Source organism: Pantoea cypripedii, assembly GCF_002095535.1.
Classification (GTDB): Bacteria; Pseudomonadota; Gammaproteobacteria; order Enterobacterales; family Enterobacteriaceae; genus Pantoea; species Pantoea cypripedii.
Map to the genome: position 1 here is coordinate 4141153 of NZ_MLJI01000001.1, position 230686 is coordinate 4371838.

The 230686-nt window shown below is 55.4% G+C and carries 212 protein-coding genes, 2 tRNA genes, 1 rRNA gene, 2 riboswitches and 1 other annotated feature (1 of these 218 cut by a window edge); of the genes, 104 read left to right on the forward strand and 111 right to left on the reverse strand.

Going from position 1 to position 230686, the window contains the following annotated elements; all coding sequences use genetic code 11:
- The 4 genes in view from HA50_RS19410 to HA50_RS19425 are tightly spaced (at most 3 nt apart) and all read left to right on the forward strand, a layout consistent with a single transcriptional unit that may run on beyond the window.
- A protein-coding gene (locus HA50_RS19410; RefSeq protein WP_084877555.1) for an ABC transporter permease crosses the window boundary here: on the forward strand, positions 1 to 278 show its 3' portion. Its footprint begins 670 nt before the window's first position; 278 of the gene's 948 nt are visible here — the last part of the coding sequence; the start codon falls outside the window, past its left edge; it ends in the stop codon at positions 276 to 278.
- Between the two features lie 3 nt (positions 279 to 281).
- The gene (locus HA50_RS19415) at positions 282 to 1112 is read left to right on the forward strand and encodes an ABC transporter permease (RefSeq protein ID WP_084877557.1); all 831 of its coding nucleotides are present in this window, start codon (positions 282 to 284) and stop codon (positions 1110 to 1112) included.
- Complete coding sequence (locus HA50_RS19420) at positions 1109 to 2731, forward strand: ABC transporter ATP-binding protein (RefSeq protein WP_084877560.1); 1623 nt, start codon at positions 1109 to 1111, stop codon at positions 2729 to 2731. The genes HA50_RS19415 and HA50_RS19420 overlap by 4 nt, the downstream gene beginning before the upstream one ends.
- Positions 2728 to 4749 carry a CocE/NonD family hydrolase gene (locus HA50_RS19425; protein ID WP_084877562.1) on the forward strand — a complete coding sequence of 674 codons (2022 nt, stop codon included), beginning with the start codon at positions 2728 to 2730 and terminating at the stop codon, positions 4747 to 4749. The genes HA50_RS19420 and HA50_RS19425 overlap by 4 nt, the downstream gene beginning before the upstream one ends.
- 56 nt (positions 4750 to 4805) lie before the next feature.
- Here HA50_RS19425 and iolB read toward each other — a convergent pair whose 3' ends face one another.
- On the reverse strand, positions 4806 to 5621 hold the full coding sequence (gene iolB / locus HA50_RS19430) for a 5-deoxy-glucuronate isomerase (protein ID WP_084877566.1): 816 nt from the start codon (positions 5619 to 5621) through the stop codon (positions 4806 to 4808).
- A gap of 11 nt (positions 5622 to 5632) precedes the next feature.
- Complete coding sequence (locus HA50_RS19435) at positions 5633 to 7138, reverse strand: CoA-acylating methylmalonate-semialdehyde dehydrogenase (RefSeq protein ID WP_084877569.1); 1506 nt, start codon at positions 7136 to 7138, stop codon at positions 5633 to 5635.
- A 294-nt stretch (positions 7139 to 7432) separates the two neighbouring features.
- Here HA50_RS19435 and HA50_RS19440 point away from each other — a divergent pair, with 294 nt between their 5' ends.
- On the forward strand, positions 7433 to 8248 hold the full coding sequence (locus tag HA50_RS19440) for a TIM barrel protein (RefSeq protein ID WP_084877574.1): 816 nt from the start codon (positions 7433 to 7435) through the stop codon (positions 8246 to 8248).
- A gap of 209 nt (positions 8249 to 8457) precedes the next feature.
- Here HA50_RS19440 and HA50_RS19445 read toward each other — a convergent pair whose 3' ends face one another.
- Positions 8458 to 9690 carry an MFS transporter gene (locus tag HA50_RS19445; protein ID WP_084877578.1) on the reverse strand — a complete coding sequence of 411 codons (1233 nt, stop codon included), beginning with the start codon at positions 9688 to 9690 and terminating at the stop codon, positions 8458 to 8460.
- Positions 9691 to 9924: 234 nt separating this feature from the next.
- On the opposite strand from HA50_RS19445, the gene HA50_RS19450 reads away from it, so the two are divergent.
- From HA50_RS19450 to HA50_RS19460, 3 genes are read left to right on the forward strand one after another with little or no spacing between them, the layout of a single operon-like run.
- Positions 9925 to 10638 carry an ABC transporter ATP-binding protein gene (locus HA50_RS19450; protein ID WP_084877580.1) on the forward strand — a complete coding sequence of 238 codons (714 nt, stop codon included), beginning with the start codon at positions 9925 to 9927 and terminating at the stop codon, positions 10636 to 10638.
- Positions 10616 to 11590, forward strand: coding sequence for an ABC transporter substrate-binding protein (locus tag HA50_RS19455; RefSeq protein ID WP_208617300.1), 975 nt, complete (start codon positions 10616 to 10618; stop codon positions 11588 to 11590). Before HA50_RS19450 ends, HA50_RS19455 begins: the two co-directional genes overlap by 23 nt.
- 3 nt (positions 11591 to 11593) lie before the next feature.
- Positions 11594 to 13246 carry an ABC transporter permease gene (locus tag HA50_RS19460; protein ID WP_084877586.1) on the forward strand — a complete coding sequence of 551 codons (1653 nt, stop codon included), beginning with the start codon at positions 11594 to 11596 and terminating at the stop codon, positions 13244 to 13246.
- An 83-nt stretch (positions 13247 to 13329) separates the two neighbouring features.
- Here HA50_RS19460 and HA50_RS19465 read toward each other — a convergent pair whose 3' ends face one another.
- Positions 13330 to 16254 (reverse strand): SET domain-containing protein, encoded by a 2925-nt coding sequence (locus HA50_RS19465; protein WP_139810960.1) that lies wholly within the window; start codon positions 16252 to 16254, stop codon positions 13330 to 13332.
- Positions 16255 to 16548: 294 nt separating this feature from the next.
- Between HA50_RS19465 and HA50_RS19470 the strand changes: the two genes are divergently transcribed.
- The 5 genes from HA50_RS19470 (at position 16549) to HA50_RS19490 (ending at position 23030) form a co-directional block, all read left to right on the forward strand.
- The gene (locus HA50_RS19470; protein WP_084878619.1) at positions 16549 to 18153 is read left to right on the forward strand and encodes an EAL domain-containing protein; all 1605 of its coding nucleotides are present in this window, start codon (positions 16549 to 16551) and stop codon (positions 18151 to 18153) included.
- A complete protein-coding gene (locus tag HA50_RS19475; RefSeq protein WP_084877591.1) occupies positions 18128 to 19087 on the forward strand; it encodes a D-2-hydroxyacid dehydrogenase family protein in 960 nt (319 codons plus the stop codon). The genes HA50_RS19470 and HA50_RS19475 overlap by 26 nt, the downstream gene beginning before the upstream one ends.
- 258 nt (positions 19088 to 19345) lie before the next feature.
- A complete protein-coding gene (proP, locus tag HA50_RS19480) occupies positions 19346 to 20851 on the forward strand; it encodes a glycine betaine/L-proline transporter ProP (RefSeq protein WP_084877594.1) in 1506 nt (501 codons plus the stop codon).
- A 121-nt stretch (positions 20852 to 20972) separates the two neighbouring features.
- Complete coding sequence (gene hemB, locus HA50_RS19485; protein ID WP_021184893.1) at positions 20973 to 21950, forward strand: porphobilinogen synthase; 978 nt, start codon at positions 20973 to 20975, stop codon at positions 21948 to 21950.
- A gap of 111 nt (positions 21951 to 22061) precedes the next feature.
- Positions 22062 to 23030: a GGDEF domain-containing protein gene (locus tag HA50_RS19490; protein WP_084877596.1), complete on the forward strand. Its 969-nt coding sequence runs from the start codon at positions 22062 to 22064 to the stop codon at positions 23028 to 23030.
- Between the two features lie 45 nt (positions 23031 to 23075).
- Here HA50_RS19490 and HA50_RS19495 read toward each other — a convergent pair whose 3' ends face one another.
- On the reverse strand, positions 23076 to 24098 hold the full coding sequence (locus HA50_RS19495; RefSeq protein WP_084877599.1) for an alpha/beta fold hydrolase: 1023 nt from the start codon (positions 24096 to 24098) through the stop codon (positions 23076 to 23078).
- Positions 24099 to 24338: 240 nt separating this feature from the next.
- Between HA50_RS19495 and HA50_RS19500 the strand changes: the two genes are divergently transcribed.
- A complete protein-coding gene (locus tag HA50_RS19500) occupies positions 24339 to 24830 on the forward strand; it encodes a helix-turn-helix domain-containing protein (protein WP_084877602.1) in 492 nt (163 codons plus the stop codon).
- A 72-nt stretch (positions 24831 to 24902) separates the two neighbouring features.
- On the opposite strand, the gene HA50_RS19505 is transcribed toward HA50_RS19500, so the two are convergent.
- The 3 genes from HA50_RS19505 to HA50_RS19515 all read right to left on the reverse strand — a co-directional run bounded on the left by HA50_RS19505 (position 24903) and on the right by HA50_RS19515 (position 26835).
- The gene (locus tag HA50_RS19505; protein WP_276329373.1) at positions 24903 to 25178 is read right to left on the reverse strand and encodes a YdgH/BhsA/McbA family protein; all 276 of its coding nucleotides are present in this window, start codon (positions 25176 to 25178) and stop codon (positions 24903 to 24905) included.
- 168 nt (positions 25179 to 25346) lie between these two features.
- Positions 25347 to 25697 (reverse strand): hypothetical protein, encoded by a 351-nt coding sequence (locus HA50_RS19510; protein WP_084877609.1) that lies wholly within the window; start codon positions 25695 to 25697, stop codon positions 25347 to 25349.
- Between the two features lie 61 nt (positions 25698 to 25758).
- A complete protein-coding gene (locus tag HA50_RS19515; protein WP_084877611.1) occupies positions 25759 to 26835 on the reverse strand; it encodes a nickel/cobalt efflux protein RcnA in 1077 nt (358 codons plus the stop codon).
- A gap of 101 nt (positions 26836 to 26936) precedes the next feature.
- Here HA50_RS19515 and HA50_RS19520 point away from each other — a divergent pair, with 101 nt between their 5' ends.
- Positions 26937 to 27212, forward strand: a complete 276-nt coding sequence (locus HA50_RS19520) for a metal/formaldehyde-sensitive transcriptional repressor (RefSeq protein WP_084877614.1) — start codon at positions 26937 to 26939, stop codon at positions 27210 to 27212.
- Positions 27213 to 27250: 38 nt separating this feature from the next.
- On the opposite strand, the gene HA50_RS19525 is transcribed toward HA50_RS19520, so the two are convergent.
- From HA50_RS19525 to HA50_RS19535, 3 genes are read right to left on the reverse strand one after another with little or no spacing between them, the layout of a single operon-like run.
- Positions 27251 to 28543, reverse strand: a complete 1293-nt coding sequence (locus tag HA50_RS19525) for an NAD(P)/FAD-dependent oxidoreductase (RefSeq protein ID WP_084877616.1) — start codon at positions 28541 to 28543, stop codon at positions 27251 to 27253.
- A gap of 20 nt (positions 28544 to 28563) precedes the next feature.
- Complete coding sequence (locus HA50_RS19530) at positions 28564 to 28986, reverse strand: Rid family hydrolase (protein ID WP_084877618.1); 423 nt, start codon at positions 28984 to 28986, stop codon at positions 28564 to 28566.
- Between the two features lie 14 nt (positions 28987 to 29000).
- A complete protein-coding gene (locus HA50_RS19535) occupies positions 29001 to 30140 on the reverse strand; it encodes an ornithine cyclodeaminase family protein (protein ID WP_084877620.1) in 1140 nt (379 codons plus the stop codon).
- A 178-nt stretch (positions 30141 to 30318) separates the two neighbouring features.
- On the opposite strand from HA50_RS19535, the gene HA50_RS19540 reads away from it, so the two are divergent.
- Both HA50_RS19540 and HA50_RS19545 read left to right on the forward strand, forming a co-directional pair.
- Positions 30319 to 31152, forward strand: a complete 834-nt coding sequence (locus tag HA50_RS19540) for a helix-turn-helix domain-containing protein (protein WP_084877622.1) — start codon at positions 30319 to 30321, stop codon at positions 31150 to 31152.
- Positions 31153 to 31301: 149 nt separating this feature from the next.
- The gene (locus HA50_RS19545; RefSeq protein WP_084877624.1) at positions 31302 to 32699 is read left to right on the forward strand and encodes an APC family permease; all 1398 of its coding nucleotides are present in this window, start codon (positions 31302 to 31304) and stop codon (positions 32697 to 32699) included.
- A 99-nt stretch (positions 32700 to 32798) separates the two neighbouring features.
- Here HA50_RS19545 and HA50_RS19550 read toward each other — a convergent pair whose 3' ends face one another.
- The 3 genes from HA50_RS19550 to HA50_RS19560 all read right to left on the reverse strand — a co-directional run bounded on the left by HA50_RS19550 (position 32799) and on the right by HA50_RS19560 (position 36080).
- Positions 32799 to 33410, reverse strand: a complete 612-nt coding sequence (locus HA50_RS19550; RefSeq protein WP_084877627.1) for an HNH endonuclease — start codon at positions 33408 to 33410, stop codon at positions 32799 to 32801.
- Positions 33410 to 34747 (reverse strand): AAA family ATPase, encoded by a 1338-nt coding sequence (locus HA50_RS19555; protein WP_084877629.1) that lies wholly within the window; start codon positions 34745 to 34747, stop codon positions 33410 to 33412. The genes HA50_RS19550 and HA50_RS19555 overlap by 1 nt, the downstream gene beginning before the upstream one ends.
- 148 nt (positions 34748 to 34895) lie before the next feature.
- Positions 34896 to 36080 (reverse strand): BaiN/RdsA family NAD(P)/FAD-dependent oxidoreductase, encoded by a 1185-nt coding sequence (locus HA50_RS19560; protein WP_084877632.1) that lies wholly within the window; start codon positions 36078 to 36080, stop codon positions 34896 to 34898.
- A 241-nt stretch (positions 36081 to 36321) separates the two neighbouring features.
- On the opposite strand from HA50_RS19560, the gene pitA reads away from it, so the two are divergent.
- A complete protein-coding gene (pitA, locus tag HA50_RS19565; protein WP_084877634.1) occupies positions 36322 to 37821 on the forward strand; it encodes an inorganic phosphate transporter PitA in 1500 nt (499 codons plus the stop codon).
- A 46-nt stretch (positions 37822 to 37867) separates the two neighbouring features.
- On the opposite strand, the gene uspB is transcribed toward pitA, so the two are convergent.
- The gene (gene uspB / locus HA50_RS19570) at positions 37868 to 38203 is read right to left on the reverse strand and encodes a universal stress protein UspB (protein ID WP_084877636.1); all 336 of its coding nucleotides are present in this window, start codon (positions 38201 to 38203) and stop codon (positions 37868 to 37870) included.
- Between the two features lie 421 nt (positions 38204 to 38624).
- Here uspB and uspA point away from each other — a divergent pair, with 421 nt between their 5' ends.
- Positions 38625 to 39062 (forward strand): universal stress protein UspA, encoded by a 438-nt coding sequence (uspA, locus tag HA50_RS19575; protein ID WP_084877638.1) that lies wholly within the window; start codon positions 38625 to 38627, stop codon positions 39060 to 39062.
- 92 nt (positions 39063 to 39154) lie between these two features.
- Here the strand turns inward: uspA and rsmJ are convergent, their stop codons facing one another.
- The 3 genes from rsmJ to HA50_RS19590 are packed head-to-tail and all read right to left on the reverse strand — an operon-like array spanning position 39155 to position 42140.
- Positions 39155 to 39904, reverse strand: coding sequence for a 16S rRNA (guanine(1516)-N(2))-methyltransferase RsmJ (gene rsmJ, locus HA50_RS19580; protein ID WP_084877640.1), 750 nt, complete (start codon positions 39902 to 39904; stop codon positions 39155 to 39157).
- A gap of 8 nt (positions 39905 to 39912) precedes the next feature.
- Positions 39913 to 41955 carry an oligopeptidase A gene (prlC, locus tag HA50_RS19585; RefSeq protein ID WP_084877642.1) on the reverse strand — a complete coding sequence of 681 codons (2043 nt, stop codon included), beginning with the start codon at positions 41953 to 41955 and terminating at the stop codon, positions 39913 to 39915.
- Positions 41952 to 42140, reverse strand: coding sequence for a hypothetical protein (locus HA50_RS19590; protein ID WP_084877644.1), 189 nt, complete (start codon positions 42138 to 42140; stop codon positions 41952 to 41954). Before HA50_RS19590 ends, prlC begins: the two co-directional genes overlap by 4 nt.
- A gap of 19 nt (positions 42141 to 42159) precedes the next feature.
- Between HA50_RS19590 and HA50_RS19595 the strand changes: the two genes are divergently transcribed.
- Positions 42160 to 43002, forward strand: coding sequence for a 23S rRNA (adenine(2030)-N(6))-methyltransferase RlmJ (locus tag HA50_RS19595; protein WP_084877647.1), 843 nt, complete (start codon positions 42160 to 42162; stop codon positions 43000 to 43002).
- 6 nt (positions 43003 to 43008) lie between these two features.
- Here the strand turns inward: HA50_RS19595 and rnz are convergent, their stop codons facing one another.
- Complete coding sequence (rnz, locus tag HA50_RS19600) at positions 43009 to 43920, reverse strand: ribonuclease Z (protein WP_084877649.1); 912 nt, start codon at positions 43918 to 43920, stop codon at positions 43009 to 43011.
- A 123-nt stretch (positions 43921 to 44043) separates the two neighbouring features.
- On the opposite strand from rnz, the gene gorA reads away from it, so the two are divergent.
- Positions 44044 to 45396 carry a glutathione-disulfide reductase gene (gene gorA / locus HA50_RS19605; protein ID WP_084877652.1) on the forward strand — a complete coding sequence of 451 codons (1353 nt, stop codon included), beginning with the start codon at positions 44044 to 44046 and terminating at the stop codon, positions 45394 to 45396.
- Between the two features lie 72 nt (positions 45397 to 45468).
- On the opposite strand, the gene dinD is transcribed toward gorA, so the two are convergent.
- Positions 45469 to 46329, reverse strand: coding sequence for a DNA damage-inducible protein D (gene dinD, locus HA50_RS19610; RefSeq protein WP_084877654.1), 861 nt, complete (start codon positions 46327 to 46329; stop codon positions 45469 to 45471).
- Positions 46330 to 46681: 352 nt separating this feature from the next.
- Between dinD and HA50_RS19615 the strand changes: the two genes are divergently transcribed.
- Both HA50_RS19615 and HA50_RS19620 read left to right on the forward strand, forming a co-directional pair.
- Complete coding sequence (locus HA50_RS19615) at positions 46682 to 47614, forward strand: nucleoside recognition domain-containing protein (RefSeq protein WP_084877656.1); 933 nt, start codon at positions 46682 to 46684, stop codon at positions 47612 to 47614.
- 322 nt (positions 47615 to 47936) lie between these two features.
- Entirely contained in the window at positions 47937 to 48716 is a 780-nt protein-coding gene (locus HA50_RS19620; RefSeq protein ID WP_084877658.1) for an L-threonylcarbamoyladenylate synthase, read from the forward strand.
- A gap of 99 nt (positions 48717 to 48815) precedes the next feature.
- Here HA50_RS19620 and HA50_RS19625 read toward each other — a convergent pair whose 3' ends face one another.
- From HA50_RS19625 to HA50_RS19635, 3 genes are all read right to left on the reverse strand, one after another.
- Positions 48816 to 49832, reverse strand: coding sequence for a zinc-dependent alcohol dehydrogenase family protein (locus tag HA50_RS19625; RefSeq protein ID WP_084877660.1), 1017 nt, complete (start codon positions 49830 to 49832; stop codon positions 48816 to 48818).
- Between the two features lie 71 nt (positions 49833 to 49903).
- Positions 49904 to 51040 (reverse strand): epoxide hydrolase family protein, encoded by a 1137-nt coding sequence (locus tag HA50_RS19630; protein ID WP_084877663.1) that lies wholly within the window; start codon positions 51038 to 51040, stop codon positions 49904 to 49906.
- A gap of 138 nt (positions 51041 to 51178) precedes the next feature.
- A complete protein-coding gene (locus HA50_RS19635) occupies positions 51179 to 51820 on the reverse strand; it encodes a hydrolase (protein WP_084877665.1) in 642 nt (213 codons plus the stop codon).
- A gap of 238 nt (positions 51821 to 52058) precedes the next feature.
- On the opposite strand from HA50_RS19635, the gene HA50_RS19640 reads away from it, so the two are divergent.
- A complete protein-coding gene (locus HA50_RS19640) occupies positions 52059 to 52973 on the forward strand; it encodes a bestrophin family protein (protein ID WP_084877668.1) in 915 nt (304 codons plus the stop codon).
- A gap of 7 nt (positions 52974 to 52980) precedes the next feature.
- Here the strand turns inward: HA50_RS19640 and HA50_RS19645 are convergent, their stop codons facing one another.
- The 4 genes from HA50_RS19645 to HA50_RS19660 form a co-directional block, all read right to left on the reverse strand.
- Positions 52981 to 53877 carry an alpha/beta hydrolase gene (locus tag HA50_RS19645; protein WP_084878621.1) on the reverse strand — a complete coding sequence of 299 codons (897 nt, stop codon included), beginning with the start codon at positions 53875 to 53877 and terminating at the stop codon, positions 52981 to 52983.
- Positions 53878 to 54051: 174 nt separating this feature from the next.
- A complete protein-coding gene (locus HA50_RS19650) occupies positions 54052 to 54399 on the reverse strand; it encodes a hypothetical protein (RefSeq protein ID WP_084877670.1) in 348 nt (115 codons plus the stop codon).
- A gap of 32 nt (positions 54400 to 54431) precedes the next feature.
- Positions 54432 to 55775, reverse strand: coding sequence for a cation:proton antiporter (locus tag HA50_RS19655; protein WP_084877673.1), 1344 nt, complete (start codon positions 55773 to 55775; stop codon positions 54432 to 54434).
- A 53-nt stretch (positions 55776 to 55828) separates the two neighbouring features.
- Entirely contained in the window at positions 55829 to 57037 is a 1209-nt protein-coding gene (locus tag HA50_RS19660) for an MFS transporter (protein ID WP_084878623.1), read from the reverse strand.
- Between the two features lie 93 nt (positions 57038 to 57130).
- Here HA50_RS19660 and HA50_RS19665 point away from each other — a divergent pair, with 93 nt between their 5' ends.
- On the forward strand, positions 57131 to 58066 hold the full coding sequence (locus tag HA50_RS19665) for a LysR family transcriptional regulator (RefSeq protein ID WP_084877675.1): 936 nt from the start codon (positions 57131 to 57133) through the stop codon (positions 58064 to 58066).
- A gap of 34 nt (positions 58067 to 58100) precedes the next feature.
- On the opposite strand, the gene HA50_RS19670 is transcribed toward HA50_RS19665, so the two are convergent.
- The 11 genes from HA50_RS19670 to HA50_RS19720 form a co-directional block, all read right to left on the reverse strand.
- Positions 58101 to 58598 carry a TIGR00645 family protein gene (locus HA50_RS19670; RefSeq protein WP_084877678.1) on the reverse strand — a complete coding sequence of 166 codons (498 nt, stop codon included), beginning with the start codon at positions 58596 to 58598 and terminating at the stop codon, positions 58101 to 58103.
- A 54-nt stretch (positions 58599 to 58652) separates the two neighbouring features.
- Positions 58653 to 61328 (reverse strand): two-component system sensor histidine kinase KdpD, encoded by a 2676-nt coding sequence (gene kdpD / locus HA50_RS19675; RefSeq protein ID WP_084878625.1) that lies wholly within the window; start codon positions 61326 to 61328, stop codon positions 58653 to 58655.
- A 112-nt stretch (positions 61329 to 61440) separates the two neighbouring features.
- The gene (gene kdpC, locus HA50_RS19680; RefSeq protein WP_084877681.1) at positions 61441 to 62013 is read right to left on the reverse strand and encodes a potassium-transporting ATPase subunit KdpC; all 573 of its coding nucleotides are present in this window, start codon (positions 62011 to 62013) and stop codon (positions 61441 to 61443) included.
- Between the two features lie 11 nt (positions 62014 to 62024).
- A complete protein-coding gene (gene kdpB / locus HA50_RS19685) occupies positions 62025 to 64073 on the reverse strand; it encodes a potassium-transporting ATPase subunit KdpB (RefSeq protein WP_084877683.1) in 2049 nt (682 codons plus the stop codon).
- 7 nt (positions 64074 to 64080) lie between these two features.
- On the reverse strand, positions 64081 to 65760 hold the full coding sequence (kdpA, locus tag HA50_RS19690) for a potassium-transporting ATPase subunit KdpA (protein WP_084877686.1): 1680 nt from the start codon (positions 65758 to 65760) through the stop codon (positions 64081 to 64083).
- Positions 65760 to 65849, reverse strand: a complete 90-nt coding sequence (gene kdpF, locus HA50_RS19695) for a K(+)-transporting ATPase subunit F (RefSeq protein ID WP_084877689.1) — start codon at positions 65847 to 65849, stop codon at positions 65760 to 65762. Before kdpF ends, kdpA begins: the two co-directional genes overlap by 1 nt.
- 108 nt (positions 65850 to 65957) lie before the next feature.
- Positions 65958 to 67124 (reverse strand): HD-GYP domain-containing protein, encoded by a 1167-nt coding sequence (locus HA50_RS19700; RefSeq protein WP_084877691.1) that lies wholly within the window; start codon positions 67122 to 67124, stop codon positions 65958 to 65960.
- Between the two features lie 87 nt (positions 67125 to 67211).
- Positions 67212 to 67541 carry a HigA family addiction module antitoxin gene (locus HA50_RS19705; protein ID WP_084878627.1) on the reverse strand — a complete coding sequence of 110 codons (330 nt, stop codon included), beginning with the start codon at positions 67539 to 67541 and terminating at the stop codon, positions 67212 to 67214.
- A 139-nt stretch (positions 67542 to 67680) separates the two neighbouring features.
- Entirely contained in the window at positions 67681 to 68640 is a 960-nt protein-coding gene (locus HA50_RS19710) for a 2-hydroxyacid dehydrogenase (RefSeq protein ID WP_084877694.1), read from the reverse strand.
- Complete coding sequence (locus tag HA50_RS19715) at positions 68621 to 70015, reverse strand: MFS transporter (protein WP_084877697.1); 1395 nt, start codon at positions 70013 to 70015, stop codon at positions 68621 to 68623. Before HA50_RS19715 ends, HA50_RS19710 begins: the two co-directional genes overlap by 20 nt.
- A 356-nt stretch (positions 70016 to 70371) precedes the next feature.
- The gene (locus tag HA50_RS19720; RefSeq protein WP_084877700.1) at positions 70372 to 70869 is read right to left on the reverse strand and encodes a GNAT family N-acetyltransferase; all 498 of its coding nucleotides are present in this window, start codon (positions 70867 to 70869) and stop codon (positions 70372 to 70374) included.
- 62 nt (positions 70870 to 70931) lie between these two features.
- Between HA50_RS19720 and HA50_RS19725 the strand changes: the two genes are divergently transcribed.
- On the forward strand, positions 70932 to 72764 hold the full coding sequence (locus HA50_RS19725) for an ABC transporter ATP-binding protein (RefSeq protein ID WP_084877702.1): 1833 nt from the start codon (positions 70932 to 70934) through the stop codon (positions 72762 to 72764).
- Here the strand turns inward: HA50_RS19725 and HA50_RS19730 are convergent.
- Positions 72761 to 73876, reverse strand: coding sequence for a GNAT family N-acetyltransferase (locus HA50_RS19730; RefSeq protein WP_084877705.1), 1116 nt, complete (start codon positions 73874 to 73876; stop codon positions 72761 to 72763). The genes HA50_RS19725 and HA50_RS19730 overlap by 4 nt on opposite strands.
- Positions 73877 to 74001: 125 nt before the next feature.
- Here HA50_RS19730 and HA50_RS19735 point away from each other — a divergent pair, with 125 nt between their 5' ends.
- The 3 genes from HA50_RS19735 to HA50_RS19745 all read left to right on the forward strand — a co-directional run bounded on the left by HA50_RS19735 (position 74002) and on the right by HA50_RS19745 (position 76559).
- Positions 74002 to 74901 carry a LysR family transcriptional regulator gene (locus HA50_RS19735; RefSeq protein WP_084877708.1) on the forward strand — a complete coding sequence of 300 codons (900 nt, stop codon included), beginning with the start codon at positions 74002 to 74004 and terminating at the stop codon, positions 74899 to 74901.
- A 99-nt stretch (positions 74902 to 75000) separates the two neighbouring features.
- Entirely contained in the window at positions 75001 to 75942 is a 942-nt protein-coding gene (locus tag HA50_RS19740; RefSeq protein WP_084877710.1) for a glutathione S-transferase family protein, read from the forward strand.
- 11 nt (positions 75943 to 75953) lie between these two features.
- Complete coding sequence (locus tag HA50_RS19745) at positions 75954 to 76559, forward strand: alpha/beta hydrolase (RefSeq protein ID WP_084877712.1); 606 nt, start codon at positions 75954 to 75956, stop codon at positions 76557 to 76559.
- Here HA50_RS19745 and HA50_RS19750 read toward each other — a convergent pair.
- Both HA50_RS19750 and crcB read right to left on the reverse strand, forming a co-directional pair.
- Entirely contained in the window at positions 76556 to 77371 is an 816-nt protein-coding gene (locus tag HA50_RS19750; protein WP_084877714.1) for a sugar phosphate isomerase/epimerase family protein, read from the reverse strand. The two genes, HA50_RS19745 and HA50_RS19750, sit on opposite strands and share 4 nt — an antisense overlap.
- A gap of 107 nt (positions 77372 to 77478) precedes the next feature.
- Positions 77479 to 77856 carry a fluoride efflux transporter CrcB gene (gene crcB, locus HA50_RS19755; protein ID WP_084877716.1) on the reverse strand — a complete coding sequence of 126 codons (378 nt, stop codon included), beginning with the start codon at positions 77854 to 77856 and terminating at the stop codon, positions 77479 to 77481.
- A 91-nt stretch (positions 77857 to 77947) separates the two neighbouring features.
- Positions 77948 to 78023, reverse strand: a riboswitch (Fluoride riboswitch).
- A gap of 134 nt (positions 78024 to 78157) precedes the next feature.
- Between crcB and HA50_RS19760 the strand changes: the two genes are divergently transcribed.
- Positions 78158 to 79075: a nucleoside hydrolase gene (locus tag HA50_RS19760; RefSeq protein ID WP_084877719.1), complete on the forward strand. Its 918-nt coding sequence runs from the start codon at positions 78158 to 78160 to the stop codon at positions 79073 to 79075.
- Positions 79076 to 79095: 20 nt separating this feature from the next.
- Here the strand turns inward: HA50_RS19760 and HA50_RS19765 are convergent, their stop codons facing one another.
- Complete coding sequence (locus HA50_RS19765; RefSeq protein ID WP_084877722.1) at positions 79096 to 80124, reverse strand: zinc-binding alcohol dehydrogenase family protein; 1029 nt, start codon at positions 80122 to 80124, stop codon at positions 79096 to 79098.
- A gap of 135 nt (positions 80125 to 80259) precedes the next feature.
- Here HA50_RS19765 and HA50_RS19770 point away from each other — a divergent pair, with 135 nt between their 5' ends.
- Together HA50_RS19770 and HA50_RS19775 are read left to right on the forward strand one after the other, a co-directional pair.
- Positions 80260 to 81162 (forward strand): GntR family transcriptional regulator, encoded by a 903-nt coding sequence (locus HA50_RS19770; protein WP_084877725.1) that lies wholly within the window; start codon positions 80260 to 80262, stop codon positions 81160 to 81162.
- Positions 81163 to 81334: 172 nt separating this feature from the next.
- Positions 81335 to 82687, forward strand: coding sequence for an MFS transporter (locus HA50_RS19775; protein WP_084877727.1), 1353 nt, complete (start codon positions 81335 to 81337; stop codon positions 82685 to 82687).
- 321 nt (positions 82688 to 83008) lie between these two features.
- On the opposite strand, the gene HA50_RS19780 is transcribed toward HA50_RS19775, so the two are convergent.
- The gene (locus tag HA50_RS19780; RefSeq protein WP_084877729.1) at positions 83009 to 83923 is read right to left on the reverse strand and encodes a LysR family transcriptional regulator; all 915 of its coding nucleotides are present in this window, start codon (positions 83921 to 83923) and stop codon (positions 83009 to 83011) included.
- A gap of 2 nt (positions 83924 to 83925) precedes the next feature.
- Positions 83926 to 84990, reverse strand: coding sequence for a dipeptidase (locus HA50_RS19785; RefSeq protein WP_208617301.1), 1065 nt, complete (start codon positions 84988 to 84990; stop codon positions 83926 to 83928).
- Here HA50_RS19785 and HA50_RS31415 point away from each other — a divergent pair.
- The 7 genes from HA50_RS31415 (at position 84989) to HA50_RS19815 (ending at position 91882) form a co-directional block, all read left to right on the forward strand.
- Positions 84989 to 85153: a hypothetical protein gene (locus HA50_RS31415; protein WP_158087421.1), complete on the forward strand. Its 165-nt coding sequence runs from the start codon at positions 84989 to 84991 to the stop codon at positions 85151 to 85153. The two genes, HA50_RS19785 and HA50_RS31415, sit on opposite strands and share 2 nt — an antisense overlap.
- 38 nt (positions 85154 to 85191) lie before the next feature.
- Complete coding sequence (locus HA50_RS19790; RefSeq protein ID WP_084877732.1) at positions 85192 to 86787, forward strand: ABC transporter substrate-binding protein; 1596 nt, start codon at positions 85192 to 85194, stop codon at positions 86785 to 86787.
- Complete coding sequence (locus HA50_RS19795) at positions 86787 to 87797, forward strand: ABC transporter permease (protein WP_084877735.1); 1011 nt, start codon at positions 86787 to 86789, stop codon at positions 87795 to 87797. Before HA50_RS19790 ends, HA50_RS19795 begins: the two co-directional genes overlap by 1 nt.
- Positions 87794 to 88693, forward strand: coding sequence for an ABC transporter permease (locus HA50_RS19800; RefSeq protein WP_084877737.1), 900 nt, complete (start codon positions 87794 to 87796; stop codon positions 88691 to 88693). The genes HA50_RS19795 and HA50_RS19800 overlap by 4 nt, the downstream gene beginning before the upstream one ends.
- Complete coding sequence (locus HA50_RS19805; protein WP_084877740.1) at positions 88694 to 89521, forward strand: ABC transporter ATP-binding protein; 828 nt, start codon at positions 88694 to 88696, stop codon at positions 89519 to 89521. It begins immediately after the preceding gene.
- 112 nt (positions 89522 to 89633) lie between these two features.
- Positions 89634 to 90374, forward strand: coding sequence for an ABC transporter ATP-binding protein (locus tag HA50_RS19810; protein ID WP_084877743.1), 741 nt, complete (start codon positions 89634 to 89636; stop codon positions 90372 to 90374).
- On the forward strand, positions 90371 to 91882 hold the full coding sequence (locus tag HA50_RS19815; RefSeq protein ID WP_084877745.1) for a serine hydrolase domain-containing protein: 1512 nt from the start codon (positions 90371 to 90373) through the stop codon (positions 91880 to 91882). The genes HA50_RS19810 and HA50_RS19815 overlap by 4 nt, the downstream gene beginning before the upstream one ends.
- Positions 91883 to 91947: 65 nt before the next feature.
- Here the strand turns inward: HA50_RS19815 and HA50_RS19820 are convergent, their stop codons facing one another.
- From HA50_RS19820 to mntP, 10 genes are all read right to left on the reverse strand, one after another.
- Positions 91948 to 92784, reverse strand: coding sequence for a fumarylacetoacetate hydrolase family protein (locus tag HA50_RS19820; RefSeq protein WP_084877748.1), 837 nt, complete (start codon positions 92782 to 92784; stop codon positions 91948 to 91950).
- A gap of 84 nt (positions 92785 to 92868) precedes the next feature.
- Positions 92869 to 93690 carry a M55 family metallopeptidase gene (locus tag HA50_RS19825; RefSeq protein ID WP_084877751.1) on the reverse strand — a complete coding sequence of 274 codons (822 nt, stop codon included), beginning with the start codon at positions 93688 to 93690 and terminating at the stop codon, positions 92869 to 92871.
- 90 nt (positions 93691 to 93780) lie between these two features.
- Complete coding sequence (locus HA50_RS19830) at positions 93781 to 94827, reverse strand: DmpA family aminopeptidase (protein WP_084877753.1); 1047 nt, start codon at positions 94825 to 94827, stop codon at positions 93781 to 93783.
- Positions 94828 to 94829: 2 nt separating this feature from the next.
- Positions 94830 to 95714, reverse strand: a complete 885-nt coding sequence (locus tag HA50_RS19835) for an ABC transporter permease subunit (RefSeq protein ID WP_084877756.1) — start codon at positions 95712 to 95714, stop codon at positions 94830 to 94832.
- Complete coding sequence (locus tag HA50_RS19840) at positions 95714 to 96643, reverse strand: ABC transporter permease (protein ID WP_084877759.1); 930 nt, start codon at positions 96641 to 96643, stop codon at positions 95714 to 95716. Before HA50_RS19840 ends, HA50_RS19835 begins: the two co-directional genes overlap by 1 nt.
- A gap of 85 nt (positions 96644 to 96728) precedes the next feature.
- Positions 96729 to 98270 (reverse strand): glutathione ABC transporter substrate-binding protein, encoded by a 1542-nt coding sequence (locus HA50_RS19845; RefSeq protein ID WP_084877762.1) that lies wholly within the window; start codon positions 98268 to 98270, stop codon positions 96729 to 96731.
- A 20-nt stretch (positions 98271 to 98290) separates the two neighbouring features.
- Complete coding sequence (locus HA50_RS19850) at positions 98291 to 100162, reverse strand: ABC transporter ATP-binding protein (protein ID WP_084877764.1); 1872 nt, start codon at positions 100160 to 100162, stop codon at positions 98291 to 98293.
- 18 nt (positions 100163 to 100180) lie between these two features.
- The gene (dgcA, locus tag HA50_RS19855) at positions 100181 to 101146 is read right to left on the reverse strand and encodes an N-acetyl-D-Glu racemase DgcA (RefSeq protein WP_084877766.1); all 966 of its coding nucleotides are present in this window, start codon (positions 101144 to 101146) and stop codon (positions 100181 to 100183) included.
- 1 nt (position 101147) lies between these two features.
- Positions 101148 to 102155 carry an N-acetyltransferase DgcN gene (dgcN, locus tag HA50_RS19860; RefSeq protein ID WP_084877768.1) on the reverse strand — a complete coding sequence of 336 codons (1008 nt, stop codon included), beginning with the start codon at positions 102153 to 102155 and terminating at the stop codon, positions 101148 to 101150.
- A 466-nt stretch (positions 102156 to 102621) separates the two neighbouring features.
- Positions 102622 to 103194 carry a manganese efflux pump MntP gene (gene mntP / locus HA50_RS19865; protein WP_084877771.1) on the reverse strand — a complete coding sequence of 191 codons (573 nt, stop codon included), beginning with the start codon at positions 103192 to 103194 and terminating at the stop codon, positions 102622 to 102624.
- A 282-nt stretch (positions 103195 to 103476) separates the two neighbouring features.
- On the opposite strand from mntP, the gene HA50_RS19870 reads away from it, so the two are divergent.
- Positions 103477 to 103719 carry a DUF1158 domain-containing protein gene (locus tag HA50_RS19870; protein WP_084877774.1) on the forward strand — a complete coding sequence of 81 codons (243 nt, stop codon included), beginning with the start codon at positions 103477 to 103479 and terminating at the stop codon, positions 103717 to 103719.
- Here the strand turns inward: HA50_RS19870 and HA50_RS19875 are convergent.
- Both HA50_RS19875 and pdxR read right to left on the reverse strand, forming a co-directional pair.
- Entirely contained in the window at positions 103709 to 104353 is a 645-nt protein-coding gene (locus tag HA50_RS19875) for an FMN-dependent NADH-azoreductase (protein WP_084877776.1), read from the reverse strand. The genes HA50_RS19870 and HA50_RS19875 overlap by 11 nt on opposite strands.
- Positions 104354 to 104434: 81 nt before the next feature.
- A complete protein-coding gene (gene pdxR / locus HA50_RS19880; RefSeq protein WP_084877780.1) occupies positions 104435 to 105877 on the reverse strand; it encodes a MocR-like pyridoxine biosynthesis transcription factor PdxR in 1443 nt (480 codons plus the stop codon).
- Positions 105878 to 105941: 64 nt separating this feature from the next.
- On the opposite strand from pdxR, the gene HA50_RS19885 reads away from it, so the two are divergent.
- Both HA50_RS19885 and mqo read left to right on the forward strand, forming a co-directional pair.
- Positions 105942 to 106397 carry a carboxymuconolactone decarboxylase family protein gene (locus HA50_RS19885; RefSeq protein WP_084877783.1) on the forward strand — a complete coding sequence of 152 codons (456 nt, stop codon included), beginning with the start codon at positions 105942 to 105944 and terminating at the stop codon, positions 106395 to 106397.
- Positions 106398 to 106907: 510 nt separating this feature from the next.
- Entirely contained in the window at positions 106908 to 108521 is a 1614-nt protein-coding gene (gene mqo / locus HA50_RS19890; protein WP_084877785.1) for a malate dehydrogenase (quinone), read from the forward strand.
- A gap of 686 nt (positions 108522 to 109207) precedes the next feature.
- On the opposite strand, the gene HA50_RS19895 is transcribed toward mqo, so the two are convergent.
- Entirely contained in the window at positions 109208 to 109801 is a 594-nt protein-coding gene (locus HA50_RS19895) for a LysE family translocator (protein ID WP_084877788.1), read from the reverse strand.
- A gap of 135 nt (positions 109802 to 109936) precedes the next feature.
- Here HA50_RS19895 and HA50_RS19900 point away from each other — a divergent pair, with 135 nt between their 5' ends.
- Entirely contained in the window at positions 109937 to 111427 is a 1491-nt protein-coding gene (locus tag HA50_RS19900; RefSeq protein ID WP_084877790.1) for an aminotransferase-like domain-containing protein, read from the forward strand.
- Here the strand turns inward: HA50_RS19900 and HA50_RS19905 are convergent.
- Positions 111394 to 112017: a glutathione S-transferase family protein gene (locus HA50_RS19905; RefSeq protein ID WP_084877791.1), complete on the reverse strand. Its 624-nt coding sequence runs from the start codon at positions 112015 to 112017 to the stop codon at positions 111394 to 111396. The genes HA50_RS19900 and HA50_RS19905 overlap by 34 nt on opposite strands.
- A gap of 113 nt (positions 112018 to 112130) precedes the next feature.
- Between HA50_RS19905 and HA50_RS19910 the strand changes: the two genes are divergently transcribed.
- The gene (locus HA50_RS19910; protein ID WP_084877792.1) at positions 112131 to 112979 is read left to right on the forward strand and encodes a PhzF family phenazine biosynthesis protein; all 849 of its coding nucleotides are present in this window, start codon (positions 112131 to 112133) and stop codon (positions 112977 to 112979) included.
- Positions 112980 to 113053: 74 nt separating this feature from the next.
- Here HA50_RS19910 and HA50_RS19915 read toward each other — a convergent pair whose 3' ends face one another.
- Positions 113054 to 113812 (reverse strand): SDR family NAD(P)-dependent oxidoreductase, encoded by a 759-nt coding sequence (locus HA50_RS19915; RefSeq protein WP_084877793.1) that lies wholly within the window; start codon positions 113810 to 113812, stop codon positions 113054 to 113056.
- A gap of 115 nt (positions 113813 to 113927) precedes the next feature.
- On the opposite strand from HA50_RS19915, the gene HA50_RS19920 reads away from it, so the two are divergent.
- The 3 genes from HA50_RS19920 to HA50_RS19930 all read left to right on the forward strand — a co-directional run bounded on the left by HA50_RS19920 (position 113928) and on the right by HA50_RS19930 (position 117499).
- A complete protein-coding gene (locus tag HA50_RS19920; RefSeq protein ID WP_084877794.1) occupies positions 113928 to 114827 on the forward strand; it encodes a LysR family transcriptional regulator in 900 nt (299 codons plus the stop codon).
- A 45-nt stretch (positions 114828 to 114872) separates the two neighbouring features.
- Positions 114873 to 115874 carry an inner membrane protein YhjD gene (gene yhjD / locus HA50_RS19925; RefSeq protein WP_084877795.1) on the forward strand — a complete coding sequence of 334 codons (1002 nt, stop codon included), beginning with the start codon at positions 114873 to 114875 and terminating at the stop codon, positions 115872 to 115874.
- A gap of 290 nt (positions 115875 to 116164) precedes the next feature.
- Complete coding sequence (locus tag HA50_RS19930; protein WP_084877796.1) at positions 116165 to 117499, forward strand: MFS transporter; 1335 nt, start codon at positions 116165 to 116167, stop codon at positions 117497 to 117499.
- Between the two features lie 152 nt (positions 117500 to 117651).
- On the opposite strand, the gene ilvC is transcribed toward HA50_RS19930, so the two are convergent.
- Complete coding sequence (gene ilvC / locus HA50_RS19935; protein WP_084877798.1) at positions 117652 to 119127, reverse strand: ketol-acid reductoisomerase; 1476 nt, start codon at positions 119125 to 119127, stop codon at positions 117652 to 117654.
- A 160-nt stretch (positions 119128 to 119287) separates the two neighbouring features.
- Here ilvC and ilvY point away from each other — a divergent pair, with 160 nt between their 5' ends.
- Positions 119288 to 120169, forward strand: coding sequence for an HTH-type transcriptional activator IlvY (ilvY, locus tag HA50_RS19940; RefSeq protein ID WP_084877799.1), 882 nt, complete (start codon positions 119288 to 119290; stop codon positions 120167 to 120169).
- Here ilvY and ilvA read toward each other — a convergent pair whose 3' ends face one another.
- The 6 genes from ilvA to ilvL all read right to left on the reverse strand — a co-directional run bounded on the left by ilvA (position 120170) and on the right by ilvL (position 126728).
- Complete coding sequence (gene ilvA / locus HA50_RS19945) at positions 120170 to 121717, reverse strand: threonine ammonia-lyase, biosynthetic (RefSeq protein WP_084877800.1); 1548 nt, start codon at positions 121715 to 121717, stop codon at positions 120170 to 120172.
- A 3-nt stretch (positions 121718 to 121720) separates the two neighbouring features.
- A complete protein-coding gene (gene ilvD / locus HA50_RS19950) occupies positions 121721 to 123571 on the reverse strand; it encodes a dihydroxy-acid dehydratase (RefSeq protein ID WP_084877801.1) in 1851 nt (616 codons plus the stop codon).
- A 60-nt stretch (positions 123572 to 123631) separates the two neighbouring features.
- Positions 123632 to 124561, reverse strand: coding sequence for a branched-chain-amino-acid transaminase (ilvE, locus tag HA50_RS19955; protein WP_084877804.1), 930 nt, complete (start codon positions 124559 to 124561; stop codon positions 123632 to 123634).
- An 18-nt stretch (positions 124562 to 124579) separates the two neighbouring features.
- Positions 124580 to 124837: an acetolactate synthase 2 small subunit gene (ilvM, locus tag HA50_RS19960; RefSeq protein ID WP_084877807.1), complete on the reverse strand. Its 258-nt coding sequence runs from the start codon at positions 124835 to 124837 to the stop codon at positions 124580 to 124582.
- Positions 124834 to 126480, reverse strand: coding sequence for an acetolactate synthase 2 catalytic subunit (gene ilvG / locus HA50_RS19965; protein ID WP_084877810.1), 1647 nt, complete (start codon positions 126478 to 126480; stop codon positions 124834 to 124836). The genes ilvM and ilvG overlap by 4 nt, the downstream gene beginning before the upstream one ends.
- Before the next feature lie 149 nt (positions 126481 to 126629).
- Positions 126630 to 126728 (reverse strand): ilv operon leader peptide, encoded by a 99-nt coding sequence (gene ilvL / locus HA50_RS19970; protein ID WP_071783595.1) that lies wholly within the window; start codon positions 126726 to 126728, stop codon positions 126630 to 126632.
- Between the two features lie 328 nt (positions 126729 to 127056).
- Between ilvL and HA50_RS19975 the strand changes: the two genes are divergently transcribed.
- Complete coding sequence (locus HA50_RS19975; protein WP_084877812.1) at positions 127057 to 128577, forward strand: YifB family Mg chelatase-like AAA ATPase; 1521 nt, start codon at positions 127057 to 127059, stop codon at positions 128575 to 128577.
- A gap of 26 nt (positions 128578 to 128603) precedes the next feature.
- Here the strand turns inward: HA50_RS19975 and HA50_RS19980 are convergent, their stop codons facing one another.
- Positions 128604 to 128942 carry a MaoP family protein gene (locus HA50_RS19980; protein ID WP_084877814.1) on the reverse strand — a complete coding sequence of 113 codons (339 nt, stop codon included), beginning with the start codon at positions 128940 to 128942 and terminating at the stop codon, positions 128604 to 128606.
- Between the two features lie 121 nt (positions 128943 to 129063).
- On the opposite strand from HA50_RS19980, the gene hdfR reads away from it, so the two are divergent.
- On the forward strand, positions 129064 to 129885 hold the full coding sequence (hdfR, locus tag HA50_RS19985; RefSeq protein WP_084877817.1) for an HTH-type transcriptional regulator HdfR: 822 nt from the start codon (positions 129064 to 129066) through the stop codon (positions 129883 to 129885).
- Positions 129886 to 129992: 107 nt separating this feature from the next.
- On the opposite strand, the gene HA50_RS19990 is transcribed toward hdfR, so the two are convergent.
- The 5 genes from HA50_RS19990 to btuB form a co-directional block, all read right to left on the reverse strand.
- Positions 129993 to 130068 (reverse strand) — tRNA-Trp (locus tag HA50_RS19990).
- Positions 130069 to 130077: 9 nt separating this feature from the next.
- Positions 130078 to 130154 (reverse strand) — tRNA-Asp (locus HA50_RS19995).
- Between the two features lie 74 nt (positions 130155 to 130228).
- A 5S ribosomal RNA gene (gene rrf, locus HA50_RS20000) occupies positions 130229 to 130344 on the reverse strand.
- A 123-nt stretch (positions 130345 to 130467) separates the two neighbouring features.
- Positions 130468 to 131096, reverse strand: a sequence feature (most likely nonfunctional fraction of RNA operon).
- Between the two features lie 378 nt (positions 131097 to 131474).
- On the reverse strand, positions 131475 to 132326 hold the full coding sequence (gene murI, locus HA50_RS20005) for a glutamate racemase (protein ID WP_084877819.1): 852 nt from the start codon (positions 132324 to 132326) through the stop codon (positions 131475 to 131477).
- Positions 132271 to 134145: a TonB-dependent vitamin B12 receptor BtuB gene (btuB, locus tag HA50_RS20010; protein ID WP_084877821.1), complete on the reverse strand. Its 1875-nt coding sequence runs from the start codon at positions 134143 to 134145 to the stop codon at positions 132271 to 132273. The genes murI and btuB overlap by 56 nt, the downstream gene beginning before the upstream one ends.
- Before the next feature lie 68 nt (positions 134146 to 134213).
- Positions 134214 to 134394: riboswitch (cobalamin riboswitch) on the reverse strand.
- A 112-nt stretch (positions 134395 to 134506) separates the two neighbouring features.
- On the opposite strand from btuB, the gene trmA reads away from it, so the two are divergent.
- On the forward strand, positions 134507 to 135610 hold the full coding sequence (trmA, locus tag HA50_RS20015) for a tRNA (uridine(54)-C5)-methyltransferase TrmA (RefSeq protein ID WP_084877824.1): 1104 nt from the start codon (positions 134507 to 134509) through the stop codon (positions 135608 to 135610).
- A gap of 32 nt (positions 135611 to 135642) precedes the next feature.
- On the opposite strand, the gene HA50_RS20020 is transcribed toward trmA, so the two are convergent.
- Positions 135643 to 135999, reverse strand: a complete 357-nt coding sequence (locus HA50_RS20020) for a YijD family membrane protein (RefSeq protein ID WP_013510971.1) — start codon at positions 135997 to 135999, stop codon at positions 135643 to 135645.
- A gap of 18 nt (positions 136000 to 136017) precedes the next feature.
- Positions 136018 to 136662 (reverse strand): HTH-type transcriptional repressor FabR, encoded by a 645-nt coding sequence (gene fabR, locus HA50_RS20025; RefSeq protein ID WP_084877826.1) that lies wholly within the window; start codon positions 136660 to 136662, stop codon positions 136018 to 136020.
- Between the two features lie 193 nt (positions 136663 to 136855).
- Here fabR and sthA point away from each other — a divergent pair, with 193 nt between their 5' ends.
- A complete protein-coding gene (gene sthA, locus HA50_RS20030) occupies positions 136856 to 138256 on the forward strand; it encodes a Si-specific NAD(P)(+) transhydrogenase (protein WP_084877828.1) in 1401 nt (466 codons plus the stop codon).
- On the opposite strand, the gene oxyR is transcribed toward sthA, so the two are convergent.
- The 5 genes from oxyR to argC form a co-directional block, all read right to left on the reverse strand.
- Positions 138239 to 139156 (reverse strand): DNA-binding transcriptional regulator OxyR, encoded by a 918-nt coding sequence (gene oxyR, locus HA50_RS20035; protein ID WP_084877830.1) that lies wholly within the window; start codon positions 139154 to 139156, stop codon positions 138239 to 138241. The two genes, sthA and oxyR, sit on opposite strands and share 18 nt — an antisense overlap.
- A gap of 263 nt (positions 139157 to 139419) precedes the next feature.
- Complete coding sequence (gene argH / locus HA50_RS20040) at positions 139420 to 140793, reverse strand: argininosuccinate lyase (protein WP_084877833.1); 1374 nt, start codon at positions 140791 to 140793, stop codon at positions 139420 to 139422.
- Between the two features lie 73 nt (positions 140794 to 140866).
- On the reverse strand, positions 140867 to 142084 hold the full coding sequence (locus HA50_RS20045) for an argininosuccinate synthase (protein WP_084877836.1): 1218 nt from the start codon (positions 142082 to 142084) through the stop codon (positions 140867 to 140869).
- 24 nt (positions 142085 to 142108) lie between these two features.
- On the reverse strand, positions 142109 to 142885 hold the full coding sequence (gene argB / locus HA50_RS20050) for an acetylglutamate kinase (RefSeq protein WP_084877838.1): 777 nt from the start codon (positions 142883 to 142885) through the stop codon (positions 142109 to 142111).
- A gap of 18 nt (positions 142886 to 142903) precedes the next feature.
- Positions 142904 to 143908 carry an N-acetyl-gamma-glutamyl-phosphate reductase gene (argC, locus tag HA50_RS20055; RefSeq protein WP_084877840.1) on the reverse strand — a complete coding sequence of 335 codons (1005 nt, stop codon included), beginning with the start codon at positions 143906 to 143908 and terminating at the stop codon, positions 142904 to 142906.
- A gap of 168 nt (positions 143909 to 144076) precedes the next feature.
- On the opposite strand from argC, the gene argE reads away from it, so the two are divergent.
- Both argE and ppc read left to right on the forward strand, forming a co-directional pair.
- Positions 144077 to 145225, forward strand: a complete 1149-nt coding sequence (gene argE, locus HA50_RS20060) for an acetylornithine deacetylase (protein ID WP_084877842.1) — start codon at positions 144077 to 144079, stop codon at positions 145223 to 145225.
- Positions 145226 to 145469: 244 nt separating this feature from the next.
- Positions 145470 to 148121 carry a phosphoenolpyruvate carboxylase gene (gene ppc / locus HA50_RS20065; protein WP_084877845.1) on the forward strand — a complete coding sequence of 884 codons (2652 nt, stop codon included), beginning with the start codon at positions 145470 to 145472 and terminating at the stop codon, positions 148119 to 148121.
- Positions 148122 to 148222: 101 nt separating this feature from the next.
- Here the strand turns inward: ppc and HA50_RS20070 are convergent, their stop codons facing one another.
- The 4 genes from HA50_RS20070 to metB all read right to left on the reverse strand — a co-directional run bounded on the left by HA50_RS20070 (position 148223) and on the right by metB (position 154624).
- Positions 148223 to 149332 carry a YdcF family protein gene (locus tag HA50_RS20070; protein WP_208617302.1) on the reverse strand — a complete coding sequence of 370 codons (1110 nt, stop codon included), beginning with the start codon at positions 149330 to 149332 and terminating at the stop codon, positions 148223 to 148225.
- A gap of 579 nt (positions 149333 to 149911) precedes the next feature.
- Positions 149912 to 150808 (reverse strand): methylenetetrahydrofolate reductase, encoded by an 897-nt coding sequence (gene metF / locus HA50_RS20075; RefSeq protein WP_084877850.1) that lies wholly within the window; start codon positions 150806 to 150808, stop codon positions 149912 to 149914.
- Positions 150809 to 151025: 217 nt separating this feature from the next.
- Entirely contained in the window at positions 151026 to 153461 is a 2436-nt protein-coding gene (locus HA50_RS20080) for a bifunctional aspartate kinase/homoserine dehydrogenase II (protein WP_084877852.1), read from the reverse strand.
- A 2-nt stretch (positions 153462 to 153463) separates the two neighbouring features.
- Positions 153464 to 154624, reverse strand: coding sequence for a cystathionine gamma-synthase (metB, locus tag HA50_RS20085; protein ID WP_084877855.1), 1161 nt, complete (start codon positions 154622 to 154624; stop codon positions 153464 to 153466).
- 279 nt (positions 154625 to 154903) lie between these two features.
- On the opposite strand from metB, the gene metJ reads away from it, so the two are divergent.
- On the forward strand, positions 154904 to 155221 hold the full coding sequence (metJ, locus tag HA50_RS20090; protein ID WP_013510984.1) for a met regulon transcriptional regulator MetJ: 318 nt from the start codon (positions 154904 to 154906) through the stop codon (positions 155219 to 155221).
- Positions 155222 to 155299: 78 nt separating this feature from the next.
- Here metJ and rpmE read toward each other — a convergent pair whose 3' ends face one another.
- Positions 155300 to 155515, reverse strand: a complete 216-nt coding sequence (gene rpmE / locus HA50_RS20095) for a 50S ribosomal protein L31 (protein ID WP_084877857.1) — start codon at positions 155513 to 155515, stop codon at positions 155300 to 155302.
- A gap of 214 nt (positions 155516 to 155729) precedes the next feature.
- Here rpmE and priA point away from each other — a divergent pair, with 214 nt between their 5' ends.
- From priA to rraA, 6 genes are all read left to right on the forward strand, one after another.
- A complete protein-coding gene (priA, locus tag HA50_RS20100) occupies positions 155730 to 157928 on the forward strand; it encodes a primosomal protein N' (RefSeq protein WP_084877859.1) in 2199 nt (732 codons plus the stop codon).
- Positions 157929 to 158094: 166 nt separating this feature from the next.
- Entirely contained in the window at positions 158095 to 159132 is a 1038-nt protein-coding gene (cytR, locus tag HA50_RS20105) for a DNA-binding transcriptional regulator CytR (RefSeq protein WP_084877861.1), read from the forward strand.
- Between the two features lie 148 nt (positions 159133 to 159280).
- Entirely contained in the window at positions 159281 to 160162 is an 882-nt protein-coding gene (gene ftsN / locus HA50_RS20110) for a cell division protein FtsN (RefSeq protein WP_084877863.1), read from the forward strand.
- Positions 160163 to 160303: 141 nt separating this feature from the next.
- Positions 160304 to 160834: an ATP-dependent protease subunit HslV gene (gene hslV, locus HA50_RS20115; RefSeq protein WP_084877866.1), complete on the forward strand. Its 531-nt coding sequence runs from the start codon at positions 160304 to 160306 to the stop codon at positions 160832 to 160834.
- An 11-nt stretch (positions 160835 to 160845) separates the two neighbouring features.
- Positions 160846 to 162177 carry an HslU--HslV peptidase ATPase subunit gene (gene hslU / locus HA50_RS20120; RefSeq protein ID WP_084877868.1) on the forward strand — a complete coding sequence of 444 codons (1332 nt, stop codon included), beginning with the start codon at positions 160846 to 160848 and terminating at the stop codon, positions 162175 to 162177.
- Between the two features lie 153 nt (positions 162178 to 162330).
- Positions 162331 to 162816: a ribonuclease E activity regulator RraA gene (gene rraA, locus HA50_RS20125; RefSeq protein WP_084877871.1), complete on the forward strand. Its 486-nt coding sequence runs from the start codon at positions 162331 to 162333 to the stop codon at positions 162814 to 162816.
- A 57-nt stretch (positions 162817 to 162873) separates the two neighbouring features.
- Here rraA and zapB read toward each other — a convergent pair whose 3' ends face one another.
- Positions 162874 to 163113, reverse strand: a complete 240-nt coding sequence (gene zapB, locus HA50_RS20130) for a cell division protein ZapB (RefSeq protein WP_084877873.1) — start codon at positions 163111 to 163113, stop codon at positions 162874 to 162876.
- 431 nt (positions 163114 to 163544) lie between these two features.
- Between zapB and HA50_RS20135 the strand changes: the two genes are divergently transcribed.
- From HA50_RS20135 to glpX, 3 genes are all read left to right on the forward strand, one after another.
- The gene (locus HA50_RS20135) at positions 163545 to 164393 is read left to right on the forward strand and encodes an MIP/aquaporin family protein (RefSeq protein ID WP_084877876.1); all 849 of its coding nucleotides are present in this window, start codon (positions 163545 to 163547) and stop codon (positions 164391 to 164393) included.
- Positions 164394 to 164423: 30 nt separating this feature from the next.
- Positions 164424 to 165938, forward strand: coding sequence for a glycerol kinase GlpK (gene glpK / locus HA50_RS20140; protein ID WP_084877878.1), 1515 nt, complete (start codon positions 164424 to 164426; stop codon positions 165936 to 165938).
- 94 nt (positions 165939 to 166032) lie between these two features.
- The gene (gene glpX, locus HA50_RS20145) at positions 166033 to 167043 is read left to right on the forward strand and encodes a class II fructose-bisphosphatase (protein WP_084877881.1); all 1011 of its coding nucleotides are present in this window, start codon (positions 166033 to 166035) and stop codon (positions 167041 to 167043) included.
- Here glpX and emrD read toward each other — a convergent pair.
- Positions 167033 to 168229 carry a multidrug efflux MFS transporter EmrD gene (gene emrD, locus HA50_RS20150; protein ID WP_084877884.1) on the reverse strand — a complete coding sequence of 399 codons (1197 nt, stop codon included), beginning with the start codon at positions 168227 to 168229 and terminating at the stop codon, positions 167033 to 167035. The genes glpX and emrD overlap by 11 nt on opposite strands.
- 290 nt (positions 168230 to 168519) lie before the next feature.
- Between emrD and fpr the strand changes: the two genes are divergently transcribed.
- The 3 genes from fpr (at position 168520) to tpiA (ending at position 170849) form a co-directional block, all read left to right on the forward strand.
- Positions 168520 to 169266 (forward strand): ferredoxin--NADP(+) reductase, encoded by a 747-nt coding sequence (gene fpr, locus HA50_RS20155; RefSeq protein WP_084877887.1) that lies wholly within the window; start codon positions 168520 to 168522, stop codon positions 169264 to 169266.
- Between the two features lie 103 nt (positions 169267 to 169369).
- Positions 169370 to 169960 (forward strand): YiiQ family protein, encoded by a 591-nt coding sequence (locus tag HA50_RS20160; RefSeq protein ID WP_084877890.1) that lies wholly within the window; start codon positions 169370 to 169372, stop codon positions 169958 to 169960.
- Between the two features lie 121 nt (positions 169961 to 170081).
- Positions 170082 to 170849 (forward strand): triose-phosphate isomerase, encoded by a 768-nt coding sequence (gene tpiA, locus HA50_RS20165; protein ID WP_084877893.1) that lies wholly within the window; start codon positions 170082 to 170084, stop codon positions 170847 to 170849.
- A gap of 40 nt (positions 170850 to 170889) precedes the next feature.
- Here tpiA and HA50_RS20170 read toward each other — a convergent pair whose 3' ends face one another.
- From HA50_RS20170 to cpxP, 6 genes are all read right to left on the reverse strand, one after another.
- Positions 170890 to 171645 (reverse strand): CDP-diacylglycerol diphosphatase, encoded by a 756-nt coding sequence (locus HA50_RS20170; protein WP_084878631.1) that lies wholly within the window; start codon positions 171643 to 171645, stop codon positions 170890 to 170892.
- A gap of 129 nt (positions 171646 to 171774) precedes the next feature.
- Positions 171775 to 172764 (reverse strand): sulfate ABC transporter substrate-binding protein, encoded by a 990-nt coding sequence (locus HA50_RS20175; protein WP_084877896.1) that lies wholly within the window; start codon positions 172762 to 172764, stop codon positions 171775 to 171777.
- A gap of 145 nt (positions 172765 to 172909) precedes the next feature.
- Positions 172910 to 173872: a 6-phosphofructokinase gene (gene pfkA, locus HA50_RS20180; protein WP_084877898.1), complete on the reverse strand. Its 963-nt coding sequence runs from the start codon at positions 173870 to 173872 to the stop codon at positions 172910 to 172912.
- A gap of 208 nt (positions 173873 to 174080) precedes the next feature.
- Positions 174081 to 174983, reverse strand: a complete 903-nt coding sequence (fieF, locus tag HA50_RS20185; protein WP_084877900.1) for a CDF family cation-efflux transporter FieF — start codon at positions 174981 to 174983, stop codon at positions 174081 to 174083.
- Positions 174984 to 175173: 190 nt separating this feature from the next.
- Positions 175174 to 176229 carry an anthrax toxin-like adenylyl cyclase domain-containing protein gene (locus HA50_RS20190; protein WP_244193597.1) on the reverse strand — a complete coding sequence of 352 codons (1056 nt, stop codon included), beginning with the start codon at positions 176227 to 176229 and terminating at the stop codon, positions 175174 to 175176.
- 488 nt (positions 176230 to 176717) lie between these two features.
- Complete coding sequence (gene cpxP, locus HA50_RS20195) at positions 176718 to 177230, reverse strand: cell-envelope stress modulator CpxP (RefSeq protein ID WP_084877906.1); 513 nt, start codon at positions 177228 to 177230, stop codon at positions 176718 to 176720.
- A 150-nt stretch (positions 177231 to 177380) separates the two neighbouring features.
- Between cpxP and cpxR the strand changes: the two genes are divergently transcribed.
- Genes cpxR through trmL form a run of 3 tightly spaced genes read left to right on the forward strand, consistent with a single transcriptional unit; the run spans position 177381 to position 179961 of the window.
- Positions 177381 to 178079, forward strand: a complete 699-nt coding sequence (gene cpxR / locus HA50_RS20200) for an envelope stress response regulator transcription factor CpxR (protein ID WP_084877909.1) — start codon at positions 177381 to 177383, stop codon at positions 178077 to 178079.
- Entirely contained in the window at positions 178076 to 179452 is a 1377-nt protein-coding gene (gene cpxA, locus HA50_RS20205; protein WP_084877911.1) for an envelope stress sensor histidine kinase CpxA, read from the forward strand. Before cpxR ends, cpxA begins: the two co-directional genes overlap by 4 nt.
- Before the next feature lie 35 nt (positions 179453 to 179487).
- Positions 179488 to 179961: a tRNA (uridine(34)/cytosine(34)/5-carboxymethylaminomethyluridine(34)-2'-O)-methyltransferase TrmL gene (gene trmL / locus HA50_RS20210; RefSeq protein WP_084877914.1), complete on the forward strand. Its 474-nt coding sequence runs from the start codon at positions 179488 to 179490 to the stop codon at positions 179959 to 179961.
- On the opposite strand, the gene cysE is transcribed toward trmL, so the two are convergent.
- From cysE to HA50_RS20235, 5 genes are all read right to left on the reverse strand, one after another.
- Positions 179958 to 180779, reverse strand: a complete 822-nt coding sequence (gene cysE / locus HA50_RS20215) for a serine O-acetyltransferase (RefSeq protein ID WP_084877917.1) — start codon at positions 180777 to 180779, stop codon at positions 179958 to 179960. The two genes, trmL and cysE, sit on opposite strands and share 4 nt — an antisense overlap.
- Before the next feature lie 68 nt (positions 180780 to 180847).
- A complete protein-coding gene (gene gpsA / locus HA50_RS20220; protein WP_084877920.1) occupies positions 180848 to 181867 on the reverse strand; it encodes an NAD(P)H-dependent glycerol-3-phosphate dehydrogenase in 1020 nt (339 codons plus the stop codon).
- Positions 181867 to 182334 (reverse strand): protein-export chaperone SecB, encoded by a 468-nt coding sequence (gene secB, locus HA50_RS20225; RefSeq protein ID WP_013511010.1) that lies wholly within the window; start codon positions 182332 to 182334, stop codon positions 181867 to 181869. Before secB ends, gpsA begins: the two co-directional genes overlap by 1 nt.
- 40 nt (positions 182335 to 182374) lie before the next feature.
- The gene (grxC, locus tag HA50_RS20230) at positions 182375 to 182629 is read right to left on the reverse strand and encodes a glutaredoxin 3 (protein ID WP_084877923.1); all 255 of its coding nucleotides are present in this window, start codon (positions 182627 to 182629) and stop codon (positions 182375 to 182377) included.
- 17 nt (positions 182630 to 182646) lie between these two features.
- Positions 182647 to 183078, reverse strand: coding sequence for a rhodanese-like domain-containing protein (locus tag HA50_RS20235; protein ID WP_013511012.1), 432 nt, complete (start codon positions 183076 to 183078; stop codon positions 182647 to 182649).
- A gap of 248 nt (positions 183079 to 183326) precedes the next feature.
- On the opposite strand from HA50_RS20235, the gene envC reads away from it, so the two are divergent.
- The 4 genes from envC to HA50_RS20255 all read left to right on the forward strand — a co-directional run bounded on the left by envC (position 183327) and on the right by HA50_RS20255 (position 187903).
- The gene (envC, locus tag HA50_RS20240; RefSeq protein ID WP_084877926.1) at positions 183327 to 184628 is read left to right on the forward strand and encodes a murein hydrolase activator EnvC; all 1302 of its coding nucleotides are present in this window, start codon (positions 183327 to 183329) and stop codon (positions 184626 to 184628) included.
- Positions 184629 to 184631: 3 nt separating this feature from the next.
- A complete protein-coding gene (locus HA50_RS20245) occupies positions 184632 to 185531 on the forward strand; it encodes a divergent polysaccharide deacetylase family protein (protein ID WP_084877928.1) in 900 nt (299 codons plus the stop codon).
- Between the two features lie 167 nt (positions 185532 to 185698).
- A complete protein-coding gene (locus HA50_RS20250) occupies positions 185699 to 186820 on the forward strand; it encodes a glycosyltransferase family 9 protein (RefSeq protein ID WP_084877930.1) in 1122 nt (373 codons plus the stop codon).
- Between the two features lie 165 nt (positions 186821 to 186985).
- Positions 186986 to 187903 (forward strand): glycosyltransferase family 2 protein, encoded by a 918-nt coding sequence (locus HA50_RS20255; RefSeq protein WP_158087422.1) that lies wholly within the window; start codon positions 186986 to 186988, stop codon positions 187901 to 187903.
- Between the two features lie 51 nt (positions 187904 to 187954).
- Here the strand turns inward: HA50_RS20255 and rfaC are convergent, their stop codons facing one another.
- The 3 genes from rfaC to rfaD are packed head-to-tail and all read right to left on the reverse strand — an operon-like array spanning position 187955 to position 190919.
- On the reverse strand, positions 187955 to 188923 hold the full coding sequence (gene rfaC, locus HA50_RS20260; protein WP_084877936.1) for a lipopolysaccharide heptosyltransferase RfaC: 969 nt from the start codon (positions 188921 to 188923) through the stop codon (positions 187955 to 187957).
- A gap of 2 nt (positions 188924 to 188925) precedes the next feature.
- Entirely contained in the window at positions 188926 to 189969 is a 1044-nt protein-coding gene (gene rfaF / locus HA50_RS20265; RefSeq protein ID WP_084877939.1) for an ADP-heptose--LPS heptosyltransferase RfaF, read from the reverse strand.
- Positions 189970 to 189986: 17 nt separating this feature from the next.
- Positions 189987 to 190919: an ADP-glyceromanno-heptose 6-epimerase gene (gene rfaD / locus HA50_RS20270; protein ID WP_084877942.1), complete on the reverse strand. Its 933-nt coding sequence runs from the start codon at positions 190917 to 190919 to the stop codon at positions 189987 to 189989.
- A gap of 230 nt (positions 190920 to 191149) precedes the next feature.
- Here rfaD and HA50_RS20275 point away from each other — a divergent pair, with 230 nt between their 5' ends.
- The 3 genes from HA50_RS20275 (at position 191150) to HA50_RS20285 (ending at position 194569) form a co-directional block, all read left to right on the forward strand.
- Positions 191150 to 192346: a glycine C-acetyltransferase gene (locus tag HA50_RS20275; RefSeq protein WP_084877945.1), complete on the forward strand. Its 1197-nt coding sequence runs from the start codon at positions 191150 to 191152 to the stop codon at positions 192344 to 192346.
- Between the two features lie 10 nt (positions 192347 to 192356).
- Entirely contained in the window at positions 192357 to 193385 is a 1029-nt protein-coding gene (gene tdh, locus HA50_RS20280; RefSeq protein ID WP_084877947.1) for an L-threonine 3-dehydrogenase, read from the forward strand.
- Positions 193386 to 193462: 77 nt separating this feature from the next.
- Entirely contained in the window at positions 193463 to 194569 is a 1107-nt protein-coding gene (locus HA50_RS20285; protein WP_084877949.1) for a glycosyltransferase, read from the forward strand.
- Here HA50_RS20285 and HA50_RS20290 read toward each other — a convergent pair.
- On the reverse strand, positions 194566 to 195585 hold the full coding sequence (locus tag HA50_RS20290) for a glycosyltransferase family 9 protein (RefSeq protein ID WP_084877951.1): 1020 nt from the start codon (positions 195583 to 195585) through the stop codon (positions 194566 to 194568). The two genes, HA50_RS20285 and HA50_RS20290, sit on opposite strands and share 4 nt — an antisense overlap.
- A gap of 177 nt (positions 195586 to 195762) precedes the next feature.
- Here HA50_RS20290 and HA50_RS20295 point away from each other — a divergent pair, with 177 nt between their 5' ends.
- The 6 genes from HA50_RS20295 (at position 195763) to coaD (ending at position 201653) form a co-directional block, all read left to right on the forward strand.
- Positions 195763 to 196752, forward strand: a complete 990-nt coding sequence (locus HA50_RS20295) for a glycosyltransferase (protein WP_084877953.1) — start codon at positions 195763 to 195765, stop codon at positions 196750 to 196752.
- A gap of 73 nt (positions 196753 to 196825) precedes the next feature.
- Positions 196826 to 197902, forward strand: a complete 1077-nt coding sequence (rfaQ, locus tag HA50_RS20300) for a putative lipopolysaccharide heptosyltransferase III (protein WP_084877955.1) — start codon at positions 196826 to 196828, stop codon at positions 197900 to 197902.
- Entirely contained in the window at positions 197895 to 199028 is a 1134-nt protein-coding gene (locus HA50_RS20305; RefSeq protein WP_084877957.1) for a glycosyltransferase family 4 protein, read from the forward strand. The genes rfaQ and HA50_RS20305 overlap by 8 nt, the downstream gene beginning before the upstream one ends.
- A 92-nt stretch (positions 199029 to 199120) precedes the next feature.
- Positions 199121 to 200395 carry a lipid IV(A) 3-deoxy-D-manno-octulosonic acid transferase gene (gene waaA, locus HA50_RS20310; RefSeq protein WP_084877959.1) on the forward strand — a complete coding sequence of 425 codons (1275 nt, stop codon included), beginning with the start codon at positions 199121 to 199123 and terminating at the stop codon, positions 200393 to 200395.
- On the forward strand, positions 200395 to 201171 hold the full coding sequence (locus tag HA50_RS20315; protein WP_084877961.1) for a glycosyltransferase family 2 protein: 777 nt from the start codon (positions 200395 to 200397) through the stop codon (positions 201169 to 201171). Before waaA ends, HA50_RS20315 begins: the two co-directional genes overlap by 1 nt.
- Positions 201168 to 201653, forward strand: a complete 486-nt coding sequence (gene coaD, locus HA50_RS20320) for a pantetheine-phosphate adenylyltransferase (protein ID WP_084877964.1) — start codon at positions 201168 to 201170, stop codon at positions 201651 to 201653. Before HA50_RS20315 ends, coaD begins: the two co-directional genes overlap by 4 nt.
- Here the strand turns inward: coaD and mutM are convergent.
- The 4 genes from mutM to radC form a co-directional block, all read right to left on the reverse strand.
- Entirely contained in the window at positions 201650 to 202459 is an 810-nt protein-coding gene (gene mutM, locus HA50_RS20325; protein ID WP_084877966.1) for a bifunctional DNA-formamidopyrimidine glycosylase/DNA-(apurinic or apyrimidinic site) lyase, read from the reverse strand. The two genes, coaD and mutM, sit on opposite strands and share 4 nt — an antisense overlap.
- Before the next feature lie 69 nt (positions 202460 to 202528).
- On the reverse strand, positions 202529 to 202696 hold the full coding sequence (gene rpmG, locus HA50_RS20330) for a 50S ribosomal protein L33 (RefSeq protein WP_001051798.1): 168 nt from the start codon (positions 202694 to 202696) through the stop codon (positions 202529 to 202531).
- An 11-nt stretch (positions 202697 to 202707) separates the two neighbouring features.
- On the reverse strand, positions 202708 to 202944 hold the full coding sequence (gene rpmB, locus HA50_RS20335; protein WP_013511031.1) for a 50S ribosomal protein L28: 237 nt from the start codon (positions 202942 to 202944) through the stop codon (positions 202708 to 202710).
- Between the two features lie 244 nt (positions 202945 to 203188).
- Positions 203189 to 203842, reverse strand: coding sequence for a RadC family protein (gene radC, locus HA50_RS20340; protein ID WP_084877968.1), 654 nt, complete (start codon positions 203840 to 203842; stop codon positions 203189 to 203191).
- 194 nt (positions 203843 to 204036) lie between these two features.
- Here radC and coaBC point away from each other — a divergent pair, with 194 nt between their 5' ends.
- From coaBC to slmA, 3 genes are all read left to right on the forward strand, one after another.
- Positions 204037 to 205257 (forward strand): bifunctional phosphopantothenoylcysteine decarboxylase/phosphopantothenate--cysteine ligase CoaBC, encoded by a 1221-nt coding sequence (gene coaBC, locus HA50_RS20345; RefSeq protein ID WP_084877971.1) that lies wholly within the window; start codon positions 204037 to 204039, stop codon positions 205255 to 205257.
- Entirely contained in the window at positions 205235 to 205693 is a 459-nt protein-coding gene (gene dut / locus HA50_RS20350) for a dUTP diphosphatase (protein WP_084877973.1), read from the forward strand. The genes coaBC and dut overlap by 23 nt, the downstream gene beginning before the upstream one ends.
- 118 nt (positions 205694 to 205811) lie before the next feature.
- On the forward strand, positions 205812 to 206408 hold the full coding sequence (slmA, locus tag HA50_RS20355) for a nucleoid occlusion factor SlmA (RefSeq protein WP_084877975.1): 597 nt from the start codon (positions 205812 to 205814) through the stop codon (positions 206406 to 206408).
- Positions 206409 to 206452: 44 nt separating this feature from the next.
- Here slmA and pyrE read toward each other — a convergent pair whose 3' ends face one another.
- Both pyrE and rph read right to left on the reverse strand, forming a co-directional pair.
- Entirely contained in the window at positions 206453 to 207094 is a 642-nt protein-coding gene (gene pyrE, locus HA50_RS20360; RefSeq protein WP_084877978.1) for an orotate phosphoribosyltransferase, read from the reverse strand.
- Positions 207095 to 207143: 49 nt separating this feature from the next.
- Complete coding sequence (gene rph, locus HA50_RS20365; RefSeq protein WP_084877981.1) at positions 207144 to 207860, reverse strand: ribonuclease PH; 717 nt, start codon at positions 207858 to 207860, stop codon at positions 207144 to 207146.
- Positions 207861 to 208005: 145 nt separating this feature from the next.
- Here rph and HA50_RS20370 point away from each other — a divergent pair, with 145 nt between their 5' ends.
- Positions 208006 to 209190 carry a NupC/NupG family nucleoside CNT transporter gene (locus HA50_RS20370; RefSeq protein WP_084877983.1) on the forward strand — a complete coding sequence of 395 codons (1185 nt, stop codon included), beginning with the start codon at positions 208006 to 208008 and terminating at the stop codon, positions 209188 to 209190.
- Positions 209191 to 209221: 31 nt separating this feature from the next.
- Here HA50_RS20370 and HA50_RS20375 read toward each other — a convergent pair whose 3' ends face one another.
- Entirely contained in the window at positions 209222 to 209665 is a 444-nt protein-coding gene (locus HA50_RS20375) for a DUF3574 domain-containing protein (RefSeq protein WP_084877986.1), read from the reverse strand.
- A 152-nt stretch (positions 209666 to 209817) separates the two neighbouring features.
- Here HA50_RS20375 and HA50_RS20380 point away from each other — a divergent pair, with 152 nt between their 5' ends.
- From HA50_RS20380 to HA50_RS20390, 3 genes are all read left to right on the forward strand, one after another.
- Positions 209818 to 210681, forward strand: coding sequence for a YicC/YloC family endoribonuclease (locus tag HA50_RS20380; protein ID WP_084877988.1), 864 nt, complete (start codon positions 209818 to 209820; stop codon positions 210679 to 210681).
- Positions 210682 to 211101: 420 nt separating this feature from the next.
- Positions 211102 to 211584 (forward strand): Hcp family type VI secretion system effector, encoded by a 483-nt coding sequence (locus HA50_RS20385; RefSeq protein WP_084877990.1) that lies wholly within the window; start codon positions 211102 to 211104, stop codon positions 211582 to 211584.
- A 17-nt stretch (positions 211585 to 211601) separates the two neighbouring features.
- Positions 211602 to 212183 carry a glycoside hydrolase family 19 protein gene (locus HA50_RS20390; RefSeq protein ID WP_084877992.1) on the forward strand — a complete coding sequence of 194 codons (582 nt, stop codon included), beginning with the start codon at positions 211602 to 211604 and terminating at the stop codon, positions 212181 to 212183.
- A gap of 30 nt (positions 212184 to 212213) precedes the next feature.
- Here the strand turns inward: HA50_RS20390 and HA50_RS20395 are convergent, their stop codons facing one another.
- Positions 212214 to 212750 (reverse strand): hypothetical protein, encoded by a 537-nt coding sequence (locus HA50_RS20395; protein ID WP_084878633.1) that lies wholly within the window; start codon positions 212748 to 212750, stop codon positions 212214 to 212216.
- Positions 212751 to 213209: 459 nt separating this feature from the next.
- On the opposite strand from HA50_RS20395, the gene lpxP reads away from it, so the two are divergent.
- The 7 genes from lpxP to HA50_RS20430 all read left to right on the forward strand — a co-directional run bounded on the left by lpxP (position 213210) and on the right by HA50_RS20430 (position 219825).
- On the forward strand, positions 213210 to 214133 hold the full coding sequence (gene lpxP, locus HA50_RS20400; RefSeq protein WP_084877994.1) for a kdo(2)-lipid IV(A) palmitoleoyltransferase: 924 nt from the start codon (positions 213210 to 213212) through the stop codon (positions 214131 to 214133).
- Positions 214134 to 214300: 167 nt separating this feature from the next.
- Positions 214301 to 215722 (forward strand): efflux transporter outer membrane subunit, encoded by a 1422-nt coding sequence (locus HA50_RS20405; RefSeq protein WP_084877996.1) that lies wholly within the window; start codon positions 214301 to 214303, stop codon positions 215720 to 215722.
- Positions 215723 to 215795: 73 nt separating this feature from the next.
- Positions 215796 to 216938, forward strand: a complete 1143-nt coding sequence (locus HA50_RS20410) for an alanine racemase (RefSeq protein WP_208617325.1) — start codon at positions 215796 to 215798, stop codon at positions 216936 to 216938.
- A 112-nt stretch (positions 216939 to 217050) separates the two neighbouring features.
- Positions 217051 to 217446: a polyketide cyclase gene (locus HA50_RS20415; protein ID WP_084878002.1), complete on the forward strand. Its 396-nt coding sequence runs from the start codon at positions 217051 to 217053 to the stop codon at positions 217444 to 217446.
- Positions 217447 to 217882: 436 nt separating this feature from the next.
- Positions 217883 to 218149 carry a hypothetical protein gene (locus HA50_RS20420; protein ID WP_084878004.1) on the forward strand — a complete coding sequence of 89 codons (267 nt, stop codon included), beginning with the start codon at positions 217883 to 217885 and terminating at the stop codon, positions 218147 to 218149.
- Between the two features lie 75 nt (positions 218150 to 218224).
- Complete coding sequence (locus tag HA50_RS20425; RefSeq protein WP_084878635.1) at positions 218225 to 218872, forward strand: oligosaccharide flippase family protein; 648 nt, start codon at positions 218225 to 218227, stop codon at positions 218870 to 218872.
- 335 nt (positions 218873 to 219207) lie between these two features.
- The gene (locus HA50_RS20430; protein ID WP_084878007.1) at positions 219208 to 219825 is read left to right on the forward strand and encodes a trimeric intracellular cation channel family protein; all 618 of its coding nucleotides are present in this window, start codon (positions 219208 to 219210) and stop codon (positions 219823 to 219825) included.
- On the opposite strand, the gene ligB is transcribed toward HA50_RS20430, so the two are convergent.
- A complete protein-coding gene (gene ligB / locus HA50_RS20435) occupies positions 219706 to 221508 on the reverse strand; it encodes an NAD-dependent DNA ligase LigB (RefSeq protein WP_084878010.1) in 1803 nt (600 codons plus the stop codon). The genes HA50_RS20430 and ligB overlap by 120 nt on opposite strands.
- 241 nt (positions 221509 to 221749) lie before the next feature.
- Between ligB and gmk the strand changes: the two genes are divergently transcribed.
- Genes gmk through recG form a run of 5 tightly spaced genes read left to right on the forward strand, consistent with a single transcriptional unit; the run spans position 221750 to position 227606 of the window.
- Complete coding sequence (gene gmk / locus HA50_RS20440) at positions 221750 to 222373, forward strand: guanylate kinase (protein ID WP_084878013.1); 624 nt, start codon at positions 221750 to 221752, stop codon at positions 222371 to 222373.
- A gap of 57 nt (positions 222374 to 222430) precedes the next feature.
- A complete protein-coding gene (gene rpoZ / locus HA50_RS20445) occupies positions 222431 to 222706 on the forward strand; it encodes a DNA-directed RNA polymerase subunit omega (protein ID WP_016191359.1) in 276 nt (91 codons plus the stop codon).
- A gap of 20 nt (positions 222707 to 222726) precedes the next feature.
- Positions 222727 to 224832 carry a bifunctional GTP diphosphokinase/guanosine-3',5'-bis pyrophosphate 3'-pyrophosphohydrolase gene (gene spoT, locus HA50_RS20450; RefSeq protein WP_084878016.1) on the forward strand — a complete coding sequence of 702 codons (2106 nt, stop codon included), beginning with the start codon at positions 222727 to 222729 and terminating at the stop codon, positions 224830 to 224832.
- Between the two features lie 3 nt (positions 224833 to 224835).
- Positions 224836 to 225531 carry a tRNA (guanosine(18)-2'-O)-methyltransferase TrmH gene (gene trmH, locus HA50_RS20455; protein WP_084878018.1) on the forward strand — a complete coding sequence of 232 codons (696 nt, stop codon included), beginning with the start codon at positions 224836 to 224838 and terminating at the stop codon, positions 225529 to 225531.
- Entirely contained in the window at positions 225528 to 227606 is a 2079-nt protein-coding gene (gene recG / locus HA50_RS20460; protein WP_084878020.1) for an ATP-dependent DNA helicase RecG, read from the forward strand. Before trmH ends, recG begins: the two co-directional genes overlap by 4 nt.
- On the opposite strand, the gene HA50_RS20465 is transcribed toward recG, so the two are convergent.
- Complete coding sequence (locus HA50_RS20465; protein ID WP_084878022.1) at positions 227603 to 228088, reverse strand: MarR family winged helix-turn-helix transcriptional regulator; 486 nt, start codon at positions 228086 to 228088, stop codon at positions 227603 to 227605. The genes recG and HA50_RS20465 overlap by 4 nt on opposite strands.
- A gap of 70 nt (positions 228089 to 228158) precedes the next feature.
- Between HA50_RS20465 and HA50_RS20470 the strand changes: the two genes are divergently transcribed.
- Both HA50_RS20470 and HA50_RS20475 read left to right on the forward strand, forming a co-directional pair.
- Positions 228159 to 229094: a quinone oxidoreductase family protein gene (locus tag HA50_RS20470; RefSeq protein WP_084878024.1), complete on the forward strand. Its 936-nt coding sequence runs from the start codon at positions 228159 to 228161 to the stop codon at positions 229092 to 229094.
- A gap of 92 nt (positions 229095 to 229186) precedes the next feature.
- Positions 229187 to 230575, forward strand: coding sequence for a nucleobase:cation symporter-2 family protein (locus tag HA50_RS20475; RefSeq protein WP_084878026.1), 1389 nt, complete (start codon positions 229187 to 229189; stop codon positions 230573 to 230575).
- Positions 230576 to 230686: the final 111 nt, after the last annotated feature.

Here is a 230686-nt window from a genome sequence, read left to right on the forward strand (position 1 = left end):
GGCGCATTGTGCTGGGCCACGCGTTACCGAATGCACTGGCACCGATTATCAACGTTATCGCCTTCAACCTCGCCTATCTGGTGGTCGGGGTGATTCTGGTGGAAGTGGTGTTTGTCTATCCCGGCATTGGGCAACTGATGGTGGACGCCGTGACCAAGCGCGATCTGCCTGTGGTGCAGGCTTGCGGGCTGCTGTTTGGCGGCACCTATATCCTGCTCAACACCGCCGCCGATTTGCTGGCGATCTGGTGTAACCCACGTCTGCGCCATGCGAGGTAAGTAATGAAGAAACTGAAAATCCGCACGGTGCCGATTTCCGCCATGCTCGGCCTGACGATCATTGCCGTGAACCTGATTGCCGCGCTGTTCGCGCCCTGGCTGGCACCGCATAGCGAAACCGCGCAGGTGGGGGATATCTGGATGCTGCCCTCCAGCGCCATGCCGCTCGGCACTGACAGCCTCGGCCGCGATATGTTGTCGCGTATTCTGTTTGGCGCGCGTACCACTATCGCCATCGCACTGGCAATCACCGCCATTTCGTTTGTCATCGGCATTCTCACCGGCTTCACCGCCGCCATTTATGGCCGCTGGGTGGATGTGGTGCTGACGCGCATTGTCGATACGCTGATGTCGATTCCGGTGCTGATTCTGGCGCTGATCGTGTTGTCGGTGCTCGGCACCTCGATTCCGGTACTGGTTGGCACCATTGCCTTGCTTGATGCCACTCGCGTCTATCGCCTGGCCCGTCTGGTAGCGCAGGGGATTGTCTGCCAGGAGTATGTCGAAGCGGCACGTCTGCGCGGCGAAGGGCTGGGCTGGATCGTGCGTAAAGAGATTCTGCCCAACGCCATCCCACCGCTGCTGGCGGAGTTTGGCATGCGCTTCTGCTTCACGTTCCTGTTTATCGCCGGTTTGAGCTTCCTCGGGCTGGGCATTCAGCCGCCGTGGGCCGACTGGGGCAGCATGGTGCGCGACAACGCCCAGGCGATCAACTTCGGCCAGCTGGCGCCACTCTATCCGGCTGCCGCTATCGCCCTGCTGACCATCGGCGTCAATCTGGTGGTTGACTGGCTGCTGGTACGCAACAACCTTTCGCTGGGGGAAGAGGGATGACACAACCCATTCTGGAAATGCGCGATCTGCGCATTGAAACCGACCAGGGCATTCCGCTGGTCCAGAACATTTCACTCAGCCTGAAACCCGGTGAAGTGCTGGGGCTGATTGGCGAATCCGGTGCCGGTAAATCCACCATCGGCCTCGCCGCGCTGGGCTATGCCCGTGCGGGCTGCCGCATTGCCGGTGGCGAAGTGCGTATCGCCGGGCGCGATATCGTGCCGCTCTCCAGCAAAGAGAAACGCGAAATTCGTGGCCGCCGCGTAGCCTATGTGGCGCAAAGCGCCGCCGCCGCGTTTAACCCGGCGCTGACCATTGGCAAGCAGGTGTGTGAAGGGCCGATTCGTCATGGCCTGATGAATGCCGCTGAAGCGCAGGCGTGGGCAGTCACCCTGTTCCGTGCGCTGGATCTGCCGGAGCCAGACACCATCGGCCAGCGCTATCCACATCAGCTGTCCGGCGGCCAGTTGCAACGCGCAATGGCAGCGATGGCGATGTCCTGCAAACCCGATTTGCTGGTGATGGACGAACCGACCACGGCACTGGATGTCACCACGCAGATTGAAGTGCTGGTGATGCTGCGCAAGCTGGTACGCGAGTTCAATACCGCCGCGTTGTACATCACCCACGATTTGGCCGTGGTGGCGCAGATTGCTGACCGCATCATGGTGCTGCGCCAGGGCTGCGAAGTGGAAAGCGGCAGCACCACCGACATTCTGCAAAATCCGCTGGAAAGCTATACCCAGCGGCTGGTATCGGAACGCGCCCATGCGCTGACGCCGGTCCACGCGGAAAATGTGGCGCAGGGCCAGTTGCTGACGCTGCAAAATCTCTCCACCGGCTACAACGGTAAAACCGTGGTGCACGGCGTATCGATGAGCCTCGCCAAAGGCGAAACGCTGGCGATTATTGGCGAGTCGGGCAGTGGCAAAAGCACCCTCGCGCGTGCGCTGTGCGGCCTGCTGGGCGATACCGCCGGTAACGTCAGCTTTGCTGGCAAGGTACTGGCGAACCGCTATCAGCAACGCGACAAAGAAACGCTGCGTCGTATTCAGATGATTTATCAGCTGCCGGATGTGGCCCTCAATCCGCGCCAGACCATTCTGGAAGCGATTGGGCGTCCGATCGCCTTCTACTTTGGGCTGGATAAACGCCAGGTACGCGCGCGGGTGGAAGAACTGCTGCGGCTGACCGAGCTGCCGCTCACCCTGATTGATCGTTATCCCGCAGCGCTTTCCGGCGGGCAGAAGCAGCGTGTGTGCATTGCGCGGGCGCTGGCAGCGCAGCCTGAGTTGATTATTTGCGATGAAGCCACCTCGGCTCTCGATCCGCTGGTCGCGGAAGAGGTGCTGAATCTGCTGCGCCGTTTGCAGGAGCAGCTCGGCCTGTCGTACCTGTTTATCACCCACGACCTCAGCACCGTGAAACGCATCGCGCAACAGGTGGCGGTGATGTATCAGGGCAACGTGGTGGCGCAGGGGCCGACCGAACAGGTGTTCAGCGCCCCGATGCACAGCTATACCGAAAAACTACTGACCTCGGTGCCGGAAATGCGCACATCCTGGCTGGATGAAGTGCTGGGTCAGCGTCAGTCAAATGCAATGGCAGGAGCCTCATGAAAACCCTCGTAACGCAGTTTCCCCACAGCGTCAGCGTGACGGAACATATCTGGATCACCCTGAAAGATGGCACCCGTCTGGCTGCCCGCATGTGGCTGCCGCTTTCCGCCAGCCAGCAGCCGGTGCCTGCCATTCTCGAATACATTCCCTATCGCAAGCGCGATGGGACGCGTACCCGCGATGAGCCGATGCACGGCTACTTTGCCGGACAAGGCTACGCGGTGCTGCGCGTGGATATGCGCGGCAGCGGTGAATCTGATGGCCTGTTGGCTGATGAATATCTGTTGCAGGAACAGGAAGATGCGCTGGAAGTAATCGACTGGATCAGCCAGCAGAACTGGTGCAACGGCGCAGTCGGCATGATGGGCAAATCCTGGGGTGGGTTTAACTGCCTGCAACTGGCTGCCCGTCGCCCACCGGCATTGAAAGCGATCATCACCGTGTGCTCCACCGACGATCGTTATAACGACGATATCCACTACAAAGGCGGCTGCCTGCTGAATGACAACCTGTGGTGGGGCGGCATTATGCTGGCCTATCAAAGCCGTCCGCAGGACCCGCAGCTGGTGGGCGATAGCTGGTATCAGGACTGGCTCAATCGTCTGGAAAACATGCCGTTTTTCCCGGCGCTGTGGATGGATCATCCGCTGAAAGATGCCTACTGGAAACACGGTTCGGTCGGGGAAGACTGGGCGGCAATTCAGTGTCCGGTGATGGCGGTCGGCGGCTGGGCCGACTCCTACAGCAACGCGGTGTTCCGTCTGATGGACAACCTTGACGTGCCGCGTAAGGCAATCATCGGCCCGTGGGCGCATATCTATCCGCAGGATGGCACGCCGGAACCGGCCATTGGTTTCCTGCAGGAAGCAGTAACCTGGTGGGACCACTGGCTGAAGCAGGTGGATAATGACGCGCTGGCCGGTCCACGCGTGCAGGCATGGCTGAACGACAGTCAGCGTCCGGGTTCGCAGCGTCCGCAGGCGTTTGGTGAGTGGATCGCCATCGACGGGGATACCGACGAAGTGACCAAAGCGCAACGCTGGCATTTACAGCCCAGTACCCTTGCCCCGACACCACTGGAGCAGGACAGCTGGCAGGCCATCTGTACCCAGCAAAACCACGGGCTGTTTGCCGGGGAGTGGATGGGCGCGGGCGTGCTGGGTGAAAGCCCGAGCGACCAGCGGATGGACGATGGCCTGGCGGAGAGCTTTGACAGCGCGCCGCTCAACGAAAGCCTGAGCATCTACGGCTTCCCGCAGTTCAGCGTCAAACTCAGCAGCGATAAACCGGCGGCGATGCTGTACGTGCGTTTGTCCGATGTCGCGCCCGACGGGGCATCAACCCGCGTAACCCACGGCTGGGTCAACCTCAGCCATTTGCAGGGACAGGATAAAAACGTGCCGCTGACGCCGGGTGAAACGGTGGATGTGCAGGTGCAGCTGGACGGCATCGCCTGGCGTTTTGCCGCCGGACATCGTCTGCGCATCTCGCTGGCGACCACCTTCTGGCCGATGATTTGGCCGATGGCGGAAATGGCGACGTTGCAGGTGAATCTGGCCAGCGCCGCGCTCGATCTGCCGGTATGCCGCCAGGTGTCACCGATTGCCGGGCCGAATCCACAACCGGCTACCGCCGCCAATACGCCGCTGACCCTGCTGTCACCGGGGCGTGTCGAGCGTGAGCTGCGTTATGACGTGGTGAATGACAGCTGGCAAAGCGTGACACACGGCATCGGCGGGGTGTTTGGCGAGGGGGTCTATCGTTTCGACGATATCGATACCACCGTCGATCACAGCCTGCGTCGTCAGCTGACCGTGCATAACCAGGACCCGCTGTCCGCTCATTATCTGCTGACGCAAAGCATGAAGATCGGGCGCGAAGGCTGGTGGACGGAAACCGATATCGTGCTGGAGATGCGCAGTGATCTGACGCATTTCATCATCAGCGGTGAGATGAAGGTGCAGCACAACGGCGAAACGGTATGTACGAAGCAGTGGGATCGACGCATTAAACGTTAACAAAACCGCGCCGTTACAGGCCACACCAGGCCGTAGCGGCGCGATTTATCGCGCAATCAGGAACGCGGATACTTATCGCTATTCACCCAGGCGTGATCTTTCTCCCAGGTAAATTTCCACAGACGAACCGGCCCCGCCATCACGTTGAGATAATAATTGTCATACCCCGCCAGCGTCGCCACCGGATGGTAGCCACGCGGCACCGTGACCACATCGCGGTTATACGGTGCCAGGCATTCGTCCAGCGAACGGTCGTCGGTGTACACGCGCTGCATGGCGAAACCGGGCTCCGGATCGAAACGATGATAATACGTCTCTTCCAGATAGGTTTCGTCCGGGCTGTCTTTCTGATCGTGCTTGTGGCTCGGATAAGAACTGGTTGCCCCTTCGTCGGTGTAAACTTCCACCACCAGCAGGCTATCAGCCGGTTTGTTGTCCGGCAGAATGTTATGCACCAGGCGCTGGTTGCGTCCCTTACCACGATGCTCGACCCCGACATCTTCCGGCGCAATCAGGCGCGCTGGCAGATTGCCCTGGCTGGGGGCGTTACACACCGCCAGCTCCAGATCGCTATCGGCGTAGACTTCCACCTCATCGTTATGCGGCACATAAACCGAATAAGGCGGAATCCGCTCGAAGGGTGACAAACGCTTGCCCAGATTCGGGAACTCAGCATGACGGGTTTTTACCGAGGCAAAGCCCGCCACCAGCACCAGACACAGCTCTTTATCAGCGCTGGCAAGCCGAAGAGTTTGGCCTTTTTTCAGCAGATACGCATCAAAGCCCACGTATCCCCAACCGGCACTTTCCGGCGTGACATGCTGGATACGGCCATTGCTGTCTGGCTGCTGCGCTTTCGCAAGTAGTGACATCCCAATTCTCCTTAACCCAGAGTCGGCATGCTGAACTCAGAGACCGTCTGCTGACCGCTCGGCCAGCGCACGGTGGCAGTTTTCATGCGGGTGTAGAAACGCACGCCATCCGGCCCGTGGACATTCAGCGCACCAAACACCGAACGTTTCCAGCCACCGAAGCTGTGGAAGGCCATCGGCACCGGAACCGGTACGTTGACGCCGACCATGCCCGCTTCCACATCCTGCACAAACTCACGCGCGGTGTGGCCGTTGCTGGTAAAGATGGCGCTGCCATTGCCGAATTCATGGCTGTTCACAAGTTGCAGCGCGCTGCTGAAATCCGGGGAACGCATGATGCTCAGTACCGGTCCGAAGATCTCTTCGCGCCAGATGGTCATCTCTGAGGTTACGTTGTCGAACAGCGTGCCGCCCACGTAGTAACCTTCTGCATGGCCTGGCACCTGATAGTTACGGCCATCGACCACCAGTTTCGCGCCTTCCTGCTCACCTTTGTCGATGTAGCCCAGCACTTTTTTCTGGTGCGCGGCAGACACCACCGGCCCCATTTCATTCTCTTCGGCACCTTTCTGGATACCCGGTCCGACGCGCAGCGCTTTGATCAGCGGGGTCAGACGAGCGATCAGTTTGTCGGCCGTACCCTCACCCACCGCCACCACGACAGGCAGTGCCATGCAACGCTCACCGGCAGAACCAAAAGCGCCGCCCATGATGGCATTCACCGTGGCATCCAGATCGGCATCCGGCATCACGATGGCGTGGTTTTTCGCGGCACCAAACGCCTGAACACGTTTGCCATGCGCACTGGCAGTTTTGTAGATATGTTCTGCCACGCCGGAAGAACCGACGAAGCTCACCGCCGCCACGCGCGGATCTTTATACAGTTGCTCGGCATCTTCGTTGGAAGAGTGGACCACGTTGAACACGCCATCCGGCAGGCCCGCTTCTTTCAGCAGCTCCGCCATACGCACCGAAGCGGAGGGGTCCAGCGCCGGTGGCTTGAGAATAAAGGTGTTACCGCAGGCCAGTGCGATCGGGAACATCCACAGCGGCACCATCGCCGGGAAGTTAAATGGGGTAATACCCGCTACCACACCCACCGGCTGCATCAGTGAGTAGCTGTCTACGCCGCCACCCACGTTTGGCGAGTTTTCGCCTTTAATCAGATGCGGAATGCCGCAGGCAAATTCGATCACTTCAATGCCGCGCGTCAGCTCACCCAGCGCATCGGACCAGACTTTGCCGTGCTCGGAGACGATCAGCGCCGCCAGCTCCTCACGGTGCTGTTCCATCAGCGCTTTAAAGTTGAACATCACGCGGGCACGACGCAGCGGGGAGGTTTTGGACCATTCCGGGAATGCCGCATGAGCGACTTCAATCGCTTTAGCGACTTCATCTGAGGTGCTCTGCGTCAGTTCACGCACCACTTTGCCGGTCGCCGGATCGTACACCGGAATAGTTTCATTGCTGGCGCTGTGGGTAATCTGGCCGCCGATAAAGTTTCCTACGATGTTCATGTCGTTGCCTCTTTAATGTGTAAACCCGCGAGAACGAAAAAGCATGGTATGAAGCTATTACAGTGAAATAAATTTTTCAAATACTTATTTTTGGAAAATTTCCTTTTAGCGGACTGGATCGCATTTTCCTGCCTATGGCATCCCGACATCACGCCACACCTGGACATTAAACAAAACGAAAAATGAAATTTTTGCGAGGAAGATCCAATATCTGAAGTTTCATAATTCACTAACAATGAAATAAATGTTCTCTTTAGCACCATCTTACCCGCACCCCATTACAGGAGCCGTCACATGGCCATCGATCCCACCCGTTTCTGTATTAACCGTAAAATTGCCCCGACGCTGTCGCTGGAAGCTTTTTTCCAGCTGGTGCAGCGTCTGGGTTTAAACAAAGTGGAACTGCGTAACGATATGCCGGGCGGCAGGGTGACGGATGATCTGAGCGTGGCGCAGCTGCGCGCGTTGACCGACAAATATCACATCGAAATCGAAACCATTAACGCGCTCTATCCGTTCAACCGTCCTGATGACGCGCTGCTGGCCAAAGCCGAAGCCCTGTTGCAGGAAGCCCAGCAAATTGGCGCGAAAGCACTGGTGATGTGTCCGCTGAATGAAGGCATCGCCATTGCCCCGGAACAGACGCTGGCAGCGCTGCAAACCCTTGCTCCACGCTTTGCCCATTATGGCATCCAGGGGCTGGTGGAGCCGCTCGGCTTCCCGGTCAGCTCCTTACGTTCCGCCGTGCAGACGCAGCAGCTCATTCGTGATGCGCAGGTGCCGTTCAAACTGCTGCTGGATACGTTCCATCATCATTTGTACGAAAACGCGGAGCAGGAGTTCCCGCAGGAGATTGATGTTAACCAGATTGGCCTGGTGCATCTGTCTGGCGTGGAAGATACGCGCCCGACCGATCAACTCACCGATGAACAACGCATCATGCTGAGTAATAACGATGTGCTAAACAGCGTGGCCCAGGTGAAACGCCTGGAGATGCTGGGTTACAAAGGCATCTACGCCTTTGAACCCTTCTCGTCTGAGCTGGAGAACTGGAGCGCCAAAGATATCGAACGTGAAATCCGCGCCAGTATTGAATTGCTGCAAGCCTGATTGAAAACGGGGGCCACTGTCCATCGCCCCCCTGCCAGACCCTTATCTGTGTCAATGACACAATTTGTTGTATTTGGCCTCGGTCGGAGGCCTTTCTTTCCCCGTCATACTTTAAGCCGCAGGTGCGTTGGCTGCGCTCGCGCACCCCAGTCACTTACAACTGTAAGCTCCTGGGGATTCACTCCCTTGCCGCCTTCCTGCAACTTAAATTATTTAGGGGAAATGTCTATTTCGGGTTCGGGTTCGGGTTCGGAAACCTGCTTTTGACTCATCCGCAGCGTACACACCAGCGCCAGACACACCAGCAACGCGGTGAGGAAATAGACCAGCGGCACTCCGGCGAAACTCATGATGAAACCGGCGATCGGCCCGGTGATCCCCAGCGATAAATCCATAAACGCCGTATAGGTTGCCAGCGCGCTCCCCTGATTCTGCTGCGGCACCACTTTTACCGCCACCACACCAATCGCCGGGAACACCAGCGAGAAACCTGCGCCGGTAAAAAATGCCCCGACTTTTGCCATCCAGGGATCGAACGAACCTGCCACCAGGAACAGGCCCACGGCTTCCACCGCAAAACAGATGCTGGCGACCCGTAAGCCACCGAGACGATTGATGGCGTTGGGAAACAGCAGACGCGTACCGACAAACGCTGCGCTGAACAGCGTCAGCGCGAACGCGGCACCATCCCAGCCTTTATCCTGATAAAACAGGGTGATAAAGGTCGCGATCACGCCAAACCCTGCCGACCCCATAGCCAGAATCAGGCCAAAGCCATAAATTTTCCCCAGCACATCACGAAATGGCAGTGGTTTGGCTTTGCTGCCTTTCACCGGCGCACGCGGCAGCGCCAGCGCAATCGCCAGCACGCAAATGGCGATAATGATACCGGACAGCAACAACAACCCACCGGCGCGGAAAATCACCACCCCAAGCGGGGCACCGATTGCCATCGCCCCGTAGGTGACGATGCCGTTCCAGGAAATCACCCGGCCAATATGCAGCGAGCCGACGCGCGCCACGCCCCATAGCGAAGTACCGGTGCCGGAGAAACTTTGCCCGACACCGAGGATCACGCGGCCCAGGCATAGCAGCCCGAGGCTCAGCACCGACCAGCTTTCGGTCAGCGCCGACAGCAGAATGCACAAGCCACTGAGGAAACAGCCGCATAGCCCGAGCACCACCACTTTTTTCGGTCCCCATTGATCGGCGTAACGTCCGGCATGGGGGCGGCTTAACAGGGTGGCAAGATATTGCAGGCTAATCACCAGCCCAGCCCAGAAGGCGCTGTAGCCGAGTCCGTCATGGACAAAACCCGGCAGCACCGCCAGCGGCAGGCCGATGGTGAGATAGCTGGCAAAATTGAACATCACGATGGAGAGGATCAGTAAATTCAGACGGAAAGGCGTTAAAGCTGGTTCCGTGGCAGGCAGGTCAGGCATGAGTGAGTGCGCTCGTGTTTGACGAATTTTTTATAATCGAACGGTAACTATACGCTTTTTCGCCTGCTGCGCATCATAGTCTCTGATGATATTTGGTCATCTTTCCGTCATATCTCCGCCGTAGACTCGCCGCCAATGAAATCCCAAAGAGGATAACAATCTGATGACGCTCCTGATAAACCATCGGGTGCGCGTGGCGTATGCCGACTCCCTGCTGCTGGCGGGAGGTGGCCGATGACGCGTGTCGCGCAGCCTATCGAACTGAAAAATCTCAGCTGGTCAGCGGGTAACCTGACCATTCTGCACGATCTCTCCCTGACCATTCCCGCCGGACAAACGCTGGCGCTGCTCGGCCCCTCCGGCTGTGGCAAAAGCACGCTGCTGAAATTGCTGGCGGGCCTGCTGCAACCCTCGGCGGGTGAAATCTGGATCGGTGACCAGTGCGTGGCCTCGGCACGCCACTGTGCCGCGCCAGAAGCGCGCAACCTCGGCATGGTGTTCCAGGATTACGCGCTGTGGCCGCATATGAGCGTGGTGCAGAATGTCGCCTTTCCCCTGCGGATGCGCGGCGTAAAGAAAGCGGTGGCACTGCAACAGGCGGAAGCCGCTCTGGCACAGGTTGGCCTCGCCGGGTTTGGCGATCGTAAACCCGCCATGCTGTCGGGCGGCCAGCAACAACGTGTGGCGTTAGCCCGCGCGCTGGTGGCGAAACCAGCGATTCTGCTGTTCGACGAGCCCTTATCCAACCTTGACCGCGATCTGCGCGAAACCCTCGCGCAGACCATGGCGCAGCTGCTGCGCGCTGCCGGGATCACCGCCGTTTACGTAACGCATGACCGCGAGGAAGCCAACACCCTGGCCGACCGCATTATCCATCTGGCGCAGGGCCAGATTGTTTCAGTGACTGACCTCTCAGGGGAAACCAATGCCATCTCTCAAATCTGTTAAAACAGGAGCCATCAGCGCGATGATTTTGACCTCCGCCATGATGATGATGAACGATGCCGAAGCACTGACGGTGTACACCGCCGGTCCTGGCTCACTGGCGAAAAGCCTCGCCACCGGGTTTGAAAAACAGACCGGGGTTAAGGTGAATATCTTCCAGGCCACCACCGGCAAAGTGATGGCGCGTCTGGAAGCGGAACAGGCAAATCCGCAGGCGGATGTGTTGATCTCCGCTTCCTGGGACACTGCCGAGGACCTGCAACAACGTGGCTGGCTGCTGCCGTATCAAAGCCCGAACGCGGCAAACGTTCCGGCAGCGTTTAAAACCGATGCTTACGTCGCGCAGGGCATCTCCGCACTCGGCATCGTATGGAACACCAACAGCAATACGCCGGAACCCAAAACCTGGCAGGATCTCACTGGCCCGGCGTTCAAAGACAAAATCACCACCCCCGACCCGGCGCTGTCGGGTGCCTCCCTCGACCTGCTGATTGGTTTGCAGAATGGTGAAGGCGAGAAAGCGTGGCAGCTGTTTGATCAACTGAAAGCCAACGGCATGGTGATCAGCGGCCCGAACGCGCAGGCCGTAACGCCGGTGTTGCAGGGGGCGAAAGCCGCGGTGTTTGGCGCGGTGGATTACGTGACTTACAACAACATCGCCCAGGGTGAAGCGGTGAAAGTGATTTTCCCGGAAAACGGCACCGTGGTGGCCCCGCGTCCGATGATGATCCTGAAAAGCAGCCAGCATGCCGCCGATGCCAAAGCCTTTATCGATTATGTACTGTCGGATGAAGGCCAGCAGCAGGTGGCAAAAGCCTGGCTGATGCCTGCCCGTACCGATATCAAAGCGCAACGTCCGTTAATCACCGAGATCAAACTGTTGCCGGTGAATCAGGAAGGCGGCAGTGAACGCGCCGCGGTGCTGAAGCGCTTTGCCACGCTGTTTGGACAATAAACCATGTCGCGTGCCCTGTTTAACGGCCTGATCCTGCTGGCACTGCTGATACTGGTGGCGCTGCCGCTGCTGTTTATCCTGCTCCAGGCGTTGTTTCCGCATCTGAGCGAGGGGCAATGGCAGGGCGCTTTCAGTGCGCTGCCCGCGTTACTGGAAGATCCGCAACTGGTGCCAATGTGGCTGGGTACGCTGAAAATTGGTCTCGGCGTGGCGCTCGGCAGCCTGGTACTGGGCCTGCCGCTCGGTGCGCTGCGTGGCTTGTTTCGTCTGCCAGCGGCGGCGCTGTGGGATTTGTTGTTTCTTATCCCCTTCCTGACGCCACCCTATATTGTGGCGCTGGCCTGGACGCTGGCGCTGCAACGCAATGGTTATGTCGAGCAGCTCACCGGCCTGAATTTTGACAGCCTGTTGTTTAGCAGCAGCGGCATGATGCTGGTGATGACGCTCAACATCTTCCCGGTGGTTTATTTCGCGGTGTCGCGCTCGCTGATGGCAAGCGGACAGCGTCTGGCCTGGGTCGCGCGGGTGCATGGCGCTCACGCCTGGCGCGCCTTTGCGCAGATCACCCTGCCGCTGACCTTACCCGCTCTGGCCGGTGGCGTACTGCTGGCGTTTACGCTGGCGATTGAGGAATACGGCGTACCTGCGGCGCTTGGCGCACGCGCCGGGTTAACCCTGATGACCGTCGGCATTGAGCAAAAACTGGCTGACTGGCCGATCGATCTGCCGGGGGCTGCCTCGCTCTCGCTGATGCTCAGCCTGGTGGCGCTGCTGGCGTGGTTTTGTCAGCGTAAGCTTACCGGCAGCAGCGATGTCACGGCGGTGAGCGGTAAACCGGTGGCGCAGGAAGCCGCCAGTCCCGGTCGCTGGCAATTGCCGATGTTGCTGCTATTCGTGCTCACCGCCCTGCTGGCGGTGGCGCTGCCGCTCGGCGCGATGACGCTGAGCGGCTTGCTGAACACCTTGTCGGGCGGCATTCATCCCGGCAACCTGACGCTGCGTCATTTCACTGCGCTGTTCAGCCAGCAGGGTGATGCGCTGGCGGCGTTCTCCACCAGCATCGGGCTGGCGCTCGGCGCGGCATTACTCACCGGGTTGCTCGGATTTTTGATTGCCTGGCGCGTGGCCGAGGGTAAAACGCGTTTGCTGGCGCTGATGGATGGCCTGGCCTTGCTGCCTGCGGCGATGCCGGGGGTGGTGATTGGCGTCGGGCTGATTTTGCTGTGGAATCGCGGCTTCTGGCCGGTCTCTCCCTACAATACGCTGGCGATTTTGCTGCTTTCCTACAGCTGCCTGCTGCTGCCCTGGCCGGTGCGCTATGTCAGCAGCGCCCTGCGTCAACTGGGTCCGACGCTGGAACCGGCAGCGCGGGTGCACGGTGCCTCGCGCTTGCAGGCGCTGCGATTGATTGTGCTGCCGCTGGTCACCCCGAGCCTGCTGGCGGCGATGATGATGGTGTTCGCCGTCGCCTCGCGCGAGCTGGTCACCTCCCTGCTGCTGGCCCCGGCGGGGGTACAAACCGTGGCGATATTTATCTGGCGGCAGTTCGAACAGGGCTCCGTGGGCCAGGGCATGGCGATGGCGACGCTGACGTTGTTCGCCAGCCTCAGCCTGATGCTGGCGGCGCTGGGTCTGCTACGGCGGCAAACGGCTTAAACTTGCACGGATCCGTAGCGGCGCGATTTATCGCGCTATTTACAACGCTGCCCAGGCCAAAAGGCGCGCGATAAATCGCGCCGCTACGTCTCTTGCTTGATGGTCAGCCCGGAGAGTTCCAGTTTCAGCGCGGTAACGTCCGCAGCAGCAGACATCCCCCTCGCCAGCGCATCGAACAGGTTGTCGTCGCCATCCCTGCTGCGGCCTGCAATTCTCCAGCTGGCGGGCTGCCCGCGATTCCCCGGCGGAATATTCAACGCGTCATACATCAGCAACCCGCCTTTGTTCTGCCGGGCGCGGAGGGCCACCAGGTTATCCACCGACAGCACCTCATCCCCGATGCTGCCCGACTGCCATCCCGCCGGGGTGCAAACCCGCACCCTGTCATCCAGTTCCACCACCAGAATATTGAGGTTTCGGGCGCGGGCGATTTGCCGGATGTGATCATTTTTCACTGCCTGATAATGGGCAAAGTTAATGATATCCATCTGATAATCAGGGCCGTAACCAATCAGCAACTCCTCGCCTTTGCTAATTTTTCTCCGAGTGACATACACTACCGCCACCCCCTTGTGACGCGGCTTTTTGGCATAGAAAACCATCACATTGTTTTCACCGCGTAGCGGATAACCCGGCAGATGGCCGGTATTGATCAACGCCAGCAGGTTCGGATGTTGATAACCACTGACAGAAACATTCGGCTGCCGGGTGGCAAACAGATAGGTGAAAATGGCATGCGGGCCGTGTTTTTTTATCGCGGCGTCCAGGCTACTCGTACCGGCAAGCATATCCCCGGAGTAGATGCCGAGATAGGTTAAGGCCGGGATATCTTCCCGCGCCACAATCTGATTGCCTGCCGGATCGTCGGGCTGCTTTTTGATAGCGAAAAAACGCGCAAACAACGCCGCATCACTCTTGCCATCCGTTTTCACCGCCAGCCTCACCTGATCCCGCACTGCCTGTTGCCGGGTATCTGGCAGGATGTTCAGCCCCACCACGTCCACCTGCTGCCAGTCACCCAGTGTTTCCTGCGTGACACTCTGCCCGGTCAAAGGATCACGCAGTAGCGGACCGGCATAATTTTGCGCCCGCTGCGCGAAGGATCTCTCCTCAAGGACAACAGGTTCAGCCATTTCTGCCTGCTCCATGGGTTCGGGTTTGATAACCGTGGCGGGCAGCGCTAACAACTGGAATGACTTTATTTCGGCGTACAGGCTATTCGGCTGGATCTTGTAGTGCCTTGCCAGCTGCAACTGACTGATCTTCGGCCAGAGCGACAAATCTTTATTTTCCAGATAAAGCCGCGCCACCCGTACCGTATCCGGGGCTTCCTGTGGCGAAAGACGTTTATTCAGAAAGCGGATTTGCCTTACAGTCAGTACCGACGACTGAAACTGGTTGATATCGGCACGCAGGGTATTCAGGTTGACCTTGTAATAAGCGGCTAACTGAAAGGTGGTGATGCCTGGCCATTCCAGGCTGCGCCTCTGATCAACATAGAGTTCTGCCACCTGGCTGGTTGTGATGCCCTCCACTAACGGCAGGTGGCAATGAAGATACGTTTCCTGCGCCGACATCAGCGGAGCATTCTTCATAGAACCAATTTTATAGATGAGAGTGGAGAGTTTAACCCTGAAGTGTTGTGCCAGAATTCGCTGGGTAATGCCCCGTGTTTCAAGCGCACTTTTAAAATCGAGCCAGACTCTGGCTACGGCTGCGGCAGTGATCTTTTTGTTCGCGGCTATCAGGCTATTGAGCCACTGCTTATCCCCGGCTTGCAGCGCAATGGGTTTTTCAATACTGATGGTTCTGCTGAGCGTGTTATGGTGCAACTGACAATATTTTGCCAGTTGCACCACGGTGATGCCCTGTGAGTCCAGCAACGCTTTATTATCGTGGGTTAAACGAGCGACCGCTTTCGCATTAGCCCAGGACGGCAACAACTTTTTCAGCGTGGCTTTTTGCCCCGCCGTTAACGGCACCGATTTAAGCCAGTTGATTTTGCGCACCAGGTTATCGCGGCTGACCTTGTAGTGTTTGCTCAACATGATCCGGTTGATATTTTTCTCGCGAAACATCTGCTCATTCGCGAGAAATAACCGGGCTACCGCATCCACATCCGGCTTGTTTTCCAGGGTGAGCAGACTATGCAGCAGGCTTTGCTGTGAGGGTGTGAGCTCAACGGGTTTAGCCTTGTCGATGGCTTTTTCCAGGGTTCGCTTATTAATGCCGCAATGTACCGCCAGCTGGCGCTGAGAAATTTGTTGCCTGACCAGGAGCGGCTGATGGTCAAAATAGCGCTGCGCGACTTCGCTTAGCGTCAGTTTCTCAGCGGCCGGAAAGTGTTCATTCAGCGTCGCCTGCTGCTCCTGCGTAAGTATGCTCGGCCTGGCCCCGCCGATGGCTATCCACTCGATGCCATAATAGCTCGACAGTACCCGCTGGGTGATTTTTAACTCCTCCATGGCCTTATGATTATCCACAAATAGCCGGGCCACGGCCTTCGCATCGGGATGCGTTTCCGCAGGTAGCCGTTTATGCAGGTAGCTTTTCTGCTCTGAGGTGACCTTTGCCGGGGATATCCTGATTAAAGCGCGTAGCAGGGAGCTGCGCGATATCCCGTAGTACCAGGCAAGGACTATCTGAGTCACTGACTTCGGACGAGAACGATCTTTATACAGGGCCGCCACTGCGCTGTTTTTCTCTGCTCCCTCGGGTACGCTGTGCCGCTCAAGCCATTGACGCGCCTGATCAGAGAGTGTGCCCAGGAGTTGCGCGGTCCTTTCTCCGTCTTTCTCCCGTTCCGTCTCGCTACGGTTGGCTCTCAGCCCGCAACCCACCCGCCCTCTTCGCTTCTTTTTTACGCCGTCCTGGTCCGGCACGAGAGATTCGATCGCCGGGTTAGTGATACGGGTAATATTTTTATGCCAGTCCGTCTCAAAGGATGGGCCAGGTTGTGGTGATGGTGATGGGGTTTGTGCCTGAGAGACCGGTGATAAAGGTGCCATCGCTTTTCCTCCCTGTTCGATGACCGGCCAACCGTTGCCGGTTTCCTGAGTATGGCCTGGTCTGTACAAAGAATGCACACACCAGCCACAATTTCACCAGGTCACACTTTTTATGCAAGGAAATGCCAGCAATGGCAAAACTATGTCAATAATCGCAAACCAGGGCCGATAATTGATCACGGTCAGTTTCGTTGTTAATCAAAACGCTAACATGCACGGCCCCGGGAAAATGCTATGCTGCGGAAGCCGCAGCATGCCCTCTTCCTGCTGCTTACATCTACCGAGGAACGCCTGGTGCCACCGCAGAGAAAACATCGCGATTTTGGCTGGCTGTTGATTGTTTGTGCCGGGCTGCTGCCCCTGGTGCTCGGTATCTTGTGTACGGCGATTGAAGCGCGACATACCGTGCATCAGCAGCAAATCAGTACCGCCAACTCCCTGCTGGCCCAGGCCGAAAAAATGAGCGACAGCGCCTGGGATATGATCACCGGGCTGCGCCAGTATCACTATCAACCCTGTTCGGCGATTGAAGACAAGCTGCAACGTGCCGGTAACCTGAACGCCTATTTTCGTTCGATTGGTAAGCTGGAAGGAGAGAATGTCACCTGCTCCTCTGCATATGGCATGAATCCTGGCACCCTGAGCGAAATGATCATGCGGCAACCGCCGGTGACCGGCAAAGCCTGGTGGAGCATTTCCATTAGCGGCACCTCCGGCGTACCGGATCGCCCGGCGGTGGTTTTTGTCCGTCAGTTGCCCGATGGTGAAGGGTTTTGGGCAGTGATTGATGGCCAATATCTGATGGACTTTATACAGGCGATTGGCGAATCGCGTGGCTATCGCATGAGTATACGGTTTAACGAGGGTGCGGCCATCTCCTACGGGCCACGCGAACAACGACCGGAAACCTACCTGAAAAGCGAAGCCTGGTCGGCACAATCCAGCCGCTATCCCATCAGTGTGGAAGTTATCGTCCCGCCCAGCGAGCTGCTGAAAGCCTGGCGGCAGGCGCTGTTTATTTTCCTGCCAATGGCGGCCATTTTCTCCATCCTGTTGATGATTCTCACCGCCAACTGGCTGCGCCGCCGCATCTCATGGCGTGATGAAATTCGTCGGGCCATGCGCAATCGCCAGTTTTCCGTTCATTATCAGCCGGTCTACAGCGTGACCCAGCAATGCTGCGCCGGTGCCGAAGCGCTACTGCGCTGGCAATTGCCGAATGGCGATATGATTCGCCCTGACATCTTTATCAGCGCGGCGGAAGAAGAAGGCATGATCGTCCCTCTGACGCGCCATTTGCTGGAGCTGATGGCCGAAGATATTCAGAGCTGGCATGTGCAACCGGGTTTCCATATCGGACTGAACGTGGCGGCAGAACATCTGCAACATTCGGAATTCGTTAATGATATTCAGCTGTTTGCCCGACGTGTGAAAGATAAACAACTACAGATTACGCTGGAGCTGACGGAACGCAGTCTGATTCACGACGGCGAAGACGTGGCGCGCAAGTTGCGCCTGTTGCAATCACAGGGGATGAAAGTAGCGATTGACGACTTCGGCACCGGCCATTGCTCGCTCAGCTATCTGCAAACCTTCCCGCTTGATTATCTGAAAATTGATCGCGGCTTTATCAACGCCATTGAGCGGCTGGATGGCGAAACGCCGGTACTGGATGCGATCATCAACCTCAGCCATAAGTTACAGCTTGAGGTGCTGGGTGAAGGGGTGGAGACTTGGTTACAATTCCAGTACCTGCAGCAACGTGGTGTGGTATTTATTCAGGGCTATTATTACGCCTACCCAATGGATAATGACCGGCTGCGTGCGTGGCTCAACGAGCAAGGGGCGCGGCCGCTACTCGCTGAGGAACGCCATGAATCTGAACTGCATCATTCTTGATGATTACCAGAACGTCGCCCTGAATCTTGCCGACTGGACCACGCTGGAACCGCTGGTCCATACCCGCGCGCTAACCACCCATATCGATAACCAGGATGCGCTGGTCAGCCAGATTCAGCACGCCGATATCCTGGTGGTGATGCGCGAACGTACCCCGCTCAGCGCCGAACTGATTGGCCGCCTGCCGAACCTGAAACTGATCGTTACCTCCGGTATGCGCAATGCCTCGATTGATCTCGACGCCTGTCGCGAGCGCTATATCGCGGTTTGCGGCACCGCCAGCAGCAGTGCGCCACCCCTGGAGCTGACATGGGGGCTGCTGCTCGGGCTGGCACGCCATCTCGTCAGTGAAAACCAGGCGCTGCGCAGCAATGGTCCGTGGCAACAGACGCTGGGCATCGGGTTGCAGGGCAAAACGCTGGGGCTGCTGGGTCTGGGGAAAATTGGTGGTGCGATGGCGCAGGTTGCGCAGGCGTTTGGCATGGATGTTTGTGCCTGGAGCCAGAATCTGACTGATGAGCGCGCAGCCGCCTGTGGCGTGAGGAAGATGGCATCGCTGCATGGCTTATTACAGGCAAGTGATGTGGTCTCCCTGCATCTGGTACTGAGCGAACGTACCCACCATCTGCTCGACGCAGCCGCACTGGCGCAAATGAAACCCGGCGCATTGCTGATCAATACCTCGCGAGCGGGTCTTGTCGACCAGGCGGCGATGATTGCGGCATTACAGTCCGGACATTTAGCCGGGGCCGGTCTGGATGTGTTTGAGCAGGAACCCCTGCCCGCCGGGAGTCCATTACGCCAGCTGCCGAACGTGCTGGCGACGCCGCATCTGGGCTATGTCGCCGACCGTAACTACCACACCTACTTTACCGAGGCAGTGGAAAATATCGCCGGTTGGGTGAAGGGCGCGCCGCTGCGTTCACTGCTCTGAACGGCGTTTTTTAGCACCACGCAGTGCCACAGTTTTAGCCACAAAATAGCCAGTTACTGGCGCAAACATGACAAATATCACTTAAAAACGGTATACTCTGTCGCGGGAGGCGATAATTACCCACGTAATTATCGCTATAGCAGGCCAGAGAAATCTCATCTTTACGGCTATGCTTTAATTTTCTCAACGCCGCGGCCTGAAAACTGTGAATCGGTCCGCGCCGTTGAGGACTTTCTGATTCCAGGACAGGGTAACCTCATGAAAATTCGTAGGAAACGTGTAAAACCGATCGGGCTGGATGATGTCACTATCATCGACGACGCCCGTTTACGTAAGGCCATCACCGCGGCTTCTCTGGGCAACGCGATGGAATGGTTTGATTTCGGTGTGTATGGCTTTGTGGCTTATGCGCTGGGTAAAGTGTTTTTCCCGGGTGCTTCGCCCGGTATCCAGATGATCGCCGCACTGGCGACCTTCTCCGTGCCCTTCCTGATCCGTCCGCTGGGCGGTCTGTTCTTCGGCATGCTCGGTGACAAATACGGTCGCCAGAAAATTCTTTCCATCACTATCGTCATCATGTCGATCAGTACCTTCTGTATCGGCCTGATACCCTCTTACGAGTCCATTGGTATTTGGGCACCGGTGCTGCTGCTGATCGCCAAAATGGCGCAGGGCTTCTCCGTGGGTGGGGAATATACCGGCGCGTCGATCTTCGTCGCCGAATACTCACCCGACCGTAAGCGTGGCTTTATGGGCAGCTGGCTGGATTTCGGCTCCATCGCCGGTTTTGTGCTGGGTGCCGGTCTGGTGGTACTGATCTCCACCATCATCGGGGAAGACCGCTTCCTCGAATGGGGCTGGCGTCTGCCGTTCTTCGTCGCTCTGCCGTTAGGGATTATTGGTCTCTATCTGCGCCACGCGCTGGAAGAAACCCCGGCATTCCAGCAGCATGTGGATAAGCTGGAACAGGGCGATCGCGAAGGTCTGCGTGATGGCCCGAAAATCTCGTTCAAAGAGATTGCCACGAAACACTGGAAAAGCCTGCTGGCCTGTATTGGTCTGGTGATTGCCACTAACGTCACCTATTACATGCTGCTGACCTATATGCCGAGCTACCTGTCGCATAACCTGCACTACTCGGAAGATCACGGCGTACTGATTATCATCGCCATTATGATCGGGATGCTGTTTGTGCAGCCGGTGATGGGGATGCTGAGTGACCGTTTTGGTCGTCGCCCGTTTGTGATTATTGGCAGCATCGCGCTGTTCATCTGCTCAATCCCGGCGTTTATGCTGATTAACAGCGGCGTGATTGGGCTGATTTTTGCCGGTCTGCTGCTACTGGCGGTGATCCTGAATGCCTTCACCGGCGTGATGGCTTCGTCGCTGCCCGCGATGTTCCCGACCCATATCCGCTATAGCGCGCTGGCCAGTGCCTTCAACATTTCGGTGCTGGTTGCCGGTCTGACGCCGACCGTTGCCGCCTGGCTGGTGGAAGCCACCAATAATCTGTATATGCCCGCTTACTATCTGATGGTGATTGCGGTGATTGGCTTAATCACCGGTCTGTACATGAAAGAGACCGCCAACAAACCGCTGAGCGGTGCGACTCCGGCCGCCTCTGACCTCGCAGAAGCGCGTGAGATCCTGCAGGAGCATCACGACAACATCGAGCAGAAAATCGAAGATATCGACGCCGAGATCGCGAAGCTGGAAGCGAAGCGCAAAAACCTGGTGCAGCAGCATCCGGATATCAACGAATAATCCCCCTCAACTCCCACGTCAGTGGGAGTTTTCATTTTCCGCGCAGCACACAAACCTTCATCGGCCTGAGCAAAAAGGAGTAGACTAACGCTACTTTTTTCACCTGTAAGTAAGAATGAGCATGTCTGATTTTTCTCTTATCCAGCGTCCAAGAAGGCTGCGTAAAAGCGCCGCGATGCGTGAAATGTTCCAGGAAACCAGCCTGAGCCTCAGCGATCTGGCACTGCCAATTTTCGTTGAAGAAGGGGTGGACGACTACAAACCGATCACCGCCATGCCGGGCGTTATGCGTATCCCGGAAAAGCGTCTGGCGTATGAAATCGAACGTATCGCCAAAGCGGGTATCCGTTCGGTGATGACTTTCGGCATTTCGCACCACACCGATGCCACCGGCAGCGATGCGTGGAACGAAAACGGTCTGGTGGCGCGTATGTCGCGTATCTGCAAAGACACCGTGCCGGAAATGATCGTCATGTCCGATACCTGTTTCTGCGAATACACCAGCCACGGCCATTGCGGCGTGCTGTGCGACCACGGTGTCGATAATGACGCAACCCTGATCAATCTCGGTAAACAGGCGGTGGTTGCCGCTCAGGCCGGTGCCGACTTTATCGCACCTTCCGCCGCGATGGATGGCCAGGTAAAAGCGATTCGTCAGGCGCTCGATGCGGCCGGATTCACCGATACCGCGATTATGTCTTACTCCACCAAGTTCGCGTCCTCATTCTACGGCCCGTTCCGTGAAGCCGCAGGTACCGCACTGAAAGGTGACCGTAAAACCTATCAGATGAACCCGATGAATCGCCGTGAAGCTATCCGTGAGTCACTGATCGACGAAGCCGAAGGTGCTGATTCACTGATGGTGAAACCAGCAGGTGCCTACCTCGATATCCTGCGCGATATCCGCGAGCGCACTACGCTGCCATTGGCTGCCTACCAGGTCAGCGGTGAATACGCCATGATCAAATTCGCAGCGCAGGCCGGTGCCATTGATGAACGCAATGTGGTGCTGGAAAGCCTCGGTGCCATCAAGCGCGCCGGTGCCGATCTGATTTTCAGTTACTTTGCCCTTGATCTCGCCGAGCAAAAAATGCTCTGATCACCGTTACGCTTATCAGCCGTCTTTGCTGACGGCTGATAATTGTTAACGCCATCCTTTTGGCACAACACCAGTTCTGTAACACCTGCATCTAATAAGAAGAGTAACGCGATGAAAGCACCTGCACTGCCCGCAGACGAATCGGATCGTCTGGCTCAGTTACGTGCGCTCAACATTCTGCATACCCCGGCAGAAGAGCGTTTTGACCGTCTGACCCGCCTCGCCCGCCGCCTGTTTGGTGTGCCGGTCGCGCTGGTAAGCCTGCTGGAAGAGGACCATCAGTGGTTCAAATCCATTGCGGGTGAATCCGGGGAAACCGCGCCGCGTAATACTTCCTTTTGCGGTCATGCCATCCTCCAGGATGACCTGATGGTTGTGGAGAATGCGCTGGAAGATGATCGCTTTTACGATAATCCGCTGGTCACCGGTGAAAACCCGGTGCGCTTCTATGCGGGTTGCCCATTACGCACGCCAGCAGGGGCCAAGGTGGGTACGCTGTGTATCGTCGATCACCAGGCCCGTTCGTTTGATGACGATGATTGCCACACGCTGCGCGATCTGGCGGCGATGGCAGAAGCCGAACTGGTTGCGTTTCAAACCGCCACCTCTGACGAGCTGACGCAAATTACCAACCGTCGTGGCTTTATGACGCTGGGGCAGCTGGCGCTCAACGAGTGCCTGGTAAAACAACTTCCGGCTTGCCTGACATTCCTCGACCTCGACCGGTTCAAAGAGATCAACGATACCCTCGGCCACCGCCAGGGCGATCGCGCATTGATGGATTTTGCCGAGGCGATGAAAGTCAGTTTCCGTCAGGCGGATATTTTTGCCCGGTTGGGAGGCGATGAGTTTGTGGTGCTGTTTAACGGCCTGCAACAATCGGATGCCGAAGGGGTGCTGGCGCGGTTTGACCGGCACCTTCAGAGACAGACCCATGATCTGAGCCGTCTCTACCAGTTGCATTTCTCATCCGGTATCGTGGAATTCGATCCCCAGCAGCCGTTGTCGCTGGAGCAACTGCTGGAAGGCAGCGACGAACGTATGTACGCCGCCAAGAATAAAAAAAAGCAGGTGCGTTAGCACCTGGCTGTTTGGTAGCGGCGCGATTTATCGCGCTGTTTTGCGTTAACCGCGCGCCAAATCGTCAATCAAAGTCTGATTAAACTTCTGCGGCTCCTCCATCTGTGGCGCATGTCCCATGCCTGGGAACTCGATCAGGCGAGCACCAGGGATCAGTTTTGCTACCTGTTTGCCCAGCACATTGTAATGACCCAGCTGCGCCTTGACCGCTGGCGGGGCGATATCGCTGCCAATGGCGGTGGTATCTGAAGTACCAATCATCAGCGTGGTCGGTACTTTTAGATCTTTAAATTCGTAGTACACCGGCTGGGTAAAAATCATGTCGTAGATTAACGCCGAGTTCCACGCCACCCGGTTATGACCCGGTCCGCTATTCAGACCGGCCAGCATATCCACCCATTTGTCATATTCCGGCTTCCACTGGCCGACATAATAGGTTTGCTGCTCATACTTTTTGATCCCTGCGGCGTTCAGCTTCAGCTCGCGCTGATACCACTGATCCACCGAGCGCCACGGCGCACCTTTCGCTTTCCAGTCTTCCAGGCCGATGGGGTTTACCAGCACCAGTTTTTGCGTCTGCTGCGGGTACATCAACGCATAACGCGTCGCCAGCATACCCCCGGTGGAGTGGCCAACAATCACCGCCTTTTCTATTCCAAGCTGTTGCAACAGCTGATGGGTATTCTGCGCCAGCTGCTGGAAGCTGTACTGATAATTAGCCGGTTTGCTGGAACTGCAAAAGCCAATCTGGTCCGGTGCCACTACCCGGTAACCCTGCTGGCTCAGCGCCTTAATGGTGTCTTCCCAGGTCGCACCGCAGAAGTTTTTGCCGTGCATCAGCACCACCGTCTGGCCGTTGGCATGCTGTGCCGGTTTGACATCCATATACCCCATGCTGAGCGGCTGCTGCTGGGAGGAGAAATTAAAATGCTGTAACGGGTAAGGATACTGGAAGCCTTCCAGCTGCTCACCATAGACATTCGCTGCCAGAGCCGATGCGCTGCCCATCAGCGCCATGGAGGCGAGCAGTATCGCCAGCGAAGACTTCACGGGAAAACGTAACGCCATCAGAACATCTCCAGGTCAGGACAAAGCAGCGAGTGTGACATGTTACGCACCGCAGCGTATTGATGTGCCGTGCCCTCTATATCCTCAACAAATTAACAACATCTCACAGCTAATTCTCACGAATTACGGGAATGATCTTATAGCCAAAAATAAAACCGATTTCCTGATAAATCTTTACGTAACAAGGCACACAGGGAGATAAGTTAAATTACACTGTGCACACTGAACTGGAGGTGCTATATGCAAGAGAGAAAGTACAATGAAGGTGTAATTGACTCAGTAACTCACTGGATTGAAGATAATTTAGATCAGCGCCTGAGTATTGATGATATTGCGCAAAAATCCGGGTATTCAAAATGGTATTTACAGAAACTTTTCGCCCGCTGCCACAATGAAACCCTGGCACGTTATATTCGCAAAAAGAAACTGACAGCCTGTATTGTTGAGCTGAAAAATAGTGATGCAACTATTATCAGCCTGGCCGTAAAATATCATTTTGAAAGCCAGCAGTCCTTCACCCGCTCTTTTAAACAGATGATGGGTTGCACACCTCTCCATTGCCGCAGAAAACAATTCCACGGCGAGAGAAAACAGCAGCTGGCTAACAGTGACGATCCCTGTGCACTGTGTCGCATGGAAGATTTGGCTAACAGCGCATGCGTGAAGAAAGTCAGCCCGCAAGCCGCTACTCCCGGCAAGTTCTCCACCCGCATAGACTGTGTGATGGTATAAAAAAAGCGCGGAATCGCGCTTTTTTTTCGTCTCAATATCGAGATAAAAAAAAGCCCCTCGCGGGGCTTTTGATTACTTATATACCTGGGCTACAGCGTCAAAATTATTGCCGTGCTGACGGGCGGCTTCCACCACATAATATTTTCCGCCTTTTGCCTCAGCCATCTCTGACAGGCGCTGGTGCAGGTCCATCGGTGAGCTAACCGCGCCACCGGTATCGGACACGCTAATATTCCCCAGCGATTCAAGTTTAAAATGCTCGGCTTCCTGGGCAGAGATATTATTGGCAGCCAGTACCGGAACGCTCGCACCCAACAGCAACGCAGACAGAATTAATTTTTTCATCATTTCGTCCTCTTCAATTGTCGTGGTAATTTTCTGAAACCATTGTCTGACTTATCGCCATCAAATATTGATCATTTTGAGTTCAAATCAGCCAGACTTAATATTTCGTTTTTACCTGATATTGAGCGACGTTATTTAAATAACAGGCCAGTATCGACTGGCCTGCGTCAATCAGTTCTGCAATTCCTGACCCGGTAATAATTTTTCTGACATCAGCCGACGACAAGTGTTGCGATCCTGATGCGCCTGCTGCTGCTGCTCCGGTGACAGTCCCTGCCACACCTTTTGCAGATGCTCGCCCAGGCCACGCTGGAAGTGGATTTTTTGCAATGCGTAATCGGAATTGCTGCCTTCAATGATTTGCTGCATATCCTGTGGCGTGTTGCCGCGCCCATCATGGGTTAGCGTACAGAACATGGCGATGTAATACGCTTTGTCTTCATCGCTGTAATGGGGGGTGAGCCACCAGACTAAGGCACTGATCACGATCAGCAGCGGCAGGAGAAATTTGAGTTTTAACATGGGGATAATTACCAGATGGAAGAAAAACGCCGCGATCTTACCAGATTCGCGGCGTTACGGCTCAGCGCAGGATGCCACTCAGCCCGTGATAGCCCATATAGATAGCCACCAGCGCAATCAGGGTGCCGGAAAACCAGGGCGCACGGCGTGCCAGCGTATCCAGCCCCTGCCAGCGCTGCGTAGCCTTCTGCACGCTTAACGCGGCAGCAGCCCCCACACCGACCAGCGTCATGGCCAGCCCGATACTGAAGCACAGCACCAGCGCAGCTCCCAGACTAAAGGCTTTCACCTGGATACACAGCAGCAACACGGTAATCGCCGCCGGACAGGGGATCAGCCCGCCGGTTAAGCCAAATAAAATGATCTGTCCATTGGTCACTTCACGACTGGCAAAGCGTTTTTTGATGTCACTGGCGTGGGCGCGCTCATGCGCATCCTGAAAACCACCATCATTTTCGCCAGGCGCACGCTGCACCTCCCCCTGCTGCCACGCGACGTCATAATCATGCGAGTGGCCGCGATGGCCGAGCGACAGACGCGCATTGAAGGTATGCGGTTGCGGCACCGCCAGCGTGGATTGCAGCACGCCATCCTGAGCGGCAAAGGTGAATATTTGCGAGAACCCCATCCCCCGCCGGGTAGCGATACTGACTTCATTGGCTTGCCACGCCGCACCATCCAGCGTGCGCAGCTGCCAGTGTCCCTGATGCAGAGCCAGTTCAATGTGGCCGTGACCGGTATCGATCACCTGCGCATCAGGGCGTTCTGTCTGCTGATGCTGCTTACGTTGCTGCTCGCTTTGCCAGGTGCGCCAGATCATCCACAACGCAGTTGCGAGAATGATGACGGCAGAAATCAGCTGGAACCACGGCTCTGCGGTATCGGCGGTCAGTTTACGGCTGACGTACATGCCCCCGAGGGCGATCAGCCAGACAATCAGCGTGTGCGATAAAGTGGCAGCCAGTCCCAGCATCACCGCCTGTTTCACCGTACCGCGAATTGCCACGATAAACGCCGCCATCATGGTTTTGGAATGGCCCGGCTCCAGCCCGTGTAACGCACCCAGCAAGATGGCGCTGGGGATAAACAGCCAGGCACTGGTCGTGCCCTGACTCAGCAGTGCAGCAAAATCGGTCATGATTTTTCTCATCGAATTAAAAAACGGCACAGCAGATGCAATTGCCGGACAACCCGAATATACTATACCCCAGTATAGTAATGATCAACGGACTTCACGCTATGTCACACACCCACAAAGATCAAAAGAAGTTGCTGGCGCGCGTGCGTCGCATCAAAGGCCAGGCCGAATCGCTGGAAAAAGCGCTGATCGCCGAAGAAGAGTGTCTGAAGGTGTTGCAGCAAGTGGCTGCGGTACGCGGCGCGATTAACGGGCTGATGAGTGAATTGCTGGAAGGCCATATCCGCGAGCATCTGATGAACCCGAATGCCAGCGAGCAGGAGCGCGCAAGCGATATGGACGAAATTATTACGGTGATTCGCAGCTATATGAAATAACAGCTATGCGACATCGCGCGATTTATCGCGCGTTTTAATCAGAATCGCTCAAACCGATACGGGGTCGGGTCGATCAGCGGTGTCTGGCCGGAAACCAAATCGGCAGCCAGTTGCCCGGCAGCCGGTGACGTGCCGAAACCGTGGCCGGAAAAACCGGTCGCCAGCGTCAGGCCAGGCATCGCCGCCACTGGGCCGATCACCGGATTGGAATCCGGCGTGACATCAATCACCCCGGCCCACGCCTGCGCCAGCTCCGCTTGCTCAAACACCGGCCATGCCGCGCGCAGGTTACGCATCGCTTCCTGATTCAGCGCTGGATTGGCTGCCGGATCGAGAGTACGAATACGTTCGAACGGCGTGCGGCGATCGCCACGCCAGCGCCGGGCCAGCGCCAGATCTTTGACAAAATATTTGCCGAGCGAGATACGCAGATTGTCACGCGCATGGCGCAGCTGCGGCAGATAGCGTGTCCCCAGCAACAAATGGTCGAGCGTTAACGGCGCATCCAGCGCCCCGCGCTGAGTAATAATAAACCCGCCATCTTTATGCTTACGGAACGAAAAATCCGGCGCACCCACGGCAATATTGGTGGGTCCTTCCAGCGGCCTGGTTCGCAGCACCGAGCAGATCAGCGGCAAGGTGGGCAGCGCAATGCCAAGGTTGCCAAGAAAACGCCGTGACCAGACTCCTGCTGCCAGCAGCACCTGATCGCAGCGGATTTCACCGCGTTCGGTAATCACACCGCTGACCTTCCCGTCGCTGGTTTCCAGCGTGCGCACCGCGCATTGCTCCACAATAATCGCGCCTCTGGCGATCGCGGCTTTGGCAATGGCGCTGGCTGCCAGCGTCGGTTCGGCGCGGCCATCAGAAGCGGTAAAAATCCCTCCTGCCCAACGGCCCTGCCCACCCGGCACCCGGGCAGCAATGTCCGCAGGGCTGAGTAGCTTCGCATCCAGATCCAGCGGCTGCACCGCCTTCAGCCAGCTTTCATGCAGGGCCATCTGCGCCTCGTTGCGGGCAATAAACATAATACCCGCCTGACGATAACCCACGTCGCTGCCGACGCGTTCCGCCATCCCGGACCACAGGCGATCGGCAGCCTGTGCCAGCGGGATATCATCGGCGGCGCGGCTGGTTTTGCGGATCCAGCCCAGATTACGCGACGATTGCTCAGCCGCGATGCGGCCTTTCTCCAGCACCACCACCGGGATGTTGCGTTCCGCCAGTGTCAGGGCGGCGGTCAGCCCGACAATGCCGCCACCAATAATCACCACCGTGGTGGCGGAGGGAAAATCGGTGGATGTGGTGACAGGGGTAATTTCCGGTGACATAACGCGCCTCCTGCTACGCCTTACAGCGCAACGGTGATTTCCTGCACCTCGGCCTGACCGGCCCCGCGATACGCCGTGACTTCCAGCTCGACCTTATACACCGTGGAACCCAGCGGCGGACAGGTGACCGTGGTCGCCGGGTTGATACCGCGAAACTTATCGCCAATGATGCCCATCACCGTCGCGACATCGTCCGGGTCCTGAATAAACACCCGCGAGAACACCACATCCCTGAGCGAGGCATCAATCGCGGCCAGTGCCGCCTCGATATTGGCGAACACCTGCAACGTTTGCTCGCTGACGTCCGCTGGAATTTCTTTGCTGACCGGATTGCGGCCCGCGGTGTTGGAGACATAAATCCAGTTATCCACCGCCACAATGCGCGAATAGCTGCCCATCTCTTCAAATTTCGAACCGGTTTTCACTTTAATGATGTTGGTCATGCTGGTTTCCTTGATTAGCTCAGTACCGGGGTTTCCCACAGGTTTAATTTCACGCCGATGCCTTTTTCGATGGCGTTGCGATACACCACCGTGCCCCAGGCCACGTCTTCCACCGGCATACCGCCGACTGACATGATGATGATCTCCTCATCGTTCTGGCGGCCAGGAGCATCACCGGCGACGATTTTGCCGATGTCTTCCAGCTGCTCAGCTGCCAGCTTGCCTTCGGCAATCATGTCCATAAAACGCACGCCGATAACCGGGATCGTTTTGTGTGCGGGCTTGGGGACTTCCTCAAACCACGCGTGATAAAGGCCGGTGTTATCCAGCACTTTGCGCACGTCGGCCTGTTCCATACCGGCGTCGATGTTGCACAGCGCAGGCATCGCCAGGAAGGCGCCCGGCTTGACCCATTCACGCCTCACCAGCGGATAGCTGTCGGGGTCGCCCACTTCGCCGGAGCTGCAATAAGTCACGATATCGGAATCGCGCACCACCGCTTCCAGCGACTCGACGATTTCGATGTGTTTGATTTGTGGATAGGTTTCCTGCACCCAGGTGATGAAGTTATCCAGGCTACGCTGACCACGCCCTTTCACTTTGATGGTATCGATGTGCGGGCACACGGCGATAAACGCCGCTACCGCCGTTTTGCCCATCACGCCCGGTCCCAGCAGGCCAATCACGCGCGAATCTTTACGCGCCAGATGACGCGCCCCCACGCCCGGCACCGCGCCGGTGCGGTAAGCCGACAGCAGGTTGGCGGACATATGCGCCAGCGGTGCGCCGGTATCGGCATCGTTGAGGGTGAACATCAGAATCGAACGTGGCAGCCCTTTTTCGCGGTTGGCGATATTCGAGCCATACCATTTCACCCCTGCGGTGCCAAAGCTGCCGCCGAGGTACGCAGGCATCGCCATCAGGCGACGATCGGCGGTCGGTTTTGGCATGGAGGGAAACGGGGAGTTTTCCGGAAAGGTGACCATCGCGCCGTGTGAATCGTTATTGGCACCGGCCATGCGGTAGTCCCCCCGATACAACAGGCCGAACATCTCCTCCATGGTGTTCACGCAGGCGGGCATGTCGGTTACGCCTGCGCGGATCATGTCCTGCTCCGACAGGTAGATAAAATCAATCCGGGTTGAATCAGTCATGGTTATGCCCTTTTCAGTCTTATTACGTATTCCCGCCGACGCAGTGCGTCCGGCGTGCAGGTGGATGCCTTTAGGAATACGTGACGACGAGGGGGCTGTATTGAATATTTGCGACATCCGCGTGGCACAGGGCTTGCATGATCGGTTTATCCCTGTTCAGCCTGTAGCGGAGCGCGCGATGTCTGAGAATCCCTTTTATCGTCATGGCGGCCACTTTCATCCGGAACAGCCGTGGTTTGTGCTGAATGCCGCGCAGCATTACTCGGTCATCGCCTCTGAAAACCCGGCGATTTCACACTTTTACAGCTTCGACGTGGCGCAATCGGCGGATATGACGCTGGCTGTGCCGGATGGCTGCGTGGATATCGTGTTTGATTGCGATCCGCTCACCCCCAAAGGTCGCGTGTGCGGCACCACGCTGGAAGCGCGCGGTGCCGACATGCTGCATAACCATCATTATTTCGGCGTGCGGTTCGCGCCGGGCGTTATCCCCGATTTTCTTGACGTGATGGCAGAGGAGATCCCCGACCATGAATTCAGCTTTCTTGATGTGGTACCTGATGCCCGACTGGCGTTTGAACAAATTGTGCAAAGCCACAGCTTTTCACAGCAAATTTCGTTATTTAACGCCCACTTCACGCCACGGCTGGTGCGCAAAGCCTCATCGGTAACGGCATCGATTATCCGCGCGATGCAGCAGCAAAAGGGCAATATCCGCGTTGATCAACTGGAAGCGCTGACCGGTTACACCTGCCGCACCATTCAGCGGCAGTTCCGCCAGGACACCGGTTTGTCGCCGAAAGCCTTTAGCCGCATTCTGCGCTGCCAGTCGGCGCTGAATAGCATCCATGCGCTGGGGGATATTTCCTTTAGCGATCTGGCATTTGACCTTGGATTTAGCGACCAGTCGCACTTCCTGCGCGAGTTTAAAAAGTTCGTCAGCACCACGCCGTGCGACTATCAACGGCGCATTGCCCATGATGCGTTGTTCCACCGCCTGCGCTATCACTGAGCACTAAAACGGTGCAGCTCTGCACCGTGGCTCTGTCCGATTTTTTCTATCCGCCGTCGTCGTCGCTGAGAAATGATGCAGCGAAGTTACCTGCTTCAGGCGACGCAGAGCGCCTGAGAAATTTCACTCTCTCCATAGAGGCGCTGGCGATGAACAACGATACCGGTTTACGCAAAAATACGTTGGGCTTGTTTTCTCTGGTCTTTTTTGTGGTTGCTGCGGCATCCCCGCTGACCGGGGTGGTCGGTGGCCTGCCGGTGGCGATTATCTCCGGCAACGGCGGTGGCATCCCGGTGTTTTACATCCTGTCGTGCGTCATTTTGATGCTGTTCGCGGTGGGCTTTATCGCCATGAGCCGCCACGTCAATAACGCCGGGGCGTTTTACACCTATATCTCCAAAGGCCTGGGGGATAACTGGGGAGCCTCCGCCTCGGTGCTGGCCCTGATGGCCTACTTCTCCATCCAGATCGCCATTGTTGCCATGCTGGGGTTCTTCACCCAACTGTTCCTTGAGGAACACCTCGGTACGCACATTCCCTGGTGGGCACTGAGTATGCTGTTTGCCATCATTGCCTGGATATTGGGCATCAAGCGGGTGGAGGTGGGTGGCAAGCTGCTGGGCGTGTTGATGCTGGCTGAAGTCGCCATCGTGCTGCTGACGGATGTGATGTTGCTGGTGAAAAAAACCGGCCCCTTCACCTTCCAGTCGTTTGAACCCTCGGTGTTTATGCAGGGCAATCTCGGTATCGCTTTTATCTTCACCATCGCCGCGTTTATCGGTTTTGAATCGACCGCGATCTACGCTGAAGAGTGTCGCGACCCGCAGAAAACCGTGCCACGCGCCACGATTTGCGCCCTGCTACTGATCACCGCCTTTTTCTGCTTTACCAGTTGGTCGCTGGTGCAGGCCTACGGTTTTGATGAGATCGTCGCCATCGCCAGTAAAGACCCCGGCAATTTTGTTTTCAACATTACCCGCCAGTATGTCGGCCAGTGGGCAGTGAATACCATGTCGGTGCTGCTGATCACCAGCCTGTTCGCGGCTACGCTGGCGTTTCACAACAACATTTCGCGCTACATCTTTAGCATCAGCCGTGATGGCCTGATCTGGAAGGAGTTGTGCCGCACCCATCCGACCAACGGCACACCGCATAATGCCAGCCATGTTCACAGCGTGATCCTGCTGATGTTGCTGGCCGGTATGGGTAGCGCCGGGCTGGACCCGATGGTGCATATCTTTGCTATCGGTTCTGCGGTGGCGACCCTGTGCATCCTGATTCTGCAACTCGGGGTGTCCGCTGCGGTGGTGCTGTTCTTCCGCCGTGTCGCCACCGATGACAGTCGCTTGCAGGTATTCTGGGCACCGCTGCTGTCGATCATCTGCATGACCATCACCATCATTCTGGTGGTGAATAACCTGCAATCACTGAGTGGCAGCGATTCCAGCGTGGTGAAGATGATTCCGTGGTTTATCGCTGCCTGCGCCCTGGCGGGTTACGGTATGTCGCTGAAGCGTGGGATGAAACTCGCGGCAATAAAAAAATAATCTGCCTTTTGCGCTCGGACAGCGGGAAAATGAATTAGCGTGATGCCCGGCAGGCAAAGGGGAGCGGATAAACCTTTGCCTGCTATTACGCCAATGCCGTTATGGACGATGAATATCAGTGTTAGGCAGCAACGTTTCTAATGCTGTGGCAACAGCGGGAATCTGTTGAAACACCAGATACCAGATTGACCAAAAACCCACTTCAGCCTGGTCCATAATTTCATCAACACTGGCATTTCCGGCAAGAAAATCATTTTTTGCCTTGAGCGCGATTCTATGCTGGCGCTTTCTTCCCAAATTAAGCGGTTTTTGTGGCTGGCGGGCATCATCCAGACAAACTAAATCGATTGTTGCCTGAGCTGCCGCCTGCAATGCCGGGGGTAAACCCGCCGCAGGTTGCACACGCCCATCAGGTAAATAATGTAATAAGGTAAAGGTATTATGCACATCAGGCCAGACGTGACCGCTGCGATCCTGATTATTGCTGCGCTTAAAATCCCGATTACAGCGTGGGCAGCCCAATACGAGGTTTGTCCAGCTTAATGTCAATAATGGATTTTTTGAAGCTGGGGCTACATGTTCAACATCGAGTTTATCCGCACGTTCGCAATAAGAGCAGTATCCGCCATAAGCTTGAATCAATGGATCCAGGTAGCTTTTATAATCGCTAACGACTGGCCCAGTATAATTGGGACGTAAAATGGGTCTCATTATTGGCCATCCTTAGCTTTGAGTTTTTTTCTCCGTTCTGCCTTTAATAATGCAACCCAGGCGGGGTTATCACCAAAAAACTCTTCCAGCTCATCCAATTTCCTGGACAATGCCGCCACTTCAGCATCATCCTCAGTTTTGCCAGAATTCAGCAATGCGTAATAACGATCAGACACCCTGACCTGTTCATTAAACAGGGCACTGCGCTGAACCTTATCTATCCCCATGACATCTTCAGCAATATCCTCAATACTCTTTTCCTGTTTGAGACTGGGAGTCTGCTCAATATCATCCAGGTCAAAATCAATCAGCTTACCTTCTTTAACCGATTGAATAATAAATGGAGAATGAGTTGATACAATGAATTGCATGGAGGGAAAGACGTTAATTAACCTGGGCAAAAACTCACGCTGCCAGGCTGGGTGCAAATGCAGGTCAACTTCATCAATCAGGATAATACCCTGCACATCTAACGGATCTTTTGCATCAGGATTGGCTTCGGCAAGACGGGCGGCGATATCCATCACCATTGCCAGAGTTGTGCGGTATCCATCACTGAGTTGCTCAATTTTGAGTGATTTTTTTACCTTCTTTGCCTGTTCATCATCGCGTTCCGGACTTTGTTCCCAATCAACCATGATTCCGGCTGGCTCCGCAGTCCGGATATTACTGAACTGCGGCATAAGCCTGTTCACAGCTCGCCGAATCGCTTTTAATTCAGGTAATTCTATATCAAAGGAACGTTTTTCTTTATGTAGCCTATTTTCTTTCTCTTCCAAATCATAGAAATACTGCACAAAACGCCGGAAATTAGTCTTACTTTCCAGCGCCTCTTCTAACGCTTCGAAACGCGTGAAATTTTTACTGAAGTTGCGTTTACGCGCAGGAACATCAAATACTCCGCGACCGGTGCCATAATAGATAAACACAGGGAGGGTGTAGTCACGGTCTTCGTTATGCGCATCAGTAAATTGATCGACATATTCATTTAACGCTTTCAACCCTAAAGCAGGTGGAACCGATTGTAGCGTGCTTTTTGATTGATCACGCCGCTCCGTTCTATCCCAGGAAATACCACAGAAACTTTGACAGCTAATTCGCATATAAGCCGGTTGTTTCCCAGTCTCATCAATACGAAAATCGGTTTTTTTAGGGTTAATACCGCTGACACCAGGAAGACGGGAAAGGAAAGGCCCAAGCGCAAGTGCAATAGCATCCAGCACCGTTGATTTCCCCGCACCATTACGAGCAATCAAAACGGTAAGCCGCGAATCGAAATCCACATCAATCATTTCAAAGCAACGGAAGTTAGTCAGGCTTATTTTTTTGATTTTCACGTATCAAACCTCCCTTTTACGTTCGATTGGCAATCGTCCACCTGGTCACAAGCGAGCAAAAAATATAACACGTACCCGGTGGGCGGTAATGATTTCAGTCTATATAAATGCAAGCAAGACCTGATCTACCGGACGGAAATATTCGATATTACAACGCCTGCGCGCATGCCCAGGCGGAACTCCACGCCCACTGGAAGTTATATCCCCCCAGCCAACCGGTGACGTCCACCACCTCGCCAATGAAATACAACCCTGGCACATCGCGTGCTTCCATGGTTTTTGACGATAACAGGGTGGTATCCACGCCACCCAGCGTCACTTCCGCGGTGCGATAACCTTCGGTGCCATTTGGCTGCACGCGCCACTGATGCAGCGTTTGCACCAGTTCGTGCTGTTGTTTGCTGTTGAGTTGCTTTAGCGTGACATCGGGCAGCTGATTCAGCGCCTGCAACACTTCCACCAGCCGCTTCGGCAGGATTTTTGCCAGGCTGTTTTTCAGGCTGAGATTCGGATGCGCTTCGCGTTGCACATTAATGAAATCATCCAGCGGCGTGGCGGGAGAGAGAGCCACCGTGACAAATTCGCCCGGTTGCCAGTAACTGGAAATCTGCAACACCGCCGGACCGGATAGCCCGCGATGAGTAAACAGCATCGCCTCTTTAAAGATTGTGCCGTCCTGCGCGGTGATGGTGGTGGGTAAGGCCACACCAGACAACGTGTTCAGCTGCTCCAGCAGCGGCTTATGCAGGGTAAAGGGCACCAGCGCCGCACGCGTCGGGAACACCTTCAGGCCAAATTGTTCCGCCACTTTGTAACCAAAGGGCGAAGCACCCAAGCCAGGCATCGACAACCCCCCACTGGCGATAACCAGCTTTTCCGCCTGCACGGCCATGCCGTTCAGTTGCAAGGTATAGCCCTGCTCATCACGCTGCACGCTCAACACTTCGCTACGCAACCGCAGCGTCACCTGCCCGGCTTCGCACTCCGCCAGCAGCATATCGACAATCTGCTGTGCCGAGTCATCGCAGAACAGCTGCCCCAACGTTTTCTCGTGGTAAGCGATAGCATGGCGATTGACCAGATCGATAAAATCCCACTGGGTATAACGCGCCAGCGCGGATTTGCAGAAGTGCGGGTTGTGCGACAGGTAAGCCGCGGGTTCGGTGTACATATTGGTGAAATTGCAGCGCCCACCGCCCGACATCAGAATTTTGCGCCCGGCTTTTTTGCCGTTATCGAGCAGCAGCACACGGCGGCCACGCTGACCGGCCTGCGCCGCACAGAACATGCCCGCAGCACCTGCACCAATAATGATAACGTCAAACTTTTCCACTGATTTTACCCATATAACCCGAAAGGCGCTGATTGTAGTGATCTGTGCACAGGGGCGCCAGTGTCAAAAAATTGCCGTAAATATGTCATATTGTAACCGACTAATATTTCAACCTTTTTCCCTTGAATTACCGTGCAGATGACAACTTTAAGTCAAAAAAAGACTATATTTCCCTTTCCCATACAGCACGTTGTCGCGGATAATGCGCCGCGTTCATGTCCTCCTAAATGGCGTAACGTTTATGCTACATCTGTTTGCTGGTCTTGACCTGAGTACCGGCCTGTTATTAGTTCTTGCTCTGCTGTTTGTATTGTTTTACGAAGCAATCAATGGCTTCCACGACACAGCCAACGCGGTTGCGACAGTTATCTACACCCGTGCGATGCGGGCGCAGCTGGCGGTTGTAATGGCGGGGGTTTTCAACTTCTTAGGTGTTTTGCTGGGTGGTTTGAGTGTGGCTTATGCCATCGTTCATATGCTCCCCACCGATCTACTGTTAAATGTTGGTTCAGCTCACGGCCTCGCCATGGTGTTCTCCATGCTGCTGGCTGCGATTATCTGGAACCTCGGCACCTGGTATCTGGGTCTGCCGGCGTCCAGCTCCCACACCCTGATTGGTGCCATTATTGGTATTGGTCTCACCAATGCCCTGATGACCGGAACGTCGGTAGTTGACGCGCTCAACCTGCCTAAAGTTCTCAATATCTTCCTTTCTCTGATCCTGTCGCCGATTGTTGGTATGGTGATTGCCGGTAGCCTGATTTTCCTGTTACGGCGCTACTGGAGCGGTACCAAGAAACGCTCCCGCACCCATATGACACCGGCGGAACGCGAGAAAATCGACGGTAAGAAAAAGCCGCCGTTCTGGACTCGTATCGCCCTGATTGTTTCCGCCATTGGCGTGAGCTATTCACACGGTGCGAACGATGGTCAGAAAGGCATTGGCCTGATCATGCTGGTACTGATTGGCGTCGCACCTGCGGGTTTTGTGGTGAATATCAATGCGTCCGGTTATGACATCTCCCGCACGCGTGATGCGGTGAATCATCTGGAGCAGTTTTATCAGCAGCACAACAACGCACTGACGCACATCGTGCAGATGGCGCCACCGGCTGTGCCTGCGCCAGAAGAAACCACCAACGGCCCGCATGAATTTCATTGCGACAGTACCCGTGCGCTGCCAGCCATTCAGCGTGCACAGGGCTTGCTCAACAACCTGCAAAGCTACGATCAGCTGACGGTTGACCAGCGTAGCCAGATGCGCCGCCTGCTGCTGTGTATCTCCGATACTGCCGATAAAGCCGCTAAGCTGCCGGAAACCAGCGCTGACGATCAGCGTTTCCTGAACAAGCTGAAAGGCGACCTGCTGGGTACGGTCGAGTATGCACCGATCTGGATCATCATGGCCGTGGCGATGGCATTAGGTGTCGGCACCATGATTGGCTGGCGTCGTGTTGCCACCACCATCGGTGAGAAAATTGGTAAAAAAGGCATGACCTATGCACAGGGCATGTCGGCGCAGGTGACAGCCGCCGTCTCCATCGGTATTGCCAGCTACACCGGCATGCCGGTTTCCACGACGCATATTTTGTCGTCGTCGGTTGCCGGAACCATGCTGGTTGATGGCGGTGGCCTGCAAAGCCGCACCATTAAGAATATCGCGATGGCGTGGGTGTTCACCCTGCCGGTGTGTATTCTGCTTTCCGGTTCGCTGTACTGGATTGCCCTGAAACTGGTGTAATCACGCCGAGCCAGACCCTGAAGGGCGACAGCAATGTCGCCCTTTTTTATTGCCAGATAGCCATCGCGATCAGGCTGATCACCACCAAACCACACAATCCGCTGGTCAGGATAAATTGCCCACGCACCCGTTCACAGCGACGGATAAATTCATCGTCATGATGATCACGATAACGTTTCTCCCAGATATAACGCACCAGGCGCACCTGTTTGCTGGGCTGGCCGTGCGAAGTAAAGAAACCGGCACCATCCACATATTGATACAGCAGCGGGTCGCAACCGCGTAGCACCGCCAGTAACGAGCGCAGAGAAGAGAAGTAGCGCGCCATATTCACCAGACAAACCACACACAGAGCCCAAAAAAGCGCGATAGTGCTGATCATGATCCCCTCCCGGCTGGAGCCGCGGAGACGCGCACAGCGGGGTAACGCTGACAACGCCCCACGAGAAAGCCTTCCACTGAATGAATCGAATTGCATTGTTTTTTTGCGAGCCGAGCGGTCCGTACCAGCAACAATGTGACCGCCATTTTCAGTGTAGGAGATCTGGTAAATTTTTTTCCAGCGATGATTTTCGTTCACAGCGAGAGAAAAAAGAGATAACACTTGATCTGTCTCACAGGCGCACCGCGCCTTGCAGCATTTGTTAACAACTCTGGCTATACTGAAAACATAACAACAAACCGCCTGCAGGGCATAAATCTCGATGGGTGGCGCTTATCGCCGTTATGCGCAAAGGATTTCGCCAGCCGTGACGTGGCAGGAATTCGGGTTGCCCCCAGAATCTTGTGAAAGGAGTTATATCATGGCTTATAAACACATCCTGATTGCAGTAGACCTTTCCCCGGAAAGCCAGTTGCTGGTTGATAAAGCAGTCTCACTGGCTCGTCCTTACGAGGCGAAAATCTCCCTTATCCACGTTGATGTGAATTATTCAGACCTCTACACCGGGCTGATTGACGTCAATCTGGGTGACATGCAGAAACGTATCTCTGAAGAGACGCATACCGCGCTGAAAGAGCTTTCGACCAACGCCGGTTATCCCATCAGTGAAACCCTGAGCGGTAGCGGCGATCTCGGCCAGGTGCTGGTGGATGCGATTAGAAAATATGACGTGGATTTGGTGGTCTGTGGCCACCATCAGGACTTCTGGAGCAAACTGATGTCGTCAGCGCGTCAGCTAATTAATACGGTACATATCGATATGCTGATTGTGCCGCTGCATGACGACGACGAAGAGTAACCATAAAAAATATGCCGGCTTTTGCCGGCATATTTTTTTCAATCAATGTAGCGGCGCGATTTATCGCGCGCCGTTACGTATAGGTGCAAATATCAACTGAGCGGCGGATAGATATCAAAACGATGGCTTTTGGTGACCACGGCCGACTGCGTCACCACCCCCGCTAACGGCGGTGCGTAATCCGGGCGCTTCACCACAATACGTTTTTTCGCCAGACGGCGCGCCGGTTCCAGCAACGCATCTGCATCCTCATCCGCCCCGACCAGCGACTGAAACACCCGCATCTCCTTTTTCACCATGGCGCTTTTCTGCCGGTGCGGATACATCGGGTCGAGATACACCACATCAGGCGCGGGCGTAATCTCGCTCAGCGCCTGCTGGCTCACCACATGCAGCAACGTCAATCGCTCACGCAGCCAGCCGCCGATCTCAGGGTCGTCATAGCCACGGCGCAAGCCATCTTCCAGCAACGCCGCCACCACCGGATGACGCTCCAGCATGCGCACCCGGCACCCCAGTGCCGCCAGCACGAAAGCATCGCGCCCTAAGCCTGCGGTGGCATCGACCACATCCGGCAGGTAATCGCCCTTGATGCCCACCGCTTTTGCCACCGCCTCGCCGCGCCCGCCGCCAAAGCGACGGCGGTGCGCCATCGCGCCAGAAACGAAATCGACAAAAATGCCGCCCAGTTTTGGCTCGTCGCGTTTACGCAGCTCAAGATGGCTGGCTGTCAGCACCAGCGCAAGCCCGGAATCTTCGTCCTGCTCCAGCCCCCAGCGTTGCGCCAGAAGTAATAAGGCACCGTCTCCGGTGCCTGTTTCGTCAACTAAACCGATTTTCACAGGCAGGTTTATCCCTGAATCCCGTAATGTTCCAGCATCGCATCCAGCTGCGGTTCACGGCCACGGAAGCGTTTGAACAGCTCCATCGGCTCCTCGGAACCGCCGCGCGTCAGGATGTTGTCGAGGAAAGACTGACCGGTTTCACGGTTGAAGATGCCCTCTTCTTCGAAGCGTGAGTAAGCATCAGCAGCCAGCACGTCGGCCCACAGGTAGCTGTAGTAACCTGCGGCATAGCCGCCAGCAAATACGTGGCTGAAGGCGTGCGGGAAACGTCCCCATTCCGGGCTGGGCACCACGGCAACCTGCTTTTTCACTTCGCGCAGGGTTTCGAGGATTTGCGCGCCCTGTTCAGGATGGAACTCGGTATGCAGACGGAAATCGAACAGGCCGAACTCCAGCTGACGCAGGATAAACAGCGCTGCCTGATAGTTTTTCGCCGCCAGCATTTTATCCAGCAGTTCTTTCGGCAGCGGTTCGCCGGTTTCATAGTGACCGGAGATAAACGCCAGCGCCTCCGGCTCCCAGCACCAGTTTTCCATAAACTGGCTCGGCAGCTCCACCGCATCCCACGGCACACCGCTGATACCGGACACGCCAGGGGTTTCGATACGCGTCAGCATATGATGCAGACCGTGGCCGAACTCGTGGAACAGGGTGATCACTTCATCGTGGGTGAACAGCGCGGGTTTGCCCTGCACCGGACGGTTGAAGTTACAGGTGAGATACGCCACCGGTTTTTGCAGGCTGCCATCGGCTTTGCGCATCTGGCCGACACAGTCGTCCATCCAGGCACCACCGCGTTTGTGTTCACGGGCATACAGGTCAAGATAGAAGCTGCCGCGCAGTTCGCCGCTTTCATCGAACAGGTCGAAGAAACGCACGTCCGGATGGTAAACATCGACATCTTTGCGCTCTTTCGCGCTGATACCGTAGATGCGTTTAACCACTTCAAACAGGCCGCTCACCGCACGCTCTTCCGGGAAGTACGGACGCAGCTGCTCATCGCTGATGGTGTACAGATGCTGCTTCTGTTTTTCGCCGTAGTACGTCAGGTCCCACGGGTTCATTTCGTCAACGCCAAACTCTTTTTTGGCGAAGGCACGCAGCTGGGCGAGTTCTTTTTCCCCCTGCGGGCGGGCGCGTTTTGCCAGGTCGGTCAGGAAGTCGATTACCTGAGACGGGCTTTCCGCCATTTTGGTGGCCAGCGATTTGTCCGCGAAGGAGTCGAAGCCCAGCAGCTGAGCCAGCTCGTGACGCAGCGCCAGTTCCTCGGCCATCACCGGGCCGTTATCCCATTTACCGGCATTCGGGCCTTGCTCGGAAGCACGGGTGGAGTACGCGCGGTACAACTCTTCACGCAGCACCGCGTTGTCGCAGTAAGTCATCACCGGCAGATAGCTCGGGATATCCAGCGTCAGCAGCCAGCCTTGCTGCTCTTTGGCTTCCGCCTGGGCTTTGGCCGCCGCCAGCGCACTTTCCGGCATCCCCGCCAGTTCCGCTTCGTCGGTAATCAGCTTGCTCCAGCCCATGGTGGCATCGAGCACGTTGTTGCTATAGGTTGACCCCAGTTCAGACAGGCGCGCCGCGATGGCGCCGTAGCGTTGCTGTTTTTCTTTATCGAGGCCGATACCGGACAGCTCGAAATCACGCAGGCTGTTATCCACCACTTTTTTCTGCGCGATATCCAGCGCAGCGTAGTTATCGCCCTGCTTCAGGTTGACGTAAGCCTGATACAACCCTTCATGCTGGCCGACCCAGGTGCTGTACTCAGACAGCAGCGGCAGCGTCTGCTCGTAAGCTTCACGCAGTTCCGGGCTGTTTTTTACCGAATTCAGATGGCTGACCGGCGAGAAAATACGACCCAGACGGTCGTCAACTTCAGCCAGCGGCTGCACCAGATTGTCCCAGCTATAAGGCGCGCCCTGTGCCACTACGCGTTCCACCGCCGCACGGCAGTCGTCCAGCGCTGCGGTGACAGCGGGAACCACATGCTCGGGTTTGATGGCGGAGAATGGCGGTAGCGTATAAGGCGTGAGTAACGGATTGGTCATAAGCGCAGTCCTTTCATTGGGGTGTGGGGCGCGAGCAGGTCGCGCAACGCAATCGTATTAACATGCGGCCTGATCGGCGGAAAATCAATGCCACGAAGGAACAGCCCGATGCCGAAACGCCAGCAATTTTTATCCAGCGCGGCTATAATCGCGCCAGACACGATGTTCTGACTTCTTTGATCCAACCGCGGACCCCTCTTTTTTATGCTGAGTTATCGCCACAGTTTTCATGCCGGCAACCATGCCGACGTGCTCAAACACACCGTTGAGAGCCTGATCCTGACTGCCCTGATGGAGAAGGAGAAGCCTTTCCTCTATCTGGATACCCACGCCGGTGCCGGACGTTACCAGCTGAGCGGTGAGCACGCCGAGCGTACCGGTGAATATCTGGAAGGCATCGCGCGCATCTGGCAACAACCTGATGCGCCGGAATTGCTGAAGCCTTATTTCTCTGCGATTCGCAACCTGAACCCTAACGGCACGCTGCGTTACTATCCAGGTTCGCCGTTGATTGCCCGCCATCTGCTGCGTCAGGACGATAAATTGCAGCTTACTGAGCTGCACTCCAGCGATTACCCGCTGCTGCGCAACGAGTTTAGCAAAGACAGCCGCGCCCGCGTCGAACGTGCGGACGGTTATCAGCAGCTGAAATCGAAGCTGCCACCGCCAACCCGCCGTGGTCTGATTCTGATCGATCCGCCGTATGAGCTGAAAAGCGACTATCAGGCGGTGGTGAAAGGGATTCAGGAAGGCCACAAACGCTTCGGCACCGGTATCTACGCCTTGTGGTATCCGGTGGTGCTGCGTCAGCAAATCAAACATATGACCAAAGATTTGCAGGCCACCGGCATTCGCAACATTTTGCAGATTGAGCTGGCGGTGCGCCCGGACAGCGATCAACGCGGCATGACCGCCTCTGGCATGATCGTGATTAACCCGCCGTGGAAGCTGGAGCAGCAGATGAAAGAACTGCTGCCGTGGCTGCATCAGAAGCTGGTGCCCGCAGGCACCGGACACACTCGCGTGGAGTGGATTACGCCAGAATAAGGCGCGCTAAACCTCGAACACCGCGAAATCATGTGCCAGCACCGTCTGCGGAAAGACGGACTGGCACTCCGCCAGTAATCTCTCCCGATCCTGCGACAAATAACGCGAACTGAAATGGGTGGCGATCAGCCTTTTCGCTCCAGCCTGTTTTGCCACCTGCGCCGTCTGAAGGGTAGTGGAATGGCCGCGACTGTTGGCTTTCTCCGCCAGCGCCGCCTCTAGCGTGGTTTCGTGCACCATCACATCCGCATCAGCCGCCAGTTGCAACGCCACTTCCGTCGGTCCGGTATCGCCAAAAATCGCCAGCACCTTGCCTTTGGTGGGCGGCCCGAGATACTCCGCACCATCAATTTCGCGCCCATCTTCCAGCCGGATGCGCTCGCCCTGCTTCAGTTGCTGATACCAGGGACCACGCGGTACCCCTTCGGCCTTCAGACGCGGAGCATCAAGGAAGCCGGGTTTATCATGCTGCTCAATCCGATAGCCATAGCATTCAACGACGTGATTCATCGGCCAGGCGGTGACGCGAAACGCGCCATCGTCAAACACCAGCCCCGCGCCGATCTCCACAATCTCCAGAGGAAAGCTGGTATAGGAGCCACTCAGGCTGAGTGCCGTTTCAATAAACTGGCGGATACCCTGCGGGCCATAAATGGTGAGCGGTTCTTTGAGTCCCGCCATCGAGCGGCTGGTTAACAGCCCCGGCAGGCCAAAGATATGGTCGCCGTGCAGATGGGTGATAAAGATTTTCTCCAGCTTGCCCGGCTTGAGATCTGAACGCATGTATTGGTGCTGCGTCGCTTCACCACAATCAAACAGCCAGGTTTCACCGCGTTTGGACAGCGTCAACGCAATGGCGGTGACATTACGTTGCAGGCTGGGCGCGCCTGCGCCAGTACCCAGAAAAGTCAGTTGCATGCTTGCTTCCGTGAAAATGGATTCGATTCAATGCTATTACAATCATAGGCGCAATCTTTGCGCCCTTTCCCCTGTCAGCGTTACACTCTAACCCAATTTTCCTCCTGCAAATGGACACATCTGATGACCCGACATTTTGACTACCTTGCCATTGGTGGCGGCAGCGGCGGTATCGCCTCAATAAACCGCGCGGCGATGCACGGCCAGAAATGCGCCCTGATTGAAGCCAAAGAGCTGGGGGGCACCTGTGTCAACGTCGGCTGCGTACCGAAAAAGGTGATGTGGCATGCGGCGCAAATCGCCGAAGCTATCCATCTTTATGGCCCGGATTATGGTTTCGACACCACGGTAAACCGTTTCGACTGGTCAACGCTGGTAAAAAATCGCAGCGCCTATATCGATCGTATCCACACTTCGTACGACAACGTGCTGGGCAAAAATAACGTGGAAGTGATTAAAGGGTTCGCACGTTTTGTCGATGCGCACACCGTTGAAGTCAACGGCGAAACCATCACCGCCGATCATATTCTGATTGCCACCGGTGGTCGCCCGAGCCACCCGCAAATCCCTGGCGCAGAATACGGCATCGATTCTGACGGTTTCTTCGAACTGGATGCCCTGCCGAAGCGCGTTGCGGTGGTCGGTGCGGGTTATATCGCTGTTGAACTGGCGGGTGTGGTCAACGCGCTCGGCGCAGAAACCCATTTGTTTGTGCGTAAACACGCGCCGCTGCGCAGCTTTGATCCGCTGATCACCGATACGCTGGTGGAAGTGATGCAGGCTGAAGGTCCGTCATTGCATACCGATTCCATCCCAAAAGCGGTGATCAAAAACGCCGATGGCAGCCTGACGCTGCAACTGGAAAACGGTCACGCGCAGACCGTGGATTGCCTGGTGTGGGCGATTGGTCGTGAGCCAGCCAATGACAACTTCAACCTGGCGGTGACCGGCGTAGCGCTGGACGAGAAAGGCTATATCAAGGTCGATAAGTTCCAGAACACCAGCGTGCCAGGTATTTACGCGGTGGGCGATAACACCGGCGCGGTGGAACTGACGCCGGTCGCGGTTGCCGCAGGCCGTCGCCTGTCAGAGCGTCTGTTTAACAACAAGCCGGACGAACATCTGGACTACAGCAACATCCCGACCGTGGTGTTCAGCCATCCGCCGATTGGCACCGTCGGCCTGACGGAACCCGAGGCGCGCGAGCAGTACGGTGACGACCAGGTGAAGGTGTATAAATCCGCCTTCACCGCCATGTACACTGCCGTCACCCAGCATCGCCAGCCGTGCCGCATGAAGCTGGTGTGCGTAGGGCCGGAGGAGAAGATCGTCGGTATCCACGGCATTGGTTTCGGCATGGATGAAATGCTGCAGGGCTTTGCGGTCGCACTGAAAATGGGTGCCACCAAAAAAGACTTTGATAATACCGTGGCTATCCACCCGACGGCGGCGGAAGAGTTTGTGACGATGCGTTAATAAACCCGACGCTTTTGATGAGTGAGCGCATCCGCGCTCACTCATGCAACAATCGAACTGAATTTCACTAAGCTATTCACTATCCTCCTGCCCTTTATCCAGTTTCTCCGGTCTGGTTAGTGACTTTTTTTCAGCTGAAGCCAATCGACGCTCAACCTTTTTCACATCTTCAGCAGGTGTCAGATTTTCCGGGCGAATACCGCGATTTAATAACGTTTGTCGTACTGCTTCGTTATTACTTACATGCTCGCCAGAAATTTGTTGTTCATTCTGCATCTGCTGATTGCGAGCATTATGAATCGTGATTTCAGTAGCAAAGTCCTTGGCTTTCAAAATAATCGTTGGAGCAAAGTCTGCCAGCGGGCGGTTATCCGGCACCAACCATTGGGCTTTCATCGCCTGAGTGCTCTTACCAAACAAAGCAAAATCGCCTTTGCTACGAATAAGTGCAAAGTTCTGGTTGCCGCCTGTTTGTTCGTAAATAACGTTGGAAAGTTCTTTCTCGGTGTCTGACAGCTTCCTGCGCGCCTGAACCCGTTCAGCTTCTAATAGCCGTTGCTCAATCAGCTCTGCCTTGCGTGTCTGCATCGCAAAGTAGGTTTGTGCGAAGGCGATCTGTTGCTTTCTTGAGTCGCCATTTTGAGCGATGAGGTAACAGGCATAACGAGTGAGCATCACATCATCGATTTCACGTTGCCCACCCTTGCCCAGTTCGATCATTTTCCCGACGTCGGCAAAATGATCGGCAATGGTATGACCCGAGATTTCGCAGGCGGTTTTTGCTTTGGAAATCACGCTCTGAAAGTTATCCCATTTGTCATAACCCAGCAGGTGCTGCAGGTCACGAGCTAACCAATATTCCACGCCAGTCTCTGTCTGTTGGGAGTGGCCTTCAAAAGTTGATGTAAGCTGCTGAATATGTTGCTGTTCCATGCTTTCTTCCTCTTCCAGTTGTTATTTTCACTCAGATTTCGTCTGATGACTGCTCATTTTGCGACCATAATGCAGCGGCAGTAAACCCAAACTTCTGGGTGCCACGACACCCAACTGGTAGGTTTTGCAGTTCTGTTTAAGAATTCCATGTAGTCATTCCCATCAGCCTCCCCTGCCATTTCCTGCAAGATAAAAACCTTTTTATTCACTACTCAATCCCCTCTGACAGGGATAACATTTGCCCCTTTGCTGACGCGGGCGCGCTGGCATTTTTCTGGTGAGTTATTTGGCTAAGGGAGGCTGGCGTGAATCTCTGTTTTGCGCGGCGGTGGTTAAGCAGTAAGGGTCAGGCATGAATATTATCAGCATCATTATGTCGGCGGGCAAAGCCTCGGTGGATGTTGCGCTGTACACGCTGATTCCCATCATGGTGGTCATGCTATGCGTCATGAAATATCTGGAGGCAAAAGGCGTACTCGATTTTATTGTGCGTCATACCACGCCGTTATTAAAACCGCTCGGCATTACCGGGCTGGCGTTATTTGCCCTGATTCAACTCAATTTTGTTAGTTTTGCCGCACCGCTGGCTGCACTGGCCATCATGGAAAAACGCGGCACCTCCGATCGACATATGGCGGCCACGCTGGCGATGTTATTTGCCATGGGTCAGGCCAACGCCTTTTATCCCCTAATTCCCGCTGGCTTGCATTGGGGCGCAGCAATTCTGATCTCCATTTGTGGCGGCATACTGGCGGCAGCCAGCACTTATCACCTGTTTGGCCGCAAACTGTCGGGCATAGCACTACGTGATGAAGACGAAGGGATCAGCCATAGCGAGGCGAAACCCGGTCTGATTAGTATCATCAATAACGCCGGTTCCGATGCGATTCGTCTGGCGCTGGGTTCGCTGCCGATGCTGATTCTCTCGTTATCCGTGGTTGGCATACTTAAAGAGGCAGGAGGTGTCGAGTTGCTGAGCCGGGTGCTCTCACCGGTTCTGGCGCGGCTGAATATTTCCGAGGTCTACATTCTGCCCGCGCTCACCAAATGCCTCGCCGGTGGTACCGCCTATTACGGCGTGGTGTCTGACCTGATCGCAAAAGGCCTGTACAGCGCCCACAATATTAACGCCTCTGCGGGTCTGCTGATCCAAACCTTCGACCTGCCTGGCATCGGGATTTTTCTCGGGCTTTCCACCCGTTTCCCGCGCCTGTTTCGTTTTGCTGTCCCAGGCATACTGCTGGGCATCGCCCTGCGCGCCGTTTCGCATAGCCTCCTTTTTTAAATATTGCGCTAAACAGGTAACAACCTGTTTAGCGTTTTTACTTATTAAAATAACACCATAATTTTCAGGCGTTATTTAAGATTAACCCTTTCAATTCCATTGTTATTTTCATCGATTGCACTCCTGATATTTTTAGTATTATTATCTGAAGAACATCATCACGGCGGATGTAATTAACCCTCATGATTATGATGGTTTATTGCAAGCGGATCATGGCTCCATATATCTCAGAGAAATATCAGGTTAATTACCTAATCCCTTAATTTTATCGCAGGTAATATTCCTGTTCGGCATATATTGAACACCAAGATAGGGTAGATCCATGAACGGTAAGAAAATAACCTGGAATGGCGGTTTGCAGCACGAAGCCATCGACATTCTGGCGAAAGAGGGCGGCATGATCGTCAGCCCGACCAAAGTCGGCTACATTATCATGACCTCAGATAAAGCTGGCCTCGAACGCAAGTTTGAAGCGAAGAACCGCAAACGTAACAAGCCCGGCGTGGTGCTGTGCGGCTCACTGGAGCAGCTGCGCTCGCTGGCTCAGCTCAACCCGGAAATTGACGAACTGTATCAACGTCATTGGGATCAGGACATTCTGCTGGGCTGCATTTTGCCATGGCGTGAAGAGGCGTTATCACGTATTCCTGATGACGGTTCCAAAGAACTGATGATGGATGGCCGCCAGACCAGCTGCTTCGTTATTAAGTTTGGCAAGCCGGGCGAAATACTGGCAAAAGAATTGTGGGAAAAGCACGGTAAATTCTCCTTTGCCAGCTCCGCAAATCCATCAGGTCAGGGTAACCGCGGTCTGGTGGAAGGTATTGGCGAACGCATTGAATCCCGTGCTGATTTAATTATTGCCGCCAACGATTACGTGAAATCCATTCAGCCAAACGACGAAAATAAAGTGCGTTATGAGCAAGGTGTGATGGTGTCGATGGTAGATAGTGAAGGCCGTTTGATCCCGGAACAAAAAGGCGAGCGCAAAATCACACCCTGTCCGGTGCTGATCCGCAAAGGCCTTGATGTTGATAAGATCATGTCACTGCTGTCGGATATTTTCCCGTCATGGGATTACCGCCACGGCGATTATTATTGAGTTGTGTAACGGCACGATTTATCACGCGATTCCGTGCGCCTTGCCGGAAAAATACGCGCGATTAATCGCGCCGCTACAGGAGTGGTAAAACTGAAAGTTTTACCACTCCACCGTAATCTTGCCGAAGTGTCCGGCATTTTCCTGATGGCGGAACGCCGCCGGTAAGTCACTCAGGGCACCAAAACTATCGCTGATCACCGGGCGCATGCCGGTCTGCTCCAGCGCACGAACAAAATCCTGCTGCTGGCGACGATGGCCAACGATCAGGCCCTGAATCCGCGCCTGCTTCGCCATCAATCCGGCTGTCGGGATCACCCCTTCAAAACCGGTCAGCACGCCGATTAACGCAATATGTCCACCGACACGCACCGCCTCAATGGATTGCGCCATGGTGCCGGGTCCACCCAGTTCAATCACCACATCCGCGCCTTTACCCCCGGTCAGCTGCTGCACTGCTTTGCCCCACTCGGGTGTGCTGCGGTAGTTAATCACCTCATCGGCCCCCAGCTCACGCGCATGCTCCAGTTTTTCATCCGAGGATGAGGTCACAATCACGCGCGCCCCCATGCTTTTGGCGATTTGCAGCGCGGTGATGGAAACGCCGCCGGTGCCCAGCGTAAGAATGGTATCGCCGGCTTTGATCTGCGCATCCCCCACCAGCGCCCGCCAGGCCGTCAGACCGGAGGTGGTGATGGTGGCGGCTTCAGCATGACGCCAGCCAAGCGGTGCGAGAGTAAAATGGCTGGCCGGACGCACCACCACTTCAGCGGCAAAGCCGTGGGCACCATCGCCAGGCGTCTGGGTGAAATTGCCGACCTGTTGCTCAGGCAAACCATCCTGCCATTGCGGAAAGAAGCCGGACACCACATGGTCGCCCGCCTTAAATTCACTGACGCCCGCACCGACTTCTTCCACCACACCCGCACCGTCCGCCATCATGATGCGGCCATCGGCAGTGGGAATAGATCCTTTTGCCACCAGCAGATCGTGAAAATTCAGGGAGGTAGCGTGGATCGCCACCCGGATCTCACCCGGCCCCGGCTTACCCGGATCCGCCAGATCCACCAGTTGCAAATTTTCCAGGCCGCCGGGGCTTTTTAAGATCATCGCTTGCATTGTCTGTCATCCTCATCAGCAAAAAAGTAAGTGTGGCAGCGATGGCGAATCACTGCCTTCGCCGATGGTGCTCAACGTAACGCACGATAAAAAGTTCTGATCTCCTGCGCCAGCAGCTCTGGTTCTTCCATCGCGGTAAAATGTCCGCCGCGCGGCAGCTCGGTCCACTGCTGAATATTGAGATGCTGCTCGGCCCAGCGCCGTGGCGGTGGCACCAGATCGTGAGGAAAACGCGCCAGCCCGGTCGGCACGCGAATATCACCAATCGGCGGCAGCGAATGGCTGTTCTCATAGTAAAGGTTGGCCGAACTGCCGAAGCTGCCGGTGAGCCAGTACAGCATGATGTTATTGAGCAACTCATCCTTGCTGAAGCGGCTAAACAGATCGCCCTGACAATCGCCCCAGCTACGGAATTTTTCCATAATCCAGCTCGCCAGCCCGACCGGCGAATCGTTGAGCGCGAACGCCAGCGTTTGCGGCTTGGTCGATTGCAGCGCCATATACGCCCCTTCCTGGGTTATCCACTTCAGCGCCACCGCCTGATAGTCACGCGCTTCTTCGGTGAGATCGTCGCCTGTCGCCTGCATCAGCGGGCGTATCAGCCCGACATCGGTGAGGTGAATTCCTACCAGCCTGTCAGGATGCTGCACAGCCAGATAACGCGTCACGCCGGAGCCGATATCCCCGCCAGCGGCGGCGAAACGCCCATAGCCCAGCTCCGTCATCATCTGCGCCCACAGGTCAGCAATTTGCGCGTTGTGTATCCCCTGCGGCGGACAGGGAGAGAAGGCAAAGCCAGGCAGTGACGGCACGATAACGTCGAATGCATCCTCGGCCTTACCACCAAAACGCTCCGGGTCAGTCAGCAGGGGAATGATCTTCTGGTAACGCAGAAACGAATCGGGCCAGCCGTGGGTCAGCAGCAGCGGCAGCGGATTTGGCCCGTTGCCGCGTTGATGAATAAAATGCACCGGCGTTTCGCCCTGCTGCCAGTAAAAATGCGCCAGTTGGTTGAGTTCATGCTCCTGCTTGCGCCAGTCATACTGATGCAGCCAGTAATCCACCAGCGCTTTCAGTTCATCAATGGCGGTGCCTTTTTGCCATGCCGCGCCCGGCAGCGGAGCCGCCCAGCGCGTCTGGCGCAATCGCCACTCCAGGTCATCTAACTGCGACTGCGCGATATCAATCTGAAACGGTTGCACAGACATAACCACTCCTCAGTTTAAGCAGACTCTGCCTCTACTGTAGTCTGATCAGGCATCTGCGCCATAGGCCAGCGCCTTTTGCCCATGCAATTCCGTCAGACGCAGCCAACGCACCTACGGTTCGAAGTATGACGGGTATCATTAAGCCTGACGCTGCGGAGCCTTATGCACCATGGTGTAGGCATAATCGACACCCATACCGTAGGCACCGCTGTGCTCACGCACCAGGTCCATCACCGCATCGTAAGTCTCTTTGCGTGACCAGTCGCGCTGGTACTCCAGCAGTACCTGCTGCCAGGTCACCGGCACGGCACCCGCCTGCACCATGCGCTGAACCGAACGTTCATGGGCATCGACGCTGGTGCCGCCTGACGTATCCGTTACCACATAAACCTCATACCCGGCTTTCAGCGCCATCAGCGCCGGGAACGTCAGACAAACTTCCGTCCACAGGGCGGAGATAATCAGCTTTTTACGGCCGGTTTTTTCCACCGCTTCGACAAATTTGGCATCTTCCCAGGAGTTCATCGATGTGCGCTCAATCGGCTTCGCTTCCGGGTGCACCGCCAGCAGTTCCGGCCAGATATAACCACTAAAACTTTCGGTTTCAACCGAGGTATAAATCACCGGCACGTCGAAAATCTTGCCCGCTTTTGCCAGGGCAACGGTGTTATTTTTGAGCTGCTGGCGATCAATATTGGCCACGCCGAACGCCATCTGCGGCTGATGGTCGATGAAGATCAGGGTAGAGTTTTGCGGGTCGAGCAGGTCAAGTTTAGACATGGTTATTTCCTCAGCGGTATTGGTTTTGTGTGTTGTGTCGTTGAGATGAACTTTAAAAAAAGCCGCGCTGAAGAGATAACGGAAAGAATTTTATAAGTTGTTCAAAATGATTTTAGAAGGTTGATTTAAAAGAGAAAGATAACCAACTCCTCGCAGGAAGCCCGTGAAACAGCGTTGATCAGTCGCTAAAGACAGGCGTAACCTGTGCTCACAAAATCAAAAACTCACCATCGCAAAAATGATTGTTCGCCCACATCAGCACTGGTTCCTGCGCTTGTTTGACTGGCACGGTTCGGTGCTTACCAGCATTCTGTTTCGTTTATCACTCAACCTGCTGATGTCGTTAATCGCCATCCTCGGTTTTCCCTGGTATGAAACCCTTGGCATCCATCTGACCACCGCGCCCTTCAGCCTGATTGGTGTGTCGATCGCTATCTTCCTTGGCTTTCGTAATAACGCCAGCTATGCGCGTTTTACCGAAGCCCGCACCCTGTGGGGCACCCTGCTGATTACCCAGCGCTCGTTGCTGCGCCAGGTGAAAAGTATCCCCACCCTCAGTCTTGAGCAGGCGCGTGAATTTGCCAATCTGCAAATCGCTTTTAACCTGAGCATGAAACATCAGCTACGGCATACTGACCCGGCAACGGATTTGCAGCGCACGCTGCCGCCCGGCTTCCGCGATCAGGTGTTAAGCAATCCACTGCCGACCACGCAGATTTTGCTGCGCATGGGGGAATGGCTGGCGCAGCAGCGCAATGAGGGGCATATCTCGGATATTGTCTGGCAGAGCATGGATGAAAATCTGAATCATCTTTCCACCGTACTGGGGGGCTGCGATCGTATCGCCGGCACGCCGATTCCGTTCGCCTACAGCCTGATTCTGCATCGTACCGTGTACCTGTTCTGCACCCTGCTGCCGTTTGCGCTGGTGTCGGACCTGCACGCCATGACGCCGCTGGTGTCGGTGTTTATCTCCTACACCTTTTTGTCGCTGGAATCGCTGGCGGAAGAACTGGAAGACCCGTTTGGCACCGCGCCGAACGACCTGCCGCTGGATGCCATCTGTGTGGCGATTGAACGTAACCTGAAGTCGATGAACGGCGATCCGCTGCCGGAACCGTTGCAGCCGGATAAATACTTTAACCTGACCTAAGCCTGACTTAGCTCAGATGATCCAGCCAGCGGACATAAGCCTGATCCCATAAGGCCGCTGGCGTCCCCGCCTGGCCCAGACCAAAACCATGCCCACCCCGGGTCAGCTGAATCAGCTCCACCGGTACCCGCATACGGCGGCAGGTGTCGCGCATCAGTTCGGTGTTATGAGGATTGGAGGTGTGATCGTCTTCCGCCTGTGCCAGGAAGGTTGGCGGATAGCTGCGGGTGACATAATTCTGTACCGACCAGTTAGCCTCTTCGGCCGGGGTGGCATTGTTACCCACCATCATCAAATGGGTGTTGGTGTGCTGGAACGGCGCTTCGAGGGTAATGACCGGATAGATCAGACCGACGCTATCCGCCTTCGGCACCACCTGATCGAGCGGGTCCTGCGCGGGATAAGAGTCGAAATCAGGCCGCGCCGCCGCCATGCCCAGCAGATGCCCACCGGCGGAAAAGCCGAGCAGATGGACTTTGCGCTCCATCGAACGCACCAGACGAATGGCCCGCTGCGCATCCTGTAACGGGGCCAGATGGCCCGCCTGCCACTTCTCGCCCGGTAAGCGATAGCTCAGCACATAGGCGGTGTAGCCATTGGCATTGAGCCAGCGCGCCACCGGCCAGGCTTCACGCCCCATACCGATCCATTTATACCCGCCACCGGCGGCAATCAGTACCGCTTCACCATTGGGATTTTCCGGGCGAAAACGCTGAATTGCCGGTGAGACCACATTGGACCAGGAACCGTTGGCACTGACACGCAATAAACCGGATGGGCCGCCGCCGCCGGGCGGATCGTCCGGCCAGAGAGGAATTATGTCATCACGGGCAAACAGTTTGCCTGTGGTCATGGAAAGTACCGTTGCCCCGGTTGCCAGCAAAAGCCGGCGACGCGTTATCATCATGCTGTGAAGCCACTGTCAGAAAAGGGACAGCCTTCAGGCTGTGTCTCGTTATGGTGATGCAAGGTCAATGCCAAACGCTGGCGATTATGTACGCAATCTGTACAAAAAAGCTATAAAAAAACGCGCCGAAAAAGGCGCGTATTTTGTTGTTAAAGCGGACGATAAAAAGATTTAATCTTCCTGCTGAAATTGCGTCATCACCGTCTGCTCACATTGCTGCTGGTTATGACGTAACTGGCTGCGTTCATCGTCACCCAGTTGCAGCCAGGCGTTGATCACTTCCTGTGCCGTCTCTTCATCAAATTCCTGTGTGCTTAACGCCGATGGCGACTGGCTGGCCGCCATTTGTGACTTCATTTTTGCCACATAACTGTCCATGGTTCCGGTGCTTTTTTCACTACTGACCAGATGGCAAAGCTGGCTGGCATAGACGTTTTGTTCGCTATCCGCGTTGGCGTCCTCCGCCAGTGCGCTGGCTGACAGCGAAAGCCCGAAAAGGGCAAGTAATAAAACTTTCATAACAGGCTCCTGTTGTTTCCAGAAAATCGTAATCAGTCGTGTTGCGTGCGTGAAGCCTGACGGGCCGCACGCCAGTTGAGCAACGGCGTCACCGTTACGCCATGCAACACAATGCTGCACACCACTAACGTCAACGCCATATCCACCATCTGTTCTGCCTGTGGGCCATGCATACCGTGCACCCAGGCGTAAGCAATATAATTGATACTGCCGATGCCGCGAATCCCCAGCCAGCCAATCAGCACACGCCGCGCCAATGGCAGGCCACAACCCAGCGTGGTGATCCATACCGCGAGGGGCCGCACCAGCATAAACAGCAGCAGCGCCAGGCCAATGCCGGTCAGGTTCCAGTGATGCGCCAGCGTAATGCCCAGCACCACCATCATCGCCGCCGCCAGCAGGCGTTCGATAGTATCACCAAACGACAGCGCATCACCGACCACCAGCCCCACCGATTTCACCATACCGCTACCACCGTGGGCCAGCCGCTGGTTAGGATTGACGCGTGCTTCCGCCGGCAGCAGATGCTCCTCTTCCGACACATCCTCCGGGGGAAAACGCTTCACCACCCGCAGCTCGGCACGGCGCAGCCCCACGCCTGCCGCAAAGGTCGCCAGAAAGCCAGAGGCATCCAGTGACTGCGCCGCCGCATAGCTCAGGGCAATCAGGGCCAGCGCGAGAATATCGTTCGGTGCCACATCCTGATGGGCGCTGCGCAGATGGGTCGCCAGCTGGCCAATGACGCGGCCAATGGCATAACCGATAACCAGCCCGCCGCCTATCGCCCAGACAGCATCCCTGGCGGCCCACAGGCTGATATCGGTGAAGGTGAGTACGGGTTGATGCAGCATCAGCAGCGCCAGCATCAATAATGGCAGCGCCGAGCCATCATTCATCCCGGCTTCGCTGGAAAGCGCCACACGCAGTGCATCGTCGTCACGCGCGTCGTTGACGGAAATCAGGCTGGCGAGCACCGGGTCGGTCGGCGCGACAATCGCGGCAAACGCCAGCGCCAGCGACCAGTCAAAACCGGTCAGCCAGCGCACCAGCAAGGTCATGCCCGCGACGGTGAGCAACATCGCCGGAAACGCCAGTCGCACCCCCACCCGCCAGGCATGGGCGCGCAACGGCAGGCGCAGCTTAAGGCCGGTGATAAACAGCGAAGCAGCCATGGTGATTTCGGTGATGTGGGCGGCGAGATCAGCATGCCCGAGAATATCGATTTGCAGCAGATTGAGCATCCACGGGCCGCAAAGCACCCCCGCGAACAGATAGAGACCAAATGAGGTGACTGGCCCCCGGTGAATCCAGCCGGAAGCCAGTGACATCAGCAGCAACAAACCACCGGTTGCTGCCGTCCAGGCAAGAAAATCCATAACGCTCCGTTTTTATAAAGGATCTTCTTTAAGCCTGGCACAGGATACAACAATCAGTTTTTCAGGTGACGGCTCGCCAGGCGAATCATCAGGCTCAGCGCCGCTGCCAGGGTGGACAACGCCACTACGCCGGTCCAGCCCCAGTGGGACAACGCCAGGCTGCCCAGCGCTGCGCCGGTCGCCATACCGATAAACACCACGGTGAACATCAGCGCATTCAGGCGGCTACGTGCTTCCGGTGCCAGGCTGTAGACCAGCGTCTGATGCGCCACCAGCGTCGCCTGTACCCCTAAATCAAAACCCACGGTGCTGATGATAATCAGCCCAAGCTGCGCGGAGACCGGCAACACGGGCAACAGGAACATCAACGCAAAGGACACCATCACCAGCGTGGCACCGTATTGGGTGACACGTGCCGGGCCAATGCGGTCGGCAAAGCTGCCCGCCAACGGTGCAGCCAGCGCACCGGCAGCACCGGCGAGGCCGAATGCGCCCGCCACAGCGCTATCGAGGTGGAAACGATCGCTCAGCATCAGCGCCAGCGTTGACCAGAAGGCGCTAAAACCTACCGACAACAAGCCCTGGGCCAGCGCCGCACGACGCAACGTCTGGTGGTGCTGCCACAGATGCGCCAGCGATAGCAGCAGACGCGGATAGCTCACCGAGGTACCCGGTTTAAAACGCGGCAGCACACGCCACAGCGCCAGACTGATCAGCAGCACCGCTCCCGCCGCCACCAGGTACATGGTGCGCCAGCCGAAATATTCAGCCACCACCCCGCTGACCACCCTGGAGAGCAGAATGCCGACCAGCAGGCCGGTCATCACCGTGCCGACGGTTTTCCCCCGGCTGCGTTCCGGTGCCAGCGCGGCTGAGGCCGGTACGATATCCTGCGCCACGGTGGCGGTTAAACCGGTGACAAAGCTGGCGATCAGCAGCGCATTCAGGCCGCCGGAGAAGCCACACAGCAACAGCGCCGCCACCAGTAATAAGCCTTTAATCAGAATGATGGTGCGGCGATCGTGGCGGTCACCGAGCGGTGCCAGCAACAGGATGCCGAGCGCATAACCCGCCTGCGTCAGCATCGGCACCATGCCGACGCTGCCAATGCTGGCATTAAATTGTTTGCTGATGATATCCAGCATCGGCTGGCTGTAGTAAATCGACGCGACACTGAGACCTGCGCCCGCCGCCAGTGTGAACACCAGCGGTGCGGGTAGCGATTCAGTGACCCGTTCTGAAGATTGCGTCATGGCAGACATATTCATTTCCCCCCGTGAAAGTGCGCTTATTAAAGCGCGTCACCGCCATACGCGGTAGACTGATGAAAGACAAAACCGTTATACGTGGTACGTATGAGCAATTCTTCCAGCGTTGACCGCATCGAACTGATGCAAACCTTTATCCGCATCGTGGAGAGCGGATCGCTGTCGGCCGCCGCCGCACAGCTCGGTACCACCCAGCCGACCATCAGCCGCCGTTTGCAGGCGCTGGAGCAACGGCTGGGGCTGAAGTTAATTTTGCGCACCACCCACGCACTGAAACTGACCGATGACGGCGAACGCTGCTATCAGCAGGCACGCCAGTTGCTCGCCACCTGGTATGCGCTGGAGGATGAGCTGACCGGCGCGAGCGACGATCCGGTGGGCACCCTGCGCGTACGCGCACCCCATGCGTTTGGTCAGGATCAGCTGGTTGCGCCGCTGGTGGATTATCTGCAACGCTATCCACGTCTGAATGTGGAATGGATGCTGAACGACCGCACGCCTGATTTTGTCGCTGAAAACGTCGATTGCGCCATTCAGGTCGGCCCACCGTCCGATCCCTCGGTAGTGGCGATTCTGCTGGCGGAAGTCCCGCGTTTTGTGGTGGCCGCCCCGTCGTTGCTGGCAGCGCATCCGCCGGTGGAACGGGTGGAACAACTGACCTCGCTGCCGTGGCTGGCACTGACCAGTTTTTATCACAGCGAGATTGCCCTGCAACGTATCAGCGACGGACAGCCGCTGAATCTGGCGATTAACCCGCGTCTGGCAAGCGATAGCCTGTATGCGGTACGCAAGGCGGCGCTGGCAGGCATGGGGGCCGCCGTGGTGTCATCGTGGGTGGTGCTGGAGGATTTAGCGCGCGGTGATTTGATTCAGCTGGTGCCGGATTGGCAGGCACCGCCGTTGCCGGTGTGGTTAACCTATCCGTGGGCCAGCTATTATCCGGCGCGATTGCAGAAGTTTTTTGCCATGATTCGTGAAGTGATGCCGCAGCTGGCAGGGGCACAACCCGCAGAGAGGCCGTAACGACGCGATTGATCGCGCCGTTACGGTACGGAAATTATTTCTTTTCCGTTTTGGACATATTATCCAGATATCCCATAACAAACGCCGACAGTACAAACGTCAGGTGGATAATCACGTACCACATCAGTTTGTCGTTTTCGACATTGCGCGCTTCCATAAACACCCGCAGCAGGTGAATCGAGGAAATCGCCACAATGGACGCCGCCACTTTGTTCTTCAGCGAGCCGGAGTCCATCTTACCGAGCCAGCTCAGTTTTTCTTTGTGCTCGGCGATATCCAGTTTCGACACGAAGTTCTCATAGCCCGACAGCATCACCATCACCAGCAGGCCACCGACCAGCGTCATATCCACCAGCGACAGCAGCAGCAGGATCAGATCGTTTTCCCCGATGCTGAGGATATCCGGCAGCATGTGAAACACTTCCTGGAAAAATTTGATGGTGAGCGCCAGCAATCCCAGCGAAAGTCCAATGTAAACCGGTGCCAGCAGCCAGCGCGATGCATACATCAGGTTTTCGGTAAAACGTTCCATAATTTCCCATTAATCAACTGACAAGCCGGCGATTATAACTGAACAAGTGTGAAGTTATTTCAGCCCATCTTCAGAAATTTCAGGGGCTGGCGGCAACGGCAGGGAAAGACGGAAGCACGCGCCGCCTTCAGGACGGTTCTCCGCCCAGATGCGGCCTGCGTGGGATTCAATAATGGTTTTACAAATCGCCAGCCCAAGACCCACGCCCGGCACCGCCGATTCCTTATCGCCACGGGCGAATTTATCAAAGATACGCGTCAGGGCATCCGGCGCGATGCCGGGGCCGCTGTCCCAGATGGCAATTTCCAGCCGGTCATGATCACGCCAGGCGCGGATACCATGCTGCGCCGCGTTTCCGGCATATTTCAGGCTGTTTTCGATGATATTGGTAAACACCCGCTCCAGCATGCTGCTGTCACCTTTGATCAGCACCAGGCCATCAGGTAAATCGAGAGCGAAATCATGGCCTTTGAGTGAAGGTCCCATGCTGCTTAGCGCGCCACCGATTACCTCATCCAGCGCCACCCACTCTTCACGCAAATTCAGCCCGCCGGATTGAATGCGCGCCATATCCAGCATATTGCTCACCAGCCGGATGGTGCTCAGCGTCTGCTCGCGGATCTGATTCGCCTGCGGCACATATTTTGACTCCTCGCTGGCGAGGTCGAGCATCAGCATTTCCGCCTGACCAAATAACACCGTCAGCGGTGTGCGTAAATCGTGTGACAGCGCCGACAGCAGCGCGTTACGCAGTTGTTCACGTTCGGCAGACAGCCGCGAAGCCGCCTCGCTCTGCGACAGCGCCATCCGCTCCAGCGCGTTAGCAATCAGCACGGTAAAAGTTTCCACCAGCCGCTGCTGTTCCGGGATCATCAGCTGGCGCAGATTTTCCGGCTCCACCACCAACAGGCCGCGACAATGATTACCGCTTTTCAGCGGCAAAATCTGGTATGGCACCGCCGGTAAGGTATCGGTACCGGCTCCGGCGGGCTGACCTTTGCTGTAGCTCCATTTGGCAATGGCGAGATCCGGTGGCGTCCCCATGCTGCTGTCACCCACGGTCTGCAACTCACCGTGCTCATCCGGCAGCAACAGCAGGCTACGCGCCTGCAACGTCACTTCAATCACCCGCTGGCTGGTGCTGGCGATATCCTGCGGCGTTAGCGCGCTGCCGAGCGACTTCGCCATTTCGTACAAATGGCGCGCACGCTGCTCACGATAACGCGCCACCCGTGCCTGATAACGCACCCCCGCCGTCAGATTACCGACGATCACGCCGACCGCCAGCATCACCGCGAACGTCACCAGATATTGCAGGTCCGACACCGCCACGGTGCCGGTGGGGGCGACGAAAAACAGGTCAAAGGCGAGAATATTGATTACCGTGGCAAACACCGACGGCCAGCGACCAAAGCGCAGTGCGACAATCACCACCGCCAGCAAATAAATCATCACGCCGTTGGCGGGATCGAATTCCACCAGCAGCCAGCGCCCGGCTGAGGTGACCAGAATGCACAGCACCAGCGCCATCAGGCAGCCGCGTAACTGCATACGCCATTTTTCCGCGCTGGCGCGCTGCCCGTTCAACGCGGCAGGCGCATCACGCACCGGCTCATCCAGCGCCACCACCAGCAGATCGAGATCCGGACCCAGCTCGCCCAGACGTTGGGCAAAGCTGTCGCGCCGCCAGCGGCGTTGCGGCTGGCGACCGGTGACGATTTTGCCGAGATTGTGCTCACGCGCGTAACGCAGCACCGCACGTGCTTCATCAGGATCGGACAGGGTGGCGGTTTCCGCCCCCAGCTCCTGTGCCAGTTGCAGCGTGCGCAGAATGGCGCGCCGCCGTGCTTCCGGCAGGCGATTCAGACGCGGCGTTTCAACGTATACCGCATGCCACTCGCTGCCGAGACGCGCGGCCAGTCGCGCAGCGGTGCGCACCAGCTTTTCACTGCCGGTGTCATCGCCGATGCACAGCAGAATGGCGTCACGCGTGTGCCAGACTTTGTCGCGTCCCTGCTGATCGCGCCAGGCACGCATCTGGTCATCCACCCGGTCGGCGGTGCGGCGCAATGCCAGCTCACGCAGGGCAAACAGGTTGCCTTTACGGAAGAAGTTTTCGATGGCGCGTTCGGCGCGATCGCCGACGTAAACTTTGCCCTCCTTCAGCCGCTGACGCAGGTCGTCGGGAGGCAGGTCCACCAGCACCACTTCATCCGCCGCATCAAAAAAGGGGTCCGGCACGGTTTCACGTACCTGAATACCGGTGACTCCGCCCACCACATCATTGAGGCTTTCCAGATGCTGCACATTCACGGTGGTGATAACGTCGATACCGGCCTCAAGCAGTTCCTCGATATCCTGCCAGCGCTTGGGATGGCGCGAACCCTGCACATTGGTATGCGCCAGTTCGTCCATCAGGATCACCGCCGGATGGCGTGCCAGCGCCGCATCCAAATCAAACTCCGCATGGCGTGAACGACCGGTGGCCCGACGTGGCAAAACCGCCAGACCTTTGAGCAAGGCGGCGGTTTCATCGCGTCCGTGGGTTTCCACCACGCCTGCCAGCACATCCAGTCCCTGGGCGCGCAGGCGCTGGGCTTCCTGCAACATGGCGAAGGTTTTGCCGACACCCGCACAGGCACCAAAATAGATTTTGAGTTTGCCGCGATGGCTGTCGCTGTGGTTCAGCAGCAGCGCATCCGGATCAGGGCGAGGCAGTTCGTCGTTCATCATCAATCCATTCATTCTCCGATCCCGTAGCGGCGCGATTTATCGCGCAATTCCGTGCGCGATGCCGGAAAAAACGCGCGATAAATCGCGCCGCTACGATCATGCCAATGTATTAGTCGTTCAATGCATCCAGCGCCATATTCAATCGCAGCACATTTACCGTCTCTTCACCGATAAACGGCAGCAGCGGACGTTGCGTATGGCGCGTAATCAAATCCTCCACCTGCTGCAACGGCAACTGACGCGCCGCCGCAATACGCGGGGCCTGCCACAACGCGGCCTCAGGTGAAATATCCGGGTCGAGGCCGCTGGCAGAAGCCGTCACCAGATCCACCGGCACCGCCGTCGGTGCCTGTGGATTCGCCGCACGCAGCGCCGCAACCCGTTCCGCTACCGCTTTATCCAGCGCCGGGTTGTTACCGGCCAGGTTGCTGCCGCTGGAGGCCTGCGGGTTATAGGCGCTGTCACCGGTGGCCGACGGGCGGCCCCAGAAATGACCGGGCTGGCTGAAGTTCTGCCCAATCAGCGCCGAACCGCGCACCGCGCCATCCTGCTCCAGCAGCGAACCATTGGCCTGCGCCGGAAACCACCACTGCGCCAGCCCGGTGGTCAGCAGGGGATACACCGCGCCGGTAAGCACGGTCAGCAGCACTAACAATACAATAGCCGGACGTAACTGACTCATCTCTCTTCTCCTCACGCCAGACCGAATACGGTCAGCAGCACATCAATCGCTTTAATACCGATAAACGGCACCACCAGCCCACCTACGCCGTAAATCCACAGGTTACGACGCAGCAACGCAGCAGCGCTCAGTGGCCGGTAGCTCACCCCTTTCAGCGCCAGCGGGATCAGGAACACAATCACCAGCGCGTTAAAAATTACCGCCGACAAAATGGCGGAGTTGGGTGAATGCAGCTGCATCACGTTAAGCATATTCAGTTGCGGATAGGTCGCCGCAAACGCTGCCGGAATGATGGCGAAGTATTTCGCCACATCGTTGGCGATACTGAAGGTGGTCAGTGAACCGCGCGTCATCAGCATCTGTTTGCCGATGTGCACCACTTCCAGCAGCTTGGTCGGGTTGGAGTCGAGGTCGACCATGTTGCCCGCCTCTTTCGCCGCCTGGGTACCGGAGTTCATCGCCACCGCGACGTCGGCCTGCGCCAGCGCCGGGGCATCGTTGGTGCCGTCGCCGGTCATCGCCACCAGGCGTCCTTCCGCCTGATACTGACGAATCAGCGCCAGTTTGGCTTCCGGCGTTGCTTCCGAAAGAAAATCATCGACACCCGCTTCTGCGGCAATCGCCGCTGCGGTTAACGGGTTATCGCCGGTGATCATCACGGTTTTGATGCCCATTTTGCGCAGCTCGGCAAAACGCTCTTTGATGCCGCCTTTCACGATATCTTTCAGCGCCACCACGCCCAGCACCTGCGCGCCTTCCGCCACCACCAGCGGCGTACCACCGGCGCGTGCCACTTCTTCCACCGCCGCGTTGACTTCAGCCGGGAAGCGGCCATTGCTGGCTTCAATGTGGCGACGTACCGCATCCACCGCCCCTTTGCGAATCAGGCGATCCTGCACGTTGACGCCACTCATGCGGGTTTGCGCGGAGAACGGAATAAAACTGGCCCCCATGCTGCTGAGATCGCGTTCACGCAGGTTAAATTTCTGCTTCGCCAGCACCACGATGCTGCGTCCTTCCGGCGTTTCATCCGCCAGCGACGCCAGCTGTGCCGCATCGGCCAGTTGCTGTTCGCTGACGCCGGGAGCGGGCAGAAATTGCGTCGCCTGACGGTTGCCGAGGGTGATGGTGCCGGTTTTATCCAGCATCAGCACATCGACGTCACCTGCCGCTTCCACCGCACGGCCACTGGTGGCGATCACGTTCGCGCCCAGCATTCGGCTCATCCCTGCCACACCGATGGCAGATAACAGGCCACCGATGGTGGTCGGGATCAGGCACACCAGCAGCGCCACCAGCACGGTGATACTGACCGGGGTGCCGCCCCAGGCGGAGAACGGCCACAGCGTTACCGTCGCCAGCAGGAACACAATGGTGAGCGACACCAGCAGAATGGTCAGGGCGATTTCGTTCGGGGTTTTACGGCGTTTCGCGCCTTCCACCATGGCGATCATGCGGTCAAGGAAGGTTTCCCCTGGATTGACGCTGCACTGAATCACCAGCCAGTCGGAAAGGATGCGGGTACCACCGGTCACGGATGCAAAGTCACCGCCGGATTCACGAATGACCGGAGCCGATTCACCGGTGATAGCGCTTTCGTCCACCGACGCCCCGCCTTCCAGCACCTCGCCATCGCACGGGATGATGTCACCGGCTTCCACCAGCACCACATCGCCTTTACGCAGGCTATCCGCTGGGGCGTTTTTCCAGGCAGCACCGTAATGCGGCTCCGCCAGTTTTTTCGCATCGACGCTCTTTTTCACCCCTTTCAGGCTGTTGGCCTGCGCTTTGCTGCGCCCTTCTGCCAGCGCTTCGGCGAAGTTGGCGAACAGTACGGTAAACCACAGCCACACCGCGACACCGGCGGTAAACCCGGCGCTACCGCTGAGCTGACCCGCGACCATGCCGATAGCCAGCACACTGGTCAGCACGCTACCGAGCCACACCAGAAACATCACCGGGTTGCGAAACTGCACACGCGGGTCGAGTTTTTTCACCGCATCCAGTATGGCGGTGCGTGTCAGCGCCGCATCAAACAGGGCCAGTTGTTGACGACTCATGATTCCGTTATCCCTGAATTAATTGCAGATGTTCCGCCACCGGACCGAGCGCCAGCGCGGGGATGAAGGTCAGCGCACCCACCAGCAGCACAGTGCCAATCAGCAGGGCGACAAACAGCGGGCCGTGTGTCGGCAGCGTACCGTTGCCTACCGGCTGCACTTTTTTCACCGCCAGCGAACCGGCAATCGCCATCACCGGGATGATGATGCCGAAGCGACCGACAAACATGCACACCGCCAGCAGCAGGTTCCAGAACGGCGTGTTGGCGCTTAAACCGGCAAAGGCGCTGCCGTTGTTGTTAGCGGCAGAGGAGACGGCGTAGAGCACTTCGCTGAAGCCGTGCGTGCCGGGGTTCGCCATGCCTGCGCGGCCTGCTTCGGTCATCATCGCCAGCGCGGTGCCGATCAGTACCAGCGTTGGCGTTACCAGGATCGCCAGCGCGGTCATTTTCATTTCCCACACATCGATCTTCTTACCGAGGAATTCCGGGGTGCGACCGATCATCAGGCCCGCGATAAACACCGCCAGCAGCACGAACAGCAGCATGCCGTACAACCCGGCACCCACACCGCCGAACACCACTTCGCCCAGCTGTATCAGCCACATCGGTACCATGCCGCCCAGCGCCGTAAAGGAGTCATGCATCGCGTTCACCGCACCGCAGGAGGCTGCCGTGGTGATCACCGCAAACAGGCTGGAGTTGAGGATGCCAAAACGCGTCTCTTTGCCTTCCATGTTGATGGCACTGTCCGCGCCGAGGCTGAGGAAATGTGGGTTACCACGCAACTCCGCCCACATCACCGTCACCACCGCCAGCACAAACATCAGCGTCATCGCCCACAACAACATATGACCCTGACGACGATCGCCCACCTGCTGCCCAAAGGCGAAGCACAGCGCCGCCGGGATCAGGAAGATACTCAGCATCTGGACAAAGTTGGTCAGGGCATTGGGGTTCTCGAACGGATGCGCCGAGTTGGCGTTGAAGAAACCGCCGCCGTTGGTGCCCAGCATTTTGATCGCTTCCTGCGAAGCCACCGGGCCGAGCGGCAGCGTCTGCTGCGCCCCTTCCAGCGTGGTGATCGCATGGTAAGGTTCAAAACTCTGGATGCTGCCCTGGCTGACGTAAAACAGCGCGATCAGCAGGCTGATCGGCAGCAACAGGTAAACGGTGATACGGGTCAAATCGCGCCAGGCGTTACCGAGCGTGGCCAGCGAGCGATTGGCGAAACCGCGAATCAGCGCAAAGGCCACGGCGATACCGGTGGCTGCCGACAGGAAGTTTTGCACCGTTAAGCCAGCCATCTGGCTGAAGTAACTCATGGTGCTTTCGCCGCTGTATGCCTGCCAGTTGGTGTTGGTCACAAAGCTAATCGCGGTATTCAGCGCCAGATCCCAGCTGAGTCCCGGCAGATGCTGCGGATTGAGCGGCAGTGCGCCCTGCATCAGCAAAATCACCAGCAGCACGACAAAACCCAGCGCGTTAAACAGCAGAATCGCCAGCAGGTAATGCGGCCAGCGCATCGCCTCGCCATCGGCACCGGCAAGCCGCCACAGCGCGCGTTCGGTGCGCGGCAGCAACGGCTTATCGGCAATCATCAGCGCCATAAAACGTCCGAGCGGTTGCGCCAGCACCATCAGCACCAGCAGGTAAACCGCAATCAGCAGAAATGCATTGGCAGCCATCAGAATGCCTCCGCGTTAAGCAGGGCATAGAACAGATAGCCCAGTAATATAAAGACCAGCACGATGCCGGTTATCACGCCCACACTCACAGCGACCTCCAGAGGATTTGGTTGTGCTGCAAGCATGCGCGTGGCGATATAAAGAAGGGGTAAAAAGGCGGATGTCGGGCGTAAAAAAAGTATAAAAATGGTCGAAAATCAGGCGCTTTCCAGCGCCCAGATACGATTAAGATCGACGTTTTCCCACAGGCCGCTGTCTTCCGCACCGGTGATGCTGTCAGTACAAAAGCTATTGCCGAGATCGAGTTCTTCTGGCTTGATTTCGCGCTGCGCATGCAGCGACCAGAAGACATGGACTTTTGGCTTCAGCAGCGATTGTTCCCCGGCCTGCACCACCAACGCCACCCGTCCGGAAGCCAGCCGCACCAGCGAACCTACCGGATAAATGCCGATGGATCGGACAAAGGTTTGCAGCAATTTGCTATCGAAGTGACCACGCCAGCTCAGCATCTTGTGCATCGCTTCGGCAGGGGTCCAGCCTTTACGGTAGGGCCGATCTGAGGTCACGGCGTCATACACGTCGCACACCGCGGCCATACGCGAGTAGAGCGTGATCTCCTCGCCTTTCAGACCATGTGGATAGCCACTGCCATCGATTTTTTCATGATGATGCAGCGTGATATCCAGCAAATCCTCATCGGCATCGGCTTCCATCAGCATCTGCGCGCCGACAATCGGATGCTGGCGCATAATAGCCATCTCTTCCGGGGTCAGTCTGCCCGGCTTATTGAGAATTTCCAGCGGCACCGCTGCTTTACCCACGTCATGCAATAAACCGCCCATACCGACCCGCCGTTGCTGGTCTTCATCCAGTCCCAGTTTTTTGCCCAGCGAGATCATCAGGCCGCACACCGCCATTGAATGCAGGTAGGTGTAATCATCATGATTTTTCAGCCGCGCCATGCTGAGTAGCGCCGTGGGTTCACGGGTGAGTGACCCGGCGATTTCATCCACCAGGTTGAGGGTTGAGTTGAGGTTAAGGCCCTGCCCGAGGCGCGCTTCGTTAAACATCGCCAGCACCTGGGGTTTGCCCTGCGTGAAGATAGCCTGTGCCTGGTCAATTTCATGAAAATAGGGGGTTTGCGGGATCGCTTTCTTCGGTTCAGGGGGCTTCTGCGGTGCCTGCACCGATTTATCAAGATCGATCCACACCTCCATGATCCCTTCGTTGCGGATCCAGGCGATCTGGCGTTTATCAGTGATCAGCATCTGGTTGCGAATGCGTTTGTCTTTGATCCACCAAACCTCCAGTTTGTGGACAAACATTCCCGGCCGCAGTTCGTCAACGGTAATCAGCTTTATCACGATATCTCTCCTTAATATCAGTGGATGGTAGAGAGATATCGGCAGCTGAACAAAAATTCTTCAGGCGGTTTTGTGCGATTTATGGCGTCACGCCACCTCATGCCTCTGCGCGAGAAAGGTTTCCAGGGGTGTGACCCGACTCAACTCTTCCTGAGTACGCGCATCGTTTTCGACTTCCCACTGATCAAGGTGACGTTGCAGATTCAGCCAGAAATCCACCGAGGTGGCAAAAACCACCGCCAGCCGATAAGCCATCTCCGTGGTCAGCTTGCGATTGTTATTCACCAACGCGCTGACCGTGTTGCGGTGCACATTCAGCATATCGGCCAAATCATTGACCCTGAGACCCAGCGGTTCGAGGAATTCGTACTGAAGTACATCACCCACACTGGTTGGTTTACGCATTGCCTGTTTCATTGTTTTTTTCATAATTGAACCCGCCATGTTGATCCCTGTCCTGAACAAACCTGGGCAGAAATCTATTGCACTCACGCACTGTGCACAAGTGCAATATTTAACATCATAGCGAATTGTCGAGGCGGATTCCAGATTTCTGTCACACCACCCTGGTCAGCACCGCTTCTCCCTGGGCAAACGCCAGCAGATTTTCGAATACCAGGTCCGCCATCGCCGCCATGGTTTCATGGGTGCTGCTGGCGAGATGAGGGGTGATCACCACGTCATCACGCTGGCGTAACGCTTCCGGCACCGCTGGTTCCTGTTCGAAAACATCCAGCCCGGCTCCGGCGATCTCACCGGCTTCCAGCGCGGCGATCAGCGCCTGCTCATCCACCACGCTGCCACGCGCGATGTTGATCAGAAAACCCTGCGGCCCCAGCGCGCGCAACACCTCAGCATTCACCAGATGATGCGTTGCCGCGCCGCCTGGCAGCGTCAGCACCAGAAAATCCGCCCGCTGCGCCAGTGACAACAGGGAGTCGTGACGGGTGTAAGGCACATCCGGGCGTGAACGCGGGTTGTAGTAATGAATATCCATATCAAAGGCCTGGGCGCGCTTTGCCAGATCTTTGCCAATGCCACCCAACCCGACAATGCCACACACTTTGCCACCTAATTTCGTTGTCAGCGGGTAGCGGCCCTCGCTCTGCCATTTTCCAGCGCGCGTGTAGCGGTCTGCCGCGCTGATGCGCCGCGCCACATCTAGCAACAACGCCATGCCGGTATCGGCAACGCAGGCGTTGAGCACGCCGGGAGTGTTGGTCACCACAATGCCGCGCGCCTGCGCTGCAACGGTATCGATAGCGTCGTACCCCACGCCATTGCTGCAAATCACTTTCAGGTTGGGAAGCTGGCTGATCAATTCAGCGCTGGCCCCCATCAAGGCGTTGCCACTGGTCACCAGCGCGTCGATTTCCCCACCATGCTGCGCCAGCCAGGCGGCCTGATCATCCTGTTGCCACAGGCGATAAGTGGTGAAATGCGCATCCAGATTATCCTGCAAGCGCGCGGGTAATAACGGTCCCTTCATCAGCACCTTAAACTGCTTTGATACCATCTTCTTTCCCCTGTTTTTTATAGGTTGTGGCGGTTGATTGCTGCTCCTCACCGACACGCTCAATCGGTCCCATCACCAGCCAGAACAGCAACGCGGCCACCACGCAATGCGCACCAACAAACACCAGGCCGATGCTGTAGCTGCCGGTCACACCCACGATGATGCCAAACAGCAAGGGGGTGAGGAAACCCGCGATATTCCCGATGCCGTTAAAGATGGATCCTGCCAGGCCCACCGCTTCTTTTGGCGCGGTATCGCTGACCACTGTCCAGGTCCCCGCCCCAGCCGCCACGCCTTTGCCAAAAAAGGCGAATGACATGATGGCGATAATGCCTGCGTTGCTCGGGATCACGGCGGCAAGGATCAAGGTCGCGGCCATCAGCATCCCGACGATATAAGGCGTTTTACGCGCCCAGGAGATGCTCCAGCCGCGCGCCAGCAGTTTGTCCGAAATGTAGCCGCCGCAAATCCCCCCGGCAAAACCGAACAACGCCGGGGCGATGGTGGCAAACCCGGCATCCAGAATATTCATGCCGCGCGCCTGCACCAGGTAGATGGGAAACCAGGTAATAAAAAAGTAGCTCAGCGCGATGATGCAATACTGGCCGATATAGGCGCACCACAGCATGCGGTTGCTGAGCAGCTTTTTGAACATGGCTTTACTCAGCGCCGGACGCGCCTTGAGCGTTTGTGCTGAATCGATATCCACCAGCGCGCCGCCATCAACAATATGACGCAGTTCGCTGGCCGACACCTGCGGGTGCTGCTTCGGGCTACGCATAAAGGCCGACCAGACAAACACCGCCAGCACGCCAATACCGCCGAGCACGAAGAATGGCCACTCCCAGCCGTAGCGCGACACCAGCCAGCCCGACAGCGGTGAGAAGATGGCAACGGCGAAGTATTGCGCCGAACTGAACAGCGACGATGCCCGCCCGCGCTCGGCGCTGGGGAACCACATAATCACCACGCGCGCATTGGCCGGAAAGCTGGGGGCTTCAATCAGGCCGAGAACAAAACGCAGCCCAAACATCAGCGCTAATGCCGCCGTCATACCACTGGAAAATTCGCCGACAAAGCCCATCGCAATGGTGGAGAGCGACCAGAGCGCCAGCGTTACGCCGTAGACTTTTTTGGTACCGAAGCGGTCGAGGAACAAGCCTCCTGGGATCTGGCCGATCACATAGGCCCAGCTAAAGGCAGAGAGGATCAGACCGAGCTGGATCGCCGATAAGCCAAATTCCTCTTTGATCGCCGATCCGGAGATCGACAGGATCGAGCGGTCGGCATAGGCCACCACGGAAAGAAACAGGATCAACATCAGCATCCAGATGCGGACATGACTGGTGCGGTTAAGATTTTTTTCTTGCGACATAAGGTGAATTCCCTGGCTGTGGGAGCCTCCTGCCCCGAAATGATGTTTTCAGGAATACCGCTTAATTTTCCCTGTGGAGAAAATATAGAGAGCCAGGCCGGTAGAGGTCATTGTGCGGATGGGGGAATTGCACGGTGAATTTCGCGCCAGATTTGGCGCATGCCACAAAGAAGGGTGCGGTGCTGCACAGAACCCTGAATTTCCATGCAGCAAAGTGACGGAGTGTGCGCCAGGTCGAGGAAAATACTTCGTTAGATAACTATGTGGGTACTAATGGAATGGTGGAAAGATGCGCGATAAATCGCGCCGCTACAGCCCGCACAATCCGTAACGGCGCGATTTATCGCGCAAAAAAATCAGGGATGACGCAGCAGCGACATCACCACGATATCGTGGTACTCACCGTTGCGCAGACAGGCTTTGCGCCGCACCCCTTCATGCTCAAAACCGATACGCTGGTAAAGACGCAGCGCGCGATGATTATCATGAAACGCTTCCAGCTCAACGCGCTGCACGCCCAACCAGTTAAAGGCGTAATCAATGCCAGTACGAATCAGTTGCTCACCGATGCCGCGTCCGCTGAACGCCGGGTCAACGCTGATACCAAAGCTGATACCGTGACGGGTGCGGGGACGATGCTCCACAAACAACGTCAGCTCTCCCACCATGGTGCCGTCGATTTCGGCCACAAAGGCGATAAAACCGTCCGCATCCATTTTCTCGAACTTTTTCTCCCAGGTCGCCACGCTGGGATAGGGCAATTGCGTGGTCCATTGGTAGACCTCCGGCTGGCTATAAAGGCGCTGGTAAGCTGCCGCATCGCGCGGTTCACGACCACGGATAAGTAATTCCATATCGGTTTTCTCCCTAAGTTGCACTAAGCTGAAAGACTCTATGAGACGGAAAGAGTGACGCTATGCTGTATCGCCGTTTTGAACGTTTTATCAATATTTTCCAGGATGCACCAACGGATTCTCCCCCTTCCACTGTCTGGCCGTTTTATCTCTACTATCTGCGCCAGGTGTGGCCGAGTTTTATCGCTCTGCTGGTTGTCGGGCTGGCTCAGGCACTGATCGAAGTGGCGCTGTTCAGCTATCTCAGCCGTATTATCGATCTGGTGAACCACTCCACCCCCGCCACGCTGTTTAGCGACAACTGGCCGATTTTACTGTGGATGGCGGTGGTCGCACTGATTCTGCGGCCAATCGTGATTGCCGTGCACGACCTGCTGGTGCATCAGAGTATCAACCCCAGCATGACCAGCATGATTCGCTGGCAGCATCACAACTACGTATTACGCCAGAGCCTGAATTTCTTCCAGAACGATTTTGCCGGGCGCATCGCCCAGCGCATTATGCAAACCGGCAACTCGTTGCGCGATTCGGCGGTGCAACTGGTGGATGCCATCTGGCATGTGCTGATCTATGCCGTCACCTCGCTGGTGTTGTTCGCCGAAGCCGACTGGCGTTTAATGATCCCGCTGATTATCTGGCTGGTAGCCTATAGCCTGTCGCTGCGTTACTTCGTGCCACGCGTGAAGCAGCGTTCGGTGGCCTCATCGGAGGCGCGTTCCAAGCTGATGGGCACCATTGTCGATGGCTATACCAACATTGCCACCATCAAATTGTTCGCCCACAACGACCTCGAAAAACGTTATGCACGCGAGGCGATTCAGGAGCAAACCGACAAAACCCAGCAAGCCAGCCGCATGGTCACCAGCATGGATATCACGCTGTCGAGCCTGAATGGCCTGCTGATTGTCAGCACCTCCGGGCTGGCGCTGTGGCTGTGGAGCCAGTCGCTGATTAGCGTCGGTGCCATTGCGCTAGCGACCGGCCTGGTGATACGCCTGGTGAATATGTCAGGCTGGATCATGTGGGTGGTCAACGGCATCTTCGAAAATATCGGCATGGTGCAGGATGGCCTGAACACCATCTCCCAGCCGCTCAGCGTGCAGGACGCCCCCGCCGCGAAGAAACTTCAGGTGACGCGCGGCCAAATCCGCTATGAAGACGTGCGTTTTGATTACGGTAGCGGCCGCCAGGTGATCAATCGTCTCAACCTCAATATCAAACCTGGGGAGAAAATCGGCCTGATCGGCCCGTCGGGTGCCGGGAAATCGACCCTGGTGAATCTGCTGCTGCGGCTGTACGACCTCAATGGCGGCCGCATCATGATTGACGACCAGAACATCGCCAACGTGACCCAGGAAAGCCTGCGCGGCCAGATTGGCATGATCACCCAGGACACCTCGCTGCTGCACCGTTCCATCCGTGAAAACCTGTTGTATGGCCGACCGGATGCCACCGAAGCGGAGCTGATACAAGCGATTCACCGCGCGCGCGCCGACGAGTTTATTCCCTTGCTGTCCGACCCGCAGGGCCGCACCGGGCTGGATGCGCACGTCGGCGAACGCGGCGTGAAGCTGTCTGGCGGCCAGCGTCAGCGTATCGCCATTGCCCGCGTGCTGCTGAAAGATGCCCCGATCCTGATTATGGATGAAGCCACCTCAGCACTGGATTCCGAAGTGGAAGCGGCGATTCAGGAAAGTCTGGAAACCTTAATGCAGGGCAAAACGGTGATTGCCATCGCCCACCGTCTCTCCACTATCGCCAAAATGGATCGCCTGGTGGTGCTGGAGAAAGGTGAAATTGTCGAGATGGGCAACCACCGCGAATTGCTGACCCAGCAGGGTTTGTATGCACGCTTATGGCAGCATCAGACCGGTGGTTTTGTCGGCGTGGATTAATCGCCGCGTCGATATGGCAGGGATTCACGCGCCTCCACCGCCCAGGCGCGCATCCCTGCCCGTTCCTGTTGCAGAAAATCGTCCACTGCGTCACGCAATCCCGGATGGCTGAGATAGTGCCAGGAGTGGGTCAGCTGTGGCTCAAAACCACGCACCAGCTTGTGCTCGCCCTGCGCCCCCGCATCAAAACGCTGTAGCCCTTCCGCGATGGCGAAATCCATGCCCTGATAAAAACAGGTTTCGAAATGCAGCCGATCAAACTCCGCCAGACAACCCCAGTAGCGGCCATACAGGGTGTTGTTATCCACCAGACAGAACGCCATCGCCGCCTGCTGCCCCTGCAATGAAGCGATGCACACGCGGATGCTGTGCGGCATACGCTCCGCCAGCAGGCTGAAGAAATCACGCGTCAGGTAAGGCCGCTGACCCCGCACCGCATAGGTGTTGGCGTAGCAGGTGTAGACAAAATCCCACTGGTCTTCGCGCAGCTGATCGCCGCGATACCAGTCAAAGGCGAAACCACTGCTGGCAACCTGCTCGCGCTCTTTGCGCAGCTGTTTACGCTTGCGTGACATCAGGGTATCGAGGAAATCCTGGAAATCACGGTAGCCGCGATTGTGCCAGTGGTACTGAATACCCAGGCGCGGCAACCAGTCCTCTGCCTGTGCCAGCAGCCCATTGGCGTGCGGCGTGGTGAAGTTAATATGGGCGCTGCTAAGCCCGTGCTGATGCAGATAATCCGGCAATTGGGCAATTAAGCTGGCGGCATCGCCCAGCAGCCGAGCGCCGGTCACCGGGCTGAACGGAATCGCGCCAAGCCATTTGGGATAATAAGCAATGCCCGCCCGCTGGCAGGCATCGGCCCACGCGTGATCAAACACGTATTCGCCCCAGGAGTTGCGTTTGCGATAACCCGGCAGCGCCGCGCGGATTTCCCCCTGTTCGCGCCAGATCAGGTGATCCGGCTGCCAGCCGCTTTCCGGCCGCACGCTGCCGCTCTCTTCCAGCGTGAGCAGAAAAGCGTGGCGTAAAAACGGTTGATCGTCAGGTAATAACGCATCCCAGGCGGCGGCGCTGACGTCCGCCAGCGATGACAGGTGAAGCAAAGACATCCACGGCTCCCGGCCAGATTAAAGGCGAACCTGTAGTCAAACAGGTTTTGCCAGCGGGGAAAAGGTGCAGCGCACCGAATGCCAACCGTTTTATACTCTGGCTTTTTACGCCGTCAGGAAACGCCATGGATCGTCTTGATTGTGACCGCATGTTTGTTGCCGTGCTGGAAGTCGGCAGCTTTGCCGGTGCCGCCGCACGCCTCGGCACCAGCAGCGGCCAGGCCTCGAAGCTGGTGTCAAAACTGGAGCAGGAGCTCGGCGTGCAGCTGTTCAAACGCAGCACGCGTGCGCTGTCCCCCACCGAAGTGGGCCGGGCCTATTACGAACGGGTGAAAAGCCTGCTGGAAGCCTTTGATACGCTGGATGCCACGGTGCGCGAAAGCGCCACCACCCCCACCGGCCGCCTGAAAATCAGCGCACCCGGCACCTTCGGCACCGCCGTGCTCGCCAGCGTGCTGGTGGAGTTTGCCCGTACCTATCCGTTGATTGAACTGGACGTGAACTTCTCCGATCGTGCAGTGAATATCGTCGATGAAGGGTTCGATATGGCGATTCGCATCGGTAAGCTGGACGACAGCAGCCTGATTGCCCGTCGCCTGGGTGATGTGCCGGTACGCGTGGCGGCCTCACCCGGCTATCTGCAACAGCACGGCACGCCGCAGCACTGGCGCGATCTGGCGGCTCATCAATGTATCAGTGACACCAACTTCCGCGATCCCTGGCACTGGCCGTTCGTCACGCCATGCGGCGATAGCGTCAATATGCCGATTCGCGGTCGGTTGTGTTTTTCCAATACCGAAGCCTGTATGCAGGCGGCACTGGCCGGGCTGGGCATTGCACGTCTGCCGGGTTTTATCGCCGCCCCGGCCTTGCAGCGCGGTGAGATCGTCTCGCTGCTCGATGCCTTCGCCACTCCACCGCTCGGCCTGTTTGCCCTCTACCCGCACGCCCGTCATCTGGCACAGAAAACCCGCCTGTTGATCGACTTCCTGGCCGATCATTTCCGTCATCATCCGCCGGGCTGATTCCTTCCATATTGGAAGGAATAAAAGCCATTTTGCCCGGATTATCACCCATCTGCTCAACGGGTAAGCTAACCAGCATCACCACAGAGGAGCAGAGCGATGTTGGTAAACGGTAAGTGGAGCGCAGAGTGGCACCCGGTGCAGGCCACCGATAAACAGGGCGGCTTTGTCCGTCAGACATCCAGTTTTCGTCACTGGATCAGCAGCGACGGATCGACCGAATTTGCCGCCGAGCCGGATCGCTATCATCTGTATGTGGCGCTGATTTGTCCGTGGGCCTCACGCACCCTGATTGCCCGCAGCCTGAAAGGGCTGGAGCAGGTGATTAGCGTATCGGTGGTGGAACCACAGCTCGGTGAGCAGGGCTGGCATTTTGGCGATTATCCCGGTGCCAATCGCGATACCCTGAACAACGCCGAATACCTGCATGAACTCTATACCCGCGCCGCTGCTGATTTCACTGGCCGCGCCACCGTACCGGTGTTGTGGGATAAAAAGACCCAGACCATCGTGAATAACGAATCCGCCGATATTCTGCGTATGCTGAACAGCGGCTTTGGATCCCTGGCCGATAACAGCATCGATCTTTATCCGGCGGATCTGCAAAGCGAGATCGACGCCCTGAATGAATCGATCTATCCGCGTCTGAATAACGGCGTGTATCGCACCGGTTTCGCCACCACGCAAATCAGCTACCAGCAGGCGTTTCATGATGTCTTCAGCCAGCTGGATGAGCTGGAAGAACGGCTGAGTGACGGGCGTACCTTCCTGCTGGGCGAGCAGCTGACGGAAGCGGATATCCGCCTGTTTGTCACGCTGATCCGCTTTGACGCCGCGTACCACGGGCTGTTCAAATGCAACCTGCGTCGCCTGCGCGACTATCCGCAACTCAATCGTTACCTGAAGAGTATGCTGGCAGTTTCTGGCGTGCGTCAGACAGTGAATATCGACCATATCAAACAGGGTTACTATTCAATCAAGGCACTGAATCCGAATGGTATTGTGCCGGTTGGCCCGGATTTGGCGGAATACGGTTTTTAAGGAGCAGCAAGATGGCAAAAGCGTTAGTGATTTTTCTGCACGGCGTCGGCAGCAATGGCGCTGACCTGGCGGGACTCGGCCAGCACTGGGCCAGCGTGTTACCGGATGTGGCGTTCGCCTCGCCGAATGCCCCGATGCCGTTTGAACACGGTATGGGTTATCAGTGGTTCAGCCTGAACGGCGTCACCACGGAAAATCGTCCGGCGCGGGTCCGTGAAGCGCGGGCCGCGTTTGATGCCACGCTGCTACCGCTGATGGCGCAGCATGGGTTTACCGATGCCTGGGATAAAGTGATTCTGGTGGGATTCTCGCAGGGTTCGATCATGGCGCTTGATGCGCTGGCCTCAGGCCGCCATCCGCTGGCCGGCGTGGTGGCGTTCTCGGGACGTCTGGCGTTCGATGGTGCCTTGACACCGCAACCGCATACGCCCGCCCTGCTGATTCACGGCCATGCTGACGGGGTGATCCCGTGGACCGAAAGCGAATCTGCCGCGCTGCGCCTGAAATCTGCCGGTGTGACGGTGGAGACTCGCTTCGAACCGACCACCGGTCATACCATTTCGTCGCAGGGCGCGATGGAAGCCGCCGCCTTTATCGCCCAATGCTTGCAGGATTAAGGCCAGTAGCGATTCAGCGCAGCCCAGGCCTGTTGTGCAGCCACAGCCGGTGGCTGCGCTTTTAATGCATCGTTAAACACTTCAATGCCGACCGGGCCGTTATAGCCCGCGCTTTTCAACTTATCGACAAAACGCTCCACCTCGATAATACCGTCGCCAGGCAGTAAACGCTGGTGGCGTGCCATATCGATAATGGCGTCTTTATTCTGCGGCGGCAGCACCGCCATATCGCACAGCTGAACTTCATAGATACGATCGGCGGGGATACCATCGAGCTGGGCAGCGTCGCCCCCCAGGGCGCAGATGTGGAACAGATCGACCACCAGGCCAATATTGGGTTGATCCAGCCGTTGCAGCCGTTCCCACGCCAGCGGCAGGGTGTTATCGACACTGCACCACGCCATTGGCTCATACATGATCCGCATCTTGTGACGTGCCGCTTCCGAGGCCATCCAGCGCAGATCTTCATCAATACGCTCGGCCAGGCAATCTTCCCGCGTGGTGGCCGGAGCCTGGATAGTGTCGCAACCCAGCGCCTGGGCAATCTGAATAAACTGACGCAGTTCTTCGCGCTTTTGCAGACGTTCACGATCCGGCGCACCGGTGAAGTCGCGTAACACCTGCAAATTGGTAAATCGGAGTTGCTGCTCTGCGGCCAATTGCGCCAGCGCCAATGTACCCTGCGCGCTGGCCTGCACATCTTCACGCCAGATTTCCACCTGATCAAAGCCAGCCGCACGCGCCGCGCGCAGTTTCTGTTCTGGCTCACCGTTTAACAACACCAGGTTAAGGAATTTGGGGTGACTACTCATCAACGGGCTCCTTAATCGTCCGGATAAATCGGTGACAAATTCTGTGCGTCACGCGCACAGAACTCTGACCAGTATCTACCTCTTAATGGTTATTTCAAGCGTGCTGTTTATCCCAGCAGATTGACGACGGTGAAACCGGCGAAGGTCATCAGCAGGGAGCCGATCACATGCACCATCACACTCGACATGGCCCAGAAATATTTACCGGTCTGCAACAACACCACTATTTCTGCGGAGAAGGTGGAAAACGTGGTGAGACCGCCACACAGGCCAGTGACAATCAGCAGCTTCCACATCGGGTCGAGATGCGGGTTTCTGATAAAATATGCCAGCGCTGCGCCAATGATAAATCCGCCCACCAGGTTAACCAGCAGGGTGCCGGGTGGCAAATTGGGAAACAATGTATTGAATCGGAGAGAAATCAGCCAACGCAGTGAACAACCCACCGCACCGCCCAGCATGACAGCCAATAGCGACTTCAGCATAAGTTTGTAGCTCCTGAGATTAGAAACGCGCAGGGCCGCGGCAGGACAGAAAAACACCTGACACACCGCCGTCTCCCGCGCAGGGATACGAGTGTTGTCAGGCGTCATCAGCCGTCTGTTGCCAGAACGGCGGTTGGGAAAGGTGGCACGCCATCACCTTAGGCGGAAGATAATACGCTGGCTGATGCTGGCAGACAATATGTGACTGGCAACAAGGTGTTGGATAAAAGGCCCCGTAAATAGCGCCTTCGCAATCACCCATTTTTGTTTTACCTTGCCAGAAAACGAACTGGAGATCCCAATGCGCACCCTGATTTTTGATACTGATATCGGCGTGGATGACGCCTTTGCGCTGGCCTATGCCGCGCGCACTCAGCATTTGCTGGGCATCACCACGGTGTTTGGCAATGTTGCGGTGGGTCAGGCGGTAAAAAATGCCCGGCTGTTTTGCGAGAAGATGGGGATTGATGCGCCGGTCTATCGTGGCTGTTCGCGTCCACTGGCGCTGGCGCCATCGGCACCGGCGCGTCTGCATGGCGAAGATGGTCTGGGCGATGCCTTTACCAATCCCCATAGCGACCAGGCCCCCAGCGCGGTGCAATTTATTATCGACAGCGTGCGCGCCCGTCCTCACGCCATTACCCTGGTGGCGATTGGTCCGCTGACCAATATCGCCAGCGCGATTAATCAGGCACCGGATATTATTCCGCTGGTGAAAGAACTGGTGATTATGGGCGGTGCGTTTGGCACCGACGGCCACAGCGGTAACGTCACGCCTTTCGCGGAATTCAATATCTGGAAGGACCCGCATGCCGCCGATCAGGTGCTGGCATCACAGCTGCCGGTGGTGGTGGTGCCGCTGGATGTCACCCATAAGGTGTTGATTACCGGCGCAGAAGTACGGCAGCTCAATCAGCCGGTGCTGAGCGCCATCTGCCGTCCGTATCTGGCGTATAGCCTTGAGAAGGAAGGGTTTGATGGCATGGCGCTGCACGACACGCTAACCCTTTCCTGGCTGGCGCTGCCACATGCTTTCCACCTGACGGAAGCGCCGGTACGGGTGGTGACCGAGGGCATCAGCAGCGGCCAAACGCTGCGCCGCCTGAACGCCCTCGCCTCTCGTCATGACCCTTTCGCCGGGTTGCGTGCACAACGCCTGTGTCTGGGGGTAGAAGCTGACGCGGTGCGCCAGCACTTTTTCGCCACCTTGCAGGCTTAACGCTTTTGTAGCGGCGCGATTTATCGCGCGAAGTGGATAACACCTTTGATTAACTCGCGGTTGTTAATCACGTCAGGTTCAAAGGTTTCCGCCAGGGTGGAGAAATCATAATGTCGATTGAGCATCATGTCGGCACGTAGCTGACCCGTTGCCATCAGTTCGCGCACTTTATCGAAATCTTCGCGCGTGGCGTTACGGCTGCCCATCAGCGTGGTTTCCTTTTTGTGGAACTCGGTATCCGGGATCACCAAATCGCCTTTGTGCAGGCCGACATACACGATGGTGCCACCGTGACGAATCAGTTTCACCGCGCCGTTCATCGCCGCCGGGCTACCGGTGGCGTCAATCACCTTCGCCGCCAGTCGACCACCAAACTGCGCGCGCAGAGTGGCATCAAAATCCGCATCCAGCGGGTTGATGGTGGTCAGATTAAGATGTTGCGTGACATGCGCCCGCCGTTGTTCGCTGGTATCGGCAACCACCACTTGCGCCCCCGCAGCAGCAGCGATGGCAGCAACCCCGAGGCCAATCGGCCCGGCGCCGACCACCAGCACTTGTTCATCTGCCGCCACGGCCGCCCGACGCACCGCGTGTGCGCTGATGGCAAAAGGTTCGATAAGGGCTGCGGCTTCCACCGCCACATCATCCACCGCCAGTAAGTTATTTTGCGGCACGCTTAGAAATTCACAGAAACCGCCATCCTGATGCACGCCAATCACCGAAATGTTTTCACAGCAGTTGGTTTTGCCACTCTGGCAGGCATCGCACTGCTGGCAGGAAACATAAGGGATCAGCGCCACGCGCTGGCCGGGGGTAAAACCACTGGCCGCACTGCCCAACGCCACCACTTCGCCGCACAGCTCATGGCCCAGCACGCGCGGATAGCTGAAGAACGGCTGATTCCCCGCCCAGGCGTGAATATCGGTGCCGCAAATCCCGGCGGTAATCGGTTTGATCAGGACCTCGTGTGCCGCGGGGGTCGGTCTCGGGCGCTGCTGCCACACCATGCTGCGGGGTTCCATTACCACCAGGGTTTTCATGCTTGTCATAGGTTTCTCCTGTGCTGATGTCGCAGTTATGGCGAAAATCGATGTTAACGGCTTGTTGCGCACGCGGAAGTGTGAAGTAACACGATTTTTTTGGGCTTTCGATGGTTTTTAATAAATAAAAAACCGGAGCCTGCTATGAGCCGAAGCCAGAATCTGCGCCAGAACGTGATCAACCAAATGCTGGAAGGTATTGCCCAGCGCCATATTCGTTCGCCCTTACCCCCGCAGGCGGCGCTGGCAGAAATGTTCAATATCAGCCGTACCACGGTGCGCCATACCCTGCATTACCTGCATCAGCGTGGTGTGCTGGAAAAGGTGGATGAGACTTACGTCATCGTGCGTGATCCCGGCGACGAAGACGGTTTCAGCGCCCTCATCCCGCCGATCGAGCAGCAGGCGGCGCAATTCGAGCAGACGTTTTTTAATCTGATCAACCAGCGACTGTTGATGCCAGGCGATACCTTTACCGAGCTGCAATTGGCGCAACGGGTGAAGGTCAGCCCGGTGGTGGTGCGGGAATTTCTGCTGCGGTTTATGCGTTACAACCTGCTGGAACCGGTAAAACGCGGCCAGTGGCGCATGAAGAAGTTCGATCAGGATTACGCGGAGAAACTGTTTGAACTGCGCGAAATGTTAGAAACCCACGCGCTGAATCGCTTTCTCAATCTGGCGTCGCATGATGAGCGCTGGATTCAGGCGCGTGATTTGCTTGACCGCCATCGCGCAATGCGCGACACCATCGCCAGCGATTATCGTCGCTTCTCTGCACTGGATAAGGAGATGCATTCGCTGATCCTTTCCGCCGCTAATAACCCGTTTTTCAATCAGTCGCTGGAGATTATCTCGGTAATTTTTCATTCACATTATCAATGGGATGAGAGTGATTTGAAGCAACGAAATATTGTGGCTCTGGAGGAGCATATGGCGATTCTCACCGCGCTGATTAGCCGCCAGGATGTAGAAGCCCTGTGCGCCCTGCACACCCATCTTGGCACCGCCAAGACCTCGATGATCCGTTCAATTCGTCAGTACAATTAAAAACCGATTAAAAACCACAAATCATTAGCTCCCGCACGAATCAGAAACATCTTTGCAACATCCCGTCATCTTTGCTTCTAGTCTCGAACCATCTGTTGAGGTCGCATCAATTGGCGACCACAGAATCCCACACTGACTGATAACGATAAGTACCCAGCTCCGGGAGGTTGCAATGGAAAATACATCAGCGCGTGGTCGCGAGACAGCGCCAACCCCAGCCGCAGAGGGACGTGATTTCGTCCCCGCTCGTGGCGATGTGGTGCGCTCACCGCGCATCAAAAAGATTCAGATGACGGCAATGTTGTTGTTGCTGTTTGCCGCCATCATTAACTATCTCGACCGCAGTTCGCTGTCGGTGGCCAATATGACCATTCGCGGTGAGCTGGGTCTGTCCGCCACTGAGATTGGTGTACTGCTGTCGGCGTTTTCGCTGGCTTACGGTCTGGCACAGCTGCCGTGCGGTGCGCTGCTGGATCGCAAAGGTCCACGCATCATGCTGGCACTGGGGATGTTCTTCTGGTCGCTGTTCCAGGCGGCAGCGGGGATGGTGCATAACTTTACCCAGTTTATCCTGGTGCGCATCGGCCTCGGCATTGGCGAAGCGCCGATGAACCCGTGCGGCGTGAAGGTGATTAACGACTGGTTCAACATTAAAGATCGCGGCATGCCAATGGGGATGTTTAACGCCGCCTCGATGATTGGCCTGTCCATCGCCCCGCCGATTCTGGCGGCGATGATGCTGGTACTGGGCTGGCGTGGCATGTTTGTCACCATCGGCGTGCTGGGGATGTTCCTCGCTATCGGCTGGTATCTGGCTTATCGCAACCGTGACAACAGCAAGCTGAGCGCAGAAGAGATTCACTATTTGCAGGCGGGCAGTGTCGCGTCACGTAAAGAACCGATTAGCTTTGCCGAATGGCGCGGGCTGTTTAAGCAACGCACCATGTGGGGCATGATGATTGGTTTCAGCGGCATCAACTATACCGCATGGTTGTATATCGCCTGGCTGCCGGGTTACCTGCAATCCACCTATAACCTCGATCTGAAAAGCACCGGTTTGCTGGCAGCGATTCCATTCCTGTTCGGTGCGGCGGGTATGCTGCTGAACGGTTATGTGGTGGATGCGCTGGTCCGTCGCGGTATGGACGCAGTGAAGGTACGTAAAGTGAGTATCGTCAGCGGCATGTTGCTGTCTGCGGCGTTCACTGCCTTCGTGACCCGCGCCACCGACACCACCAGCGCGGTGACGTTAATCGGGATGGCGCTGTTTTGTATCCATTTTGCCGGTACATCCTGCTGGGGTTTGATTCATGCGAACGTGACCGCTCGCATGACCGCTTCGGTCGGCAGTATCCAGAACTTTGCCAGCTTTGTGTTTGCGTCGTTTGCTCCGGTGATTACCGGCTGGGTGCTGGATACCACGAAATCTTTCAGCCTGGCGCTGATGATTTGCGCCGGTGTGACGGTGGTGGGGGCACTGGCCTATCTGCTGCTGGTGAGAAAACCAATCACTGATGGGGTGTAAAGCCTTAGAAAAAAGAAAAAAACAAACAACAAAACAAAAACCAAAGACCGTAATCGCGGGTGCAGCGGGGGGGGGGGCCATCCGGACTCGCTGAGTGCGGGTGCGATTCCAGGATGAGCCGCAAGGATGCGGCGAAAGGCGGCGTGTAGCGGCGCGATTTATCGCGCGAAAAAGCCGCGAAGCGGCGAGGAAGGCGGCGCAGGGCCAGGGAATGCAAAGGGCGCGGCCCAGGGCGCCCTTTGCTCGGTCGCCGCACCGGCGAACTGAAACTACCTCAGCCAGTAGCGAACGAAATCCCTCCGAAGCTGAAACACCAAGGCCCTACGGATTCACCGTAAAAAACCTCGACTCACACTGCCTTGCAATCTCCCACAACTTATTTCTAATCACCTGCTTCAGCTGCAAAGTCGATTGCGACTGCGGCCGATCGCGGCGACTAATCAACATCACCTCAAACGGTAACGGCTGCGCCACTGGCAGCAGCTTGAGCTGATCGGCATAACGGCAGGCCGTGAACAGATCCACCACCCCCACGCCGCCACCGGCCAGCACCATATCGGCAATCACCGAATAGGTTTTAATCGACAGCGACACCGCTGGCGTCAGCCCTTTATCGCGCAACGCCCGGTGCAGCACCCGTCCCAGCGGATCCTGGCTTTGCATCATCAGCAGATTATTGGCGCACAGCCATTCGAGCGTGACCGGTTCGTTGTGGGTGTGATCCCGTGGCAGCAACGCTACCATCGAGGATTGAAACAGCGGCTCGGCCAGCAGGTTGGCATCCACCTGCTGACCAAACACCAGCGCGAAATCGAGCTGATTTTCGAGAATGCTGCGGCACAGGGTGCTGAAATGTTCGGTGACCAGCTCCACGCTGACCGATGCGGCCTGCTGTCGCCAGGTCACCAGCGCCGGAGCCAGCACCATCTGACCAAACGCATGGGCGGCCCCCACGCGTACCGTCTGCCCCTCACCACGGCGCAGCTGCTCCGTCAGTTGCGTAATCGCCTGCAACCTTTGATACAGCTCCTCCACTTCCGGCAGCAAACGCCGACCTTCCGCCGTGACGATCATCCCCTGCGCCCGCCGCTCAAACAGCGCAAAACCGAGCTGCTGCTCAGCGTGATTCAGCACCCGGCTGACATTCGGCTGCGAGACATTGAGCAGGCGCGCGGCACCGCTGATGCTGCCGCTCTGCACTATCGCCTGAAACACCTCAATATGTCGCAATCGCATGATTATTCGCCCCAGGTCGCTTCGAGCACGCGCAGCCAGTTGCCGTAACAAATCTTCTCCAGCAGGTCCTGCGAATAGCCACGCGCTGCCAGGGCATCCACCAGCAGCGGGAAACCGGCCACATCTTTCATATCGCCCGGCATGGTCGCTCCATCGAGATCGGAGCCAAAGCCGACCCCGTCTTCGCCGACTTTCTCCAGCAGATATTCCACATGACGCACGATGGTATCAACCGTGGTGGGAGCATGGCGGTCGCCATCTTCACGCAGGAACGGCACCGCAAAGTTAACCCCCACAAATCCCTGGGTTTCAGCAATCGCCGCCAGCTGACGATCGGTGAGGTTACGGGACTGGGCGCTTAACACATGAGCATTGGAGTGGCTCGCCACCAGCGGCGCATCGCTGATATCGGCGGTATGCCAGAACCCTTTTTCATCCATGTGCGACAGGTCAACCATGATGCGGCGCTGATTACAGTCGCGCACCAGCTGCTTGCCCGCCGCCGTCAGGCCGTTGCCAATATCTGGTGAAGAGGGGTAACGGAACGGCACGCCATCGCCAAACTGATTAGGACGGCTCCACAGCGGCCCGAGGGTGCGTAAACCGCTGGCGTAAAGGATATCCAGCAACTCACCGTGGGTATCCAGCGCTTCCGCCCCTTCAATGTGCATCACCACGGCCAGCACGTTGTTGGCCATGCACTGACGAATCTCACGTACGCTGCGACAAATCTTCACCTGCCCCTGCGATGCCTGCTCAATACGCAGCAACAACGCCAGCATGGAAAAGGTGGCATCGCGCGCAGTGCCAATAATTTCTTCAGGAAATTCTGAGAGGTCTGGCGCACTTCTTGCAACTAGCGGGTGTGATGGCACCCAGGTGGCAAAAATCCCACCTACCATATTTCCCTGGCGGATGCGGGGAAAGTCCATCTGCCCCGATTCGGTGCCATTCAGGAAAGCATTTACCGCGTCGGGCTGATGGTGCTGCCACAGTTTGTTCAGGACATCGTTATGACCATCAAAAACCGGGATGGAAAGCCGGTTGGCGTTACGCAAGTCAGACATGTTGTATCCGTTTCATGTGCAGGAGAAAGCACAAGCGCTGCCAGTTGGCGGAGCAAAACGCACCAAAATGAGGCAAGCGCCTGAGCGTGAAACAAAAGGCTTAATGCCTGTTATTAATCCCCCTGCACCGCAGGAAAGTCAAGACAAAAAACAGCAAAAATAAAATATTTTATTTTAATAATCAATAAGTTGGGAGTTTACATGGTTACCAGAAGACGTTTTCTTGCAGGATGCACCGCCGTACCGTTCCTGTCGTATCTCAGCCTTAATTCTGCCTTCGGTGCCACCCCGCCCAGCATGCTGGTAATGGCGATGCAGCTGGACAACATCACCAGCCTCGATCCGCACGAAAGTTTTGAAGCGATTGGCGGCCAGATCTGCGGCAACCTCTATCAGAAGCTGGTGATGCCCGACCCACAGCAGGCCGACAAAGTGATTGGCGCACTGGCCAAAAGCTGGGATGCCAGCAGCGACAATAGCGTTTACACCTTCCATCTCGATCCGGCGGCAAAATTTGCCGATGGCTCACCGGTAACCGCCGAAGATGTCGCCTTCTCCATCGAACGTATCGTAAAACTGGATAAAAGCCCGGCATTTATTATCAACCAGTTTGGCTTCACCAAAGATAACGTCACCCAGCTGGTAACGGCGAAAGATACCCACACGGTGGAGATGAAACTGGGCGCACCGGCCGCCGAGACGTTCCTGTTGTATTGCCTGTCAGCCACTGTCGGCAGCATCGTGTCGAAGAAAGCCTGTCTGGCGAACCAGCAAAACAACGACTTCGGCAACGGCTGGCTGAAACAGCACAGCGCCGGTTCCGGTGCCTTTACCCTGCGCACCTGGAACGCCAGCGAAACGGTGATTCTGGAACTCAGCCCGCAGTTTAGCGGCGAGAGCAAAATCAAACGTGTGATCCTGAAACATATTGCTGACCCGGCAGCCCAGGCGCTGATGGTGCAAAAAGGTGACGTGGATGTGGCCTATGACCTGACCACCGAACAATTGTTGCAGGTGAAAGACGACCCGAAACTGTCGCTGGTGAATCAGTCGCTCTCCGCCATTATGCTGATGTCGTGCAACACCAATAACGAGTACCTGAAAAAACCGCAGGTGTGGCAGGCACTGAAATGGGCGCTGGATTATGACAGCATCCAGAAAAACATTCTGTCGATGAGTTTTACCACTCACCAAAGCTTCCTGCCGAGCGGCTTCCCGGCAGCGCTGGACGATACGCCGTTCCACAAAGATCTCAGCAAAGCCAAAGCGCTGCTGGCGGAAGCGGGTTATCCGGATGGCTTCGAAATCACCCTTGATCACTACTCGATGCAGCCGTACCCGGATATCGCCCAGGCGATTCAGACCCAGCTGGGCGCGATTGGCATCAAGGTGTCACTGATTGCCGCCGAAAACCGTCAGGTGCTGACCAAAATGCGCGCCCGTCAGCATCAGCTGGCCCTTACCGTGTGGGGCGCGGATTATTTCGATCCTAACTCCAACACCGAAGCCTTCTGCGTCAACACCGACAACAGCGACAACGCGCGCAACCGCACGCTGGCCTGGCGTTGCAGCTGGTCTGACGAAGAGTTCAACAAACTGACCGAGCAGGCACTGCACGAACCGGATGCGGCCAAACGTATCGCCCTGTATCACCAGATTCAGCAACTGGGGCGCGAGAAGAGTCCGTTTATCTACATGATGCAGAGAACACGCAACACTGTCTGCGGCAAAAATATCAGTGATGTCCACATGACGGTGCTGGAGCAATGGCCGTATGAGCAGGTGAAAAAAGCCTGATGCCGTTACTGAAGAAAATCGTCAGCACCCTGAGCAGCCTGGTGCTGACGCTGTTTGGCCTGTCGGTTTTGACCTTTTTCATTGGCCGCGTGATGCCCACCGATCCGGTGCTGGCAGCGGTCGGTGATAACGCGCCCCAGTCGGTGGTGGAGCGCGTGCGTGCGGAGATGGGGCTGGATCAGCCCCTTTACATCCAGTTTGGTCACTACCTCAATCAGCTGTTACATGGCGATCTCGGCAAATCGATTCTGACCTCCAACCCGGTCACCACCGATATCGCCCGTTTCTTCCCTGCCACCATGGAGCTGGCGACCGCCGCGATTATTATCGCCGCGCTGATCGGCATTCCGCTTGGCGTATGGGCGGCGGTGCGCCAGAGCACCTGGGTGGATCAAACCATCCGTGTGATTTGCCTCGCCGGTCATTCGCTGCCGGTGTTCGTGCTGGCGCTCCTCAGCCTGCTGGTGTTCTACGCGGTGCTGGGTATTGCGCCGGGGCCGGGGCGGCAGGACATCATCTGGCAGGATATGGTGCCGCAAGTCACCGGCTTTCTGACCATCGATTCCCTGCTGGCGGGCGAATATGACGCCTTCCGCGATGCGCTGGCGCATATGGTGCAGCCGGTGTTAATCCTCGCTTATTTCAGCATGGCTTACATCACGCGTATGACACGCACCTTTATGCTCAACGCCCTGAGCGGCGAGTTTGTCATCACCGCGCGCGCCAAAGGTCTGTCTTCACGCCGCGTGATTTGGCGACATGCGTTTCCCACCGTGGCGGTGCAGCTGGTGACAGTGCTGGCATTGACCTACGCCGGATTGCTGGAGGGAGCGGTGGTAACGGAAAACGTCTTTGCCTGGCCGGGCCTTGGGCAGTATCTCACCACCTCGCTGATGAACGCCGATATGAACCCGGTGGTCGGCTCGACCCTGCTGGTGGGCACCGTATATGTGCTACTCAACCAGCTGGCTGACATTCTCTATCGACTTTGGGACCCGCGCGTAAAATGATCTTTTTCTCTCGTGACTGGCTGCTTGATGACACCCCCGCCAACCGCCGTCAGGCGGTGTGGGGCCGTCGTTATCGCCTGTGGCTTAGCCTGCGCAGCAACACGCTGGCGATGGCGGGTCTGCTGGTGATTTTACTGATGCTGCTGCTGGCGCTGTTTGCCCCGCTGCTGACGCCGTTCGATCCCGGCACCCAGCATCTCGATAACCGTCTCGCCCTGCCATCGCTGACGCACTGGCTCGGCACCGATGAGCTGGGACGCGATGTCTGGACGCGGATTATCTATGGCGGACGCACCACGCTTGGCATGGTGATCGCCGTGGTGGTGCTGACGGCACCGCTGGGCCTGCTGATTGGCTGTATCGCCGGTTATGCCGGGGGGATTGTCGATAAGGCGCTGATGCGTCTGACCGACATCTTCCTCGCCTTCCCGCGTCTGATTCTGGCGCTGGCGTTTGTTGCCGCCCTGAAGCCGGGGGTGGAGAGCGCGGTGCTGGCGATCGCCCTCACCGCCTGGCCGCCGTATGCGCGTCTGGCGCGTGCCGAGACCCTGCAATTCCGCCATAGCGATTTTATCGCCGCCAGCCGCCTGACCGGTGCGTCACCGCTGCGCATTATCCTGCGTCATATCATGCCGCTGTGCGTGCCCAGCCTGATTGTGCGCATCACCCTCGACATGAGCGCCATCATCATCACCGCTGCCAGCCTTGGCTTTCTTGGCATGGGGGCACAGCCGCCCTCACCGGAATGGGGCACGATGATCGCCACCGCCCGCCGTTTTCTGTTCAGCCAATGGTGGGTGCCGCTGATGCCGTGCATCGCGATTTTCCTGACGTCGCTGGCGTTCAACTTTCTTGGCGACGGTCTGCGCGACGTGCTGGACCCGAAGGAGCGCTAAATGCTGGTGGAAATTGACAACCTGCGCATTGCCTTTCGCAATCGCGCAGAAACTTTTGAAGCAGTACGGGGCGTCAGCTTTAGTGTGGGACGCGAGAAGTTTGCCATCGTCGGCGAAAGCGGTTCCGGCAAATCCCTGACGGCGCGCAGCCTGATGCAGCTGCTGCCGGGCAATGCTGAGGTGACGGCGGATGTGCTGCGCTTTGACGGCATCGACCTGCGCGGTGCCAGCGAGAAAGTGCTGCGGCAGATTCGCGGCAAGCGCGTCGGTTTTATTTTGCAGGACCCGAAATATTCGCTCAATCCGGTGATGACCATCGGCCAGCAGATTGCCGAAGCCTGGCGTGAGCATAAAGGCGGCAGCAAAAAAGCGGCGATGCAGGCGGCGATTGGCCTGCTGGAGCAGGTGAAAATCCGCGATCCCGCCCTGGTGGCGAAGCGCTATCCGCACGAGGTATCCGGCGGCATGGGCCAGCGCGTGATGATTGCCATGATGCTGGCACCGGATCCGGAATTGCTGATCGCCGATGAACCCACCAGCGCGCTGGATGCCACGGTGCAGGCGGAGATCCTGCGGCTGATTGACGATCTGGTTTCAGCGCGCGGCATGGGGTTGATCCTGATCAGCCACGATCTGCCGCTGGTGTCGCATTTCTGCGATCGCGTGGCGGTGATGTACGCCGGGCGTATCGTCGAACTGCTGGAAGCTGGCCAGCTGCAACAGGCGCAGCATCCCTATACCCGTGGCCTGCTGGCCTGTCTGCCATCGCTGCGCCATCCGCGTGAGCGGCTGCCGGTGTTGCAGCGTGACGCGGCGTGGCGGGATTAATTAGCGTTGCCAAAATCGCGCGATGAATCGCGCCGCTACGGTCTGGTGCGGCCTGTAGCGGCGCGATTTATCGCGCATGTTGCATCGGATGATGAGCTAAACGAGCAAACACATGATTCAAATCGATAATCTGCGCATCGCTTTTGGTGCGCACACGGTGGTGAAAGACGTCAGTTTTGCGGTCGGTAACGGCGAAAGCTTTGGCCTGGTGGGTGAAAGCGGCTCCGGTAAATCCACCATTCTGCGCGCCCTCGCCGGGCTTAATCAGGACTGGCAGGGCAGCATGATCTTCGGCGGCCAGGCACTGAGCGCCAAACGCAGCCGCGCTTTTTACCGTCAGGTACAAATGGTGTTTCAGGACCCGTTCGGTTCGCTGCATCCGCGCCAGACCATCGACCGCATCCTGCACGAACCGCTGCTGGTGCACCGGCTCGATCGCGCCGAGCAGCGTATCAGCCAGGCGCTGAGCGAAGTTGGCCTTCCTGCGGCGGTGCGCTTTCGTTATCCCCACCAGCTTTCTGGCGGGCAGCGCCAGCGTGTCGCCATTGCCCGTGCGCTGATTGCCGAGCCGGAAGTGCTGCTGCTGGATGAGCCGACCTCAGCGCTGGATGTTTCGGTACAGGCGGAAATCCTTAATTTACTTAGCGATCTTCGCAGTGAACGCAAACTGACCTACATTATGGTGACACACAACCTCGCGGTGGTGACGCACCTGTGTCAGCGTATTGGCGTGATGCAGCATGGCGAGATGGTGGAGCAGTTGAGCGCGGATGACCTGCGCGCCCGGCGCATCCAGCATCCGCACACCGCGCAACTTTTTGATCTCAGCATGACGCTGGAGGAACCGGCATGACAGCCCACTGGCAACAGGCCGCAGACATTGCAGAATCGATCGTTCAAAGCTGGCAGCAACCCGGTGCGCCGGGCGGTGCCATCGTACTGTTTGATGCCCACCATATTCACTCCGCGCACTGCGCCGGGCTGGCGGATCTTGCCCAGCAAACGCCGTTCAGCATGGATAGCGTGGTGCGCTTTGCTTCCATCACCAAACATCTGTTCGCGACGCTGGTCACCGGCCCTGGTCGCCGTTACCTGCAACTGAATGACCGGCTCGACCAGCATCTGCCGCAGCTGACCGGGGCCAATGGTGCCGTCACCGTCGGCCAGGCGCTGGATATGAGCAGCGGGCTGCCGGATGTGCGCGAAACCCTGTCGCTGCTGGGCTTGTCGGTGTACAACGCCACCACCGCCGCCGATTTGCTCGATTTTCTGGCGCGTGAAGGCGACCTCAGTTATCCGCCGGGCAGCGAGATTTCTTACACCAACACCGGTTACCGGCTGGTGGAAGAAGCGCTGAAAGCCAAAGGGGTGCTGTTCAACGATCTGCTGCAACAATACGTTTGTGAGCCACTGGATATCAATCTGACCGCGCCTGAAAGCTGGTTCGATATCGTGCCAGGCCTGGTGCCGGGTTACTGGAACAACGGCGAGCAATGGCAGCTGTCCAGCGCCGGTCTGCATCTGTCGGCCTCCGGCAGTGTCACCGGCAGCCTGCGCCATCTGACGCGCTGGCTGCAAAGCCTGCTGGCGGATAGCGGGCCGGGCGCAGGGGTACTGCAACGGCTGAGCGCACCACGCAATCTCAACGATGGGCGTACCAGCGGCTACGGCCTCGGCCTGACCAGCTCCACCCTTGGCAGTCAGACGTTGTTTGGTCACGGCGGTTCCCATGCCGGATACAAAAGCTACTTCCTGCTGCACCCGGAACTGAAAATCGGTGTGGCGCTGGTGGCGAACCGCGAGGACGTCACCACCTCGGAAAGTGCCCTGCGCATTCTGGCTGCGGCGCTGGGCCGCACGCTGCCGGAAAAAGGCCACGATCTGACGCCCGGTTTATATGTGGCACCGGCTGCCGCCGACTGGCTGGAGATCAAAGGCGTCACCGCCACCTGGCTGGGCGCGGGCGAAACCTTGTGGCGCGATGAACGTCATGGCGATGCGGTGTCGCTTTCCAGCACCTTTCCGATGCAGTTACATCATGAAGGTGAGGCAATTGTCGGGGAAATCGGCCATGCGGCGCGCCGCTTTGAGCCGGTACAGCCGGACCGTGCCAGCCTGGATAACTTACAGGGGCGCTGGTTTGCCGCAGCGTGGCGTAGCGAAATGGTGATTGAGGGCGAGACGCTAACCATGGGGATTGGCCCGGCGGCGATTCGCGCCACGCTGCAATCGCTGGGCGGCGACCGGGTACTGGCCACCGCGATGGATGGCCCGTGGGAAAAACGCTTTGTACTGGCGCGCAGCGGCGAGAGCGTGCGGCTGCTGCTGAATCGCAGCCGGGTGGTGACGTTTACGCGCTAAGCACCAAAACCGGCGCGATGAATCGCGCCGCTACGGTCTGGTGCGGCCTGTAGCGGCTTGATTTATCACGCAATGTGGTGACGCAGTCGCCCGATTTTTTCGATCTCCACTTCAATCTCATCGCCGGGGAACATAAACAACGGTGGCGTACGTTTTTTGCCGACGCCACCCGGTGAACCGGTGATGATCACATCGCCTGCCGCCAGCGGGCTGAACGCGGAGATGTATTCAATGATCTTCGCTACCGGATGCACCATGCTGGCGGTGGTGTCGTTCTGCACTTCACGCTGATTCAGCCAGGTTTTGATCGCCAGCTGCTGCGGATCGGGGATCTCGTCTGCGGTGGTCATCCACGGGCCAAAGCCACCGGTTTGCGGCCAGTTTTTACCGGCGGTAAACCAGGTGAACTGCATGTCACGTACCGTCGCATCCATAAAGCAGCTGTAGCCCGCCACATGCGCCAGCGCCTGGCTGGCCTGCACCTGCCAGGTGGGTTTGCCGATGATCACCGCCAGCTCGCCTTCGTAGTCAAACTCCTGGGTGGTGACGGGTTTCAGCAACGGCTGCTCATGCGCCGCCAGTGAATCGGCAAAACGTACAAACAACGTCGGTGCTTCTACGGTGGCGGCAAATTCTTTGCGTTTGTCGGCGTAGTTCATACCGACGCAGAACACCTTACCCGGATTCTCAATCACCGGCAGGAAACGGATGGCGCTGAAGGGATAATCGGCTGGCTGTGCGCCATAGGCTACGAGGTCGCTGAGCGCGCCGCGTTGCAGCAGGGTTTTCAGGTCGGGACACTCGGCACCGAGGCGTTTACCGAGATCCACCACACCGTTTTCCTGCACGATGCCATAACTTTTTGTTGCCTGATCAATAATATAAAAACTGCAAAGCTGCATGACTGCCTCGTTGGAATAAAAAAATCGCGCGCAGATTACCAAAAGCCGCACAGGAAAGCGGTACGACCTGCGCGCGATGTGGCTTTAATTTTGCGTACTCGCCAGATAAGAGAAGGCACTCAGCAGGCTAATCAGCGTGCCCATCTTCTCTGCACGATAGCCGACGGTCACCGCATCAATGCGCGTGACGCCGGGGATCAGGCTAAACAGATCGGCCAGCACCGGCTTGCTCGCCTGGAGCTGCATCTCATACGGGGCACTCAGGCGCGTGGTTTCGACCTGGCGCGCACGTTGTACCGCAGCGGTGGCGGCGGCGCGGATGGCGCTTTGCGCCGCCTGCGGGCTGATCGACTCGGCACAGGTATGGGAGATGGCGCGTTTGACGCAGACGTAATCGACCGATGGATAATGCTCCGCCATCCAACCCTGCAATTGATCGTCACCGCTCACCAGCCACAGCGGCGTGCCCTGCTCGGCCGCCGCCGCCGCATAGATATCGCTCTCGCCCATCACTTTGCCGTTGATGTGGATGCGCCAGAAGGCGCGGCCATTGATGGTGTGCGCCAGCACGCCCGGCTCACCCGCCGCGCTGTGATAACCGATAAAAAACAGGCCATCGAACAGTTGCTGTTCCAGCCCCTCCACCATCGACAATCCACGCGGTTTGCCCTGCACCAGCCGGGCGCGCGGATCGATATTTTCCGCGCGCAGATTGGTCATTTGCGCATGGCTATCGGCCACCACCACTTCCGTCGCGCCACCGGCGAAGGCACCGTCGATGGCGGCGTTCACTTCCTGTTCCATCAACCCACGCGCCAGCTGATGTTCCGCATGGCCCGGTGAACATTGTTCCGGGCGCATTACGCCCGCGATGCCTTCGATGTCGGCAGAGATAAAAATTTTCATAGGATGAGGTGTTCCGTTTGTGACGATAAAATCAAAAACCGCGCGATAAATCGCGCCGCAACGGTCTGGTGCGGCCTGTAAAACGCGCCGTTACGGTTGAGATAACTTATCCAATACATCCGCCAACGCCGGGCGGTGATGACCGCGAAAACCGGTCACTGCTTCGGCGCTTAACAATGCATCCAGCACCGCGTGTTCGGTCGCATCTGCGGCGGCGGCGAGCAGCGGCTCCAGCGCGGCATCTTGCGGGGGCTGCGGTTGCGGCTGGGTCGAGAACGCCAGCGCGATATCGCCGGAACCGTGTCCCCAGTAGCTGCCAAGCCGTCCCAGAGCCGCACCGGCGCGTTTCGCCACGCGTTTGAGCTGGCGCGCATCCAGCGGCGCATCCGTCGCCATGATGATGATGATCGAACCCGCATCACGCTGTGGCGTCAGTTCCGGCAGCAGCGGCTCGATCATTTCACCGAGCCGCACACCGTCCAGCGTTAACGCAGTCAGCGCACCAAAGTTTGCCAGCACCAGCACCCCCAGCGTGGCGTTGAGCGCGGGTATCAGACGCGAGGCGGTGCCAATTCCGCCTTTCAGGCTGAAGCAGCTCATGCCACGCCCGGCACCGACGCTGCCACGGGCAAAATCCGTCTGCGCATCGTTTAACGCCTGCTGCGCCAGTGCTTCCGTTACCGCCAGCGCCTGGATGTCATTCAGCCAGCCGTCGTTGCACTCCAGCGCCACGGGATTAACCGTGGGCAGGCTGCGCCCCAGCTCCGGGTTGCGGCTGATGGCATCACGCACCAGCGTGGTAAACAGCGTTCCGACTGCCAGGGTGTTGCTGAGCAGGATCGGCGTCTGCAACACGCCCAGCTCCTCCACCTGCACCAGCCCCACCGGTTTGGCAAAACCGTTAAATACCGCCGCCGCACAGGGCAGCGGCTGCTGAAACAGGTTATCGCCCGGCGGCACAATCGCCGTGACGCCGGTCTGGATTTCCCCGGCGTCCAGCGTGGCGTGACCAACGCACACACCTGGCACATCACTGATCCGATTGGCTGGCCCGCAGGCACTGCGTGGCTGGCCGAGCTGACGCTCTGCACGCCAGCGTTGCAGCAGCAGGTCGCGCTGCATCTGTTGAAAATCCATGCTTAACTCTTCAGTTTGGGATCCAGCGTATCGCGCAGGGCATCGCCCAGCAGGTTGAACGCCAGCACCGTGATAAAAATGGCCAGACCGGGGAACACGCTGACGTGCCACATGCCTGCCATCATCATGTTGCGGCTCATCGCCAGAATGTTGCCCCACTCAGGTACGTCCGGCTCCGGGCCAAGGCCGATAAAACTCAGTCCGGCTGCGGTGAGGATACTGGTGCCGATGCGCATGGTGAAGTAGACAATCACGTTCGACAGCGTACCCGGCAGGATATGGCGCAGCAGGATCACCCGATCCGGCGCACCCGCGCAGCGTACCGCTTCCACGTAGGCAGCCTGCTTCAGCGATAACGTTGAGGCACGCACGATACGGGCAAACACCGGCACGCTGAATACCGCCACGGCGATGATCACGTTATTCAGGCCTGGGCCAAGAATCGCCACCACCGCAATCGCCAGCAGCATACCAGGGAAGGCAAACAACACGTCAGAACCACGCATAATCAGCATGTCGATCCAGCGGCCATAGTAGCCCGCCAGCAGGCCGAGCAGCACGCCCACTACCATGCCGAGCGTCACCGACAACACGCCAACGTATAACGAGATACGCGCGCCATAGATAATACGGCTGAGCAGGTCACGCCCCAGATCGTCAGTACCCATCCAGTGCGCCGCTGACGGCGGTGATGATAATGCCATCCAGTCCGGTGCCATGGGGTCCCACGGGGCCAGCCACGGGGCGAAAATCGCCACCAGCACCAGCAGCAGCACAAAGCCGCCCGAGACCAGCGCCAGCGGATTGCGCACAAAGGCGTGCAGGAAATCGCGCCACGGCGAACGGATGGTCTCCTGCGTTGTGGCAGGCAGAGATTGCAGACTCATCATGGCTCCTGTCGCAGGCGAATCGCCGGGTTAACGACCGCATAGAGCAGGTCTACCAGCAGGTTAATCACAATAAATTCAAACACAAAAAGCATCACCAGTGCCTGAATCACTGGCTGATCCTGGGCTTTGATCGATTCGATCAACAGCCAGCCGAGACCCGGCCAGTTGAAGACGCTTTCCACCACGATCGATCCCCCCAGCAGAAAACCAAACTGCAAACCCAGCATGGTGATCACCGGGATCAGCGCATTACGCATCACGTGTTTCCAGGTGACCAGCCGGTTACGCAGCCCTTTCGCTTTGGCGGTGCGCACATAATCTTCCTGCGCCACTTCAAGAAAAGCCGAGCGGGTAAAACGCGCCATCACCGCCGCCACCGAGGAACCAAGCGTGATGGCGGGCAGGATGATATCGGCAGGTTTGTTGAAACCACTGACGGAGAACAGACCAAAAGGCATGGCGACAAACTGGATCAGCAGCAAACCCAGCCAGAAGGTGGGCATCGAGATACCACCCACCGCGACGCTCATCAGCGTCCAGTCCTGCCATTTGCCGCGTTTCAGTGCCGCCAGCACACCGAGAAACAGGCCAAGGATCACCGACCAGGCAAAGCCCGCCAGTGCCAGCCACATGGTCGGCATAAAGCCTTGTTTAATCACGTCCAGCACCGGTTGCTGCGTGCGATAGGTCACGCCAAGATCGCCACGGAACAGGCCACCGAGCCAGTGCAGATATTGTTGCGGCAGCGGATCGTTAAGACCGAGGTGCTGACGCGCCGCTTCCACCGCTGCCAGCGGTGCATCCGGTCCGGCGTAGATACGCGCCGGGTCGCCCGGTAGCAGTTTGATGAAGCCGAATACCAGCAGCGAGACCACCAGCAGTACCGGGATCATCTCCAGCAGACGACGAATAATGTATGCGAACATGCGATTCCTTCTGTGTAGCGGCGCGATTCATCGCGCATCTTGTTAAAAAACCGCGCGATAAATCGCGCCGCTACGGGTTGTGTGCTTACTTAAACGCCGCCTGGGTATAGAGGAAGTTGCCATCCGCCAGCATAGAAACGCCGGTCAGGTTGCTGCGCTTGCCGACCAGGTTATCCGGCGTACCGAGGAAGGCGACAGGCGCATCTTTCCACAGCAGCTTCTGCGCTTCGGCATAGGCCACACCGCGTTTGGCCGGGTCCGCCGTTGCCAGGCCACCGGCAATCGCTTTATCCACTGCCGGGTTGCTGTAGTAGGACACGTTGTATGAGGTCGGCACCCAGGACTCAGTGGCGTACAGCGGACGCAGCGCCCAGTCAGCATCGCCGGTTGAAGTTGACCAGCCACCGTAGTAAAGGTCGAACTCGGCTTGCTTCGGATCCTTCACGCCCCACAATTTGGCGTTACGCGTGCCGGAGTCCATCGGAGTGACGGTGACGCGGATGCCCACTGTCGCCAGCTGCGCTTTCAGGAACTGCGCCGCACGCACGCTGGCAGTGGCGTTGGTGGTCCACAGCTTCAGGTCCAGACCGTTCGGATAACCTGCTGCTTTCAGCAGCGCTTTGGCTTCATCCGGTGCATAGCGATAGTTCGGGTCGCTTTGCTTTTGGTAGAACTGCACCCCTTCCGGGATAGCCGAGGTGGCCGGTTTGCCCATCCCGGCGAACGCCACTTTCAGCCACAGGTTGCGGTCGATGGCATAGTTGATCGCCTGACGCACGCGCAGATCCGCCAGCGGCTTATGCTGGGTGTTGATCGCCATGTAGTAGAGATAAATGCTCGGATCGCGCTGGATCGCCAGCTTGCTGTCGTTCTGCACGGTGCTGATCAGATCGGACGGCAGTGGCCAGATCGCATCCGCCTGGCCCGATTTGAGCGCCGCGACGCGAGTCGCATCTTCCGGGCTGGGCGAGAAAGTGACGTTATCCACTTTCGGCCAGCCTTTCTGCCAGTAACCGTCGTATTTGGTCAGGGTGACGGCTTTACCTGGCTGCCAGTTGACGAATTTAAACGGACCGGTGCCGACCGGATGTAAACGCAGCTGCGCTTCATCCGGGTACTGTTTCAGAATCGCCGGGCTCCACATCACTGCCGACGGGTGTGCCAGGGTGTTGATAAAGGCACCAAAGGATTGGTTCAGCTCGACTTTGACCTGATCCGGTGCCAGTACCGTGACTTTCTGGATCATCTTGTACAGGCTGTTGCGCTTCAGACCTTTGGTCTGATCGGCCAGGCGCTCAAGGTTGGCTTTCACCGCTTCGGCATCGAACGGCGTGCCATCCTGGAAGGTGACGCCTTTACGCAGCGTCAGGGTGAATTCGGTGGCACTGTCGTTGCTGGTGTAGCTGGTTGCCAGCCAGGGTTGCAGCTTCATCTGCGCATCAAACTGGAACAGACGCTCAAAGATGCCGCTCTGCACTGAATAGCTGACGTTGTCAGAGGTGTCGTGCGGGTCGAGACCGGTGATATCGGCATACATCGAAATATGCAGATCCTGCGCCTGTGCGGCAGCCGCCAGGGAGAGGGTAAGTCCGAGTGCGAGCGAGGTGCGACGGAAAAACGGGTTCATAAAATCTCCTGGTATTGGGGTTAGCGCGAAACAATGCCGTCAGCGACCCAGTGCTGCGGCGCAACCTGGCGATAACGGGGTTTAATGACCGTTTCTCCCACCTTGCGTAACGGCGAAGGAATCTCGCTGTCGTCGAAGGTGCGTAGTGGACGGTTCTGTGGATCAGCCACTGGCACCGAGGCCAGTAATCGTTGGGTATAGGGGTGCTGCGGGTCATTGAATACCGACTGACGTGGCCCCAGCTCGACAATCTGTCCGAGGTACATCACCGCCACGCGGTTAGCGATACGCTCGACCACCGCCATATCGTGTGAAATAAAAATCCACGACACACCGGTTTGCTGTTGCAGATCCATCATCAGGTTCACCACCTGCGCCTGAATCGACACATCCAGCGCCGATACCGCTTCGTCGGCGATAATCACCTTCGGTTTCAGCGCCATCGCGCGGGCAATGGCGATGCGCTGACGCTGGCCGCCGGAAAATTCATGCGGATAACGGCGCGCATGTTCCGGCAACAGGCCAACGCTTTTCAGCAGTTCTTCCACCTGCGGCGTCGCCTCCTCCAGCGACTTCACCACCCCATGCAGCAGCAATGGCTCGGCAATGGTGAAGCCCACGGTCAAACGCGGGTTGAGCGAGGCGTAGGGGTCCTGAAACACCATCTGGATTTCACGGCGCAGCGGCTGGAACTGGGCTTCTTTCAGGTTGGCGATTTCATTGCCCTGAAAATGGATGCTGTCGGCATCGCTGTGAATTAAGCGCATCAGCGCCCGCCCGGTGGTGGATTTACCACAGCCGCTCTCACCGACAATCGCCAAGGTTTCTCCCGGCCACAGGGTGAAATCGATCTGCTCCACCGCGTGCACCTGATGGGTCAGCGCCGAAAAAATGCCGCTGCGAATCGGGTAATAGACTTTCAGGCCGCGTACATCGAGCAGCGGTTTATCGTCGTAACGCGCGGTGCGTTGCTCGGCGTTATCCGTCGGTTGCGCGCCGAGCAGCGGAAAACGCTGCGGCCACGCGTGTTCACGCATATCACCCAGTCTGGGCACCGCAGCCAGCAGGGCCTTGGTGTAAGGATGCTGCGGCGCGTTGAAGATTTCCGCCACCGTTCCCTGTTCCACCACGTCGCCGCGATACATCACCACCACGCGATCGGCCACTTCCGCCACCACCCCCATGTCGTGGGTGATAAACAGCACCGCCATTTCTTTGGCTCGTTGCAGGTCGCGCAGGATGTGCAGAATGCGTGCCTGCACCGTAACGTCGAGCGCGGTAGTGGGTTCATCAGCAATCAGCAATTGCGGATCGCAGGCCAGCGCCTGGGCAATCATTACACGCTGACGCATGCCGCCTGACAGCGAGTGCGGGTAGCTTTTCATCACGCGATCGACATCGGCAATGCGCACCTGGCGCAGCAGTTCACGGGCGCGCGCGTCTGCTTCGGCTTTGCCGCAAATCTGCTGATCACGCAGCGCTTCGGTCAGCTGATCGCCGACGCGTAACACCGGGTTCAGCGAGGTCATCGGCTCCTGAAAAATCATCGACATCTCACGGCCACGCAACGCGCGGCGCTGGTTTTCGTTGAGTTTTTCCAGCTGATGCAGCTGACCTTTACGGTCACGAAACTGGATGGAGCCGCGATCAATACGGCCTGAGGCCGCCAGCAGCCCCATTACCGCCAGCGAGGTCACCGATTTGCCCGATCCGCTTTCGCCGACCACCGCCACGATTTCCCCTTTGTGTATCGCAAAATTGATGCCTTTCAGCGCCTGGCTAACGCCGCTACGGCCACGAAAGCTGACGCTGAGATCCTGAATAGCGAGGACCGGCGCCGTCGCGGAACCGGCAACGCTGGCGGCGTTGTGAATAAGTGAAGTGTCCGTCATCGTTGCTCCGCGTGCGGGTTATAGCCAGATTCGGCCCTGGGAATAGGAAAGGAACGGCGAGCTGTCGGCCGCCAGCCAGATCGGGCCATCAAGATCGATATGCTCAGCGGCAATCGCCACCGGCAGCGCCGCTTCCATCGCCAGCGATGAACCCAGCATGCAGCCCACCATCAGGCGCATATCCAGCTTCTGTGCTTCTTCCACCATCGCCAGTGCCTCGGTTAACCCGCCGCATTTATCCAGCTTGATGTTGATCATCTCGTAGCGATTACGCAGCTGCGCAATATCTTCCCGCGTGTGGCAACTCTCGTCGGCGCACACCGGAATCGGATGGGTGAAACGTTGTAAATCCTGATCCTGACCCGCCGGTAACGGTTGCTCGACCATCGCGATGTTGTAGGGCAACAGCGCGTTGAGCAGGCTGTGTAAATCGACCCCGGACCAGGCTTCGTTGGCATCAATAATCAGCGTGGCATGGGGGGCTGCCGCGCGAATAGCCGCCACTTTTTCGAGGATTTCTTCACGGTTCAGTTTAATTTTCAGCAGGATCGCGCCGCGCGACACCGCATCTTCCGCGGCGGCGGCCATATTGGCGACGGTATCGAGGCTGAGGGTTTCGGCGGTGATCACCGAAATCGGCTGCTCCTGCTGCGTCAGATGCCAGAAGGATTGCTTCGCCAGCGCTGCATCGAGCCGCCACAGCGCGCAGTCCAGCGCATTACGCGCTGAACCGGCATGCAGACGGGTTTGCAGATCGACACGGCTGAGGCCCGCTTCAATGTCGGCGCGCAACGCTTCCAGTTCAGCGTTAACGCTTTCCGGCGTTTCGTCGTAGCGCGGTGTGGGGGTGCATTCGCCGCGACCAATAAAGCCGTTCTGCTCCAGCGTCACACGGATCACCGTCACTGCGGTACGCGTGCCACGCGAGATGGCAAACGGGCGCGCCAGCGGCAGCTCCAGCACTTCAATCTGCATGCGCCGCATCTTAGCCACGCTCCTTCAGCAACGCGGCGATATCAGCGATGCCAAAGCGCACCGGATCGGTGGCGGGCACGCCAAATTCGGCGCTGACTTCGGCGCAGTAAGCACGCGCTTCTTCTTCGCTGTAGTTCGAGGTGTTGATGGCAAAACCTGCCAGCTGTACCGAATCGCTGGTGACGGCCGCCGCGCGGAAGTTAGCGTCGACGCAATCTTTCAGGCTCACCATCGGCTGATGCGGCAGATGACGCATATGCGGGCGCCCCATTTCGTGGCACATCACCAGCCAGTGTGGCTGTGCACCGTGGATTAGGCCCATTGAAACACCGGCATAGGATGGGTGGAACAGCGAACCCTGGCCTTCAACGATATCCCAGTGGTCATCTTCGTTAGCCGGAGACAGGGCTTCTGCCGCACCGGCGATAAAGTCGGCGATGACGGCATCGATAGCGATACCTTCACCGGCAACCAGGATACCGGTCTGACCGGTGGCGCGGAAATCAGCTTTCATACCGATATCGCGCATCGCCGCTTCCAGTGCCAGCGAGGTGTACATCTTGCCGACGGAGCAGTCGGTACCGACAGTAAGTACACGCTTACCGCTGCGCTTCTTGCCGCTGCCGACATCCAGCTTCGGACGCATATGACGGATATCGAACAGCTCGACGCCATGTTCCTGCGCCAGCGCCACCAGTTCCGGCTCATCCACCAGACGATGGTGCAGACCGCTGGCAACGTTCATACCGGCTTTGATGGCGTTACACACGGTTGCCAGCCAGTGCTGCGGCAGATAACCACCGGCGTTGGCGGTGCCGAGCACCAGGGTTTTCGCCCCGCGCGCTTTGGCGGTGGCAATGTCGAGTTCTTCCAGACCAAGGCTAACGCTACAGCCCGGCAATTTGATTTCGCCCACGCACTGCTTCGGTCGCCAGACCTGGATGCCGCGTGCGGTTTTTGCTGCCAGTGGATCGGTAACGTCGCCAAGAAAAAGTAAATAAGGTTGAGGGATCAGCATGATGTTCTCGTGTCAGACAGGTGAATAGGACCTGAGCTGACTATTTCATGCAGCGCGAAGGGGTGACGAATGCTTGTTTAGTTATAGGGTATAACCTGAGGCTATAGTCAGATCAAAATCCGATGGCTGAAGGCGTAAAGCGGCGATTTCAGGGGGAAAATGGGGAGATAACGGGCGGGAGAGATAAGAAAATCATTGATAATCACCGGTCGATCCCTGACCGCGATTATCGAGGGTTACGTGCGGGGGACTTAGTTTAAAGCACCCGGCGGTACGTGTTTGTAAGTTTCAACATAAGCACGAAACACGTATTTGAAGAACCGTTTCATAAAGCACCTGATTAAAAATAAGTTGAGAAATACTAAAAAAAGTATAGACCCAGCTTGTTTTCTAAGCAAGAAACTTTGAAGCAGATCACAAAAATGAAGGTTTTAAGCAACTGCACAATCCGCTAATGACTAAAACCTTAACTGAACCAACCCATATGTTCCACCAGAATGGTGCAACCGATGCAAATTAGGACAACGCCCCCGAGCACTTCCGCCCATTTGCCCATTACCGGGCCGATAAAGCGGCCAACCAGCACGCCTGTGGTCGCCATAATGGTGGTGGCAGCGCCGATGGTCAGCGCGGTCAGCACGATATTGACCTGTAAAAATGCCAGGCCCACACCCACCGCCAGTGCATCCAGGCTGGTGGCCACGGCGGTTAACGCCAACACCATAAAACCGTGACGCTGTGGCGGCTCGCAAGGTTCACCGGCAGTCTGGCTGAAGCCAGCCATCATCATACGGCCACCGAGTAACGTCAGCAGGCCGAATGCCAGCCAGTGGTCCCAGGCCATCACATAGCGGCTGGCCGCCAGGCCAATTGCCCAACCAATCAATGGGGTGAGCATTTCAATCACACCGAAAATCAGGCCGGTGCGCAGCGCCTCTTTAAAATCCGGGCGATGCAGGGATGCGCCTTTGCCAAGTGCTGCGGCGAAGGCGTCCATCGACATACCAAAGGCCAGAATCAGGGTTGCGATAAATGTCATGATTTTTCAGTCAACGCAGACCAAAAGGCGAGGAAGCCTGAGGTTTGTCTGCATTTATTGTTCAGTAATGAAAAAGTGCGCGCAGTCTACCACGCAAAATCACCAAAAAAAGACAGTAAAATCATGGATTTAAGTATAGCAAAGGCTATAACTCTTAACTCTCGCTAAATATGTCGCTAAGTGAATGGAATAGAAGAAAATTATTGGGCCGACAACCCCGGGGATTGCACCCCGCCGGGCTTTGTGCGCTAATGCCCGCGCGATTTGCTGTGGAATTTTGCGATGAAAAATCCGTTAGAAACCCTGATTATCCCTGGTGGTATTCTGCTGCTGGGCTTCCTTTCTGCGCTGCTGCTGCCCGCACCGGCATTTAGCCTTGCGATGGCAAAGAGCCTGCAAACCCGGTTCCATTTGCAGGATCTTAATCAGCTTTACACCATTGTGTTTTGCCTGTGGTTTCTGCTGCTGGGCGCGATTGAGTTTTTCGTTATTCGCTTCGTCTGGCGTCGCTGGTTCAGGCAGTAACCACGGACCCGGCCCATTGCGACACCACCCCATCCAGATCGCGGTAGGCCTGGGCTAAACCGGCTTCGCGCGCGGCCTGGTCGGCAAACGCCAGCGGTTCCGCGTTAACAAACTGCGGAGCCTGAATGCCGATAAAACCGAAGGCGGCACGCAGCGCTGGAGTCAAGGCATCCATCTCTGCATAGGGCGAACCCGGTTGCAGGCTGGCTCCACGCGTGGTGATAAACAGCGCCTTCTGGCGCGTGAGATTGCCAATCACATTTTGTTGTTCATCAAAGTGATAAGTCAGATTGGTGCGGATGATGGCATCAATATAGGCTTTAAAAGCCGATGGCATACTCCAGTTGTACATCGGCATGGCGAACAATAAGGCATCGGCGTTGAGCAATTGCTCGCATAAGCGATCCGAATCCGCCAGCACGGCCTGCATACGTGGCGTGCGCTGCTCTTCTGGCGTGTAAGTCGCCTGCGCAAACTCTCCCGTAACATGGCTCACCGGATGCAAATCCAGATCGAGATAGTCCACCTGTAACTCAGGGGATTGCGCCTGCAAACGCTCAACAAAATAGCGACTCAGCGCACGCGAGTTGGATTTGGCGCCTTTCGGGCTCACATCGACATGTAACAATTTCATGGCTAAGGTTCCTCACTGATAACAATGAGGCGTACCTTAATCCTCAGGATGGACCCGAAAAAGGGTCAAGAATGCGTTTTTTTACTGGTCCATTCGCCTTTGATGAGCATCCACCAGCCATTTCAGCCGCTCGGCGCAGCGCGCAAAACCTTCTCGCGGTAGCTGGGTGACCCCCAGCAGGAAACCATATTGCCGCCCGGATTCATGCTGATACCAGATCGATAACGGCGATGGTGCCAGGCCATAGGCCAGCGCCTCACGCGCGATTTGCTGGTCTGGCGTGCCTGCCGCTAAACGGATAATCACCGCCAGCCCGGCACGCTGCACATCAGGAAAATGCGGACGTAACGCAGCGACAATCCCCTCCAGCCTTTCATGGTAGACCCGCTTCATACGCCGCAGATGGCGCAGGAAATGGCCCTCACGCAGGAACTCCGCCACCGCATCATGCAGCAACGCCGAGGACGCCGGAGCCAGTAAGGCGCAGGTATCGGCAAAGCGCGCCGCCAACGCCGGAGGCACCACCACAAAACCCAGGCGCAGGCTGGGGCTAAGGGTTTTGCTGAAGGTGCCGACATGGATCACCCGCCCTTCGTTATCGATCGCCGCCAGCGCCGGAGCAGCACGGCTGCCCAGCTGCAACTCTCCCAGATAATCATCTTCAATAATCCAGCGTTGCTGGCTGCTGGCCCAGGCCAGTAATGCCTGACGGCGCGGCAGCGACAGCGTGATACCCAGCGGAGCCTGCTGCCCTGCCGTCACCAGCGCAAACGCCGCGTCAGGTGCGCGTGCCACGCCCTCTGCCACCTGCAAACCCTCGCCATCGACCGGAATGCCTACCGGCGTCACATGCATCTGCTGCAACGCGGCCCGTGCCAGCATAAAACCGGGTTCTTCCATCCACGCCTGTTGGCCATGCAAGCCGAGCGCCAGCGCAATCAACCCAAGTGCGCCCGCATAGCCGTTGGTGATGAAGATCTGATTCGCCTGACATTGAATACCGCGCGCCACCGCCAGATAACCCACCAACGCCTGGCGCAGTGCCAGACTGCCGCGCGGATCGGGATAACCACGCGACTGGCTGGCCTGCTGTCGCGCCTGGCGTTGCAGTACGCGCGTCCAGACCTTAGCGGGGAAGGCGTCGCTGGCGGGCACTCCCATCTGAAAAGTGAGCGGTGGGGTGTCAAAGTCATAGATCATATCCAGCAGCGGCGATCCCGCTGCCGTAACCACCGCGCGTGGTGGCTGGGTCACCGCAACTGCTGCAACAAAGGTCCCCGCTGCCCCTTTTGCCACCAGCAGCTGGCTATCCACCAGCATGTCATAGGCGCGGCGCACCGTGCCACGGGCCACTCCCAGCTGCGCCGCCAAATCGCGGCAGGAAGGCAACCTGACCCCCGCCACCAGTTGCCCATCGTCAATCGCGCTGCTGATGACCTGCCGCAGTTGTTCGCTTAAACCCCGCGTATCCGCACGATCCAGCGTCAGCGCCAATGGGCCACTGTTTTTGTCATTTTTTGGCACTTTTGTTGCTCCATAAGGCGATGAACAATGCACCTGTCAACCATAACTGATTGAGGTGAGGAAAATGAGCCAGCGTATCGATTTTTACAGTACCGCTCCCGGCGCGATGAAAGCCCTGGGCGGCGTTTATAGCTATCTGTCACAAACTGACCTGTCGCACAGCCTGCTGGAGCTGGTTTTTCTGCGGGTTTCGCAGATCAACGGCTGCGCCTACTGCATCGACATGCATACCCAGGCGCTGCATAAAGCAGACATGCCGTGGCATAAAATCGTGTTAACCCAGGTATGGCATGAATCGGGGACGTTGTTTGACGCGCGTGAGCAGGCGGCGCTGGCGTGGGCAGAGAGTCTGACGCTGATTGCCAGCCAGGGCGCGCCGGATGCGCTGTTTACCCAGGTCAAAGCGGTATTTAGCGATAAGGAAATTGTTGATCTCAACGTGGCGATCGGCCTGATGAACACCTATAACCGGCTGGCGATCAGTCTGAAAAAATTACCCGACAGTGCACCGCGTGATTGAAAAATCTTCTGACGGGCGCGTCACTGCGCGCCCAAATTCGTTATCACACAAATGTAACATTATTTTTACACGAAATGGCGAAACATTGCGCAACATAAAAACCGCATAAAAAATCAAATTTTGTTAAAGCCAATATTTTCATTAACTTATAATTAACTCATTGGTGTTGCGACATTTCTGATCCCTACAACCCTCTCACAATATCGCAACATACCCCCTCTCGTAACCGTCTGATTAGGGGATAAAAATCCCTTATGACAAGCGGGTTGAACTGATTAATTCTTATGCTGAATCATTTCTGCATTTAAAAAATAAACAAACGTTTAATTCCGATACGAGAATGTTATATTCGAATGACTATGCATAACGTGCAGTTAACCGTTAGCACCCCCACGACTTAACCTGAGTCTTAACCTTTGAGAAACAGTACGACGCGCTCGAAAGAAGCGTGACTGTTTCGCCTGCGAACCTGTTGAACTTCAGGTCAACAGAGAGAGGAGATGTCGCCTCATGAGCAAAACTGCGGTAAATCTGGCGCTGGCAGTAAGCGCCGCTGGCATGGATAGCGCTAACTTTCAGGAGCGAAAAGACGTCGATGTGCTGTTGATTGGCGCTGGCGTGATGAGTGCTACCTTAGGCACCTGGTTGCAGGATCTGGAGCCGGACTGGTCAATTGAGATGGTCGAACGCCTGGCAACGGTGGCGGAAGAGTCTTCCAATGGCTGGAACAATGCCGGTACCGGCCATGCTGCACTGGCGGAGCTGAACTATACGCCGCAGAAGGCGGATGGCAGCATCGATATTGCTAAAGCGGTGGCAATCAACGAATCGTTCCAGATTTCCCGCCAGTTCTGGGCGTATCACGTGCAGAAAGGCAACCTGCGCAATCCGAAAAGCTTTATCCACAGTACGCCGCACATGAGTTTCGTCTGGGGCGACGATAACGTTGAATTTTTGCGCAAACGTTTCCACGCGTTGCAGAAAAGCACCCTGTTCCGCGGCATGGAATACTCGGAAGAACGCGAACAGATTTCTCAGTGGATCCCGCTGGTGATGAATGGCCGCGACAAAAAGCAGAAAGTGGCCGCCACCTGGACCGAAATGGGCACTGACGTGAACTTCGGTGAAGTCACGCGCCAGCTGATTACTTCGCTGGAGAAGAAAGCCAATTTCCGTCTGCGGATGCAGCAGGAAGTGCGTGATATTAAGCGCCTGAGCGATGGCCGCTGGCAGGTTAGCCTGTTCAATCTGGTCAGCGGCGAAAGCCGTCTGCTTACCACTCGCCAGCTGTTTATCGGCGCGGGCGGTGCGGCTCTGCCGCTGTTGCAGAAATCCGGTATCCCGGAAGTGAAAGGCTACGCCGGTTTCCCGGTGGGTGGTTCTTTCCTGGTGACGGAAAACCCGGAAGTGGTGCAGCAACATATGGCGAAGGTGTATGGCAAAGCCTCGGTCGGCGCACCGCCGATGTCAGTGCCGCACGTAGACACCCGCGTGCTGGATGGCAAGCAGGTACTGCTGTTTGGCCCGTTTGCCACCTTCTCCACCAAATTCCTCAAACAAGGCTCGCTGCTGGATATGTTCGGCGCGATGAACGGCAGCAACCTGATGCCGATGATGCAGGTTGGCCTGAAAAACTTCGATCTGGTGAAGTATCTGGTTGATCAGGTGCTGCAAAGCGACAGCGACCGTATGGAAGCCCTGCGTGCCTATGTGCCGCAGGCGAAGCAGGAAGACTGGCGTCTGGTGACGGCAGGCCAGCGCGTGCAGATCATCAAAAATGATGAGAAAGACGGCGGCGTGCTGCGTCTTGGCACCGAAGTGGTCACGTCTGAGGATGGTACGATTTCTGCGTTGCTGGGTGCCTCACCGGGTGCGTCAACGGCGGCGCCTATTATGCTGGAGCTGATGGCCAAAGCCTTCCCGGAGCAGATGCGTTCGCCTGAGTGGCAGACCAAAATCCGCGCGGTGCTGCCATCATGGGGCCGTAAGCTGAATGGTGATGTGGCACTGACCGAGAAAGTGCTGAGTGACACCAGCCGCGTGCTGCAACTTGATTATGCGCCGGTGACGCCGATGGCGGCGAACGACGAAGGACGCGAGACGGCCCACGTCGTGGGGAAGTGAGGCCTTAGCGGCGGGCTGGCTCGCCGGCAGCGGTCTGGCTCCGCAGGGGTTCCGCCCGCCAGGCTTTAGGCAGTTTCAGGGCCGCCGTGCAGGCGGACGGGCAAAGGTCCGAGGACGCGGACCTTTGCAATCCGCGCCATGCAGCGTCCTCGCGCAGCGCTACGCGCTGTTCCCTCGCTTATCACTCAGGCCTGACGGACCGCGCGGATTCGCCCTCCGTGGCTCATGCCGCGCTCTCGCCGCATCCTTGCGGCTCGTCCTGGCCTTCCCTCTGCACTCGGCGCTGCGAATGCCGCCAACACCGCCGTCTGCAAGACCATCTCATAAAAACAAACAACAAAAGAAAAACCAAAGACCGTCATCGCGGTTGCAGCGGGGGTGTGAGCGCCATCCGGACTCGCTGAGCGCGGGAGCGATTCCAGGATGAGCCGCAAGGATGCGGCGAAAGGCGGCGTTGAGCAGGAGCGAATCGACGCCGGTCCGTCGGAAGCGTGAGTAAGCGAAGGGACCGCGAAGCGGCGAGGAAGGCGGCGCAGGGCCGGGGAATGCAAAGGGGACGGCCAGGTCCCCTTTGCTCGGTCGCCGCACCGGCGAACTGAAACTGCCAGTGCCCATGGCGAACGAAATCACGCTATAGCGAACGAAACCAGCTCAGTGTAAAAACCCAGCCCAGTGCTAACGCAAAATCACACCGTAGCGAGCGAAATCGCGTCATATAACATCCATCCTGTTGTCGCCACCAGCGACAACGCCATCAAACTATTAAACGCCTGGCGCTTCCACGCCACCTGCAAATGGCTCCGCAACTGATCCCCCAGCGCCGCCCAAATCAAAATACAGGGCAGGTTAAGCAGCGCGAACCCCAGTACCACTGCCATCACTCCGTTGCTGTTGGCGTACATCAGCGCCACGTTGGTTGCCATCAGCCAGGCTTTAGGGTTCACCGCCTGAAAACAGGCCCCCGCCAGAATGGTCATCGGACGTGCGCTTTCCCGCACTTCCGGTGCGCCCGCGCGAAAAAGCTTCCATGACAGCCAAAGTAAATAACCACATCCCACCAGCGTCAGCGGCAGGCGCACCGCGCTCATCCAGCTCAGCAACACCTCCAGCGCCATCCCCGCCAGTACCACCTGCACCGCACACCCCAGCATAATGCCGAACACCATCGGCAGGGTGCGCTTCAGGCCAAAATTGACCCCGGAGGTGGCGAGCAGCAGATTATTCGGACCCGGTGTGATCGACATAACGGTGACATAACTGAAAAAAGAGGGATCGAGCATGATGCAGTTCCTGATTGGTCAACATGACTTCATGCTAATCGTGACGGAACGATGGAAACAGAGACACAAAATGACTATTGTTATGGTTACAGTTTGCCAGAAAATCAATTGTACCCATCATGTGTGGAGGCTTTTGTGTCCCTTCCTCTTTCGACCGGTCAAACGCTGTATCAGCAGCTGGCCGATAGCTTTGCCGAGTCCATCCATCAGGGCACCCTCAAGCCCGGTAAACGCTTACCCGCAATTCGCCGCGTGGCGCAATCGCATCAGGTGAGTATCAATACCGTGCTGAATGCCTGGCAAATCCTGGAAGATCGCGGCCTGATTGAAGCACGACCGCAGTCCGGGTATTACGTGCGCACCGTATTGCCTGCGGTGACGCGCCCGGTGCAGAAACTGCGGGCGAAAGAGGATGATCCCAGTGCTCAAAAGCTGGAACTGATTGAGCAGGTGTTCGCCGCGCAGAATAACCCGGATTACACCAACATCTCGCTGGCGTGCCCCCAGGATAGCGAACTGTTTCCCGCCGCCCGGCTGAGTCGTATTACCGCTTCGCTGCTGCGACGTGATCCGGACCTTATCGGGCGCTACGTGCTTCCGCCCGGTAGTAAGCGCTTACGGGAGGAGATTGCCCGCCGCAGCCTGCATGTCGGTATCAATCTGACAGTAGATGACATCACCCTCACCCACGGCTGCATGGAAGCGTTGCAACTGGCGCTGCGGGCAGTCACCAAACCTGGCGACTGCGTCGGGCTGGAATCGCCCACCTACTTCTTTCTCTTCCCGCTGCTGGCCTCGCTGGGCTTGAAGGCGCTGGAGATCCCTACCGACCCGCAGCAGGGATTGTCGCTGGATGCGCTGGAGATGCTGCTACAGGAACAACGGATTCAGGCGCTGATCGCCATGCCGGGGGCGCAGAATCCCCTCGGCTACGTGATGCCGCTGGCAAATAAGAAGCGTCTGGCGAAGTTGGTAAACACTTACCATCTTCCACTGATCGAAGATGGTTTGTACGATGAATTGCAGTTTGACTGGCCGTTATCGCCGCCGGTTAAGGCGTTCGATAGCGAGGGCTGGGTGATTTATTGCACCAGTTTTACCAAAACCGTGGCACCGGATTTCCGCGTGGGATGGACCGCTGCCGGGCGTTTTCACGAGAAAATTGCCCGGCTGAAGGCGGTGTCGTCGATGTCGGAGTCGCGTCTGCTGAGCGAAGTGCTGGCGGAATTTCTTGCCAGTGGCGGTTACGATCACCATCTGCGCACGCTACGTCGCCGCTATGCCGCCAATCTGGATGCAGCGCGCGGCATTATCGCCCGACATTTTCCCCAGGGCACCCGCGCTACCCTGCCGCGCGGCGGCTTTGTGTTTTGGGTCGAACTGCCGGGCAAAGTCGATACCGTGGAGATGTTTCAACGGCTGTTGCAGGAGCAAATTTGTCTCACGCCGGGTGCGCTTTATTCGCTGAGCGAACGCTACACCCATGCGCTGCGCCTCTCCTGCTGCTACCCGTTCGATGCGCGTTATACCTGGGCGCTGGAACGTACCGGCGCGCTGGCCTGTGAATTAAGCGGCCTACCGCCGGGTCAGGATCAGGGCGTGCCGTTGCGACCCCAGGTGGTGTAGCCTTCGCGCTCAGTGAGACGTTCGTAATAGGTGCGCACCGCCGGTAGATCGGCATGTTCGAGCGGGGTTTCAAACCAGCGGTTCACCGCCAGACCAACCGGAATATCCGCCAGCGTGAAGTTGCGCCCTGCGACGTAGCGCCCGGTTTTTTCCAGCTGCTGGTTGAGAATGCCCATGGTGTGGTTCCAGCCTTTGCAGGCGGCGGCCAGCAGGCGTTCATCCTGATGTGCCGGAGAATTGCGCACCAGAGACATAAACGCGTAGCGCCATGAAGTGTTAAGTTCAGTAGCCTGCCAGTCGGTCCATTGATCGATCGGCGCGCGGGTGCGCGGATTTTCCGGGTAAAGCCATTCGCCGCCGTAGCTGGTGGCGAGATAACGCAGGATGGCATTGGATTCCCACATGACAAAATCGTCTTCGATGATCACCGGGATCATGGCATTGGGATTGAGCGCCATAAATTCAGGCGAGTGCAGCGATTTATTTTCATCACCCCAAACTTCATGCTCGTAAGGAATATCCAGCTCTGCACACAGCCACAAAACTTTGCGCACATTAATTGATGATGTGCGGCCAAGAATTTTTAACATAGCGAACTCCGGTTGCATAATTGTTAATCTATTCATAGCCCTATTGATTACCTTTAGCAATCAACATCATGTAAATCCGGATTTCAGACCACCTCAACGAGGAAGGAGTGACAATGAAGGTCGCGTTTAAACAAGTGGATGTCTTTACTTCATCAGCCTTTCGCGGTAACCCGCTGGCGGTAATTATGGATGCGCAGGGACTCAGTGATGCGCAGCTGGCTGCCATTGCGCGCTGGACCAATTTGTCGGAAACCACCTTTGTACTGCCGCCCGAAGATGCCGCGGCGGATTATCGCGTGCGTATCTTTACCCCCGGCGGCGAGCTGCCGTTTGCCGGGCATCCCACGCTCGGCACAGCTCATGCCTTGCTGGAGGCGGGCTGGCCGCTGAAAACACCGGGTAAAATCGTGCAGGAATGCGGGGTCGGGCTGGTTGAGGTCAACATCAGCGCCGATGGCGCCCTGGCGTTTGCCGCTCCGGCTGCTACCCTCACGCCGTTCGAGGATGCCCTGATCGGCAGCGCCATCAATAGCGATGCGCTGGATACGGCACAGTCACCGACGGTGGTGGATATGGGAATTCGCTGGCTGCTGCTGCCGATGACCAGTGCCCAGGCGGTGCGGGAGATTCGGGCTAATCCCAGCGATCTGCAACGTCTGCAAAAACATGCGAAGGTGAATGGCATCGCCCCGTTCGGACCTTTACCACAGGGAGAAGGCGAGCAGTATGAAATCCGCGCCCTGTTTATCGAGAACGGTATCCTGGTGGAAGATCCGGTAACTGGCAGCGCCAACGCCTGTCTGGCGCGCTATTTTGCCGCGCAGGGGCATACCGCTGACTATCGCGCCCGCCAGGGTAGCGTGATTCAGCGTGACGGACGTATTCAGGTAAGTTTCACGCCAGAGGCGATCTGGATTGGTGGTCAGACGGTGACGGTCATCGCAGGTACCATTGAACTCTAAGGCACCGCTGTAAATTGCGCGATAAATCGCGCCGCAACAAACCGAAGCGGCGCAATTTATTGCGCGGGTTTTGATTACAGCGCCTGGCCGCCTGAGGCTTCGATACGCTGGGCGGTGATCCAGCCGGTTTCATCGCTCAGAATCGCACTGACGGCATCGCCGATATCATCCGGCAGGCCTACGCGTCCCAGCGCGGTGAGTGAGGCGATGGTGTCGTTGATTTCTTTGGTGTCACGCACGCGGCCACCGCCGAAGTCAGTTTCAATCGCTCCCGGTGCCAGGATATTGACGCGGATACCACGTTCGCCCAGTTCCTTCGCCTGGTAGCGCGTCAGCACTTCCATCGCCCCTTTCATTGAGGCATAGGTGCCGGAACCCGGATAGGTGATGCGCGTCAGACCGCTGGAGATATTCAGAATGCGGCCTCCATCGATAATCAGCGGCAGCAGCTTCTGCGTCAGGAAGTACGGGCCTTTAAAATGCACGTTGACCAGGGCATCGAACTCATCTTCCGTGGTCTCGCTGAACAGCTTGTAATGACCGTGACCGGCGTTGTTCACTAAATAATCAAAGTTGTCACGCTGCCACAGCTTTTGCAGCGTCTCTTTAACCTGGTCTTTGAACCCCTCAAACTGACGGATATCACCGACATCCAGCAACAGCGCGGCGGCACGGGCACCCAGCGCTTCAATTTCCTTCACCACCGCCTGCGCTTCTTCCTGATGGCTGCGATACGTGAAAATGATATCCGTGCCTTTCGCCGCCAGTTTTAGTGCGGCATTCTTACCTAAACCGCGGTTGCCACCAGTAATCAACGCAATTTTGTGACTCATGATTCGCTCCTGTTGCAAAATTGAACACGTTTAAAGGATATTCTCTGAAGTCTGATCTATAAACTCGTTGTAATGCGCTGCACTGTTTCACTAACAACAACAATCGGTGAACAACATGGATAAAATTCACGCAATGCAGGTTTTTGTGCGGGTGGCGGAAATGGGCAGTTTTACCCGCGCGGCAGAAAGTCTCGGTTTGCCGAAAGGCAGCGTATCGCGTCAGTTGCAGGCGCTGGAAAATCAAATGGGTACACGGCTGCTGCATCGCACCACGCGTCGTGTCCACCTCACTCAGGATGGGCTGGTTTATTACGATCGCTGCCTCGATTTGCTGTCGATGCTGGATGATATGGACAGCCTGTTTCAGCATGATCCGGCGACGCTCAGCGGCAAACTGCGCGTGGATATGTCGGTTGCGATGGCCACCGGTTTTATCCTGCCGCGCCTGCCGGAGTTTTTGCAGCACTATCCTGGTATCGAGATTGAGCTTAGCAGCAGCGATCGCCAGGTGGATGTGATCCGTGAGGGATTTGACTGCGTTATCCGCGTCGGTGAACTGAAAGATTCCGGCCTGATCGCCCGTAAAATCGGAACTCATGCCTTGATTAACTGCGCCAGCCCCAATTACCTTTCCCGCTTCGGCAGGCCGGTACGGCTGGAAGATTTGTCACAACACGCGATGGTGCATTACACCCAGCAGCTGGGGCAGCCATCAACGGGCTTTGAATATTTCGATGGCAAACAAAGCCATTTCATTCAGACCGGCGGTGTAGTGACGGTGAACAGCACCGAAACCTATCGCGCCGCCTGTATCGCCGGGCTGGGCATTATTCAGGTTCCCGCCATTGGCGTGCAGCCGTTGCTGGAATCCGGGCAACTGGTGGAAGTGTTGCATCACTTCCCAGCCAAACCGATGCCGATCTCCCTGCTCTATCCACACCGGCGCAATGTGGCACGACGCGTGCGGGTGTTTATGGAGTGGCTGAGCCAGGTCCTGCAGGAGTACGTGACCTGACGGGCTATAATTAACATTTCGCAGTGAACAGGATGATGAACGTCTATGACAGACAAAGATAATCAGCAGCAGGCGGCTGGACCAAAGCCGCTGATCGATCTCAAAACCGGTAACCAGCATGTGGACCGCTCGATTGTACGCGTCTCGCGGTTCGCTGCCTGGTTTCAGGCCATCCCGGCGGTGGCGCATTTTCTGCGCGCGCTGGAGCGATTCAACGATCGCCTCGGTAGCCAGTTTGGTGCCGCCATTACCTATTTTTCGTTTCTCTCATTGATACCGATTTTGATGGTCTCCTTTGCGGCGGTGGGCTTTGTGCTGGCGTCGAATCAGGATTTACTCACGGAGTTGATCAACAAAATCGTTAACAGTATCAGCGACCCTAATCTGGCCAATACCCTGAAAAGCACCGTCAACACGGCTATTCAGCAGCGCGCCACCGTCGGCCTGACCGGGTTGTTATTGGCGCTGTATTCCGGGATTAACTGGATGGGGAATCTGCGCGAGGCGATTCGTGCACAGTCCCGTGATGTGTGGGAGCGTAAACCGGACGATCAGGAGAAGTTCTGGAAAAGATACATTCGCGACTTTATCTCGCTTACCGGCCTGATGCTGGCGCTGGTGATCACCCTGTCACTCACCTCGGTCGCCGGTGCCGCCCAGGCCGCGATAGTGCACGCGCTGGGGCTGGATCATATTGAGTGGCTGCGTCCGGCGATGACCGTCATTGCACTGGCCATCTCCATCTTTGCTAACTATCTGCTGTTTCTGTGGATTTTCTGGATCCTGCCGCGCCACAAGCCGCGCAAGAAAGCGTTGTTCCGCGGCACGCTGCTGGCCGCCATTGGTTTTGAGGTGATTAAGTTTGTCATGACAATTACCCTGCCGAAGCTGGCGACATCCCCATCTGGTGCAGCTTTCGGTTCGGTGTTGGGTCTGATGGCCTTTTTCTACTTTTTTGCGCGTCTGACGCTGTTCTGCGCAGCCTGGATCGCCACCGCCAGATACAAGGACGATAAAGAAATGCCGCAGCCCCACCAGCAACAGTAAACTGCCGCAGTTCGTTACATTTGCCGCAACAGCAAAAAATGTTTCCCGCAGACTGTTTTTACGGCAAAAGACAGCAGGAATCGCTAAAGGGTCACTTTTATTTGGCCCTTTTGCAGAGATTCCCGCCAAAAAACCGGCTGTAACCCTTTCCATTCGCCGCCGATGGCGTGAACTCAGAAATTATCCTCTTTTTCGCCGAAAAAGCCTGTTATGACGCGGTTTTTCGCCATTGAATGACGCAATACAGGTGCGTAAGATTCTTTGTTTCTATTTACAATTAAGAAACAGTTATGCAAGCCTCCATCACCGAATCAATCGACAAAAAACAAGACGACACGCCGGTCAATTCGCGCGGCAAAGTGGTCGTTGCGTCTCTTGTCGGCACCGCCATCGAATTTTTCGATTTTTATATTTACGCCACTGCGGCGGTTATTGTTTTTCCTCATATTTTCTTCCCACAGGGCGATGCCACGGTCGCAACGCTCCAGTCGCTGGCGACTTTCGCCATCGCGTTTGTGGCGCGTCCGATCGGTTCTGCCGTGTTTGGCCACTTTGGTGACCGCGTGGGCCGTAAAGCCACCCTGGTGGCTTCACTGCTGACCATGGGGGTTTCTACCGTGGTGATCGGCCTGCTGCCGGGTTATCAGACCATTGGCGTGGCCGCACCGCTGCTGCTGGCACTGGCGCGTTTTGGTCAGGGCCTGGGCCTGGGTGGTGAGTGGGGTGGCGCAGCGTTGCTGGCGACCGAAAATGCCCCGGCAAAAAAACGTGCCCTTTACGGTTCATTCCCACAGCTGGGCGCACCGATTGGCTTCTTCTTCGCTAACGGCACCTTCCTGCTGCTCTCCTGGCTGCTGACTGACGAACAGTTCATGCAGTGGGGCTGGCGCGTACCCTTCATTCTCTCTGCGGTGCTGGTGATTATTGGCCTGTATGTGCGCGTCTCGCTCAACGAAAGCCCGGTGTTTGCCAAAGTTAAGAAAGAGAAGAAACAGGTGCGTGTGCCGATTGGCACGCTGCTGAGCAAGCATCTGCTGGCTACCATTCTCGGCACCTTTATCATGCTGGCCACTTACACGCTGTTCTATATCATGACCGTGTATTCCATGAGCTACGGTACTGCACCTGCGCCGGTGGGCCTCGGTTACTCACGTAACAGCTTCCTGTGGATGCTGATGGTAGCGGTGATTGGTTTTGGTGTGATGGTACCGATTGCTGGCCTGCTGGCAGACCGTTTTGGTCGTCGCAAAACCATGATCACCATTACCCTGATGATTATCGCCTTTGCCTTTATGTTCCCGGCGCTGCTTGGTTCTGGTTCTCAGGTGCTGGTGATGGGCTTCCTGCTGCTCGGCCTGAGCATTATGGGCCTGACATTTGGCCCGATGGGTGCGCTGCTGCCGGAACTGTTCCCGACCGAAGTGCGTTATACCGGTGCTTCCTTCTCGTATAACCTGTCGTCGATTCTCGGTGCCTCCGTTGCGCCTTATATCGCCACCTGGCTGAACGCTAACTATGGTTTGCAGGCGGTCGGTTTCTATCTGGCTTCGATGGCGGCATTGACACTGATTGCGCTGATTGCCTGTAAAGAGACCAGCCATCAGACGCTTTATGAAGCGGTTTGATGCGGTTGATGTGGTAAATGCGAAACCCGGCTCTGGCCGGGTTTTTTATTGCCTGAAACCGCGCGATAAATCGCGCCGCCACGGGTGATGAGATATAAAAAAACCCCGGCAAGCCGGGGTTTTTCGTTGCTGAAAACTGTGTTGCGTACCGATTAACCGGCAACCGCGATACGTTTCATATCGGTCATGTAGCCACGCAGTTTGCGGCCAACTGCTTCGATCGGATGCTGACGAATCGCTTCGTTGACATCACGCAGCTGGGCGTTGTCTACCTGAGTACCTTCCACTGCTTTGCCCAGGTCGCCCGGTTGCAGGGTGGTCATGAACTCTTTCAGCAGCGGAACCGCCGCGAAGGAGAACAGGTAGTTGCCGTATTCTGCGGTATCAGAGATAACCACGTTCATTTCATACAGACGCTTACGTGCGATGGTGTTAGCAATCAGCGGCAGCTCATGCAGTGATTCGTAGTAAGCTGACTCTTCGATGATGCCCGCGTCGATCATGGTTTCAAACGCCAGCTCAACGCCCGCTTTAACCATCGCAACCATCAGAACACCTTTGTCGTAGTATTCCTGCTCTTCGATTTTACCTTCGAACTGTGCTGCGGTTTCGAACGCGGTTTTACCGGTCTCTTCACGCCAGGTCAGCAGGTTTTTGTCGTCGTTAGCCCAGTCAGCCATCATGCCAGAAGAGAATTCACCGGAGATGATGTCATCCATGTGTTTCTGGAACAGCGGAGCCATGATGCCTTTCAGCTGCTCAGACAACGCATAAGCACGGACTTTAGCCGGGTTAGACAGGCGATCCATCATCAGGGTGATGCCGCCGAACTTCAATGATTCGGTGATGGTTTCCCAGCCGAACTGAATCAGTTTCTCAACATAAGCCGCATCGTGACCTTCCGCCACCAGCTTGTCGAAGCACAGCAGAGAACCTGCCTGCAGCATGCCGCACAGAATGGTCTGCTCACCCATCAGGTCAGATTTCACTTCTGCAACGAAGGAAGATTCCAGCACGCCCGCACGGTCACCACCGGTGGCAGAAGCCCAGGCTTTCGCAATCGCCATGCCTTCGCCTTTCGGATCGTTTTCCGGGTGAACCGCGATCAGCGTCGGCACACCGAAACCACGCTTGTATTCTTCACGAACTTCAGTACCCGGGCACTTCGGTGCAACCATCACCACGGTGATGTCTTTACGGATAGTTTCGCCCACTTCAACGATGTTGAAACCGTGTGAGTAGCCCAGTGCTGCGCCGTCTTTCATCAGCGGCTGTACTGCCTGAACCACCGCAGAGTGCTGTTTGTCCGGCGTCAGGTTAACCACCAGGTCCGCCTGAGGAACCAGCTCTTCGTAAGTACCCACTTTGAAGCCGTTATCGGTCGCTTTGCGGAAAGAGGCACGTTTCTCAGCAATCGCTTCAGCACGCAGTGCGTAAGACACATCCAGGCCAGAGTCGCGCATGTTCAGACCCTGGTTCAGGCCCTGAGCACCACAGCCAACGATGACCACTTTTTTCCCTTTCAGGAAGCTTGCGCCATCCGCGAATTCATCGCGAGCCATGAAACGACATTTGCCTAACTGCGCTAACTGGTTGCGCAGATTCAATGTGTTGAAGTAGTTAGCCATGGGTACTCCGGTTTGATGTTGTGTTTGTTTTGTTCAGTAACGACGTCATCAGTAGCGCCGCGAATGACCCCATCATATGACAGGAAATCTGTTGCTTAAATTGATATATTAACAACGCCACATTGCAGGATTTGCAATATTACTTTGAGGTTACCCGCGCATGGATTTACGAGACCTGAAACTCTTCCTCCATCTGGCCGAAAGCTGCCACTTTGGCCGCACGGCGCGTGCCATGCATGTGAGTCCGTCCACCTTGTCGCGCCAGATCCAGCGGCTGGAAGAGGATGTCGGCCACGCGCTGTTTCTGCGTGATAACCGCACTGTGACGCTGACCGAAGCCGGTGAACGGCTGCGTCAGTTCGCCCAGCAAACCCTGCTGCAATATCAGCAACTGCGTCATGTGATGGACCTGAACGGCCCGTCTCTCAGTGGCGAGCTGCGCCTGTTCTGCTCGGTAACAGCGGCTTACAGCCATCTGCCACCGATCCTCGATCGCTTTCGTGCCGAGCATCCCCAGGTAGAAATTAAACTCACCACCGGTGATGCGGCAGATGCGATCGAGATGGTGCAATCCGGTGAAGCCGATCTGGCGATTGCCGGTCGCCCGGAATCGCTACCCGCCAGCATAGATTTTACGCCACTCGGGCTGATTCCGCTGGTGCTGATCGCCCCGGCGCTGCCCTGCCCGGTGCGCAGCCAGGCGACACAGGATGAACCTGACTGGTCCCTGATCCCGTTTATCCTGCCGGAACAAGGGCCTGCGCGACGTGGTATTGATTTGTGGTTCCGCCGCCGCCGTATCCCCAATCCGCTGATTTATGCCACGGTATCGGGCCATGAAGCGATTGTGTCGATGGTCGCGTTGGGTTGCGGCATTGCCCTGCTGCCGGATGTGGTGCTGGAAAACAGCCCGGAGCCGGTGCGTAATCGCGTGCTGGTGCTGGAGAATGTCGAGTCGGTTGCGCCGCTGGAACTGGGCGTGTGCGTACAAAAAAAGCGGCTCGGAGAGCCGCTTATCAATGCTTTCTGGAACCTGCTGTAGTTACTGACCCGCGAGGAAGAAGCGGAACGCCGGGTTATTGGCTTCATCGTGGAAGTCATAACCCAGCGCCATGAGATGCTCCTCAAAGCGCGGCTCATCCTCACCCAGCTCAAACGCCGCCAGCACACGACCATAATCCGTACCGTGACTGCGATAGTGGAATAGCGAGATATTCCAGTGCGTACCGAGCGTTTGCAGGAACTTCAGCAACGCGCCGGGCGCTTCCGGGAATTCAAAGCTGAACAAACGTTCGCGCAACGGTTTGGAGGGACGACCACCCACCATGTAGCGGACGTGCAGTTTGGCCATCTCATCGTCGGACAGATCCACCACGTTATAGCCACCCTGCGTCAGCTGGCTGATGATTTCACTGCGCTCCTCCAGCCCGCGCGTTAAACGCACGCCGACGAAGATGCAGGCGTTGTCAGCATCCGCGTAACGATAGTTGAACTCGGTCACTGACCGGCCACCCAGCGTCTGGCAAAACTTCAGGAAGCTGCCCTGCTGCTCAGGAATGGTCACCGCCAGCAGAGCTTCACGCTGCTCGCCCAGCTCGCAACGCTCGGAAACGTAGCGCAGACCGTGGAAATTCACGTTCGCTCCGGAGAGGACGTGCGCCAGACGTTCGCCTTTGATGTTGTGCTGCTGGATGTATTTCTTCATCCCGGCCAGCGCCAGCGCCCCGGAAGGCTCCGCCACCGCACGTACATCTTCGAATAAATCCTTCACCGCCGCGCAGATGGCATCGCTATCCACGGTGATGATGTCGTCGATATATTCCTGGCACAGACGGAAGGTTTCGTCGCCGATACGCTTCACCGCCACGCCTTCAGCAAACAACCCCACACGCGCCAGATCGACCGGATGGCCGGCATCCAGCGCCGCTTTCAGGCAGGCAGAATCTTCGGATTCGACGGCGATCACTTTGATCTGCGGCATCAGCTGCTTGATCAACACCGCTACACCGGCCGCCAGACCGCCGCCGCCCACTGGCACGAACACGCGATCAAGATGCGCATCCTGTTGCAGCAGTTCCATCGCCAGCGTCCCCTGTCCGGCGATCACCGCCGGATGGTCAAACGGTGGCACGAAGGTGTAACCCTGCTGCTCCGCCAGTTCAATCGCCTTGGCTTTCGCCTCGTCGAAGTTGGCTCCATAGAGGTAAGCCTCACCGCCAAATGCGCGCACTGCATCAACCTTGATATCTGCCGTAGCCAACGGCATCACAATCAGTGATTTGATGCCAAGCTTGCTGGCCGAGAGCGCCACGCCCTGCGCATGGTTACCGGCTGATGCCGTCACCACGCCGCGCGCTTTTTGCTCTTCGTTCAGCCCGGCAATCATCGCGTAAGCCCCGCGCAGCTTAAAGCTGTGCACCGGCTGACGATCTTCCCGCTTCACCAGAATGGTGTTGCCAAGACGCGATGAAATTTTTTCCATTTTCTGTAACGGCGTCACCTGGGCGATTTCATACACCGGTGAACGCAATACCGCGCGCAAATACTCCGCGCCGCAGGGCGCCGCGGGTAGCGGTTGAGACTCAGCCATCTGTTAGCCTCCCAGCTTGGACTTATCGCGCACCGCGCCTTTGTCAGCGCTGGTCGCGAGTGATGCGTAAGCACGCAGTGCGAAGGAAACCTGACGCTCACGGCCATGCGGCGTATACGCCTCATCGCCACGCGCTTCTTCCTCTTCACGACGGGCGTGCAGTTCGTTTTCCGGTACCGCCAGCTTGATGCCACGGTTAGGGATGTCGATTTCAATCATATCGCCGTCTTTCACCAGCGCGATGGTGCCGCCGCTGCCAGCTTCCGGTGACGCGTGACCGATGGACAGACCTGAAGTACCGCCAGAGAAACGGCCATCGGTGATCAGTGCGCAGCTTTTGCCGAGGCCCATCGATTTCAGGTAGGTAGTCGGATACAGCATTTCCTGCATGCCCGGTCCGCCTTTCGGCCCTTCGTAACGAATCACCACCACATCGCCAGCGACAACCTTACCGCCGAGGATGGCTTCTACTGCATCATCCTGGCTTTCGTAAACTTTGGCCGGACCTTTGAAGGTCAGGATTTCTTTATCCACGCCAGCGGTTTTCACGATACAGCCGTCTTCCGCCAGGTTGCCGTACAGGACCGCCAAACCGCCATCCTGCGAGAACGCGAATTCACGGGTACGGATACATCCTTCCTGACGGTCGTCATCCAGCGTATCCCAGCGGCAATCCTGCGAGAAAGCCTGGGTGGTACGAATACCTGCCGGGCCCGCGCGGAACATTTTCTTCACCGCTTCGTCTTTGGTCAGCATGATGTCGTACTGATCCAGCGTTTCGCGCAGGTTCAGACCCAGCACGTTGCGCACGTCGGTGTGCAGCAGACCGGCACGATCCAGCTCACCGAGGATACCGATGACGCCACCGGCACGGTGTACGTCTTCCATGTGATATTTCTGGGTGCTCGGTGCCACTTTGCACAGGTGCGGCACTTTGCGCGACAGACGGTCGATATCGGAAATGTTGAAGTCGATTTCGCCTTCCTGCGCCGCAGCCAGCAGGTGCAGTACGGTGTTGGTGGAACCGCCCATGGCGATATCCAGCGTCATGGCGTTTTCAAAGGCCGCTTTGTTGGCGATGTTGCGCGGCAGCACACGGGCATCATCCTGCTCGTAATATTGCTTGGTCAGGTTAACGATGCGCTTACCGGCATTGATAAACAGATCTTTGCGGTCAGCGTGGGTCGCCAGCAGCGAGCCGTTACCCGGCTGCGACAGGCCCAGCGCTTCGGTCAGGCAGTTCATCGAGTTGGCGGTGAACATACCAGAACAGGAGCCACAGGTCGGACAGGCGGAACGCTCGATTTGCTCGCTATCGGCGTCGCTGACGTTCGGGTTAGCACCCTGAATCATCGCATCCACCAGATCCAGCTTGATGATTTTGTCAGACAGTTTGGTTTTACCCGCTTCCATCGGGCCGCCGGAAACAAAGATCACCGGGATGTTGAGGCGCAGTGAAGCCATCAGCATGCCGGGGGTGATTTTGTCGCAGTTGGAGATGCAGACCATCGCATCGGCACAGTGGGCGTTAACCATGTACTCGACGGAGTCAGCAATCAGCTCGCGCGAAGGCAGTGAATACAGCATGCCGCCATGACCCATGGCGATACCGTCATCCACTGCAATGGTGTTGAACTCTTTAGCCACACCACCAGCCGCTTCGATTTGTTCAGCGACCAGTTTGCCGAGATCGCGCAGGTGGACGTGGCCTGGCACGAATTGGGTGAATGAGTTGACCACGGCGATAATCGGCTTACCGAAATCGGCGTCGGTCATTCCTGTCGCGCGCCACAAGGCACGGGCACCCGCCATGTTACGGCCATGGGTGGTGGTGGCGGAACGGTACTTAGGCATGCTCTATTTACTCCAGTAAGAAAGGGCACGCGGACGCCTGAACGCCCGCGCAAAGTCTTGTTATGCGTTAACCGGATCCAGCCAGCCCCATTTGTCTTCAGTTTCGCCGGTGAACAGGCCAAAAAACGCCTGCTGAATGCGTTTGGTCACCGGGCCACATTTGCCTGCGCCAACCTGGATACCGTCTACGCTGCGTACCGGGGTGATTTCCGCTGCAGTACCGGACATGAACACTTCGTCAGCCAGGTACAGTGATTCGCGTGACAGCACCTGCTCGCGAACTTCGATACCCATGTCTTTTGCCAGTTTGATGATGGCGTCACGGGTGATACCCGGCAGTGCAGAAGAGGTGAACGGCGGCGTGAACAGAATGCCATCTTTCACTTCGAACAGGTTTTCACCGGCCCCTTCTGAAATATAGCCGTTGGTATCGAGAGCGATACCTTCCTGATAACCGTGGCGGCGCGCTTCGCTACCTACCAGCAGAGAAGACAGGTAGTTACCACCGGCTTTTGCCGCAGTCGGCAGGGTGTTCGGTGCCACGCGGTTCCAGGAAGACACCATCGCGTCGATGCCCTGCTCCAGCGCTTCGGCACCCAGGTAAGCACCCCACGGGAACGCGGCGATGATCACGTCGGTGGTGTAGCCATCTGGCGGGTTCACACCCAGGCCCACGTCGCCCACGAAAGCCAGCGGACGGATGTAGGCGCTTTTCAGTTTGTTGACGCGCAGCACTTCGCGGCAGGCTTCCATCAGCTCATCTACGCTGGCTTTGATCGGGAAGCGGTAGATTTTGGCGGAGTCGTGCAGACGCTGCATGTGTTCGCGATGACGGAACACCACCGGGCCTTTGTGAGAGTCGTAGCAACGCACGCCCTCAAACACAGAAGTACCGTAATGCAACGCGTGAGACATGACGCTAACCTTGGCGTCTTCCCACTTAACCATCTCCCCATTGAACCAAATAAAGTCTGCTTTCTTCGTACTCATTGTTATTTCCTTTCGCGGCTAGGCACGGATTTGTTGTGTTGTCTGTTGTTGGATTTGGACGCAAGCGACATCCATCAGTTTACTTAATTGCGAAGACAGTAAATCGACTGAGCGCTGGCTGGCAACGGTCATTTCAATATTAATGTTTTCTGCATTAGCGGCTGATGCCATGTTCATGGCGCACACCTGGAAACCACGGTGGCGCACGACGCGCAAAATGCGTTCCAATATTTCAGGGCGGAAGCGGGCCTCGATAGACAATTGATGCTGGTTCATGCGGTTTTCTCCATCATGTTTGCGTTGCTGGCACCTGGTGGCACCAATGGCCAGACGTTTTCATGCTCATCAATCGAAACATGCAGGAAGTAAGGACCTTCACTGTTCAGCAGAGCATCAAGGGCGGCGTCGACCTGATCTTTACGGGTAATACGCTGGCCAGGGATATCAAACGCGCTGGCCAGTGTCAGGAAATCGGGGTTATCAGTCAGGATGGTTTCGCTGTAACGACCACCAAAGAACAGCTGCTGCCACTGGCGCACCATGCCAAGGCGCTGGTTATCCAGCAGCAGGATTTTCACCGGCAGTTTGCCGCGCTTGATGGTGCCCAGCTCCTGGATGTTCATCATGATGGAGCCGTCGCCAGATACACAGATCACCGTATCGTCTGGGCGGGCGACCTGAGCGCCTATCGCTGCCGGCAGGCCAAAGCCCATGGTGCCGAGACCGCTGGAAGTAATAAAATTTTCCGGTGCGCTGAACGACATATGCTGTGCCGCCCACATCTGATGCTGCCCCACGTCGGTGGTAACCACGGCGCTAGCCCCTTTGCGATCGGAAAGTTGCTTCAGCAGCAGTGGCGCGTAAATCGCTTCACCCGGATGATCGTAACGCCAGCTAAATTCAGCCTTCAGCATTTTCACTTCGGTGCGCCACGCGTCAATTTGCAGCGGCATACTCAGTGCTGGCAGCACCTGATTCAGATCGCCCTGCAACGAAACGTGGGCACGGCGCAGTTTGTTCAGCTCAGCAGGATCAATATCGAGATGGATGACGCTGGCGTGCGGCGCGAAGGTATCGAGCTTACCGGTGACGCGATCGTCAAAGCGCGCGCCAACGGCGATCAGTAAATCACACTCCTGCACCGCAATGTTGGCCGCCTTGGTGCCATGCATGCCCAGCATGCCGAGGTAGACTTCGCTGCTGGCATCAGCACTGCCCAGACCTTTCAGGGTGGCAACCATCGGAATACCGGTTTCGTTCGCCATGGCACGCAGTGCCGGAACGGCATGCGCCATGCCTACGCCGCCACCGATGTACAGCATGGGTTTTTTCGCCTGGGCCATCAGCGCGCGCGCTTCCGCGATTTGCTGTGCCGAGTGGATCGGCGCTTCTTCGACTGGCAGCAGACGCGGTGTCGGTTCACCTCTGGCAACCTGAATGTCTTTCGGGATATCAACCAGAACCGGGCCTGGACGGCCTGACTGGGCGATGGCAAAGGCTTCTGCCATCACTGAAGGTAAATCATCAAGGGATTCAACGAGGAAACTGTGCTTGGTGCAGGCCAGTGACAAACCGAGAACGTCGATTTCCTGGAACGCATCGGTACCGATAAAAGAGGACGCTACCTGCCCGGTAATCGCCACCACCGGGATGGAATCCATCATCGCGTCAGCTAACCCGGTGATCAGATTGGTCGCTCCCGGACCTGAGGTGGCGATACAGACGCCGGTTTTACCTGTGGCGCGCGCATAACCAATCGCCGCCATCACCGCACCTTGCTCATGCCGACACAGTAGGTGTTCCACGCCGCCATCGTAGAGCGCATCGTACACTGGCATGATGGCACCGCCAGGATATCCAAACACGGTCTCAACACCCTGCGCGCGTAAAGTCTGAACTACCCACTGTGCACCTGTCATGGTTATTCTCCTGTATCCCTGTGGGAACAACAGAATTTTATGCTACTGTTCATTATCTGTTCCTCGATGATTCGCTGATATTTTGCCTGGTCGAAAAAAAACCCCCGGACCTTTCGGTGCGGGGGTTTTTGGAATTCCAGGCTTGATTTTTAAGCCTTTCTTTCTCCAAGCGTAGCCCCGCACGGTGGGATAATAATCACCACCACGCTAATCACGACTAGGCTAATCACTTGTAGAAGGGCTTTCATGTGTTGTTCGTTTTTTCGATTGTTCGAAGTAATACCTACAGAGTTACCATAGTTATCTGTGCATTGACAATAATTTTCATCAGAAATTTTTATGACGTTGCGCTTCAGTCGCGGTTATCACTTTGTAAGTAAAGGGTTATTTACATTTGTGATAAATATTCATTACGTCCGCGACGTAATCTTTCATGCTGATTTGGCAGGCGGCTTCCAAAATCTCTTAACGTGCGGCAAAAAACAGCGAAATAACGGAATCAGGCGCGCAGTTATTATCATCCGGATTCGACCTCCCGATGTGAAGCGCGCAGGATAGGGCTAACAAGGAGAGGTTATGTCTTTATCCCGGGTTCTAACGCGTGCGGCACTGGGTGTTCAGGCGCCGCTGGTGACAGTGGAAGTACATATCAGCAACGGCCTGCCCGCTTTAACGCTGGTCGGTTTGCCAGAGACAACGGTGAAAGAGGCGCGAGAGCGGGTCCGCAGCGCCATCATCAATAGCGGTTTTACCTTTCCGGCGAAGCGCGTCACGATCAATCTTGCTCCCGCCGACCTCCCCAAAGAGGGTGGCCGCTACGACCTGCCGATCGCCATTGCGATTCTCGCCGCCTCAGAGCAGCTCCCTGACGCTAAACTCACTCAATATGAATTCCTGGGTGAATTAACGCTAAACGGCTCGCTCTGTGGCGTTCAGGCCGCCATTCCCGCAGCGATGGCAGCGCTGCATGCTGGCCGACAAATGATTCTCTCTGAACAAAATCAGCAGGATGTGGGCTTAATCCGCGAAGGCGTAACCCTCGTCGGTAAGCATCTGCTTGAAATCTGCGCATTTCTCCATAACCAGACGGAGTTAACCGTCGCCCATTATCATCCCGAAGTGGTCGACAGAGAAACACAGGACCTGAGCGATATCATTGGTCAGGAACAGGGACGCCGCGCACTGGAGATCACTGCGGCTGGCGGGCACAACCTGCTGCTGCTCGGTCCGCCTGGTACCGGGAAAACCATGCTGGCCACCCGATTACCCGGCATTATGCCGCCACTGAGCGACCAGGAAGCGCTGGAGTGCGCGGCTATTGCCAGTCTTGTCAGTAGCGGCAATATCCATCGTCAGTGGCGTAAGCGCCCGTTTCGCGCCCCACATCATAGCGCCTCACTGTATGCCTTGATCGGTGGCGGCTCTTTGCCGCGTCCGGGAGAAATCTCTCTGGCGCACAATGGCGTACTGTTCCTCGATGAGCTGCCGGAGTTCGAACGCAAAGTTCTGGACTCCCTGCGGGAACCGATTGAGTCCGGAGAGATCGCAATATCCCGCACCCGGGCAAAAGTGACTTACCCTGCCCGCTTTCAATTGATTGCAGCGATGAATCCCAGCCCAACGGGCCATTATCAGGGCACGCATAATCGCTGTACGCCGCAGCAGATATTGCGCTATCTGAGTCGTCTTTCTGGCCCCTTCCTCGACCGTTTCGATCTGTCACTGGAGATCCCGCTCCTGCCCAATGGGACGCTAAGCCAGAAACAACAGCGCAGCGAAAGCAGTGCCGATGTACTGCAACGTGTGCTTGCGGCGCGACAGCGTCAAATCGATCGCAGCGGGAAAGTGAATGCGCATTTATCTAACGCGGATATTCAGCGCTGGTGTGAACTGCCTCAGGATGATGCGAAGTGGCTTGAAGAAGTACTGAATTCACTGGGGTTATCAGTGCGCGCCTGGCAACGTATCCTGAAAGTGGCCAGGACTATCGCGGATCTGGCAGGAGAACCGCAGATTACCCGTCTTCACCTGCAGGAGGCAGTTGGGTATCGCAGTATCGACCGGTTAATGATTTTTCTGCACAAAAGCCTGGAATAAAAAAACGGGGCATTTGCCCCGTTATCTTAGTCTTCGCTGTCGCTGTAGTCTTCGACGCTGTCCATCTGCGGCTTACCACCGGACAACGTGTGAAAACGCTTCGGACGCTTGATTCGTGCGGTATATTTCGACCATACACGCTCAGCTTCCGTTTGCGGCTCACGAATCCCACGACATACTTCAAGAAATAAGCGCTCTTCTTCTGTCACCGGCTCACGCTTTGCCAGGTCCAGTTCATTAAAGGCATAACCGTGGCGCTCAAGAAGCGTAGCTTCTTTAATGGTGAAATCACCATGACGCGAAAAACCACGAGGGTAATGTTTGTTATCAAAGAAACGATTCGTTGTTGCGAAGCTGTCCGCCATTGTACACGCTCCTGATTCTCATATGGCCGTGCTATTTATGGCGCGGAGTATTAGATAGGCTTGACAGAGTGTAAAACAAAACATTTAAATCAATACGACAAACATTTTTTGGGAGAATGCTGTGGATACGGAATTACTGAAAACTTTCCTCGAAGTGAGCAGAACACGTCATTTCGGGCGCGCTGCTGAAGCGCTTTACCTCACGCAATCTGCCGTTAGTTTCCGCATTCGCCAACTGGAAAATCAGCTGGGCGTTAACCTTTTTACTCGCCATCGTAATAACATCCGGCTGACTTCGGCAGGTGAGCGTTTATTGCCCTACGCTGAAAGCCTGATGAGTACCTGGTTGATGGCTAAGAAGGAAGTTTCGCATACACAGCAACATCATGAGCTTTCTATCGGGGCCAGTGCTTCACTCTGGGAAGCCTACCTAACCCCCTGGCTACAATCGCTTTATGAGAACAGAGAAAGCCTGCATCTTGAGGCGCGAATCGCACAACGGCATTTACTGGTAAAGCAGCTACATGAACGGCAGCTTGATCTTTTGATTACCACGGAAGCACCGAAGATGGATGAATTGACCAGCCAGCAAATTGGTCACATTTCACTCGCGTTATTTCGTGCACGTAAAACGGAGAAACGTGAAAAATATGATTACATTAAACTGGAATGGGGAGCAGATTTTCATCAACATGAAACTTATTTGTCCAGTGATGACGTTCCGGTATTAACAACAACTTCGGCGCATGTTACCCGAGAATTGCTGCATACGACGGGGGCTTGTGCATTTTTACCTGATTTCTGGCATGGCACTTATAGCGATCTGATGGTTATTCCTGATACACCTGTCGCAGTCAGACCGTTATATGCGGTATGGCTTCAGAATAGCGATCAGCAGGCACATATTCGCCAGTTGCTTAAATATCCGGTATTGACACATTGAGGTAATAAAAACAGGAAGGGTTTGAGTGGATATTGGTGAAGCTCAACTCTCTTCATCACTAAATTTAGAACAAAAAAAATCCTTTGCCTAAGCAAAGGATTGTTTTCTGGCAGGGGCGGAGGGACTCGAACCCCCAACACCCGGTTTTGGAGACCGGTGCTCTACCAATTGAACTACGCCCCTAAATGAGGGTGGCGGTGCGGACGGGACTCGAACCCGCGACCCCCGGCGTGACAGGCCGGTATTCTAACCGACTGAACTACCGCACCACCGAATACTGCATTACCAGCGGGGTCTCGCTGATAACCGGTGTTACCTTTTCAGGTAAATACCTTAAATTGATGCCTGGCAGTTCCCTACTCTCGCATGGGGAGACCCCACACTACCATCGGCGCTACGGCGTTTCACTTCTGAGTTCGGCATGGGGTCAGGTGGGACCACCGCGCTACAGCCGCCAGGCAAATTCTGTTTATCCGCACCGCCCCTTCAGGCCGCACGAATCAATCCGGATGAACTAAGCTGAAAATTCTTCTACTGGTCTCTCACAACCAAAACGCCTCTGGCGTTGTAAGGTTAAGCCTCACGGGTCATTAGTACCGGTTAGCTCAATGCATCGCTGCACTTACACATCCGGCCTATCAACGTCGTCGTCTTCAACGTCCCTTCAGGACTCTCAAGGAGTCAGGGAGAACTCATCTCGGGGCAAGTTTCGTGCTTAGATGCTTTCAGCACTTATCTTTTCCGCACTTAGCTACCGGGCAATCTAGCTAGCTAGCCCGCTGAAAGTACTTTACAACCCGAAGGCCTTCTTCATACACGCGGCATGGCTGCATCAGGCTTGCGCCCATTGTGCAATATTCCCACTGCTGCCTCCCGTAGAGTCTGGACCGTGTCTCAGTTCCAGTGTGGCTGGTCATCCTCTCAGACCAGCTAGGGATCGTCGCCTAGGTGAGCCGTTACCCCACCTACTAGCTAATCCCATCTGGGTTCATCCGATGGTGTGAGGCCCGAAAGTCCCCCACTTTGGTCTTGCGACGTTATGCGGTATTAGCTACCGTTTCCAGTAGTTATCCCCCTCCATCGGGCAGATCCCCAGACATTACTCACCCGTCCGCCACTCGTCACCCAAGGAGCAAGCTCCTCTGTGCTACCGTTCGACTTGCATGTGTTAGGCCTGCCGCCAGCGTTCAATCTGAGCCATGATCAAACTCTTCAATTTAAGTTTGATGCTCAAAGAATTAAACTTCGTAATGAATTACGTGCTCACTCTTGAGACTTGATATTTTTTAAGTCCGTGGACTTTTGATATCAATCCTGCGAGTGCCCACACAGATTGTCTGATAAATTGTTAAAGAGCAGTGCCACATTTCTCGTGTGGCGCGGGTTGCGTATGTTACGCTTTCCGCGTTTTCAGTCAAGCATTTATTTTTGCTTTTCTGAAGGTTGCCACTTAAGGCCACCTACTTAACCCAGCGCTTCGTAAGCCGTTGTGCCGTGTCAGTGGAGGCGCATTATAGGGAGTTCTTTGAGGCTGACAAGAGCTAAATGCAATTTAATTTCTGAGTGTTGTTTTTTTCGACGAAAAGCCACTAAAGCGCCAGTTTTTCCAGCAATGGGAAGCCATAACGCTGTAGAACCGGTGATAATTGCAGCACTTCTTCATCCATCCGCGTGCAAAATGCCATGTTAGGCGCATCAGAAAGCGCAACAGGTGCCGCATGTTCCAATAACCAGGCAGTACGACGCGCAATTGCCGCGCCGGAATCCACCAGCCGCGTCCCTTCCGGCAACACCAGCTGTAACTCGTCACGCAATAAAGGGAAGTGGGTACAACCCAGCACCACCGTATCCGGCGGCTCCTTCATGCGTAGCCATGGCTGTACCACACGGCGTACATCATCCAGCAGCACTTCTTCTCCGTGCAGTTTGGCTTCAGCCAATTCGACCAGCTCTGACGAGCCCAACATTTTGATTTGGCATTCACGGGCGAATTGCGCCACCAGTTCGTGAGTATAAGGACGTTTCACCGTTCCGCGTGTCGCCAGTAACCCCACCACCCCATTACGCGTTAAGCGCGCGGCAGGTTTAATGGCTGGCACCACCCCGACCACCGGGAAGGCAAACTTCGCACGCAGTGCAGGTAAAGAAACCGTACTGGCCGAGTTACAGGCAATCACCACCAGTGCCAATGGAAAGTGCCGCGTAATGGCTTCGACGATCGAAACAACTCGCTCGACAATATAGGTTTCGGTTTTTTCGCCGTAGGGAAAACCTTCATTATCGAAGGCATAGAGATAATGGAGATCCGGCAGGAGTTGCCGAATCTCTTCATAGACGGAGAGCCCACCGACGCCGGAGTCAAACACCAGCACGGTGGGACGCAGATCAGAAGCTGTAGCTGGCGCTGAGGTAATACTCCGTTCCTGGAGTTTGATAGCCATACACTGTCTCGTAGTCTTTATCGAACAGGTTGGCAATTCTACCACGAACGGTGAGCTGAGAGGTGACCGGATACGACACTGCCAGATCCCATAAACTCACACCGCCCAGCTTAACGCGCTGCGCAGTATAGGAGTGGTTGTAATCATTGTCATAACGCTCACCAAGGTAGTGATAGGTGATGGACCAGTCAAAATCGAACACCGTCCAGTCGAGCTGGTATTTCACCTGCTGCTTAGCACGGCGCAACAATTGCTGATTGGTTTCTGCATCACGCGCATCGACATAATCATAAGAAAGGGTATGACTCAGCGGACCGGTGTCGAAAGACGCGGTGGCCTCAACGCCTTTAATGCGCGCTTTGTCGATGTTGTAGTAAACGTAGGTACTCGGATCGCTATCAATCAGGTTATCGATGTCATTGCGATAGCCCGATACACGCCAGTTCACCGGTCCGGTTAACCCTTCAAAGCCACTCTCCCACTGTTTGCTTTCTTCCGGCTTCAGGTTCGGGTTGCCATAGGTCTGGCTATAAAGCTGAGCCAGGTTCGGGGCTTTATAGGCGGTGGCATAAGAAGCGAAGACGCGATAGCCATCAACAAATTCCCAGGCGGCGCTGCTCTGCCAGGTGCTGTGCCAGCCAAAGGCATTGTTGTCATCACCACGTACCGCACCTTCCAGCGTCACGCTGCCAAACTGCTGTTGAGCCGTGGCGTAAATGCCGGTATTACGCTGTTCCTGGCCATCCACTGTGGAATTGGTACCGGGTTCTGACGTTTGTTTCTGCCAGTCAACGCCGCCGCTAATAGCACCATGCCCCACCTGCACCGTGTTGCCCCACTGCAGGTTGTATTGCTGAACATCATCCAGCGAAGCGGTGGCATCATATTTACCCAGCTGCGGACTGTAGTTGTAATCTTTGGTGTGGCTGTAGCTGGCGATCAGCTGAGAAGAATAGATGCCCTGATTAAAGCGCAGTCCGGTGTCCCATGTCTGGCTGTAAAGCTGACGGGTATCAACGAAGGTGTTGGGTTCAACATAGGTCGGGTAGCCGTCATAAGCGGTTCGGTTATCAAAGCCGTAGCCCCGCACGAAGCCGCTGAACTGGTCGCTGAACTGATGTTCCAGTGAACCATACAGGGTCTTGCTCATAAATCCGTCACGGTCTTTTTGCGCCGGATCGCCATAGATGTCTGGCAGGTTCGCCACCACATCATAGCCTTTGGTGTAAGTATAGTTACCGGCCAGCGTCAGTTTGGTCGCATCACCCAGTTGCTGCTGCGTCGAGCCATCGTAGCTTTGATAACCTTTTGACCCGACACCCGCCGTCAGCGTAGTACCGGGTTTATCACGGCCGGTGATGATGTTCACCACGCCGCCGATAGCATCCGACCCATACACCGCCGAACGCGCACCACGGATATACTCGATGCGTTGCACCAGCGAGAGCGGAATCTGGCTGAGATCGGATGAACCGGAGATACCCGCCTGGTTCAGGCGCACCCCGTCGATCAGAATCAGTACATGGCTGGAATTAGTACCACGGATAAACATCGAACTCTGCTGGCCGAGGCCGCCGTTTTGCGCAATATCCACGCCCGGCAGGCGACGCATCACATCGGTGAGGCTTTTTGCCTGCCAGCGATCAATGTCTTCCCGGGTAACCACCGTGGTGGGTGCCAGCACGGAAGAAACCGGCTGAGCAAAACGGTTGGCGGTAACGATTTGCGTATCATCATCCTGCTGGGCATAGCCAAATTGCGCCCAGAGGGACACCGCCGTTGCACTGAAGGCAAACAGCGAAGCATGTGTTTTTTTCATTGTTATAGCATCCAAAAGACGAAGCAGGATGCCGCAGGCATACGATCGATAGCACGCGATGATCGTACGAATTGCGACGTCACACCGGCAGGTCTTCGGGCTGAGAATCATTAATGGTGAAGACTTCCCATCCCGCAGGACAGTGTCTGCATCAGCAATCACCACGACATTCATTACCGCTGCGCGTCAGCTCCAGATTCACACTGGATTCCCTTTTAACTCAAGGAGGCCGGCTGCCGCAGTCTACGGATAAGAAGGCCGGAAATCCAGACTTCCAGCCATCTTCTTTCGCGCAGAGCTGGACATCAGCAGGTGAATGCCTACAATCGCCCGGCAAGCAGGCTTATTACCAGGATTAAAGATGACACCCGAACAACTCCCGATTGAACAATACGACGCGCAACTGGCGGAAAAAGTCAGCCGTTTGCAGGCGATGATGACACCATTTGCTGCGCCAGAGGTGGAGGTGTTTCGTTCACCGGTCAGTCACTACCGCATGCGTGCCGAATTCCGCATCTGGCACGATGGTGACGATCTGTATCACATCATCTTTGATCAGCAGACCAAACAACGTATTCGGGTTGATCAATTTCCTGCTGCCAGTGAATTGATCAACCAGCTGATGCCAAAAATGATCGACGCGATCCGTGATAACCGCGTCCTGCGCCATAAATTATTCCAGATCGATTATCTGTCGACGCTGAGCAACCAAATCGTTATTTCCCTGCTCTATCACCGTAAGCTGGAAGAGGACTGGCAGCAGGCGGCGACGGCGTTACGCGATGCCCTGCGCGCTGAAGGCTTTGATGTCCAGTTAATTGGTCGCGCCACCAAAACCAAAATCTGTCTCGATCGTGATTACATTGATGAGCGCCTGCCGGTAGCGGGCAAAGAATTGATTTATCGTCAGGTAGAGAACAGTTTCACCCAGCCGAATGCGGCGATGAATATTCAGATGCTGGAGTGGGCGCTGGATGTGACACAAAACGCACGCGGCGATCTGCTGGAGTTGTATTGCGGTAATGGTAACTTTTCGCTGGCGCTGGCACGGAATTTCCGTCGTGTATTAGCCACCGAAATTGCCAAACCTTCCGTGGCGGCGGCGCAGTACAACATTACGGCCAATCAGATTGATAACGTGCAGATCATCCGCATGGCGGCGGAAGAGTTTACCCAGGCCATGAACGGCGTGCGCAGCTTTAACCGCCTGGAAGGTATCGATCTGCAAAGTTATCAGTGTGAAACCATTTTCGTCGATCCACCGCGTAGCGGGCTGGACGCCGAAACGGTCCGGATGGTGCAGGCTTACCCGCGCATTCTTTATATCTCCTGCAACCCGCAGACGCTGTGCGACAATCTCGCTACGCTGGCGGAAACCCATGAGGTTGCAAGGCTGGCGTTGTTCGATCAGTTCCCCTACACCCATCATATGGAGTGTGGTGTGTTGCTGACGCGCAAAGCCTGAATAAAAAACGGGACCCTGAAGGTCCCGTTTTTTTAATTCTTGTTCTTCGGTCGCTTAAAGCGTGTCGCAATCCAGAACACCAGCGCTACCATCAGGATGGTAGGAATAAAGTTGGAGCCGATGTCCGGATACTCGGCGCGAACCAGTGCGCTGTAGACCAGAATCCCCAGCAGAAAAAACGCTGCGGCCAGCGAGGGCATACCTTCCGGCATATTACGATTCAGATAACGTTGATGCAGACACCAGGCCGCCAGGCCCAGGGCGATCAGCGGGAAAATCGAAAACGGCACAAATGCACTGAACAGCACCGAAAAGGAGCCGTTGATGGCTAAACCGGTGATAAAAGCCAGTAAAAGCGTTCCTTTATCGCGGGGGTTTTGCTCAATCATTTCATTATCCTTATCACATTACTCTTCGGGTTTTTCCAGTGTTACCGACAGGCGCTCCTGCTCCCGGCGATACCAGTAATACGCACCTTTGGCAATCATACGCAGCTGCAGCACCAGACGGTCTTCCAGCTTGCGACGTTGTTCAATATCCACATCCAGCGCTTCCGCACCAGCACTGAACACGATGGTGACCATCGCTTCCGCCTGCGCTTCGGTAAAACTGCGCGGCATGCGGTTCTCCAGCTCCAGGTAATCCGCCAGTTCGGCAATGAAGTGTTGAATTTCACGCGCAACTGCAGCACGAAACGCAGCAGAGGTTCCGGAACGCTCGCGTAGTAAGAGACGAAAAGCGTTGGGATTGTTCCCGATAAACTCCATAAAAGTTGCGACGGAGGTCTTAATAATGCTGCCGCCCTTGGCAATACGCTGGCGAGCCTGACGCATCAGCTGACGCAACATCAGGCCACTTTCGTCAACCATGGTCAGACCCAGTTCATCCACATCCCGGAAATGACGGTAAAACGAGGTGGGCGCAATGCCAGCTTCGCGAGCGACTTCTCTCAGGCTCAGGCTGGCGAAACTCCGTTCTGCACTTAACTGACTGAAGGCGGCTTCAATCAAAGAACGCCTTGTACGTTCTTTTTGTTGCGCTCTGACGCCCATTCTCTCTGCCCTGTGAGTAATCAGGCAGGCACTATAACAAACTTTGTCGCCGCCAGTGCCGCAAAGTTTGTGAACGCCTGTGAACCTCACGCTTTGTCAAAATCAGGCAAAAATCGCTGTTAGAATTCAGAAGTGCGCGGCGAGATGTTAGAATCTCGTTGTAAAAATGTATAGAAACATAGGACGTACTGGTATGCAAAAGTCTTACGATTACGATGCCATTGTGATTGGCTCCGGTCCGGGCGGTGAAGGTGCGGCCATGGGGCTGGTGAAGCAGGGAGCGCGCATCGCAGTGATCGAACGCTACCATAACATCGGCGGCGGTTGTACTCACTGGGGCACCATCCCTTCCAAAGCGTTGCGTCATGCTGTCAGCCGTATTATCGAGTTCAATCAAAATCCCCTTTATAGCGACCACACCCGACTTCTGCGCTCCTCTTTTGCAGATATCCTTAACCACACCGAAAACGTCATCAGCCAGCAAACTTCGATGCGGCAGGGTTTTTACGAGCGTAACCGGTGTGAGCTCTATCAGGGCGATGCGCATTTTGTTGATGCCAACACCATCGAAGTGGAACAACCGGATGGCACCCGCGAACGCTTAACCGCAGAAAAGTTTGTCATTGCTTGCGGATCGCGCCCTTATCATCCGAATGATGTCGATTTCACCCATCCACGTATTTATGACTCCGATTCGATCCTCAATCTGCACCATGAACCGGGTCACGTCATTATCTATGGTGCCGGGGTGATCGGCTGTGAATATGCCTCCATTTTCCGCGGTCTGAACGTGAAGGTTGACCTGATCAACACCCGCGATCGCTTGCTGGCGTTTCTCGACCAGGAAATGTCGGATTCCTTGTCTTACCACTTCTGGAACAGCGGCGTGGTGATTCGTCACAACGAAGAGTTTGAGAAGATTGAAGGCGTGGACGATGGCGTCATCATTCACCTCAAATCCGGCAAGAAGGTGAAAGCAGATTGCCTGCTGTACGCCAATGGTCGAACCGGTAATACCGATTCACTGGCGCTGGAAAATGTCGGTCTGGAAGCTGATGGCCGTGGTCTGCTGAAGGTTAACAGCATGTACCAGACGGCACAGCCGCATATTTATGCGGTCGGTGACGTAATCGGTTATCCGAGCCTGGCTTCAGCCGCCTATGACCAGGGCCGCATCGCTGCTCAGGCCATCATCAAAGGTGAAGCCACCGCGCATCTGATTGAAGATATCCCCACCGGGATTTACACCATTCCGGAGATCAGTTCAGTCGGGAAAACGGAACAGCAGCTGACCGCCATGAAAGTGCCGTATGAGGTGGGACGTGCGCAGTTCAAACACCTGGCGCGTGCGCAGATTGTCGGGATGAATGTGGGTAGCCTGAAGATCCTGTTCCACCGTGAAACCAAAGAAATTCTCGGCATTCATTGCTTTGGCGAACGTGCGGCGGAAATCATTCATATCGGCCAGGCCATCATGGAACAGAAAAATGGCGGTAACACGATTGAATACTTCGTGAATACCACCTTTAACTATCCCACGATGGCCGAAGCCTATCGCGTTGCCGCGTTAAATGGCTTAAACCGCCTGTTTTAACGTGTTATCGAGATAGCTCTGCATGTGGGTTTTGATCGCTTCTGCCAGCTGCTCATAGCGGCTGCGCAGAGGCGAGCCGGGACGATAAACCAGCGCGATGGTACGCTGTGGCACTGGCTTATAACACGGCAGATAACACACGCCATCACGCACGCGCTCGTTCGGCACCGCCAGCGCAGGCAATAACGTGATGCCACTTCCGGCAGCGACCATATTGCGCAACGTTTCCAGGCTGGTAGCACGGAAATGGGTGTCTTCATCAGCGCCTGCTTCAAAGCAGAAACCCATCGCCTGATCGCGCAGGCAGTGGCCATCTTCCAGCATCAGCAACTTTTCACCGGCCAGATCCGACATGGGTACACGATCGCGATCGTGCCACGGGTGATCCTCGTAGATCGCCAGCTTCATCGGCTCGTCAAACAGCGGCACCTCGATAAAGGCTTCGCTCTCTTTCACCAGCGCCAGAATTGCACAGTCGAGTTTGCCGCTATCGAGTTGTGACAATAGCTGCTGCGTCTGCGCTTCGTGCAGATACATTTCAAGCTTGGGAAAGGTCTGATGCAGCATCGGGATGATTTGCGGCAACAGATAAGGCCCGGTGGTGGGGATAAGCCCAATGTGCAACGGCCCGGACATGGTTTCGCCCTGCTGGCTGGCCATCTCCTTCAGTACCTTCACTTCACGCAGCACGGTGCGCGCCTGATCCACCAGCAACAGCCCAGCCTGGGTAAACAATACCTTACGGCTGGTGCGTTCCAGCAGCATGACGCCCAGTTCATCTTCCAGTTTACGAATTTGTCCGCTCAGCGTTGGCTGGCTGACATGGCAGGCATCCGCTGCACGGCGGAAGTGACGGTGCTCCGCAAGCGAAACCAGATACTCCAGATCACGAATGTTCATTGATATCCTCCGAACCACGATAGCCCGTGGCGATAGATAGAATAGCAATGAACGATTAGCCCTATCAAGCCACTGACAGGAATAATACGTGCCATCTGAAGCAATGATGAAAAAAGGCTGAGAAGACGGAGCAACACCTGCAATCAGTCTGATAAATCACTGTGTTGGCCGGGAGTGCCAGCCCTTTGATGATGTGCCTATAAAATAATGAAATTCCGAAGCTAGAGGTTGGCGGGCTATCCATAGCCCGCTTTTTTTTGGCCTTAGCTCAGGCGTTGTTGCGCTTCCTGAATCGCCAGCGCCACCTGCTGTGGTGCCACACCGCCACGGGCGTTACGCTTATCCAGGCAGGATTGCAGCGACAGAATCGGATAAACATCCTCCTCAATCACCGCACTGAACTGCTTCAGTTGCGCCAGGCTTAACGCTTCCAGCGCCACGCCCTGTTTAATCGCTTCTACCACCGCTTCACCGACGATATGGTGCGCTTCACGGAACGGCACGCCTTTAGCAACCAGATAATCCGCCAGTTCAGTGGAGTTCGCATAGCCCTGCTCCGCCGCTTCCTGGCAACGTGGACGTTTTACCTGAATACCGTCCAACACCAGTACCGACATATGCAGACAATCCAGCCAGGTGTCGAGCGCATCGAACAAGCCTTCTTTGTCTTCCTGCATATCTTTGTTGTAGGCCAGCGGCAGGCCTTTCAGCGTCATCATCATGCCGGTCAATGCGCCCTGCACACGGCCACATTTGCCGCGAATCAGCTCCAGCGCATCCGGGTTTTTCTTCTGCGGCATCAGTGAGGAACCGGACGTCACTTTGTCCGACAGCTCCACAAAGCCCGCTTCGCCGGTGTTGAAGAAAATCATGTCTTCAGCAAAGCGTGACAAATGCACCATACCGATGGATGCATCAGACAGCAGCTCCAGCACGTGGTCGCGGTCAGAAACGGTATCGAGGCTGTTGCGGGTGGCAGAAGCAAAACCTAACCACCCTGCCAGCTGCTGGCGATCGATTTCGTAAGCGGTACCGGCCAGTGCACCACAACCCAACGGGCTGACGTCAAGACGCTTCAGGGTGTCCTGTAAACGGCTTTCATCACGCGCCAGCATTTCAACATAGGCAAGGCACCAGTGGGCAAAAGTTACCGGCTGGGCGCGTTGCAGGTGGGTATAACCCGGCATCACCGCGTCCTGATTCGCTTCAGCCGTCGCCACCAGCGCTTTCTGCAGCTCACGCGTCGCGTCCAGCAGCACCGCAACCTGCTCTTTGCACCACAGTTTCAAATCGGTGGCGACCTGATCATTACGGCTACGGCCAGTGTGCAGCTTTTTACCCAGCGCCCCGACTTTATCAATCAGTTTGCCTTCCACCCAGCTGTGGATGTCTTCGGCATCGCTCTGCAGAATCTGCTGCGGATTGGCGCGCACTTCGGCCAGCAGCGCCTGTAACGCCGCCTCCAGCTGCTGCTGTTCGTCGCTGCTCAGGACATTGACCGTGACCAGCGCTTTTGACCAGGCGACAGAACCGATGATGTCCTGCTCCGCCAGGCGATAGTCGAAACGCAGCGAGTCATTGAATTGTTTGAACCGTTGGTCTGCTGCCTGGGTAAAGCGTCCACCCCAAAGTGCCATCTGAATACTCCTGAATGCTGTTAAACAAAGGGCGGCCCGAAGCCGCCCTTGTGAATGTGTCGTTCGCGCGGAATTACTTTTTCTGCTCGTTCAGCGCACGGATGCGTGAAGAGAGCGAGAACAGACGGATAAAGCCGCCCGCGTGACGGTGATCGTACACTTCGTCTTCGCCGAAGGTCGCAAACTCTTCCGAGTACAGGCTGTTAGCGGATTTCTTCTGAATTGCGGTAGCCTGGCCTTTGTACAGCTGCAGTACCACTTCGCCGTTAACCAGCTCCGCCAGCGACTCGGCAGCTGCCTGGATAGACTGACGCAGCGGCGCAAACCAGCGACCGTCATACACCACGTATGACATTTCCTGGCCCAGCTGCTCACGCCATTTGAAGCTGTCACGGTCCAGAACCAGCTGCTCAACCGCACGCAGGGCGTTGACCATAATGGTGCCCCCTGGGGTTTCATAGCAACCACGGGATTTGATCCCCACCAGACGGTTTTCCACGATGTCGATACGGCCTACGCCGTGCTTCGCACCCAGCACATTCAGTTTTTCCAGACAGGCGAACGGGCTGAGCTTCTCGCCATTCACCGCCACCACGCGACCTTTTTCTACGGTCACGGTGACGTTTTCCGGCTGATCCGGCGCTTCCAGCGGATCGACGGTCCACACCCAGCAATCTTTGTTCGGTGCGTTCCACGGGCTTTCCAGCACGCCACCTTCGGTGGAGATGTGCCATGCGTTCTCGTCACGGCTGTAGATTTTTTCCAGCGACGCGGTGGTCGGGATGTTGCGCTCTTTCAGGTAGTCGAGCAGCGCTTCACGTGAACGCAGGTTCCATTCACGCCATGGAGCCACCACTTTCAGCTGCGGTGCCAGCGCGGTATAGGTGGTTTCAAAACGCACCTGGTCGTTACCTTTACCGGTCGCGCCGTGACACAGGGCATCGGCACCCACTTTCAGTGCCAGCTCAACCTGCGCTTTGGCGATAATCGGACGCGCCATGGAAGTACCCAGCAGGTAGGTGCCTTCGTACAGCGCACCGGTCTGCAGTACCGGGTAAACATATTCGCTGATGAATTCTTCACGCAGGTCAACCACGTGGCACTCAGAGGCACCTGATTGTAGTGCTTTCTTCTCAACGCCATCCAGATCGGCAGGGTCCTGGCCGATATTTGCCACGAAGGCCACCACTTCACAGCCGCCGTAGTTCTCTTTCAGCCATGGAATGATGGCAGACGTATCAAGGCCGCCAGAGTAAGCCAGAACAATTTTTTTGATGCCTTGCGTTTGCATTTCGTAATCCTTGAATCAGTGTCGTTAAGCGAGAATCCGGGTGCCAATCGACACGCCGTTGAAAAGGGTTGGCAGCTGTTCAGCATGACGCCAGCTGGCAATATCCACCGGGCGACCCAGGGTACGTGCCGCATCCAGCGCTGCGTTAACTTTAACGATCATGCCATCGGTAATGATGCCCTGAGCAATCAGCTGCTCGGCTTTTGCTGCGGTCATTTCCGCGATGCGCTGACCTTTGCCATCCAGAATGCCGCTGACATCAGACAACAGTACCAGATCCGCACCAATGGTTGCTGCCAGCGCTGTCGCCGCCTGGTCCGCGTTGACGTTCATCAGCTCACCCGCGTCGGTGATACCGATGGAGCTGATCACCGGCATATAGCCTGCGCCCAGCAGCGTGTTCACCAGCATCGGGTTACCTGGCGTCGCGTTACCCACATGGCCCAGTTCTTCGTCGAACTGCGCAACATTCACCAGGCCAGCATCACCCAGGCATAAACCTACTGCATTGATGCCATATTTCTTCGCCCAGGCCAGCAGAGTTTTGTTGGCCGTGCCTGCCAGGGCACCAGTAATAATGTCAATCTGATCGGCTGGCGTCACGCGCAAACCGTTCTTCTTTTTCACCGGCAGCGCGAGCTTCTTCATCAGCTCATCCACCAGGCAGCCGCCGCCATGCACGATGATCAGCGGACGCTGATATTCGGTGCGGTACGCCAGCAGTGCATCAAACAGACGGGCCAGCGCTTCTTCGCTGTCCAGCAGGACGCCACCCAGTTTAATAATCAGAGGATTGGTCATGGTTTACTTACTCGCCCGTTAAATCAGAGACAGCGTTTCGGGGAAGCCGAAACGGATATTCAGACACTGCACCGCCTGGGAAGAGGCACCTTTCAGCAGGTTGTCTTCAGCGGCAACCACAATCAGGTGCTCACCCTGCACGGCAAAACCGATATCGCAGAATGGCAGGCCGACCACGCCTTTCAGCGCCGGAACACCTTTCTTATAGAGACGCACCAGCGGTTTGTCATGGTAGGCGTTGTGGAAGGCTTCCGCCACATCCTGTTCACTCACGCCAGGCTTCAGGCGGCAGGTAATGGTGGCGAGAATGCCGCGCGGGAAATTGCCCAGATGCGGCGTAAAGATTACCGGCGTGCCGAGGTGGGCAACAATTTCCGGATGATGACGATGATTGAAGATGCCATACGGTTGCAGGCTGACTTCGCAGAAGCTGGTGGTGACGCTGGCTTTGCGTCCGGCACCGCTCACGCCACTGGTGGCATTGATCACCGGCCACTGCGCTTCATTGAGCAGGCCTGCTTCCACCAATGGTTTCAGCGCCAGCTGTGAGGCGGTCGGATAGCAACCCGGCACCGCCACCAGCTGTGCTTCTTTAATTTTTTCGTGCTGCCATTCAGCCAGGCCGTAAACCGCTTTATCCAGCCAGTCGCCGTGCTGATGGGTGAAACCGTAATATTGGGTATAGAAAGCATCGTCGTTAACGCGGAACGCACCGGAGAGATCGAAGACCACGCAACCCGCTTTCAGGAATTCCGGTGCCAGATCGTGGCTGACTTCATGCGCCGTGGCGAGGAAAACCACATCGACTTTATCCGCCCATTCCGCCGCATCACTCAGCGGCTGCAACGGCAGGTCGACAATCCCTTTCAGCTGAGGATGCAGATCGGACAGTAACTTTCCGGCATCCGGGCTTTGCGCTGAAACCGCTAAAGCGGTTATGTTCATATGCGGATGGCGATTCAGGTAGGTGGCAAGCTCTACGCCAGCATAACCACTGGCACCAACGATCAGCGTATTCAACATCAGGCTGTATACCTTATTACAGTCACACGTTCCGGGTCGCGGCCTTGCCCCGTTGCCCACGATGCCGTTTGCAGAAAATTTACTGTTCACATGCAGACGACGTTAATGTATTTTTATTCACTATTAATGCATGAATATTGATACATCCTAACCCAAGGACCGTCAACAGTGAAGACAAAATTACCACCTTTTATCGAACTCTACCGCCAGCTGATTGCCACACCGTCGATCAGTGCCACTGACGCCGCACTCGATCAGAGCAATGAAACTTTAATCAATTTGCTGGCAGGCTGGTTTCGCGATCTTGGTTTCACTACCGAGGTGCAACCGGTACCGGGTACGCGGCATAAATTTAACCTGCTGGCGAAGACGGGATCGGGCGCGGGTGGCCTGTTACTGGCGGGGCACACCGATACCGTTCCGTTCGATGATGGCCGCTGGACGCGCGATCCTTTTACCCTGACTGAGCACGACAACAAGTTATACGGTTTAGGCACCGCAGATATGAAAGGCTTCTTTGCCTTTATTCTGGATGCACTGCGTGACGTTGACGTGACCAAACTGAGCAAACCGCTCTACATCCTCGCGACCGCCGATGAAGAAACCACCATGGCAGGGGCGAAGTATTTTGCCGAATCCACCCAGCTGCGTCCGGATTGCGCCATCATCGGCGAGCCGACGTCACTGAAGCCAGTGCGCGCGCACAAAGGCCATCTCTCGAATGTGATTCGTATTCAGGGACAATCGGGCCACTCCAGTGACCCATCACGCGGTGTGAACGCGATTGAATTGATGCATGAGTCGATCACCCAGCTGATGCAGCTGCGTAATACGCTGAAAACGCGTTACAACCATGATGGTTTTGCCATCCCCTACCCGACCATGAACTTCGGCCATATTCATGGTGGTGATGCCGCCAACCGCATTTGCGCCTGCTGTGAACTGCATATGGATATTCGTCCGCTGCCGGGCCTGACGCTGAGCGATCTGGATGGTCTGCTGAATGAAGCGCTGGCCCCGGTGAGCGAACGCTGGCCAGGCCGGTTGACCGTGGGTGAGCTGCATCCGCCGATTCCGGGTTATGAATGTCCGGTGGATCATGAGCTGGTGAAAGTGGTGGAGAAATTGCTGGGCACACCAACCGAAGTGGTGAACTATTGCACCGAAGCGCCGTTTATTCAGCAATTGTGCCCCACCCTGGTGTTAGGCCCAGGTTCCATCAACCAGGCCCATCAGCCGGATGAATTTATTGATACGGCATTTATTAAACCAACCCATGCGCTTATCACGCAGGTTGTGCATCATTTTTGTCACTGATGAATAATCGATGGGGCATTTCACTGTTTAATCAGCAAAATGCCCCGTCAATGTTCGGGATTTGATAATAAGAATAACTTATCTCGCTTCACTCTCGTTAAATTCTTTGAATTTCCATCATTTAGCAGCGAAATTTCGTCAGTTTAAGGCAATTGACGAACAGAGCGATACGTGGCTAGATAAAAGACGAAGTTATGCCCGTTGGGTATATAGATTAAAAAGACGATAAGGGTGTCAGGGTCACATGAACGAACAATATTCCGCAATGCGAAGTAATGTCAGTATGCTCGGCAAACTGCTCGGGGATACGATAAAGGATGCACTGGGAGAGAACATCCTCGATCGGGTGGAGACCATCCGCAAACTCTCTAAGTCATCTCGTGCAGGAAATGACACTCATCGTAAGGAACTGCTGTCCACACTGCAAAATCTGTCCAATGACGAGCTGCTCCCCGTAGCGCGTGCATTTAGTCAGTTCCTGAATCTCACCAACGTGGCTGAGCAGTATCAGACCATTGCGCGTAGTGGCGACGGTGCGAATAACCCGGAGCTACTGAAAACCACCTTTGATCGTCTGAAACAACAGAAAGACCTCAACGAAAACGATATCCGCGCGGCAATTGAATCGCTTTCGCTGGAGCTGGTGCTCACGGCGCACCCGACTGAAATTACCCGCCGTACACTGATCCATAAACTGGTTGAAGTGAACAGCTGCCTGCAACAACTCGACCACAGCGATATCACCGGGTATGAGTACAACCAGGTGATGCGCCGTCTGCGCCAGCTGGTTGCTCAGGCCTGGCACACCGACGAAATCCGTAAATACCGTCCGACCCCGGTCGATGAAGCCAAATGGGGCTTTGCCGTGGTGGAAAACAGCCTGTGGGAAGGCGTACCGGCGTTTCTGCGTGAGCTGAATGAGCAGGTGGAAGAAACCTTTGGTATGCAGTTGCCGGTGGATTTTGTCCCGGTGCAATTTACGTCATGGATGGGCGGCGACCGCGACGGTAACCCGAACGTCACTGCTAAGGTGACGCGCCAGGCGATGCAGCTGGGTCGCTGGAAAGCCGCCGATTTGTTCCTGCGCGATATCGGCGTGCTGATTTCTGAGCTGTCGATGTCCGAATGCAGTGACGAAGTGCGTGAACTGTGTGGCGACCCGGAAGCGCTGGAACCTTATCGCATGATTCTGAAGCGCATCCGCAGCCAGTTGATGTCCACACAAGCCTATATGGAGCATCGTCTGAAAGGCGAGCGTCTGCCGCGCCCGGCCGATTTACTGGTCTCCAACGATCAGCTGTGGCTGCCGCTGTATGCCATCTATCAGTCGCTGCAACAATGCGGCATGGGCATCATTGCCAATGGTCAGTTGCTGGATACGCTGCGCCGCGTGAAATGTTTTGGTGTGCCGCTGGTGCGTATCGATCTGCGTCAGGAGAGCACCCGTCATACTGAGGCGCTGGCAGAAGTAACTCGCTATCTCGGCCTCGGTGATTACGAAAGCTGGTCAGAAGCTGATAAACAAGCCTTCCTGATCCGTGAACTGAATTCCAAACGTCCGCTGTTGCCACGCCAGTGGGAGCCGAGCGACAACACCCGCGAAGTGCTGGATACCTGCAAAGTGGCAGCAGAAGCTCCGCAAGGTTCGATTGCCGCCTACGTGATTTCGATGGCGAAGATGCCTTCCGACGTGCTGGCAGTGCATCTGCTGCTGAAAGAAGCGGGCATTCCCTACGCCATGCCGGTGGCACCGCTGTTTGAAACCCTCGACGACCTGAACAACGCCAACGACGTGATGAGTCAGCTGTTGAGCATCGACTGGTATCGCGGCTTTATTCAGGGCAAGCAGATGGTGATGATTGGCTACTCTGACTCGGCGAAAGATGCTGGCGTGATGGCTGCCAGCTGGGCGCAGTACCAGGCGCAGGATGCCCTGATCAAGACCTGTGAGAAAGCCGGTATCGCCCTGACGCTGTTCCACGGACGTGGCGGCTCCATCGGGCGTGGCGGTGCACCGGCGCACGCAGCGTTGCTGTCACAGCCACCGGGCAGCCTGAAAGGCGGCCTGCGCGTCACCGAGCAGGGTGAGATGATTCGCTTCAAATACGGCCTGCCGGAAGTGACGATTGCCAGCCTGTCGTTGTACACCGGGGCGATTCTCGAAGCCAACCTGATGCCGCCACCGGAGCCGAAAAGCGAATGGTGCGACATCATGGACGGTCTGTCGGCCCACTCCTGTGCGATGTACCGTGGCTATGTGCGTGAGAATCCTGATTTCGTACCCTATTTCCGCTCGGCTACGCCGGAGCAGGAACTGGGTAAACTGCCGCTCGGCTCACGTCCGGCGAAACGCCGTGCCAGCGGTGGTGTCGAATCACTGCGTGCTATCCCATGGATTTTTGCCTGGACGCAGAACCGTTTGATGCTGCCCGCCTGGCTGGGTGCAGGTGCCGCGATTCAGAAAGCGATGGAACAAGGCCACCAGGATCAGCTGGAGACAATGTGCCGCGACTGGCCATTCTTCTCTACCCGTCTCGGCATGCTGGAGATGGTGTTCTCGAAAGCCGACCTGTGGCTGGCGGAATACTACGATCAGCGCCTGGTCGATAAATCCCTGTGGCCGCTGGGCCAGCAGCTGCGCGATCAGCTGGATGCGGATATCAAAGCGGTGCTGACTATCGCTAACGATGCGCATCTGATGGCAGATCAACCGTGGATTGCTGAATCCATTGCCTTGCGTAACGTCTACACTGACCCGCTTAACGTGTTGCAGGCTGAACTGCTGCACCGTTCACGTGCGCAGGAAGAACGCGGAGACGAACCGGATGCGCGGGTAGAACAGGCGCTGATGGTCACCATCGCGGGTGTTGCGGCGGGAATGCGTAATACCGGTTAAGTCCTCATGTCCTGTTGAGGACAAAAAATGCGCGGCGAGTGTTGCAAAACGCCCGTCGCGCATGACATTTGAATATCGTTTTTATTTCAACGCGTTAATTTTTATACACTCCCCCTTGTAAACGTCATCTCCAGCGGGTTAAACAACCCACGGAAAAACTGGTCTACTATCCTGATATTATTTTTATCTTCCATGGTGTGATTATTATTTTTCAGGCGAGAAATCATCTCCGCAGATATGGACTCCATGGCATCAATGACGCTTTTATATTTTTCAACCACCTCTGTATCTTTTTTCTTTAATCCTTTTGCCATTGTCTGGATAGTATCTACCGCGCTATCAAAGAACGAGTCCGGATAGAGCTGTGCATCAGCAGGCAAATAATCAGTATTCATAAGATAATGCAGTGTGGTCGAGAACTCGCGTAAAATCGCCAATTTATCAGGTATGGTGATATATGCACCCTTTTCGCTAAAGGGGAATGACTCGATTTGATAACTATCTACTGCAATATCCAGTTGCTTTGCATACGTGTAAGTCTGACGAAAAACCGCTGCCGGTGTTCCGGCGATAATAATTGTCACTTTGTCTTCAGCCTGAATTTGATCATTCAGAATCCCCGCCACGTTGATGGCATTCTGACCACTGTTAGTGGACCAGGGATCAACGAGTATTTTTTCCTCCGCAACGCCATTGCTCATCAGAATATCTTTGAATCTGTCCGCTTCAGTTTGATTAGTAGAGATAGTATGGCGATCAGTTGTGCCATGCCCACCAAAACCACTCGTGATAATTTTCAGATGTGCGCAATTTTTAACCCGTTGAGCGATAAAAGATACATAGGTTTCATCATTATTACCGTTTAATACGAGGTAATTTCCCGGTTTGTCATGCTGCTCCAGCCATTGTTTTTCAGACATCTCCTGTGATGTATTCAGGCTGACATTTTTGTTAGTTATCTGTAACGAGAGAGGTTGGGTCAACGTGCGCAGCTCATCGTCAGCGACCTGCGTTAAGAGATCTTTTATTTTATTAATCTCATCAGAAATCGCTTTATTTTCAACTGGAGAATCCTGAAGATGTCTTCCTTCCTGGATGAGGTTCTTCATGGTTTTTGCGGTCTGTAAATCAGCAATATGCATTCCGCTGTTAAATGTGTGATGCAGCTCTTTGCCACTAGATATAAGGAAAGAACCTGGAAATTGCTGCATCCGGTGTTCTTTGGGGGTCTGAGGCGGGGTTTTATTTCTCTGTTTGGTTATATTTGACTCCATCGTGATTGACGTGTTTTTCCTCTGAGTGATGTTTTTAATAAATATTGACTGGCTTTTAGTATGATCAATATCATTAAGGTATAGGCTTGGTACGCAAGTGCAAGTTGGAACTCTGGTCAAAGTCAAAATTAAATCCTCACTAACAATTATCATTTATTTTTAATAAGTAATAATAAACACAGCTATCGCCATTTATTTCCAGACTATCGCCTCCTGATTTTAAATTAACTAGCTTTTACAATAAGCGTTCGATTTTCAACAATGAAGGAGGATAAAAATGAAATCATAAATTAATCATCAACTGAATTACGTCAGATGAATTTTATGGCTTATTTTTTAATGATGGATTAAGAATGTTTCTGAAGAGTAATTACGTGAGGCGCAGGGGTGATTATCTTAATAAAATAAGTGTTCACCTGATTTTTCATCAGTCCGGCATCAATGATAAAAGGTGGATAACGGATTTTATCCATATAAAAAAGGGCCGTAGCCCTTTCTTTCATACAATATGTTATATCAGACTGCAATTCCCGGACGCACACCCAGCGTGTGGCAAATCGCGTAACTCATTTCGGCACGGTTCAGGGTGTAGAAGTGAAAATCTTTCACCCCTTCCCGCGACAGAATCTTCACCATATCCATCGCGATATTGGCACCCACCATCTTGCGGGTTTCCGGATCATCATCCAGACCGGCAAACATCGCATTCATCCAGCCAGGAACACGTACGTTGGTCATGGTGGCAAAGCGCTGCAACTGTTTGAAATTAGACACCGGCAGAATACCCGGCACGATTTCCACATCAATACCGGTCGCCACACAACGATCGCGGAAGCGCAGATAGCTTTCGACATCAAAGAAGAACTGGGTAATGGCGCGGTTAGCACCGGCATCAATCTTACGCTTCAGGTTGATCAGGTCTGCCTGCGCGCTTTTGGCCTCCGGGTGGACTTCCGGATAAGCCGCCACGGAGATATCGAAATCGCCCACTTCTTTCAGCAGCTCAACCAGGTCAGAACCGTACATCTCCGGCTTGCCCGCACCCGGCGGTAAATCGCCACGCAGCGCCACAATATGACGAATGCCGCTATCCCAGTAATCGCGAGCGATAGTGCGCAGTTCATCGCGGGTCGCGTCAATGCAGGTCAGATGTGGGGCGGCTTCCAGGCCGGTACGCTCTTTAATGCCTTTGATGATGCTATGGGTACGGTCACGCTCGCCGGAATTCGCACCATAGGTGACCGAGACAAATTTCGGCTTCAGGCTGCTGAGGCGGTCGATAGAGTTCCACAGGGTTTCTTCCATTTCGGGGGTCCCGGGCGGGAAAAACTCAAAGGAGACATTAATTTGCCCGTTCAACTCAGCCAGGCTTTGATTCAGCGCTTCGCGCTGATTGGCATGAAAGAAACTCATCCTGTTACCTCATCTTCACACATCGATTATTTGCGGCCTGCGAACATCCATACGTTTAGACGTCCAGATGCACAAAATGAACGATCCGCAGCGTAGCGTCAACTGAAAATTAATGAACAGGAGTGACAAATATTCAACCAACATGAAAGAGTTTCATGATCGAGGGCGGGAAGATGAAAAAAGCAGACGACAGGGAGTCGTCTGCTGGGAAGACAGATTACAGCAGCTGCGCGAGGCGATTGATATCCGACTGAATCGCCCCGGCGGTGACATCACGTCCGGCCCCTGGCCCGCGGATCACCAACGGGTTGTCACGATACCAGCGGCTTTCGATAGCGAACACATTGTCGCATGGCAGCAACGCCGCCAGCGGATGCTCAGGGCGCACCGCTTCCACACCCACGCGAGCCTTACCATTGGCATCGAAGCGCGCCACGTAGCGCAGCACCAGCCCCATCTCCTGTGCCGCTTCCAGCCGCTGGAGCATCTGATCATTCAGTTCCTCTGCGTTTTCAAAGAAGTGGTCGATCGATTCACCTTTACAGCTGGAGGGCACCAGCGACTCCACCCGCACCTGATCCGGCTCGATGTTGTAGCCCGCTTCTCGCGCCAGAATCACCAGCTTACGCATCACGTCCTGGCCCGAAAGGTCAACCCGCGGATCAGGCTCTGTCAGCCCCTGCTGCCATGCCTGATCCACCAATTCGGTGAACGGCACCGTGCCATCAAATTGCAGGAACAGCCACGAGAGCGTACCGGAAAAAATTCCGCTGATGGCCAGGATCGAATCCCCGCTCTCCCGCAAATCACGCACCGTATGGTTAACCGGCAGGCCCGCACCCACGGTGGCGTTGTACAACCAATGGCGACCGGTTTTGGTAAAGGCATCGCGAATCTGCCGCCAGCTCTGACTATTCGACGCGCCAGCCACCTTGTTAGCGCTGATGACATGAAAACCGTGGCTGGCGAAATCCAGATACTGCTGCGCGAGCGGCTCACTGGCGGTGACATCCAGCACCACCAAATCATCGAACGGGTGCGCACGCATCCACAGGAACAGCGACTCTTCATCGCGCTCCTCGGCTTCATCATCAAAGAACGCCAGTGCACGGCTGGCCTCAAGTCCGTCATAGCTCAGCAGGCTACGGCGGCTGTCCGCCACACCTGCCAGAATGAACTCAAACCCGGTGCGCGCCGACAACGTCTCCTGCTCGCGTGCGAACAGCTCCAGCCAGCGTGAACCAATGTTGCCTTTACCGAACAACATCAGGCCAATACGTTTTTCTGCACGAAACAGCGACTGATGCAGCCCCTGAATCAAATGCTGAGTCGGACCGACACGCAGCACCGCTACGATGCTGATGTGATCCTCAGACTGCCAGACAAATTCGACTGGCTGGTCTTTGATTTGTTGCCAGAAACGGTGGCTGTGCAGCGGGTTGCGCGTCACGCCTGCCCCTACCAGCGCCACCAGTGCTAAACCATCTCGCAGTTGCAGATGACCCGGCAATGCGGCGTCCTGCAACAGGTTAAAGGCGCTATTCACCACTTCTGAGGTGTAGCACAACTGCAGAAGCTGGCGATCCGGGTGTGTCCCAACCGCCAGCGGTCGCAGCTGAGCGCGCTTGAGCAGCAGGTCAATCTCTTTGTTGAGAATGCCGAAGTCGTGGCTGTCAGGGATTTGAATCTCAATCAGGCAGACATCATCGTGACTGGTGACAATACGTGCCCCGGTGCCCGAAGCCAGTACGCGCTCAATACGCGTGGAGCCCTGCTCCGGCTGATAACTGCAGCGCAGTTGCAGATCGATATCGCTGTTCGATACTGGTTGCAGGGTGCGGGTATGCAGCACCGGCGCAGCAAGACGTGCCAGCTCGCTGGCTTCATCCAGACGCAGTAACGGCAGCAGACAGGCATCGGAGACTTTACGCGGGTCCGCACTATAAACCCCGGCGACGTCGCTCCAGATAGTCACGCGTCCGACACCGGCCAGCGCACCAATCTGCGTGGCAGAATAGTCAGAACCGTTACGGCCCAGCAAAACGGTTTCACCCGCCTCATTACGGCTGATAAATCCGGTCACCACCAGGCGCTTATGCGGATGCTGCGTCAGCAGCGCCTGTAACAGCGGCCAGGATTTTCCTTCATCAACCTGTGGCTGTGCAGCACGTTCGGCGCGCAGGAAATCGCGTGCATCGAGCCAAACCGCTTCAATATCACGCTGGCTCAACACCGCCGCCATCAGACGTGCCGACCAGATCTCACCATGCCCGACCACTTCGGCGTAAACCGCATCAGTAATGGTGCCATCCAGCAGTGCCGCCAGTTTTTCCAGATCGCGGATAAAGGTGGTGGTGAGGGTTTCTGCGGTTTCAGCAGGCAGCAGCGCAGCAATCAGCTCACTGTGGAAACGCCGTAACGCCTGTTGCACCTGATGCGCAGACAACCGATCGCTTTGGCTCAGCTTGAGCCAGCTAATCAGCTGGTTGGTGGTGCTGCCTGCGGCAGAGACCACCATCATATCGCCCGGCTGGCTGTAATCCGCCATAATAGTGGCTACGCGCTGATAGCAACGCGCATCGGCCAGGCTACTGCCACCAAATTTATGCAACTGCTTACTGGTCGGCGTTCCCGCGCCTGCTGAAATCGTCATGGTTACCCCTCGGCTGCGATCCTGAATGCATTATCCAGATCGGCGATTAAATCTTCGTGATCTTCAATTCCGACAGAAATGCGGAGCAACGTTTCAGAAATTCCCGCTGCTGCGCGCGCTTCGGCAGACATGCCGGCATGCGTCATGGTCGCGGTATGCGAAATCAGGCTCTCAACACCGCCCAGCGACTCCGCCAGCGTAAACAGCTGTAACGCCTTCAGAAAACGGCGCAACCGGTTTTCGTCGGCGTCCAGTTCGAAACTTAACATGGCACCAAAACCGCGCTGTTGACGTACCGCATACTCGTGACCGGCATTTTCCGGCAGGGAGGGATGATACAGTTTTTTTACCAGCGGTTGTTGCTTTAGGTAATCAACAATGGCCAGTGCATTACGCTGTGCCGCCGCCATACGCGGTGCCAGGGTACGCAGGCCGCGCAGCAGCAGGTAACTATCAAAAGCAGCACCGGTTACGCCGATATTATTGGCCCACCAGGCGAGCTCAGTCACCAGCGCCGGATCTTTAGCAATCACCACACCCGCTACCACATCGGAGTGACCATTGAGGTATTTGGTACAGGAATGCAGCACCAGATCAGCCCCCAGCGCCAGCGGGTTTTGCAGTGCCGGGCTGAGGAAGGTGTTATCCACTACGCTGATGGCACCGGCCTCACGCGCAGCCTGACAAATCGCGGCAATATCCACCACGCGTAATAAAGGATTGCTTGGGCTTTCGACCAGCACCAGTTTTGGTTTCTCCGCCAGTGCAGCCTGCAATGCCGCTTTATCGCCCTGATCGACAAATTTCACCCGGTACGCGCCGCGTTTGCTCAGGCTGTCGAACAGACGATAGCTGCCGCCGTAGCAGTCATGCGGAGCCACCAGCAAGTCGCCCGGCTTCAGGAACACCGTGGTCACCAGATGAATCGCGGACATGCCGGTATTGGTTAATACCGCGCCTGCGCCACCTTCCAGCTCTGCCAACGCACGCTGCACCACATCACGCGTTGGATTACCGCGGCGGGAATAATCGTGAGCGCGAGGCTCATTGAAGTCGAGAAAGTTATAGGTGCTGGAGAGGTGAATCGGCGGGACAACGCAGCCATATTGCTCGTCATCATTCAAACCGCTGCGCACTGCGATGGTTGCCTGTTTACGCGTCATGGTGCTTACTGTTCCTGAAGAGTAAAAAGAAGAGGCCACAGGATAGCATTCCAAGAATGGACGTCAATACATCTGGACATCTAAATGTCTTTGCGTATAGATTGAGCAAAGCATCAATACCCGCTAAAATTACGCGTCATCGCCTGGTGTTCAAAACGCACTTTCCTCGGGAAAGTGATGTTTAAGCATAAAACCTGCATTTTAAGGGGTCAGGCACCAAAAAATCGGGCATAATCAACGGATTTCCCCACTTTCCACTTTTATTGATTAAGGTAACCCATGGCTGAATGGAACGGCGAATATATCAGCCCTTACGCTGAGCACGGTAAGAAGAGCGAGCAGGTCAAAAAGATTACGGTTTCTATCCCGCTGAAAGTGCTGAAGATTTTGACGGATGAGCGTACCCGCCGTCAGGTGAACAACCTGCGTCATGCCACTAACAGTGAGCTGCTGTGCGAAGCCTTCCTGCATGCTTTCACCGGCCAGCCTCTGCCGGACGACGTTGATCTGCGTAAAGAACGTAGTGATGAGATCCCGGAAGAAGCGAAAAAGATCATGCGTGAGATGGGCATCAATCCCGATACCTGGGAATACTGAAGCCAGAAACAAAAAAACCCAGCCGAAGCTGGGTTTTTTCTTGTAGCCGACTCCCGTAAGAGCCGACGACAAATAATCTTATTTCTTGCTGGTCGGCAGGCTGAAACGCTTGTTGAAGCGATCAACACGGCCACCGGTGTCAACAACACGCTGCTTACCAGTGTAGAAAGGGTGGCAGTTGCCGCACACGTCCAGGTTCAGGTCGTGGCTCATGGTAGAGCGAGTGTGGATCACGTTACCGCAAGAGCAAGTGATGGTCACTGCTTCGTATTTCGGGTGAATACCTTGTTTCATGGGAGAACCTCATAAAAGGCCGTGTCGCTCTCCGTGCCAGGTTAAACCTGCACAGCACCACACGCGGTTGAACAATATGTGTATGCTTTGACGAGCGTTTCTCATCAAAGGCGGCGCGCAGTATACAGAAAATGACCGCTTTTGGCAAGATATCCGCTTGCCGCGCCAGCGTGTACACTACTTCTCCTTATTACAGAACCGGATAGAGATTGTCATGCCCGTTGTTCAGGTTGCCCTGCCCGTCCCGCTGCCTCGCCTGTTTGACTACCTGCTGCCTGCCGATGCACCGCAGCCGGTTGCAGGCGTGCGCGTCAGCGTGCCGTTCGGCAACCGTAAAATGGTGGGCATCGTCGTCGGAGTGCGTGAAACCAGCGATTTGCCGCTGACACAGCTGAAGCAGATTGATGAGATACTCGATAGTAGCAGCCTCTACTCTCCCGCACTGTGGCGCATTTTACAGTGGGCGGCGCAGTATTATCATTCACCGCTGGGTGAAGTGCTGAACCATGCCATACCGGTGTTGTTGCGCCAGGGCAAGCCTGCCCAGGAAGCACCGCTGTGGCAATGGGTGATTAATGATGCCGGACGCGAAGTGGCGTTAGAAAGCCTGAAGCGCGCACGCAAGCAGCAGCAGGCGCTGGCCGCACTGCGACAGCAGCCACTTTATCGTCATCAGGTCAGCGACCATGATCTCACCGATGCCGCTTTACAGGCGTTACGCGCCAAAGGCTTGTGCGATTTGCGTGAACACGCTGCGCAGGTACATGACTGGCGCGACACGTTCGCTGTTAAGGGTGAGAGGCTACGCCTTAATACCGATCAGGCGATGGCGGTGGGTGCCATTCGCAGCGAAGACGATCGCTACGCCGCCTGGCTGCTGGCCGGTATCACCGGTTCGGGCAAAACCGAGGTCTATCTCAGCGTGCTGGAAAATGTGCTGGCGCGAGGAAAACAGGCGCTGGTACTGGTGCCGGAAATCGGTCTGACGCCACAAACCATTGCCCGCTTTCGTGAACGCTTCCATGCACCGATAGATGTGCTGCATTCAGCCCTCAATGACAGCGAACGCCTCGCGGTCTGGCTGCGGGCGCGCAGTGGCGAAACCGCGATTGTGATTGGTACCCGTTCGGCGCTGTTTACCCCGCTGGCGCGTCCCGGCGTGATCATTATTGATGAAGAACACGACAGCTCCTACAAACAGCAGGAAGGCTGGCGTTATCAGGCGCGCGATCTGGCGGTGTTTCGCGCCCATGAGGAAGATATTCCGATTGTCATGGGTTCCGCCACGCCGGCACTGGAAACGCTGCACAATGTGCGCAATGGCAAATATCGCCAGCTCAATCTCACCAAACGCGCCGGTAATGCCAAACCGGCATTGCAGCAATTAGTTGATCTCAAAGGACAACAGTTGAAAGGAGGGCTGGCACCGGCGCTGCTGGGCAAAATGCGTCAGCATTTACAGGCGAATAACCAGGTACTGCTGTTCCTGAATCGACGCGGTTTTTCGCCTGCTCTGATGTGCCATGACTGCGGTTGGCTGGCCGAGTGCCAGCGCTGCGATCGTTATTACACCCTGCACCAGCATCACCGTCAGCTGCGCTGCCATCATTGCGATAGCCAGCGCCCTTTGCCCCATCAGTGTCCGCAATGTGGTTCTACCCACCTGATGCCGGTCGGTGTCGGCACGGAACAGCTGGAGCAACAGCTCGGCACCCTTTTCCCTGGCGTGCCGGTCTCACGTATCGACCGCGATACCACCAGCCGCAAAGGCGCGCTGGAGCAGCATCTGGCGGATGTCCATCGCGGCGGGGCGCGCATTCTGGTGGGGACGCAGATGCTGGCAAAAGGTCACCATTTCCCCGACGTCACCCTGGTTTCATTATTAGATGTCGATGGCGCGTTGTTTTCGGCCGATTTCCGTGCCGCCGAGCGTTTCGCCCAGCTCTATACTCAGGTCGCAGGGCGCGCGGGCCGTGCGGGCAAGCAAGGCGAAGTGTTGTTGCAGACTCACCACCCCGAACATCCATTGCTGCAAACCTTGCTGCATCGCGGTTATTTCGCATTTGCCGAGCAGGCGCTGCTGGAGCGTCAGTCGGTACATCTACCGCCGTGGACCAGTCACGCGCTGTTTCGCGCGGAAGATATGGATAATCAGCAGGCAGCCGAATTTCTCAGCCAGTTAAGAAACTTACTGGAGGCCAGCCCGCTGAAAGATCAGTCGTTATGGCTGATGGGGCCAGTTCCGGCGCTGCAACCCAAGCGCAGCGGGCGCTGGCGTTGGCAGCTGCTGCTGCAACATCCATCGCGCAAACGTCTGCAACAATTGCTCAGCAGCTCGCTGACTCTGGTTGCCACGCTACCCGCTTCACGTAAGGTCAAATGGACGCTGGATATCGACCCGACCGAGAGCTAACGTGCGCCACATCTGCGAGCCGGATCGAAAAAAGTCGCACAAGTCACAATTTTTATGCAAATTAAGTAACAACACCGCCCGGGGTTCGGTTAACAATAGTGCCGACCCGGCAGATGCCCGGCTTTCGACAGAAATTCAACACGCCGAACTGCGTCAGGAGTAAACGTTGGACCAGAAGCAACCCTCATCCGCCGCCACGATGAAAGATGTGGCAGAGAAAGCTGGCGTTTCGACCGCCACGGTTTCTCGTGCGCTGATGAATCCGGAAAAAGTCTCGGCTGCCACCCGGCAGAAAGTGGAACAGGCAGTGATTGCCGTCGGTTACTCCCCCCATGGCCTGGCTCGCAATGCCAAACGTGGCGAGACGCAAACCATCCTGGTGATTGTGCCCGACATCTGTGATCCTTTTTTCAGCGAAATCATCCGTGGCGTGGAAGTGACCGCCGCCCAGGAAGGTTATCTGGTGTTGATTGGCGATTGCGCGCATCAGAATCAGCAGGAAAAAACCTTTCTCAATCTGATGCTGACACGCCAGATCGACGGCATGGTGCTGCTCGGTTCGCAGCTGCCCTTTGAGGCTGGCGTGGAAGATCAGCGCAACCTGCCACCGATGGTGATGGGTAACGAATTCGCACCGGAAATGGCGCTCCCCACGGTACATATCGATAACCTGACCGCCGCTTTTGAAGCAGTGAACCATTTGCTGCAACTCGGTCATCGTCAGATCGCCTGTATTACCGGCCCTGAACATATTCCACTGTGCCAGTATCGTTTGCAGGGCTACATTCAGGCGCTGCGCCGTAGCAGCTTGCCGGTCGATCCCACGCTGATTGTGCATGGCGATTTTACCTTCGAAGCCGGAGCCAACGCGTTAAAGCAACTGATGAGCCTGCCCAATCCACCGAAAGCGTTGTTTTGTCATAGCGACCTGATGGCGCTGGGGGCCATGAATCAGGCACGCAAGCTGGGTATGCGTATTCCGCAGGACCTTTCGGTGGTAGGTTTCGATGACATCGAACTGGCGCAATATTACGATCCGCCGCTGACCACCGTCGCCCAGCCACGGTTTGATATCGGTCGGGAGGCGATGCTACTGCTGCTGGATGAGTTGCAGGGGAAACGCGTCAACAATGGCTCACGCCTGCTGGATGCGGAATTACGCGTGCGTGGAAGCACGGCCCCCGCTGCAAAACGTGAAAAATGACCACCTTTACACCGCATTTTCAGCGGATTCTGAAGGCAGACTCCGCTGGTCAAACTTCCGGCCCTTGAGTAACATGGCGAATTCCTTGCCGGGCTATTAACAGCATATTTACAGGCCCGCATTTTTTTTGAAGGGTATCAGAACGAGAGTGGCACAAAGAGATTACGTAGGCCGCGGGCGTTCAACAGGGACGCGTCGCAAAAAAAGCACAGGCCGCAGCAAGAAAAGCAAAGGCGGTTCTGGCACCTCCAAACTGATGATCGTACTGGCTGCGGCCGTACTGGTCACCTTTGCCGGTGGCTTATGGTTCATCTCCCATCATAAGAAAGAAGAGACGCCAGTGATGCCGGATCACAAAGCGGCCGGCAATGGGCTGCCGCCGAAACCGGAAGAGCGCTGGAAGTACATCAAAGAGCTGGAAAACCGCCAGCTGACCGTGCCCACCCCCACGGAACCTTCTGCCGGTGGTGGCATTCAGTCGCAAACGCAACTGACCGATGAGCAGCGCCAGCTACTGGAACAGATGCAGGCGGATATGCGCCAGCAGCCGACCCAGCTGAATGAAGTGCCGTGGAATGAACAAACTCCAGCACAGCGCCAGCAAACCCTGCAACGTCAGCAGCAGCAACAACAATTGCAGCGCCAGCAGCAGGTGCAGCAACAGCAGGTGCAGCGTCAACAGCAGGTCCAGCAACAGCAGCCACAACATCAGCAGATGCAGCAGCCAGCTCCCATTACACGTGAGCCAGAGCAGCAGACCCGGCCACAGGAAACCGTGAAAGCGAAGCCAGTTGAGAAGGCACCGTCACAGCGCTGGATGGTGCAGTGTGGTTCGTTTAAGGGAACTGACCAGGCGGAGTCCGCACGCGCGGCGTTGGCCTTCGAAGGCTTTGAAAGCCGTATCACCACCGGTGGCGGCTGGAATCGTGTGGTCATTGGCCCCTTCAAGGATCGCAGCAGCGCCGACAGCACGGTGAAACGCCTGCACAGCTCCGGCCACGGAAGCTGTATTCCCCTCGCTATCCCCTGAATAATCTGAGTTCCCCCGAGAGCCCTGGAATATGCGGGTAAATCGGGGTTGAAACTCCTGATTACTACCCCATATCAGTTTGCATGATACTCCGCGCCAGCTGCGCGGAGTCCTTTATCTACTGCAACAAGGGGTCTGCCCGTGACAACAATAGTAAGTGTACGACGCAACGGCCAGGTAGTGATTGGCGGTGATGGCCAGGCTACTCTCGGCAATACCGTAATGAAAGGCAACGTTAAAAAAGTGCGTCGTCTTTACAACGACAAAGTCATCGCCGGTTTCGCTGGCGGCACTGCAGATGCCTTCACCCTCTTCGAACTGTTCGAACGCAAGCTGGAAATGCACCAGGGACATCTGGTGAAAGCGGCTGTCGAGCTGGCTAAAGACTGGCGTACCGATCGTATGCTGCGTCGCCTCGAAGCCCTGCTGGCGGTGGCGGACGAATCCGCTTCACTGATCATCAGCGGCAACGGTGATGTCATCCAGCCAGAAAATGATCTGATTGCTATCGGTTCGGGTGGACCTTACGCCCAGGCAGCGGCACGCGCCCTGCTGGAAAATACCGATTTGGGTGCGAAAGATATCGTGGCTAAAGCGCTGAATATCGCTGGCGATATCTGCATCTACACCAACCATAATGTTAACTTTGAAGAATTACCCTCTAAGGCGTAAGGATCTGAATCATGTCTGAGATGACTCCCCGCGAGATTGTCAGCGAACTGAATCGCTTTATTATTGGCCAGGATGGCGCGAAACGTGCTGTGGCCATTGCGCTGCGTAACCGCTGGCGTCGTATGCAGCTTGACGAAGAGCTGCGCCATGAAGTCACCCCGAAAAACATCCTGATGATCGGTCCGACCGGTGTCGGTAAAACAGAGATTGCCCGTCGTCTGGCAAAACTGGCACATGCACCGTTCATCAAAGTGGAAGCCACCAAATTCACCGAGGTCGGTTACGTCGGTAAAGAAGTGGACTCCATCATTCGCGATCTGACCGATGCGGCCGTGAAAATGGTGCGCATTCAGGCGATTGAAAAAAACAAATACCGTGCAGAAGAGATGGCGGAAGACCGCATTCTCGATGCGCTCATCCCGCCAGCAAAAAATAACTGGGGCCAGCCAGAACATCCAGCTGAGCCTTCTGCCGCACGCCAGTCGTTCCGCAAAAAACTGCGTGAAGGTCAGCTGGATGATAAAGAGATTGAAATCGATCTGGCTGCCGCACCGATGGGCGTGGAAATCATGGCCCCGCCGGGCATGGAAGAGATGACCAGCCAGCTGCAGTCCATGTTCCAGAATCTGGGTGGACAGAAGCAGAAGCCGCGCAAGCTGAAAATCAAAGACGCCATGAAGCTGCTGATTGAAGAAGAAGCTGCCAAGCTGGTGAACCCGGAAGAACTGAAGCAGGACGCCATCGAAGCGGTTGAGCAACACGGTATCGTGTTTATCGATGAGATCGACAAAATCTGTAAACGCGGCCAGTCATCCGGCCCGGATGTCTCACGTGAAGGCGTACAGCGTGACCTGCTGCCGCTGGTCGAAGGTTGTACTGTCTCCACCAAACACGGCATGGTGAAAACCGATCACATCCTGTTTATCGCCTCCGGTGCATTCCAGGTCGCCAGCCCATCTGACCTGATTCCGGAATTGCAGGGTCGTCTGCCGATTCGTGTGGAACTGCAGGCGCTGACGGTGAACGACTTTGAGCGCATCCTGACTGAGCCAAATGCCTCTGTCACCGTGCAGTACAAGGCGCTGATGGCAACCGAAGGCGTGAACGTTGATTTCACTGAAGACGGTATTCGCCGCATTGCCGAAGCGGCATGGCAGGTGAACGAAACTACCGAGAACATCGGTGCACGTCGTCTGCATACGGTGCTGGAACGTCTGATGGAAGATATCTCCTACGCCGCCAGCGATCTTGATGGTGAATCAATCATCATCGACGCGGAGTATGTCGGCAAGCATCTGGATCAGTTGGTGGCCGACGAAGACCTCAGCCGCTTTATCCTGTAAGCCACTGCCACAACAACAATGCCCGGCCACTGTGCCGGGCATTTTTTTGCGCAGGATATTGATGCAGCGCTTTTTTTATAGGGTGATGATTTTGCCAACACTTGCCAGATAGCGATATACTTACCGCTCCTGTGGCAAACAGACGACATCCCTATGAAATACGATACATCTGAACTCTGCGACATCTACCATGAAGAAGTGAATGTTGTTGAACCGCTTTTTTCGAACTTTGGTGGACGCACCTCATTCGGTGGTCAGATAACCACAGTGAAATGCTTTGAAGACAACGGCCTGCTGTATGACCTGCTGGAAGAAAATGGCCGTGGTCGTGTTTTACTGGTCGATGGCGGTGGTTCTGTGCGCCGTGCACTGGTGGATGCGCAGCTGGCACGTCTGGCAGTGCAAAACGAGTGGGAAGGCATTGTGGTGTACGGCTCGGTTCGTCAGGTTGACGAACTGGAGGAGCTGGAGCTTGGTATTCAGGCCATTGCAGCCATTCCAGCCGGTGCTGCCGGGGAAGGCATTGGCGAGAGCGATGTCCGCGTCAATTTTGGTGGCGTGACCTTCTTTTCCGGCGACCATCTCTACGCTGACAATACTGGGATCATCCTGTCCGAAGACGCACTCGATATCGAGTAATCCCAGAGACGAAAACGGGTGCCGCGGCACCCGTTGTTGTCAGCGTTCAAAGTACGCTTAGACTTCTTCCATTTTTCCCAGCAGGGCGCGCAGCCGATCCTGCCACACATGCTGTTCTTCTTTCAGCTGTTGGTTTTCACGCACCAGCGCATCCTGGTTACCGGAAGACTGCTGAACTTCATTCTTCAGCGTATTGTTCTGATCTTTCAGCTCTTCGATTTCCATCTGCAGCAGGGTGATGGTATCAATCGCCTGCTGTACTTTCGCTTCCAGTTTTTCGAACACTTCAAATGACATCTTTCTGACCTCTCCTAAATCTTGCAAGGCGTTGATGGTGCCGACCCGACGCAACGCGCGCCCGTCCATGACGCGGCCAGCAACGATGTCCCGATTGTATGTAGCGAACCCCGTCAAGTCCAGCGGCGCAAGGCCTGCAAAGGGAGTCTGTAACACTTTTCAGTCAATGCCTAAAAAATTGCGACCCATTGAGCATATTTATCCATAGTGGTGAGAAATTCCTGATTCACAACTGAGACGATAGCGCTTAAAAAAACGCAAAAGACGCGAAAACGCGCATTTTTATGACAGACCACACAGAATTCAATTTCGCTATTTCTCGTTTATGCTCGTTAACGATAAATTTACAGCAGCCCTACAAGAGCGCTGGGTGACTCAACGGATTGAGAACAACAACTGATAAAATTTAACCTCGCTTCAGGAATGCCATTATGAGCCAGACAACGAACACACTAACAGGTCAGTGCATCGCCGAGTTTCTTGGTACCGGTTTGATTATCTTTTTCGGCGCGGGCTGTGTTGCTGCACTGAAACTTGCCGGAGCCAGCTTCGGCCAATGGGAAATTTGTATTATCTGGGGTTTAGCTGTCTCCATGGCGGTTTATCTGAGCGCTGGCGTTTCAGGTGCTCATCTCAACCCGGCGGTAACCGTAGCGCTTTGCCTGTTCGCCAACTTTGAAGGTCGCAAAGTGCTGCCTTACATTGTGGCGCAGGTTGCAGGTGCGTTCTGTGCGGCGGCGCTGGTCTACGGCCTTTACTACAATTTGTTCTTCGATTTCGAACAAAGTCATCAGATGGTACGCGGTAGCGTGGATAGCCTCCAGCTGGCAGGTATCTTCTCTACTTATCCGAATCCCCATATCAGTGTAGGTCAGGCATTCCTGGTTGAAATGGTGATTACGGCAGTATTGATGTCTCTGATCATGGCGCTGACCGATGATGGCAACGGGGTGCCGCGTGGTCCGCTGGCTCCGCTGTTGATTGGTCTGCTGGTGGCGGTGATCGGTGGCTCTATGGGTCCGCTCACTGGCTTCGCCCTGAACCCGGCTCGTGATTTCGGTCCGAAGGTTTTCGCATGGCTGGCAGGCTGGGGTAACGTCGCCTTTACGGGTGGCAAAGATATCCCTTACTTCCTGGTTCCGATTTTTGGCCCGCTGGTTGGTGCCTGCCTCGGAGCTTTCGGTTACCGCGCACTGATTGGCCGTCACCTGCCAGTTAACGCTCCGGTAGCCAGCAAGACAGAAAATCAGGTCGCACGCGCTGAGCAGCGTAAAGCGTAAGTTTCACTTTTAGATCATCAGGAAAATCATATGACTACGACAGATAAAAAATACATCGTCGCGCTCGACCAGGGCACAACCAGTTCTCGTGCCGTGATTCTGGACCATGACGCCAACATCGTCGCCGTCTCACAGCGTGAATTTACCCAGATCTACCCGAAAGCGGGCTGGGTAGAACATGACCCAATGGACATTTGGGCATCACAAAGTTCGACGCTGGTTGAAGTGCTGGCCCATGCCAACATCCGTTCTGACGAAATCGCTGCGATTGGTATCACTAACCAGCGTGAAACCGCCATTGTGTGGGATAAAGCGACCGGCAACCCGGTTTATAACGCCATCGTCTGGCAGGACCCGCGTACTGCGGATTACTGTAACAAGCTGAAGAAAGAAGGCCTGGAAGAGTATATCCAGCACACCACCGGCCTGGTGATTAACCCGTACTTCTCCGGCACCAAAGTGAAGTGGATCCTCGATAACGTCGAGGGTGCGCGCGAACGTGCCAAACGTGGCGAGCTGCTGTTCGGCACCGTGGATACCTGGCTGGTGTGGAAAATGACCCAGGGTCGTGTGCATATTACCGACCACACCAACGCCTCACGTACCATGATGTATAACATTCACGAGCTGAAGTGGGATGAGCGTATGCTCGAAATCCTCGACATTCCGCGTGAAATGTTGCCGGAAGTGAAAGGCTCGTCTGAAATCTACGGCCAGACCAACATTGGTGGTAAAGGCGGTACGCGTATTCCGATTGCCGGGATTGCTGGTGACCAGCAGGCAGCGCTTTATGGTCAGCTGTGTGTGCAGCCGGGTATGGCGAAAAACACCTATGGTACTGGCTGCTTTATGCTGATGAACACCGGTACTGAAGCGGTGACCTCCACTCATGGTCTGCTGACCACCATCGCCTGCGGCCCACGCGGCGAGGTGAACTATGCACTGGAAGGTGCGGTGTTCATCGGTGGTGCGGCCATCCAGTGGCTGCGTGACGAGATGAAGCTGTTCAGCGACGCTGCTGACTCTGAATACTTCGCGCAGAAAGTGAAAGACAGCAACGGCGTGTATATGGTGCCCGCCTTCACCGGCCTCGGTGCCCCGTATTGGGACCCGTATGCACGTGGTGCAATCTTTGGCCTGACGCGTGGTGTTAACGGCAATCATCTGATTCGCGCCACGCTGGAGTCGATCGCCTTCCAGACGCGTGATGTGCTGGAAGCGATGCAAAATGATGCCAACACCCGCCTGCAATCTCTGCGCGTGGATGGTGGTGCCGTTGCTAACAACTTCCTGATGCAGTTCCAGTCCGACATCCTGGGTACACGCGTTGAGCGTCCGGAAGTGCGTGAAGTCACGGCGCTGGGTGCAGCGTATCTGGCCGGTCTGGCAGTCGGTTTCTGGAATGACCTGGAAGAAGTCCGTTCCAAAGCGGTAATTGAACGTGAATTCCGTCCGAGCATTGAAACTACCGAGCGTAACGTCCGCTATGCGGGCTGGAAGAAAGCTGTCGCTCGTGCCCAGAACTGGGAAGAACACGAAGAGTAATCCCCTGCAACCCGCGGCACCCTGCCGCGGGTTTTTCCCGCCGCTTTCCCCCGCTGTGCTACACTGCCCGCCTGTTTTTTGTCAGGTGCAGACCATGAAACGAGAACTCGCGATTGAATTTTCCCGCGTTACCGAAGCCGCCGCGCTGGCGGGCTATCACTGGTTAGGACGCGGCGACAAGAATGCTGCCGACGGTGCTGCCGTCAACGCCATGCGTATTATGCTGAACACCATCGATATCAACGGTCAGATTGTGATCGGTGAAGGAGAAATCGACGAAGCGCCAATGCTCTACATCGGTGAAAAGGTGGGGACCGGCCAGGGCGATGCGGTCGATATCGCCGTTGATCCGATTGAAGGTACGCGCATGACCGCCTTAGGCCAGGCCAATGCACTGGCAGTACTGGCGGTGGGCGATAAAGGCAGTTTCCTGCACGCACCTGATATGTACATGGAAAAATTGATTGTCGGGCCAGGGGCACACGGCGCTATCGACCTCAATCTGCCACTGGAAACCAACCTGAACAACATCGCGACGGCACTGGGCAAATCGCTCAGCCAGCTGACGGTGTCCATTCTGGCGAAGCCACGTCACGATGCGGTGATTGCGCAATTACAGCAACTGGGTGTGCGGGTCTTTACCTTTCCCGATGGGGATGTCGCGGCATCCATTCTCACCTGCATGCCAGACAGCGAAGTGGATGTGTTGTACGGAATTGGCGGTGCGCCGGAAGGGGTGGTTTCTGCGGCGGTGATTCGCGCGCTGGATGGCGACATGCAGGCACGCCTGCTGCCGCGTCACCAGGTGAAAGGTGACAGCGAAGAAAATCGCCGCCTTGGCGAACAGGAATTACAACGCTGTGCCGAAATGGGGATTGAAGCGGGTAAGGTTCTGACGCTGGAGCAAATGGCGCGCAACGATAACGTAATTTTTGCTGCCACTGGCATCACCACCGGCGACTTACTTAAAGGCATCACGCGTAAAGGGAATATCGCGACCAGCGAAACGTTGCTGATTCGCGGTAAATCGCGCACCATTCGCCGCATTCAGTCGATCCACTATCTGGATCGTAAAGATGCGGCACTGCACCCGTTTATCCTGTAACCGTCTGCTTGCCGCTCTCGGGATGGCGTGAGAGCGGCCACCAGCACAGCAGCATCACCAGCGCGGTAGCAAACATCAACATGCCGAGGCTGAACTGATCACGCTGCGGCATCATCGCCGAAAGCCACGCAACCAGGCCAGAACCCAGATTCTGTAAGCCGCCAATCAGCGCCCCTGCACTTCCTGCCAGCCACGCGTAGGGCTCCATCGCGCCGGACGTCGCCAGCGGAAACAACATCCCCGCACCGAAGAAGAACAGCGCCGCAGGAACCAGTAGCGTCCAGATATTCATCACGCCAAACCAGGCCGGTATCCACATCATCAATCCCGCCAGCAGGCAGCTGTTCACGCCATACCACATCAACGTATGCCAGGATTTTTGTTCGCGTCCGGCAAACCAGGCACCGAAGAAGGCGGCCGGAATCGGCAGGATAAACAGGATGCTGACGGTAAAACCATCCAGCCCGAGCACGCCGCCCAGCAGCACGCCACAGCTGGCTTCAAATACCGCAATCCCCGCCAGCGCGCCAATCAGCAGCAGCAAATAACGGACAAAGTGGCCATCGCTGAGTAAGGTGGCGTAGCGCCGCAGAAATGGCGTTACCGGCGTTTCGGCGGGTTTGGTTTCTGGCAACCAGCGCGCCATCGCCGCCGTCACGCCGAGACATAACAGCAGCAAAAAGGCAAAGCAGGCATGCCAGCCAAACAGCGGCGTCAGTAACGCACCGATCACAGGTGCCAGCAGCGGGCTGACCAGAATGCCCATATTGAGCAGGCTATTGGCCTGACGCAACGCCCCCCCCTGATGGAGATCGCGCGGCATGGTACGCGCCATCACCCCAGCGACACCCGTACCCAGCCCCTGGATAGCACTGCCCAATACCAGGATATGAAGCGAAGGGGCGAATAACGCGATCAAAGCGCCGCTGGCAAAGATCGTCATCCCCGCAAGGATCACTGGCCGCCGCCCGATGCTATCGGAGAGTGGGCCATAGATCAGTTGTGATCCGCCATAGGTGATCAGATAGCCTGCCATGACCTGCTGTATGGCCCCGCTGTGCACGTTAAAAGTATCAGCCATGGCCGCCATCGCGGGTACATAGATGGTTTGCGCCATCTGCCCGACGGCCACCAGCACGATCAACATCAACAGTAAGCGGCGATTTTCCGTTTTAGATATCAACATGGAACAAAATGTCTGTCTGAGAAATAAAGTAAAGGCAGCAATAAAAAATGCTGCCTGTCATGAATGGCGGCAAAAATATCAGGATTCGATGACAAAGCGAGGGGTGGGACCAAAGCATTTGGACTGACATCGTCAAGCTGTGACACCAGTCTGTAAAGCACCCGCTACAGTTGAAGTTAAGTGCGCTGCATTTGTCGCTGAGAGCCATTTACCCACCCAGGGACTGGAAATCTTCCCGGCGGCTGACGAAGATAGTGACATGCCTGAAAAATCAACAATAAGGAGTAAACATGGCTGAGTGGGTCAATGCCGAAGTGAAAGAAGTCAAAAACTGGACCGATGCCCTGTTCAGCTTGCGCGTGCAGGCCTCCATCGATCCCTTTATCGCCGGGCAATTTGCCAAACTGGCGCTGGAAATCGACGGCGAACGCGTGCAGCGCGCCTATTCCTACGTCAATGCACCCCATGATTCGCTGCTGGAGTTCTATCTGGTCACGGTGCCGGAAGGCAAGCTTAGCCCGAGGTTACAGGCACTGCGTCCGGGCGATCAGGTGATGGTGACGAAAGAGGCGTCAGGCTTTTTTGTGCTGGACGAGATTCCTGATTGCCAGACATTGTGGATGCTGGCCACCGGCACCGCCATTGGTCCGTATTTGTCTATTCTGCAACAGGGCACCGGGCTGGAGCGTTTCGAGAATATCGTACTGGTCCATGCCGCGCGCTATGCCGCCGATCTCAGCTTTCTGCCACTGATGCAGCAATTACAGCAGCGTTATCAGGGGAAGCTGCATATCCAGACCGTGACCAGCCGTGAAGAGATGACTGGCTCGCTGCATGGTCGTGTCCCTGCGCTGATTGAAAGCGGCGCACTGGAACAGGCGGTAGGATTACCGATGGATGCAGATACCAGCCACATCATGTTGTGCGGCAACCCACAAATGGTGCGCGATACACAGCAATTGCTGAAAGATAACCGCGGCATGCGCAAGCATTTCAAACGCAAACCCGGACATATGAGCAGTGAACATTACTGGTAACTGATGGGCGGCATAATGTGAGTTTTTTCCAGGCTGGGGTTTTGACTTTCGCCGGTAAAAACCGTTCTAATCGTTGGCTACGTTATTGGTTAGGACCGAAGCAATGAAGAATCTGCCAGGCGCGTTGCTACTCAGCCTCGCACTGACATTTCCCGTCTGGGCGGAAGACGCACCCCCGCAGGATCGCAGCGACCATCTGCCTGCGGCCCCTTATTTACTACCCGGTGCGCCCACCTTTGATATGACCATTGCGCAGTTTCGTGAAAAGTACAATGCCGCGAATCCTGACCTGCCGCTGATGGAATATCGTGCCATCGATAATCAGGACGATAAAAGCAACCTGACGCGGGCTGCCAGTAAAATCAGCGAAACCCTGTATGCTTCTACGGCGCTGGAGCAAGGCACCGGTAAAATCAAAACGCTCCAGATAACCTGGCTACCGGTGCCAGGGCCGGATGAGAAGAATGCTCAGGAAAAGGCCATGGCTTACATGACCGCCCTGCTGCGCTTTTTCTCCCCCGGATTATCACCTGAAGACGGACGTAAAAAGCTCGATTCCCTGCTCAGCGCAGGTAAAGGTTCACGCTATTTTTCCCGTAATGAAGGGGCGCTGCGTTTTGTGGTCGCGGACAACGGTGATAAGGGCCTGACCTTTGCTGTAGAGCCGATCAAACTGGCACTTGCCACACCCTGATCACCCCCGGCAAAAATGACGAAAAGCAAAGCCAGCGACATATTTGATCTCTATACTGTCTGGCAGACATCGCTGCCTTTGAGCAGTGCTATTTCATGAATCGCGTTATGCGGAGGAAAGAATGCGACATCCACTGGTTATGGGTAACTGGAAACTGAACGGCAGCAAGCATATGACTGACGAGCTGATCGCAGGTTTGCGCAAAGAACTGTCTGGTGTTGAAGGCTGTGGCGTGGCGATTGCTCCGCCGGCACTCTATCTTGCTCAGGCAAAACATGCCATTTCCGGTAGCCACATTGCACTGGGTGCTCAGAACGTCGACGTCAATCTGTCTGGCGCTTTCACCGGCGAAACTTCAGCTGACATGCTGAAAGATATCGGCGCCAAATACATCATCATCGGTCACTCTGAGCGTCGTACTTATCACAAAGAAAGCGACGAATTTATCGCGAAGAAATTCGCGGTGCTGAAAGCCGCTGGCCTGGTACCGGTTCTTTGTATTGGTGAAACCGAATCAGAAAACGAAGCGGGCAAAACTGAAGAAGTCTGCGCACGTCAGATCGACGCAGTGCTGGAAACTCAGGGCGCAGAAGCCTTCCAGGGTGTCGTCATTGCCTATGAACCGGTATGGGCGATTGGTACTGGCAAGTCAGCAACCCCTGCGCAGGCTCAGGCCGTGCACAAATTCATTCGTGATCATATCGCGAAGAAAGATGCCGCAGTGGCTGCCCAAGTCATCATCCAGTACGGCGGTTCAGTTAATGACAAAAACGCCGCAGAACTGTTCACTCAGCCAGACATCGATGGTGCGCTGGTTGGCGGTGCGTCACTGAAAGCTGACGCCTTTGCGGTAATTGTGAAAGCTGCCGCCGCAGCGAAAAACGCGTAATCGTTCTGATGCGTGACTAGGCGGCTTAACAGCCGCCTTTTTATTGCAGAATCTGGCAGTGATGATCCTGCAACTCTTCTGCCGAACCGCTATTCAGTTTGACCCAGTTGCGCTCAATCGCCATCAGCGCCAAACGACCATCTGGTAACGCCGCCAACGCCATCCCGTATTTCCCCATCTCGCTACGTGCGTCAGGAACTTCTGATGCCAGACGAATAAAAACGCTTTGCTGCGCCAGCTGCGCCGTTGTCAGGGTGCGTATCTGATAACGATGTTTTTGCAGTGTTTCACTTTGCCATTGCTCACTGAGCTGCGGGGCCAAAGCATCCAGGCGCTGACGCACATCCGGCCGCAGACAGGAGATATGGATATGCAACTGATTTTGCGTGCGGCCATACTGCGCATTAATCGCCAGTGCCAGCGCGCTATCATCAATCGGTTTTCCCCGACGCAGTGCCAGCAGTCCCCGCTCTCGCCAGGCATCTGCGAACAGATTCGGTGTCGCCGGATTCAGCAGAATCGGGCTTTCCATACCGGTGATTTTTTCGATGGGCATCAGCAAATACTGCAACGGACCGTTGAGATCTTTCAGCGTGACGTAGCCTCTGGCGACATCTACCCGCTGACAGGGCGCAGGATCACCTTTTTGCATCATGCCAGGCAGACACTTCTCGCTGATGATTTGCCACAAGGCGTTGGAATTTTTCTGGAAGTGCACTGCGGCCAGTAATAAGCCGATAATCAACAGTGCAAGTAGTAAGGTAATCAGACTCAGGGTACGACGGCTGCCCTGCATAGCGTGGTCCCTCGGTTCATCATCTGCCAGCATCCTCGCCTGGCAAATGATGAATGTCACGGACTTTTACCGCGTAATAACGCAAAACGGCCAGCAAAGGCTGGCCGCGATATTTTGATGGCAGAACGATTACGGTTTCATAACCTGATCGTAGGTGCCGCCATCGGCAAAGTGGGTTTTCTGCGCCTGTGCCCAACCGCCAAATTTGCTGTCGATAGTGAACAGTTTTACCGGTGCAAAGGTGCTGGCAAATTTCTTCGCCACCGCTTCATCACGCGGGCGATAGAAATTTTCCGCGGCGATGGTCTGCCCTTCCGGGGAGTAGAGGTACTTCAGGTAGTCCTCTGCCACTTTGCGGGTGCCACGTTCATCGACCACTTTATCAACCACTGCCACCGTCGGCTCGGCAAGGATCGATTCGCTCGGTGTGATGATTTCAAATTTGTCTTTACCCAGTTTGTTGACCGCCAGATACGCTTCATTTTCCCAGGCAATCAGCACATCACCAATACCGCGTTCAACGAAGGTGTTGGTAGCGCCGCGCGCACCAGAATCCTGCACTTCAACATTCTTAAACAGCGCTTTGACGTAGGCCTCGGCTTTGGCCTGATCACCGTTATTTTGATCCAGAGCCCAACCCCAGGCAGCCAGATAGTTCCAGCGCGCACCGCCGGATGTCTTCGGATTTGGCGTAATCACCGATACACCCGGTTTAATCAGATCACCCCAGTCGTGGATGCCCTTCGGGTTACCTTTACGCACGAGGAATACAATGGTGGAGGTGTAAGGCGCAGAGTTATCAGGCAGACGTTTGATCCAGTTTTTATCGATACGACCACGCTCAGCAATGGCATCAACGTCAGACTGCAACGCCAGCGTCACCACATCCGCACGGATGCCATTAATCACCGAGGTAGCCTGCTTACCTGAACCCCCATGCGACTGGCGGATCACCACGTTATCACCGGTTTCCTGCTTGTAATGGGCGCTGAACGCTTTGTTGTATTGCTCGTAAAGTTCACGCGTCGGATCATAAGACACGTTTAACAGCTGAATATCCTTTGCCAAAACACTGGTTGAAGCCAGTAACAGGGTGACACCAATAGTCCACTTGTTCATTGCTTGCTCTCCGAAGTCGTTATAGAACAAGACTGACACAAACTAATCCACAGATTAAAGAATTAAAAATAAGCTGTTATAACCGGAGAGAATATGAGCAGACATAAAAAAGGCGCGTACCCAGACGCGCCTTGATTTTGCTGATTTAGTAGAGTTTTTTCGCAGTATCCAGCCAGTCGCGTTTGAACGGACGTTTCATATTTTCGATGGCATCGATAATGTCGTGATGCACCATCTTCTCGTTCTGGATACCAACGCAACGTCCACCGTAGCCCTGCAGCAGCAGTTCAATGGAGTAAGCGCCCATACGTGACGCCAGAATACGGTCATACGCACAAGGCGCACCACCACGCTGAATGTGGCCCAGAACCGTGGCACGGGTTTCGCGTTTGGTTTCAGCTTCAATGTAATGCGCCAGATCGTCGATATCACAGATGTGCTCAGTGATAGCCACGATGGCGTGTTTTTTACCTTTGGCGATACCGGCTTTAATCTCGGCAACCAGTTCTTCACGGGTGTAAGGAATTTCCGGCAGCACGATGAATTCACAGCCGCCAGCAATTGCCGCGGCCAGTGTCAGATCGCCGCAATAGCGTCCCATCACTTCAACGATGGAAATACGCTGATGTGAAGAAGACGTGTCACGCAGGCGGTCAATCGCTTCCACTACCGTTTCCAGCGCAGTGAAATAACCAATGGTGTAATCAGTACCAGCGACGTCGTTATCGATGGTACCTGGCAAGCCAATGCACGGGAAGCCCATTTCAGTCAGGCGCTTAGCACCCATGTACGAGCCATCACCACCAATGACCACCAGCGCATCAATACCGCGCTTTTTCATATTTTCGATGGCAACCTGACGAACTTCTTCGTTACGGAATTCCGGGAAACGAGCAGAACCCAGGAAAGTACCACCACGGTTGATCATATCCGAGACGCTGTAGCGATCGAGATTGATCATACGGTCTTCATAGAGCCCCAGATAGCCGTCGTAGATGCCAAAAACTTCAAGTCCTTCACTCAGCGCGGAACGTACAACTCCGCGAATGGCTGCGTTCATGCCTGGGGCGTCGCCGCCGCTGGTCAGTACTCCGATTTTTTTGATCATGACAACCTCTGGATTGTTCAAAACTAAGGATTATTCCCGCCAGTGCCCCTGCGGAGACCAGCTCGCGATCGCACGGCCTTATAGTTGAGAGATAGTATATCAAAGGCTGATTGCTGAATTGATTCAGGTCAGACAAGTTTTCGCTATTTTTTTACAGAGTTGTTAGCGTTACGTCATTTTTATCCCGCAACACGATGATTTAAAACTATTAAAACTGGAAAAAACCCTGTTGATTTTCCGGCACAACTGAGCAGGGGTCCTGATGAATGATGACGTCGGAGCCAGGAAACTTACTGCGTAATGCCTGTTCTATTTGATCGGCCACCTTATGGGCCTGCACCAGCGGCAGATGGTCGTCCATTTCCAGATGCAACTGGATAAAGCGCGTCGGGCCAGACTGCCGAGTGCGTAAGTCATGTGCACCACGTACGCCCGGCCAGTTGGCGATCAAATCAATAATCGCCTGACGTTCCTCTTCCGGTAAAGCACGATCCAGCAGTGACTGGACTGCTTCATAGCCCATACGCAACGCGTTATACAGAATATAAACGCCAATCCCTAAGGCGAATAATGCATCGGCACGGGAAAAACCATAGCTGCTTAAGCCTAGCGCTATGAGAATAGCACCGTTCATGACCACATCGGATTGGTAGTGCAGCATATCAGCGCGAATCGCCTGGCTACGGGTGTGCCGTACCACCCAGCGCTGAAAAGTGACCAGCACCAGCGTGGAACAGAGCGCAATCACCGTGACCACGATACCGACCAGCGGAGCACGCAGGATATCGGGAGAGGCAAGGTGCTGAATACCGGTAAGAAACAGGAACAACGCCGATCCGGAAATAAACATACTTTGCGCCAGTGCCGCCAGCGATTCTGCCTTACCGTGGCCGAAAGTATGATCAGCATCAGCAGGCTGTAAGGCGTACCGTACCACCAGCAAATTGGTCAGCGAAGCTGCGATATCCACCAGTGAATCCACCAACCCCGCCAGCACACTGACCGAACCGGTGTACCACCAGGCAAAAATTTTAACAATTAACAACAACGATGCCAGCACCGTGGCAGACAACGCTGCACGGCTCACCAGCTTTGCGTAGGAGTGTTCCATGCCTTAGCCTCTTCGGGCAACGTTCAATGGTGCGCCCGTTTAAACTCAGAATGGCTCAAGTTTATCATTAGCAGGTAAACGCTGCCTGGATGGTGTTACCAGCGACAATAAAAGTCGCCATTTTTCGTATCTTACGATTGAACAGACGTGATGACAGGAAAGACCTGGCTAACAGCCTGAGGCTTAATGGTTATCTGTGTTTCCAATGCTGGATGGCGAAATTTTTCGCATCCATAAATCGCGAAGACCGAATATCGGTTATTTCTTTGTCCCAGACTGGATTCAATGGCACATAATAACCTTCGTCTTTTGCCTTCTGCGCGAAAGATTTTAATTCTTCCACATTCCTGACCACACATATTTCGCCAAAATCGCCAAAGGATTTAGGCAACGTAATGACCGCTGGGAAGTTTGCCTCAATATCTGTCCAGGGATTACAGGTGTCGGTGCTATGATGCACAACCGGTTCACCGTTGCCAACCAGACATTCATTAATACTGGATATCATATTACGAATACGCACCGACACATTACCAACATTCTTATCTACCTTCGCATAAAATTCATCTTCACTTAAATATAAATCCTTTAATTTACCGGGTAGTTTTTCATGAGGCGTTGTATAACCATCCATTCTCTCTTTAAATATATGGTGAGACACATCATGCACAGATAATTTATCTTCAACACCATAATCCTCAAATGCCGGTGCGATCATAAAAAGGTCGTAATCGGCGGTAAGAGGTTTTTGACCTGACCCAGCCGGGGCTAAAACTTCAACGGGTTCGCCATTGTAGATAACCTGCCAGGACCCTTTATCTGATCCGGGTACCAGCTCAAACTTATGCATGACGCCTTTTGGCGTACTGGCCTCTAACTCAAGAGGTTGGCGGTTAACACCGTATTTTATATTTTTGATATAATTATTCTCGACGAGTAAATCCAGTCTTGCCTTTGTTATTTCTAATACAACTTTATTAGCATAACCTTTGCTCAGGCAATCTTGCACTTCCTTATTAAATCCCTCTTGTTTATCTGGTCGATCGGCAAGCTTGCTTAGCTCCTGCTTAACACAGATAAAAGACGTTTGCGGTCCCCAGTCAGCACTTTTTCCCTTTATGTGGAATCCTTTTGTCGGATATCCATTAGCGATAAGATCCGTTGCCATCATATCAACGGGACGAATACTAATTATAGTATTCGTCTTCTGAGACAGAAGTTGTAATTTAACGAGGTGTTCTGGCACTATCCCTATATTTTCTTTTTACATAAATCTATAACTTCAGCCAGTTTTTCCACCTGATTTTTAGCCAATAACTCTACTGAAGATGATGACTGGGTAGATTGTGCAGGCCCGGGAGAATGCGATTTAGGTATGTTTATTGGCATATCCTTCCTTTTTGTCATCAATGCGCATGGGAAAGATAGAATTGTCTGCTATCTGAAAGCGTTGTCCTTATGTTTTTACGCAAAAACTTTCGAATTTCGTACACTCCGTGAGATTCACACCACTTTCAACGTTACAGATCAAGATTCCAACAGGTAAAGCATGGTACCTGCACGCAGAAGCATCCGCTGCAAAACCCTTTCCGGTTGCTTCTGGCCAGATCTCATGGGTTGATGGCTAAAGCTCATCAGCTGAATTTTTTTGTGATTTTTTGATAAAAAAAACCCCGCCATCATGGCGGGGAAGACAGGGATGGTGTCTATGGCAAGGAAAACAGGGATACTATGTTACTGGTTACTGCTGGTACTACTCACTGCTTGCAGCGGTGATGATGGCTGCAATTCTGAGAGCCTGCGCATTTCATTGAGGCGCCGCTCATAATTCTTCTGCAATGTCGCTTGCTGTGCAGGCGTTAGCAGGTGGTACATCTGATTACGAACCCGAGCCATCACAACGTTTTGTTCGACTTGCGCCTGAGCAATTTTTTCTGCCTGCAGGCGGATGGCTGATTCGTTAAATTTGTCTGCAATGACCAGGTCATGCATAGTTTCTATATCCTGAACGCTGACGGCGGGACGTTCGAGTCGCGCTTGCTGCATCAGGTCTCGCATTTGTTGCCGCTGTTGCTCAGTAAGTTCAATGCCATCAAACATGTGGCTTTGCGGATTTTGCGTCATACTGCCTGTCGTCAATCCGCCGTTATGATGCATCTCGTCAATCGTCGTCGTGTCTGCTGCTCCTGCGCTGGCGTGACTGAGAACCATCGCTGAGGCAATGACGACGGCGGTTAAGTTGCGCATCGTTTACTCCCAGTTCGTTCCGTTTTGCGATTCAACGAGGACTAGTGTACGGCGGCAGCTGCAAACATCCGTCAGGGGGTGTAAAACTACGTAAAGCGTTGGATTGACGATATGGGAACACGGTATTTTGCCTGCGGAGGGCAATAAAAAATGAATAAGATCCTGTTGGTTGATGATGACCGCGAATTGACTTCGCTGCTTAAAGAACTGCTTGAGATGGAAGGTTTTGAAGTGATTGTCGCCAGCGATGGCGAGCAGGCACTCAACCTACTGGACAACACCGTAGACCTGTTACTGCTGGATGTCATGATGCCGAAAAAGAACGGTATCGACACGCTGAAAGAGTTACGTCAACAACACCAGACACCGGTGATCATGTTGACTGCACGCGGCAGCGAACTGGATCGCGTCCTTGGTCTTGAATTGGGCGCGGATGACTATCTGCCTAAACCTTTTAACGATCGCGAGCTGGTTGCGCGTATTCGCGCCATTCTGCGTCGTTCCAACTGGAGCGAGCAACAGCAGCAGCACGACAACAGTTCACCCACGCTGGAAGTCGATTGTTTGCGGCTTAACCCAGGTCGCCAGGAAGCCAGCTTCGATAATGAAACGCTGGACCTGACCGGCACGGAATTCACCCTGCTTTATCTGCTGGCACAGCATCTTGGCCAGGTGGTATCACGCGAACATCTCAGCCAGGAAGTGCTGGGTAAGCGTCTGACGCCGTTTGACCGCGCCATCGATATGCATATCTCTAACCTGCGTCGTAAATTACCGGAACGTCGTGATGGTCATCCGTGGTTTAAAACTCTGCGCGGACGTGGCTACCTGATGGTTTCGGCATCATGATTGGAAGTTTGACCACCCGCATCTTCGCCATCTTCTGGCTTACCCTGGCGTTGGTGTTGATGCTGGTGTTGATGGTGCCAAAACTCGACTCTCGACAGATGACCTCGCTGCTGGAAAGTGAACAGCGGCAGGGCATCATGATCGAGCAGCATGTTGAAGCCGAACTGGCGCAAGACCCACCCAACGATTTGATGTGGTGGCGTCGGTTATTTCGCGCCATTGAGAAATGGGCTCCGCCAGGCCAGCGACTATTGCTGGTGACCAGTGAGGGGCGCGTCATTGGCGCCCAGCACAACGAAATGCAGGTTATCCGCAACTTTATTGGTCAGTCCGACAATGCCGATCACCCGCAGAAGAAAAAATATGGTCGGGTTGAAATGGTTGGCCCCTTTGCCGTACGCGATGGCGAAGATAACTACCAGCTTTATCTGATCCGCCCCGCCACCAGCTCGCAACTGGATTTCGTCAATCTGCTGTTTGACCGCCCGTTGCTATTACTCATCGTCACCATGCTGATCAGCTCCCCGCTATTACTGTGGCTGGCATGGAGCCTGGCACGTCCGGCACGTAAGCTTAAACATGCCGCCGATGAGGTAGCGAGCGGTAATTTGCGACAGCATCCGGAACTGGAATCAGGACCACAAGAGTTCCTGGCCGCTGGCTCAAGTTTCAACCAGATGGTGAGCGCACTCGAACGTATGATGACGGCACAGCAACGTCTGCTGTCGGATATCAGCCATGAGTTACGCACCCCTCTCACCCGTTTACAGTTAGCCACCGCTCTGCTGCGTCGTCGTCAGGGTGAAGGCAAAGAACTGGAGCGTATTGAAACGGAAGCCCAGCGACTGGACGGAATGATCAACGACTTGCTGGTACTGTCACGCACCCAGCATAAAAATGCGCTGGTTAGCGAAGCGATGAAGGCCAATCACCTGTGGAATGGCGTACTGGAAGATGCCAAATTTGAAGCAGAGCAGATGGGCAAACGCATGGACGTCCCTTATCCACCGGGTCCGTGGCCGTTATATGGCAACCCACACGCGCTGGAAAGTGCGCTGGAAAACATCGTACGCAATGCGCTGCGTTATTCGCATACGCATATCAGCGTCAGCTTCTCGGTGGATATTGAAGGCATTACCGTGCATGTGGATGATGATGGTCCCGGCGTTAGCCCGGAAGATCGTGAGCAGATTTTCCGCCCGTTCTACCGTACCGATGAGGCACGCGACCGCGAATCTGGCGGTACCGGCCTGGGACTGGCGATTGTCGAAACTGCGGTTCAGCAACATCGCGGTTGGGTGAAAGCCGATGATAGCCCGCTCGGCGGCCTGCGCCTGACCCTCTGGCTGCCGCTGTACTCCGCCCGCCAATAATTTGTTATGCTTCGGCCCTCGTTTCCGGGGGCCTTATGCTAAATATCGTTTTGTTTGAACCTGAAATTCCGCCTAATACCGGCAATATCATCCGTCTCTGCGCCAATACTGGCTTTCAGTTGCACCTGATTGAACCCCTGGGTTTTGCCTGGGATGATAAGCGTCTGCGCCGTGCCGGACTGGATTACCACGAATTCACCGCCATCAGGCATCACGCTAACTATGCGGCATTTATTGCGGCTGAAGCGCCCCAGCGGTTGTTTGCTCTCACCACCAAAGGCACCCCGGCGCATAGTGCCGTGCGTTATCAGGCTGGTGATTATCTGGTGTTTGGTCCGGAAAGCCGGGGGCTGCCCGCAGAGATTCTTAACGCATTACCGCCCGAGCAAAAGATTCGTATTCCGATGATGCCTGCAAGCCGCAGTATGAACCTGTCGAATGCGGTTTCGGTCGTGGTGTATGAAGCGTGGCGCCAGCTTGATTATGCTGGCGCGCTGATCAAGAGCTAGATGCCGTCACCGAACTCAAAGCCTGGAACGGTACCATTAAAGTGCTGATCCATATCCATTGAGGGTTTATCGCTGGCAGGTTTACCGACAATGCGTGCTGGTACGCCTGCTGCCGTGGTATGCGGTGGCACTGGCTGAAGCACCACGGACCCAGCACCAATTTTCGCACCGCGTCCCACTTCGATATTGCCAAGTATTTTTGAACCCGCGCCAATCATCACCCCTTCACGAATCTTCGGATGACGATCACCACTGGTTTTGCCGGTACCGCCCAGGGTGACGTTTTGCAGGATGGAAACATCATTTTCCACAATGGCCGTTTCGCCGATCACGATACCGGTGGCATGGTCGAGCATGATGCCATGACCAATGTTTGCCGCCGGGTGAATATCTACAGCAAATGAGACCGAGATTTCGTTTTGCAGGTAAACAGCCAGCGCCCGGCGACCTTCCTTCCACAGCCAGTGACCAATACGATACGCCTGCAGGGCATGGAAACCTTTCAGATACAGCAGAGGCGTAGAATATTTATCAACTGCCGGGTCACGCTGACGCACTGCCTGAATATCATAGGCAGCAGAAACGATCATCGAAGGGTCTTCACGATAAGCTTCTTCAACGATTTCGCGAATGGCGATGGCAGGCATAATCGGGTTAGCCAGTTTGTTTGCCAGCATATAGCTGAGCGCGCTGCCAAGATTCTCGTGCTTAAGCAATGTCGCATGGAAGAAACTGGCCAGCATCGGCTCGCAGTCGGCCAGCGCCCTGGCTTCCGCTTTAATATTGTTCCAGACCAGTTCTAACTCTTCAGACGACATTGCTGTGTACTCCCGATAAAAAAAGCGCCTGATGGGGCGCTCCAGGTGATGACGCTGGGCATCCTGCTTCAGCTTTGGCTGTTTTCGTCCTTCCTTGCACGGCCGAGTAAACTCAATGCTGCCTCTCGCGCCGATTTTTCGCAATATAATACCTGATAAATTTGCTCGGTTATTGGCATTTCCACGCCAACACGAGCAGCTAACGCTCTGACTTCTTTGGTATTTCTGTAGCCTTCTACAACTTGTCCGATAATGCGTTGCGCCTCATCTACGCTCTCGCCCTGCCCCAGCATCATGCCGAAACGACGGTTACGAGACTGATTATCGGTACAGGTCAGCACCAGATCGCCCAGGCCTGCCATCCCCATAAAGGTGGTAGGATCAGCCCCCAGCGCTGCGCCAAGACGGCTCATTTCGGCCAGGCCACGGGTAATCAGTGCGGTACGCGCATTCGCGCCAAAACCGATGCCATCAGAGATTCCGGCACCGATCGCAATAACGTTTTTCACTGCACCACCCAGCTGCACGCCGATAAAGTCCGGGTTGTTATACACACGGAAACTTTTCCCACAGTGCAGCTTTTGCTGAAGATCATCAGCAAACTGCGCATCCGTCGATGCCAGCGCAATCGCCGTGGGCATACCCGCTGCCAGTTCTTTAGCGAAAGTTGGCCCTGAGATCACCGCTAACGGGATGGTATCGCCGAGGATTTCACGTGCCACATCCTGCAGCAGTCTTCCGGTTTCTTTTTCCAGACCTTTCGTCGCCCAAACGATCCGCGAATCGCTACGCAAATGCGGCTTCAGCTGCAGCAGGACATCACCGAACACATGGCTCGGAACCACCACCAGCAGATCACGGCTGGCATTGACCACCTGTGCTAAATCGGCTTCAGGAACGAGGTTATCGGGAAAGGGGACATCGGGCAGAAAAGCGGTGTTGCAGCGGTCAGACTGGAGTTGCGCTACGCTTTGCGGGTTGTGGCCCCAGAGCAAAACCGGGTGACCATTGCGGGCCAGCGTGATGGCCAATGCGGTGCCGTACGAGCCGGCACCGATGACGCTAATCGAAGCGTTGAGTGTAGTCATCAGGCATCCTGATGTGGCGCGTCGCCTTCACCCTGCTGCTGTTGCAGATAGTTCATGAACAGCGCATCAAAGTTGACCGGTGCCAGGTTAAGCTGCGGGAAAGTACCGCGAGACACCAGGCTGGTAATGCATTCGCGCGCATACGGGAACAGGATGTTCGGGCAGTACGCACCAAGGCAATGTGCCATCTGAGTGCCTTCGATACCGCTGATAGTGAAAATACCGGCCTGCTGAACTTCACACAGGAACGCGGTTTCTTCACCGACGCTGGCCGTTACGGTAACACGCAGCACCACTTCATAGACTTCATCAGCCAGCTGAGAGGACGCGGTGTCCAGATCCAGCTTCACTTCCGGTTCCCACTCTTTCTGGAAAACCTGCGGCGCGTTCGGCGCTTCGAAAGAGACGTCTTTGGTATAAACACGTTGAATCTGGAACTGCATTTCGTTGGTGCTATGTTCTGACATGTTACTAAATCCTGTTAGTTAGAATTGTCTGGCCGTTAAGTTATGCCTGTAATAAGGGATCAAGTCCCTGGCGCCCATCCAGCGCAAAGAGATCATCGCAGCCGCCAATATGCTGCGCATCGATAAATATCTGTGGAACGGTCGTTCTGCCGCTACGCTGAATCATCTCTTCACGTTTCATCGCGTCCCCATCAATAGGGATCTCCTGAAACGTCACACCTTTCTGATTAAGCAGCGCCTTCGCCCGGTGGCAATAAGGACAGGTCGTTTTGGTGTAAATCTCGACATTAGCCATGCAGTTACCTTTGCGAATTATTTACCGCGCACCAGCGGCAGGTTTTCACCGCTCCAGCCGCTCACGCCATCTTTCAGAACCGAAACCTGCGTGAAACCAGCGGCACTCAGCTGTGCTGCCGGTTCGCCCGCGCTCTGCCCGGTGGCACATACCACAATTATGGGCTGAGACTTATGCTTTTCCAGTTCGCCAAAGCTACCTTTTTTGATGTCTGCCGCCGCTACATTCAGCGCCCCAGAAATGTGTCCTTTGCGATAGTCGTCACGCGAACGAACGTCTACCACCACCGCGTCCTCTTTATTAATCAGGCGGGTTGCTTCACCGCGACTGATGGTTTTTACCTTCGAGAACATTCCTTTAACGGTGGTTACAATCACCAGAACGAGTAAGACAACCCATGCCAGACTGAGGATGGGGTGATTGCTTGCAAACTGCATAATTTCTTGCATGAGGGGTAACGACTCCAGACCGGGCTAATAAGCTAAAACAAGGGTTCTGAGTATACCTGCGCCACCTCGCATGTACAGTCGCTAAGGGGCCAGAGTTACGATTTGTGCGTCATTTTCCAAAAAAAGTGTTCTAATCGCAAAATTAAGACAAAGTTTCTGCCTGTAAGCTGGGGAAGACATGTTTGGAAAAGCAAAACCCGGCCCGGGAAACTGGTAAGCGGCTGTTCATCGTGGAATAATTAGCGACTATGAAGGGAAAAGCGATTGTTTTACCAACAAGGACCTGTCACAACGGCCCAGCGCATCCGTTGTTAACACGCTGGTCCACATTCTCCCTCAGCCTGCTCTGCGCGGGCGCTCTGCTATTGCCGCCCATTGCCCACAGTGACGATGACAGCAAAACGCAGCTGAAATCCATTCAGCAAAATATCGCCGAAAAAGAGAAAAGCGTGAAAGCGCAAAAATTGCAGCGCAGTAAGCTGCTGGATCAGCTGCAAAGCCAGGAGAAGGTTATTGCTCAGGCCAGCCGCCAGCTGCGCGAAACCCGCAATAGCCTCAGCGCCCTCGACAACGATATAGCCCAACTCAACGCCTCTATTGCCCGGCTGGAAAAACAGCAGGCGCAGCAGGAAAAATTACTGGCCCAGCAGCTTGATGCCGCCTTTCGTCAGGGCCAGCACAACGGTTTACAGCTGCTACTGGGTGGCGAAGAGGCGCAACGCAGCGAACGTATTCTGGCCTATTTTGGCTATCTTAATGCTGCACGTCAGAAGAACATCGATGACCTGAAACAGACGCAGCAACAGCTCGCGGAACAGCGTCAGTCGTTGCAGGACAAACAGCAGCAGCAAAAAAGTCTGCTAGCACAGCAGCAAGCACAGCAAACCAAACTTGAATCTGCCAGCACGGCTCGTAAGAAAACCCTGACGGCACTGGAAAGTGCACTGGAAAAAGACCAGGCTGACCTCGTAGAAATGCGCGAGAACGAAAGCCGTCTGCAGGACAAAATCGCCAAAGCGGAGCGTGAGGCCCGGGAGAGAGCCGAGCGTGAAGCTCGTGAGGCGGAGAAAGTACGTCAGCGCCAGGCACAGGCCAAAGCCAAAGGATCGAGTTATCAGCCAACGCAAAGTGAGCGTGAGCTGATGGCCCGTACCGGTGGTCTGGGTCGCCCCGGAGGCCAGGCCGTCTGGCCGGTTCACGGGCGTGTTGAACATCGCTTTGGTGAAACCATGCAAGGCGAACTGCGCTGGAAAGGTCTGGTGATTGACGCACCAGAAGGAACCGAAGTGAAAGCCATCGCCGATGGACGCGTACTGATGGCCGATTGGCTACAAGGCTACGGTCTGGTTGTGGTACTGGAACACGGTAAAGGCGATATGAGTCTTTACGGTTACAACCAAAGTGCGCTGGTGAGTGTCGGTGCCCAGGTGAAGGCAGGACAGCCTATCGCTCTGGTGGGTACCAGCGGCGGCCGCGGCACGCCCTCGCTCTATTTTGAAATCCGGCGTCAGGGACAAGCCGTCAACCCACTACCGTGGTTAGGAAGATAAGCTTTGTTTCAACCTCGTAAACTCCCGGCCGCGTTGTGTGGCCTGTTTTTGTCACTTTCCGCCCATGCGGGCAAACTTTCCATTGTGATTGACGACTTCGGCTATCGCCCGGTCGAAGAGAACAAAGTGTTGCAGATGCCCGCAGCCATCTCCGTTGCCGTCTTACCCAACGCCACCTTTGCCCGACAAATGGCGACCAAAGCGCATCAGAGTGGTCATGAAGTCCTTATCCATCTGCCAATGGCGCCTCTTAGCAAGCAGCCATTGGAGAAAGATACGCTCACGCCAGAGATGTCCAGTGCCGAAATTGCCCGCATTATCCACGATGCCGTTGGCAAGGTGCCGTATGCGGTGGGCCTGAATAACCACATGGGCAGCAAAATGACATCCAGCCTGCCGGGAATGCAGAAGGTGATGCAGGTACTGAATCAGTACAATTTCTACTTTCTCGACAGCATGACTATCGGCAACAGCCAGTCAATCCCGGCCGCCGAGGGAACGCATGTTAAGGTATTGAAGCGTAGAGTGTTTCTCGATGACAGCCAGAGTGATGCGGCAATTCGCGAACAATTTACCCGTGCGGTGAAACTGGCACAGCGCGATGGTTATGCCATTGCCATCGGACATCCTCATCCCAATACCGTGCGGGTATTGCAGCAAATGCTACCAACATTGCCTGCTGATATTACGCTGGTACGCCCCAGCCAGTTGCTGAATGAGCCGTTACATCAGGGGTCCGGACCATCAAAACCGCAGCCCACTCCTGCTCCTCATTTCCGTGCGCCAGGAGTATGTAAGGCCAGCAAACCGCTGTCACCCGTGCCACAGAGTCGGGCGGTATCTTTGGTCGCAGAGAGCATTCAGCAAAGCCCCTTCATCCGGAATCTGACAAATTTGTTCTGAGCAGCTTCCCATTGCCGCGCAGATAATGGAAAATTTTCCCCTGACCGCATTGCATCGTCAATGCGGTTAAACGATACCCAAACAGCATCGCCGGCAGTGAAACTTAACCCAGATCAACCGGTCCAATAAGTTTCATTATAATCAGTGCATGAAGAACGAGTCAGTCAATGCGTAAGATCTGGAAAACCAAGCTGTTAGATAAGGCTATTGTCATTCACAATTTAGTGAAACGCCATCAGGTTGAAACATCCGTCGATTTTTCAGCATTGCGTCCTGCACACATTTTAATTTTCTCGACCACCGCACTCGGCGACTTTCTTTTTAACACTCCGGCGATTCGCGCTGTGCGCAAACGTTATCCTGACGCAATCATTACACTCATCGCCCATCAGAAATTCGCTGAGTTTCTCCAGCAGGGTGATGACTGGGATAACCTGGTGTTCTGGAATAATAAAGCCATCACCATCCCCGGCTTGCTGAAGCAATTAAAATCCTTCCCAAAAGCCGAGCTGGCTTTATTGCTGCATTCGCATGAGCCTTATGATTATTTATCCGCGATCATGGCTGGAGCAAAGTACATTATCAAGGATAACTATAAGGACAATGTACCGCTGCGCGATAAATGGCTGATTGATTACATCATTGCATTCAAAGGTCATATTATTGAGCGTAAACTGCAATTAGTTCAGGCTCTGGGCTGTGACGTTTCCGATATAGAAATGAAACTCCCCCTTCGGGTCGAAGAAAAAAAGGTTCTCTCTTCGCCAACAATAGGTTTGCAGCTTGGTGCTTCAACGCCGGAACGCTGCTGGGCACCAGAAAACTTTGCAGCTATGACTCATCAGCTCCTTGATCATTCTCCAAACTTGTCTTTTGTGTTGATCGGCGGTCCCGGTGATAAAGGCAGGGCTGAATCCTTTATCAATCTTGTCCCTGTGCAATATCACGATCGCATTCTTAATCGGGTCGGTGATACGTCTCTGCCCGAATTATGCACACTGATTAATGATTTTGATCTATTAGTGACCGGAGACACCGGCCCCCTGCACATCGCCGTCACTGTAAAAACCCCAACCTTAGGATTATTCGTCACAGCAAACCCTTATGCTACCGGTGCGCTGCAAAACCCAGAGTTGCACCATATGATTTATATCGGGCGTCAGAAATCACAGGATCATCTGGCACATATCATGGATGTCATAAAACCAGAGAGAGTTGCTGAGCAAGTTGCACGAATTCTCAGCAAAATTCGCCCAGAAATTCCGCTAATGGAAAAACCTTACCAATAAGATTATTCTCTGAAACATACGAATTTTTTTTCCTGGCTCGATAATATTAGCTATACTTCGACGAGGAAAAAGAAATCGCTCAGAGATGTTCATGGAATGACGGCATCTTCAGTTCAGTTAAGAATTCGAAGAGGTAATAAACATCGACAGGTTCTGGTATGTTTTATGAATAGTAAGGTTTTATCAATTGTTGTCACAGCCCATAATCTGGAAGGGCATATTAAGAAAACTCTGGAAAGTATACTTCTGGCGGTTGGCAACAAAGTATCTTCTTGTGAGTTGATCCTTATTGATGATGCCTCAGTCGATGGAACCAGCAATATCCTGCGTGAATTTGCGGATAAAAACGAATACGCTTTCTATTATCGAACTGAATTCAAAAACATCGGAAAAGTCAGAAACTTCGCCATTGATAAATGCCAGGGTGGATACATCACCATGGTCGATGGTGATGATTTGGTTTATGAGAAATCTCTGGCCAAAATAATAGATTTTCTCGAAAATCATGACATTGATATTCTTATCTCTCCCCTTTATGAAATTAAAGGTGAGATTCCACTGCTTGATAACTGGCAATGGAAGGCCCCACAGAAAATCACCCAGGATAACGCCATTGAAGAATTTCTTATTCACAAGAAATTCCAGGGTCACTTTATTGGGAAAGTAGTCAATAAGTCTTTATTCAGGGATTCACATTTCCCGGCATTTTTTTGTTATGAAGATATCGCGCTAATTCCTGAAATATTGAAAAAAGCAGTCAACGTCTATTTCTGCCAGCGACCTTTTTATATTTACATCAAGCAAGCTCATAGTCTTTCCAGTGCATTATCGGCAGAAAAACTTGAGTTAAAGGCGCAAGCATTATTAATGATGGATGCTGAATTTGGCAGCTACTGGCGTCATCTGACCGCTATTCATGTGGTTCAGTTATTATATAAACATAAAAAACAGTTATCAAAAGCATCGCAGGATGCGATGTACGATATTCTGCGTCAAACCTCAACCTCGAAATTTTTCCTTAGCTCCAGGGTCAGATTAAGCATAAAGAAAAAATATCTTATTCTTAAGTTGAAGATTCGTTAAATAGATTCCAGCCCATAAAAAATTAATGAGCTGGAATTGATGCTGGCTGACTTATGACTGGAGAAGTTCGCTTAGTCTGGCATATACCACAGCAGATAAAACTGAAGACAAATTATTATCCTCAGCTTTCAAACTATACTGATTCTTTCCATAACCACCAATCAGCCCCGGATCTGTCGGACCGTACAAGGTAATATTTGGACGATCCAGTGCTGCCGTCAGGTGGCTCAACCCCGTATCCACCGACACAACCGCACGCGCACCAGCCAGCTGACGGGCAACCTGCTCCAGCGTCAGACGCGGCAGTACCTCGACATGGTCAAACCCTTCAGCGAGGCGCAGAGCGCGTTGATGTTCATGCTCAGCCCCCCAGGGCAACTTCACGCGTAACCCGGTGGGTTGCACTAACTCAATCAGCTCACGCCAGTGAGTTTCCGGCCAATGTTTGTTGTCACGCGTTGTCGCATGCAAAAACACCAGATACTGCCCGGCATCTGCCGGAAGCTCCGTGAGAAAATGCCCTGCAATCGCATAATCACCCTGAGTCGCAGGTTTTTCATAGCCTAGGCTTTTCGCGAACAATTCACGCGTGCGTTCTACCGCATGTTGCTGCTTGTTGATTTCATGGCGTTTGTCGTACCACCAGCTGGCAAAGGGTTCACGGACACTGCGGCTATCCTGCCCATGTTTCACCCCTTTCGCCAGACGGGTGACCAGCGCAGCGCTTTTAATCAGCCCCTGTGCGTCAATCACCACGTCATACTCGCGCGCCTGTAACTCACGCTTAAACAACACGCGTTCTTCGCGTTGCTGGCTACCGAACCAATGCTTACGCCAGCGACGAATCCCCACTGGCAGCACTTTATCTACTGCCGGATGCCACGCCGGGATTTGGGCAAAATTTTCTTCCACAACCCAATCAAAACGAATGCCAGGAATCGCCTGCATTGCATCGGTCAACGCAGGCAGTGAGTGCAGGACATCGCCCATAGAAGAAGTTTTAACAATCAGGACGTGCATGTTTACTCCTGCGCCGCGTTGAGCAAAGCGCTTAATTCCTGATGCACGCGCGTGGGCTGAATGTCGATCAGGCTTTGATGATAGCCCTGTTCGGCATCGCCTTTGCGGACTTTGTGATAACCGGTGATCAGGCGAATAACGCGAGCCTGATGCGACAGTGGCGGGGTGAAATCGGGGCTGCTGGGGCCATACAATGCCACCAGCGGGCGGTTAAGTGCGGCTGCAATATGCATCAGGCCGGAATCGTTGCTAACCACCGCAGCACAGTTCGCCAGCAGAATGACCGCCTGCTCCAGCTGCGTTTCACCCGCCAGATTTTTACAGTGCGTACGTGCCACCTCGGGCAGGGTCTGAATAATGGTATCGCCAGTCTCGCGATCTTTGGCCGAACCAAACAGCACCACCTGATAACCTTCACCGATCAGCTGTTCCGCCAGCGCGGCATAATGATAATGCGGCCAGCGCTTTGCCGGACCGAACTCCGCACCTGGGCAGAAGCCAATCGCTGGACGATCGGCAGAGAGCGCAAACTGTGCAGCCGTCATGCGCTTCTCTTCTTCCTCCACCCTCAGCTGCGGCCACAACAAGGGTTGCGGCAACTGCTGCGCCGAGGCAACGGGTTTATCGTAGCCAAGCGCCACATAACGCTCGACCATCAGCGGAAACGCGGCTTTATCCAGCACGCGCACATCATTCAGCACGCCGTAGCGCATCTCCCCACGCCAGCCGATGCGGCGTTTAATACCGGCAAAAAACGGTACCAGCGCCGATTTGAAAGAGTTCGGCAGCACATAGGCGCGATCGTAACCGCTGGCCTGCAAGGTTTTGCCCAGACGGCGACGCTCACCCAGCGCCAGTGCGCCATGACCGAGTGGCATTGCCAGTGCCTGATTCACTTCCGGCATACGTGACAGCAGCGGACGGCACCAGGCAGGTGCCATGACATCAATAACAGCCTCAGGATGCTCAGCCTTGAGCGTGCGATAGAGACTTTGCGACATCATCATATCGCCGACCCAGGACGGGCCAATAACCAGAATTTTCATCGCTGCTGCCGATTTCCTTATGCGTTACGGTTCAGCCAGGCCATATATTCCGCAACACCAACGGCCACGGTTTTGAACGGTTTGTCATAACCTGCGGCACGCAGTTTAGTCAGATCCGCCTGGGTATATGCCTGGTAACGGCCTTTCAGCTTGTCCGGGAACGGGATGTATTCAATCTCGCCTTGCTGATGGAATTTCAGCACCGCATCAGCCACTTCCTGGAAAGATTCCGCACGACCGGTTCCGCAGTTGTAAATGCCGGAGACACCGTTTTCCCAGCACCACAGATTCACCGCGGCAACGTCATCAACGTGGATAAAGTCGCGACGGAAATCGTCACTGCCTTCAAACAGCTTGGGGTTTTCGCCATTGCTGATTTGCGTGTTGAGATGGAAAGCCACGCTCGCCATGCTGCCTTTATGGCCTTCACGCGGACCGTAGACGTTAAAGTAACGGAAACCACATACCGGTGAATCCGCTTCCGGCAGAATCTGGCGCACATAATGGTCGAACAACATTTTGGAGTAGCCATAAACATTCAGTGGCTGCTCGTACTGACGTTCTTCGATGAAGTTGTCGTTGCGGCCGCCGTAGGTGGCTGCGGAAGAGGCATACAGGAACGGAATTTCACGATCGAGGCAGAAGTGCAGCAGATCTTTGGAATACTGATAGTTGTTATCCATCATGTACTTGCCGTCCCACTCGGTGGTGGACGAGCAGGCGCCTTCATGGAATACCGCTTCGATCGGCCCCAGATCTTCCCCGGACATGATGTAGCTGAGGAATTCCTCTTTATCCATGTAATCAGAGATGTCCAGATCCGCCAGATTCACGAACTTGGTGCCATCCTTCAGATTATCCACTACCAGAATGTCGGTATGACCGCGATCGTTCAACGCCTTGACGATGTTGCTGCCAATCATGCCAGCGCCACCCGTTACGATAATCATGTGCTTTGCCTTTAAACAGTTGGGGTAAACAGGAGGTTTCACCCACGAATATCTATCATCATAACATTTCAGCCCGCACCAGACAGCCAGATGACTCCGTAAGCCCGGCATATTTCCCGCCCGCAGCGTGAACTATGCTGCAAAACGGAGATTTCATTGGCTGAAACGTCGTTAAACCGCTTTTCGGTCAGTAATATGTGCCAAAATTTTGCCATCTGAGGAGCAGAATCATGTCCGATCAATTCTATTCGCAAATCCAACAGCAACTTGAGACAACGCGCCAGGAAGGATTGTTCAAACAGGAACGAACCATTACCTCGCCACAGCAGGCGGAAATCAGCGTTGCTCAGGGTCAGACTGTCATCAATTTTTGCGCCAATAACTATCTTGGTCTGGCGAACCATCCGACGCTGATTCAGGCGGCTAAAGAAGGGATGGATTCCCACGGTTTCGGCATGGCCTCAGTACGCTTTATCTGCGGCACCCAGGATATCCACCAGCAACTGGAACGCAAACTGGCGGACTTCCTCGGTATGGAAGATGCCATCCTGTTTTCCTCCTGTTTTGATGCCAACGGTGGCCTGTTTGAAACGCTGCTCGGCGCGGAAGATGCCATCATCTCCGATGCGCTCAATCATGCCTCGATTATTGATGGCGTTCGCCTGTGTAAAGCGCAGCGTTATCGCTATGCCAACAACGATATGAACGAATTGCGTGCGCGTCTGCAGGAAGCGCGGGACAAAGGCGCGCGCCATATCCTGATCGCCACCGATGGCGTGTTTTCTATGGATGGCGTGATTGCCAACCTGCAGGGGATTTGCGACCTGGCGGATGAGTTTGCTGCGCTGGTGATGGTGGACGATTCACACGCCGTCGGTTTTGTCGGTGCCTGTGGGCGCGGCACCCATGAATATTGCCACGTGATGGACCGCGTCGACATTCTGACCGGCACCCTCGGCAAAGCGCTGGGTGGCGCTTCTGGTGGTTATGTCGCCGCAAAAAAAGAAGTGGTGGAGTGGCTGCGCCAGCGTTCACGCCCGTATCTGTTCTCCAACTCGCTGGCCCCGGCGATTGTGGCGGCTTCGCTGCGGGTACTGGAAATGCTGAGTGAAGGCGATGGCCTGCGCCAGCGTCTGTGGGAAAACGCACGCTATTTCCGCGAACAAATGACCGCCGCCGGATTTACCCTGGCGGGTGCCGATCACGCCATCATTCCGGTGATGCTTGGCGATGCGAAAGTGGCACAGGAATTTGCCAGCCTGTTGCAACGCGAAGGCATTTACGTAACGGGCTTCTTCTACCCGGTCGTACCCAAAGGTCAGGCGCGTATTCGTACCCAGATTTCTGCCGGTCATACCCAGGCACAGCTGGAGCAGGCGGTAGCGGCCTTTACCCGTATTGGTCAGCAGCTGGGCGTCATCGCCTGAGGAGCCGGGAATGAAAGCACTCGCGAAATTAAAAGCAGAAGAAGGCATCTGGATGGTGACCGATGCACCGATTCCGGAACCCGGCCATAACGACCTGCTGATAAAAATCCGCAAAACCGCAATTTGCGGGACCGATATCCATATCTACAACTGGGACGACTGGTCACGGAAAACCATCCCGGTACCGATGATCACCGGCCACGAATACGTTGGCGAAGTGGTGGCCATCGGGCAGGAGGTGAAAGGTTTCGCCATCGGCGACCGCGTCTCGGGCGAAGGCCATATCACCTGTGGCCACTGCCGTAACTGCCGTGCCGGACGCACTCATCTGTGCCGCAATACCGTCGGCGTGGGCGTCAATCGTCAGGGATGCTTCGCCGAGTATCTGGTCATTCCGGCCTTCAATGCCTTTAAAATCCCGGACAACATCTCCGACGAGCTGGCGGCTATTTTCGATCCTTTCGGCAATGCGGTGCATACCGCACTGTCGTTTGATCTGGTGGGCGAAGATGTGCTGATTTCTGGTGCGGGTCCGATAGGCATCATGGCCGCCGCCGTGTGTAAGCATGTCGGCGCACGCAATGTGGTGATCACCGACATCAACGACTATCGCCTCGGCCTGGCGCGTAACATGGGTGTGACGCGCGCGGTAAATGTGGCACAGGAGAATCTGCATGAGGTGATGGCCTCTCTGGGGATGACCGAAGGCTTTGATGTCGGGCTGGAGATGTCTGGCGCGCCACCGGCCTTTCGCAGCATGCTGGAAGTGATGAACCACGGTGGCCGTATCGCGCTGCTCGGTATCCCGCCGGGGGAGATGGCGATTGACTGGAACCAGGTGATTTTCAAAGGGCTGTTTATCAAAGGAATCTACGGTCGCGAGATGTTTGAAACCTGGTACAAAATGGCGGCACTGATCCAATCCGGCCTCGATCTGACCCCCATCATCACCCATCGTTTCCCTATTGATGACTTCCAGCAGGGCTTTGATGAGATGCGTTCCGGCCACTCGGGCAAAGTGATACTGAGCTGGGATTAATTATCGCCAGCGATAGCGCCCTGCCGTCCTAAACGGTATAAAGGGCGCTTCACTTAGCAATTCAGTCTGGATGTGACATGCGCATTTTAATGATTATTGATGGTTTACCGGGCGGCGGCGCAGAGAAAGTGGTGCTGACCCTTAGCGAATCGATTCATAAAATGAGGCATCACGTCACCCTCTACTCGCTGGCTGAGACCTGCGCCTATGCCCTGCCGGAAGGCGTCGAGTACCGCGTCATCACCCAGCACAGCAAGGCCCCCTGGCGTAAGCTGACTGAGTTGTCACGCCGCGCCAGAAAACTGGATGACGTTTTACGCCAGGATGAGGCGCAAAACGGCAAATATGACCTGATCATCTCCAATCTGCATAAAACCGACCGCATTGTGGCGCGTAGCCAGGCCATCGATCGTTCACGTTTATGGTTCTGTATTCATGGTGTGCTGTCGTCAACCTATCTCGGCCATCGTAAGGGGCTGAATTACTGGTTCAAAAAGCAAAAGATGGCGAGCATCTACCATGGCCGCAATATCACTGCTGTTTCCCAGGCCGTGCTGGACGATCTGGTCGATGTGATGGGGGTACGCACCGCAAAAACCGCGGTGATTAACAATCCCTTTGATTTGCAGGCGCTACGCCAGCGCGCGGATGAACCCTGCGATCTGGCAGGTACTGACTATCTGATCAACGTAGCGCGTATTCACCCGCAAAAACGTCAGGACCGCCTGCTGGAAGCCTTTGCCCAATCAGGCCTTGCTGACCGCGCCAAACTGGTGCTGCTGGGCACCGGTACGGAAGAACGTATTGCCGCCGCCAAACAACTGGCGCAGAAACTGAATATCGCCGATCGCGTGCTGTTCCTCGGTTTTCAGTCCAACCCTTTCCCTTATATCAAACATGCGCGCCTGATGGTGATGAGCTCCGATAGCGAAGGCTTTGGCAACGTGATTGTTGAATCGCTGATTTGCGGCACGCCGGTGATCAGTACGCGCTGCCCGGGTGGCCCGGAAGAAATTCTGGTGAAAGCGGGGATGGCAGATATGCTGACGCCGATCGACGCTCAGGCGCTGGCCAGTAAAATGGTCGAGGTTTACGACCATTTACCGGCAATTAATGAACAGACACTCAGCCTGTACGACGTGACGGCTATCAGCCGTCAGTATGTCGATTTAGCCGCCCGCTAACGTAGCGCCAGGCGCTGCCAGGCCTGCCAGACCGTTTCCGGCGAGATATCGCTACATTCGCCCGAAGCGGTCTGCATGATTTCATACTCGCCCGACCACGGATGCCAGATTTGTGCATTGGTATCACCAAAAAACACCACCTGCTTTTTATGCAATCCCGCCGCGATATGCATCTGGCCGCCATCGCTGCATAAAATCTGCTCGCAACAATCAAACCCGGCGATCAATTCACGAATAGAAGCCGTGGCATAGCGCGCCAGACGCGGGGAATCCACCATTTGCATCAGCTCATCAGCCCGCGCCGCATCACCTTTATCGTTGGGATCCAGCGCCCCCTGAGGTGACCAGAACAGCAACACACGCGCCTGCTCATCCTGCAGCAACTGACGAATAAAGGTTGCGTAGGCAGCGACAGGCCAGCGTCGTTTCGGGCTACGACTGCTGATGTGCACGCCGTAGGTTTTGCCCGCACCAGGCAGCAATTGCGCCACCCGCGCGCTTGCCTGCGCGCGTTCCGCAGCGGAAAGATAAAGATTCACCTGCGGCACTTCAGGCGCGTTCTGGGTTAACGCGGAAAGGTAGGAATAGGTGTGTTCCACCTGGTGAGTGCCGTGAAAGTCTTGTTTCTGGAAAGGATGATCCAGCACGGCATCCGTCTGGGCAGCGCCGATAATGTTGTGAGCACCGGCCATCTTAGCCAGCCGCAGGCTGTATTTGCAGGGTACCGGGTTTGCCAGGATCGTGGCGTCGAAACGGGTTTTACGCAAGGCGAGCATGATTTTGACACGTTGCCAGTAAACCCCCAGCGTCGTTTCGTTTTTGCCGCGGTGTTTCGCCTTTTTATACACAAATAACCGATCAACGTTGGGATTATTATCCACCACATCTTCGGCGATTTTATTCACCAGCAAGGTCAGTTTAGCGTCGGGAAAGGCCTGCTTCAGCCCCTCCAGCAATGGCGTGGTGCACACCATATCGCCAATGTTGTCACGCCTGATAACTAAAATATTCTTCATGTTGCTGCCCAGAGTTAACTCGCTTTTGCCCGGAAAATTGGCCCTGAAATGATCGCAAAATGCTGAAAACCCTCGGGACCAACTCTTTTTGACCATTAATGTGCAAAAAGTTCTGAATTGCCTGGTAATAATTAATGTCAGGATTTCGTTAATAATTCATTAAAACAATACAGAACAATGTCGCCAAACAACCCTATCCTTTCCATCATCACCCCGATGTATAACGCCGGAGCGATGCTGGATACTTTTATGCAATCGCTGCTGGCCCAGACACTGACCGGCCTGGAGATCATTATTGTCAACGATGGTTCGACTGATGGTTCCGGGGAGCGTGCAGAGACTTACGCACAACAGCACCCGCATATCAGCGTGGTTCACCAACCCAATGGTGGCGTATCATGCGCACGTAATGCCGGGCTGGCTATCGCACGCGGCAAATATGTCACCTTTCCCGATGCGGATGACACCATGCATCCAACGATGTATCAGACATTAGTGGAGATGGCGGAACAGGATAATCTTGATGCCGCCCAATGTAACGCCGTACGTTTTTTTCAGACCAGCCAGCAAACCAAACCACTGATTCCGCTCGACCGCCTGACCAGCACCGGGGTACTCAGCGGCCCGGAGTGGCTCAGCAAGGCGTTGAATACCCATCGTTATTTGCATGTGGTGTGGCTGGGTATCTATCGCCGCGAAATAATCGAACAACAGCAACTCACTTTTGAACCCGGCTTGCACCATCAGGACATTCCCTGGACCACCGAGTTTATGCTGAATGCCCAGCGGGTACGTTATACCGATCAGGTGTTGTACCGTTATTACATGCACGATGCCTCAATCAGCAATCGTAAACGTACCGGCGAGCGTAATGTGGCCTACCAACGTCACTATCTGAAAATTGCCCGTATGCTGGAAGAGATCAATGCACGTTACCAGCATAAGGTGAGAATCTACCCGGCGTTTCATTATCAGATCACCCATGAAGCGCTGAGCGTCTGTCATAGCATCAGGCGCGAGCCAGAAGCGAGTGCGCGTCAGGCAATGATTCATGACCTCTTCGCCACCCAAACGCACAAACGGATGCTGCGCAATGCACGCGGTATAAAACAATGGTATCAACTGTTGTTGTGGCTGAGCCGTATTTATCGCTGGCGAGAGAAATAAGCGCCGCACCTGACTTTCACCCCTGGGGGGTTTGCCCTACAATCAGCTCACTGAATTCTGAGATCATTTGAGTATGGCGAGCCCGATTCCAGACCACTTTGCACCCCAAAATATTCTGCTAATTAAGCTGCGCCATCATGGTGATATGCTGCTGACCACCCCTGCGATTAATGCTCTCCGGCAGCGTTACCCGCAGGCCAACATCGACGTTCTGCTCTACAAAGAAACGCGCCCGATGCTGGAAGCGCATCCCGCCATACGCCAGCTGCATATTATCGATCGTAACTGGAAAAAAGAGGGCGGATGGCAGAAATTACGCCATGAGATGGCGCTGATTTCAGCGGTCCGGGCCTGTCATTATGACCTGGTGATCAATCTCGCCGATCAGTGGCGCAGTGCCATCATCACCGCCTTTTCCGGCGCTCCGGTGCGTATTGGTTTCGCCTTTAACAAACGCGATAACGCATTCTGGCGCTGGTGCCATAACCAGCTGGTCAGCACCGCTGACCACGGGACATTACATACCGTAGAACAGAATATGTCGGCGCTGGCTCCGCTCGGCATTAATACCGCAGGCGCTACAGCCTCGATGCATTTCAGCGCCGCCGACCAACAAAAAGTGCAGCAGATGCTGGCTCAGCATCAGGTCAGCGCGTCTTATGTGGTGGTACAGCCCACTTCTCGCTGGGAATTCAAATGCTGGGATGATGAGAAAGTCGCTCAGATGGTCGACACCCTGGCCGCTGATGGCCACACCATCGTGCTGACCGCCGCACCGGATAAAAAAGAGCTGGCGATGATTGAACGCATTCAGTCGCTGTGCCGTAGCGACAACGTCGTTTCGCTGGCAGGCCAGTTTTCTTTGCCTCAGCTGGCTGCGTTAATCGCGGGTGCCCGGCTGTTTATTGGCGTCGATTCTGCGCCAATGCATATGGCGGCGGCGCTACAGATGCCCTGCCTGGCGCTATTTGGTCCGACAAAATTGCAGTTCTGGCGTCCCTGGGGTAATAACAATCGCGTCATCTGGGCCGGTGATTATGGCCCCCTGCCTGATCCTGACTCGATCAATACCAAAACCGACCAGCGTTATCTGTCGGCGATCCCGGTTGCTGATGTCGTCGCCGCCGCAAGGAGCTTTTTGCATGACTAAGTTACGCCTGGCGATTGTCCGCCAGAAGTATCGTCCGGATGGCGGTGCCGAGCGTTTTATCTCACGCGCGCTGGAAGCCCTCGACAGCGAGCAACTCGATCTGAATATCATCACCCGCAGCTGGCAGGGCACGCCCAATCCAGCATGGCATCTGCATATTTGTAATCCGGCAAAATTCGGGCGGATTTCACGCGAGCGGGGCTTTGCTCAGGCGGCACGAGCCTGCTGGGAGCGGGAGAAGTTTGATATTGTGCAGAGCCATGAACGCATTGCCGGATGCGATATCTTTCGTGCCGGGGATGGCGTACACCGTGTCTGGCTGGAACAGCGGGCGCGCATCGTCTCAGGCTGGCAGCGGCTGAGCGCCACGCTGAGTCCCTATCATCGTTATGTGTTGCAGGCGGAAAGCGAGATGTTCAATGCGCCTTCGCTGAAGGCGGTGATCTGTAACTCAGAGATGGTAAAGCAGGATATTTTGCGTTGTTTTACGCTGGATGCCCGCAAAATCCATGTTATTCACAACGCGATTGATAGCCAACGCTTTCAGCCCGCGACCGAAGCGCAACGTCACGCATCACGCCAGCAACTGAGTTTGCCGCAGGATGCCACCGTGATGATTTATGTCGGCTCCGGTTTTGAGCGCAAAGGGTTAAAGGCAGCGATTGAAGCTGTCGCACGCAGCGATCGCTATCTGATTGTGGTCGGCCAGGATAAACAGCTGACGCGTTATCAACAGCTGGCGAATCAGCTGAATTGCCTCGATCGGCTACGCTTTGTTGGCGTACAGCAGGATGTGCAACCCTTCTACCATGCCGCCGATGCGCTGCTGTTGCCCACCCTCTACGATCCTTTTCCGAATGTAGTGCTGGAAGCGATGGCCTGTGGCCTGGCGGTGATTACCAGCACCGGCTGTGGCGGTGCCGAATTTATCCAGGCTGGTCAGGAAGGATTCGTTTGTGATGCGTTGGATATCAAGGCATTAAATGAGGCGGTGCTGGCGATACCTTCCCTTTCGCAGAATTCCGCGCTGGGTGAGGCCGCACGCCGCAGAATTGAACCTTATGGTCCAAAACGTCTGGCACAGGCGTTGACCTCGCTTTATCAGCAAGTGTTACAGCCGGTTTGATGAAGTGGTATGAGCAGGCGCCCGGTTTCTGATAACATGCCGCCATCTTGATTTCTTATGCTTTTTGACGCGAACCTGTCGTAACGATAACTATGACGACTCTATACACAGCCCTGCTCTATCTGATCCAGCCTTTTATCTGGCTGCGCCTGTGGCTGCGCGGTCGAAAAGCCCCGGCCTATCGTAAGCGCTGGGCGGAACGCTACGGCTATTGCAGTGGCAAGGTCGAGCCGAACGGTATTGTGCTGCATTCCGTCTCGGTGGGAGAAACCCTCGCCGCCGTGCCACTGGTGCGGGCGCTGCGTCATCGCTATCCGACCCTGCCGATCACCGTCACCACCATGACCCCGACCGGTTCCGAGCGTGCACAATCGGCGTTTGGCAAAGACGTGCATCACGTCTACCTGCCGTACGATCTGCCGGGTGCCATCAATCGCTTCCTTGATACGGTCAACCCACGACTGGTGATCATCATGGAAACCGAGCTGTGGCCGAACATTATCCGCATTCTGCATCAACGCCAGATTCCGCTGGTGATTGCCAACGCACGCCTGTCCGAACGTTCCGCCAAAGGCTACAAGAAGCTGGGCGGGTTTATGCGCGATTTGCTGCAAAGTATCACGCTGATCGCGGCGCAGAACGAAGAAGATGGCGACCGTTTTCTCAGCCTTGGGCTGAAGCGCTCGCATCTCGCGGTGACCGGCAGCCTGAAGTTTGATATTTCCGTCACACCAGAACTGGCCGCCAAAGCTGTCACGTTGCGCCGCCAGTGGGCACCGCGTCGCCCGGTGTGGATTGCTACCAGCACCCATGATGGGGAAGAAACGATTGTGCTTGATGCGCATCGTCGTCTGCTGGCGCAGTTCCCTGATTTGCTGCTGATTCTGGTGCCGCGCCATCCGGAGCGTTTTAAAGATGCCTGTGAACTGACGCAAAAACGCGGTTTCAGCTTTACGTTGCGCAGCAGCGGCGAAATCCCATCCAGCGCTACCCAGGTAGTGATTGGCGACACCATGGGTGAACTGATGCTGTTGTATGGCATTGCCGATCTGGCCTTTGTTGGCGGTAGCCTGGTGGAACGTGGCGGACATAATCCACTCGAACCGGCTGCCCACGCTATTCCGGTCCTGATGGGGCCGCACATCTGGAACTTCAAAGATATCTGCGCCAGGCTGCAACAGGCCGAGGGGCTGATTACAGTTACCGATGTTGTGTCACTGGAGAAGGAAGTCGCCAACCTGCTACAGGATGATGACTACCGCCGTTACTATGGCCGCCACGCGGTCGAAGTGCTGCATCAAAACCAGGGCGCATTACAGCGTCTGCTACAGTTACTCGAACCCCATTTACCGCCGCGAGCCCACTAATGTCGCAACGCCAACGCCTCTCCGTGGTAATGATCGCTAAAAATGAAGCTGCATTGCTGCCGGAGGCGCTGGCCTCTGTCAGTTGGGCGGATGAGATCATTGTGCTGGATTCCGGTAGCCATGATGCTACCGCAGACGTTGCCAGCCAGCACGGTGCGCAGGTTTATCAGGCCGAAGCCTGGGCCGGGTTTGGCAAACAACGTCAGCGCGCACAGGCGAAAGCCAGCGGCGATATGATTCTGATGATCGATGCCGATGAGCGTGTCACCGCGCCGCTACGGAATGCAATCGAGCAGGTTCTGCAACAACCACCGGCCAACACCGTTTATAGTTTGAGTCGCAGCAACCTGTTTCTTGGCCGTTATATGCGCCATAGCGGCTGGTATCCGGATCGCGTGATGCGTCTCTATCCGCGTCATCTGAGCTACAACGACAATCTGGTGCATGAGTCGCTGGAAACCCAGGGCGCACCCGTGGTCGTCCTGCCGGGTGATTTACAGCATCTCACCTGCCGCGATTTAGTGGCGTTCCAGCGCAAGCAACTGAATTATGCTGAAGCCTGGGCGCAGGAGCGCTTTCAGCGCGGTAAACGTTGCGGGCTGTTCTCCATTTTCAGCCATACGCTGGGTGCCTTCCTGAAAACTCTGCTGCTGCGGGCTGGTTTTCTGGATGGTAAACAAGGCTGGATTCTGGCGGTGGTCAACGCACAGTACACCTTCAACAAATATTCGGCGCTTTGGGCGCTGCATCACACCTCAACACAAGGCCGCGTATGAGCACCAAAGCGATTTACCCCGGCACTTTCGATCCTATCACCCTCGGTCATCTGGATATCGTCACGCGCGCAGCGCAGATGTTTGACCATATCGTGGTCGCGATTGCTGCCAGTCCGAGCAAAAAGCCGTTGTTCAGCCTTGATGAGCGCGTTGATATGGCGCGTCAGGTAACGACGCATCTGGATAATGTTGAGGTGGTGGGTTTCAGCGACCTGATGGCAAATTTTGCCAAAGCGCAGCAGGCTAACGTGCTGGTACGTGGGTTGCGTGCGGTGTCTGATTTCGAATATGAGCTACAGCTGGCGCACATGAATCGCCATCTGCTCCCCACCCTCGAAAGCGTGTTTTTGATGCCGTCGGAAGGGTTCTCGTTTGTCTCTTCTTCGCTGGTCAAAGAAGTGGCGCGTCACCAGGGGGATGTGCAGGCATTTCTGCCTGCCGTGGTCCATCAGGCGCTGCTCAGCAAGCTGGCGCAGCCTTAATGCTGGCAGCGCGGACACCAGAAGGTGCTGCGTTGCCCATGTTTCCCACTGACGATTGGCGTGCCACAGACACGGCATGGCTCGCCAGCCCGACCATATACCTGTAATTCCTGCGCAAAATAACCGGGCTTACCGTCGGTTTGCAGGAAATCACGCAGCGTGGTGCCGCCCTGTTCAATCGAACGCAGCAACACAGCCTTAATGGTATTTGCCAGCAGCATGGCTTCTTCTTTGCTCAGACTCATGGCCGGACGATCGGGAATGATCCCGGCAGTGAACAACGATTCGCTGGCGTAAATATTACCGACGCCCACCACCACTTTGTTATCCATCAGCCACTGCTTAATCACCGTGCGTTTGCCGCGTGATTTTTCAAACAGATAGTCGCCATCAAAATCATCGCTCAGCGGCTCAGGGCCGAGATGCGCCAGTACGCTGCTGCCCGCTAAGTCGTTACTCCACAGCCAGGCACCAAACCGACGTGGATCGGTGTAGCGCAGCACTTTGCCGTTGCTCATCACCAAATCAACGTGGTCATGTTTCGCCGCAGGCATTTCGCCAGGCAACATACGCAGGCTACCGGACATGCCGAGGTGAATGATGATCCAGCCAGTGGGCAGCTCCAGCAGCAGATATTTTGCGCGACGCTGCACGCTCAGGACCGGCTGGTCGCTCAACGCGTGGATTTCACTGGAAACCGGCCAGCGCAGACGGGAATTGCGGACTATGGCATGCAGAATGGTTTCGCCCACCATGTGGGGCTCGATACCGCGTCGGCTGGTTTCTACCTCTGGTAATTCAGGCATCTCATCTCCTCAACGAACCGCAGAAACAAAAAACCCGGCCGAAGCCGGGTTTTTCGCAGAACACTAAAATTACTTAATTTTAGCTTCTTTGTAGATCACGTGCTGACGTACAACCGGATCGAACTTTTTCAGTTCCAGTTTCTCAGGTTTAGTACGTTTGTTCTTCGTGGTGGTATAGAAGTGACCTGTACCAGCAGAGGAAACCAGCTTGATCTTCTCACGAATACCTTTAGCCATGATTCAGTTCCTTAGTACTTCTCACCACGGGCGCGGATTTCGGCCAGAACCGTATCGATGCCCTTCTTATCAATAACACGCATACCTTTAGCAGATACACGCAGAGTAACGAAGCGCTTCTCGCTCTCAACCCAGAAACGGTGTGAGTGCAGGTTCGGCAGGAAACGGCGTTTCGTCGCGTTCAATGCGTGGGAACGGTTGTTACCGGTCACCGGACGCTTTCCAGTTACCTGGCAGACTCGTGACATGTCTATTCTCCAAAAATCAAATCAGCTCGAGCTTTAAAAACATAGGTTTTGGCCGCCTCGTCAGGCCTTAGCCCGCCCAGGCGAGTTCCATGTGAACCCGCTAAGCTGGCCCAAACGCCAAACCCGAGATTCTCAAAGGTGGCGTAGTATACGCCGGTCAGCGCTGGTGCTCAAGTCCCGAACAAATAAAGATCCCTATGGATCGGGTAAAAACACACCGTTTCCTCAAGTTTAGCGCGCAAAATTACAGCCAACCACGCTCAGCAAAAGAGATAAACTCGCCATGACCGATCACCAGATGATCAAGCAAGCGGATATTCAGCAGTGAGCAAGCTTTGGCGATTCTTTCCGTAATATCACGGTCAGCCCGGCTGGGCTCGGCAGAGCCAGAGGGATGATTATGCGCCAGAATCACCGCCGCCGCGTTGAGTTTCAGCGCTTCACGTACGATTTCACGCGGATGGACTTCGACGCTGCTTATCGAACCGGAAAACATTTTCTGCGCCTGCAAAACACGGTGCTGGTTATCGAGAAACAGCACCATGAAGACTTCTCGCTCCTGGTGTGCCAGTACGCTTTGCAAATAGTGATGCGTAACCTGGGGATTATCCATCACGTTCTCGCGCGCCAGCTGGCTGGCAAAAAAACGTCTGCCAAGCTCCGCAATGGCCATCAGCTGTGTCATCTTGGCGACCCCAACACCTTTGATGCCCACTAACTCCTCTTTGCTGGCGCTCATAATGCGATACAACGAGCCGAACTCATTCAGCATTTGCCGCGCCAGTAGCATCACGCTGATGCCACTGGATCCGGTGCGCAAAAAAATCGCCAGCAGCTCCTCATCATCCAATGCTTCAGCCCCATGTAACGCCAGCTTCTCTCGTGGTGCCAGTTCCATTTTCACCTCCGCTCCCCTGCATAACGACTATCCTGCGTGCCTGACCCAATGAAAGCCAGAGAGTTAAAGGGGTTTTCAGAGCCGCCTCGCAAAGGCCGCAGGCAGGGGAAAAGGGGACCCGGCGATTTTGTGGTAAAGTTGCTGCATCTGTCGTGCCGGGCCACGGCAACCTGCTTTGAGTTGAGGCGATTAAAATGACGGGATTAGCTGGAAAGAAAATTCTGCTGGGTGTCAGTGGCGGCATTGCCGCTTATAAAGCGCCAGAACTGGTGCGACGCTTGCGCGATCGCGGTGCCGATGTGCGTGTGATGATGACGGAGGCGGCCAAAGCCTTTATCACGCCACTCAGCCTGCAGGCGGTGTCCGGTTATCCGGTGTTTGATGATCTGCTCGACCCGGCAGCCGAAGCCGCGATGGGCCATATTGAGCTGGCAAAATGGGCAGACCTGATTGTGCTGGCCCCCGCCACCGCCGATCTGATTGCCCGCGTTACCGCAGGCATGGCTAACGATCTGGTGACCACCACCTGTCTGGCAACGGCAGCCCCCATCGCGGTGGTGCCCGCCATGAACCAGCAAATGTATCGCGCTGCAGTGACTCAGGAGAATCTGCAACGTCTGCATGCGCGTGGCATATTGATTTGGGGACCAGACAGCGGCAGCCAGGCCTGTGGTGATATTGGCCCGGGTCGCATGCTCGACCCGCTGGCCATTGTGGCACATGCGCTGGAATGGGCATCCCCCGTCAACGATCTGCAACATCTCAACATTATGATCACCGCCGGCCCGACCCGTGAGGCGCTGGATCCGGTACGCTACATCACCAATCACAGCTCGGGCAAAATGGGTTTTGCCATTGCTGCCGCAGCGGCAAAACGCGGCGCGAAAGTGACGCTGGTGGCCGGACCGGTTACGCTGCCGACACCGGCATGGGTGCAGCGCGTTGATGTCACCACCGCTCAGGAGATGGAAGCGGCGGTGATGGCGCAAATCAGCCAACAACATATTTTCATTGCCAGCGCAGCCGTGGCAGACTACCGGGCGGCAAATATTGCCGCGGAGAAAATCAAAAAACAGGGTGGCGATGATAACGTCACGCTGCAACTGGTGAAGAATCCCGACATCGTGGCAGGTGTGGCAGCACTCAAAGCAGGGCGACCTTATGTCGTCGGGTTTGCTGCCGAAACCCGTAATGTGGAAGAATACGCGCGGCAAAAACGGGTACGAAAAAATCTCGACCTGATTTGCGCCAACGATGTGGCAAAAGCGGGCCAGGGGTTCAATAGCGACACCAATGCTCTTCACCTTTTTTGGCAGGAAGGAGAGAAAGTCTTACCGCTCAGTGATAAGACGCTCCTTGGCCAACAATTATTAGACGAGATTGTCAGCCGTTATGATGAAAAAAATCGACGTTAAGATTCTTGATGCGCGTGTGGGAACCGAGTTTCCACTGCCAACTTATGCAACCTCGGGTTCAGCCGGACTGGATTTACGCGCCTGTCTGGATGAAGCGCTGGAAATCACCCCAGGCAGCACCGTGCTGGTGCCAACCGGCCTGGCGATTCATATTGGCGATCCCAGCCTTGCCGCGGTGATTCTGCCGCGCTCCGGCCTCGGTCATAAGCACGGCATCGTGCTGGGTAACCTGGTCGGTCTGATCGACTCAGATTACCAGGGACAACTGATGGTTTCGGTATGGAACCGTGGTCAGGACAGTTTCACGCTCCAGCCGGGTGACCGTCTGGCCCAGCTGGTATTCGTGCCCGTGGTTCAGGCCGAATTCAATCTGGTGGAAGATTTTGACGCCAGCGTGCGTGGCGTGGGCGGCTTCGGTCACTCTGGCCGTCAGTAACACGCGCTTTTCGCTCACGCCTCTGCCCTTTTTTTCTTTTCCGCTCTGTGTGCACTGGACACGGGGCAGAAGCGTGAGTGTTGCCTGTTTTTGGTGAATTTCAGGGGTCTTGAAGGTCATGGCAGAAAAAAAGGTCGCGAAACGGAACCGACGCGAAGAAATTTTGCAGGCACTGGCGCAAATGCTGGAGTCGAGCGATGGCAGCCAGCGTATCACCACCGCGAAACTGGCGGCGAATGTAGGCGTTTCTGAAGCGGCGCTTTATCGTCACTTTCCCAGCAAAACGCGCATGTTTGACAGCCTGATCGAGTTTATTGAAGACAGTCTGATTACGCGCATCAATCTGATCCTGAAAGATGAAAAAGAAACAGAAGCACGCCTGCGTTTAATCGTGCAACTGATTCTGGGATTTGGTGAGCGTAATCCGGGGCTGACGCGTATTCTGACGGGCCACGCGCTGATGTTTGAACAGGATCGCCTCCAAGGGCGCATCAATCAGCTGTTCGAACGCATTGAAGTGCAGCTGCGTCAGGTGATGAAAGAGAAGAAGATGCGTGATGGCGAAGGTTTCCAGACCGATGAAACCCTGCTTGCCAGCCAGCTGCTGGCGTTCTGCGAAGGGTTGCTGTCACGCTATGTTCGCTCTGAATTTCGCTTTCGCCCCACGGCGGATTTTGATATCCGCTGGCCGTTGCTGGCGACGCAACTGGTATAACCGGGCTTATATTGTAACGGCGCGATTTATCGCGCCGTTAGTCATTAAATCCCGTACTCTTTACGATACGCACGCACCTTCGCCAGGTGGTCCGCCATCTCCGGTTTCTCTTCCAGATAATCAATTAACTCGGCCAGAGTAATAATCGCCGTCACCTTACAGCCATAATCGCGCTCCACTTCCTGAATCGCGGAGATATCACTGCGACCTCGTTCCTGGCGATCAAGGGAAATTAGCACGCCCGCCAGGGTGGCGTTATGGGCATTGATAATATCCATCGACTCACGAATCGCGGTACCGGCGGTGATAACGTCATCCACCAACATCACTTTCCCCTGCAGCGGGCTACCGACCAGCAGACCACCTTCGCCGTGATCTTTCGCTTCTTTGCGGTTAAAGCAGTAAGGCACATCGCGGTCATGGTGATCGGCCAGTGCGACGGCCGTGGTCGTGGCAATCGGAATACCTTTGTAAGCCGGGCCAAACAGCAGGTCGAAATCAACCCCACCGTCCACCAGCGCCTGAGCGTAAAAACGGCCTAATAACGCCAAATCGCGCCCGGTATTAAACAGACCGGCATTGAAGAAATAAGGACTTTTGCGCCCCGATTTCAGGGTGAACTCACCAAACTTCAATACCCCTTTGTTCAGGGCGAACTCAATAAACTGACGCTGCCAGGCTTTCATTTCTCACTCCTCAAATAAAGAAAAGGCGACTCTCTGGTCGCCTGTTACATCAATCTGCTAACGCCGCTTTCTGCGTCTGAATCAGCTGCTCAATCCCGCCGCGCGCCAGCGCCAGCAACTCCAGCAACTCTTCATGACTAAACGGCTCGCCTTCTGCGGTGCCCTGCACTTCAATCATGCGGCCATCTTCCAGCATCACCACGTTCATATCGGTCTCAGCGGCGGAGTCTTCCACGTACTCAAGATCGCAACGGGCCTCGCCTTCAACGATACCAACAGAAATGGCGGCAACCATGCCTTTTAACGGGCTGGCTTTCAGTTTACCGTCGGCCACCAGCTTATTCAGTGCATCGGCTAATGCCACACAGGCACCGGTAATGGACGCGGTACGCGTACCACCGTCAGCCTGAATCACGTCACAATCCAGCGTGATGGTGTATTCACCCAGCGCCTGCAAATCAACCGCAGCACGCAGTGAACGGGCGATCAGACGCTGAATCTCCAGCGTGCGGCCACCCTGCTTGCCTTTGGCCGCTTCACGCGCCATACGGCTGTGGGTCGAACGCGGCAGCATACCGTATTCGGCCGTCACCCAGCCTTGCCCCTGACCTTTGAGGAAACGCGGTACGCCTTCGTCAACGGTGGCAGTGCACAGCACTTTGGTTTCGCCGAACTCAACGAGAACCGAGCCTTCGGCATGTTTGGTGTAGTGACGAGTGAGGGTGACGGGACGCACCTGATTGACGTGTCGGCCTGCTGGACGCATGGTTTCTCTCCGGCTTACTTAGGTTTGGCTGCGCATTATACGGACTTCCTCCGCGGCTGTCCTGTCCTGCGGCGGCACAATCACAGATGAAATTCTGCCCGCACTGTGGCTAAATGCGCGCTTTCCCTTCTTAAAAAGATAAATGATGACAGCGATACTCCATTTCCTGCTGGCGCTGGTGGTGATATTTGCCCTCGCGCTGCTGGTCAGTCATGACCGCAAACAAATTCGTCCGCGTTTTATTATTCAATTGCTGCTGGTGGAAGCCGCGCTGGGCTGGTTTTTCCTGCACTCCGCCAGTGGCCTGGCAGTGGTTAGCTCCGTCGGTGGCTTCTTCGAAACCCTGCTGACTTTCGCCGCGCAAGGCAGTGATTTCGTGTTTGGCGGCATGAGCAAACAGGGCCTGGCATTTATTTTCCTCGGCGTACTTTGCCCGATTGTGTTTATTTCTGCGCTGATCGGCATTCTGCAACACTGGCGCATTCTGCCGCTGCTGATTCGCCTGGTGGGCACCCTGCTATCCAAGGTCAATGGCATGGGCAAGCTGGAATCTTTCAATGCCGTCAGCACATTGATTCTGGGTCAGTCAGAAAACTTCATCGCCTATAAAGGCATCCTGGGTGATATTCCCGCACCCCGCCTCTACACCATGGCAGCGACGGCAATGTCTACCGTGTCGCTTTCCATCGTGGGCGCATATATGACGATGATCGAGGCAAAATACGTTGTTGCTGCGCTGCTGCTGAATATGTTCAGTACCTTTATCATCCTGTCGATCATCAACCCAACGCGTGCCCAGGACGAAGAACATATCGCGCTGGAAAAATTGCATGAAGATCAGAGTTTCTTTGAAATGCTGGGCGAATACATTCTCGCCGGTTTCAAAGTTGCGATGATTATTCTGGCCATGCTGATTGGCTTTATTGCGCTGATTGCTGCCGTGAACGCGCTGTTCGCCGCCGTATTTGGCTACAGCTTCCAGCAGTTACTCGGTTATGTGTTTTATCCGTTTGCCTGGCTGATCGGCATTCCATCGGCCGATGCCTTGCAGGCCGCCAGCATCATGGCGACCAAACTGGTGGCGAATGAGTTTGTAGCCATGATCGAGTTGAAGAAAGTAGCTGCAGAGATGACGCCACGCGGTCTGGGGATTTTGTCGGTGTTCCTGGTATCGTTCGCTAACTTTGCCTCGATTGGTATCGTCGCCGGTGCGATTAAAGGGCTGAACGAGGCGCAGGGTAATGTTGTGTCGCGGTTTGGCTGGAAACTGGTATACGGTTCAACGCTGGTCAGTTTGCTTTCGGCGGCCTTTGCCGGATTGTTTATCTGATAAATAATGGCGACCCTGAGTCGCCATTTTCTTAGAAGCCAACGCAAACCAGGCCATCAACACGCATCACCGATTCCTGACTGAAGCGTTTTTTGTAGATATCGCGCAGAGCGTTGATGTTATCTGAGCTGGCGCGATCTGGCGTATGAATCAGCATCAGCGCTTTGCTGTTTTCACGCGCCAGCTTGCCATTCTCCCCCAGCCACTGCCCTTTCGCGTTATAGACTGAGAGCCCATCTTTGAAACGCGGCGTCACATCACTATCGACAAAGTGTTGCCACTCCTGCTCACTCACCGTACCGCCCTGTGGCTTACTCATGCCGAACCACAAGGTGGTCTGCATCATCATGTCACCACCGGCACAAACCGGCATTGGCGTACTGGTCGGCGCGGATTGCGTTATGGTGGTGGGGTGTGTCTGGCAGCCTGCCAGCAGCAATGCCAATGCAAAAGACGCAATAAATTTTGTTGCCATACAGATTTCCCTGAACTGAATGCCCGTCGGCTATCATAGGTCTCTGGTACGAAAAGGCCAGTGCTTAGCTGACTGTATTGCAGGCTTTTACCTGTCATGCCAAAGCGTACCTCGCTATAATTCACTAAATTTTCTTCACACGAGTATCGCTTATGATCCGTAGTATGACCGCTTATGCACGTCGCGAAGCCAAAGGCCACTGGGGCAGCGCCGCCTGGGAGCTACGTTCCGTTAACCAGCGCTACCTTGAAACCTACATCCGCCTGCCGGAGCAGTTCCGCAGCCTGGAGCCCGTGATTCGCGAACGCATCCGCAATCGGCTGACGCGCGGCAAGATCGAGTGCAACCTGCGTTTCGATGCCGATCCAGGTTCACAAGGCGAACTGATTCTGAACGAATCGCTGGCAAAACAGCTGGTTCAGGCGGCTAACTGGGTCAAATTGCAGAGTGATGAAGGTGCGATCAATCCGCTGGATATCCTGCGCTGGCCGGGTGTGATGTCCGCCAAAGAGCAGGATCTCGACGCTATCAATGCCGAGCTGCTGGCCGCTCTGGACGGTGCGCTGGATGACTTTATCGCCGCGCGCGAATCAGAGGGTGCCGCACTGAAGACGTTGATCGAACAACGCCTTGATGGTGTAAGCCAGGAAGTCAGCAAAGTGCGGACGCAAATGCCGGAAGTACTGAAGTGGCAGCGCGAGCGTCTGGTTACCAAACTGGAAGAAGCCGAAGTCCAGCTGGAGAATAACCGTCTGGAGCAGGAACTGGTGATGATGGCGCAGCGCGTTGATGTGGCTGAAGAACTGGACCGCCTCGATGCGCATGTCAAAGAAACGTTCAACATCCTGAAGAAGAAGGAAGCGGTCGGCCGTCGCCTCGACTTTATGATGCAGGAGTTCAACCGCGAATCGAATACGCTGGCATCAAAATCAATTAATGCAGATATCACAGCCTCCGCGATTGAGCTGAAAGTGTTGATTGAGCAGATGCGCGAACAGATTCAGAATATTGAGTAAGAAATTACAGAGTTCTAATAGCTAAAACCCACTTTTTAGTGGGTTTTTTATTTCTAATGGCACGAGCAACCATACGAAAAAGGTAAAATAAATAATTAAGATTGGTTGTATATTTCATTCAGCCAGAAATGAAAACTGACTGAAAAATTCATGACAAACTCATGATATAAAGAAATAAAATCGGGCATTAAATTCACACATCAATCCTGACACGACTAAAACAAAGCCTCCCAGATGTAGTCGATTTTTTCATCGCGTCATACTCAGAAAAAAATCAAGGTTATTAACAATAGTACAGCCCCTTGTTGGACTCTGACAGCTGAAATACCATCACAAGTTAAAGGCGATATTTATATTCTTCTGGCCACCCGCCTTTTCACATTTTGACTTAATACGTTAATGAATAAAAGGAGTTTACCCATGGCATTGAGCTTATTTATGCGCATCAATGGTATTAGTGGCGAATCGCAGGATGCAGAACACAAAGGCTGGACCGATATCCTGTATTTTAAATGGGGAGCTTCCCAGCCAGGAAATATGCATTCAGGCGGAGGTGGAGGAGCCGGGAAGGTTAGTTTTAAAGATCTCAGCGTGGTTGCCTTTATGGATCGTGCCTCACCCTCCCTGTTGAAATACTGTGCCAGTGGCAAGCACATCAGCAAAGTAGAAGTCGTCAGCTGTAAGGCTGGTGGGACGCAAATTGAATATTGCCTGGTTACCCTGGAAGATGTGCTGGTGACGGATATTAATTTCAGCGGCAGCCAGGGACCCGATGGAATAGCTATGCGCTACGGCTTTCAGGCAGCCAAAATCCATTATTCCTATTGGGAGCAGGTCGCCAACGGCGGGAAAGGCCCTCAGGCTTCTACGGGCTGGAACATAAAGGAAAACCGCGAAATCTGATAAGGAGAATCACGTATATGGCCATCCAGATTACCCCGGAATTGCTTCACAGTATCGCTTTGCCCTATAGAAGCAACCTGCAAAAGCGGGACGCTCAGAACGCCAATATTCAGGCACTTGCTCCGGCAATGAACTGCTGGTTCCCAACGTATCACATCACAACAAAACTTCGTGTCGCTCACTTTCTGGCGCAATCCTGTGCGGAAACGGCTGACTTTACCGCCATGACGGAGTATCCCGCACGCGGCGGAAAAGAATACGAACCTGATACACGAGCTGGGCAACGGGTAGGCAACCACTTCCCCGGAGATGGCCCAAAGTATATTGGCAGAGGGTTACTGCATCTGACTGGGCGCGATAATTATCTGAAATTAAGTCAGAAGTTTGAAGAAAATCTGATTGACTACCCTGAAAGGGTTGCCAGTGAGTATTCACTGGCGGTCAGAACCGCTTGTGAATTCTGGGATTCTAAGGGGTTAAACAGTTATGCTGACCTGGATGACTTTGACACTATTACATATAGGGTAAACGGTGGTCATAATGGCAAGGAGCAGCGAGAACAGGCACTACGGAGAATAAAGAAAATACTACACATTTAGAAAATAAAAGGGGCATCGCCCCTTTATTCTTTATCGGGAAGAAAAATCTTCTGTATGGCCTTCAATGGTGTCGGAAATTACATATATTTTTTCCAAATCAACTCCGCAGGCTTGAGCTTCTTTGTCATCTTCAGGCCAGTTACCCCTTGCCACCGCTGAGTAATATTCAGCGATTGCCTTAAACCCTTTACTGGATTCAATAAGATAATATTGTCTGTATAAATCCATCTTCAGGTACTGAACCTTCATGCCGCTTTTTTCAATATCAGCTGATGAAAAACCGTCTCTTTTTGCCCGTCGATACATCAACCGTTCAGCCTCTTCTTTGCTTATTTTTTCGGAGGAAAGACGGATGATTTTCCTGGTGACACCTTTACCAACAAGCTCTTTAAAATATTTATTTAGTGTCAACGATGTTCCGGCGTTTTCATTAAGACTATCGGTAATTCCACCCACTATCCTTGCATCCGTATCCTTCGAACAGTCCGGCCCGGTAAATACCTTATCCGCTGCATGGCCCGTGCCTGAAAGCGCCAGCAGCATAGCTATCAACATACCCTTTTTCATATCCCATAATCCCTCATAGTAGACCGGGCCAAAGGATACCATCCGTGAGCATGTATTTCTGTGCTCATCCCCCCACAGTCTGTCAGGCCTTAGTGCTGAATCAGCCGCATTTTTGTTCGCTAGTCGATTTTTTTCATCGCGCAACGTAAATAATGCGTAATGATACGTACCCATCCGTGTCTTTGTGGCACATTTATTCTCCGCTTCGCTTGTGCTAAGAATCACCTTATTCAGGTATAATTTGCTGTAAATCAAGACAAATCTGTATATTCTCACCGAAAATATTCGTGAAAATTACCCACTCAATGAAACCGATGAATCCTCTGGATTGCAGACTTTAGGTTTTTTTGGGGGCACTATTTGCTAATCTTCCGGTCGAATTTAAGACTGCTGTACCGCCTTGGGAACTCATGGACCTGCTTCTTTGTGCGATACACCCACTTATCACATGAAGGCGTTATGAAAAAAACTGGGCAGTTCTGCTCTCAACTCCTCCACCCGCGCTACTGGTTTACCTGGTTTGGGCTGGGTGTGTTATGGCTGCTGGTGCAGCTTCCTTATCCGATACTGATTCGTCTTGGTGCCACAGCGGGCAAAATATCGCGTCGCTTTCTGAAACGCCGCGAGCGCATTACCCGCCGCAACATTGAATTGTGCTTCCCACGCATCAGCGAAGAAGAAAAAGAGATGATGATTGCTGGCAACTTTGCCTCGCTGGGCATGGCGCTGGCGGAAACCGGCATTGCCTGGTTTTGGTCCGACCGCCGGGTGCGTCAGCTGTTCCAGGTCAGTGGCATGGCTAACCTGCAAACGGCACAGAACCATAAACGTGGCGTGATGGTTATTGGCGTGCATTTTATGTCGCTGGAGCTGGGAGGGCGCATCACCGGGTTGTGTCAGCCAATGATGGCGATGTACCGCAAACACAACAATCAGGCAATGGAATGGGCGCAAACCAAAGGCCGCATGCGTTCCAACAAAGCCATGATTGATCGTCGCGATCTGCGCGGCATGGTGCAGGCGCTGAAACAAGGTGAAGCAGTCTGGTTCGCACCGGATCAGGATTACGGTCCGAAGGGCAGCGTATTTGCTCCTCTGTTTGCCGTAGAAAAAGCCGCAACCACTAACGGTACCTTTGTCCTGTCGCGTCTGGCTCGTCCGGCGATGCTGACTATCGTGCTGATTCGTAATCCGCAGAAAAATGGCTACCAGCTGATCATCCAGCCGGAACTGGAAAACTATCCGCATGACGATGAATCCGCCGCCGCTGCCTACATGAATAAAGTGATCGAGCGCGAAATTCTGCGCGCACCGGAGCAATATCTCTGGCTGCATCGCCGTTTCAAAACCCGCCCACCGGGTGAAGCATCGCTCTACGTCTGATCGAATACAGCAGGCTGCGGCCTGCTGTTTTACCTGCCAAAAACATTTAACAACCATTCTTAACGAAAAACAGGTTTGTCAAATTTTGCACCGCCTTTTGTAATGGTCGCCATTTCCTCTTCCTGACCAAACATATGACTCTGTTTTTTTCTTCACATCGGCGAGCAATGCTCGCAATTGCTGTTGCCAGCGCGCTACTGGCGGGTTGTGCTAATCCGCATGGCTTACATACCAGCAACCACATGCTTGATGCCAATAGCTTACAGGCACAGGACACATTGAAAAATGCGCATCTTAGCGCTGCCAACTGGCCGAAAACGCAGTGGTGGCAGAGCTTTGGCGATCCGCAGCTTAATCACCTGATTGGCGATGCGATGGCTTCCAGCCCGGATTTGCAGGTGGTAAATGCCCAGGCAGATAAAGCCAATGCGCAGGTGATTGCCGCTGACGCAGAACGCTATCCGGATGTTGACCTCAACGCCGGTATCACTCGTTCGCGCATCGCAAAAGTGGACGACCCACTGCTGCAAGGCAAAAGCTATAGCACGCTGCGTACTGCCAATGTTGGCCTGAGCTACACCTTTGATTTATGGGGTGGTAAGAAAGATGCGGCTGAAGCGGCGCTTGGTCAGGCTCGCGCCAGCGAACTGGATCGCCAGGCCAGCCAGCTCACTCTGGCCGCGAACGTGACGCGCGCCTGGAACAACCTCAACCTGGCATGGACCAATGCCGACCTGGCAAAACAGGCCGCCGATCGTGCCAACGGCATTGCTAAGATCCAGCAGCAATATGTTTCTGCCGGACTGACGTCGGACTATCAATACAAGCAGGCGCTGTCACAGCAAAAAACCGCCGAAGCCACCCTCACTGAAGCACAGCAGAACGTGACCGATGCGGGCATTCAGCTCTCCACCCTGATCGGTAAAGGGCCGGATTACTGGCATAGCCTGAAACCAGCGAAACTGAACGTCCCGACCGCAGCCCTGTTGCCAGGTAGCATTCCCGCCGATTTGCTGGGCCGCCGCCCGGATGTGGTGGCTGCACGCTGGCGCGTAGAAGCATCAGCGAAAGACATTGCCGCAACCAAAACCGAGTTCTATCCCAACATCAACCTGGTAGCGGAAGCCGGGACACGTTCGCTGCTGGGCGATGCCTTGTTCGGTGCACCGAGTCGCTTCTTTAATGTCGGACCCAGCCTGTCCCTGCCGATTTTCGATGCCGGTAAACGCCGCGCTGATTTAGCCGAAAGCAACGCTAACTGGGATCTGGCTGTCGCGCAGTACAACAAGCTGCTGATCAGCTCACTGGGTAATGTCAGCGATACCATCACCCAGTTGCAGTCCATTCAGGACCAGTTGGCCCAGCAGGAAAGCGCCGATCAGCTGATTCACAGTTCATGGGACGACCTGAATCGTGAATATACGGCGGGCCTGCGTCCTTACCTTGACGTGCTGACCATTCAGAATCAGTTAATCGAATCTGACCAGAAGCTGGCGGCGCTGAAAGCTCAGCAGATCAATCTGGCGGTGGTGTTGATAGAAGATCTGGGCGGCGGGTTCCAGAACAGCGAGACTGCACCACACAGTTAAGCGCATGACTGGCATTCTGCCGCGCGATGATGAATGATGGTCCGCTTAGTGGATTAACCTGCGGACAATCATGATGGAACACGATGCTGAGGCTGGCTGGTTGCGGCCTCTTATTGCTGACAGACTTACCCCCTTTCTGGAAATTGATGCAGCGCGACTGCTAAACAATCTCCAGCAGATGCAACAAAAAGCCGATGCGGCGGGTGTTGCGCTACGGCCACATATCAAAACCCATAAAAGTGTCTGGATCGCCCGGCAACAACGCGCACTTGGCGCTCGCGGCATTACGGTTTCCAAACCGAGCGAAGGGGTGGCTTTTATTTTAGGCGGAGAGCGTGACCTGCTGTTGGCTTACCCGATTGTGTACGCCGACACCCTGACAGCGTTGCTGCAGGTCGCGGCAGAGCATCAGGCGCGGATTACCTGCATTGCTGATTCCCTGAATGGCGTAGCAGCAATTGCTGCGGCACACCAACAGCAGCCGTCTGCCGATCTGGCTATCGCCATCAAAGTGGATGTTGGATTGCATCGCGTGGGGGTTGATCCTCACAGCGATGCCGCGCTGACGCTGGCTGCGGCCATTACCGCTGCGCATCTGCCGTTCGCCGGACTGGTTTCCCACGCTGGCCACGCCTACGGTGCCGGTCATCCGGCTGCCATCGGTGAGGTCGCCCTGGAGGAAATCGCGCTGATGCGTGATGTGCAGCAACGCCTGATTGCTACGGGGTTTGCTCCCTGTCCTGTCTCCGTCGGCTCGACACCAACCGCTCTGGCAGCCCCGGTGGCGCCAGGGACGGATGAAATCCGTCCGGGAAACTATGCGCTGCTCGATCTTACGGCATGGCGTTTAGGGTTGTGTTCACCGGATGCACTGGCATTAAGCGTGGTCACCCGTGTTGTGGCGGTAAACCCGCATTACGCCATTATTGATGCCGGATCCAAGATGCTCAGTTCAGATAAAGGCCCGCATGGCACCAATGCCAGCGGCTTCGGTATCGCGGTGGATGAACATGGTAATCAGTTTGAGGTGGTAAAACTGTCGGAGGAACATGGGTTCCTGCAATTCGGTCAGCAGGCTCCGTCACCCGGCACGCTATTACGCATCTTCCCCAACCATAGCTGCGCCGTGGTTGCGCAATCCGACCACTTTGTGTTGCGCCATGCTGACGGCCTGGCTGAAGTGCTTAATATAGAAGGACGCGGCAAGTTCATTTAACCGCTGCGCTTTTTCCGGAAACACCTTCTGCACCACACTTCCAGAACCGGGCCGTTTCCAGCCCGGTTTTCACATGCTTTAATGCCTCTTTGTCCGCTCAACAGGAGGTCCCATGCTGCCATCTCAGACTGTGACTCTGACCATTCCGCGTAACTGGTTAGATTTATATGAAACCATCTGGAAACCTGAGTTTTTCGCGAAATGGGCGAGCGGGCTAAGTAGCAGTACGCTTACCCAGGAAGGGAATGTCTGGAAAGCCAAAGGACCGGAAGGCACGGTGAAGATTCGTTTTACACCGTATAACCCCTTTGGCGTGATGGATCACTGGATTGATACCGGCATCGGTAAAGAGATTTACATGCCTATGCGGGTGATTGCTAATGAACAGGGTGCCGAGGTGGTGATGGTGGTTTATCGCCAGCCACTGATGTCAGATGAGAAGTTTGCACAAGATGTGGCCTGGGTGAAACGTGATCTGGATAACCTTCTTCACTTATTAACCCATTAGAATCAATAAATTATAAATGACTACTCACTTAGGGTTAAGTTGGCCGTAATCGGTACGATTAAACAATTTTTTTACAGCAAAGCGTTTAACAGTTCCGTACTTTTTATGGCTGTCCCTCCTGCTAATCACCAGTCTTGCTAACGGTTCCACACCAGGAAAATTCCTGGTGTGTAAGTCCCCGACCAGGCCCGGCCTCGCTGATTTTTCATCGTTTTTTTAAACAGAGCAAATTGAGACTTTTAGTCAGTCAGGACAATGGCAAAAAAGACTAATAAATAATACATCGCCGCGCTTATATATACTGATGCAAAGTCTGAATCCATTTATTTCCGAGTCTCATTTATAGGAGTTTTCTTATGGTGTTAATCTAAATAAAACACGGTATAACTTCCTTACACACAGCAGCACTTAATAATAACAACAGCAGGGTAATAACATGGACCGCTCAACCTATCCTTTATTGTCAGAAAAAGAATTCGTTGAGATAGCCAGACGGATTCTGGTTGGAGAATATAATAATGAAAAAGGATTTTATTGTGATCTGGCGAATTTTCTCCTGACAGGAGGAGATACTGCCCTGACACAAAAACAATTACACACCAGGGGCATCTTTTTAAGTTCAGAACATCATTTAATTGAATGCATCATTACATGGCAATCACTGAAAGGCATTTCAGGATTGCGCCAGGATTCGTTGCATTGATGAAATCTGTGCTCTGGCCTTGCCGCCCGGGCGACCCTCAATTTGCATTGGTACATGTACCATAACGAGCAGATTATGACGATACGAGAAAGAAGCCTGACCGGCCCAACCAAGTGGTCAATATTGTCATCAATTAAAATTGTCGGTATTGGTGTATTACAATTGTCCCTTCTGGCACAAATACTACAGGCAAATGAGCTAAATTTACTGGCGATCGCTATCGCTTGTTTATTGGTTATCGATACGTTATCCGATCGTGGATTTGGTAACTCAGCTATCAGAAACCAGAATTTAAGCGAAAGCGATCTCTCTGTGCTCTATTGGGGCAATGTATTATTTGGATTGTTAATTTTCGCCGTGCTGTTTATTGGTAGTGATATTTTTAGCCGCATGATGAACCAACCTGAACTGGCAATTATGCTGGAAATGATATCGGTAATTTTTATCATTATTCCCCAGGGGCAACATTATCGCGCCATATTACAACGGGAAAAACAATTCACACGGATTGCGTTTACGGAAACATCATCGGTGCTGGTGGGTTTGGGCGTGACGCTGTTCACCGTCTGGCTGACACCCTCTGTGCTGTGCGCCATCTGGGGCTACCTGGCGATGGTTTCAATCCGCATGCTGGTCTACTGCTACTACGGCCGCTCCTGGTTTCAGCCAGAGTACCGTTTTAGCCTGAAAAGCTTCGCCAATGTGCGAGCAAGAAACGGATAATAAAAACAAGTCTGTATGGTGGGCTCTGGGCATCTGAGAAGATGCGTTCGCGTGCTGCTAGCCAGCACGCTTTTTTCTTTTGTCGCTGCCACCACTTTCCCTCATAGCCACTCAGGCAAAGGCCGACAATCACCCTTTTCCCTGCTTCAGGATTCGATCTTCGCATCATTTTTTATAATGCGAATATGAAACCACCTCTCACCTAACCCCAAAAAATAAGCCCAACCACGCTACCATTATCAAATAAGCTAATCCGATGAGGCTGTTTTAGAAAATCTCAGTGGTCTACACTCTGGGAAATCTTTAGCCTTGCCGCCAATCATCTGGAGTGCTCTATGCTGTTAACTGTTCTCTACATTATTGGTATCACCGCCGAAGCGATGACCGGCGCACTGGCGGCGGGCAGGCGAAAAATGGACCTGTTTGGTGTCATTATCATCGCCTCCGTCACAGCCATCGGTGGCGGTTCAGTGCGCGATATCCTGCTCGGTCATTATCCGTTGGGTTGGGTCAAGCATCCCGAATACATCATGATTGTGGCTGCTGCTGCCGTGATAACGACGGTGGTAGCTCCACTGATGAATCACCTGCGTAAAGCTTTCCTGGTGCTGGATGCCCTCGGCCTGGTGGTCTTTTCCATCATTGGTGCTCAGGTGGCGCTGGACGGCGGCCATGCCGCGGTCATAGCCGCCATCAGCGCGGTGATTACCGGAGTATTTGGCGGCGTACTGCGCGATATGTTCTGCAACCGCATTCCGCTGGTGTTCCAGAAAGAGTTGTATGCCGGTATCGCGTTCGCTTCTGGCTGGCTCTATATCCTGCTGCTGAAAACCTCACTGGCGAATGAAGTGGTGGTGATCATCACCCTGTTGTTTGGTTTTATCGCTCGCCTGCTGGCGCTGCGTTTCCGCCTCGGTTTGCCCATTTTCAACTACCCCCATCCCGATCACTGACGCACCCGCGGGGATGTCCTGTTGCTGCAGGAAAGTGATGAGTTGCTGCAGGTGTTGATCCTGCAGCATCGCCACCAGCCGCTGTGCCAGCGTGTTGCCTATGCCGGGTAATTGTTGCCAGCTCTCAGCCGTTCGCGCCTGTAACTGCTGCCACTGACTGTCGGGCATCGCCTGCAATGCCGCTCGGGGTATCGGTAAACCCAGCGCGATCACCCATCTGCGCAGGGGTTGCTGTCGCGTCAGATTAAAACGGTGCCAGATTTGCTGTGCGCGCGCCGGTGAAATCCCCGCCACCTGGGAAATTTGTTCTGGCGTGAGGTCCAGCCAGGAAAACAGATGCGTGATAGTTCCGCTGTCCATCAGACGTTGCCAGCTGCTGCGATGCACACCATGAATATTCAATACAGATTTCTCACCGAGCCAGCTCAGACGCGAAAGGAATTGCGCCCGGCAGGATGTATTGAATGTCAGACAAGTGAGTTCGTTAAACTCCCCGTTATGCGGTGCTGGCGGATAATCACGCTGCACCACGCGCCATATCACCCGTTCGATACGTGGAATACCTAACCCGGCAAGGGTCAGTGTCACCTGATCGCCTGCAATCACATCCAGCTCACGCCAGCGTCGCAGTGACCCGAGATTGACCCGGCGTACGGTTTTATCATCCAGCTGTACCGGGATAAGGTTTAGCACCACCGCAATTTTCCCGGTACGTCCGACATTAAACTCCACGGATCGGACTTCACTGCTGACCTCTGCGGGTTGATACTTCCACGCCGCAGACCAGTCCCCCATCCCAGGTTGCCAGTCTCGCCCCCTGCGACCAGGTAACTGGTGGATCACAATACCATCCGTCACGAACGGCAACGCCCCCTTAAACCAGCGGTCACGCCAGCTTTCGACATCATCCTCATCATGAACAGGTTCGCTCCAGCGCTGCGACAGACCAAATCCCCAGTGCGATAATTGCGTCAGCCGTTCCTCCATGGTTGCCGGGCCATCCGGCCAGGCCCAGACAAAAACACCCAGTTGAGCCAGTAGCGGGCTTGTTTCGCGACGCATCATCGCACCCGCGACCTGCGCACGGGCATTCCTGCCGCCGTCACGCGCCTGTTGATGATCGTTCATTTGCAGGAACAATTCCCCCTGGAGCACCACCTGCTCCTGCATCGTGTTGATGTGTTGAGGAATGGCCGGAATCAGTGCTGCCTTTGCCTGCCAGTCTTCACCTCGCCAGCCATCTCCCCGGCTCACCATCGATACCAACTGTCCCTGCCGATAAACCAGGGTGATAGCCACACCATCAACCTTTGGTTGCACCCACAGATCGGACTTTCCCTGCATCCAGTCCACCACGGCTCGCTTGTCACGCAGTTTGCGTAAGCCGGTGCGCGCTACCTGATGCTGCGTACTGCCATCCGTAGTGGGGTGGGCAACATATGCGTCCTGAGAGGATGTGAAACAGTGCTGCCAGCTCTGTAATCGTTGCTGCAAACTGTCGTAATCGGCATCACTGACCAGATTCTGGCCCTGCCGGTAATACGCATCATCCCAGTGGCGCAGTTGGGTTTGTAACCGGGACATCTCCTGCCCGGCACGCACCGGCGACCAGCCGGGACAGACCATCTGAGCCGACAATCCCGTGCTGAATAGCCACAACAACCAGACGCTGTATCCTTTCATTTTTGCTCTCCTTTTTTCGTCATTGGAGAGCATGGCGCGTTTGCCTGCCAGCGCTGAAAACGGATTGTGGAGGTGACATTCCGCCGTTTTTTTATCCGCTTACAGCCCTGAACAATAGGCCTGGTGCCGTCTCACAAAAAAAGAAATGCGCCAGACGCAGCGGCAAACGCTGCGTGGCAGGCGTAAGCCGTGTATACTGTGCAGGAAATCGACTCCGCTCTTTACTCAATTCAAGATAACCATGGCTCAAGGCACGCTCTATATTGTTTCCGCCCCAAGCGGCGCGGGTAAATCCAGCCTGATTCAGGCGCTGTTAAAGACACAGCCGTTGTACGATACGCAAGTGTCTGTTTCCCATACCACTCGCGGCGTGCGTCCCGGTGAAGCTCATGGTGAACATTACTTTTTCGTATCGAAACCGGAATTTGAAGCCATGATTGCCGAGGATGCCTTCCTTGAGCATGCGGAAGTATTTGGCAACTATTACGGCACCTCACGCGCCGCCATTGAGCGAGTGCTGGCAACCGGTGTTGACGTGTTTCTTGATATCGACTGGCAGGGTGCACAGCAAATCCGCAAGAAAATGCCGGCTGCACGCAGCATTTTTGTGTTGCCCCCCTCGACCGAGGAACTGGATCGCCGCCTGCGTGGACGCGGTCAGGATAGCGAAGAGGTTATTGCCCGCCGTATGGCACAGGCCGTGGCTGAAATGAGCCACTATGCCGAATACGATTACTTAATTGTGAATGATGATTTCGATCTGGCGCTGTCCGATCTGAAAACCATTATTCGCGCAGAACGTCTGCGTATGAGTCGCCAGAAATCGCGACATGATGCTTTAATCAGCAAACTATTGGCAGTCTGAATTCACTTTCAGTATTATGCCCAGTCATTTCTTCATCATCTGTGGAGTAGCACACCTATGGCACGCGTAACCGTTCAGGACGCAGTAGAGAAAATTGGTAACCGTTTTGACCTGGTGTTGGTCGCTGCACGTCGTGCACGTCAGATGCAGGTAGGCGGCAAAGATCCGCTGGTTCCGGAAGAGAACGATAAATCCACCGTTATCGCCCTGCGCGAAATCGAAGAAGGCCTGATCACTAACCAGATTCTGGATGTTCGTGATCGTCAGGAACAGCAAGAGCAGGAAGCCGCTGAGTTACAAGCCGTTACCGCTATCGCTGAAGGTCGTCGTTAACAGCACTCTGCAGGTCAACCTTGTATCTGTTTGAAAGCCTCAATCAACTGATTGAAAAATACTTGCCCGAGGAGCAAATCAAGCGCCTCAGGCAAGCTTATCTTGTCGCACGTGATGCTCACGAGGGACAAACTCGTTCCAGCGGTGAGCCTTATATCACCCATCCTGTTGCCGTTGCCTGCATTCTGGCCGAGATGAAACTCGACCACGAAACGCTGATGGCGGCATTACTGCATGATGTTATCGAAGATACTCCCGCCACATACCAGGATATGGAACAGCTGTTTGGCAAAAGTGTTGCCGAGCTGGTGGAAGGCGTATCAAAACTCGATAAGCTGAAGTTCCGCGACAAGAAAGAAGCTCAGGCCGAAAACTTCCGCAAAATGATCATGGCAATGGTGCAGGATATCCGCGTCATTCTGATCAAACTGGCTGACCGCACCCACAATATGCGCACGCTCGGCGCACTGCGACCGGATAAACGCCGTCGTATTGCCCGGGAAACCCTCGAAATTTATAGCCCACTGGCCCACCGTCTCGGTATTCATCATCTGAAAACTGAGCTGGAGGAGTTGGGCTTTGAAGCGTTGCACCCGAATCGCTATCGGGTCATCAAAGAGGTGGTTAAAGCGGCGCGTGGTAACCGTAAAGAGATGATTCAGAAGATCCTTTCTGAAATCGATGGCCGTCTGCAGGAGGCGGGGATTCCCTGTCGCGTCAGTGGTCGTGAAAAACATCTCTATTCGATTTACCGCAAAATGCACCTGAAAGAGCAGCGATTTCACTCGATCATGGATATTTACGCCTTCCGCGTTATCGTGAAAGATTTAGATACCTGTTATCGCGTGCTCGGTCAGATGCACAGTCTGTACAAACCGCGTCCTGGACGCGTCAAAGATTACATCGCAATCCCCAAGGCTAACGGCTATCAATCGTTACATACCTCCATGATTGGCCCGCACGGCGTGCCGGTTGAGGTACAAATCCGTACGGAAGATATGGATCAGATGGCGGAGATGGGGGTTGCTGCACACTGGGCCTATAAACAGGCCGGTGAAAGTGGCACTACCGCGCAGGTGCGTGCTCAGCGCTGGCTGCAAAGCTTGCTGGAGCTGCAACAGAGCGCGGGAAGTTCCTTCGAATTTATTGAAAGCGTGAAATCGGATCTCTTCCCGGATGAGATCTATGTATTTACGCCCGAAGGTCGCATTGTCGAATTGCCGGCAGGTGCGACACCGGTCGACTTTGCCTATGCCGTGCATACCGATATCGGCCATGCCTGCGTCGGTGCGCGTGTTGACCGTCAGCCATACCCGCTGTCACAAGCGCTGACCAGCGGCCAGACTGTCGAAATCATTACTGCGCCAGGCGCTCGCCCTAATGCGGCCTGGCTCAATTTTGTCGTCAGCTCCAAAGCCCGCGCCAAGATTCGTCAGTTGCTGAAAAACCTCAAACGCGAGGATTCAGTCAACCTCGGTCGCCGCCTGCTCAGCCATGCGCTGGGAGGCAGCCGCAAACTGGCCGAGATTCCTGCGGAGAATATCCAGCAGGAGCTGGAGCGTATGAAGTTGACCAATCTCGATGATTTGCTGGCGGAAATTGGTCTCGGTAACGCCATGAGCGTCGTCGTGGCGAAGAATCTGCTGCAATCGGGCGCTGAGCCGGTCAGCAGCAGTAAACGTAAGAAGCTGCCGATTAAAGGCGCTGACGGCGTGCTGATCACCTTCGCGAAATGCTGCCGCCCGATTCCTGGCGATCCGATCGTCGCACACGTCAGTCCCGGTAAAGGCCTGGTAGTGCATCACGAATCCTGCCGTAATATTCGCGGTTACCAGAAAGAACCGGAGAAATTCATGCCGGTTGAATGGGATAAAGTGACCGATCAGGAATTCGTCGCCGAAATTAAGGTGGATATGTTCAACCATCAGGGCGCGCTGGCGAACCTGACTGCGGCGATCAACACTGCCGGTTCCAACATTCAAAGCCTCAATACCGAAGAACGAGACGGTCGTGTGTATAGCGCCTTTATCCGCCTGACCGCGCAGGATCGCGTCCATCTGGCTAACATTATGCGTAAAATCCGCGTAATGCCGGATGTGATTAAAGTTCACCGAAACCGTAATTAGTGCATGAACGCTCAACGTTTTGCTCGTATTCGCGAGATGCTGGCCCTGCGCCAGCACGATCTCACCGTCTGCATGGAACAGGTGCATAAACCGCACAACGTCTCGGCGGTGATCCGTACCGCTGACGCCGTGGGTATCCATGAAGTGCATGCGGTCTGGCCCAGCGTGCGTATGCGCACCATGGTATCCGCTTCCGCAGGCAGCAATAGCTGGGTGAAGGTGAAAACTCACCGTAACATCGCCGAAGCGGTCTCCCATCTTAAAGAACAAAAAATGCAGGTGCTGGCGACCAATCTGTCCGCCAAAGCGGTGGATTTTCGTGAGATTGATTACACGCTGCCCACCTGTATTTTGATGGGTCAGGAAAAAACCGGTATCACCGCAGAAGCTCTGGCGCTGGCCGACCAAGACATCATTATCCCGATGGTCGGCATGGTGCAGTCGCTAAATGTATCGGTGGCTTCAGCGTTGATTCTGTATGAAGCACAGCGTCAACGGCAAAATGCCGGGATGTACCAGCGTACTTATAGCTTGCTGGATGAAGAGGAACAGCAGCGTTTGCTGTTTGAAGGTGGCTATCCGGTGCTGGCACGCGTGGCAAAGCAAAAAAGATTGCCCTATCCGCACATCAACGATGCAGGCGAAGTCGAAGCCGATGCAGAGTGGTGGGCGACCATGCAAGCGACGGGTAAAAAATGAAAGGCCGTCTGCTGGATGCCATCCCGCTCAGTACCCTGACCGGCGTCGGCGCCAGCCAGGCGGCGAAACTGGCCAAAATTGGCCTGTTTACCATCCAGGATCTGTTGCTACACCTGCCTCTGCGTTACGAAGATCGTACCCAACTCTACCGTATTAATGACCTGCTGCCGGGCATCTGGGCCACGGTCGAAGGTGAAGTGCTGCACAGCGAGATCACCTTTGGCCGTCGTCGTATGCTGGTGTGCCAAATCAGTGATGGCAGCGGCGTGCTGACCATGCGCTTCTTCAATTTCAACGCCGGGATGAAAAACAGCCTGGCACCGGGCCGCCGCGTCACGGCTTATGGTGAGATCAAACGGGGTCAGCGCGGCGCGGAAATTATCCATCCCGAATATCGTATCCAGGGTGAACACAGCGGCGTGGAATTGCAGGAAACCCTGACGCCGGTTTATCCCACCACCGAAGGCATTCGCCAGGCGACACTGCGCAATCTGACCGACCAGGCATTAACGTTGCTGGAAACCTGCCCCATCGCCGAGTTACTGCCGCCGGAACTCAGCGGTGGACTGATCAGCCTGCCGGATGCCTTGCGCACACTGCATCGCCCACCGCCGGATTTGCGTCTGAGCGAGCTGGAAACGGGGCGTCATCCGGCACAACGTCGTCTGATTCTGGAAGAATTGCTGGCGCATAACCTCAGCATGCTGGCGGTGCGTGCTGGCGCGCAACGTCATCACGCGCTGCCACTACCCGCCAATCATCAACTGGTGGACAAGCTGCTTGCCGCACTGCCCTTCTCTCCAACCGGTGCGCAGCAGAGGGTGGTGGCGGAAATTGAACGCGATTTGGCCCACGACTTCCCGATGATGCGTCTGGTACAGGGCGATGTTGGATCGGGTAAAACCCTGGTCGCGGCACTGGCGGCATTGAATGTGATCGCTTATGGCAAGCAGGTGGCGCTGATGGCACCCACCGAGTTGCTGGCTGAGCAGCACGCCAATAACTTCCGCCAGTGGTTTGCACCACTGGGTATTGAAGTGGGCTGGCTGGCTGGCAAGCAAAAAGGCAAAGCGCGACAGGCACAGCAGGAGGCGATTGCCAGCGGCCAGGTGGCCATGGTGGTCGGTACACATGCGCTGTTTCAGGAACAGGTCCAGTTCAGCGGCATGGCGCTAGTGATCATTGATGAACAACACCGCTTTGGCGTCCACCAGCGTCTGGCGCTGTGGGAAAAAGGCGAGGAGCAGGGTTTTCATCCGCACCAGCTGATCATGACCGCCACCCCCATTCCGCGTACCCTGGCAATGACCGCCTATGCCGATCTCGACACGTCTACCATTGACGAACTGCCACCAGGCCGTACGCCGGTCACCACTGTCGCCATCCCGGACAGCCGTCGTAGTGAGATCATCGCACGCGTTCAGAGCGCTTGCCATGAAGGCCGACAGGCGTATTGGGTTTGTACCCTGATTGAAGAGTCCGAGCTGCTGGAAGCACAGGCTGCTGAAGCCACCTGGCAGGAGCTGAAAGTCGCGCTGCCCGGATTGCAGGTTGGTCTGGTTCATGGCCGCATGAAACCGGCTGAGAAGCAGGCGGTGATGCAGGCGTTCAAAGCCAACGAAATTCAGCTGCTGATAGCCACCACGGTAATTGAAGTCGGGGTGGATGTCCCCAATGCCAGCCTGATGATTATCGAAAACCCGGAACGTCTCGGTCTGGCGCAGCTGCACCAGCTACGCGGACGCGTCGGGCGTGGTGCTGTCGCCTCCCATTGCGTGCTGCTGTACAAAGCGCCGCTTAGCAAAACGGCGCAGAAGCGTTTGCAGGTGCTGCGCGATAGCAACGATGGTTTCGTGATCGCCCAGCACGATCTGGAGATTCGTGGCCCCGGCGAACTGCTCGGCACACGACAAACCGGTAATGCCGAATTTAAAGTGGCCGACTTACTGCGCGATCAAAGCATGATCCCCGAAGTTCAGCGCGTAGCACGTCATATCCACCAGCATTATCCTGAGCAGGCTCAGGCACTGATTGAACGCTGGCTGCCGGAAACCGAGCGCTACAGCAACGCTTAATCCGCATTTTTGCCACGATCCAGCGTGGTGAAATCGGCAACGAACTTACTCAACAATCGCGCCAGTTCAGCACGTTCATCGTCCTGCCATGCCTGAAACACATCTCCGTAAATTTTCGCACGCGCCGCATCGATTTTATCAGTCATCGCTTTCCCTGCCGCCGTGATGGCCGCTTCATTCACACGCTTGTCCTTTGCGCTTTTCTGCCGCTGTGCCAGCCCGATCTCCTCAAGTTTCGCCACCTGACGGCTTACCGTGGTGTAGTCACGGCCAACCCGATCAGCCAGTTCAACTACACCAATCGGACCGAAGCGACCAATCTGCACCAGTAACGGGAACAACGCCCTATCCAGCTGAATATTGGATTCTTTTATTAATAATTCATCGCGTTGCGGGCGGTTGAAGGTGCCAACAATTGTCAGCAGCGCGTTGTGCAGATCATCGAAGGCTGCACTATTATGTGTATTTTGCACACTTTCCATTGACGTTATCCCGAGGCAAGCATATTGTGTGCATAATACACATATATTCCGATTAACTGAAGGTGAAAACATGAAAGCAGCCATTGTTTCTGCGGCGGGTGAACTGCCGGTATACGGTGATTTTCCTGAACCTCAGGCTGATGAAAACCAGGTTGTGGTGACGGTCAAAGCCGCCGCCATCAGCCAACTGGCCAAATCGCGTGCCGCAGGGACGCACTACAGCTCAGGGATGCAGTACCCGTTTATCACCGGTATTGATGGCACCGGCTACCTCAGCAATGGCGACCCGGTGTATTTCCTCGCGTTTAATGCCCCCTGGGGCAGCATGGCAGAAAGAACACAGGTGCCAGCCGGAAGTATCATCCCGCTACCGGAGACCCTGGATCCGGTGCTGGCCGCGGCCCTCGCCAACCCTGGCATGTCCTCATGGGCCGCCTTAACGCGTCGGGCGCAGCTTGCTCAGGGCGAGACGGTGCTGATCAACGGGGCGACAGGAACCTCAGGCGGGCTGGCGGTGCGTATCGCTCGCCATTTGGGAGCCGGGAAAATCATCGCCACCGGACGCAATCGCGAAGTGCTGGAGCAGCTGCGCGCCCAGGGAGCGGATATCACCCTGACGCTGGATTCACTACCAACAGCGCTGCCAGCACTGATGGCAGAGGGTATTGATGTGGTGCTGGATTATCTGTGGGGCCAGAGCGCGCTCGATATCATGCAGGCGGCCGTTGCCGGTGGTGAGAAGGTGGTGCGTTTTGTGCAGATTGGCTCGTTGAGCGGTCAGGAGATCCCATTGCATAGCAAATTGCTGCGCTCCTCAGGTCTGACCCTGATGGGAAGCGGCCTCGGCAGCGTATCTCACTCAGAGCTGGTGGCCTGTATCGGCGAGTTGCTGGCCGCAGCCGCGCAGAGCGATTTCTCCATTCCATTCCAGATGCGCCCGTTGAGTGAAGTGCACGATGCCTGGCGTGAAGATGACAGCCGCTGCCGCACGGTATTTACCCTCTGACGAACGGGAAGTGAAAAGGGGCATTGCAAACGTTTGCTTTCATTCTGCATCGGTTTAAAATCGCCCCTTTGTTGTGATTGAGAACGTCCACCATGTCCGTCAATACCGCTGAATCCCGTCAGCCTGCCAGTGCCGCAACCGCGGCAAAAAGTGAACTGATTTATCGTCTTGAAGACCGCCCACCGTTGCCGCAAACGCTGTTTGCTGCCTGTCAGCATCTGCTGGCGATGTTTGTGGCGGTGATTACCCCGGCCTTGCTGATTTGCCAGGCGCTGGGTTTGCCCGCGCAGGATACCCAGCACATTATCAGCATGTCGCTGTTCGCCTCTGGCGTGGCGTCAGTGCTGCAAATCAAAACCTGGGGACCGGTTGGATCGGGCCTGCTGTCGATTCAGGGCACCAGTTTTAACTTTGTTACCCCGCTGATTATGGGTGGCATGGCGCTAAAAAATGGCGGAGCCGATGTGCCCACCATGATGGCCGCGCTGTTCGGTACCCTGATGGTGGCCTCCTGTACCGAGATGGTGCTGTCGCGCGTGCTGCATCTGGCGCGTCGCATTATCACGCCTTTGGTATCGGGCATTGTGGTGATGATCATCGGTCTGTCGCTGATTCAGGTAGGGTTAACTTCTATCGGCGGTGGTTTTGCGGCGATGAGCGACCATAGCTTTGGCGCGCCGAAAAACCTGCTGCTGGCCGGTGCGGTGCTGTTGGTGATCATTCTGCTGAATCGCCAGCGTAATCCGTATCTGCGTGTCGCTTCACTGGTGATTGCCATGGCGGTGGGCTATCTGCTGGCGTGGGCACTGGGCATGCTGCCGGAAAATACCACGCCAACCAATCAGGCGCTGGTTTCGGTGCCATCTCCGCTTTACTACGGACTCGGTTTCGACTGGAATCTGCTGATTCCGTTGATGCTGGTATTTATGGTGACCTCACTGGAAACCATTGGCGATATCACCGCCACCTCCGATGTTTCTGAACAACCGGTGAGCGGCCCGCTGTACATGAAGCGTCTGAAAGGCGGCGTACTGGCGAATGGCCTCAACTCTTTTGTATCGGCATTGTTCAATACGTTTCCAAACTCCTGCTTCGGCCAGAACAATGGCGTAATTCAGCTGACCGGTGTTGCCAGCCGCTATGTCGGTTTTGTGGTCGCACTGATGTTGATTGTGCTCGGCCTGTTTCCGGCAGTGAGTGGCTTTGTGCAACATATCCCCGAGCCGGTGCTGGGCGGCGCGACCATTGTGATGTTTGGTACGATTGCCGCGTCCGGTGTGCGCATCGTTTCCCGCGAGCCACTGAACCGTCGCGCCATTATGATTATCGCGCTGTCACTGGCGGTTGGCCTTGGCGTTTCACAGCAGCCATTGATTTTGCAGTTCGCACCGGACTGGCTGAAAACCCTGCTTTCCTCGGGTATTGCCGCTGGCGGCATCACCGCTATCGTGCTTAACCTTATCTTCCCACAGGAAAAGTAATCTTCCGGGCAGGCTGATGCCTGCCTGATATTTATCCGCTTTTACATCCAGGCTGTTGAGCTGCAACGGTAATTCAGGCATAACAGCATCTTACCGGATAAAAGATCGGGA

What these genes read in the sequence shown, in the direction of transcription:
- HA50_RS19415 (WP_084877557.1), top strand. Translation starts at nt 282, where the DNA reads ATGAAGAAACTGAAAATCCGCACGGTGCCGATTTCCGCCATGCTCGGC.
- HA50_RS19420 (WP_084877560.1), top strand. Translation starts at nt 1,109, where the DNA reads ATGACACAACCCATTCTGGAAATGCGCGATCTGCGCATTGAAACCGAC.
- HA50_RS19425 (WP_084877562.1), top strand. Translation starts at nt 2,728, where the DNA reads ATGAAAACCCTCGTAACGCAGTTTCCCCACAGCGTCAGCGTGACGGAA.
- iolB (WP_084877566.1), bottom strand. Translation starts at nt 5,621, where the DNA reads ATGTCACTACTTGCGAAAGCGCAGCAGCCAGACAGCAATGGCCGTATC.
- HA50_RS19435 (WP_084877569.1), bottom strand. Translation starts at nt 7,138, where the DNA reads ATGAACATCGTAGGAAACTTTATCGGCGGCCAGATTACCCACAGCGCC.
- HA50_RS19440 (WP_084877574.1), top strand. Translation starts at nt 7,433, where the DNA reads ATGGCCATCGATCCCACCCGTTTCTGTATTAACCGTAAAATTGCCCCG.
- HA50_RS19445 (WP_084877578.1), bottom strand. Translation starts at nt 9,690, where the DNA reads ATGCCTGACCTGCCTGCCACGGAACCAGCTTTAACGCCTTTCCGTCTG.
- HA50_RS19450 (WP_084877580.1), top strand. Translation starts at nt 9,925, where the DNA reads ATGACGCGTGTCGCGCAGCCTATCGAACTGAAAAATCTCAGCTGGTCA.
- HA50_RS19455 (WP_208617300.1), top strand. Translation starts at nt 10,616, where the DNA reads ATGCCATCTCTCAAATCTGTTAAAACAGGAGCCATCAGCGCGATGATT.
- HA50_RS19460 (WP_084877586.1), top strand. Translation starts at nt 11,594, where the DNA reads ATGTCGCGTGCCCTGTTTAACGGCCTGATCCTGCTGGCACTGCTGATA.
- HA50_RS19465 (WP_139810960.1), bottom strand. Translation starts at nt 16,254, where the DNA reads ATGGCACCTTTATCACCGGTCTCTCAGGCACAAACCCCATCACCATCA.
- HA50_RS19475 (WP_084877591.1), top strand. Translation starts at nt 18,128, where the DNA reads ATGAATCTGAACTGCATCATTCTTGATGATTACCAGAACGTCGCCCTG.
- proP (WP_084877594.1), top strand. Translation starts at nt 19,346, where the DNA reads ATGAAAATTCGTAGGAAACGTGTAAAACCGATCGGGCTGGATGATGTC.
- hemB (WP_021184893.1), top strand. Translation starts at nt 20,973, where the DNA reads ATGTCTGATTTTTCTCTTATCCAGCGTCCAAGAAGGCTGCGTAAAAGC.
- HA50_RS19490 (WP_084877596.1), top strand. Translation starts at nt 22,062, where the DNA reads ATGAAAGCACCTGCACTGCCCGCAGACGAATCGGATCGTCTGGCTCAG.
- HA50_RS19495 (WP_084877599.1), bottom strand. Translation starts at nt 24,098, where the DNA reads ATGGCGTTACGTTTTCCCGTGAAGTCTTCGCTGGCGATACTGCTCGCC.
- HA50_RS19500 (WP_084877602.1), top strand. Translation starts at nt 24,339, where the DNA reads ATGCAAGAGAGAAAGTACAATGAAGGTGTAATTGACTCAGTAACTCAC.
- HA50_RS19505 (WP_276329373.1), bottom strand. Translation starts at nt 25,178, where the DNA reads ATGATGAAAAAATTAATTCTGTCTGCGTTGCTGTTGGGTGCGAGCGTT.
- HA50_RS19510 (WP_084877609.1), bottom strand. Translation starts at nt 25,697, where the DNA reads ATGTTAAAACTCAAATTTCTCCTGCCGCTGCTGATCGTGATCAGTGCC.
- HA50_RS19515 (WP_084877611.1), bottom strand. Translation starts at nt 26,835, where the DNA reads ATGACCGATTTTGCTGCACTGCTGAGTCAGGGCACGACCAGTGCCTGG.
- HA50_RS19520 (WP_084877614.1), top strand. Translation starts at nt 26,937, where the DNA reads ATGTCACACACCCACAAAGATCAAAAGAAGTTGCTGGCGCGCGTGCGT.
- HA50_RS19525 (WP_084877616.1), bottom strand. Translation starts at nt 28,543, where the DNA reads ATGTCACCGGAAATTACCCCTGTCACCACATCCACCGATTTTCCCTCC.
- HA50_RS19530 (WP_084877618.1), bottom strand. Translation starts at nt 28,986, where the DNA reads ATGACCAACATCATTAAAGTGAAAACCGGTTCGAAATTTGAAGAGATG.
- HA50_RS19535 (WP_084877620.1), bottom strand. Translation starts at nt 30,140, where the DNA reads ATGACTGATTCAACCCGGATTGATTTTATCTACCTGTCGGAGCAGGAC.
- HA50_RS19540 (WP_084877622.1), top strand. Translation starts at nt 30,319, where the DNA reads ATGTCTGAGAATCCCTTTTATCGTCATGGCGGCCACTTTCATCCGGAA.
- HA50_RS19545 (WP_084877624.1), top strand. Translation starts at nt 31,302, where the DNA reads ATGAACAACGATACCGGTTTACGCAAAAATACGTTGGGCTTGTTTTCT.
- HA50_RS19550 (WP_084877627.1), bottom strand. Translation starts at nt 33,410, where the DNA reads ATGAGACCCATTTTACGTCCCAATTATACTGGGCCAGTCGTTAGCGAT.
- pitA (WP_084877634.1), top strand. Translation starts at nt 36,322, where the DNA reads ATGCTACATCTGTTTGCTGGTCTTGACCTGAGTACCGGCCTGTTATTA.
- uspB (WP_084877636.1), bottom strand. Translation starts at nt 38,203, where the DNA reads ATGATCAGCACTATCGCGCTTTTTTGGGCTCTGTGTGTGGTTTGTCTG.
- uspA (WP_084877638.1), top strand. Translation starts at nt 38,625, where the DNA reads ATGGCTTATAAACACATCCTGATTGCAGTAGACCTTTCCCCGGAAAGC.
- prlC (WP_084877642.1), bottom strand. Translation starts at nt 41,955, where the DNA reads ATGACCAATCCGTTACTCACGCCTTATACGCTACCGCCATTCTCCGCC.
- HA50_RS19595 (WP_084877647.1), top strand. Translation starts at nt 42,160, where the DNA reads ATGCTGAGTTATCGCCACAGTTTTCATGCCGGCAACCATGCCGACGTG.
- rnz (WP_084877649.1), bottom strand. Translation starts at nt 43,920, where the DNA reads ATGCAACTGACTTTTCTGGGTACTGGCGCAGGCGCGCCCAGCCTGCAA.
- gorA (WP_084877652.1), top strand. Translation starts at nt 44,044, where the DNA reads ATGACCCGACATTTTGACTACCTTGCCATTGGTGGCGGCAGCGGCGGT.
- dinD (WP_084877654.1), bottom strand. Translation starts at nt 46,329, where the DNA reads ATGGAACAGCAACATATTCAGCAGCTTACATCAACTTTTGAAGGCCAC.
- HA50_RS19615 (WP_084877656.1), top strand. Translation starts at nt 46,682, where the DNA reads ATGAATATTATCAGCATCATTATGTCGGCGGGCAAAGCCTCGGTGGAT.
- HA50_RS19620 (WP_084877658.1), top strand. Translation starts at nt 47,937, where the DNA reads ATGAACGGTAAGAAAATAACCTGGAATGGCGGTTTGCAGCACGAAGCC.
- HA50_RS19625 (WP_084877660.1), bottom strand. Translation starts at nt 49,832, where the DNA reads ATGCAAGCGATGATCTTAAAAAGCCCCGGCGGCCTGGAAAATTTGCAA.
- HA50_RS19630 (WP_084877663.1), bottom strand. Translation starts at nt 51,040, where the DNA reads ATGTCTGTGCAACCGTTTCAGATTGATATCGCGCAGTCGCAGTTAGAT.
- HA50_RS19635 (WP_084877665.1), bottom strand. Translation starts at nt 51,820, where the DNA reads ATGTCTAAACTTGACCTGCTCGACCCGCAAAACTCTACCCTGATCTTC.
- HA50_RS19640 (WP_084877668.1), top strand. Translation starts at nt 52,059, where the DNA reads ATGATTGTTCGCCCACATCAGCACTGGTTCCTGCGCTTGTTTGACTGG.
- HA50_RS19645 (WP_084878621.1), bottom strand. Translation starts at nt 53,877, where the DNA reads ATGATAACGCGTCGCCGGCTTTTGCTGGCAACCGGGGCAACGGTACTT.
- HA50_RS19650 (WP_084877670.1), bottom strand. Translation starts at nt 54,399, where the DNA reads ATGAAAGTTTTATTACTTGCCCTTTTCGGGCTTTCGCTGTCAGCCAGC.
- HA50_RS19655 (WP_084877673.1), bottom strand. Translation starts at nt 55,775, where the DNA reads ATGGATTTTCTTGCCTGGACGGCAGCAACCGGTGGTTTGTTGCTGCTG.
- HA50_RS19660 (WP_084878623.1), bottom strand. Translation starts at nt 57,037, where the DNA reads ATGTCTGCCATGACGCAATCTTCAGAACGGGTCACTGAATCGCTACCC.
- HA50_RS19665 (WP_084877675.1), top strand. Translation starts at nt 57,131, where the DNA reads ATGAGCAATTCTTCCAGCGTTGACCGCATCGAACTGATGCAAACCTTT.
- HA50_RS19670 (WP_084877678.1), bottom strand. Translation starts at nt 58,598, where the DNA reads ATGGAACGTTTTACCGAAAACCTGATGTATGCATCGCGCTGGCTGCTG.
- kdpD (WP_084878625.1), bottom strand. Translation starts at nt 61,328, where the DNA reads ATGAACGACGAACTGCCTCGCCCTGATCCGGATGCGCTGCTGCTGAAC.
- kdpC (WP_084877681.1), bottom strand. Translation starts at nt 62,013, where the DNA reads ATGAGTCAGTTACGTCCGGCTATTGTATTGTTAGTGCTGCTGACCGTG.
- kdpB (WP_084877683.1), bottom strand. Translation starts at nt 64,073, where the DNA reads ATGAGTCGTCAACAACTGGCCCTGTTTGATGCGGCGCTGACACGCACC.
- kdpA (WP_084877686.1), bottom strand. Translation starts at nt 65,760, where the DNA reads ATGGCTGCCAATGCATTTCTGCTGATTGCGGTTTACCTGCTGGTGCTG.
- HA50_RS19705 (WP_084878627.1), bottom strand. Translation starts at nt 67,541, where the DNA reads ATGAAACAGGCAATGCGTAAACCAACCAGTGTGGGTGATGTACTTCAG.
- HA50_RS19710 (WP_084877694.1), bottom strand. Translation starts at nt 68,640, where the DNA reads ATGGTATCAAAGCAGTTTAAGGTGCTGATGAAGGGACCGTTATTACCC.
- HA50_RS19715 (WP_084877697.1), bottom strand. Translation starts at nt 70,015, where the DNA reads ATGTCGCAAGAAAAAAATCTTAACCGCACCAGTCATGTCCGCATCTGG.
- HA50_RS19720 (WP_084877700.1), bottom strand. Translation starts at nt 70,869, where the DNA reads ATGGAATTACTTATCCGTGGTCGTGAACCGCGCGATGCGGCAGCTTAC.
- HA50_RS19725 (WP_084877702.1), top strand. Translation starts at nt 70,932, where the DNA reads ATGCTGTATCGCCGTTTTGAACGTTTTATCAATATTTTCCAGGATGCA.
- HA50_RS19730 (WP_084877705.1), bottom strand. Translation starts at nt 73,876, where the DNA reads ATGTCTTTGCTTCACCTGTCATCGCTGGCGGACGTCAGCGCCGCCGCC.
- HA50_RS19735 (WP_084877708.1), top strand. Translation starts at nt 74,002, where the DNA reads ATGGATCGTCTTGATTGTGACCGCATGTTTGTTGCCGTGCTGGAAGTC.
- HA50_RS19740 (WP_084877710.1), top strand. Translation starts at nt 75,001, where the DNA reads ATGTTGGTAAACGGTAAGTGGAGCGCAGAGTGGCACCCGGTGCAGGCC.
- HA50_RS19745 (WP_084877712.1), top strand. Translation starts at nt 75,954, where the DNA reads ATGGCAAAAGCGTTAGTGATTTTTCTGCACGGCGTCGGCAGCAATGGC.
- HA50_RS19750 (WP_084877714.1), bottom strand. Translation starts at nt 77,371, where the DNA reads ATGAGTAGTCACCCCAAATTCCTTAACCTGGTGTTGTTAAACGGTGAG.
- crcB (WP_084877716.1), bottom strand. Translation starts at nt 77,856, where the DNA reads ATGCTGAAGTCGCTATTGGCTGTCATGCTGGGCGGTGCGGTGGGTTGT.
- HA50_RS19760 (WP_084877719.1), top strand. Translation starts at nt 78,158, where the DNA reads ATGCGCACCCTGATTTTTGATACTGATATCGGCGTGGATGACGCCTTT.
- HA50_RS19765 (WP_084877722.1), bottom strand. Translation starts at nt 80,124, where the DNA reads ATGACAAGCATGAAAACCCTGGTGGTAATGGAACCCCGCAGCATGGTG.
- HA50_RS19770 (WP_084877725.1), top strand. Translation starts at nt 80,260, where the DNA reads ATGAGCCGAAGCCAGAATCTGCGCCAGAACGTGATCAACCAAATGCTG.
- HA50_RS19775 (WP_084877727.1), top strand. Translation starts at nt 81,335, where the DNA reads ATGGAAAATACATCAGCGCGTGGTCGCGAGACAGCGCCAACCCCAGCC.
- HA50_RS19780 (WP_084877729.1), bottom strand. Translation starts at nt 83,923, where the DNA reads ATGCGATTGCGACATATTGAGGTGTTTCAGGCGATAGTGCAGAGCGGC.
- HA50_RS31415 (WP_158087421.1), top strand. Translation starts at nt 84,989, where the DNA reads ATGTTGTATCCGTTTCATGTGCAGGAGAAAGCACAAGCGCTGCCAGTT.
- HA50_RS19785 (WP_208617301.1), bottom strand. Translation starts at nt 84,990, where the DNA reads ATGTCTGACTTGCGTAACGCCAACCGGCTTTCCATCCCGGTTTTTGAT.
- HA50_RS19790 (WP_084877732.1), top strand. Translation starts at nt 85,192, where the DNA reads ATGGTTACCAGAAGACGTTTTCTTGCAGGATGCACCGCCGTACCGTTC.
- HA50_RS19795 (WP_084877735.1), top strand. Translation starts at nt 86,787, where the DNA reads ATGCCGTTACTGAAGAAAATCGTCAGCACCCTGAGCAGCCTGGTGCTG.
- HA50_RS19800 (WP_084877737.1), top strand. Translation starts at nt 87,794, where the DNA reads ATGATCTTTTTCTCTCGTGACTGGCTGCTTGATGACACCCCCGCCAAC.
- HA50_RS19805 (WP_084877740.1), top strand. Translation starts at nt 88,694, where the DNA reads ATGCTGGTGGAAATTGACAACCTGCGCATTGCCTTTCGCAATCGCGCA.
- HA50_RS19810 (WP_084877743.1), top strand. Translation starts at nt 89,634, where the DNA reads ATGATTCAAATCGATAATCTGCGCATCGCTTTTGGTGCGCACACGGTG.
- HA50_RS19815 (WP_084877745.1), top strand. Translation starts at nt 90,371, where the DNA reads ATGACAGCCCACTGGCAACAGGCCGCAGACATTGCAGAATCGATCGTT.
- HA50_RS19820 (WP_084877748.1), bottom strand. Translation starts at nt 92,784, where the DNA reads ATGCAGCTTTGCAGTTTTTATATTATTGATCAGGCAACAAAAAGTTAT.
- HA50_RS19825 (WP_084877751.1), bottom strand. Translation starts at nt 93,690, where the DNA reads ATGAAAATTTTTATCTCTGCCGACATCGAAGGCATCGCGGGCGTAATG.
- HA50_RS19830 (WP_084877753.1), bottom strand. Translation starts at nt 94,827, where the DNA reads ATGGATTTTCAACAGATGCAGCGCGACCTGCTGCTGCAACGCTGGCGT.
- HA50_RS19835 (WP_084877756.1), bottom strand. Translation starts at nt 95,714, where the DNA reads ATGAGTCTGCAATCTCTGCCTGCCACAACGCAGGAGACCATCCGTTCG.
- HA50_RS19840 (WP_084877759.1), bottom strand. Translation starts at nt 96,643, where the DNA reads ATGTTCGCATACATTATTCGTCGTCTGCTGGAGATGATCCCGGTACTG.
- HA50_RS19845 (WP_084877762.1), bottom strand. Translation starts at nt 98,270, where the DNA reads ATGAACCCGTTTTTCCGTCGCACCTCGCTCGCACTCGGACTTACCCTC.
- HA50_RS19850 (WP_084877764.1), bottom strand. Translation starts at nt 100,162, where the DNA reads ATGACGGACACTTCACTTATTCACAACGCCGCCAGCGTTGCCGGTTCC.
- dgcA (WP_084877766.1), bottom strand. Translation starts at nt 101,146, where the DNA reads ATGCGGCGCATGCAGATTGAAGTGCTGGAGCTGCCGCTGGCGCGCCCG.
- dgcN (WP_084877768.1), bottom strand. Translation starts at nt 102,155, where the DNA reads ATGCTGATCCCTCAACCTTATTTACTTTTTCTTGGCGACGTTACCGAT.
- mntP (WP_084877771.1), bottom strand. Translation starts at nt 103,194, where the DNA reads ATGACATTTATCGCAACCCTGATTCTGGCCTTTGGTATGTCGATGGAC.
- HA50_RS19870 (WP_084877774.1), top strand. Translation starts at nt 103,477, where the DNA reads ATGAAAAATCCGTTAGAAACCCTGATTATCCCTGGTGGTATTCTGCTG.
- HA50_RS19875 (WP_084877776.1), bottom strand. Translation starts at nt 104,353, where the DNA reads ATGAAATTGTTACATGTCGATGTGAGCCCGAAAGGCGCCAAATCCAAC.
- HA50_RS19885 (WP_084877783.1), top strand. Translation starts at nt 105,942, where the DNA reads ATGAGCCAGCGTATCGATTTTTACAGTACCGCTCCCGGCGCGATGAAA.
- mqo (WP_084877785.1), top strand. Translation starts at nt 106,908, where the DNA reads ATGAGCAAAACTGCGGTAAATCTGGCGCTGGCAGTAAGCGCCGCTGGC.
- HA50_RS19895 (WP_084877788.1), bottom strand. Translation starts at nt 109,801, where the DNA reads ATGCTCGATCCCTCTTTTTTCAGTTATGTCACCGTTATGTCGATCACA.
- HA50_RS19905 (WP_084877791.1), bottom strand. Translation starts at nt 112,017, where the DNA reads ATGTTAAAAATTCTTGGCCGCACATCATCAATTAATGTGCGCAAAGTT.
- HA50_RS19910 (WP_084877792.1), top strand. Translation starts at nt 112,131, where the DNA reads ATGAAGGTCGCGTTTAAACAAGTGGATGTCTTTACTTCATCAGCCTTT.
- HA50_RS19915 (WP_084877793.1), bottom strand. Translation starts at nt 113,812, where the DNA reads ATGAGTCACAAAATTGCGTTGATTACTGGTGGCAACCGCGGTTTAGGT.
- HA50_RS19920 (WP_084877794.1), top strand. Translation starts at nt 113,928, where the DNA reads ATGGATAAAATTCACGCAATGCAGGTTTTTGTGCGGGTGGCGGAAATG.
- yhjD (WP_084877795.1), top strand. Translation starts at nt 114,873, where the DNA reads ATGACAGACAAAGATAATCAGCAGCAGGCGGCTGGACCAAAGCCGCTG.
- HA50_RS19930 (WP_084877796.1), top strand. Translation starts at nt 116,165, where the DNA reads ATGCAAGCCTCCATCACCGAATCAATCGACAAAAAACAAGACGACACG.
- ilvC (WP_084877798.1), bottom strand. Translation starts at nt 119,127, where the DNA reads ATGGCTAACTACTTCAACACATTGAATCTGCGCAACCAGTTAGCGCAG.
- ilvY (WP_084877799.1), top strand. Translation starts at nt 119,288, where the DNA reads ATGGATTTACGAGACCTGAAACTCTTCCTCCATCTGGCCGAAAGCTGC.
- ilvA (WP_084877800.1), bottom strand. Translation starts at nt 121,717, where the DNA reads ATGGCTGAGTCTCAACCGCTACCCGCGGCGCCCTGCGGCGCGGAGTAT.
- ilvD (WP_084877801.1), bottom strand. Translation starts at nt 123,571, where the DNA reads ATGCCTAAGTACCGTTCCGCCACCACCACCCATGGCCGTAACATGGCG.
- ilvE (WP_084877804.1), bottom strand. Translation starts at nt 124,561, where the DNA reads ATGAGTACGAAGAAAGCAGACTTTATTTGGTTCAATGGGGAGATGGTT.
- ilvM (WP_084877807.1), bottom strand. Translation starts at nt 124,837, where the DNA reads ATGAACCAGCATCAATTGTCTATCGAGGCCCGCTTCCGCCCTGAAATA.
- ilvG (WP_084877810.1), bottom strand. Translation starts at nt 126,480, where the DNA reads ATGACAGGTGCACAGTGGGTAGTTCAGACTTTACGCGCGCAGGGTGTT.
- ilvL (WP_071783595.1), bottom strand. Translation starts at nt 126,728, where the DNA reads ATGAAAGCCCTTCTACAAGTGATTAGCCTAGTCGTGATTAGCGTGGTG.
- HA50_RS19975 (WP_084877812.1), top strand. Translation starts at nt 127,057, where the DNA reads ATGTCTTTATCCCGGGTTCTAACGCGTGCGGCACTGGGTGTTCAGGCG.
- HA50_RS19980 (WP_084877814.1), bottom strand. Translation starts at nt 128,942, where the DNA reads ATGGCGGACAGCTTCGCAACAACGAATCGTTTCTTTGATAACAAACAT.
- murI (WP_084877819.1), bottom strand. Translation starts at nt 132,326, where the DNA reads ATGGCTATCAAACTCCAGGAACGGAGTATTACCTCAGCGCCAGCTACA.
- btuB (WP_084877821.1), bottom strand. Translation starts at nt 134,145, where the DNA reads ATGAAAAAAACACATGCTTCGCTGTTTGCCTTCAGTGCAACGGCGGTG.
- trmA (WP_084877824.1), top strand. Translation starts at nt 134,507, where the DNA reads ATGACACCCGAACAACTCCCGATTGAACAATACGACGCGCAACTGGCG.
- HA50_RS20020 (WP_013510971.1), bottom strand. Translation starts at nt 135,999, where the DNA reads ATGATTGAGCAAAACCCCCGCGATAAAGGAACGCTTTTACTGGCTTTT.
- fabR (WP_084877826.1), bottom strand. Translation starts at nt 136,662, where the DNA reads ATGGGCGTCAGAGCGCAACAAAAAGAACGTACAAGGCGTTCTTTGATT.
- sthA (WP_084877828.1), top strand. Translation starts at nt 136,856, where the DNA reads ATGCAAAAGTCTTACGATTACGATGCCATTGTGATTGGCTCCGGTCCG.
- oxyR (WP_084877830.1), bottom strand. Translation starts at nt 139,156, where the DNA reads ATGAACATTCGTGATCTGGAGTATCTGGTTTCGCTTGCGGAGCACCGT.
- argH (WP_084877833.1), bottom strand. Translation starts at nt 140,793, where the DNA reads ATGGCACTTTGGGGTGGACGCTTTACCCAGGCAGCAGACCAACGGTTC.
- HA50_RS20045 (WP_084877836.1), bottom strand. Translation starts at nt 142,084, where the DNA reads ATGCAAACGCAAGGCATCAAAAAAATTGTTCTGGCTTACTCTGGCGGC.
- argB (WP_084877838.1), bottom strand. Translation starts at nt 142,885, where the DNA reads ATGACCAATCCTCTGATTATTAAACTGGGTGGCGTCCTGCTGGACAGC.
- argC (WP_084877840.1), bottom strand. Translation starts at nt 143,908, where the DNA reads ATGTTGAATACGCTGATCGTTGGTGCCAGTGGTTATGCTGGCGTAGAG.
- ppc (WP_084877845.1), top strand. Translation starts at nt 145,470, where the DNA reads ATGAACGAACAATATTCCGCAATGCGAAGTAATGTCAGTATGCTCGGC.
- HA50_RS20070 (WP_208617302.1), bottom strand. Translation starts at nt 149,332, where the DNA reads ATGCAGCAATTTCCAGGTTCTTTCCTTATATCTAGTGGCAAAGAGCTG.
- metF (WP_084877850.1), bottom strand. Translation starts at nt 150,808, where the DNA reads ATGAGTTTCTTTCATGCCAATCAGCGCGAAGCGCTGAATCAAAGCCTG.
- HA50_RS20080 (WP_084877852.1), bottom strand. Translation starts at nt 153,461, where the DNA reads ATGACGATTTCAGCAGGCGCGGGAACGCCGACCAGTAAGCAGTTGCAT.
- metB (WP_084877855.1), bottom strand. Translation starts at nt 154,624, where the DNA reads ATGACGCGTAAACAGGCAACCATCGCAGTGCGCAGCGGTTTGAATGAT.
- metJ (WP_013510984.1), top strand. Translation starts at nt 154,904, where the DNA reads ATGGCTGAATGGAACGGCGAATATATCAGCCCTTACGCTGAGCACGGT.
- rpmE (WP_084877857.1), bottom strand. Translation starts at nt 155,515, where the DNA reads ATGAAACAAGGTATTCACCCGAAATACGAAGCAGTGACCATCACTTGC.
- priA (WP_084877859.1), top strand. Translation starts at nt 155,730, where the DNA reads ATGCCCGTTGTTCAGGTTGCCCTGCCCGTCCCGCTGCCTCGCCTGTTT.
- hslU (WP_084877868.1), top strand. Translation starts at nt 160,846, where the DNA reads ATGTCTGAGATGACTCCCCGCGAGATTGTCAGCGAACTGAATCGCTTT.
- rraA (WP_084877871.1), top strand. Translation starts at nt 162,331, where the DNA reads ATGAAATACGATACATCTGAACTCTGCGACATCTACCATGAAGAAGTG.
- zapB (WP_084877873.1), bottom strand. Translation starts at nt 163,113, where the DNA reads ATGTCATTTGAAGTGTTCGAAAAACTGGAAGCGAAAGTACAGCAGGCG.
- HA50_RS20135 (WP_084877876.1), top strand. Translation starts at nt 163,545, where the DNA reads ATGAGCCAGACAACGAACACACTAACAGGTCAGTGCATCGCCGAGTTT.
- glpK (WP_084877878.1), top strand. Translation starts at nt 164,424, where the DNA reads ATGACTACGACAGATAAAAAATACATCGTCGCGCTCGACCAGGGCACA.
- glpX (WP_084877881.1), top strand. Translation starts at nt 166,033, where the DNA reads ATGAAACGAGAACTCGCGATTGAATTTTCCCGCGTTACCGAAGCCGCC.
- emrD (WP_084877884.1), bottom strand. Translation starts at nt 168,229, where the DNA reads ATGTTGATATCTAAAACGGAAAATCGCCGCTTACTGTTGATGTTGATC.
- fpr (WP_084877887.1), top strand. Translation starts at nt 168,520, where the DNA reads ATGGCTGAGTGGGTCAATGCCGAAGTGAAAGAAGTCAAAAACTGGACC.
- HA50_RS20160 (WP_084877890.1), top strand. Translation starts at nt 169,370, where the DNA reads ATGAAGAATCTGCCAGGCGCGTTGCTACTCAGCCTCGCACTGACATTT.
- tpiA (WP_084877893.1), top strand. Translation starts at nt 170,082, where the DNA reads ATGCGACATCCACTGGTTATGGGTAACTGGAAACTGAACGGCAGCAAG.
- HA50_RS20170 (WP_084878631.1), bottom strand. Translation starts at nt 171,645, where the DNA reads ATGCAGGGCAGCCGTCGTACCCTGAGTCTGATTACCTTACTACTTGCA.
- HA50_RS20175 (WP_084877896.1), bottom strand. Translation starts at nt 172,764, where the DNA reads ATGAACAAGTGGACTATTGGTGTCACCCTGTTACTGGCTTCAACCAGT.
- pfkA (WP_084877898.1), bottom strand. Translation starts at nt 173,872, where the DNA reads ATGATCAAAAAAATCGGAGTACTGACCAGCGGCGGCGACGCCCCAGGC.
- fieF (WP_084877900.1), bottom strand. Translation starts at nt 174,983, where the DNA reads ATGGAACACTCCTACGCAAAGCTGGTGAGCCGTGCAGCGTTGTCTGCC.
- cpxP (WP_084877906.1), bottom strand. Translation starts at nt 177,230, where the DNA reads ATGCGCAACTTAACCGCCGTCGTCATTGCCTCAGCGATGGTTCTCAGT.
- cpxR (WP_084877909.1), top strand. Translation starts at nt 177,381, where the DNA reads ATGAATAAGATCCTGTTGGTTGATGATGACCGCGAATTGACTTCGCTG.
- cpxA (WP_084877911.1), top strand. Translation starts at nt 178,076, where the DNA reads ATGATTGGAAGTTTGACCACCCGCATCTTCGCCATCTTCTGGCTTACC.
- trmL (WP_084877914.1), top strand. Translation starts at nt 179,488, where the DNA reads ATGCTAAATATCGTTTTGTTTGAACCTGAAATTCCGCCTAATACCGGC.
- cysE (WP_084877917.1), bottom strand. Translation starts at nt 180,779, where the DNA reads ATGTCGTCTGAAGAGTTAGAACTGGTCTGGAACAATATTAAAGCGGAA.
- gpsA (WP_084877920.1), bottom strand. Translation starts at nt 181,867, where the DNA reads ATGACTACACTCAACGCTTCGATTAGCGTCATCGGTGCCGGCTCGTAC.
- secB (WP_013511010.1), bottom strand. Translation starts at nt 182,334, where the DNA reads ATGTCAGAACATAGCACCAACGAAATGCAGTTCCAGATTCAACGTGTT.
- grxC (WP_084877923.1), bottom strand. Translation starts at nt 182,629, where the DNA reads ATGGCTAATGTCGAGATTTACACCAAAACGACCTGTCCTTATTGCCAC.
- HA50_RS20235 (WP_013511012.1), bottom strand. Translation starts at nt 183,078, where the DNA reads ATGCAAGAAATTATGCAGTTTGCAAGCAATCACCCCATCCTCAGTCTG.
- envC (WP_084877926.1), top strand. Translation starts at nt 183,327, where the DNA reads ATGAAGGGAAAAGCGATTGTTTTACCAACAAGGACCTGTCACAACGGC.
- HA50_RS20250 (WP_084877930.1), top strand. Translation starts at nt 185,699, where the DNA reads ATGCGTAAGATCTGGAAAACCAAGCTGTTAGATAAGGCTATTGTCATT.
- HA50_RS20255 (WP_158087422.1), top strand. Translation starts at nt 186,986, where the DNA reads ATGAATAGTAAGGTTTTATCAATTGTTGTCACAGCCCATAATCTGGAA.
- rfaC (WP_084877936.1), bottom strand. Translation starts at nt 188,923, where the DNA reads ATGCACGTCCTGATTGTTAAAACTTCTTCTATGGGCGATGTCCTGCAC.
- rfaF (WP_084877939.1), bottom strand. Translation starts at nt 189,969, where the DNA reads ATGAAAATTCTGGTTATTGGCCCGTCCTGGGTCGGCGATATGATGATG.
- rfaD (WP_084877942.1), bottom strand. Translation starts at nt 190,919, where the DNA reads ATGATTATCGTAACGGGTGGCGCTGGCATGATTGGCAGCAACATCGTC.
- HA50_RS20275 (WP_084877945.1), top strand. Translation starts at nt 191,150, where the DNA reads ATGTCCGATCAATTCTATTCGCAAATCCAACAGCAACTTGAGACAACG.
- tdh (WP_084877947.1), top strand. Translation starts at nt 192,357, where the DNA reads ATGAAAGCACTCGCGAAATTAAAAGCAGAAGAAGGCATCTGGATGGTG.
- HA50_RS20285 (WP_084877949.1), top strand. Translation starts at nt 193,463, where the DNA reads ATGCGCATTTTAATGATTATTGATGGTTTACCGGGCGGCGGCGCAGAG.
- HA50_RS20290 (WP_084877951.1), bottom strand. Translation starts at nt 195,585, where the DNA reads ATGAAGAATATTTTAGTTATCAGGCGTGACAACATTGGCGATATGGTG.
- HA50_RS20295 (WP_084877953.1), top strand. Translation starts at nt 195,763, where the DNA reads ATGTCGCCAAACAACCCTATCCTTTCCATCATCACCCCGATGTATAAC.
- rfaQ (WP_084877955.1), top strand. Translation starts at nt 196,826, where the DNA reads ATGGCGAGCCCGATTCCAGACCACTTTGCACCCCAAAATATTCTGCTA.
- HA50_RS20305 (WP_084877957.1), top strand. Translation starts at nt 197,895, where the DNA reads ATGACTAAGTTACGCCTGGCGATTGTCCGCCAGAAGTATCGTCCGGAT.
- waaA (WP_084877959.1), top strand. Translation starts at nt 199,121, where the DNA reads ATGACGACTCTATACACAGCCCTGCTCTATCTGATCCAGCCTTTTATC.
- HA50_RS20315 (WP_084877961.1), top strand. Translation starts at nt 200,395, where the DNA reads ATGTCGCAACGCCAACGCCTCTCCGTGGTAATGATCGCTAAAAATGAA.
- coaD (WP_084877964.1), top strand. Translation starts at nt 201,168, where the DNA reads ATGAGCACCAAAGCGATTTACCCCGGCACTTTCGATCCTATCACCCTC.
- mutM (WP_084877966.1), bottom strand. Translation starts at nt 202,459, where the DNA reads ATGCCTGAATTACCAGAGGTAGAAACCAGCCGACGCGGTATCGAGCCC.
- rpmG (WP_001051798.1), bottom strand. Translation starts at nt 202,696, where the DNA reads ATGGCTAAAGGTATTCGTGAGAAGATCAAGCTGGTTTCCTCTGCTGGT.
- rpmB (WP_013511031.1), bottom strand. Translation starts at nt 202,944, where the DNA reads ATGTCACGAGTCTGCCAGGTAACTGGAAAGCGTCCGGTGACCGGTAAC.
- radC (WP_084877968.1), bottom strand. Translation starts at nt 203,842, where the DNA reads ATGGAACTGGCACCACGAGAGAAGCTGGCGTTACATGGGGCTGAAGCA.
- coaBC (WP_084877971.1), top strand. Translation starts at nt 204,037, where the DNA reads ATGACGGGATTAGCTGGAAAGAAAATTCTGCTGGGTGTCAGTGGCGGC.
- dut (WP_084877973.1), top strand. Translation starts at nt 205,235, where the DNA reads ATGATGAAAAAAATCGACGTTAAGATTCTTGATGCGCGTGTGGGAACC.
- slmA (WP_084877975.1), top strand. Translation starts at nt 205,812, where the DNA reads ATGGCAGAAAAAAAGGTCGCGAAACGGAACCGACGCGAAGAAATTTTG.
- pyrE (WP_084877978.1), bottom strand. Translation starts at nt 207,094, where the DNA reads ATGAAAGCCTGGCAGCGTCAGTTTATTGAGTTCGCCCTGAACAAAGGG.
- rph (WP_084877981.1), bottom strand. Translation starts at nt 207,860, where the DNA reads ATGCGTCCAGCAGGCCGACACGTCAATCAGGTGCGTCCCGTCACCCTC.
- HA50_RS20370 (WP_084877983.1), top strand. Translation starts at nt 208,006, where the DNA reads ATGACAGCGATACTCCATTTCCTGCTGGCGCTGGTGGTGATATTTGCC.
- HA50_RS20375 (WP_084877986.1), bottom strand. Translation starts at nt 209,665, where the DNA reads ATGGCAACAAAATTTATTGCGTCTTTTGCATTGGCATTGCTGCTGGCA.
- HA50_RS20380 (WP_084877988.1), top strand. Translation starts at nt 209,818, where the DNA reads ATGATCCGTAGTATGACCGCTTATGCACGTCGCGAAGCCAAAGGCCAC.
- HA50_RS20385 (WP_084877990.1), top strand. Translation starts at nt 211,102, where the DNA reads ATGGCATTGAGCTTATTTATGCGCATCAATGGTATTAGTGGCGAATCG.
- HA50_RS20390 (WP_084877992.1), top strand. Translation starts at nt 211,602, where the DNA reads ATGGCCATCCAGATTACCCCGGAATTGCTTCACAGTATCGCTTTGCCC.
- HA50_RS20395 (WP_084878633.1), bottom strand. Translation starts at nt 212,750, where the DNA reads ATGAAAAAGGGTATGTTGATAGCTATGCTGCTGGCGCTTTCAGGCACG.
- lpxP (WP_084877994.1), top strand. Translation starts at nt 213,210, where the DNA reads ATGAAAAAAACTGGGCAGTTCTGCTCTCAACTCCTCCACCCGCGCTAC.
- HA50_RS20405 (WP_084877996.1), top strand. Translation starts at nt 214,301, where the DNA reads ATGCTCGCAATTGCTGTTGCCAGCGCGCTACTGGCGGGTTGTGCTAAT.
- HA50_RS20410 (WP_208617325.1), top strand. Translation starts at nt 215,796, where the DNA reads ATGGAACACGATGCTGAGGCTGGCTGGTTGCGGCCTCTTATTGCTGAC.
- HA50_RS20415 (WP_084878002.1), top strand. Translation starts at nt 217,051, where the DNA reads ATGCTGCCATCTCAGACTGTGACTCTGACCATTCCGCGTAACTGGTTA.
- HA50_RS20420 (WP_084878004.1), top strand. Translation starts at nt 217,883, where the DNA reads ATGGACCGCTCAACCTATCCTTTATTGTCAGAAAAAGAATTCGTTGAG.
- HA50_RS20425 (WP_084878635.1), top strand. Translation starts at nt 218,225, where the DNA reads ATGACGATACGAGAAAGAAGCCTGACCGGCCCAACCAAGTGGTCAATA.
- HA50_RS20430 (WP_084878007.1), top strand. Translation starts at nt 219,208, where the DNA reads ATGCTGTTAACTGTTCTCTACATTATTGGTATCACCGCCGAAGCGATG.
- ligB (WP_084878010.1), bottom strand. Translation starts at nt 221,508, where the DNA reads ATGAAAGGATACAGCGTCTGGTTGTTGTGGCTATTCAGCACGGGATTG.
- gmk (WP_084878013.1), top strand. Translation starts at nt 221,750, where the DNA reads ATGGCTCAAGGCACGCTCTATATTGTTTCCGCCCCAAGCGGCGCGGGT.
- rpoZ (WP_016191359.1), top strand. Translation starts at nt 222,431, where the DNA reads ATGGCACGCGTAACCGTTCAGGACGCAGTAGAGAAAATTGGTAACCGT.
- trmH (WP_084878018.1), top strand. Translation starts at nt 224,836, where the DNA reads ATGAACGCTCAACGTTTTGCTCGTATTCGCGAGATGCTGGCCCTGCGC.
- recG (WP_084878020.1), top strand. Translation starts at nt 225,528, where the DNA reads ATGAAAGGCCGTCTGCTGGATGCCATCCCGCTCAGTACCCTGACCGGC.
- HA50_RS20465 (WP_084878022.1), bottom strand. Translation starts at nt 228,088, where the DNA reads ATGGAAAGTGTGCAAAATACACATAATAGTGCAGCCTTCGATGATCTG.
- HA50_RS20470 (WP_084878024.1), top strand. Translation starts at nt 228,159, where the DNA reads ATGAAAGCAGCCATTGTTTCTGCGGCGGGTGAACTGCCGGTATACGGT.
- HA50_RS20475 (WP_084878026.1), top strand. Translation starts at nt 229,187, where the DNA reads ATGTCCGTCAATACCGCTGAATCCCGTCAGCCTGCCAGTGCCGCAACC.